The 227,882-nt window shown below is 70.3% G+C and carries 207 protein-coding genes and 6 pseudogenes (2 of these 213 cut by a window edge); 105 read left to right on the top strand and 108 right to left on the bottom strand.

Going from position 1 to position 227,882, the window contains the following annotated elements:
• Positions 1-771, bottom strand: partial view of an ABC transporter ATP-binding protein gene (locus OG985_RS43505; RefSeq protein ID WP_371674677.1) — the 5' portion only. The gene continues 228 nt to the left of window position 1, outside the view; the window shows 771 of its 999 coding nt (coding positions 1-771); the start codon lies at positions 769-771; its stop codon lies beyond the left edge, outside the window.
• A 610-nt stretch (positions 772-1,381) separates the two neighbouring features.
• Between OG985_RS43505 and OG985_RS43500 the strand changes: the two genes are divergently transcribed.
• Together OG985_RS43500 and OG985_RS43495 are read left to right on the top strand one after the other, a co-directional pair.
• On the top strand, positions 1,382-1,873 hold the full coding sequence (locus tag OG985_RS43500) for a sortase (RefSeq protein ID WP_371673933.1): 492 nt from the start codon (positions 1,382-1,384) through the stop codon (positions 1,871-1,873).
• A 105-nt stretch (positions 1,874-1,978) separates the two neighbouring features.
• Complete coding sequence (locus OG985_RS43495; protein WP_371673932.1) at positions 1,979-2,656, top strand: class F sortase; 678 nt, start codon at positions 1,979-1,981, stop codon at positions 2,654-2,656.
• Positions 2,657-2,893: 237 nt separating this feature from the next.
• Here OG985_RS43495 and OG985_RS43490 read toward each other — a convergent pair whose 3' ends face one another.
• Complete coding sequence (locus tag OG985_RS43490) at positions 2,894-3,766, bottom strand: helix-turn-helix transcriptional regulator (RefSeq protein WP_371673931.1); 873 nt, start codon at positions 3,764-3,766, stop codon at positions 2,894-2,896.
• Between the two features lie 37 nt (positions 3,767-3,803).
• Here OG985_RS43490 and OG985_RS43485 point away from each other — a divergent pair, with 37 nt between their 5' ends.
• Positions 3,804-4,025 carry a hypothetical protein gene (locus tag OG985_RS43485; RefSeq protein ID WP_371673930.1) on the top strand — a complete coding sequence of 74 codons (222 nt, stop codon included), beginning with the start codon at positions 3,804-3,806 and terminating at the stop codon, positions 4,023-4,025.
• On the opposite strand, the gene OG985_RS43480 is transcribed toward OG985_RS43485, so the two are convergent.
• The 12 genes from OG985_RS43480 to OG985_RS43425 all read right to left on the bottom strand — a co-directional run bounded on the left by OG985_RS43480 (position 4,003) and on the right by OG985_RS43425 (position 15,715).
• Positions 4,003-4,638 carry a hypothetical protein gene (locus OG985_RS43480; protein WP_371673929.1) on the bottom strand — a complete coding sequence of 212 codons (636 nt, stop codon included), beginning with the start codon at positions 4,636-4,638 and terminating at the stop codon, positions 4,003-4,005. The two genes, OG985_RS43485 and OG985_RS43480, sit on opposite strands and share 23 nt — an antisense overlap.
• A 123-nt stretch (positions 4,639-4,761) precedes the next feature.
• A complete protein-coding gene (locus OG985_RS43475; RefSeq protein ID WP_371673928.1) occupies positions 4,762-5,268 on the bottom strand; it encodes a DUF6584 family protein in 507 nt (168 codons plus the stop codon).
• A 71-nt stretch (positions 5,269-5,339) separates the two neighbouring features.
• Positions 5,340-6,470 carry an XdhC family protein gene (locus OG985_RS43470; RefSeq protein ID WP_371673927.1) on the bottom strand — a complete coding sequence of 377 codons (1,131 nt, stop codon included), beginning with the start codon at positions 6,468-6,470 and terminating at the stop codon, positions 5,340-5,342.
• Between the two features lie 201 nt (positions 6,471-6,671).
• A complete protein-coding gene (locus OG985_RS43465) occupies positions 6,672-8,867 on the bottom strand; it encodes a xanthine dehydrogenase family protein molybdopterin-binding subunit (RefSeq protein WP_371673926.1) in 2,196 nt (731 codons plus the stop codon).
• Positions 8,864-9,844 carry a xanthine dehydrogenase family protein subunit M gene (locus tag OG985_RS43460; protein ID WP_371673925.1) on the bottom strand — a complete coding sequence of 327 codons (981 nt, stop codon included), beginning with the start codon at positions 9,842-9,844 and terminating at the stop codon, positions 8,864-8,866. The genes OG985_RS43465 and OG985_RS43460 overlap by 4 nt, the downstream gene beginning before the upstream one ends.
• Positions 9,845-9,856: 12 nt before the next feature.
• Entirely contained in the window at positions 9,857-10,507 is a 651-nt protein-coding gene (locus tag OG985_RS43455; protein WP_371673924.1) for a (2Fe-2S)-binding protein, read from the bottom strand.
• Between the two features lie 348 nt (positions 10,508-10,855).
• The gene (locus OG985_RS43450; RefSeq protein WP_371673923.1) at positions 10,856-11,623 is read right to left on the bottom strand and encodes an SDR family NAD(P)-dependent oxidoreductase; all 768 of its coding nucleotides are present in this window, start codon (positions 11,621-11,623) and stop codon (positions 10,856-10,858) included.
• Positions 11,620-11,808 carry a hypothetical protein gene (locus tag OG985_RS43445; protein WP_371673922.1) on the bottom strand — a complete coding sequence of 63 codons (189 nt, stop codon included), beginning with the start codon at positions 11,806-11,808 and terminating at the stop codon, positions 11,620-11,622. Before OG985_RS43445 ends, OG985_RS43450 begins: the two co-directional genes overlap by 4 nt.
• 105 nt (positions 11,809-11,913) lie before the next feature.
• The gene (locus OG985_RS43440; protein WP_371673921.1) at positions 11,914-13,170 is read right to left on the bottom strand and encodes an MFS transporter; all 1,257 of its coding nucleotides are present in this window, start codon (positions 13,168-13,170) and stop codon (positions 11,914-11,916) included.
• A gap of 193 nt (positions 13,171-13,363) precedes the next feature.
• Positions 13,364-13,885, bottom strand: coding sequence for a cyclophilin-like fold protein (locus OG985_RS43435; RefSeq protein ID WP_371673920.1), 522 nt, complete (start codon positions 13,883-13,885; stop codon positions 13,364-13,366).
• A 17-nt stretch (positions 13,886-13,902) separates the two neighbouring features.
• Positions 13,903-14,568, bottom strand: coding sequence for an SDR family NAD(P)-dependent oxidoreductase (locus OG985_RS43430; protein WP_371673919.1), 666 nt, complete (start codon positions 14,566-14,568; stop codon positions 13,903-13,905).
• A gap of 130 nt (positions 14,569-14,698) precedes the next feature.
• The gene (locus tag OG985_RS43425; protein WP_371673918.1) at positions 14,699-15,715 is read right to left on the bottom strand and encodes a zinc-dependent alcohol dehydrogenase family protein; all 1,017 of its coding nucleotides are present in this window, start codon (positions 15,713-15,715) and stop codon (positions 14,699-14,701) included.
• Between the two features lie 172 nt (positions 15,716-15,887).
• Here OG985_RS43425 and OG985_RS43420 point away from each other — a divergent pair, with 172 nt between their 5' ends.
• Positions 15,888-16,769, top strand: coding sequence for a helix-turn-helix domain-containing protein (locus OG985_RS43420; protein ID WP_371673917.1), 882 nt, complete (start codon positions 15,888-15,890; stop codon positions 16,767-16,769).
• 162 nt (positions 16,770-16,931) lie between these two features.
• Here the strand turns inward: OG985_RS43420 and OG985_RS43415 are convergent, their stop codons facing one another.
• Both OG985_RS43415 and OG985_RS43410 read right to left on the bottom strand, forming a co-directional pair.
• The gene (locus OG985_RS43415; protein WP_371673916.1) at positions 16,932-17,567 is read right to left on the bottom strand and encodes an NADPH-dependent F420 reductase; all 636 of its coding nucleotides are present in this window, start codon (positions 17,565-17,567) and stop codon (positions 16,932-16,934) included.
• Positions 17,568-17,614: 47 nt separating this feature from the next.
• Positions 17,615-18,427: an inositol monophosphatase gene (locus OG985_RS43410; protein WP_371673915.1), complete on the bottom strand. Its 813-nt coding sequence runs from the start codon at positions 18,425-18,427 to the stop codon at positions 17,615-17,617.
• A 124-nt stretch (positions 18,428-18,551) separates the two neighbouring features.
• On the opposite strand from OG985_RS43410, the gene OG985_RS43405 reads away from it, so the two are divergent.
• Both OG985_RS43405 and OG985_RS43400 read left to right on the top strand, forming a co-directional pair.
• The gene (locus OG985_RS43405; RefSeq protein ID WP_371673914.1) at positions 18,552-19,463 is read left to right on the top strand and encodes a LysR family transcriptional regulator; all 912 of its coding nucleotides are present in this window, start codon (positions 18,552-18,554) and stop codon (positions 19,461-19,463) included.
• Positions 19,464-20,063: 600 nt separating this feature from the next.
• The gene (locus tag OG985_RS43400; protein WP_371673913.1) at positions 20,064-20,657 is read left to right on the top strand and encodes a hypothetical protein; all 594 of its coding nucleotides are present in this window, start codon (positions 20,064-20,066) and stop codon (positions 20,655-20,657) included.
• A 611-nt stretch (positions 20,658-21,268) separates the two neighbouring features.
• On the opposite strand, the gene OG985_RS43395 is transcribed toward OG985_RS43400, so the two are convergent.
• On the bottom strand, positions 21,269-21,766 hold the full coding sequence (locus OG985_RS43395; RefSeq protein ID WP_371674676.1) for a peptidylprolyl isomerase: 498 nt from the start codon (positions 21,764-21,766) through the stop codon (positions 21,269-21,271).
• A 436-nt stretch (positions 21,767-22,202) separates the two neighbouring features.
• Between OG985_RS43395 and OG985_RS43390 the strand changes: the two genes are divergently transcribed.
• The 3 genes from OG985_RS43390 to OG985_RS43380 are packed head-to-tail and all read left to right on the top strand — an operon-like array spanning position 22,203 to position 27,464.
• Entirely contained in the window at positions 22,203-22,550 is a 348-nt protein-coding gene (locus tag OG985_RS43390; protein ID WP_371673912.1) for a hypothetical protein, read from the top strand.
• A gap of 4 nt (positions 22,551-22,554) precedes the next feature.
• Positions 22,555-23,454, top strand: a complete 900-nt coding sequence (locus tag OG985_RS43385; RefSeq protein ID WP_371673911.1) for a hypothetical protein — start codon at positions 22,555-22,557, stop codon at positions 23,452-23,454.
• Positions 23,454-27,464 (top strand): CHAT domain-containing protein, encoded by a 4,011-nt coding sequence (locus OG985_RS43380; protein WP_371673910.1) that lies wholly within the window; start codon positions 23,454-23,456, stop codon positions 27,462-27,464. Before OG985_RS43385 ends, OG985_RS43380 begins: the two co-directional genes overlap by 1 nt.
• 266 nt (positions 27,465-27,730) lie before the next feature.
• Here the strand turns inward: OG985_RS43380 and OG985_RS43375 are convergent, their stop codons facing one another.
• Positions 27,731-28,156 carry a DUF4267 domain-containing protein gene (locus OG985_RS43375; protein WP_371673909.1) on the bottom strand — a complete coding sequence of 142 codons (426 nt, stop codon included), beginning with the start codon at positions 28,154-28,156 and terminating at the stop codon, positions 27,731-27,733.
• 227 nt (positions 28,157-28,383) lie between these two features.
• Complete coding sequence (locus tag OG985_RS43370) at positions 28,384-28,830, bottom strand: anthrone oxygenase family protein (protein WP_371673908.1); 447 nt, start codon at positions 28,828-28,830, stop codon at positions 28,384-28,386.
• A gap of 90 nt (positions 28,831-28,920) precedes the next feature.
• On the opposite strand from OG985_RS43370, the gene OG985_RS43365 reads away from it, so the two are divergent.
• From OG985_RS43365 to OG985_RS43340, 6 genes are all read left to right on the top strand, one after another.
• Complete coding sequence (locus tag OG985_RS43365) at positions 28,921-29,499, top strand: TetR/AcrR family transcriptional regulator (protein WP_371673907.1); 579 nt, start codon at positions 28,921-28,923, stop codon at positions 29,497-29,499.
• Positions 29,500-29,948: 449 nt separating this feature from the next.
• Positions 29,949-30,896 carry an RNA polymerase sigma factor SigJ gene (gene sigJ, locus OG985_RS43360; protein WP_371673906.1) on the top strand — a complete coding sequence of 316 codons (948 nt, stop codon included), beginning with the start codon at positions 29,949-29,951 and terminating at the stop codon, positions 30,894-30,896.
• A 109-nt stretch (positions 30,897-31,005) separates the two neighbouring features.
• Positions 31,006-31,686 carry an NAD(P)-dependent oxidoreductase gene (locus OG985_RS43355; RefSeq protein ID WP_371673905.1) on the top strand — a complete coding sequence of 227 codons (681 nt, stop codon included), beginning with the start codon at positions 31,006-31,008 and terminating at the stop codon, positions 31,684-31,686.
• A gap of 13 nt (positions 31,687-31,699) precedes the next feature.
• Positions 31,700-32,194: an anthrone oxygenase family protein gene (locus OG985_RS43350; protein WP_371673904.1), complete on the top strand. Its 495-nt coding sequence runs from the start codon at positions 31,700-31,702 to the stop codon at positions 32,192-32,194.
• A gap of 4 nt (positions 32,195-32,198) precedes the next feature.
• On the top strand, positions 32,199-33,842 hold the full coding sequence (locus OG985_RS43345; RefSeq protein ID WP_371673903.1) for a DUF397 domain-containing protein: 1,644 nt from the start codon (positions 32,199-32,201) through the stop codon (positions 33,840-33,842).
• Positions 33,843-34,362: 520 nt separating this feature from the next.
• Complete coding sequence (locus OG985_RS43340) at positions 34,363-35,889, top strand: FAD-dependent monooxygenase (protein WP_371673902.1); 1,527 nt, start codon at positions 34,363-34,365, stop codon at positions 35,887-35,889.
• Positions 35,890-36,153: 264 nt separating this feature from the next.
• Here the strand turns inward: OG985_RS43340 and OG985_RS43335 are convergent, their stop codons facing one another.
• The 3 genes from OG985_RS43335 to OG985_RS43325 form a co-directional block, all read right to left on the bottom strand.
• Positions 36,154-37,419, bottom strand: coding sequence for an IS701 family transposase (locus tag OG985_RS43335; RefSeq protein WP_371673901.1), 1,266 nt, complete (start codon positions 37,417-37,419; stop codon positions 36,154-36,156).
• Positions 37,420-37,660: 241 nt separating this feature from the next.
• Positions 37,661-39,304 carry an IS1182 family transposase gene (locus OG985_RS43330; RefSeq protein WP_371666440.1) on the bottom strand — a complete coding sequence of 548 codons (1,644 nt, stop codon included), beginning with the start codon at positions 39,302-39,304 and terminating at the stop codon, positions 37,661-37,663.
• Between the two features lie 175 nt (positions 39,305-39,479).
• Complete coding sequence (locus OG985_RS43325; protein ID WP_371673900.1) at positions 39,480-39,875, bottom strand: cupin domain-containing protein; 396 nt, start codon at positions 39,873-39,875, stop codon at positions 39,480-39,482.
• Between the two features lie 52 nt (positions 39,876-39,927).
• On the opposite strand from OG985_RS43325, the gene OG985_RS43320 reads away from it, so the two are divergent.
• Positions 39,928-40,920: a GlxA family transcriptional regulator gene (locus OG985_RS43320; RefSeq protein ID WP_371673899.1), complete on the top strand. Its 993-nt coding sequence runs from the start codon at positions 39,928-39,930 to the stop codon at positions 40,918-40,920.
• A gap of 120 nt (positions 40,921-41,040) precedes the next feature.
• On the opposite strand, the gene OG985_RS43315 is transcribed toward OG985_RS43320, so the two are convergent.
• Entirely contained in the window at positions 41,041-41,682 is a 642-nt protein-coding gene (locus OG985_RS43315; protein ID WP_371673898.1) for a TetR/AcrR family transcriptional regulator, read from the bottom strand.
• Positions 41,683-41,825: 143 nt separating this feature from the next.
• Between OG985_RS43315 and OG985_RS43310 the strand changes: the two genes are divergently transcribed.
• The 3 genes from OG985_RS43310 (at position 41,826) to OG985_RS43300 (ending at position 43,824) form a co-directional block, all read left to right on the top strand.
• A complete protein-coding gene (locus OG985_RS43310) occupies positions 41,826-42,197 on the top strand; it encodes a DoxX family protein (protein ID WP_371673897.1) in 372 nt (123 codons plus the stop codon).
• A 78-nt stretch (positions 42,198-42,275) separates the two neighbouring features.
• On the top strand, positions 42,276-43,319 hold the full coding sequence (locus OG985_RS43305; RefSeq protein WP_371673896.1) for an LLM class flavin-dependent oxidoreductase: 1,044 nt from the start codon (positions 42,276-42,278) through the stop codon (positions 43,317-43,319).
• A 76-nt stretch (positions 43,320-43,395) separates the two neighbouring features.
• The gene (locus OG985_RS43300; RefSeq protein ID WP_371674675.1) at positions 43,396-43,824 is read left to right on the top strand and encodes an NADPH-dependent F420 reductase; all 429 of its coding nucleotides are present in this window, start codon (positions 43,396-43,398) and stop codon (positions 43,822-43,824) included.
• Here OG985_RS43300 and OG985_RS43295 read toward each other — a convergent pair.
• Together OG985_RS43295 and OG985_RS43290 are read right to left on the bottom strand one after the other, a co-directional pair.
• The gene (locus tag OG985_RS43295; RefSeq protein ID WP_371667058.1) at positions 43,784-45,439 is read right to left on the bottom strand and encodes an IS1182 family transposase; all 1,656 of its coding nucleotides are present in this window, start codon (positions 45,437-45,439) and stop codon (positions 43,784-43,786) included. The two genes, OG985_RS43300 and OG985_RS43295, sit on opposite strands and share 41 nt — an antisense overlap.
• Positions 45,440-45,561: 122 nt before the next feature.
• Positions 45,562-46,777, bottom strand: a pseudogene (locus OG985_RS43290) (RNA-guided endonuclease InsQ/TnpB family protein).
• Between the two features lie 50 nt (positions 46,778-46,827).
• Here OG985_RS43290 and tnpA (OG985_RS43285) point away from each other — a divergent pair.
• The 6 genes from tnpA (OG985_RS43285) (at position 46,828) to OG985_RS43260 (ending at position 52,317) form a co-directional block, all read left to right on the top strand.
• Positions 46,828-47,256 carry an IS200/IS605 family transposase gene (gene tnpA / locus OG985_RS43285; protein WP_371673895.1) on the top strand — a complete coding sequence of 143 codons (429 nt, stop codon included), beginning with the start codon at positions 46,828-46,830 and terminating at the stop codon, positions 47,254-47,256.
• Positions 47,257-47,360: 104 nt separating this feature from the next.
• Complete coding sequence (locus OG985_RS43280; RefSeq protein ID WP_371673894.1) at positions 47,361-47,900, top strand: GNAT family N-acetyltransferase; 540 nt, start codon at positions 47,361-47,363, stop codon at positions 47,898-47,900.
• Between the two features lie 255 nt (positions 47,901-48,155).
• Positions 48,156-49,325, top strand: coding sequence for a sensor histidine kinase (locus OG985_RS43275; protein ID WP_371673893.1), 1,170 nt, complete (start codon positions 48,156-48,158; stop codon positions 49,323-49,325).
• On the top strand, positions 49,322-49,981 hold the full coding sequence (locus OG985_RS43270) for a response regulator (RefSeq protein ID WP_371673892.1): 660 nt from the start codon (positions 49,322-49,324) through the stop codon (positions 49,979-49,981). Before OG985_RS43275 ends, OG985_RS43270 begins: the two co-directional genes overlap by 4 nt.
• Before the next feature lie 113 nt (positions 49,982-50,094).
• Positions 50,095-50,733: a GPP34 family phosphoprotein gene (locus tag OG985_RS43265; protein ID WP_371673891.1), complete on the top strand. Its 639-nt coding sequence runs from the start codon at positions 50,095-50,097 to the stop codon at positions 50,731-50,733.
• Positions 50,734-50,745: 12 nt separating this feature from the next.
• Complete coding sequence (locus OG985_RS43260) at positions 50,746-52,317, top strand: carboxylesterase/lipase family protein (RefSeq protein ID WP_371673890.1); 1,572 nt, start codon at positions 50,746-50,748, stop codon at positions 52,315-52,317.
• A gap of 341 nt (positions 52,318-52,658) precedes the next feature.
• Here the strand turns inward: OG985_RS43260 and OG985_RS43255 are convergent, their stop codons facing one another.
• From OG985_RS43255 to OG985_RS43245, 3 genes are all read right to left on the bottom strand, one after another.
• Positions 52,659-53,012 (bottom strand): antibiotic biosynthesis monooxygenase, encoded by a 354-nt coding sequence (locus tag OG985_RS43255; RefSeq protein WP_371673889.1) that lies wholly within the window; start codon positions 53,010-53,012, stop codon positions 52,659-52,661.
• 169 nt (positions 53,013-53,181) lie between these two features.
• A complete protein-coding gene (locus tag OG985_RS43250; RefSeq protein ID WP_371673888.1) occupies positions 53,182-53,862 on the bottom strand; it encodes a response regulator in 681 nt (226 codons plus the stop codon).
• Positions 53,859-55,094 carry a sensor histidine kinase gene (locus OG985_RS43245; protein ID WP_371673887.1) on the bottom strand — a complete coding sequence of 412 codons (1,236 nt, stop codon included), beginning with the start codon at positions 55,092-55,094 and terminating at the stop codon, positions 53,859-53,861. Before OG985_RS43245 ends, OG985_RS43250 begins: the two co-directional genes overlap by 4 nt.
• A gap of 178 nt (positions 55,095-55,272) precedes the next feature.
• Here OG985_RS43245 and OG985_RS43240 point away from each other — a divergent pair, with 178 nt between their 5' ends.
• Entirely contained in the window at positions 55,273-55,653 is a 381-nt protein-coding gene (locus OG985_RS43240; protein ID WP_371673886.1) for a peptidoglycan-binding protein, read from the top strand.
• A 175-nt stretch (positions 55,654-55,828) separates the two neighbouring features.
• On the opposite strand, the gene OG985_RS43235 is transcribed toward OG985_RS43240, so the two are convergent.
• The 3 genes from OG985_RS43235 to OG985_RS43225 form a co-directional block, all read right to left on the bottom strand.
• Positions 55,829-56,710, bottom strand: coding sequence for a GNAT family N-acetyltransferase (locus OG985_RS43235; RefSeq protein ID WP_371673885.1), 882 nt, complete (start codon positions 56,708-56,710; stop codon positions 55,829-55,831).
• Positions 56,711-56,775: 65 nt separating this feature from the next.
• On the bottom strand, positions 56,776-57,924 hold the full coding sequence (locus tag OG985_RS43230) for an FAD-dependent oxidoreductase (RefSeq protein ID WP_371674674.1): 1,149 nt from the start codon (positions 57,922-57,924) through the stop codon (positions 56,776-56,778).
• A gap of 187 nt (positions 57,925-58,111) precedes the next feature.
• Positions 58,112-59,083, bottom strand: coding sequence for a Clp protease N-terminal domain-containing protein (locus tag OG985_RS43225; protein WP_371673884.1), 972 nt, complete (start codon positions 59,081-59,083; stop codon positions 58,112-58,114).
• 68 nt (positions 59,084-59,151) lie between these two features.
• On the opposite strand from OG985_RS43225, the gene OG985_RS43220 reads away from it, so the two are divergent.
• On the top strand, positions 59,152-59,511 hold the full coding sequence (locus OG985_RS43220; RefSeq protein ID WP_371673883.1) for an excisionase: 360 nt from the start codon (positions 59,152-59,154) through the stop codon (positions 59,509-59,511).
• A 172-nt stretch (positions 59,512-59,683) separates the two neighbouring features.
• On the opposite strand, the gene OG985_RS43215 is transcribed toward OG985_RS43220, so the two are convergent.
• Entirely contained in the window at positions 59,684-60,310 is a 627-nt protein-coding gene (locus OG985_RS43215; protein ID WP_371673882.1) for a class I SAM-dependent methyltransferase, read from the bottom strand.
• A gap of 327 nt (positions 60,311-60,637) precedes the next feature.
• Here OG985_RS43215 and OG985_RS43210 point away from each other — a divergent pair, with 327 nt between their 5' ends.
• On the top strand, positions 60,638-61,150 hold the full coding sequence (locus OG985_RS43210; protein ID WP_371673881.1) for a GNAT family N-acetyltransferase: 513 nt from the start codon (positions 60,638-60,640) through the stop codon (positions 61,148-61,150).
• 6 nt (positions 61,151-61,156) lie between these two features.
• On the opposite strand, the gene OG985_RS43205 is transcribed toward OG985_RS43210, so the two are convergent.
• The gene (locus OG985_RS43205; protein WP_371666485.1) at positions 61,157-61,912 is read right to left on the bottom strand and encodes a transposase family protein; all 756 of its coding nucleotides are present in this window, start codon (positions 61,910-61,912) and stop codon (positions 61,157-61,159) included.
• Positions 61,913-62,519: 607 nt separating this feature from the next.
• Here OG985_RS43205 and OG985_RS43200 point away from each other — a divergent pair.
• The 3 genes from OG985_RS43200 to OG985_RS43190 all read left to right on the top strand — a co-directional run bounded on the left by OG985_RS43200 (position 62,520) and on the right by OG985_RS43190 (position 65,895).
• Entirely contained in the window at positions 62,520-63,536 is a 1,017-nt protein-coding gene (locus tag OG985_RS43200; RefSeq protein ID WP_371673880.1) for a DNA-directed RNA polymerase subunit alpha, read from the top strand.
• A 427-nt stretch (positions 63,537-63,963) separates the two neighbouring features.
• The gene (locus OG985_RS43195) at positions 63,964-64,581 is read left to right on the top strand and encodes a glyoxalase (protein WP_371673879.1); all 618 of its coding nucleotides are present in this window, start codon (positions 63,964-63,966) and stop codon (positions 64,579-64,581) included.
• A 345-nt stretch (positions 64,582-64,926) separates the two neighbouring features.
• Positions 64,927-65,895, top strand: a complete 969-nt coding sequence (locus tag OG985_RS43190; RefSeq protein WP_371673878.1) for an NAD(P)-dependent alcohol dehydrogenase — start codon at positions 64,927-64,929, stop codon at positions 65,893-65,895.
• A 138-nt stretch (positions 65,896-66,033) separates the two neighbouring features.
• Here OG985_RS43190 and OG985_RS43185 read toward each other — a convergent pair whose 3' ends face one another.
• From OG985_RS43185 to OG985_RS43170, 4 genes are all read right to left on the bottom strand, one after another.
• Positions 66,034-67,023, bottom strand: a complete 990-nt coding sequence (locus OG985_RS43185; RefSeq protein ID WP_371673877.1) for an aldo/keto reductase — start codon at positions 67,021-67,023, stop codon at positions 66,034-66,036.
• Between the two features lie 539 nt (positions 67,024-67,562).
• Entirely contained in the window at positions 67,563-67,871 is a 309-nt protein-coding gene (locus OG985_RS43180) for a hypothetical protein (RefSeq protein WP_371673876.1), read from the bottom strand.
• Positions 67,872-68,051: 180 nt separating this feature from the next.
• Entirely contained in the window at positions 68,052-68,432 is a 381-nt protein-coding gene (locus tag OG985_RS43175) for a fic family toxin-antitoxin system, toxin component (RefSeq protein WP_371673875.1), read from the bottom strand.
• Positions 68,429-68,677 (bottom strand): hypothetical protein, encoded by a 249-nt coding sequence (locus OG985_RS43170; RefSeq protein WP_371673874.1) that lies wholly within the window; start codon positions 68,675-68,677, stop codon positions 68,429-68,431. Before OG985_RS43170 ends, OG985_RS43175 begins: the two co-directional genes overlap by 4 nt.
• A 201-nt stretch (positions 68,678-68,878) precedes the next feature.
• On the opposite strand from OG985_RS43170, the gene OG985_RS43165 reads away from it, so the two are divergent.
• Both OG985_RS43165 and OG985_RS43160 read left to right on the top strand, forming a co-directional pair.
• On the top strand, positions 68,879-69,301 hold the full coding sequence (locus tag OG985_RS43165; protein ID WP_371673873.1) for a hypothetical protein: 423 nt from the start codon (positions 68,879-68,881) through the stop codon (positions 69,299-69,301).
• A 201-nt stretch (positions 69,302-69,502) separates the two neighbouring features.
• Positions 69,503-70,345 (top strand): hypothetical protein, encoded by an 843-nt coding sequence (locus OG985_RS43160; protein ID WP_371673872.1) that lies wholly within the window; start codon positions 69,503-69,505, stop codon positions 70,343-70,345.
• A 146-nt stretch (positions 70,346-70,491) separates the two neighbouring features.
• Here OG985_RS43160 and OG985_RS43155 read toward each other — a convergent pair whose 3' ends face one another.
• Complete coding sequence (locus tag OG985_RS43155) at positions 70,492-71,643, bottom strand: FAD-dependent oxidoreductase (protein WP_371673871.1); 1,152 nt, start codon at positions 71,641-71,643, stop codon at positions 70,492-70,494.
• A 114-nt stretch (positions 71,644-71,757) separates the two neighbouring features.
• Here OG985_RS43155 and OG985_RS43150 point away from each other — a divergent pair, with 114 nt between their 5' ends.
• The 4 genes from OG985_RS43150 to OG985_RS43135 are packed head-to-tail and all read left to right on the top strand — an operon-like array spanning position 71,758 to position 73,688.
• On the top strand, positions 71,758-72,459 hold the full coding sequence (locus OG985_RS43150) for a TetR/AcrR family transcriptional regulator C-terminal domain-containing protein (RefSeq protein ID WP_371673870.1): 702 nt from the start codon (positions 71,758-71,760) through the stop codon (positions 72,457-72,459).
• The gene (locus OG985_RS43145) at positions 72,456-72,821 is read left to right on the top strand and encodes a hypothetical protein (protein WP_371673869.1); all 366 of its coding nucleotides are present in this window, start codon (positions 72,456-72,458) and stop codon (positions 72,819-72,821) included. Before OG985_RS43150 ends, OG985_RS43145 begins: the two co-directional genes overlap by 4 nt.
• On the top strand, positions 72,818-73,249 hold the full coding sequence (locus OG985_RS43140; protein WP_371673868.1) for a (2Fe-2S) ferredoxin domain-containing protein: 432 nt from the start codon (positions 72,818-72,820) through the stop codon (positions 73,247-73,249). The genes OG985_RS43145 and OG985_RS43140 overlap by 4 nt, the downstream gene beginning before the upstream one ends.
• 49 nt (positions 73,250-73,298) lie before the next feature.
• Positions 73,299-73,688, top strand: coding sequence for a hypothetical protein (locus OG985_RS43135; protein WP_371673867.1), 390 nt, complete (start codon positions 73,299-73,301; stop codon positions 73,686-73,688).
• Positions 73,689-73,865: 177 nt separating this feature from the next.
• On the opposite strand, the gene OG985_RS43130 is transcribed toward OG985_RS43135, so the two are convergent.
• The 4 genes from OG985_RS43130 to OG985_RS43115 all read right to left on the bottom strand — a co-directional run bounded on the left by OG985_RS43130 (position 73,866) and on the right by OG985_RS43115 (position 77,956).
• Positions 73,866-74,807: a hypothetical protein gene (locus tag OG985_RS43130; protein WP_371673866.1), complete on the bottom strand. Its 942-nt coding sequence runs from the start codon at positions 74,805-74,807 to the stop codon at positions 73,866-73,868.
• 463 nt (positions 74,808-75,270) lie between these two features.
• Positions 75,271-75,870, bottom strand: a complete 600-nt coding sequence (locus tag OG985_RS43125; protein ID WP_371673865.1) for a hypothetical protein — start codon at positions 75,868-75,870, stop codon at positions 75,271-75,273.
• 267 nt (positions 75,871-76,137) lie between these two features.
• The gene (locus OG985_RS43120) at positions 76,138-77,058 is read right to left on the bottom strand and encodes an NADP-dependent oxidoreductase (protein WP_371673864.1); all 921 of its coding nucleotides are present in this window, start codon (positions 77,056-77,058) and stop codon (positions 76,138-76,140) included.
• Between the two features lie 259 nt (positions 77,059-77,317).
• Positions 77,318-77,956: an HD domain-containing protein gene (locus tag OG985_RS43115; protein WP_371673863.1), complete on the bottom strand. Its 639-nt coding sequence runs from the start codon at positions 77,954-77,956 to the stop codon at positions 77,318-77,320.
• Between the two features lie 137 nt (positions 77,957-78,093).
• Here OG985_RS43115 and OG985_RS43110 point away from each other — a divergent pair, with 137 nt between their 5' ends.
• The gene (locus OG985_RS43110; RefSeq protein ID WP_371673862.1) at positions 78,094-79,176 is read left to right on the top strand and encodes a GlxA family transcriptional regulator; all 1,083 of its coding nucleotides are present in this window, start codon (positions 78,094-78,096) and stop codon (positions 79,174-79,176) included.
• 153 nt (positions 79,177-79,329) lie between these two features.
• Here OG985_RS43110 and OG985_RS43105 read toward each other — a convergent pair whose 3' ends face one another.
• The 5 genes from OG985_RS43105 to OG985_RS43085 form a co-directional block, all read right to left on the bottom strand.
• Positions 79,330-80,466 (bottom strand): cellulose binding domain-containing protein, encoded by a 1,137-nt coding sequence (locus OG985_RS43105; RefSeq protein ID WP_371673861.1) that lies wholly within the window; start codon positions 80,464-80,466, stop codon positions 79,330-79,332.
• A gap of 237 nt (positions 80,467-80,703) precedes the next feature.
• A complete protein-coding gene (locus tag OG985_RS43100) occupies positions 80,704-81,726 on the bottom strand; it encodes a LacI family DNA-binding transcriptional regulator (protein WP_371673860.1) in 1,023 nt (340 codons plus the stop codon).
• Positions 81,727-81,759: 33 nt separating this feature from the next.
• Positions 81,760-82,422 carry a hypothetical protein gene (locus OG985_RS43095; protein WP_371673859.1) on the bottom strand — a complete coding sequence of 221 codons (663 nt, stop codon included), beginning with the start codon at positions 82,420-82,422 and terminating at the stop codon, positions 81,760-81,762.
• Positions 82,423-82,524: 102 nt separating this feature from the next.
• A complete protein-coding gene (locus tag OG985_RS43090) occupies positions 82,525-83,520 on the bottom strand; it encodes a DMT family transporter (protein ID WP_371673858.1) in 996 nt (331 codons plus the stop codon).
• A gap of 331 nt (positions 83,521-83,851) precedes the next feature.
• Positions 83,852-84,700, bottom strand: coding sequence for a LysR family transcriptional regulator (locus OG985_RS43085; protein ID WP_371673857.1), 849 nt, complete (start codon positions 84,698-84,700; stop codon positions 83,852-83,854).
• A gap of 104 nt (positions 84,701-84,804) precedes the next feature.
• Here OG985_RS43085 and OG985_RS43080 point away from each other — a divergent pair, with 104 nt between their 5' ends.
• Positions 84,805-85,530: an SDR family oxidoreductase gene (locus OG985_RS43080; RefSeq protein WP_371673856.1), complete on the top strand. Its 726-nt coding sequence runs from the start codon at positions 84,805-84,807 to the stop codon at positions 85,528-85,530.
• Positions 85,531-85,575: 45 nt separating this feature from the next.
• Here OG985_RS43080 and OG985_RS43075 read toward each other — a convergent pair whose 3' ends face one another.
• Complete coding sequence (locus OG985_RS43075; RefSeq protein ID WP_371673855.1) at positions 85,576-85,719, bottom strand: hypothetical protein; 144 nt, start codon at positions 85,717-85,719, stop codon at positions 85,576-85,578.
• Between the two features lie 42 nt (positions 85,720-85,761).
• Positions 85,762-86,337, bottom strand: coding sequence for a hypothetical protein (locus OG985_RS43070; RefSeq protein WP_371674673.1), 576 nt, complete (start codon positions 86,335-86,337; stop codon positions 85,762-85,764).
• A 70-nt stretch (positions 86,338-86,407) separates the two neighbouring features.
• Between OG985_RS43070 and OG985_RS43065 the strand changes: the two genes are divergently transcribed.
• A complete protein-coding gene (locus OG985_RS43065) occupies positions 86,408-86,578 on the top strand; it encodes a hypothetical protein (protein WP_371674725.1) in 171 nt (56 codons plus the stop codon).
• A 142-nt stretch (positions 86,579-86,720) separates the two neighbouring features.
• Here OG985_RS43065 and OG985_RS43060 read toward each other — a convergent pair whose 3' ends face one another.
• Entirely contained in the window at positions 86,721-88,160 is a 1,440-nt protein-coding gene (locus OG985_RS43060) for a glutamate decarboxylase (RefSeq protein WP_371673854.1), read from the bottom strand.
• A gap of 263 nt (positions 88,161-88,423) precedes the next feature.
• Between OG985_RS43060 and OG985_RS43055 the strand changes: the two genes are divergently transcribed.
• Positions 88,424-89,068, top strand: a complete 645-nt coding sequence (locus OG985_RS43055; RefSeq protein WP_371673853.1) for a dihydrofolate reductase family protein — start codon at positions 88,424-88,426, stop codon at positions 89,066-89,068.
• Between the two features lie 344 nt (positions 89,069-89,412).
• Here OG985_RS43055 and OG985_RS43050 read toward each other — a convergent pair whose 3' ends face one another.
• Together OG985_RS43050 and OG985_RS43045 are read right to left on the bottom strand one after the other, a co-directional pair.
• Positions 89,413-89,775, bottom strand: a complete 363-nt coding sequence (locus OG985_RS43050; RefSeq protein WP_371673852.1) for a hypothetical protein — start codon at positions 89,773-89,775, stop codon at positions 89,413-89,415.
• 82 nt (positions 89,776-89,857) lie between these two features.
• Entirely contained in the window at positions 89,858-91,072 is a 1,215-nt protein-coding gene (locus OG985_RS43045) for an erythromycin esterase family protein (RefSeq protein WP_371673851.1), read from the bottom strand.
• Positions 91,073-91,130: 58 nt separating this feature from the next.
• On the opposite strand from OG985_RS43045, the gene OG985_RS43040 reads away from it, so the two are divergent.
• The 5 genes from OG985_RS43040 (at position 91,131) to OG985_RS43020 (ending at position 95,439) form a co-directional block, all read left to right on the top strand.
• On the top strand, positions 91,131-91,880 hold the full coding sequence (locus tag OG985_RS43040; RefSeq protein WP_371674672.1) for a TioE family transcriptional regulator: 750 nt from the start codon (positions 91,131-91,133) through the stop codon (positions 91,878-91,880).
• 661 nt (positions 91,881-92,541) lie between these two features.
• Positions 92,542-93,138: an NUDIX domain-containing protein gene (locus OG985_RS43035; protein ID WP_371673850.1), complete on the top strand. Its 597-nt coding sequence runs from the start codon at positions 92,542-92,544 to the stop codon at positions 93,136-93,138.
• Positions 93,056-93,355 (top strand): transposase, encoded by a 300-nt coding sequence (locus OG985_RS43030; RefSeq protein WP_158012931.1) that lies wholly within the window; start codon positions 93,056-93,058, stop codon positions 93,353-93,355. The genes OG985_RS43035 and OG985_RS43030 overlap by 83 nt, the downstream gene beginning before the upstream one ends.
• Positions 93,352-94,224 (top strand): IS3 family transposase, encoded by an 873-nt coding sequence (locus tag OG985_RS43025; RefSeq protein WP_371666752.1) that lies wholly within the window; start codon positions 93,352-93,354, stop codon positions 94,222-94,224. The genes OG985_RS43030 and OG985_RS43025 overlap by 4 nt, the downstream gene beginning before the upstream one ends.
• Before the next feature lie 456 nt (positions 94,225-94,680).
• Positions 94,681-95,439, top strand: coding sequence for a hypothetical protein (locus OG985_RS43020; RefSeq protein ID WP_371673849.1), 759 nt, complete (start codon positions 94,681-94,683; stop codon positions 95,437-95,439).
• Positions 95,440-95,476: 37 nt separating this feature from the next.
• Here OG985_RS43020 and OG985_RS43015 read toward each other — a convergent pair whose 3' ends face one another.
• From OG985_RS43015 to OG985_RS43005, 3 genes and pseudogenes are all read right to left on the bottom strand, one after another.
• A complete protein-coding gene (locus OG985_RS43015) occupies positions 95,477-95,755 on the bottom strand; it encodes an IS3 family transposase (RefSeq protein WP_371672302.1) in 279 nt (92 codons plus the stop codon).
• Positions 95,640-96,341: pseudogene (locus OG985_RS43010) on the bottom strand (IS3 family transposase); the annotation flags it as partial. The gene OG985_RS43015 and the pseudogene OG985_RS43010, both read right to left, overlap by 116 nt.
• Before the next feature lie 2 nt (positions 96,342-96,343).
• Positions 96,344-96,652 carry an IS3 family transposase gene (locus OG985_RS43005; RefSeq protein WP_053743648.1) on the bottom strand — a complete coding sequence of 103 codons (309 nt, stop codon included), beginning with the start codon at positions 96,650-96,652 and terminating at the stop codon, positions 96,344-96,346.
• A 114-nt stretch (positions 96,653-96,766) separates the two neighbouring features.
• On the opposite strand from OG985_RS43005, the gene OG985_RS43000 reads away from it, so the two are divergent.
• Both OG985_RS43000 and OG985_RS42995 read left to right on the top strand, forming a co-directional pair.
• Positions 96,767-96,916 carry a hypothetical protein gene (locus OG985_RS43000; RefSeq protein ID WP_371673848.1) on the top strand — a complete coding sequence of 50 codons (150 nt, stop codon included), beginning with the start codon at positions 96,767-96,769 and terminating at the stop codon, positions 96,914-96,916.
• A gap of 415 nt (positions 96,917-97,331) precedes the next feature.
• Positions 97,332-98,105, top strand: a complete 774-nt coding sequence (locus OG985_RS42995; RefSeq protein WP_371673846.1) for a polysaccharide deacetylase family protein — start codon at positions 97,332-97,334, stop codon at positions 98,103-98,105.
• Between the two features lie 135 nt (positions 98,106-98,240).
• Here the strand turns inward: OG985_RS42995 and OG985_RS42990 are convergent, their stop codons facing one another.
• Together OG985_RS42990 and OG985_RS42985 are read right to left on the bottom strand one after the other, a co-directional pair.
• Positions 98,241-99,509 carry an MFS transporter gene (locus OG985_RS42990; RefSeq protein WP_371673845.1) on the bottom strand — a complete coding sequence of 423 codons (1,269 nt, stop codon included), beginning with the start codon at positions 99,507-99,509 and terminating at the stop codon, positions 98,241-98,243.
• A gap of 336 nt (positions 99,510-99,845) precedes the next feature.
• Positions 99,846-101,366 carry an FG-GAP repeat domain-containing protein gene (locus tag OG985_RS42985; protein ID WP_371673844.1) on the bottom strand — a complete coding sequence of 507 codons (1,521 nt, stop codon included), beginning with the start codon at positions 101,364-101,366 and terminating at the stop codon, positions 99,846-99,848.
• Between the two features lie 217 nt (positions 101,367-101,583).
• On the opposite strand from OG985_RS42985, the pseudogene OG985_RS42980 reads away from it, so the two are divergent.
• Positions 101,584-102,777 (top strand): annotated as a pseudogene (locus tag OG985_RS42980) (ISAzo13 family transposase); the annotation flags it as partial.
• 45 nt (positions 102,778-102,822) lie between these two features.
• Here OG985_RS42980 and OG985_RS42975 read toward each other — a convergent pair.
• Complete coding sequence (locus OG985_RS42975) at positions 102,823-103,833, bottom strand: NADP-dependent oxidoreductase (protein WP_371674671.1); 1,011 nt, start codon at positions 103,831-103,833, stop codon at positions 102,823-102,825.
• Between the two features lie 111 nt (positions 103,834-103,944).
• Here OG985_RS42975 and OG985_RS42970 point away from each other — a divergent pair, with 111 nt between their 5' ends.
• Together OG985_RS42970 and OG985_RS42965 are read left to right on the top strand one after the other, a co-directional pair.
• Entirely contained in the window at positions 103,945-104,535 is a 591-nt protein-coding gene (locus tag OG985_RS42970) for a TetR/AcrR family transcriptional regulator (RefSeq protein WP_371673843.1), read from the top strand.
• Positions 104,536-104,695: 160 nt separating this feature from the next.
• Positions 104,696-105,193 (top strand): hypothetical protein, encoded by a 498-nt coding sequence (locus OG985_RS42965; protein ID WP_371673841.1) that lies wholly within the window; start codon positions 104,696-104,698, stop codon positions 105,191-105,193.
• Between the two features lie 37 nt (positions 105,194-105,230).
• Here OG985_RS42965 and OG985_RS42960 read toward each other — a convergent pair whose 3' ends face one another.
• From OG985_RS42960 to OG985_RS42945, 4 genes and pseudogenes are all read right to left on the bottom strand, one after another.
• Entirely contained in the window at positions 105,231-105,428 is a 198-nt protein-coding gene (locus tag OG985_RS42960; protein ID WP_371666820.1) for an IS3 family transposase, read from the bottom strand.
• Between the two features lie 5 nt (positions 105,429-105,433).
• A pseudogene (locus OG985_RS42955) lies at positions 105,434-106,096 on the bottom strand (IS3 family transposase); the annotation flags it as partial.
• Positions 106,097-106,098: 2 nt separating this feature from the next.
• A complete protein-coding gene (locus OG985_RS42950; protein WP_053743648.1) occupies positions 106,099-106,407 on the bottom strand; it encodes an IS3 family transposase in 309 nt (102 codons plus the stop codon).
• Between the two features lie 805 nt (positions 106,408-107,212).
• The gene (locus tag OG985_RS42945; RefSeq protein ID WP_371673840.1) at positions 107,213-108,427 is read right to left on the bottom strand and encodes an RNA-guided endonuclease InsQ/TnpB family protein; all 1,215 of its coding nucleotides are present in this window, start codon (positions 108,425-108,427) and stop codon (positions 107,213-107,215) included.
• Between the two features lie 50 nt (positions 108,428-108,477).
• Between OG985_RS42945 and tnpA (OG985_RS42940) the strand changes: the two genes are divergently transcribed.
• Complete coding sequence (gene tnpA, locus OG985_RS42940) at positions 108,478-108,906, top strand: IS200/IS605 family transposase (RefSeq protein ID WP_371673839.1); 429 nt, start codon at positions 108,478-108,480, stop codon at positions 108,904-108,906.
• A 390-nt stretch (positions 108,907-109,296) separates the two neighbouring features.
• Positions 109,297-109,869 carry a dihydrofolate reductase family protein gene (locus OG985_RS42935; protein ID WP_371673837.1) on the top strand — a complete coding sequence of 191 codons (573 nt, stop codon included), beginning with the start codon at positions 109,297-109,299 and terminating at the stop codon, positions 109,867-109,869.
• 212 nt (positions 109,870-110,081) lie between these two features.
• Here the strand turns inward: OG985_RS42935 and OG985_RS42930 are convergent, their stop codons facing one another.
• The 3 genes from OG985_RS42930 to OG985_RS42920 form a co-directional block, all read right to left on the bottom strand.
• Positions 110,082-110,861 (bottom strand): class I SAM-dependent methyltransferase, encoded by a 780-nt coding sequence (locus OG985_RS42930; protein WP_371673835.1) that lies wholly within the window; start codon positions 110,859-110,861, stop codon positions 110,082-110,084.
• A 355-nt stretch (positions 110,862-111,216) separates the two neighbouring features.
• Positions 111,217-111,408 carry a hypothetical protein gene (locus OG985_RS42925; RefSeq protein WP_371673834.1) on the bottom strand — a complete coding sequence of 64 codons (192 nt, stop codon included), beginning with the start codon at positions 111,406-111,408 and terminating at the stop codon, positions 111,217-111,219.
• Between the two features lie 278 nt (positions 111,409-111,686).
• A complete protein-coding gene (locus OG985_RS42920) occupies positions 111,687-112,310 on the bottom strand; it encodes a hypothetical protein (protein WP_371673833.1) in 624 nt (207 codons plus the stop codon).
• A gap of 307 nt (positions 112,311-112,617) precedes the next feature.
• Between OG985_RS42920 and OG985_RS42915 the strand changes: the two genes are divergently transcribed.
• Positions 112,618-124,902 (top strand): amino acid adenylation domain-containing protein, encoded by a 12,285-nt coding sequence (locus tag OG985_RS42915; protein WP_371673832.1) that lies wholly within the window; start codon positions 112,618-112,620, stop codon positions 124,900-124,902.
• Positions 124,903-125,083: 181 nt separating this feature from the next.
• Here OG985_RS42915 and OG985_RS42910 read toward each other — a convergent pair whose 3' ends face one another.
• Together OG985_RS42910 and OG985_RS42905 are read right to left on the bottom strand one after the other, a co-directional pair.
• Complete coding sequence (locus tag OG985_RS42910; RefSeq protein ID WP_371673831.1) at positions 125,084-128,104, bottom strand: glycosyl hydrolase; 3,021 nt, start codon at positions 128,102-128,104, stop codon at positions 125,084-125,086.
• 226 nt (positions 128,105-128,330) lie between these two features.
• Entirely contained in the window at positions 128,331-132,365 is a 4,035-nt protein-coding gene (locus OG985_RS42905; RefSeq protein ID WP_371674670.1) for a helix-turn-helix domain-containing protein, read from the bottom strand.
• A 310-nt stretch (positions 132,366-132,675) separates the two neighbouring features.
• Between OG985_RS42905 and OG985_RS42900 the strand changes: the two genes are divergently transcribed.
• The 3 genes from OG985_RS42900 (at position 132,676) to OG985_RS42890 (ending at position 135,435) form a co-directional block, all read left to right on the top strand.
• Positions 132,676-133,152, top strand: a complete 477-nt coding sequence (locus tag OG985_RS42900; protein ID WP_371673830.1) for a hypothetical protein — start codon at positions 132,676-132,678, stop codon at positions 133,150-133,152.
• Between the two features lie 161 nt (positions 133,153-133,313).
• The gene (locus OG985_RS42895) at positions 133,314-134,339 is read left to right on the top strand and encodes a hypothetical protein (protein WP_371673829.1); all 1,026 of its coding nucleotides are present in this window, start codon (positions 133,314-133,316) and stop codon (positions 134,337-134,339) included.
• A 217-nt stretch (positions 134,340-134,556) separates the two neighbouring features.
• Positions 134,557-135,435 (top strand): NAD-dependent epimerase/dehydratase family protein, encoded by an 879-nt coding sequence (locus tag OG985_RS42890; protein ID WP_371673827.1) that lies wholly within the window; start codon positions 134,557-134,559, stop codon positions 135,433-135,435.
• A 144-nt stretch (positions 135,436-135,579) separates the two neighbouring features.
• On the opposite strand, the gene OG985_RS42885 is transcribed toward OG985_RS42890, so the two are convergent.
• Entirely contained in the window at positions 135,580-136,911 is a 1,332-nt protein-coding gene (locus tag OG985_RS42885; RefSeq protein WP_371673826.1) for an AAA family ATPase, read from the bottom strand.
• 263 nt (positions 136,912-137,174) lie between these two features.
• On the bottom strand, positions 137,175-137,939 hold the full coding sequence (locus tag OG985_RS42880; RefSeq protein WP_371673825.1) for a GntR family transcriptional regulator: 765 nt from the start codon (positions 137,937-137,939) through the stop codon (positions 137,175-137,177).
• Positions 137,940-138,390: 451 nt separating this feature from the next.
• On the opposite strand from OG985_RS42880, the gene OG985_RS42875 reads away from it, so the two are divergent.
• The 6 genes from OG985_RS42875 to OG985_RS42850 all read left to right on the top strand — a co-directional run bounded on the left by OG985_RS42875 (position 138,391) and on the right by OG985_RS42850 (position 145,403).
• Positions 138,391-139,881: a glycoside hydrolase family 3 protein gene (locus OG985_RS42875; RefSeq protein WP_371673824.1), complete on the top strand. Its 1,491-nt coding sequence runs from the start codon at positions 138,391-138,393 to the stop codon at positions 139,879-139,881.
• A gap of 233 nt (positions 139,882-140,114) precedes the next feature.
• Positions 140,115-141,146 carry a phytanoyl-CoA dioxygenase family protein gene (locus OG985_RS42870; protein WP_371673822.1) on the top strand — a complete coding sequence of 344 codons (1,032 nt, stop codon included), beginning with the start codon at positions 140,115-140,117 and terminating at the stop codon, positions 141,144-141,146.
• Positions 141,143-142,474 carry a DUF6271 family protein gene (locus OG985_RS42865; RefSeq protein WP_371673821.1) on the top strand — a complete coding sequence of 444 codons (1,332 nt, stop codon included), beginning with the start codon at positions 141,143-141,145 and terminating at the stop codon, positions 142,472-142,474. Before OG985_RS42870 ends, OG985_RS42865 begins: the two co-directional genes overlap by 4 nt.
• Positions 142,471-143,682 (top strand): type III PLP-dependent enzyme, encoded by a 1,212-nt coding sequence (locus OG985_RS42860; RefSeq protein ID WP_371673820.1) that lies wholly within the window; start codon positions 142,471-142,473, stop codon positions 143,680-143,682. Before OG985_RS42865 ends, OG985_RS42860 begins: the two co-directional genes overlap by 4 nt.
• Complete coding sequence (locus OG985_RS42855; RefSeq protein WP_371673819.1) at positions 143,683-144,231, top strand: GNAT family N-acetyltransferase; 549 nt, start codon at positions 143,683-143,685, stop codon at positions 144,229-144,231. It begins immediately after the preceding gene.
• Complete coding sequence (locus OG985_RS42850) at positions 144,216-145,403, top strand: MFS transporter (RefSeq protein ID WP_371673818.1); 1,188 nt, start codon at positions 144,216-144,218, stop codon at positions 145,401-145,403. Before OG985_RS42855 ends, OG985_RS42850 begins: the two co-directional genes overlap by 16 nt.
• Before the next feature lie 100 nt (positions 145,404-145,503).
• Here the strand turns inward: OG985_RS42850 and OG985_RS42845 are convergent, their stop codons facing one another.
• The gene (locus OG985_RS42845; RefSeq protein ID WP_371673817.1) at positions 145,504-146,106 is read right to left on the bottom strand and encodes a TetR/AcrR family transcriptional regulator; all 603 of its coding nucleotides are present in this window, start codon (positions 146,104-146,106) and stop codon (positions 145,504-145,506) included.
• Between the two features lie 85 nt (positions 146,107-146,191).
• Between OG985_RS42845 and OG985_RS42840 the strand changes: the two genes are divergently transcribed.
• A complete protein-coding gene (locus tag OG985_RS42840; protein WP_371673816.1) occupies positions 146,192-147,010 on the top strand; it encodes an NAD(P)H-binding protein in 819 nt (272 codons plus the stop codon).
• Between the two features lie 57 nt (positions 147,011-147,067).
• Positions 147,068-147,934 (top strand): haloalkane dehalogenase, encoded by an 867-nt coding sequence (locus tag OG985_RS42835; RefSeq protein ID WP_371673815.1) that lies wholly within the window; start codon positions 147,068-147,070, stop codon positions 147,932-147,934.
• 70 nt (positions 147,935-148,004) lie between these two features.
• Here OG985_RS42835 and OG985_RS42830 read toward each other — a convergent pair whose 3' ends face one another.
• Entirely contained in the window at positions 148,005-148,688 is a 684-nt protein-coding gene (locus OG985_RS42830; RefSeq protein ID WP_371673814.1) for a zinc-binding dehydrogenase, read from the bottom strand.
• On the opposite strand from OG985_RS42830, the gene OG985_RS42825 reads away from it, so the two are divergent.
• The gene (locus OG985_RS42825) at positions 148,680-149,150 is read left to right on the top strand and encodes a hypothetical protein (RefSeq protein ID WP_371673813.1); all 471 of its coding nucleotides are present in this window, start codon (positions 148,680-148,682) and stop codon (positions 149,148-149,150) included. The genes OG985_RS42830 and OG985_RS42825 overlap by 9 nt on opposite strands.
• 400 nt (positions 149,151-149,550) lie before the next feature.
• Positions 149,551-149,907: a DoxX family protein gene (locus OG985_RS42820; protein ID WP_371673812.1), complete on the top strand. Its 357-nt coding sequence runs from the start codon at positions 149,551-149,553 to the stop codon at positions 149,905-149,907.
• Positions 149,908-150,062: 155 nt separating this feature from the next.
• Here OG985_RS42820 and OG985_RS42815 read toward each other — a convergent pair whose 3' ends face one another.
• From OG985_RS42815 to arsM, 4 genes are all read right to left on the bottom strand, one after another.
• On the bottom strand, positions 150,063-152,108 hold the full coding sequence (locus OG985_RS42815; protein ID WP_371674669.1) for a SpoIIE family protein phosphatase: 2,046 nt from the start codon (positions 152,106-152,108) through the stop codon (positions 150,063-150,065).
• Positions 152,109-152,476: 368 nt separating this feature from the next.
• Positions 152,477-153,496 carry a hypothetical protein gene (locus OG985_RS42810; protein ID WP_371673811.1) on the bottom strand — a complete coding sequence of 340 codons (1,020 nt, stop codon included), beginning with the start codon at positions 153,494-153,496 and terminating at the stop codon, positions 152,477-152,479.
• A gap of 90 nt (positions 153,497-153,586) precedes the next feature.
• Positions 153,587-155,131: a rifampin monooxygenase gene (rox, locus tag OG985_RS42805; protein ID WP_371673810.1), complete on the bottom strand. Its 1,545-nt coding sequence runs from the start codon at positions 155,129-155,131 to the stop codon at positions 153,587-153,589.
• A 350-nt stretch (positions 155,132-155,481) separates the two neighbouring features.
• Positions 155,482-156,375 (bottom strand): arsenite methyltransferase, encoded by an 894-nt coding sequence (gene arsM / locus OG985_RS42800; protein ID WP_371673808.1) that lies wholly within the window; start codon positions 156,373-156,375, stop codon positions 155,482-155,484.
• Between the two features lie 105 nt (positions 156,376-156,480).
• Here arsM and OG985_RS42795 point away from each other — a divergent pair, with 105 nt between their 5' ends.
• From OG985_RS42795 to OG985_RS42785, 3 genes are read left to right on the top strand one after another with little or no spacing between them, the layout of a single operon-like run.
• Positions 156,481-156,855 carry an ArsR/SmtB family transcription factor gene (locus tag OG985_RS42795; RefSeq protein ID WP_371673807.1) on the top strand — a complete coding sequence of 125 codons (375 nt, stop codon included), beginning with the start codon at positions 156,481-156,483 and terminating at the stop codon, positions 156,853-156,855.
• A complete protein-coding gene (locus OG985_RS42790; protein WP_371673806.1) occupies positions 156,852-157,583 on the top strand; it encodes an aquaporin in 732 nt (243 codons plus the stop codon). Before OG985_RS42795 ends, OG985_RS42790 begins: the two co-directional genes overlap by 4 nt.
• 34 nt (positions 157,584-157,617) lie before the next feature.
• The gene (locus OG985_RS42785; RefSeq protein ID WP_371673805.1) at positions 157,618-158,028 is read left to right on the top strand and encodes an arsenate reductase ArsC; all 411 of its coding nucleotides are present in this window, start codon (positions 157,618-157,620) and stop codon (positions 158,026-158,028) included.
• Positions 158,029-158,073: 45 nt separating this feature from the next.
• Here OG985_RS42785 and OG985_RS42780 read toward each other — a convergent pair whose 3' ends face one another.
• The 4 genes from OG985_RS42780 to OG985_RS42765 all read right to left on the bottom strand — a co-directional run bounded on the left by OG985_RS42780 (position 158,074) and on the right by OG985_RS42765 (position 160,989).
• On the bottom strand, positions 158,074-159,225 hold the full coding sequence (locus OG985_RS42780) for an ATP-binding protein (RefSeq protein ID WP_371673804.1): 1,152 nt from the start codon (positions 159,223-159,225) through the stop codon (positions 158,074-158,076).
• Positions 159,226-159,512: 287 nt separating this feature from the next.
• Positions 159,513-159,947: a DUF2267 domain-containing protein gene (locus OG985_RS42775; RefSeq protein ID WP_371673803.1), complete on the bottom strand. Its 435-nt coding sequence runs from the start codon at positions 159,945-159,947 to the stop codon at positions 159,513-159,515.
• Positions 159,948-160,068: 121 nt separating this feature from the next.
• Positions 160,069-160,464, bottom strand: a complete 396-nt coding sequence (locus OG985_RS42770; protein ID WP_371673802.1) for a DUF2267 domain-containing protein — start codon at positions 160,462-160,464, stop codon at positions 160,069-160,071.
• Between the two features lie 90 nt (positions 160,465-160,554).
• Entirely contained in the window at positions 160,555-160,989 is a 435-nt protein-coding gene (locus OG985_RS42765) for an Hsp20/alpha crystallin family protein (RefSeq protein ID WP_371673801.1), read from the bottom strand.
• A 128-nt stretch (positions 160,990-161,117) separates the two neighbouring features.
• Here OG985_RS42765 and OG985_RS42760 point away from each other — a divergent pair, with 128 nt between their 5' ends.
• On the top strand, positions 161,118-161,798 hold the full coding sequence (locus OG985_RS42760; RefSeq protein ID WP_371673800.1) for a type III effector protein: 681 nt from the start codon (positions 161,118-161,120) through the stop codon (positions 161,796-161,798).
• Between the two features lie 251 nt (positions 161,799-162,049).
• On the opposite strand, the gene OG985_RS42755 is transcribed toward OG985_RS42760, so the two are convergent.
• Positions 162,050-162,799: an SDR family NAD(P)-dependent oxidoreductase gene (locus OG985_RS42755; RefSeq protein ID WP_371673799.1), complete on the bottom strand. Its 750-nt coding sequence runs from the start codon at positions 162,797-162,799 to the stop codon at positions 162,050-162,052.
• Positions 162,800-163,249: 450 nt separating this feature from the next.
• Here OG985_RS42755 and OG985_RS42750 point away from each other — a divergent pair, with 450 nt between their 5' ends.
• On the top strand, positions 163,250-163,624 hold the full coding sequence (locus OG985_RS42750; RefSeq protein ID WP_371673798.1) for a PASTA domain-containing protein: 375 nt from the start codon (positions 163,250-163,252) through the stop codon (positions 163,622-163,624).
• 196 nt (positions 163,625-163,820) lie between these two features.
• Here OG985_RS42750 and OG985_RS42745 read toward each other — a convergent pair whose 3' ends face one another.
• A complete protein-coding gene (locus OG985_RS42745) occupies positions 163,821-164,228 on the bottom strand; it encodes an ATP-binding protein (RefSeq protein ID WP_371673797.1) in 408 nt (135 codons plus the stop codon).
• 427 nt (positions 164,229-164,655) lie between these two features.
• Between OG985_RS42745 and OG985_RS42740 the strand changes: the two genes are divergently transcribed.
• The 7 genes from OG985_RS42740 to OG985_RS42710 all read left to right on the top strand — a co-directional run bounded on the left by OG985_RS42740 (position 164,656) and on the right by OG985_RS42710 (position 172,370).
• On the top strand, positions 164,656-165,672 hold the full coding sequence (locus tag OG985_RS42740) for a GlxA family transcriptional regulator (RefSeq protein ID WP_371673796.1): 1,017 nt from the start codon (positions 164,656-164,658) through the stop codon (positions 165,670-165,672).
• Positions 165,669-167,540: a thiamine pyrophosphate-binding protein gene (locus OG985_RS42735; protein WP_371673795.1), complete on the top strand. Its 1,872-nt coding sequence runs from the start codon at positions 165,669-165,671 to the stop codon at positions 167,538-167,540. Before OG985_RS42740 ends, OG985_RS42735 begins: the two co-directional genes overlap by 4 nt.
• A complete protein-coding gene (locus OG985_RS42730; RefSeq protein ID WP_371673794.1) occupies positions 167,512-168,165 on the top strand; it encodes an SRPBCC family protein in 654 nt (217 codons plus the stop codon). The genes OG985_RS42735 and OG985_RS42730 overlap by 29 nt, the downstream gene beginning before the upstream one ends.
• Positions 168,162-169,181 carry a 3-oxoacyl-ACP synthase III family protein gene (locus OG985_RS42725; protein WP_371673793.1) on the top strand — a complete coding sequence of 340 codons (1,020 nt, stop codon included), beginning with the start codon at positions 168,162-168,164 and terminating at the stop codon, positions 169,179-169,181. The genes OG985_RS42730 and OG985_RS42725 overlap by 4 nt, the downstream gene beginning before the upstream one ends.
• A gap of 15 nt (positions 169,182-169,196) precedes the next feature.
• Complete coding sequence (locus tag OG985_RS42720; protein WP_371673792.1) at positions 169,197-170,252, top strand: histidinol-phosphate transaminase; 1,056 nt, start codon at positions 169,197-169,199, stop codon at positions 170,250-170,252.
• 469 nt (positions 170,253-170,721) lie between these two features.
• Positions 170,722-171,369, top strand: a complete 648-nt coding sequence (locus OG985_RS42715) for a class I SAM-dependent methyltransferase (RefSeq protein ID WP_371673791.1) — start codon at positions 170,722-170,724, stop codon at positions 171,367-171,369.
• A 38-nt stretch (positions 171,370-171,407) separates the two neighbouring features.
• Positions 171,408-172,370 (top strand): threonine/serine dehydratase, encoded by a 963-nt coding sequence (locus OG985_RS42710; protein WP_371673790.1) that lies wholly within the window; start codon positions 171,408-171,410, stop codon positions 172,368-172,370.
• 250 nt (positions 172,371-172,620) lie between these two features.
• Here the strand turns inward: OG985_RS42710 and OG985_RS42705 are convergent, their stop codons facing one another.
• The 5 genes from OG985_RS42705 to OG985_RS42685 form a co-directional block, all read right to left on the bottom strand.
• The gene (locus OG985_RS42705; RefSeq protein ID WP_371674668.1) at positions 172,621-173,373 is read right to left on the bottom strand and encodes a BTAD domain-containing putative transcriptional regulator; all 753 of its coding nucleotides are present in this window, start codon (positions 173,371-173,373) and stop codon (positions 172,621-172,623) included.
• 406 nt (positions 173,374-173,779) lie between these two features.
• Positions 173,780-174,997: an alpha/beta hydrolase family protein gene (locus tag OG985_RS42700; protein WP_371673789.1), complete on the bottom strand. Its 1,218-nt coding sequence runs from the start codon at positions 174,995-174,997 to the stop codon at positions 173,780-173,782.
• Positions 174,994-175,680, bottom strand: coding sequence for a TetR/AcrR family transcriptional regulator (locus OG985_RS42695; RefSeq protein WP_371673788.1), 687 nt, complete (start codon positions 175,678-175,680; stop codon positions 174,994-174,996). Before OG985_RS42695 ends, OG985_RS42700 begins: the two co-directional genes overlap by 4 nt.
• A gap of 5 nt (positions 175,681-175,685) precedes the next feature.
• Entirely contained in the window at positions 175,686-177,293 is a 1,608-nt protein-coding gene (locus OG985_RS42690; RefSeq protein WP_371673787.1) for a DHA2 family efflux MFS transporter permease subunit, read from the bottom strand.
• An 89-nt stretch (positions 177,294-177,382) separates the two neighbouring features.
• Entirely contained in the window at positions 177,383-178,414 is a 1,032-nt protein-coding gene (locus OG985_RS42685) for a 4'-phosphopantetheinyl transferase superfamily protein (RefSeq protein WP_371673786.1), read from the bottom strand.
• Positions 178,415-178,658: 244 nt separating this feature from the next.
• Here OG985_RS42685 and OG985_RS42680 point away from each other — a divergent pair, with 244 nt between their 5' ends.
• The 9 genes from OG985_RS42680 to OG985_RS42640 all read left to right on the top strand — a co-directional run bounded on the left by OG985_RS42680 (position 178,659) and on the right by OG985_RS42640 (position 188,436).
• A complete protein-coding gene (locus tag OG985_RS42680; protein ID WP_371673785.1) occupies positions 178,659-180,494 on the top strand; it encodes a fatty acyl-AMP ligase in 1,836 nt (611 codons plus the stop codon).
• 98 nt (positions 180,495-180,592) lie between these two features.
• Complete coding sequence (locus tag OG985_RS42675; RefSeq protein ID WP_371673784.1) at positions 180,593-180,928, top strand: acyl carrier protein; 336 nt, start codon at positions 180,593-180,595, stop codon at positions 180,926-180,928.
• Positions 180,925-183,978 carry a type I polyketide synthase gene (locus OG985_RS42670; protein WP_371673783.1) on the top strand — a complete coding sequence of 1,018 codons (3,054 nt, stop codon included), beginning with the start codon at positions 180,925-180,927 and terminating at the stop codon, positions 183,976-183,978. The genes OG985_RS42675 and OG985_RS42670 overlap by 4 nt, the downstream gene beginning before the upstream one ends.
• The gene (locus OG985_RS42665; protein WP_371673782.1) at positions 183,978-185,000 is read left to right on the top strand and encodes a 3-oxoacyl-ACP synthase III family protein; all 1,023 of its coding nucleotides are present in this window, start codon (positions 183,978-183,980) and stop codon (positions 184,998-185,000) included. The genes OG985_RS42670 and OG985_RS42665 overlap by 1 nt, the downstream gene beginning before the upstream one ends.
• A complete protein-coding gene (locus OG985_RS42660; RefSeq protein WP_371673781.1) occupies positions 184,997-186,931 on the top strand; it encodes an HAD-IIIC family phosphatase in 1,935 nt (644 codons plus the stop codon). Before OG985_RS42665 ends, OG985_RS42660 begins: the two co-directional genes overlap by 4 nt.
• Complete coding sequence (locus tag OG985_RS42655) at positions 186,928-187,164, top strand: phosphopantetheine-binding protein (protein ID WP_371673780.1); 237 nt, start codon at positions 186,928-186,930, stop codon at positions 187,162-187,164. The genes OG985_RS42660 and OG985_RS42655 overlap by 4 nt, the downstream gene beginning before the upstream one ends.
• Complete coding sequence (locus OG985_RS42650) at positions 187,161-187,394, top strand: hypothetical protein (RefSeq protein ID WP_371673779.1); 234 nt, start codon at positions 187,161-187,163, stop codon at positions 187,392-187,394. Before OG985_RS42655 ends, OG985_RS42650 begins: the two co-directional genes overlap by 4 nt.
• Positions 187,391-187,633, top strand: coding sequence for a hypothetical protein (locus OG985_RS42645; RefSeq protein ID WP_371673778.1), 243 nt, complete (start codon positions 187,391-187,393; stop codon positions 187,631-187,633). Before OG985_RS42650 ends, OG985_RS42645 begins: the two co-directional genes overlap by 4 nt.
• Entirely contained in the window at positions 187,630-188,436 is an 807-nt protein-coding gene (locus OG985_RS42640) for a thioesterase II family protein (protein ID WP_371673777.1), read from the top strand. The genes OG985_RS42645 and OG985_RS42640 overlap by 4 nt, the downstream gene beginning before the upstream one ends.
• On the opposite strand, the gene OG985_RS42635 is transcribed toward OG985_RS42640, so the two are convergent.
• The 5 genes from OG985_RS42635 to OG985_RS42615 are packed head-to-tail and all read right to left on the bottom strand — an operon-like array spanning position 188,375 to position 194,327.
• Positions 188,375-189,253 carry an MBL fold metallo-hydrolase gene (locus OG985_RS42635; protein WP_371673776.1) on the bottom strand — a complete coding sequence of 293 codons (879 nt, stop codon included), beginning with the start codon at positions 189,251-189,253 and terminating at the stop codon, positions 188,375-188,377. The two genes, OG985_RS42640 and OG985_RS42635, sit on opposite strands and share 62 nt — an antisense overlap.
• 35 nt (positions 189,254-189,288) lie before the next feature.
• Positions 189,289-191,496 (bottom strand): AMP-binding protein, encoded by a 2,208-nt coding sequence (locus tag OG985_RS42630; protein ID WP_371673775.1) that lies wholly within the window; start codon positions 191,494-191,496, stop codon positions 189,289-189,291.
• Entirely contained in the window at positions 191,493-192,668 is a 1,176-nt protein-coding gene (locus tag OG985_RS42625; RefSeq protein ID WP_371673774.1) for an acetyl-CoA C-acyltransferase, read from the bottom strand. Before OG985_RS42625 ends, OG985_RS42630 begins: the two co-directional genes overlap by 4 nt.
• A 4-nt stretch (positions 192,669-192,672) precedes the next feature.
• Complete coding sequence (locus OG985_RS42620; protein WP_371673773.1) at positions 192,673-194,151, bottom strand: MFS transporter; 1,479 nt, start codon at positions 194,149-194,151, stop codon at positions 192,673-192,675.
• Entirely contained in the window at positions 194,148-194,327 is a 180-nt protein-coding gene (locus OG985_RS42615; RefSeq protein ID WP_371673772.1) for a hypothetical protein, read from the bottom strand. Before OG985_RS42615 ends, OG985_RS42620 begins: the two co-directional genes overlap by 4 nt.
• A 106-nt stretch (positions 194,328-194,433) precedes the next feature.
• Here OG985_RS42615 and OG985_RS42610 point away from each other — a divergent pair, with 106 nt between their 5' ends.
• The 3 genes from OG985_RS42610 (at position 194,434) to OG985_RS42600 (ending at position 197,035) form a co-directional block, all read left to right on the top strand.
• Positions 194,434-195,051 (top strand): TetR/AcrR family transcriptional regulator, encoded by a 618-nt coding sequence (locus OG985_RS42610; RefSeq protein WP_371673771.1) that lies wholly within the window; start codon positions 194,434-194,436, stop codon positions 195,049-195,051.
• Between the two features lie 260 nt (positions 195,052-195,311).
• On the top strand, positions 195,312-196,295 hold the full coding sequence (locus tag OG985_RS42605; protein ID WP_371673770.1) for a DUF3068 domain-containing protein: 984 nt from the start codon (positions 195,312-195,314) through the stop codon (positions 196,293-196,295).
• Positions 196,296-196,438: 143 nt separating this feature from the next.
• Complete coding sequence (locus OG985_RS42600; RefSeq protein ID WP_371673769.1) at positions 196,439-197,035, top strand: hypothetical protein; 597 nt, start codon at positions 196,439-196,441, stop codon at positions 197,033-197,035.
• Between the two features lie 30 nt (positions 197,036-197,065).
• Here the strand turns inward: OG985_RS42600 and OG985_RS42595 are convergent, their stop codons facing one another.
• The 3 genes from OG985_RS42595 to OG985_RS42585 all read right to left on the bottom strand — a co-directional run bounded on the left by OG985_RS42595 (position 197,066) and on the right by OG985_RS42585 (position 198,446).
• Positions 197,066-197,422, bottom strand: a complete 357-nt coding sequence (locus OG985_RS42595) for a PadR family transcriptional regulator (protein WP_371673768.1) — start codon at positions 197,420-197,422, stop codon at positions 197,066-197,068.
• A gap of 85 nt (positions 197,423-197,507) precedes the next feature.
• Positions 197,508-197,714 carry a hypothetical protein gene (locus tag OG985_RS42590; RefSeq protein ID WP_371673767.1) on the bottom strand — a complete coding sequence of 69 codons (207 nt, stop codon included), beginning with the start codon at positions 197,712-197,714 and terminating at the stop codon, positions 197,508-197,510.
• A gap of 51 nt (positions 197,715-197,765) precedes the next feature.
• Positions 197,766-198,446, bottom strand: coding sequence for an NADPH-dependent F420 reductase (locus OG985_RS42585; RefSeq protein ID WP_371673766.1), 681 nt, complete (start codon positions 198,444-198,446; stop codon positions 197,766-197,768).
• An 86-nt stretch (positions 198,447-198,532) separates the two neighbouring features.
• On the opposite strand from OG985_RS42585, the gene OG985_RS42580 reads away from it, so the two are divergent.
• On the top strand, positions 198,533-198,904 hold the full coding sequence (locus tag OG985_RS42580; RefSeq protein WP_371673765.1) for a winged helix-turn-helix transcriptional regulator: 372 nt from the start codon (positions 198,533-198,535) through the stop codon (positions 198,902-198,904).
• Between the two features lie 112 nt (positions 198,905-199,016).
• On the opposite strand, the pseudogene OG985_RS42575 reads toward OG985_RS42580, so the two are convergent.
• A pseudogene (locus OG985_RS42575) lies at positions 199,017-199,460 on the bottom strand (transposase); the annotation flags it as partial.
• Positions 199,461-199,605: 145 nt separating this feature from the next.
• Here OG985_RS42575 and OG985_RS42570 point away from each other — a divergent pair.
• Positions 199,606-200,874, top strand: coding sequence for an IS256 family transposase (locus OG985_RS42570; RefSeq protein WP_331718661.1), 1,269 nt, complete (start codon positions 199,606-199,608; stop codon positions 200,872-200,874).
• 78 nt (positions 200,875-200,952) lie between these two features.
• Here OG985_RS42570 and OG985_RS42565 read toward each other — a convergent pair.
• Positions 200,953-203,151 (bottom strand): annotated as a pseudogene (locus OG985_RS42565) (M4 family metallopeptidase); the annotation flags it as partial.
• A 449-nt stretch (positions 203,152-203,600) separates the two neighbouring features.
• Between OG985_RS42565 and OG985_RS42560 the strand changes: the two are divergent.
• The gene (locus tag OG985_RS42560; RefSeq protein ID WP_371674667.1) at positions 203,601-204,155 is read left to right on the top strand and encodes a GNAT family N-acetyltransferase; all 555 of its coding nucleotides are present in this window, start codon (positions 203,601-203,603) and stop codon (positions 204,153-204,155) included.
• A 208-nt stretch (positions 204,156-204,363) separates the two neighbouring features.
• On the opposite strand, the gene chvE is transcribed toward OG985_RS42560, so the two are convergent.
• The 3 genes from chvE to OG985_RS42545 all read right to left on the bottom strand — a co-directional run bounded on the left by chvE (position 204,364) and on the right by OG985_RS42545 (position 207,752).
• Positions 204,364-205,455: a multiple monosaccharide ABC transporter substrate-binding protein gene (gene chvE, locus OG985_RS42555; RefSeq protein WP_371673764.1), complete on the bottom strand. Its 1,092-nt coding sequence runs from the start codon at positions 205,453-205,455 to the stop codon at positions 204,364-204,366.
• A gap of 821 nt (positions 205,456-206,276) precedes the next feature.
• Positions 206,277-207,335, bottom strand: coding sequence for a DUF6745 domain-containing protein (locus OG985_RS42550; RefSeq protein ID WP_371674666.1), 1,059 nt, complete (start codon positions 207,333-207,335; stop codon positions 206,277-206,279).
• A gap of 90 nt (positions 207,336-207,425) precedes the next feature.
• Positions 207,426-207,752: a hypothetical protein gene (locus tag OG985_RS42545; protein WP_371673763.1), complete on the bottom strand. Its 327-nt coding sequence runs from the start codon at positions 207,750-207,752 to the stop codon at positions 207,426-207,428.
• A 171-nt stretch (positions 207,753-207,923) separates the two neighbouring features.
• Between OG985_RS42545 and OG985_RS42540 the strand changes: the two genes are divergently transcribed.
• The 5 genes from OG985_RS42540 to OG985_RS42520 are packed head-to-tail and all read left to right on the top strand — an operon-like array spanning position 207,924 to position 213,146.
• Positions 207,924-208,883 (top strand): STM4015 family protein, encoded by a 960-nt coding sequence (locus OG985_RS42540; RefSeq protein ID WP_371673762.1) that lies wholly within the window; start codon positions 207,924-207,926, stop codon positions 208,881-208,883.
• On the top strand, positions 208,880-210,043 hold the full coding sequence (locus OG985_RS42535) for an STM4014 family protein (RefSeq protein ID WP_371673761.1): 1,164 nt from the start codon (positions 208,880-208,882) through the stop codon (positions 210,041-210,043). The genes OG985_RS42540 and OG985_RS42535 overlap by 4 nt, the downstream gene beginning before the upstream one ends.
• A gap of 7 nt (positions 210,044-210,050) precedes the next feature.
• Complete coding sequence (locus OG985_RS42530) at positions 210,051-210,866, top strand: STM4013/SEN3800 family hydrolase (protein ID WP_371674665.1); 816 nt, start codon at positions 210,051-210,053, stop codon at positions 210,864-210,866.
• Positions 210,863-212,200, top strand: coding sequence for an STM4012 family radical SAM protein (locus tag OG985_RS42525; protein ID WP_371673759.1), 1,338 nt, complete (start codon positions 210,863-210,865; stop codon positions 212,198-212,200). Before OG985_RS42530 ends, OG985_RS42525 begins: the two co-directional genes overlap by 4 nt.
• 10 nt (positions 212,201-212,210) lie before the next feature.
• Entirely contained in the window at positions 212,211-213,146 is a 936-nt protein-coding gene (locus OG985_RS42520) for an STM4011 family radical SAM protein (protein WP_371673758.1), read from the top strand.
• Here OG985_RS42520 and OG985_RS42515 read toward each other — a convergent pair.
• Positions 213,143-214,579 carry a 3-hydroxybutyrate oligomer hydrolase family protein gene (locus tag OG985_RS42515; protein ID WP_371673757.1) on the bottom strand — a complete coding sequence of 479 codons (1,437 nt, stop codon included), beginning with the start codon at positions 214,577-214,579 and terminating at the stop codon, positions 213,143-213,145. The genes OG985_RS42520 and OG985_RS42515 overlap by 4 nt on opposite strands.
• Positions 214,580-214,738: 159 nt before the next feature.
• The gene (locus tag OG985_RS42510) at positions 214,739-216,217 is read right to left on the bottom strand and encodes a PHB depolymerase family esterase (protein ID WP_371673756.1); all 1,479 of its coding nucleotides are present in this window, start codon (positions 216,215-216,217) and stop codon (positions 214,739-214,741) included.
• A gap of 429 nt (positions 216,218-216,646) precedes the next feature.
• On the opposite strand from OG985_RS42510, the gene OG985_RS42505 reads away from it, so the two are divergent.
• Together OG985_RS42505 and OG985_RS42500 are read left to right on the top strand one after the other, a co-directional pair.
• Positions 216,647-217,291 (top strand): RNA polymerase sigma factor, encoded by a 645-nt coding sequence (locus OG985_RS42505; RefSeq protein ID WP_371673754.1) that lies wholly within the window; start codon positions 216,647-216,649, stop codon positions 217,289-217,291.
• Positions 217,284-218,216, top strand: a complete 933-nt coding sequence (locus OG985_RS42500) for a CU044_5270 family protein (RefSeq protein ID WP_371673753.1) — start codon at positions 217,284-217,286, stop codon at positions 218,214-218,216. The genes OG985_RS42505 and OG985_RS42500 overlap by 8 nt, the downstream gene beginning before the upstream one ends.
• Positions 218,217-218,408: 192 nt before the next feature.
• On the opposite strand, the gene OG985_RS42495 is transcribed toward OG985_RS42500, so the two are convergent.
• Positions 218,409-218,762 (bottom strand): hypothetical protein, encoded by a 354-nt coding sequence (locus OG985_RS42495; RefSeq protein ID WP_371673752.1) that lies wholly within the window; start codon positions 218,760-218,762, stop codon positions 218,409-218,411.
• Positions 218,763-218,892: 130 nt separating this feature from the next.
• Positions 218,893-219,630, bottom strand: coding sequence for a YoaK family protein (locus OG985_RS42490; RefSeq protein ID WP_371673751.1), 738 nt, complete (start codon positions 219,628-219,630; stop codon positions 218,893-218,895).
• A gap of 444 nt (positions 219,631-220,074) precedes the next feature.
• Here OG985_RS42490 and OG985_RS42485 point away from each other — a divergent pair, with 444 nt between their 5' ends.
• On the top strand, positions 220,075-221,094 hold the full coding sequence (locus OG985_RS42485; RefSeq protein WP_371674664.1) for a LacI family DNA-binding transcriptional regulator: 1,020 nt from the start codon (positions 220,075-220,077) through the stop codon (positions 221,092-221,094).
• 115 nt (positions 221,095-221,209) lie between these two features.
• A complete protein-coding gene (locus tag OG985_RS42480; protein ID WP_371673750.1) occupies positions 221,210-221,878 on the top strand; it encodes a TetR/AcrR family transcriptional regulator in 669 nt (222 codons plus the stop codon).
• 40 nt (positions 221,879-221,918) lie between these two features.
• Here the strand turns inward: OG985_RS42480 and OG985_RS42475 are convergent, their stop codons facing one another.
• From OG985_RS42475 to OG985_RS42460, 4 genes are all read right to left on the bottom strand, one after another.
• Entirely contained in the window at positions 221,919-222,596 is a 678-nt protein-coding gene (locus OG985_RS42475) for a TetR/AcrR family transcriptional regulator (RefSeq protein WP_371673748.1), read from the bottom strand.
• Between the two features lie 256 nt (positions 222,597-222,852).
• Entirely contained in the window at positions 222,853-223,206 is a 354-nt protein-coding gene (locus tag OG985_RS42470; RefSeq protein WP_371673747.1) for a VOC family protein, read from the bottom strand.
• A 25-nt stretch (positions 223,207-223,231) separates the two neighbouring features.
• Positions 223,232-223,591, bottom strand: coding sequence for an STAS domain-containing protein (locus tag OG985_RS42465; protein WP_371673746.1), 360 nt, complete (start codon positions 223,589-223,591; stop codon positions 223,232-223,234).
• Complete coding sequence (locus tag OG985_RS42460; RefSeq protein ID WP_371674663.1) at positions 223,588-224,700, bottom strand: B12-binding domain-containing protein; 1,113 nt, start codon at positions 224,698-224,700, stop codon at positions 223,588-223,590. The genes OG985_RS42465 and OG985_RS42460 overlap by 4 nt, the downstream gene beginning before the upstream one ends.
• Before the next feature lie 198 nt (positions 224,701-224,898).
• Here OG985_RS42460 and OG985_RS42455 point away from each other — a divergent pair, with 198 nt between their 5' ends.
• A complete protein-coding gene (locus tag OG985_RS42455; protein ID WP_371674662.1) occupies positions 224,899-226,149 on the top strand; it encodes an IS701 family transposase in 1,251 nt (416 codons plus the stop codon).
• A 111-nt stretch (positions 226,150-226,260) separates the two neighbouring features.
• Here the strand turns inward: OG985_RS42455 and OG985_RS42450 are convergent, their stop codons facing one another.
• Positions 226,261-227,211 (bottom strand): oxygenase MpaB family protein, encoded by a 951-nt coding sequence (locus OG985_RS42450; RefSeq protein ID WP_371673745.1) that lies wholly within the window; start codon positions 227,209-227,211, stop codon positions 226,261-226,263.
• Positions 227,212-227,556: 345 nt separating this feature from the next.
• Between OG985_RS42450 and OG985_RS42445 the strand changes: the two genes are divergently transcribed.
• Positions 227,557-227,882, top strand: partial view of an alpha-L-rhamnosidase gene (locus OG985_RS42445; protein ID WP_371673744.1) — the beginning only. The gene runs 2,872 nt beyond the window's last position; 326 of the gene's 3,198 nt are visible here — the first part of the coding sequence; the start codon lies at positions 227,557-227,559; the stop codon falls past the right edge of the window.

The raw sequence follows: 227,882 nt of genomic DNA, 5'->3' as shown, positions 1-227,882 counted from the left end.
CCGGCGCAGCACCTCGGTCGAGGTGCGGCCGTTGCGAATCCGTACGGTCCGCTGGACCTGCTCGGACACGAGTGCGTCGTGGGTGACCACGACCACGGTGACGCCCAACTCCTCGTTGGCCCGGCGCAGCGCGGCGAACACCTCGTCGCTGGTGGCGGTGTCGAGTTCGCCGGTGGGTTCGTCGGCGAACAGCACCCGGGGCGCGTTGGCGTTCGCGACGGCGACCGCGACCCGCTGCTGCTCGCCGCCGGAGAGCGTGTCCGGGGTGCGGTCCCGGCAGTGGCCGACGGACAGCAGGTCGAGCAGTTCCTCTGCCCGGGCCCGGCGCTGCGAGCGCTTGATCCCGGTGTACGTCATCGGGAGCATCACGTTCTCCGCCGCCGAAAGGTAGGGCAGCAGGTTGCGAGAGGTCTGCTGCCAGACGAACCCCACGATCTCGCGCCGGTACCTGAGCCGGTCGCGGCGCTTCATCGCCAGCAGGTCGTGTCCGGCGACCTCGGCGGCGCCCGCGGTGGGCACGTCCTGGCCGGACAGTATGCCCAGCAGGGTGGACTTGCCGGAGCCGGAGACCCCGATCACCGCGATCATCTCGCCCTGGGCCACGGCCAGGTCCAGGCCCTGGAGGGCCTGGACTTCGACACCCTCGGTCTGGTAGATCCGCACCAGGTTCTCGCAGACCACCAGCCCCTCCTCGCGTTGCGGGGCGGCGGCTGCGGCTGCCCTCCGTCGCAGCTCGTCCAAGTCCGGTGCCCCGACCGGCTGTTCGTGCACTGCCACGCGGTCCCCCGAGGAGATCAGGTCTACGGATAACACTGTCGGACAGCCGCCAGGGTAGTGCGGCGCGGCGAAGTCCCGGCAGGTTCGGGCGGTGGTGGCCTTGCCGTCCCGAACGCTCAGGTGGCGCCCGAACGCTCAGGTGGCGCCGCCTGCGACGGGTGACAGGCGTGACGAGCAGTACCCCGCCCACCCCGTCACATCGGATGAGGCCGAAGGACTGGATGACGAAGCCGATGCGGTCGCTGCGCGGCGCCGGCAGGTCGTCGTCGCCGAGACCGGCCAGGTCGGTGGCCGTCGAGGATGATCCGGCCGCCGTCCGGGGCGTCGAAGCCACCGTCCAGGTCGAGCACGCAACCGGCTGGGGGGCACCACCCTGGCCTGCCGCTGCTTCGTCTGGCCCTCACTCCGGTCCGCACCCTCCATCGGGCCACCCCCGACCGAAGCCACCGAAATGCTCGTGGTGACGCGATCGGTAAGCCTGCCGGGTGACGCATGTGTCCATTTGCCGCCTAGCGGAGGTCACGGAGCATGGATCGATTTATCAGTGGAATAGACAAAAGCGCGCCATACAGGCAAACCGGACGCAGCTGCACTGGAGGACCCCTTGGGCAACAAACACGTTGGCGTCGGTATCGGACTGGTGATCGGTGCCCTGGCGCTGCAGATTCCGGCCTCTGCCGCCGCCGGTGACTCAGGTCTCGACATCCGCTCGCAGGCGGGCTCTCCCGGCTCCACAGTCACCGTCAGCACCGAGGCCTGCGGCGAGGATGTGGACTACGGGAAGGGCGAGTCCGAGGTGGCAGGGGCGTTCCACCTCTTCGAAGGCGAGAGGAAGGGCGTACTCACCGGCCAGTTCACGGTGCCGGAAGGAACCGAGGCCACCAGCGACACCGTCACCGTCAAATGCCCACCGCGGATCAAGCTCACAGATTCCTACTCGCTGACGGAGCGCCGGCCCAATGGTGCCGTCGAGGCCGGTTTCGGAGACACCGACAGCACAGCGGCGCAGCTCGCTCTGGGCGGAGCGCTGATCGCCGCAGGTGCCGCCGGTTGGCTGGTGCGGGCGCGTAGCCGCTCGCACGCGAACCGCACCTGACCGCCCCGCGTTGTGCCGCACCGGCTCCCGGTATCTCTCTCGCCGGGAGCTGGATGGTATGGCTCTCCGTCTTTCCCCCAGCTGTAATCAAGAGGCTCAAACACGATGGTCCCAGGGCACCAAACCCGCGCTTCCTCGCCCTCGTACATCCCTTCGGTCAAGCTTCTGTCCTGGACGTTGGTGGCAGGTACGCTGCTGGTGACCGGTGCGCTGCACGACGGGCAGCCACCGCAGCCTTCGGTGGGCCAGGCCTTCTCACCCCCGGCGGCTCCCACCGTCGGCCGTACTGTCGCCCCGGCAGCGGGCTCCGTCGTTCAGCCGCTGCAACCGTCAGCGCCACTCCGGCTCCGGATCCCCACCATCGGCGTGGACGCACCTGTGAGCAAGCTGGACCTCGACGCATCGGGGGCACTACAGCCCCCACCGGCCGACCATCCCGGCCTCGCCGGCTGGTACGGCGGGGGCCCGCCCCCCGGATCCGTCGGGACAGCCGTCACCACGGGACACGTGGACCTGCCCAACGGCCAACGCGGGGTCTTCTACGGCCTCGGCTCCGTCGCCAAAGGCAACACGATCGAGGTCGACCGGGCAGACCGGCGCACAGCCCTTTTCACCGTCGACGCCGTAGAGGTCTACGACAAGGAACGATTTCCCGATGACAAGGTCTACGGCAGTTCCGGCCGGGCCGAACTACGCGTGATCACCTGCGGCGGCGGTTACACCAAGCACAGCGGATACCAGGGCAACGTCGTCGTCTACGCCACACTCACCGGGGTGAGATAGGCGCCGGCCTGGGATTTGACCCGGGGTCAGTGACCTGGACGCCGCCCTCTCCTGCTCGGTCCCGGGCGCCGGCGGCTGGACTCCCCTGGGTGACCGCGAGTTGGGGTCCACCGGCTCGTCAATGCGCTGGAGCCTCGTGCGTCGACAGCCTGCCGTCGAGATCCCCACTTGTGGAAGGTGGGCTCCCAGATCGAGCCGTACTCGGCAGCTGAGCGATGCCACACCCCAGCAGTGACCTCAACGCTCCTGGATGTAGTCACCAAGTGACACGGTCGGCAAGGCGGGCAGGTCGGCGGCCACCGTGCCGAGGAGTGCGAGGGCCTGCTGGGAAGCGCTGCCGGGCTCGGCCTGGTACACGACGAGTTGCTGGTCCGTCGCGCTGTCGACGGTGAACGAGTCGTAGGCCAGGGTCAGTTCGCCGACCTGGTGGTGGTTGAAGGACTTGGCCTCATGAGCCTTGCCGCGTACGTCATGGCGGGCCCACAGATCGCGGAACTCCGAACTTTTCAGGGACAGTTCGCCGACGAGTTCGGTCAGCCGGGGATCGTTCACCAGCTCGCCGCTGCCCGCGCGCAGGGCCGCGAGCCCGGACCTGGCGACCCGCTCCCAGTCGGGGTAGAAGTCCCGGGCGTCGGGATTCAGGAAGGTGAACCGGACCAGATTTGTCTCGCCCTGGTCCAGCATCCTGGCGAAGAGGGCGCGTCCGAGGCAGTTGCCGGCCAGTACATCCAGTCGACGGTCGAGGATCAGTGCGGGTGTGTGATGCCAGCCGTCCATCAAGCGCAGCAAACTCGGCCCGACGGGCGCACCGCCACCTCGCCGGACGGAGCCACGAGCCGTTCGTGCCAGTTGGTGCAGGTGCGCCGTTTCCTCGGGATTCAGTCCGAGGGCGCGGGCCAGGGCGTGCACCACCTGTGCGGAAGGGTGCTTCTCGCGTCCCTGTTCCAGCCGGGCGTAGTAGTCGGCGCTGACTCCGGACGACTGGGCGACCTCCTCCCGGCGCAGGCCCGGCGTCCTGCGCCGGCCCGACCAGGGCTGCCCGGACCGGGACGGGCTGGTCATCTCTCGGCGGGCGCGGAGGAACTCTCCCAGGGGGTTGCCACTGTCCATGCCGCAACGATAGACGCGCACGCGATGGGTTACCTGGGTGTGGCGCACCCTGGACGGGAGCGCTGCGGTCACCCAGCTGACCCGCAACCCGCGCGCCTCGCTCGGGCCTCGCGGCGTACGGGTGCGGTCCGTCGCCCCGGCCTTCGCCGTCACCGGCCTCGGCGCCGACATGGCACACGAGGCCACTCGGGTCGGGCTGGACGAGATGCGGCCAGGCAAGGCGGCCAAGGGGTGGATCAGCAGGACTCCCCGAACTTGACTGCGGCCAGCGTGACGGGCCGGCCGTCGAGCTTGGCGCCGGCGGGCGGCTCCTGTGAACACACCTGCCAGTTCGACTCCAAGAGCACCATGCGGTCCTGCCCGGAAGAGTCCCTGACGGTGATGCTCGTGGAGCTGTCGAGCGCCCGGCGGGCGACTTTGACGGCTTTGCCCTTGAAGTCGGGCATCGTGCTTCCGGCGGCCTCCTGAGCTGTCCCCTCGTCCTTGGCCGGGCAGTCCTCTTCGAGCTTGACCGTGGCGAAGTCGACCCTCGTGTCGGTTGGGTGCTGGCCGGCCGTCGGGGTCTGGGAGCAGACCTGCCAGTTGCGGTCGAAGGCCTGCATGCGGTCGCGGCCGAGCGCGTCGTGGGAAGTGAGGCTGTAGAACCCTGCTTCTTGGGCCTCATCCTGCGCGGATTGGAGGCCCTTGCCTGTCATGTCCGGCAGCTTGGCGGTGTCGGTCTTCGCCGCGTCGTTGCCGGTGCTCGCCTTGTCGTTGGCGTCCTGGCTGCTGCGACCCTTGCTGGAGCCGCTGCTCGTGTCGGCGCCTTCGCAGGCGGTGAGTGTGAGCAGTGCTGCGATGGCCACTGCGGCTGCGGCGGTGCGGGTGTGCATGGTGTCCCCCAGTGATCCGAGCTGAGTGAGCATCATGCGTGGTTCGCGGGAGGCTCGGAGGCAGAGTGGCGTTCCCGCAACACGAAAGGGTGTTCCGTACGACGAAGCCCCCGGTGACCTGATTCAGCTGAAGAGGGCAACGAGTCCGTTCACCCAGATCGCGAGGAACACCAGGGCCGCCACCAGACATCCTGCCCCTGCCAGGAAGTCGGCGAAGGCGTTTCGCCTGCTGTCTTCCTTCTCGTCGGATGACACCGTGTCCCAGTCGACGGGGCGCCCCATGGCGTCGGAGCAGGCTGCTCGTGCTGCTGCCAATTGCTCTCTGGCAAAGGCCGTTCGGGCAAGCGACTCACGGCCTTGCCAGGCAAGTGCCCGCATACGCTGCTGAGCTGTGTGGTATCGCGCCTCGAAGGCGGAGGTCTCAGCTGCGTCCCTGTCCTGTTCGAGATACATCCAGCGGCCCGCTTCCGCAGGCTCTCCGTACAGGCGGTACGCCTCGGCCAGGCGCCGGCGAAGCGTCAGGTCGTTCGGGAAGGACGACACGAGCCCGCGCAGTCGCTGGCGCGCGACGGGGACCCGGCCGGCGGCCAGGTCTGCGTCGACTCGGGCAAGGGTGTCTTTCAGGGGCATGAACGCATGATCGCGTACGGCACTGAACCACGTCGACCTGGTTTTGTCGCTCGGTACTCGCTGAGGCCCGCCTACCGGTAGGTCATCAGCCCCGGCGGCCGGTGGATCGGGCCGGTGATCTGGGTCAGGGGCCGGCCCGTGCCCTGGTTGGCCTGGGCGATGATCTCCGCGGTGATGGAGACGGCCGTCTCCTCGGGTGTGCGGGCTCCGAGGTCGAGGCCGATGGGGGAACGCAGCCGCGCCAACTCCTCTTGCGTGACGCCCTCCTGGCGCAGGAGCCGCAGGCGCTCGTCGTGGGTGCGCCGGGAGCCCATGGCCCCCACGTAGGCGACGGGCAGGTCGAGGGCCAGGCGCAGCAGGGGGATGTCGAACTTGGCGTCGTGCGTGAGGACGCATACGGCGGTGCGCTCGTCCACGTCGGTGCGCTGCAGGTAGCGGTGGGGCCAGTCGACCACCACCTCGTCCGCGTGGGGGAAGCGTGCGGTCGTGGCGAAGACGGGGCGGGCGTCGCAGACGGTGACGTGGTAGCCCAGGAGGCGTCCGGCCTGGCTGAGGGCGGCGGCGAAGTCGACCGCGCCGAAGACCAGCAGGCGTGGCCGGGACGCGTGCGCGTGGACGAGGACGGACAGCCGTTCGGGGCATCCGTCCCCGGTTCCGCCGATGTCGACGCGGGCGGTGCGGCCGGCCCGCAGCAGGGCCCTGGCCCGGTCGGCCACCGCCCGGTCCGCCGGGCCGCCGTCCACGCGCCCGTGGGCGGGGCGGCCACCGCCGGGCACGCTCAGCGTGGAGCCGAGGAGGCGCTCCGGGCCGTCCACGACTTGTGCCACGGCGACCGGCAGCCCCTGGGTGATCTCGGAGAGGGCCGTGGACAGGTGCGGCTGGGCCGCGGGATCGATGCGTTGGACGAAGACGTCGAGTTCACCGCCGCAGGTCAGGCCGACGGCGAAGGCGTCGTCGTCGGAGTAGCCGAACCAGGCCCGCTGGGGAGCGCTGCGGTCGTGCAGCACCTGTCGGCACAGTTCGTAGACGGCTCCCTCGACGCAGCCGCCGGAGACGCTGCCGACGGCGTTGCCGTCCTCGTCCACCGCGACCGACGTACCGGCCGGCAAGGGTGCGCTGCCGTGCACGTCGACGACGGTGGCCAGGGCGAAGGTGCGGGCTTCGCGGCACCATCGGTGCAGTGTGTCCGCGATGTTCAGCATGGCAGTTCTCCACGGCGGGACCAGGTTCGGAGGGTGAGCGGGCCGCCGCCACGACGCCGGGGAAAGCGTCACGTGGCGGCGGCCCTGGGAAGTCCGGCGGCCGGACGGGGCAGGCTGCCGGACGAGCGGTGTGCACTCCGCCGGCCCGATGTCCGTGGGTCGGACGAGCGGTGTGCACTCCGCCGGACCGAAGTGCGTGGGTCAGATCAACGCCTCGGCGGTGATGGGCAGTTCGCGGATGCGGCGGCCGGTGGCGTTGAAGACGGCGTTGGCGATGGCGGGCGCCACGCCGATCATCACGAGTTCTCCGAGGCCCTTGACGCCGAGCGGGTCGGCCTCGCGGTCCTCGCCTTCGAGATAGATCGCCTTGAGGTCGGGGATGTCAGCGCTGACGGGCACGAGATAGTCGGCCAGGTTGGCGTTGACGATGCGGCCGTCGCGGTGGTCGGTGACCGTGTGCTCAAGGAGGGCCGTGCCGATGCCGCCGACCATGCCGCCGAGTGCCTGGCTGTCGGCCAGCTTGGGGCTGATGATGCGGCCCGCGTCGTAGACGCCGAGCACCCGCCGCACCCGCACCAGTCCGAGGGTCGCGTCGACGGCCACTTCGGCGAAGGTGGCGTTGTAGCCGTAGAAGGAGTGCCGCTCGGGCCCCGAGGGCGGCGCGAAGGAGCCGTCCGCCTCGAGGTGGGTGCGGTCGTTGCGGGCCAGCAGCCGCTCGTACGTCTCCCCGCGCGTGGGATCGTCCTTCACGTGCAGTCGGCCGCCCCGCACCACCACGTCGTCGGTCGGCACTCCGTACAGCGGTGACTGGCCATCCTGGACGGCCAGTTCGATCGCCTGACGGCGGACCTTGTTGCAGGCGTCGAGGGTGGCGGAGCCGACGCTGGCCATGGTCATCGAGCCGCCGTGTGGTGGGGTCGGCGGGAACAGGGAGTCGCCGAGCCGGAAGGTGACCGTGCGCATGGTCAGTCCGAGGGCGTCGGCGGCTACCTGGGTCTGGGAGGTGTAGGTGCCCGGGCCCATGTCGGTGGCGGCGGCATCCACCACGGCGGTGCCGTCGGCGTCGAGGCGGGCCCGGGCCTGGGCCGGCATGCGCGCGGTGTCGTAGACGCCGGCGGCCATGCCCCTGCCGATCAGCCAGTCCCCCTCACGCGTCGAGCGGGGCTCGGGGTTGCGGCGGTGCCAGCCGAACTCGCGGGCGCCGACGGTGTAGCACTCGCGCAGCCGGCGGGTGGAGAACGGCAACCCGTTCGACTCGTCCTCGTTCGGTTCGTTGCGTCGGCGCAGCTCGATCGGGTCGACGCCGAGGCGGTGCGCGAGTTCGTCCATGGCCGACTCGATGACGAAGGAGGCCGTCTGGAAGCCGGGGCCGCGCATGTACAGGGGCGTGGGCAGATCCAGGGGCACCGTCCGGTAGCTCTGGCTCACGTCCGGCATGCTGTAGAGCATCTGCCCGGCCGCCAGGATGGACTCGGTGAACTTCTCGTACGACGAGGTCTCGGCGTCCACCTCGTGAACCGCGGCGGTGAGTCGGCCGCGCCGGTCGCTGCCCAGGCGCAGACGGTACTCGTACGAGGGCCGGTAACCGGTTCCGAGGTACATCTGCCTGCGGCTCAGAACGAGCTTGACCGGACGCTTCGTCTCACGGGCGGCCAGCGCGGCCACGACCACGTGCGGCCAGCAGCGCAGCGCGGTGCCGAAGCCGCCCCCGACGAACGGCGAGATGACCCGCACCGCGTCCAACTCCAGGCCGAACACCGCCGCGAGTTCGGTCTGGGTGCCCACCACCCACTGGGTCTTGTCCCACACCGTGAGCGTGTCGCCGTCCCAGCGGGCGATGGTGGCGTGCGGCTCCATCGGGTTGTGGTGGTTGCGCGCCGTGCGGTAGGTCAGGTCCAGCCGTACGGCCGCCGTGTGCAGGGCGGCCTCGGCGTCGCCGCGCTCGTAACGGGTCGGCTCGTCCGGCTCCGCCTTGGTGAGGTCGGTCGAGGGCTGTTCGGCGTCGTAACGGACCTTGACCAGACTCGCACCGTGCTGCGCGGCCTCCAGCGTGGTGGCCACCACCACGGCGACCGGCTGGCCGTGGAAGCGGATCCGGTCGTCCTGGAAGACGCGAAGTCGCCGGCCCTCGGGGTTGTTCGACCCACTGTTGTCGCGGTACGGCAGCTTCGGCGCGTTGCCGTGGTGGATCACTTTCAGCACGCCCTGCTGGGCTTCGGCGGTGCGGGTGTCGATGCCGGTGATACGGCCTCGCCCGATGCCGGCGTCGACGATCACGGCGTGTACGGCCCCGTCGACGTCGTGCTCGGCGGCGTACAGGGCCTGGCCGGTGACCTTGAGCCGGCCGTCCACCCGGGACAGCGGCGCGCCGACGGCTGCCTGCGGCTGGGGGCTCACCTGGTACCTCCTACGATGCGCAGCTGGCGTGCGACGGTCCGCTTCAGCAGTTCGACCTTGAACCGGTTGTGCCGGAGATGGCGGGCGCCGTCCGCGGCACGTTCGGCGGCCTCGACCCACAGGGCCTCGGACGGGCGTTCGCCGAGAAGGTGCCGTTCGACAGCGGGCAGCTTCCACGGCACGGTGCCCACTCCCCCGGCGGCGACCTTGGCCTCGCGGATCACCCCGCCGCGTATGTGCAGCGCGACGGCTGCCGAGGTCAGGGCGAACTCGTACGACTGGCGGTCACGCACTTTCAGGTAGCCGGACTTCAGCGGACGCGGAAGGGCGGGGATCTCCACTGCCGTGATCAACTCGCCCCGCTGTAGCGCCTGTTCACGATCCGGGGTGTTGCCCGGTCGCAGCAGGAAGTCGGCGAAGCGGACCTGGCGCTCCCCGTCGGGTCCGAGCAGACGCACCCGCGCCTCCAGGGCGGCGAAGGCCACGGCGAGGTCGGAGGGGTGGGTGGCCACGCAGGAGTCGGAAGCGCCGAGGATCGCGTGGGAGCGGTTGAAGCCGTGCAGCGCGGCACAACCGGAGCCGGGCTCACGCTTGTTGCAGTCAGCTGTCACGTCCCGGAAGTACGTGCACCGGGTGCGCTGCATGACGTTGCCGCCGATGGTCGCCATGTTCCGCAGCTGGGCCGAGGCACTCAGCTCCAGCGCCTCGGAGACGACGGGATACAAGGTGCGCACCTTGGCGTGGGCGGCGGCCTCGGACATGGTCACCAGGGCGCCGACGCGCAGCCCGCCGCGCTCGGTGACGGTGATCTCGCGCAGCGGCAGACCCGTGATGTCGACCAGCGACTCGGGACACTCGACCGTCTCGCGCATCAGGTCGACCAGCGTGGTGCCTCCGGCGATGTAGCGGCCGCCGCGGCTGCCCGCGGTGACGGCCTCACGGGTGTCGGAGACGCGGGTGTAGGAGAAGGGATGCATGGCGGCCGATCCTCACTTCCGGCCCGCGGTCTGCTCGACCGCGCGCACGATCTTGACGTAACAGCCGCAGCGGCAGATGTTGCCGCTCATCCACTCGCGGATCTCCTCGGGCGAGCCGGTGTGGCCCTCTTGCACACAGCCGACGCCCGAGACGATCTGGCCGGGGGTGCAGTAGCCGCACTGGAAGGCGTCCTGGTCGATGAACGCCTGCTGCAGCGGGTGGAGTTCGTCACCGTCGGCCAGGCCCTCGATCGTGGTGACCTCGGCCCCCTCCAGCCGGACGGCGAGTGTCAGGCAGGCGTTGTGCCGCTGCCCGTCGACCAGGACCGTGCACGCACCGCAGGCCCCGGCGTTGCAGCCCTTCTTCGAGCCCGTGAGTCCGAAGTGCTCGCGCAGCAGGTCAAGCAGCGACGTGCGGTTGTCGACCGTGACGGTGTGGCGAGTGCCGTTGACCGTCGGGGAGACACGGCCGGACGGCGGCGTCTCAGCGGCCGCCGCCTCCTCCGGGCCGACGAGGGATGTCCCTCCGATCACACCGCCCGCGACCACCGCGCCACCGACCGCGGTGCTGGTGGCGATGAAGGTGCGCCGACTGGGCGCCGGGGAGGGCTCGCCGGCTCCGGTGGGGGGTGGAGCGGCAGACTCAGGGAGTTCAGTGGACATACGTACGCCTTCGTATCGCGGACGGATCGGCCGTACACAACAGCGGGACGGGAGACGGGATCGTCGTCACCGCGGACAACCGGGCAACCGCGCGCCTTGGCGGCGGCGACTGGTCACATCCGGGAGTCTCGCACCACCGGCAACGCTCGTGGCAGGGAGACTTTCCTCCCCCTCTCACGCTTCGTCAGGATTGACTTGGCGGCACGATCGGGGGCACTTTCGCGCGTGAAGAGGCACGCCGCCTCCTCGGTTGTGCGGGTGTCACGTCACTCGCCACTTCGTTGTGCCTTGCCGACTGACCGTCCGCTTCGACCAGTTGGCTGATACGGCCCTCCTGCGTGGGCTGTCCTAGCGGGCCACGTAGCCGCCATCCACCGGGAGGGCGACGCCGACGACGAAGCCGGATCCGGGGCTGCACAGCCACAGGACGGCCTGGGCGATCTCCTCAGCGGTGCCGAGCCGGTTGATGGGTTGATTGGCTTCGGCCTCGGCGCGGTCGAGCTCCCCCTTGTCGATCATGTCGCTGACCATGGGGGTGTCGATGGTGCCGGGGCAGACGGCGTTGACGCGGATGCCGCGGGGGGCGTATTCGAGGGCCGCGCTGGTGGTCAGGCCGATGACGCCGTGCTTGGAGGCGTGGTAGGAGGCCCGTCCCGGGAGGCCGACGAGGCCGCCGAGGGAGGAACAGTTGACGACGGCTCCGCTGCCCTGGGCCCGCATGTGCCGCAGTTCGTGCTTCATGCAGGCCCACACGCCGCGCAGGTTGATGGCGTTGACGCGGTCGAACCGTTCGGCGGGTTCGTCGGCGGCATCGCTGGGCGGGATCTGGATGCCGGCGTTGTTGTAGGCCATGTCCAGGCGGCCGAGAGTCTCCACGGTGCGGTCGACGGCGGCGGCGACCTGGTCCTCGTCACTGACGTCACAGGTGAGGGCGAGGACTTGGTGGCCGGCGGCGGTGAGTTCCTTGGCGGCTGCGTTCAGGGCCGCTTCGTCGATGTCGGTGAGGGCGACGGCCGCTCCGGACTCGGCGAACGCGCGGGCGGTTGCCAGGCCCATGCCGGCTCCCGCCCCGGTGACGAGAGCGACCTGGCCGGTGAAGTCGTAACGGGGGTTCATGTCGGTTGTCCCTTCGAGCGCTGAGATGCGGGCGGGGCGAGTGCTACTGGGGCTGCTTGGACGAGCGACTCCCCGATGCGCCGTGCGGTCTGCCGCGGACCGTTCGAGGACCGGTCGGCGAGGGCGTTGCCGGCGCCTGTGCGGGCGACGGCGAAGCGGCCGGTGCCGGAGTCGGCTTCGGTCACGAAGGCCACCTTCCCGGTGACGGCTGCGCTGCTCGGTCAGTGCGGAGTTCTCTCGCTTGCTGGTACGCCGTCGGATTCGCGTCGGTGCGCGGATCCGGGCGTGAGTCAGTACTGCGACGGCACCTGCGCGGGTTCATCGCGTGGCGCGTGGGTGAGAGCCCTGCCCTGGGCCACGATCCGACCCTTGTGAGACGAGCCGTGGACGGCGAGGGCGATCAGGGGCAGCAGGGTGAGGGCCGCTGTGACGGTGCCGACCAGAGGCGGGCCCGTCAGGCCGAGGGAGGAGTCCAGGGCCGAACCGGCGACCGCCGAACCGGCGGCGACACCGACGTTGAAGGCGGAGGTGGTCAGCGCCGAGGTGAGGGTGGGGGCGTCACCGGCGAAGCGCATGGCGAGGGCGGTGACGACCGGGTTGACCGTGAAGCCGGTCAGTCCCATGAGGAAGACGAGAAGGGTGGCCGTCACCGGGTTGCCTGACAGCGGGATCATCAGGAGCAGGACCAGGGCGGTGGCCGCGGCGGCCGTGATGGTGGTGGCCATCGGACGTCGGTCGCCCAGCCGCCCCCCGGTGGTGGTGCCGCCCAGGGCGCCGACGCCGAAGGCGATGAGGACGAGCGGTACGGCGCCTGCCGGGATGCCCGCGCGGTCGGTCAGCAGCGGCGTGACATAGGTGTACGTCGCCAGGACACCACCCATGATCAGCGTCGCGGCGCCGAGCGCCAGCCACAGCCGGCCCTGACGCAGAGCCCGGACCTCGGACCCGATGGACACCTCCGCGCGCTGCCCGTTGGCGGGGATGAAGCGGCCGATGAACACGGCGGCAAGCCCGGAGAGAGCGGCCAGGGCCCAGAAGGGGCCGCGCCAGCCGGTGAACTGGCCGGCGAAGGAGCCGATCGGCACGCCGACGACGTTGGCCAGGGTCAGGCCGCCGATCATGACGCCCGTGGCGCGGGTGGCGTTGTGCGGCCCGGCGGCGGTGGTGGCGACGACGAAGCCGACGGACCAGAACGCACCGGTGGCCAGGGCGGTGACGACGCGGGCGACGAGGGCGATCGTGAAGGAGGTGCTGAGGGCGGCGACGAGGTGGCCGAGGCAGAACACGGACAGGGCCAGGATCAGCGTGTGGCGCTGGGGAAGGCGCAGGGTCGCCATGGCCATGGTCGGCGCACCGATGATCATGCCGACGGCGAAGGCGGTGATCAGCAGGCCTGCGTGGGAGACGCTGACTCCGAGGTCACCGGCCAGCTCCGGCAGCAGGCCTGCGACGACGAACTCGGTGGTCCCCATCAGGAACGTGCCGGCGGCGAGCACCCAGACGACGAAGGGGAGCTTGCCGGGGGCGGTCCCGGATGCGGAAGGCATACGTGTGGTCTCTCCTTGAGTGGAAAACGGCGGATCATGGTGGCGGCTGGAGCCGACGCGGCGGACGGCGCGGCGGACTGCGGACGGCGCGGCCACGTCTTTGACGGTTCCGTCGAGCGAAGTGGCCGAAAAGGGGACGCTCTCCTCCGCCCTGTGGACATCCACGTCGGGGCGAGCGGTGCGGTCGGGCGGGTCAGGGCGCGGCTTCGACGGTGATGCGGTCGGCCCCGGCAAGCTGGTCGGCGTCGGCGTCGATGTGGCCGAGGATGAGCAGGTCGGCTGAGGGGGAGTCGCCGTCGCGGTAGAAGAGGGCCAGGTTGCCCCAGGGCGCGTAGTAGGTCAGGTCACCGGCCTTGGGCGCGGCCGGCTCGGGAGCGCCGGAGGTGGTCAGCCTGCGCGGCAGGTCGGCGATCCGCTCGGTCTGGTGGAAGTCCTCCAGGTCCAGGGTGAGCGGGAGCAGCTCGGCGAAGTCACGGGCGGCAGGGCTGTCGTTCAGGGTGGCGTCGACGGGGCGGCCGTCGACGGTGACCTGGATGTCCATGGCGGTGTTCCTGTCGGACGGTGCGGTGTGCGCCTCGGTCGTCGGTGTCTGCTGCTGGGCGGAGGACGTCGCACGCGGGGAGGCCGGCGAGGTGTCGGTGCAGGCCGCCACGGTCAGCAGGACAGCGGTGGCCGTGGTGGCGCGTGCGAGGGCACGGAGCGCGGCCGGCTTCATGGTTGTCGTCCCGGGCGTCAGTCGGGCAGGGGCTCGGAGTAGTGCCGAAACCCGTCCCGCTGCTGGTGTATGTCGTACAGGCGCTGGGCCAGGACGTCGGGGCTGCTGTGCTCGGCGTCGGGCCGGATGGCTCCGGGAATGATCAGCTGGGCGGCATGGATGTTCTCCGGGGCGAGGGCGTCGTGCAGCGCGTGGGCGTAGGCACTCTCGGCGGCGAAGGCGATCGAGGTGCCGGCGACGTTCGGGTTGGGTCGTACGGCGCTGGAGCCGTTGACGAACAGCAGGGTGCCGCGGCCGAGGGCGCGCATGCCGGGCAGGACGGCGTTCACGCAGGTGACGGGGCCCTTGACGGAGAAGGCGAGCGGGGCGTCGAGGTCGTCGGCGCTGGTGTCGAGGACCGGCTTCATGAAGTCGGCGCGGGGCACGGGGCTGTACTGGAGGATCTCGATGGTCCCCAGGGCGTTCGCGGCCGCGTTCAGGGCCGCGGTGAGGGACTCGGGGTCGAGGGCGTCGGCGGTGAAGCCGCGGGCCTGGATGTTGTCCCGGGCGAGGTCGGCGGTCAGGCCGTCCAGCTTCTCGGCGCTGCGGGAGATCAGGGCGACGGTGTGGCCGGCGGCGCCGAAGCGCCGGGCAGTGGCGAGCCCGAGGCCGGGGCCCGCGCCGACGAGGGCAAAGGTCGTCATGGTCGATCCTTGTGTGAGCGGAGGTTTTCCGGCCTGGGCCCGCACCGCGTGGGTGCGGCCCCAGGTGCGGATGCGAATGCGGATACGGCCCCGGATGCGGATACCGCCCCGGGTGCGGACGCGGATGCGGTCAGGGCTTGAGGAGGGCCTTGATGGCGCGGCGTTCGTCCATGGCCTGGTAGCCCTCGGCGACCTGGTCCAGGGGCAGGGTGAGGTCGAAGACCTTGCCCGGGTTGATCCGGCCCGACAGGACCCGGTCGATCAGATCGGGCAGGTAGCGGCGGACCGGGGCTGGGCCGCCGCGCAGGCCGGCGTGGGAGAAGAACAGCTCCTGGCCGTCGACCGCCACATCGTGCGGGACGCCGACGAAGCCGACGTTGCCGCCGGGCCGGGCGGAGTGCAGTGCCTGTCGCATGGACTCGGCGGTGCCGACGCACTCCAGGACGGAGTCGGCGCCGATGCCGCCGGTGAGGTCCTTGACGCGGGCGATGCCCTCGTCGCCGCGTTCGCTGACGATGTCGGTGGCGCCGAATTCGAGGGCGAGCTTCTGCCGGGATTCGTGGCGGCTCATGGCGATGATCCGCTCGGCGCCCAGCTCCTTGGCGGCGATGACACCGCACAGGCCGACCGCACCGTCACCGACGACCACGGCCGTCGAGCCGGGCCGCACTTCGGCGGCGAGGGCGGCGTACCAGCCGGTGCCCATCACGTCGGAGACGGCGAGCAGGCTCGGTACGAGTTCGCCGTCCGGGTGCTCGTCGGTGGCGACGAGGGTGCCGTGGGCGTTGGGGATGCGGACGTAGTCGGCCTGGCAGGCGCTCATGAACTCGCGGTGCAGGCAGGAGGACTGCCAGCCGTTCAGGCAGTTCGCGCAGGTGTTGTCCGAGGTGGCGAACGAGCCGACCACGAACTGGCCCGGCCTGACGCTGGTGACCTCGCTGCCCACCTCCTCGACGATGCCAACGTACTCGTGCCCCATCGGGTGCGCGTCGCCGATGGGTTCCGCGCCGCGGTAGGGCCACAGGTCCGAGCCGCACACACAGGTGGCGACCGTGCGGATCACCGCGTCGGTCGGCCGGCTGATCTTCGGGTCGCCGAGGGTCTCGAAGCGCACGTCGCCGGGGGCGTGAATGACTGCTCCGCGCATGGTGGGGCTTCCTTCGGTGCGGGGGTCGGTGAGCAGCAGCCGACGGTCCTGATCGGCTGCTCGACATCGAGCCTCACACGCGAGAGCAGGCGCGAAAAGCGGAAGAATCCATCCCGGGAGGCGAACATCCTGGGAGGAAATTCTCCCCCCTTTCCCAGGTACGACCGGTGTCATGCTGGGCAGCATGACCGCAAACGCCCCCCTCAACGAGCTGGGACAGTTCCTCAAGAAGCGCCGCTCGGAGCTGAGCCCGCGCACGGTCGGACTGCCCGAGACCGACAGGCCCCGCCGGGTCGAGGGACTGCGCCGCGAGGAGGTCGCCCAACTCGCCAGCATCAGCACCGACTACTACACCCGCCTCGAACAGGGCCGCATGCAGGCATCGGCACCCGTGCTGGACGTCCTCGCCCGGGTGCTCCATCTGGACGACGACGAGCGGGGCTACCTCTTCCAGCTCGCGGGCAAGACCACCACCCGCACCCGGCGGCGCGGCCGGCAGAAGGTCCAGCCGCAGCTGCAGCGGGTCCTGGACGACCTCACCGCCACCCCCGCCATCGTGCAGGGCCGACGCGGGGACATCCTCGCCTGGAACGCACTGGCCGCCGCCCTGGTCACCGACTTCTCCCTCATCCCGGAAAAGCACCGCAACTATCCCCGGATCATCTTCACCGATCCCGCCATGCGCACCCTGTACGCCGACTGGAAGACCTCCGCGCAGATCTCCGTCGCCCAACTGCGCATGGAGGCCGCGAAATACCCCGAGGAACCCCGCCTGATCGAGCTGGTCGGTGAACTCTCCATGCGCGACCAGCAGTTCGCTCGCTGGTGGGGCGAACACCACGTCGCCGCCCGCACCGTGGGCACGAAGACCCTCGACCATCCGGTCGTCGGCGAACTCGTCCTGGACTGGGACACCCTCACCGCCAACACCGATCCCGACCAGCACCTCACGGTCTGGACGGCCGCCCCCGGCTCCCCCACCCACGAGCGGCTGCGCATCCTCGCCTCCTGGGCCGCCGACCAAGAGCTGGCGGCTTCCTCCCCCCTCAGCTGACCGCCACCGGCCGCCCCCGTAGGAGCGGCCGGTGGATAGCGCCTGCGGCCTGGGGAAGGAGCCAGGCCCGAACGCCGAGTCATCCTCCGTGGCGGCCTCGTCTTCGAGGCCAACGTGTTGACGAAGGTGAGCGCGCGGTTCGTTCAGTCAGGAAAGTGGGGGTCAGCGGGCGAGGGAGACGGCGAAGGGCTCGATGCCCTGTCGGCGCAGGACGTGGGGCACGACCAGGATCATGGCCTCGGTGGCGCGGGCTGTGCTGATGTCGCCGAGGTCCTCGATCCATGCGGGCTGCCAGCCCAGGTCGCCGAGCAGGCCGGTGACGGTCTTCTTCGCGTTCTCGTCGTCCCCCGAGACATAGACGGTCGGTGGGGTGGCCAGGGTTTCCGGAGCGGTCATGACCATGAACAGCATGGTGTTGAGAGTCTTGACCACATGGGTGTCGGGGAGCGCGGCCTGGAGCTTCTCGGCGAGACTGCTGCCGGGATAGCACAGGTCGCCGGGCAGCCCGTCATCGGCGTCGCGGGTGGCGTTGGAGACATCGATGAGGATCTTTCCGGAGAGCTCGGTGCGCAGGTCGGTGAGCCGGTCCAGGGAGCTGTCGCCGGGCGTCGCGTTGATCACGATGTCCGCGGTGCGGGCGGCGGTGCGCTGGTCGGCGAAGGCGAGCCGCGGGGCGGCGCGGGCGGCGGTGTCTTCCGGGCTCCGGCCACCGAGCGTGACATGGTGTCCGGCCGCGGAGAGCTTGCCGGCGAGGTTGGCCCCGACGCGGCCGGCGCCCAGAATACCGATGTTGGTCATGAGGTGATGGCTCCTTGCGGTAGCAGGTGAAGAGCGGGGGCGAGCGGTCAGGCGATCGGCGAGAGGACCTTGAGAGCGGCGGCGTGGATGCCGGGGGCGGCGGCCAGGAAGTCGCGGCTGGCCGTGGTCCAGGCCTCACCCTCCAGGTCGGTGACGGTGCCTCCGGCTTCGGAGACCAGCAGGGCGCCGGCAACCAGGCCGGAGCGGACGTCGGAGAACTGCCAGAACGCGTCCATGCGTCCGGCGGCGACATGGATGAGCTGCATCGTGGCGGGCACGGACACGCGCACGACCAGGCCGTTAATGAGCATGGCGGTGACGGAGTCACCGATCCGCCGGAAGGTCCGCTCGTCCTCGCCGGGCTTGGCCTGACCGGTGCCGATGAGCGCGGCACCCAGGTCGGTCTTGGCGGACACCTTCAGGGGTCGGTCGTTGAGGCGGGCACCGCCGCCGGCGACGGCGGTGTAGGTGTCGCCGGTCAGCGGCAGGTGGACGACCGTGAGCACCGGCTGGTTGTCGCGGACCAGGGTGGCGGTGACGGCCCAGTCGTCCATGGCGTGGACGTGGTTGATGTTGCCCTCCGCGGGGTCGACGACCCACCACTCCCCCTGCGGGAGCGCGCCGCCGGCCAACTCGTCCTCGGCCCACTGCGATCCCGGCCGGGCCCGCAGCAGCGGTTCGCGCAGCACGTCCAGTACCGCGTCGTCGTTGGCGTGGATCTCATCGACGATCTCGTTCAGGTTCACGCCTCGGGCGTGCGCGGTGTAGCGGTCGCGCAGCGTGAGGCCGGCGGTCTTCACCGCGGCTGTCACATCGGACATGAGCGTCGTGCCGGCGGCGAAAGGCATGGCTGTAGTCATGAGGGGCTCCCTTGGGGTTCTTCTCGGTCGGTTGCGGGGCTGCTTGTCCCGCCCTCGCACTTCGAAGGTAGGCCGCCTCACGATTAACAACAAGTGCATGCTTGTCACTTGTAGAGTTACTCCCATGCAACTGGATCTGAACCTGCTCACGGCCCTGGACGCGCTGCTGGAAGAGGGCAGTGTCGCCGGCGCCGCAGCCCGCCTCCACGTCACCTCACCGGCGATGAGCCGCTCCCTGGGCCGCATTCGCAAGGCCACCGGTGACCAGATCCTGGTCCGCACCGGCCGCAGCATGGTCCCCACCACCCGCGCGCTGGCCATGCGCTCCGAGGTCCACGCCCTTGTGCAGCAGGCCCACCGCCTTCTGTCCACGCAGCAAAAACTCGATCTCGCAGCTCTGGAACGGGTGTTCACCGTGCGCTGGCATGACGCCCTGACCGCAGCCTGCGGCACCGCCCTGACCACGGCAGTCCGCCACCAGGCCCCCGGCGTCCGGCTGCGCCTGTCCGCCGAACCCGGCACGGACGACCCCAAGCTGCGCCGGGGTGAGGTCGACCTCGAATCCAGCTCCAGCCCGCCGACACTCCCCGACATCCGCCACCGCCTCGTCGGCAGGGACCGGCTGATCATCGCCGTCCGACCAGGCCACCCGCTCGTCGAGGGCGCGCTGAGCCCTGAGCGTTACGCAGCCGCCGAACACCTCACCGTCTCGCGGCGCGGAAGCCTGCGCGACCCGATCGACGACGCCCTGACCACGCGCGGCCTCGAACGACGCGTCTCCGCCGCCGGGCCCACAGCCGCCTTCGCCCTGCAACTCGCCCTCGACACCGACCTGGTGGTCACCCTTCCCGACGCGGTCACCCGCGCGGCCCGGGACCAACTCGGCCTGATCACACTGCCGCTGCCACTCCAGTTGCCCGATGTCTCCTTGTACCTGCTGTGGCACCAGCGCTACGACAACGACCACGCCCACATCTGGCTGCGCGACCTGGCCACCGAAACCGTCCAGGCGCTGTTCGCACCACCAAACGCCTGATCAGCGCAGCGACCAAACCAGCCGTCGGGGCGCTACGAGGCCGGGCGACTGCGGCACACCGGCCGCACCACCACGCTGCCGCACGCGGCCGGCCCTACTCTCACCGATCTACTGACCCCGACCCGTGAACGGGCCGGACGTTCTCCGCAGGACGGGGCAGCAGAAGGACGCCGAACGTCACGCTGGCGGAACCTGAGCCGGTGATGGAAGTCGGCCTACGTCGCCCGCGACGCCTCCGGCCGACGGCGCCATCCCGCACGCCGGCACCGCCCCTCGCCGACGACCCCAGCTGGCGCCGCCCCCCGAACTGATACTTACTCAGGCCCAGTTGAGTACGTGAGCTCATGCCCGGCACACCGCCGCGCGGCGAGTATCAGTGCAACGGGCAGGCGGGGCAAGCCTGTTCGGCCGACTGAGCCTGATCGGAAGCCACCCTCGACACCAAGGCAGCCGACTTCACCGTCCGGTAAGCCGTCCCCTCTGCCGAGCCTGCTTCGGGGCCGCGAGGCAGAACCAGTCGGTGGGACCGGTCGCGGGCGCGGCGCGGTGGCGACCGTATGTCGCCGAAGGCGAGCTGCGCCCCTCAACTAGAGTGATCGAATGGATTCTCGGGGGAGCACACTCAAGCTCACAGCGGTACTGGCCCTGGTCGTACTCACGATGACCGGCTTCTCGTCGGGGCGGCACGGTCACGGCAGAAGCAGCAGCGGTGGTGGGGGTTGCAGCAGCTCCAGCCAGAACCACGGCGGCTCGTCGACGAGTTCGGGATCGACTTCGGGGAGCAGTTCGTCAGACTCGTACCGCTCTGGTGACGACGACTCCGCGTACGGCAGCAGCGACAGCGGCGGCGGGAGCGGTTACACCCGGCGCCCAAGTCATCGCTCCACGCCTACCTCTTCCAGCACCGGTTCCAGCACGACGCTGAAGGCCGGCACGGCGAAGCTGATCAGCTGTGCGACCGCGTCCACCCCGTACGCGACGGTCGAGATCACGAATCCGAACAAGCGCAAGGCCGACTTCCAGGCCTGGGTCACCTTCTACGACGCCGAGGGCACCTTGCTCCTCAGGACCCAGTCCGTCATGGTCACCGTGCCGGCGAAGGCCAAGGCGAACACCCATGTGAAGCTCGGGAAGCGCTTCCTTGCATCGGTCGACCTCTGCCAGGTCGACCAACAGGTCGAACCGGCGAACTGAGCGGTCAGCCCCTGGGTCCCGTGGCCGCCGCCGGGCCGCACGATCTGCTTCTGGCACAGGTCCGGCGTCAACACGGACGACGGTGGGCGGGCTGGAGCAGTGCACAAGCAGTGCACAACATCCCAGCCCGCAGCTTCCCGAAGGGGCGGTGCGGTATCCGGCGCGGCAGCGGGAGTGACCGCGTCTGCCGCCATCGGACCGCGACGCCGACGGGCCACAGGGCTTCGACCCGCGGATCATTCCCGTACCCACAGACCCGTCGGCCGGCCCGGCCTTCTCCCGCGCCGGGGAGGAGGCCCAGCCCGTTCCGGGAGAGTGGAGCGCGAGCACCACCGCGACCGGCGCGGCAGAGTCCGGCGCCGAGGCGGTGAACCGCAGTCGGGTGACATTCTTGCTCGCCACCAAGGACATGGACTTCACGAGCCCGCCGTGACGTTCAACCGGCGGGCCCGGACTGTCATGGTGACCGCCGGCCCGATCTCACCCTGCCCGACGACTACAAGGAAGTCTTCCGCCGGGCCAGTGAGACGGCTGCCTGCACTGCCCTCGCCCGCCACCTCGAGGACACGTCCTCCAGGAGGCCGACGGGCCCGGATGCGTGGGCGAAGGGGTCAGCCCTCGACAACGCCCGACTTGGCAATGGTGACCTTCGCCGAAGGGGTGCCGGAGCGCGAGCCCAGGCCCTCGATCTTCTTCACGATGTCCATGCCCTCGACGACCTCACCGAAGACGACGTGCTTGTTGTCGAGCCAGTCGGTGACGATGGTCGTGATGAAGAACTGCGAGCCGTTGGTGTTCGGCCCCGCGTTGGCCATGGAGAGCTGGCCCGGCTTCGTGTGCTTGAGCTGGAAGTTCTCGTCGGCGAACTTCTCACCGTAGATGCTGCGGCCGCCGGTGCCGTTGCCGGCGGTGAAGTCGCCGCCCTGGAGCATGAAGTCGGGGATGACGCGGTGGAAGGAAGAGCCCTCGTAGCCGAATCCCTGCTCGCCCGTGGCGAGCTCACGGAAGTTCCTGGCTGTCTTGGGAACCACGTCGTCGAAGAGTTCGAAGACGATCCGACCCGCGGGCTTGTCATTGATGGTGATATCGAAGAATACGTTGTTGGCCATTCCTTCATCCTGACACCCGGAGCCACTCCGGTGCACATCGGCCCCTCCCGTCGGCGGTTCGAACTCATCCCGATGGTCGTGCGTGCCACCCCCAGAATCGGTACGGACCAGTGTCCAACGTCCCGCCGTAGCCGCTTCGGCGGCTGTGTCAGGGCGATCCGGGCTGCCTGGCGCTTGCCGCGATCCGGCGCTCGATTCCGGCTGATCGCCGAACGCGGCTGCTGAGACCTCGGTGGGCAGGCGACTCGGGTCGCCGACCTCCGGGACGTCGAGGGCCTTGTCGTCGAGCAGGCTCTCCCGCTCGGCGGCGTCGTCGGTGTGTTCCGCCGCCATGTCGGACGCGTCCGCCGTCTCGCGGCATTCCGGGCCTTCCTTGAGGGCAGCCCTCGGTCAGGACGGTTCCCTATGCTTGCGTCCAAGTCGTGGAGGGGGCTGGGTGGATCAGGACGAGCGCGACGTGCTGTCGAGAGTGTGCGAGGAACTGCCCGCCCTGCGGGACGAGATCTCAGGTCACTCCGAGGACAAAGCACGGCTGCTGGCGCGCATCGAGGCGGAGGCCGCCGCGCGGCGGCCGATCCTGCCGCTGCTTGCCGAGTTGTTGGGCACGAGCCGTGACGAGACCAGGCAGGCGCTCGGCGCCGGGCTGCCGGGGGCCGGGGCAGGGCGTGCCGACGAGGAGTGGTTCGCCTGTCCCGACGGCGCGTGCGACCGCGTCGCCACGACAGTGCCCGCCGGGCCCGTGCCGGTCTGCTCGGTGACCCGCCGGACGATGAGGCGGCAGTAGTCCCATGGGTAGGTTCTTCGAGGAGCTCGCCAGGAAGGTGGCTGAGCGGTGGGTCATGCTGCTCGTGCTGCCCGGCGCCCTGTTCGTGCTGCTCGCCGTGGTCGGCGTGCGTCTCGGGCATGCCGACCCGTTCGATGTCGCCGAGGTGGAGCGGACGATCTCCGGCGTCGCGGACACGGTCTCCGGTCGGTTCGGGGCGCAGGTGCTGCTGCTCGTGGCCGTGCTGCTGGCCGCGACCGGCACCGGACTGGCCGTGCAGGCGCTCGCCGGCGTCACCCGCCTCGTGTGGTTGGGCCGGTGGCCGCGTCCGCTGTCGCGGTGGGTGGTGCGCCGACGCCGAGCGCGGTGGCACGCGCTGCTCGACCGCAGGCGTGCGCTGGCGCGAGACCATCCGGCCCGTACGCGCACCGCCGAACGCCAGGAGGAGATCGACAGCCTGGCGGCGCGGATGACCCGAATAGCACCCGCAGAACCGGGCCGGCCGACCTGGATGGGTGACCGCATGCACGCCGTCGAACAGGTGGCGCTGCACCGGCACGGGCTCGACCTCGCCTTCGGCTGGTCCCGGCTGTGGCTGGTGTTGCCGGACACGGTGCGCGCGGAGGTCGTCGCCGCCGAAGCCGCGTTCGCCGGCGCGGTCGCGTCCGGCACCTGGGCGTGGCCCTACCTCGTGCTCGGCGTGCTGTGGTGGCCCGCCCTGCTGATCGGTTTCGGCATCGGTGTGACGGGCTGGGCGCGCGCCCGTGCGGCGGTCGGGGACCTGGCCGCGTTGTCCGAGGCCTCGATCGACCTGCACGGCCGGACGCTGGCCGCCGCGCTGGGCGTCGGCGACGACAGCACCACCGGTCCGCTGACCGTCGCCGAGGGCCGGGAGATCACGGCCATCGTCCGAAAAGGACGCTGATGTCCTTCGAGTACTGGCTCGACCGCGTCCGTCGTGGGATCGACGCGGCCCGGGAGCGTTCCGACATCCTCCTCGGCTCGGCGCTCGCCGAAGACGCGGCGAATCTCTGGCATGCCGCGCAGCCGGCCGACCCTGGCCGCCCGGCATCGTGGGAGGCGCGCCGACTCGAGATCGCGGCCTGGTGGTTGGGGCTGCTGCACAGCCTGCGCCACGCGGCCATGCCGGAGGAAACGGGCCGGACCGAGCTGGCCAGGGCGATCCTGCTCCTCGCGCCGTGGGCCGGTGTGCCGGGCTTCGTGCCCGAGTCGCTGCGCCACCTGCTCGGGCCGTCGGCGAACCCCGAGTCGCAGGCGCAGCAGGCCGGACAGCTGGTCGTCCAGGCGATGCGGACGGGCGAGCGCGACGTGCTCGACGCGAGTATCGCCCTGCACGAGGCGGTCCTTTCCGCAGGGCCCCCGACCAGCGGGACGACGGTCACCAACGCCGCAGCCGCGTACTCGACGCGGTTCGCGCATACGGGGAACACTGCCGACCTCGACCGGGCGATCGAGCTCGGGAACCTCGCGGCCGCCTACTCCGACGACCCCAACCATCCGACGATCCTGTCCAATCTCGGCACCGCGTACTGGACTCGGTACGAACGGGCAGGTCGGGCCGCCGACCTGGACCGGGCGATCGAGATCCTCTCGCGGGCACGGTCCACGGCCCCTCTCGCCGACCCGAACCGCCCGACCATCCTGTCCAACCTCGCCGCTGCCCACCACACGCGGCACGAACGGACCGGTGCCCTGGACGACCTCGACCGGGCCATCGAGATCGGGCACGCCGTCGCCGCGTCCGCCGAGCCGCACGCGGCGCATCTGTCCAACCTCGGCATCGCCCTGTTCGCCCGGTACGAACGCGCCGGAAACCGGGCCGACCTGGACCGGGCGATCGAGATCGGCAACCGGGCGCGGGCCACCGGGCCGGACTCCGTTCACCTGCCGACGGTCCTGTCCAACCTCGGGATCTCCTACCACGCACGATTCGAGCGCGGCGGGGACGGCAACGACCTCGCTCGCGCCATCGAGTGCCAGGAACAGGCGGTGGCCGTCACCCCCGACCCCCATCCCGATCGCGGGCTTCGTCTCAACAACCTCGCCGCCGTCCATCACGCACGGTTCGCCCGCACCGCGGACCCGGCAGACCTCGAGCGAGCGATCAGCGCAGGAGAGGCCGCCGTCGCAGCCATGCCGGCCGATCACCCCGTACGGGGCGCGTGCCAGTCCAACGTGGGATCGGCACTTCACGAGCGGTTCCGACGGACCGGGAGTGTCTCCGACCTGCACCGCGCCATCGACTACGGCGAACAAGCGGTGGCGCGCCCCACCGACAGCCCACCCGAACGCGGGCGCCGTCTGTCGAACCTGGCGCTGGCGTATCAGTCGCGGTTCGAGCGCACCGGCGACCTGGACGATCTGCACCGCGCGGTCGAACGCGGTGAACACGCGGTGGCGGCCACGCCCGACGACCACCCGGACCGCGCGCTGTACCTCGGCAACCTCGCGATGGCCTACAGCACCCGGCACTCGCGTACCGGAAACGTCGACGACCTGGACCGTGCGGTCGAACACCGCGAACAGGCGATCGAGAGGACACCGCCCGACCACCAGATCCTGGCGAAACACCTGACGAGCCTGGCGGCCGACCGCGGCACGCGTTTCCATCGCACCGGGGACGTCGCAGACGTGGATCGGGCCATCGAGGCCGCGACGCGCGCGGTGGCCCGCACCCCGGCCGACCACCCCGATCTGGTGCTGCGGCTGAACAACCTCGGCACTGCTCTCCAGGCCCGGTACTCCCACTTCGGCGACACGGCCGACCTCAACGGGTCGATCGAACACAAGGCGCGGGCGCTGGCCGCCACCCCCGCCGACCACCCGCTCCACCCCAGGTATGCGACCAACCTCGGTCTCGCCCACCGGGCCCGGTTCGCACGGGCCCGGGACCTGGCAGACCTGGACCGCGCCGTCGAACTGTGCCGGCTGGCAGTCGCCTCCACCCCCGAGGACCACCCCGACCTCGCGCCTCGGCTCAGCGTTCTGGCGAGCGCCCACCTGGCGCGACACCGGCGCACCGAGAGCACCGTCGACCTGGCCGAGACCATCGCACTGGGCGAGCGAGCACTGTCCCTCGCCCCCCACGACCACCCCGCACGCCCGCTCTACCTGTCCAACCTCGGCGTCGCCCTCCAGGCGCGGTTCAAGGTCAACGCCGAGCCGGCGGACCGGGAGCGCATGGTCGACCTGAACCGGGAGGCGCTCGCGGCCACCCCGGGCGACCACACTCTTCACGCCAAACGCGTGTTCAACCTCGCCATCGGCCTGGAGACCCAGGCCGGGGACGACACCGTCCACCGCGTCGACATCCAGAAGCTGGCCATGCTCGCGGTCGCCCCCTGTCCCTCTCCGCCCGCCGACCAGGTGCGCGCCGGCTGGGTGACCGGCAGGATCGCGCACGCCGCGGGAGAGCACGAGACCGCGCGGCGCCTGCTGGACGCGGCGGTGGCACTGCTGCCGTCGGTACCCGCGCGGGAAACCTCGTACGCGGACCAGGAGCACCGCCTCGACGGGTACCTCGGACTGGTGGGTGAAGCGGTCGCCGTGCACTGCGCCCTCGACGACCCGGTCGGCGCGATTCAGGCGGGCGAGCAGGGCCGGGGCATCCTGCTGGCGTCCCAACTGGACGCGCGCACGGACCTGTCCGGCCTCCAGGGCGAACATCCGGAGCTCGCACGACACTTCCAGCAGGTGCGCGACGGTCTCAGCACGCCCGTCGGCGACGGCCTCCAAGCGCCCGACCCGGACGGTCCCAGCGCGCACCTCGGTGACGAGCGACGCCGTTTGTGGCGCTCCTACGACGCGCTGCTCGCGGAGATTCGCCAACTGCCGGGCTGGGACCGGTTCCTGCTGCCGCCGACGTGGGACGACCTGCGACGAGCCGCAGCGGGAAGGACCGTGGTGCTCGTCAACACCGGCAGCCGACGCAGCGACGCGATCATCGTCACCGCCGACGCCGCTCCGACGCTGGTGCCGCTGCCCGATCTGACCCTGCCCGACGTCGACGCACGCACCACCGAACTCTCCCGGGCAACGACCGACACCGGTTCCCTGGTCGGTGAACTACGGCGCCAGCGGATTCTGTCCGACCTGCTCGGCTGGCTCTGGGACACCGCGGTGGGGCCCGTACTGGACGCCCTTGACCGGTTGTCGCCCCGCGATGGCACGCCGGCGAGAGTCTGGTGGATGCCGACCGGGTTGCTGGGTCTGCTCCCGCTGCACGCGGCGGGCAGGCCGGGTGAGGCCGGCGCGTTGGACCGTGTCGTCTCCTCGTACACCCCGACCTTCCGTGCGCTGCTCGGGGCCCGAGGGCAGACCGCCGAGGCGCCCCGGCGACAGCTCACCGTCGCGCTCGAGCGCACGCCCGGTCTGCCGGACCTGCCCGCGACCGCGGCCGAAGCGACCACTCTGCACGCGCGGCTTCCCAGTGCGATGCTCGTCATGAACGAGCAAGCCACGGTCGACCGACTTCTCACCGCGCTTCCCGAGGCCCGCTGGGCGCACTTCGCCTGCCACGCCGACACGGACCTCCACGCACCGTCGCAGGGCGGTCTCCACCTTCACGACGGCCTCCTGCCGATCGCGGAGATCAGTCGCCTGCGCCTGCACCGCGCCGAGCTCGCCTACCTGTCCGCCTGTTCCACCGGGCACGTCGGCCGTCGCCACGCGAACGAGTCGACCCACCTCGCGTCGGCGTTCCAACTCGCCGGCTTCCGCCATGTGATCGCCAGCCTGTGGCCGCTCAACGACGCGGTCGCCGCGATGGCCGCCGACCGGTTCTACCGCCTGCTGCCGACGACCCAGGACGCCGACCAGGCCGCCGTCGCCCTGCACCAGGTGACCCGCGAACTCCGCGCGGAGCACCCCGAACGCCCGCACCTGTGGGCGTCCCTCATCCACAGCGGCCCGTAGTCCCCACGAGGATGCGGCAAAAGGCGACCGGCAATGGACTACTTGGGCTCGCGAGTGCGTGGCTCGGCCTTCGCTCTCTCTACGGCGGGATTCTGGGAAGTCCCGTGACCTCGTTGAGGGATCCGATCTTCTTCCTGCGGCACTCGAACGGACCGTTCCTGAGACCAGGGGCAGCTCACCCACAGCGGCATGCCCGACGTGACCGCAGCCCCTGCTCCCCCGCGTCGGCGGCGAGGTGGGCCCGGACCGCCGGGTTGCCGATGGGATCAGGCGGGCTGCGGGGCGGGCGTCGCCGGAGCGGCCGCGCCCTTGCGGGTCTCGCGTATCAGCAGCAGGCCGTTGACCACCATCAGCGTCGCGGTCAGGCCGTGGACGCCGAGCGCGGTGGCCACGGAGCCGTCGTGGGCCAGCACTGTGGTCATGTCGCCGTAGGCGGCCAGGGCCTCCACCAGCAGCACCCAGCCCAGCGCCCGGCGGTGGCCCGTCACCAGCAGGATGCCCAGGACCAGGGCCAAGACGACGTCGCGGATTCCCTTGATGATCAGGAAGCCGCCGCCGTCGCCGGACGGCCAGCTCGGCAGGCCGAAGCCAGGCGCCGTCGTCTCCGGGCTCAGGATGAACTCCGTCCCGAACCAGAGGATGAAGAGGATGAAGGCGGCGGCCAGGACGGTGTTGATCTTCCTTAACGACATCGTTCTTCTCCTTGCGAGTCTTCGTGAGCTTGGTGGAGCCTGGTGGGTCGTGTGGGGCCTGGTGTTCGGGACGACGAAGGTGTTTCCCAGGACGCGTCTTGCAGATACCAGCTGAGTTCTAGGGAGTTGGTGTCCGGGTCCTGGATGTGGATGGAGGTGGCGGTGCCGCACTCCTGGCGCTCGGCCGACCGGTTGCGGCTGACGACCGGGCGGGTGAGCCCGTGGGCTCAGGTGAGGGCGGTCACCAGCAGGGCGAAGGCGGCGATGATGACGGCGACGCGGACGTAGTGGAAGCGGAGCCAGCGGTTCATCTGCTCCTTCCAGTCCTCGGGCCGGTTGTCAGGGGTCCACGTCTTGTTGCGGTTGTTGATCGGGACGAGCAGCAGGAGCGACATGATCACGCTGAGGATCAACAGCGCGCCGGCGGTGACGACGAGGCCGGTGCCGTGGTGGTGCCACCCGGCGACAGCCCAGATGCCGACGAGGACGAGCGAGCCGATGTACCAGACCGGCATCACGGCGCCGAGCATCCGACCCCCGTGGGCGTGGCCGAGTTGGCCGCTGTCCTCCGGAAGGGCGTTGAGGATCGGGTTCATGACGAAGGCGACGGAGAACTCCACCCCCACCATCACGCCGACGACCACGGTGGTGACGACCTCGAGTGCGTTGAGCATGTTGCCCCTCCTGGAATCTAGTGTTGCTAGATGATGAGGCAACGCTAGTACTGCTGCCGCTCCATTGTCTAGCGGTGCTAGGATCGAATCATGTCGGTACAGGAACGCAAGGAGCGCGAACGGGCGAGCCGCGAGCGCCTCATCGTGGCGACAGCCCGCGAACTCGCCGAGCAGCAGGGCTGGGACGCGGTCACCACCCGCCGGCTCGCCGAGCGCATCGAGTACAGCCAGCCCGTCCTCTACAGCCACTTCCGCGGCAAACGCGAGATCATCGGCGCCGTCGCCCTCCAGGGCGCCACCGAGTTGGCCGCGGCGGTGCGGGCCGCGACCGCCGCCGCGGACGGCCCGCGGGCCCGGGTGTACGCCCTCGCCCGCGCCTACCTCGACTTCGCCGAACGCAACCCGGCGGTCTACGACGCCATCTTCCAGCTCGACGGCGGCCTCGCGTACGCACAGGAGGAAACCCCGGAACCACTCAAGGACGCTTTCGCCGCGCTGCTGGAGAGCCTCGGCGAGGTCGCCGGGGACGGCGTCGCCCCGGGGCTGTTCACCGAGGTGTTCTGGGCGTCCCTGCACGGGGTGGCAACCCTGACCCGGTCGGGACGACTCCCACCGGAGGACACCGAGCGCAGGGTGGAGTTGCTGGTGGACCGGCTCGCCATGATCTGACACACCATCCCGGCAGGCACGCAGCCGCAGCCGGGGTCCCAGGACCCCGCCGCTGCCGGCCTCCGGCACTCCTTCCGGTCACTCGCGCCCACACGGCGCAGCCGCGGACCGCCGGGCCCGTACCCCCAGACGGGCACCCGCCCCGCAAGCCGCGATGCTCATTGATCACGACCCGATACGCGCCCTGACGCCGCGTCATTCACCAGTGCCTCGTCGCCCTCGTCGAGGTGGACGGTCGCCGCGTCACGCGGTGGGACGCAGGCCCTCCCGTGACGGGCGGACGGACGGACGGGCGGGCGGGCGGACGGGCGGCGAAGCTGTAGCGGCCAGGCTCCCGCCTCCTGCACGGACCTGACGAAATGGGGCGTGGGTCACATTGTTCGGTGTGGATGTCACACTCCGGGCACTGCCGCTGCTCTTAAGAGTCAGACACGGCAGGAGGTCCAACGATGTCCGACACCTCGTCGGCCGGCAGCGCCCGGGAAAGCTCGGTGAACATGGCCACCAGGGTGTTCGTAGAGCACCGAGAGCTGTTGTTCACCATCATCTACAACATGCTCGGCAGCGTTGCCGACACTGAGGACGTGCTTCAGGAGACCTGGCTGTCGTGGGCGTCCAGGGACGAGGCGCCGGGCGCGGAGCGGATCGACAACCCCCGCGCCTACATGGTGCGGATCGCTGTGCACAAAGCCCTCGCCCGCCAGGCTGCCATCAGCCGCCGCCGCGAGACCTATGTCGGTCCCTGGCTGCCCGAACCGCTCGTCACTCACCCCGCCGACAGCCTCGCTCACGGTGCCGTGGAGGCCGCCGAAACGGTCGAGCGCACCGAGTCGGTGTCGATGGCGCTGCTGGTCGTCCTGGAAACACTCTCGCCTCTGGAGCGTGCGGTGTTCGTCCTGCACGAGGTGTTCGGCTACGCCCACACCGAAACCGCCGACATTCTGGGTCGCAGTCCCGCGGCGGTACGCCAGCTCGCCCACCGCGCACGCGAGCACGTTCACGCCCGCCGTCCGCGGCATCGGGCCGATCCGCACCTGCGTCAGCAGGTGACCGAGCAGTTCGTGGCCGCCGTGTCCGGCGGCGACCTGCGGATGCTGATGCGGCTCATGGCGCCCGATGTGACCTTGTGGGCCGATGGCGGGGGCAAGGCCACGGCCGCGGGTCCTCGACCGGTGCACGGCCGGGACAAGGTCGCCCGGTTGCTGGCCAACGGGGCGACCCGCGCTCCCGGCGGCCTGGACATCCGCTATCGACGAGTCAACGGCGACCCTTCGGCGCTGCTGTTCAGCGGCGACTCGCTCTTCGCCGTCCTGGTCCTCGACCTGATCCCGGACGGACAACAGGTCTGTGGCATCTACTTCCTGACCAACCCCGAAAAACTCGAAGGCCTCACCTGAGGCGACACTCCCCGGAGACCAGCGGGCCCAACTTGCGTAGCTGTTCGGGGAGTTCACGACCGCCCGCTGATCGGACCAAAGCCGACCGACGAGAAGGAAGAGACACCAGATGATGAAACTCACGATCTTCGCAGCGAGCGGTGGCATCGGCCGCCACCTCCTCGAACAGGCCGTTGCCGCGGGCCACGATGTCACCGCCGTCGTACGCAGCCCACAGAGTCTGACCGGATGGGAAGGACGCGCCCGCGTTGTCACGGCTGACCTGGCGGCGCCCGCCTCGGACGTGCTCGCGTCCGCCGTAGTGGGCAGGGACGCCGTCCTCTCCGGCCTCGGACCCCGCAAGCCGAGGTCCGAGGCCGGAGTCACCTCTCAGGGCACGAAGGCCATCGTGGCCGCGATGCAGGCGACCGGCGTCAAGCGCCTTGTCGTGGTCAGCGCCGCACCGATCGGCACCGTGCCATCGCCCGGTCGGCCGAACCCGCCGAAACACGACGCGGGCGACGGATTCTTCATGCGTCATCTGGGCAGCCGGTTCGCGCGCGCCATGTTCAGCGCGCACTACGCCGACCTCGCTCTGATGGAAGACACCCTTCGTGCCAGCGATCTGGACTGGACCGTCTCGCGACCGCCGCAACTGACCGACAAGCCTCTCACCGGCGTCTACCGTACGGCGCATGGGCAGAACCTCGTCGGCGGCTCGAAGGTCTCGCGCGCCGACGTCGCCCATCACATGCTGAGGGTGGTCGATCAACCGGAGACGATCAAACAAACCATCGGCATCGCCAACTGACGAACAGCCAGCCATGAAGAACACCGCGATCGTCACCATCGTGCGCTTGGTGAATCTGCTCTTCGGAGGTGTCTTCGCCGGGCTCCTCGTCACGGCCCTCGTCATCGAGTCGACGCTGAGGAGCTCCGAGGCCACGGTCTACACCCAGGTCCGGCTGGTCGAACTCGTCCACCTGGACGACCTCGCCACCGCCACCCTCGTCCCGACGCTGATCAGCACGGTGGCCCTCGTCGTCTTCGCGGCCAAGCGGAGGGGCCGAGTCTTTTGGCTGACGCTGACCGCGCTCCTCTTGCTGGTGGTCGTCTTCGGCACGTCCCTCATCGTCAACGTCCCCATCAACTCCGACCAGCTCACGTGGAACGTGCACGCGCCTCCCGCGGACTGGGCGGACGTGCGTGATCGCTGGCAGATCGCCCATGCCGTGCGGACCATGGCAGCACTGCTCGCGTTCGGAGGACTGAGTGTGGCTGCGACAGCCGTATCATCCGCCGGCGCCCGGCAGCGGTAGGAGAATGGCGGCCGGCCACACATTCTCTGCGTGTCTGGAGCATCCTCTGTCCAGCAAGGGGACTCCACCAGGCTCGGGGCACATCAGTACGTTGATCTCCCGGGGAACTCATCGCGAAGAGGGCGGCGTAACTGTGAACACCACCGGACTTGCCTGGTTCAGGTTGGGCCGCAGCACCAAAGAAGGTGGCGAGTGCCTCGACGTGGCCACGACCCCCACCATCGTTCGCGGCCGCGACTCCAAGAACCCTGACAACGCCACCACCCGCAACGTCACCCCAACCCCCTGGACCGCCCTCCTCCGCGACCGTCCGTTGAGGCGTTCGACCGGAGTCGCTCTCGGTCTGGTGCTTCTGCCCCCACTCGCCGGGTGTGCCTCCGTCAATGACCAGAAATCCTCGATCACCGCCCCCGAGGTCTTCTATCTGCGTCCGCACGGCGACAAGACCGGGCCCAAGGCCAAGATGCCCTTCCATGTGCAGGCCGATGACGCCGGGGCACGCCGTACCTCCGTGGCACAGGATCACCGACTGACCGTCGACGTACGCGGGTCCGAGAGCGTGATACGGCTCAGGACCGTGGGCTCGCTCAAGAACGGCCCCCGGTGCGACGGCGGCACTGTGCGGGTCACCTGCAGGGTCAAAGGCGGCTACGACAGCTGGGTGGACCAGGACCGCGTCTACCCGGTCGCCGCGAAGGGCGGCAAACCCGGCGACACGGGAGTCGTCCGCTTCACCTTCACGACCAAGGACGGGAAGAAGATGACGACCCGCACCCGGGTCGTGGTCGGCGAGCCGCTGGTCAAGGTGCGGGCTCTCAAGACCATCGACAACGTCCGCCCCGGTGCCGACGTCACCGTCCCGCTCGTCGTCCGCAACGACGGCGAGGTCCCGGTGAAAGGTCTCGCCCTGAAACTCGGCGCGGGATCCGTGGACTTCCGTGAACGGTACGCCAACTGCCGCTACCCACCCCAGAGTCACGGCCACACGGCCGTCTGCCGCTTCCCCGGGCTGCGCATCCCGCCGGGCGGGGCCGTCGTCCTGCACCCCGCGCTGCGACTGCGCGCTTCGAAGACACGGACGTACACGTCATTCAACCAGGAGGCCTGGCCGCTGGACTCGGGGCCCGGACAGTACACCGTAGTGCCGCCGGGCGGTGAACCCGGCGACGGCCCGGCCCTGAAGGCCGATATCAAGGCCGCACGCACCACAGACGGCACCTTCGCCGAGGGGAATGTCTTCACCGACATACGCCTGGACATCCAGGCCGACTACGAGGTGTTCGGCGTCGAACTGCACGCCGCCCCCGGTACGGAGCGTTCGCTGCGGCTGAAGGTCCGCAACAACGGGCCCGGCAACCCCGGCTCCGGTACGAAACTGGTGTTCACCCCGCCGCCCGGTACCGTGCTGAAGGAGCCCATGGCGGAGATCGACGAGGATGCCTACGAGCCGTACTGCGACTCCGGCGACGGGACGTACAGTTGCCTGGTGGGCGAACTCGGCCCGGGCCAGAGCCGCGACTTCGAGTTCACGCTGCGCCTCGAAGGACGGGGGGAGGGCAGCGTGACCCTCCAGGACGCCAAGCCGTCGACCGGCCGCCGCGACGCGACCCCCGGGAACGACACGGCCGCCGTCACCGTCCTACCTTGACAGGCTGGCTGGCTGGGTGCTCCGAAGACGTCGGGCCACCAGGGCGGGCAGCCACCTGGCCGACGAGAGCCGCGACGTCGCCCCAGCCGGCCTCCTACTCCGTCCGCGCCGCACCGACGACATCGTCCACCTACGCATTCGACGCACGACTTCCTGCGAGACCAAGCAGCCGGTGGAGTCCAGCCCCGGGCAAGGTTGTGGGCCGAAGGCCACGGTGACGCCTGGCGAAACGACACCATGCCCTCGATGACGGCTGGTTCACCGTCGTGGTCGATCCACGCCTCCTGCCAACACCCGGCACGCTCTGGAGGGTCAGCCCGCACAACGACACGGTTGTCAACGAACTGACAGGCGCCTTGCTCCGGGGTGCTCGGGCGGGGTGGTCGTGGTGTCGGTCGCGTGTCGGAGGCTGCCGTCCGGTGTCGGCGGCTTGTCGGCCGCCTGTCGGTGGGGCTTGGCACCGTTCCAGAGATCCGGCCGGGTGCCCATCCGGCTGATGGTTTCGGAAAGAGGATCTCTCGTGCATGACGTAGCGATCGTAGGCGCCGGCCCAGTCGGTCTGTTTCTCGCCTGCGAGCTTGGCCTCGCGGGCTGTTCCGTCCTGGTACTTGAGCGGGAGCCGGAAAACGGCTCCCCATGGAAGTCGAACCCCCTCGGGATGCGGGGCCTGTCCGCCGCGTCGGTCGAGGCGTTCTACAGGCGCGGGATGCTGCACCCGCTGCTGACGGCATCGGGCGGCAACGACGATCCCGGCGCGAACCCCGACTCGGACGAACCGACGCCCCCTCGCACCGCGGGCCACTTCGCCGGCATGATGCTCGATCCGGCGAACGTCGACGTCGCCGCCCTGCCGTTCCGGCTTCCCAGCCCGGCAATGGAGGGCGTGTTCACAAGCCTCGATGCGGTCGAGACAGTGCTGTCCGAGCGAGCATCCAAGCTCGGGGTGGAGGTCAGGCGCGGCGTCGCGGTCTCAGGCGTCACGCAGAACGACGGGAGCGTGGTCGCACAGGCCGGCGAGGACGAGTACGTGGCGCGCTGGCTCGTCGGCTGCGACGGCGGACGCAGCACGGTGCGTGGGCTCACGGGCTTCGAATTCGTCGGCACCGAGCCCCAGTTCACCGGCTACACCATGCACGCCACCATCGCCGACCCCGAGAAGCTGCGGCCCGGGTTCGGGTTCAACCTGACGCCGATGGGCGCGTACCTCCAGACGCCGGTGAAGGGGCACATCGGCATGATGGACTTCGACGGCGGCGCGTTCGATCGCTCGCGGCAGCCGACTCGGGACCACCTCCAGGCGGTTCTGCGCCGCGTGTCCGGCACCGACGTGACACTGAGCGACGTCCGTCTCGCCTCGAGCTTCACCGACCGGGCGATGCAGACGACGACCTACCGGCAGGGACGCGTTCTGCTCGCGGGCGACGCCGCGCACATCCACTCCCCCCTCGGAGGGCAGGGACTCAACACCGGCATCGGCGACGCCGTGAACCTGGGATGGAAACTCGCGGCGACCGTGCGCGGGAACGCGCCGGACGGCCTTCTCGACACCTACACCCGCGAGCGTCATCCGATCGGCGCGAAGGTGCTCGACTGGTCGCGCGCCCAAGTGGCGGTCATGAGGCCGGACCCGCATTCCCATGCGATGCAAGGAGTGATCCGCGACCTGATCGGGACCCGTGACGGAACGACCCACGTGTTCGAGAGGCTGTCGGGATCGTCCAACCGCTACGACCTCGGCAGCGAGCACCCGCTGGTCGGCCGCAGCGCCCCGGACTTTCGTCTTGAGGACGGCACTCGCCTCGGCGACCTGATGCAGGACGGACGTGGAGTCGCGCTCGATTTCAGCAGCGACCGGCGCCTGCACGGTCCGGCGACGGGCTGTGAGAGCCGGATCCGGTATGTGGCCGGGCCGGCGAGAAACGACCTCGGATGCGGAGCCGTGCTTGTCCGACCCGACGGCATAGTCGCCTGGGCCGGTGATCGCGCCCCTGACCGTGAAGCGTTTACGCGGGCCGCAGGCGATTGGTTCGGTAGTCCGGCAACCTAGGGCAATCAGGCGAGAGCGGCCATCCTCACGGACGAGGCCGACCGCTGCGCATCCACCTGGACCGCAGATGTACAGGTCGAACGATGCTCGTCGCCGCCACGTCGCAGCATCACACCCGTACCTTCCGCACACGCATTACGTACGGGCCCCTAGTAGGACATGGTCAGGTTCGTATGGGGGTGGGTATGTCGCGGTGGCAGGTGGGGCAGGCACCGTTCCAGGTGGCGAGGAGTGTCTGGAGTTCGCGGACGACCTGGTAGAGGCTCAGACCTGCACCGCGGCTTTTGGGTGGTGGGCCAATCGTTGCAGGGTGCAGAAGGCGTGGGCGGCGGAGACGAGGGTGACGTGGTGGTGCCAGCCGTTCCAGGTGCGGCCTTCGAAGTGGGCAAGTCCCAGGGCCTGTTTCATCTCGCGGTAGTCGTGCTCGATGCGCCAGCGCAGCTTGGCCAGCCGCACCAAAGTGGCCAGCGGCATCCCGGAGGGCAGGTCCGACAGCCAGAACTGCACCGGTTCGGGTTCGGTGGCGGGCCACTCGGCCAGCAGCCAGCGTTCGGGCAGTTCAGCACCGTCGCTGGTCTTGCGGACGCCTCGTCCGGCGGGTCGCACGCGCAGGGCCACGAACCGCGAGTACATGCGTTTGAAGGTGCTGATCCCCTTGCCGGGCCGGGAGCCTTCCCTCCAGGACACCGGCCTGGCAGCTGCCCGCCCGGCTGCGATGACCAGCTCTTTCATGGTCTGCGCAGGCTCGGGGTACTGCATTGCCGGTGGCCGGCCGGTGCCCGCGTAGGCGGGCTGGACGGGCCGGGCGTCGGCCGGATGAGCGGTGTGGCGGGAGGAAATGCCCACCGCATAGGGCAGGTTGCGTTCTTCCAGGCCGTGGCGGAAGGCGGCGGCATCCCCGTAACCGGCGTCCGCGACGACCAGGGGAATGTCGATGCCCCACGACCGGGTCTCGTCGATCATGTCCAGGGCCAGCTGCCACTTCTCCACATGCCCCACTCCTGCGGGAATACCGCAGCGGGTGCGGCGGGCGACCTTGTCCGGGTCCGCCTCCGGAGAGGCCGGATCCCAGGACGCGGGCAGGAACAGCCGCCAGTTCACCGCAGCCGAGGCATGATCCCGGGCCAGGTGCAGCGACACTCCGACCTGGCATTTGGTGACCTTGCCCGCAGTGCCGGTGTACTGCCGGGACACACACGCCGAGGCGTCCCCGTCCTTCAAGAAGCCGGTGTCGTCGACGATCAACGCCTCCGGGCCGATCGCCTCCTGCATTCGCCAGGCCGTACGGGCCCGCACATGCGCCGGATCCCACGGGCTCGTCGTCACAAAGTGGGCCAGTGCCTGCCGGTTGCCGTCCTCACCCAGACGGGCCGCCATCGGCTCCACCGACTTGCGCCGCCCGTCCAGCAGCAACCCCCGCACATACGCCTGCCCCCACCGCCGCTGATCCGCACGGAAGAACCCGTCGAACAACTCCGCAGCGAATGCCTCCAGGTCCTCCCGGACCTCGGCCATCTCCTCAGGTGTCACACCACCCCAACGACACCCAAGCATCAACAGACACGCCACTCACGGATGAAGATGACCAAGCCCTACTAGCCGTGGTCTGCGGTCCTCCCCGCTCGCCTCAGCCCTGTTTGACAGAAAGGCGCGGTGCCCCTTCCGGTTTGCCCGCACTCGCCGCCGTTTCCGCTACCACCACACGATCCGAAAGCTCAGTTGTGGACGGAGCCGATGATCCACAAGGGCGACCCTGATGGTTAATTCGGGGTCAAGCCGCGAGGGCGAGTTCGAGGCGGGCGAGGTGGCTGGTCCTGGTCCGGTCCATGGGGTGGCCGTTCCACCAGGCGTGGAGTCGGATGAGGTTGAGAGCGACGGCCGAGTAGACGTGCTCGAGGTGCGTCCGGGCCAGGCCGCGGTAGCGGGCACGGCGGGTGCCGGTGACCGCGACGGCCTGGCGGATGGTGCCCTCGACGCCTGCTCGTCGTCGGTATTCGTGCTGCCAGTCACGGGTGGCCTGGGCGAGGCGGGCGGTGTGCTGGAGCTCGTGGAGTTGGCGGGGCAGGACGGTGAGCTGCCGGTATCCGGCCTTCGAGGTGGTGCACCGGCCCCGGGCCGGGCACGGCTGGCAGGTGGTCTTGGCGAACTTGATGACCACGGCGTCGGTGCCGCGCTGGGTGCAGGGGCTCCAGGACGAGCTGGTGCGGCCCTGCGGGCAGACGGCGTTCTGCTGTTCGAAGTCGATGGCGAACGCGGCCCGGTCGTAGCCGGCACCGGCTCTGGCCTGGGGCGAGCAGTCGCCCAACAGCGGGCTGATCAGCACGGTGCCGAAGTCCTTGAGCGAGGAGGCGACAAGCGCCGCGGAGGGATAGCCGGAGTCGACGTAGTGCTCGCCCGGAGCCAGTTTCCGGCCGGCCAGGGTCTGGTGGATCGGCTCGGTCATCGACGCGTCCGGCACGGTGGCATCGGTCGTGGCCACGTTCGTGACCAGGTTCGGGGCGCGGTTGTCGCCATCATCGTCGTCACAGGTCTCGGACAGGTGGATCTTGTATCCCAGCCAGAACAAGTCCTCGCCCTTGGCCGCCCAGCGGGCGTCGGTGTCGTACGGAGAGCCGAGACGGACTCTGGCCGGCGGGAGACCGTCCTCGTCCGCCGCCCGCCGCCGCACCTCCCGTCCTCTGGGGGTGTCGGTGACCTGGTAGTTCTGCACCAGTACGGTCCGCAAGACCTGCACCGCGGGCAGCTCGCGCAGCCATCCCGGCACGTCGGCGCGGTAGACCGCTTCCAGCAGTGTGACCGCATCCGTTCCGAACGCGACGGCCAGGTCGGCGCGCTTGGACGCGGTGACGGGCAGCCGCCAGGAATCGACCCGGGCCGCATAACGCCTGGACCATGGTTCGACGTCCACGACCGTGGCGAGCCAGCCCGGTGCCGCGGCCGCAAGCGCCTCCAGCACGGCCCGCACACTCTCACCGGCCAACTCCAGGCGGTTCATGTCCCGCACCGCGCTGATCACGTGAGTGGAGTCTGTCCGCTGCTTCCCGCCCGGCTTGACCAGGCCCTTCTCCTTCAACGCGGCCAGCAGCAGGTCCAAGGCCCGCTCCTCCAGGCCGTGCTCGACCACCCGGGTGCGGAACTCCGACAACACCGACGCGTCGAACCCCTCGTCCGCCAGGCCGAGCCCGAGCGCGTATTTCCAGGTGAGGTCCTTGCGGGCGGCATCGGCGGCCTGCCGGTCGGTGAGGTTCTCCGCCATCTGCAGCACCGTGACCAGCGCCAGCAGGCCCGGCGAGAGTGCCGGTCGGCCCCGTGCACCGAACGCACCGGAGAACTCCGTGTCCGGGAACACCTCGGGCAACTGGTCCCGGATCGCCACCGCGAGCGGCGGCTCCTTACGCGCGTATATCTTCCGCACCGCCGCAGCGATCTCCGGCGACGGTTCCGGCCACGACCGCGGCGACATCGACAAAACGAGCCCCTCCCCGGCCGGACCCTCCCGGCACAGGAGGAACCTGCCCACCCACTCCCACCAGCACCCTCAGCCGCACGAATTAACCATCAGGGTCAAGGGCGCCCCCAAACGTGTCGGCTCAGGTGGTGAGTGCGTGCCCGGTCGTGGAGTCCACGTGGGCCGGGACCTCGTCGTGGCGATCGCCCACGGTCGGTGTCCCGGCGGGCTCGAACATGAGGATCGCGGCGCCGGACGGAGAGTACGGCTTGTGCTCCGTGCCGCGCGGGACGGTGAAGACCGCCCCCCGCGGGAGAAGGACCGTGCGCTCCCCATCGGGTTCCCGCAAGGAGATGTGCAGCTCTCCGTCGAGTACCAGGAAGAACTCGTCGGTGTCGTCGTGGGCGTGCCAAATGTGTTCGCCCTCGACCTTGGCGATGCGGACGTCATAGTCGTTGACGCGCGTGACGATGCGAGGGCTCCAGAGGGCGTCGAAGGAGGCCAGAGCCTTACTGAGAGGGATGGGATCGATACTCATGGGCCCATCCTGAGCCGTTTCACACGGCCCACGTGAGTGCTAGGAATTGCACATGGCGAAAGAATCCTCGCACGAGGTTCAGGCGGCGGGCGTCCACCGGGTCGTCGTGATCGTGGACGAGAACTCGAACCCCTTCGAACTCGGCTGCGCGACCGAGGTCTTCGGTCTGCGCAGACCGGAGATCGGCCGTGATCTCTACGACTTCAGGCTCTGCTCCCCCGAACCCCGCACCGTGATGCGAGACGGATTCTTCACACTCGCGGGAGTCGCCGATTTGGCAGCGGCCGACACGGCGGACACGTTGATCGTCCCCAACCGCCCCGACATCGAGGTGCCCCGCCGTCCCGCCGTGCTCGACGCCGTCCGACGGGCGCACGCACGCGGTGCGCGCCTGGTGGGCTTCTGCAGCGGCGCCTTCACACTGGCCGAGGCCGGAGTCCTCGACGGGCGCCGGGCCACCGCGCACTGGCAGTGGGCGGATTCCTTCCGGGCCCGCTTCCCCTCCGTCCGGCTCGAGTCAGACGTGTTGTTCGTGGACGACGGTGACATCCTCACCGCCGCGGGGAGCGCGGCTGCGCTCGATCTCGGGTTGCATGTGGTCCGCCGCGATCACGGCGCGGAGGTCGCCAACTCCGTGAGCCGGCGACTGGTCTTCGCGGCGCACCGGGGCGGTGGGCAGCGGCAGTTCGTGGAGCGCCCCATGCCCGACCTGCCGGACGAGTCCCTGGCGCCTGTCCTTGCCTGGGCGCAGGAGCGGTTGAGTTCACCGCTTGCCGTGTCTGACCTCGCGGCACGTGCGGCGGTCAGTCCGGCGACGCTGCATCGTCGCTTCCAGGCACAACTGGGCACGACGCCGTTGACGTGGCTCACGGGGGAACGGCTTGCCCTGGCATGCCGGTTGATCGAGCGAGGTGAATCCCGCTTCGAGATGGTCGCACGGCGCAGCGGGCTTGGCACCGCCGCCAATTTGCGCACACTGATGCGCCGCGAGATCGGCATCACTCCGTCGGCTTACAGGCGCCGGTTCGGGCCGGAGGCGAGTTGACGGCGGGCTTTGTCGTCATCGAGCTGATGGAACGAGTCGTCCGCTTGCCTGAGTGAGTGCCACTCTCCGGCAGCCGGCGCCGTCGCCCAGTCGGAGCCGGGCCGGGGCGGGCCCGATGCGTCATGCCGTGCGGCAGACCCGTTCGACGAGGGTCTGCCAGCTGTCACCCAGCGGACGGGTACGGCGCTGGAAGGCCGCGTCGGCCTCGGCGTCCCGATCTGGGCCCGCCCCCGGCAGTGCGAGGAAGATCATGAAGGGGCCTTCCAGGGCACTGGTGAGCTGGACGGTGAGGCTGTCCAGGTCGGCGACGCCGGTTCCCGCCCGGCCGAGCAGCATGCGGATGTGGGCCTGGGTGAACGTGCTGCCACCTTCAGCGGGGGCGGGCCGGTGCCGGTCCAGCGAGGCGCGGACGATCGTGACGTGGTCGGCGAGGTAGGCGATGCGGGCGCGGCCGTAGGCGACCAGCCGTTCGAGAGGTTCCGGGCCGGGGCCGAGTGGGGGCGGGCCGGCCAGGATCTGGCGCTGGAAGTCGCGCTCGTCGTCGTCGAGCAGGGCATGGAAGATCCCGGCGCGGGTGCCGAAGCGGCGGTAGACCGTTCCCTTGCCGAGACCGGCCCGTTCGGCGAGACCGTCCATGGTGACCTTGTCCGCCCCCAGTTCGGCGACCATCTCGCGCGCCACCGCCAGCAACTGCTCTCGGTTGCGGGCGGCGTCGGCGCGTTCGGCGCGGGGCCGTCCGACGGGCAGCGGCGATCGTTCCATGCGGCAAATCTATCCCCGCCCCGCGGCCTGTCCGGCCACCCGGAATATAAGCGGGGTGAAGTCCGCTTATGCTGTCCGAGGCCCGGCCACCCGCTCGGCAGACCCGGCCCCCGCTCCGACCCACCGAACGAACTGGACCCGCCATGAACGTCTTCCTCTGGACCCTGCAGGCCCTGCTCGCCGCCGGAATGCTCGCCGCCGGCGCCGGCAAGCTCGCCCAGCCCTACGAGAAGACCGCCGAGTCCATGGCCTGGGCGAAGAGCTTCAGCGCCGTCCAGGTGAAGGCCATCGGCGCGCTGGAGGTGCTGGCCGCGCTCGGCCTGATCCTCCCGGCCGCCACCGGCATCGCCACCCTGCTGACGCCGCTCGCGGCCGTCGGCGTCGCCCTGATCATGATGGGCGCGGTCGTCGTCCACGCTCGCCGGGGCGAGTGGCCGAACGTCGGCATCAACGTCGTCCTGCTCGCCATCGCGCTCGTGATCGCCTGGGGCCGCTTCGGCCCGTACACCTCGTAAGCCCCCCGCGACCCCCGCCCCTCCCCACTCCCCTCGCACACCTGCACGCCCCGTGCCTCCACTGAACCGGAGCCCACCATGTCCCCCGCCACGTCCAACGTCCTCTTCGGCCTCGACACCTTCGGTGACGTCCCCCAGGACGACCAAGGCCGCCCCGTCTCCTACGCCCGCGCCATCCGGCAGGTCGTGGACGAAGCCGTGCTCGCCGACTCCATCGGCATCGACGCACTCGCGCTCGGCGAGCATCACCGCCCCGAGTACGCCGTCTCCACACCCGAGACGGTGCTCGCGGGCATCGCCACCCGCACCGAGCGGATCCGGCTCGCCTCCGGCGTCACCGTGCTCAGCTCCGACGACCCGGTCCGCGTCTTCCAGCGGTTCGCCACCCTCGACGCGCTCTCGAACGGCCGCGCCGAAATCATCCTGGGCCGAGGCTCGTTCACCGAGTCCTTCCCGCTGTTCGGCTACGACCTGGCCGACTACGACCTGCTCTTCGAGGAGAAACTGAATCTGTTCGTCCAGCTTCTCGACGAGAAGCCCGTCACCTGGGAGGGCACCAAGCGGGCGCCCCTGACGGACGCCGACGTCTTCCCCAAGACCGAATCCGGACGCCTGCCCACCTGGGTAGGGGTCGGCGGCTCCCCGCAGTCGGTGATCCGCACCGCTCACTACGGACTGCCGCTCATGCTCGCGATCATCGGCGGCGACCCGGCGCGCTTCAGCCGCTACATCGACCTGTACCAGCGCGCCTCCGAGCAGTTCGGGACCACCGCGCACCCCGTCGGCATGCACTCCCCGGGCTTCATCGCCGACACCGACGAGGAGGCCCGCGCCCTGCACTGGCCGCACTTCAAAGTCATCCGCGACACGATCGGGGCGCTGCGCGGCTGGCCGCCGGTCACCAAGACAGAGTACGAGTCCGAGATCGCACACGGTTCGACGTACGTCGGCTCACCCGAGACGGTCGCCCGCAAGATGGCCGCCGCCATCAAGAAGCTCGGCGTCGGCCGCTTCGACCTCGTCTACACCAGCGGCGCGCAGCCGGTCAGCGCCAGGCTGCGGGCCGTGGAACTCTACGGCACGAAGGTCGTCCCCATGGTCCGCGACCTGCTCGCCGACTGAGGGCAGCAAGGAGGTACACCATGGACACACAACGCCCCCGCACGCTCGGCATCCTGGGCGCGGGCACGGCACCGTACTGGCCCGCCTGGCCGACGCGGCCGGGTACCGCGTCCTGATCGCGGGCTCGGGCGCCCCGGAACGCATCGCCCTGACCGTGGACGTCCTGGCCCCCGGCGCCGAGCCCGTCACCACAGGGCAGGCCGCCGCCGAGGCGGATCTGGTCATCCTCACCCTGCCTCTGCGCAAGTACCGCAGCCTTCCGGTGGAGCCGCTGCGCGGCAAACTCGTCGTCGACGCGATGAACTACTGGTGGGAGGTGGACGGGATCCGCGACGACCTCACCGACCCGCGCACCTCCTCCAGCGAGCTCGTCCAAGCCCACCTGTCAGGCTCCCGCGTTGTGAAGGCCTTGAATCACGTGACTCCTCCCCTGGCTGAAGGACTTTGTTGGCGGATTCGCTTGCTCAGGCGATCAGTTCGAGGCCGAGGCGGGCGAATCGACTGATGTGGGTGGTGCGGATGGGGGTGCCGGTCCACCAGGCGTCGAGGCGGTGGAGGTTGAGTCCGGCGGCGATCAGGGCGTGACCGAGGTGGGTCTTGCGCAGCCCGCGGTAGGGGGTGGTGCGTGTCCGTGTCACCCGGACGGCCTGGGAGATGGTGCCCTCGACTCCGGCGCGGGTGCCGTAGGCGGCCTGCCACTCGTCGGTCTTCTGCTCGCGTCGGCGTTGGTCGAGAGCTTGCTGCTGGGGCTGGGTGAGCAAGGTCAGGCTGCGGCCCCACTTGCTCTTGGCACTGGTGCACGCCGCGCGCACCGGGCAGGCGTCGCAGTCGGTCTTGGCGAAGTGGACCCGGATGATCTCGGTGCCGGTGGGCTTGCGCTGAGCGGACCAGCTGATACTGCGCTGCCCGCGGGGACAGGTGACGGTGCGGGCCGGCCAGTCGACGGTGAAGGCGTCCTGCCCCAGGCCGCCCCCGGCCCGGCCCTGGGCCGCGGTATCGCCGCGGACCGGCCCCATCAGCTCGATGTTCTGCCCAGCGGCGGCCACCAGCAGCGCGGCGGAGGTATAGCCGGAGTCGACCAGATGGACAGCGGGCAGCAGGCGGCGTGCGGCCAGCGCGTCGTGGACGGGCGCCGTGATCTCCACGTCGGGAACGGTGGCGTCGGTGGTGACCACGTTCGTGATCAGATGCGGGGCGTCCGGCTCGCACGTCTCGGTGAAGTGAACCTTGTAGCCGTCCCAGCCCGCGCCGCGCTTGACGCTGTAGCGGGTGTCGATGTCGTAGGGGCTGGACAGCCTCAGCCTGCCCGGCGGGAGGTCCTTGCCCTCCCGCCAGCGCACCCCCTTCTCGTCGCGGTGATACTGCTGCACCCACGCGGTCCGCAGGACCTGCACCGCCTCGACGTGCCGCAGCCAGGCTGGTGTGTCAGGCGCGTAGAGGGCCTGAAGCAGCGTAAATCCGTCCTCTCCCACGGTCAGCGCCCACCGCTGGCGGGCGTCGGCTCCCTTGGGGAAGCGGAAGGAGTCGATGCGCTTGCCGTAGCGTTCGAACCACTCCGGCGCGACGGTCTGTCGCAGCCAGGCAGGCGCTGCGACGGCCAGCGTCTCCAAGGCGGCGCGCAGGGTCTCGCCCACGAACTCCATCCGGTTCAGCGTCCGCACCTGGGCCAGCACATGCGTGGAGTCGGTGCGTTGGCGGCCTCCCGCCCGCAGCAGACCTAACTCATCGACCCGTTCCAGCACCCGGTTAAGGACCAGCTTCTCCAGGCCGTGCGCGATCAGCCGGTCCCGGAACTCGCTGAGCACCGAGAAGTCGAACCCGGGGTCATCCAGCTCCAGCCCCAGCGCGTACTTGACGTCGATCCGCCCGCGCACCGCGTCCGCGGCCTGCCGGTCCGTCAGCCCCTCTGCGAACTGCAGCACGCTGACCATCGCCAGCTGCCCCGGCGACCACGCCGGCCCACCCCTGCGCGGAAACGCCCGGGCGAACTGCTCGTCCTCGAACAACGGACCGAGCTCATCCCGGATCCGCATGGCCAGACAGCCCTTGCGGAACGCTGCCCGCGCCACCCGCGCGGTGGCCTCCGGGACGGACGGAGCAGGCACAGGGCGCAGCGACATCGCAGCCCCTCCTTGCCTCCCCGCGCGATGGAACCGAACCCCACCAGACTGCCCGACCAAACAAGATCACCAAGCGCAGTCACCGGATCCGCCAACAAAGTCCTGAAGTCGGGGGCTTCTCGTTATGCCGGGTTGGCGTTGCGGCGGACCAGCCCGGCCCGTAGAACGTTGGTGGCTGCGACTGTGTCGGCGTGCGCGCGGTGGCCGCAGGCAAGGCAGTGGAACTTTTCCTGTGTGGGCCGGTTCTCCTTCGCGGTGTGTCCGCATTCGGGGCAGGTGCGGGAGGTGTTGCGGGGGTTGACGGCGATCACTTCCCGTCCGGCGCTTTCAGCCTTGGCAAGCAGGATCGTCAAAAACACCCCCCAACCGGCATCGTGGATCGACGTGTTGAGCCCGGCCTTGGCGGCGGCCCCGTTGGGCAGGAAGGTGCCCGGCCGGTCGGGGTCGGGTTTCGGCGCGGGGGCCCTTGCTCATGTTGCGGATTTTGAGGTCTTCGTGCGCGATGACGTCGTGTGCGCGGACCAGGCTAAGGGCGGTCTTGTGTGCGTGGTCGAGCCGCTGGCGCCGTACCTTGCCGTGGAGTTGGGCCACCTTGTCCACGGCGCGCTGGTGGCCTGCGGTGCGGTCTGTGGCCTTGCGGCGCGGGAAGCGGGACAGGGCCTGTTGCGCGGCTTGAAGCTTGGCGGCCGCGCGGCGGCCGTGGCGCGGGTTGGGTACGAAGGCGCCGTTGGAGTCGGCGAGGAAGTTGGCGATGCCCAGGTCGATGCCGACCATGCTGCCGGTCGCGGGCAGCGGCTTGGGCTGCTCCTGCTCGGCGGTGAGCACGACGAACCACCGACGTCCCTCACGCTTGACGGAGACGGTTTTGACCCGGCCGGCCACCGGCCGGTGCTGGTTGACCTTCACATGCCCGACGCCCTGGAAGCGGACACGGGTGACGGGATCGTGCGGAGTGGCATTCCACCGGCAGCCGTCGCCGTCCTTCGGGAAGTCCACCGTGTCGAACCAGTTCACGCCGCGAAAGCGCGGATAGCCGGGCGTCTGCCCGGACCTGACCCGGCGGAAGAACGCGGCGAACGCCTTGTCCAGGCGGCGCAGGGTGGCCTGCTGCGAGGAGAACGACCAGCGGCCCTGACACTCCGGGTCGAACGCCCGGATCTCTTTGAGCTGCGCCGACTGCATCCCGTACGCGACGGTGGTCTTGGAGACGTGCCGCCAGGCGTCGCGGCGTTCCTGCAAGGCCCCATTGTAGAGGGAGCAGTGGTCGCGCAGCATCTCGCCCAGCGCCTGGGCCTGGCGAACGGTGGGCCGCAGGAGGAACTTGTACGCACGGATCATCCAGCCCACCCCCTCCGGTCGAGTTCACGTGATCCTACTACACTTGGCGTATGTCACCACGCTGGGAACCAGATCCCGATGTCCGACGAGGAAATCATGTCGTTTTCCACCTCCACGCACACTTGGTGTTTCTCACGAAGTACCGGCGTGAGATCTTCAACGACGAGATGCTGACGCGCTGCGAGACGATCATGCGGGACGTGTGCGAGAGCTTCGGCGCCCAGCTGCGGGAGTTCAACGGCGAAGGCGATCACGTCCACCTCCTCGTGCACTACCCGCCGAAAATCGCCCTCTCCAAGCTCGTCAACTCCCTCAAGGGCGTCACTTCCCGCTACCTGCGCGCGGAGTACACCGGCCGGATCAACCAGACCGGGACGGGCTCGGTGTTCTGGTCCCCGTCCTACTTCGCAGCATCCTGCGGCGGCCCACCACTGAGCATCGTCAAGGACTACATCGACAACCAGAAACACCCCGCCTGACCGCCACCACGCAAACGCAGTGACCTCCGGCGCTTCGCCCCTCCGGACCGAGGACCACACTCCCGCCCGGCCTGAAGACCGGGACTCCCTGCGAAGATCAAAGGATGGAAGATCTGGGACCCGTGGCTTGGCCGCCTGAGCCGATCAGGACCGAGAGGCTCGTGCTCCGTGAGGCCGAGACCCGGGACCGTGCGGCGTTCATCGAGCTGCTCGCCTCGCCGGAGGTGCACACCTACCTCGGCGGCCCCCGGCCGCGTGACGAGCTCGAGCGCGAGATGTCCGGGACGCCCGAGCGGTGGCCCGGGAGCTTCGTCGTCGATCTCGACGGGTCGATGATCGGCCAGATCCTGCTCAGGAGAGCGACGGGGCACCGTCGCCCCGCTGCCGCGGGGAAGGTCGATCTCGGCTACCTGTTCCTGCCGCGGGCGTGGGGATTCGGGTACGCCGCCGAGGCGTGCGCGGCGGCACTCGGCTGGCTCGCGGGCGTGCTTCCCGGCGAGCCGGTGGTGCTCACCACCCAGACCGCCAATGTCGGCTCGATGCGTCTCGCGTCGAAGCTGGGGTTCACCGAGGTGGAGCGGTTCGAGGCCTGGGGCGCCGAGCAGTGGCTCGGCATGTGGTCTCCGGTCTCGCCGTCCAGTTGAGTTTGCGGCGGAAGCGCCGGCGAGTACCCGTCCGTCCAGGCGAGAGCGGCCTGCAACCGCGACTCGGCCCGCGCGCAGGCCGAGCAACGCCCCCGGCGACACCGCAGGGCGCCCACACGGAGGCCCTCCCACGATCACAGCAACCGTGGATGTTGTGGACGGCGAACGGTGGCTGTGAAGACCGGCCTCCAGGGCCGTCGGGTAGGGGGTGGCTTGCTCAGCGGCCCGGCCCGCGCCGCTGGATAGGGTCAAGGCGTGGACCGTAGCAGCAGACAGCCGGACGACGTGTTCGCCGGGGATGCGGGGGGTGAGTTGTCGCCCCGGTCGGCCCGGGCGCTGTGGTGGGGGTCGGCCGGTCTGGTGCTCGCCGTCCTCGGCACCTCGGTGCTCGTCGCCGGCGCGGAGCAGGGCTGGCGTCTGCCCGTGGCCGTGGCCCTGGTCCTCGGGCAGGTTTGCGTCCTGAGGTGGCAGGCGCGCGCCCCGGTCGCCGTACTGGCCGCGACCGCCGCCTCGGGGCTCGCGGTGTGGGCGCTGTTGCCCGCGGTGACCTTGACGGGAGCGCTTCTCGCGGCTCAGGTCGCGTTGTGCGTGCTGTCGGCCATCAGGCCGCGGCCGGTGTCGGTGCGGGCGCTGGCGGCGATGTGCCTGCCGGCGCCGCCGGCGTTCGAGGCGGGCGGCGGCGCGGGGCTGGCGGTGTATCTGCTGACGGTGGTCCTGGCGTGGACCGCGGGGCAGTGGCGCAGGGCGCAGCAGGCACGGACGAGGGCGGAGATGCGGCGGGCCGTGGTGGAGGAGCGTGCGCGGATCGCGCGTGAGGTGCACGACGTCGTGGCGCACACTCTGTCGGTGATGGTCATTCAGGCGGGTGCCGCCGACGACGTGTTCACCGAGCGGCCCGATCAGGCCCGTCAGGCGCTGCGGGCCATCGAGACGGGTGCCCGCTCGGCGCTCGGCGAACTGCGTCTGCTGCTGCGTGCGTTCCGTCCCGACGCGGGCGAGGACGGGACCGTGGAACAGCGGGAGCTGGGGCCCTCGCTCACGCGCCTGGACGAGCTGGCCGACACCGTGCGCGCCACCGGGATGACTGTGCGGGTGCAGTGTGAGGGCGCCATCGACGGTCTGCCTGCCGCGGTGGACCTGGCGGCGTACCGGATCGTCCAGGAGGCTCTCACCAACACGCTGCGCCATGCGTCCGGCGCCGACGAGGTGAGCGTGCGCGTGACGGTCGATGGGGAGTGTGTGGAGGTCATGGTGGTCGACAACGGGCGTATGGCACAAGGTCGTTCGGCTGTGGCGGGAGCGGGACGCGGTCTGGTGGGGATGAAGGAGCGCGCACGGCTCGTGGGCGGCGGTCTGCGCGCCGGTCCGCTGGCAGGAGGCGGGTTCGAGGTGGCGGCGTGGCTGCCGGTGGAGGGCGCGTCATGACGCTGCGTGTGGTGGTGGCCGACGACCAGGTCCTGGTCCGTACCGGATTCCGGATGATCATCGACGCCCGGGACGATCTCGAGGTGGTCGGTGAGGCGTCCGACGGCCACGAGGCCGTGCGGCTGACGCGGGACCTGGCGCCCGACGTGGTGCTGATGGACGTACGTATGCCCGTCCTGGACGGCATCGAGGCAACCCGGCAGATCGCGGAGTGCGGCAGCCGGGCCCGGGTGCTCGTGCTGACCACCTGGGACGTGGACGCGCACGTGGTCGCCGCCCTGCGGGCCGGGGCGAGCGGCTTCCTGCTGAAGGACATCCGCCCCGCCGAACTCGCCGACGCGATCCGCCTCACCGCGCGAGGCGACGCGCTGCTGGCGCCGGCCGTGATGAGCCGCGTCCTCGACCGGTTCCTGCGCAGCACAGCCGACCCGGCGCCGCCGCCCTCCCTACGGGACCTGTCCGGGCGCGAGCGGGAGGTACTCACCCTGATCGGGCAGGCACTGTCGAACGCGGAGATCGCCGAGCGGCTGCGCCTGTCGCAGGCCACCGTCAAGAACCACGTCACCGCGGTGCTGCGCAAACTGGGCCTGCGCGACCGCGTCCAGGCTGTCGTCGCCGCCTACGACCACGGCCTCGTACGGCCGCGCCGACCCTGACGGCACGCCTCCTCCTCAAGGAGGAGACCGGGCCGGGGTCCTCCCGTGTTCCCAGTGCCGGTCCGTTCCCGTGGCCGATCCGACGCCGGGGTGACCGGCCCTAGCGTCGAAGTGTGAACGACGACCTGGCCTGCCTCCTGTATCTGCTCGCCCACGACGACGCGGCCGAAGGCCCCTACGACCGCTCACGGACCCAGCTGCTGGTCCGTGCCGCAGCCCTGATCGACCTCGCGTTGCGTGGCCGGCTAGGGGAGAACGGCGGCACGGTCACCGTGTCCGGCACGGAACCGACCGGCGACCCCGTCCTGGACCGCGTCTTGCGCGACGCGGCCGCCGGGCTCGGCTGGAAACACCTCATGCGCCGCCACCGCAAGCAGACCCTCACCCAGGTGGAGGACCGGCTGGCCGCGGCGGGACTCCTGACCGTGAAGGCGCCCCGCACCCGCTTCGGCAGACGGCGGCTGTCCTTGACGGACCGCGCCGTGCCGGCAGCACTCCACGCCCGCGTGTCCGCGGCGCTGCATGGGGACGGCCCGGTGCGGGAGATCCCCGCCGCCGACGCCGCACTGCTGGCGCTGGCCGCGGTGGGCGGCATCCGCTCTGTCGTCTCCCGGCAGGACCACAAGACCTTCCGGGCCCGTATCGACGCCTGCACAGGGCGCCTCGCCCCCCTCGCACCCGGCCTGGAGAACGCTGTACGCGCGCTGCCCACAACCATGATCGCCGCGCAGGGCGGTATGGGCGGCAGCTGACCGGAGGAGACGATGACCATGCACCGCGTCCTGACCACCCTGTTCTGCGTCCTGACCGCCATACTCGCGACGGCCTGGTCCGCAGCACCACCGACGCCTCCCGCTTCGCCCGCAACCGCCCCCGCCACGACGGTTCGTATCCACGACGGCTTGGTGCGGGGCGTCGCCCACGACGGCTATCGCACGTTCGAGGGCATCCCCTATGCGGCGGCCCCACTCGGCAGACTGCGGTGGGCGCCGCCCCGCCGCACGGCGCCCTGGTCCGGGGTACGGGACGCGACCCGGCCCGCGAGCGCCTGCCCGCAGCCGACCGGTGAAGTGCCCGGCGGCAGCAGCGACGAGGACTGTCTCCACCTGAACGTCACGACACCCGACGGCGCACGACCCGTACGTCCCCGGCCCGTGATCGTGTGGCTGCACGGTGGCGGCTTCACCACGGGAGCGGGCAGCTCCTACGACGCCCACCGCATGGCCACCCGCGGCGGCGTCGTGGTCGTCACCGTCAACTACCGCCTCGGAGCCCTCGGTTTCCTCGCGCACAGCGGGCTGCCCGGATCCGGCACCTTCGGTCTGGCCGATCAGCAGGCGGCACTGCGCTGGGTCCGCGCCGAGATCGGCGCCTTCGGCGGCGACGCGCGCAACGTGACGCTGGCCGGCGAGTCGGCGGGTGGCTACAGCGTCTGCGCCCAACTCGCCTCACCCGCCGCCGCGGGGCTCTTCGACCGGGCGGTCATCGAGAGCGGCCCGTGCACCGGCCGCCCCGACCGGCCCTTCGCCCCGTCCGCCGTCCCCCTGTCCACGGCACGCGACGCAGGCGCGGATCTCGCGGCGAAAGTCGGCTGCGGCTTCGCCCGCGACGCCCTGGCCTGCCTTCGCCGCGTGGACGTCTCCCGTCTGCTCGCCGCCCAGGGCGCCGATCAACAGCCCTCTCACACCACTCCGTTGCTGCCCAGCAACCCCGCAGCGGCGATCGCCGCCGGCCACTTCCACCGCGTCCCCGTCCTCATCGGCAACAACCACGACGAGGGCAACGGCTGGGCAGCCGGGATCATCCAGGCCGGCAACCCCGTCACCCCCGACACCTGGCCCGACGTCGTGGCCGCCTTCTTCTCCTCCGCCGGACAGGCGAAGGCGATCATCCGCGAGTACCCGGTACACCGCACCGACGGGGGTCCGGTCTTCGGCGCGGTCATCGGCGACGCCAACTTCGCCTGCCCGACAGCGCGCACCGGCGGACTGCTCGCCGCCCATGTGCCCGTCTGGCGCTACGAGTTCGCCGACGAGCACGCCCCACCGCTCACCCCGGGCACGCCGCCGTTCCCGCTCGGCGCACCGCACGCGAGCGAACTGCCCTACCTGTTCGACCTGGGAGGCCGCCCCCGCAACCTGACCCCGGCGCAGCACCGACTGGCCGACACCATGATCGACTACTGGACCCGCTTCGCCCGCACCGCCGACCCGAACGGCCCGTCGTCATCGTCCTGGCCCCGGCAGTCGGTGCTGTCCCTGGCCCCGGACCACATCGTCCCCACCCGCATGACACAGGCCCGCCACCACTGCGCGTTCTGGAAGACCCTCGGGTGATGCACGGGGACGACCACCGTGAGGGTTACCCGGGCTCAGCCGACGGACCCTCACGGCACGGACCACCAAGGTCAACCCACTCGTGGTGTCCCCGACTTGATACACATCCGCATCTTCCCGCCCTCTCACTCCATCTCAGGGACACGCACTCCTTCTGCCACCCGCGCAGCCTGACGACCACACGCCGCACGGGACACGACCCGAGCGGCGCGTCACATCACGACGGGCCGAACGTTGCCGCATACGGCGCGGGGCACACCGACCCGTTCGATGCGAGCCTGTGGCGGGGCGGTCGCCGAGGCGACTTCGGTCGGTCCGCCTGCCCTCGGGCTCCGCGGAACCTACGCGCGCTTGAACCCGTGGCTGCGCTCCACTTTCGCCACATGCAGTGTGTAGTTCTGGTACCACTCGGCTTGCCCGCGTTTTTGCGCCGCGCGGTGCTCGGGGTTGTACCGCCACTCCGTGAGGGCCTCGGCGTCGCGGAAGTACCCGACGGTGATGGACAGCCCGCCAGGAGTCTGCGCGTGGTCCATCCCCAGGAACCCCGGGACGTCCTTCACCAGGTCTTCCATGCGTGTGTTGGTCTCGCTGTAGCCGCTCTGTTCCTGGGTGCGCACCGTGGTGAAGACAGCCACGTAGTAGGGGGGTTCATAGGCCTCGACGGGCGCGACAGGCGCTTCGGAGTGATTGCTCATGGCGCCAGCGTAGGGCGGGAAGCGCCCATCTCCGGCAGCTCCCGGAAACGGCCACGCCTACCGGTTCACTGGGGCGGAGTGTCCGCGGAGGAATCCGATGAACCTCAACCAACACCCAGTCACGCCGGGACAGCCCGGAACTGACGAACGATCACCGGCACGCGGCACATCAGCCGGGAAGACCCGTGCGCCCCGGTTTCACCAACCCGGACTCGTACGCCAGCACCACCGCCTGCGCGCGGCTGCTGAGGTCGAGCTTGGACATGGTGCGGTTCAGATGCGTCTTGACGGTCGCCTCGCTGATGAACAGATGGTCGGCGATGTCCATGTTCGACAACCCCTGCGCGATCAGCCCGAGCACCTCCACCTCGCGCGCTGTGAGGACCGCCAGATCGGCCGACGGCTCCGCCACCCGGTTGTGGGGGGCGAGAGCCTCGATCAGCCGCCTGGTCACGCTCGGCGCGAAGAGTGTGTCGCCGCCCGCGACCGCTGCCACGGCGGCGAGCAGCCGCTCGGGGCCGGCGTCCTTGAGCAGGAAGCCGGACGCTCCCGCGCGCAGCGCGGCGTAGACGTACTCGTCGAGGTCGAAGGTGGTCAGCACCAGAATCCTGGGCGACGGCCCCTCGCCGTCCGCCCCGGCCAGAATCCGTTCGGTGGCGGTGATGCCGCTCATGCCCGGCATGCGGATGTCCATCAGGACCACGTCCGGGCTCGTCGCCGCAGCCTGCTCGACGGCGTCCGCCCCGTCGGCCGCCTCACCGACGACCTCGATGCCGGGCGCGGCGCGCAACAGCCCCACGAGTCCGGCCCGGATCAGAAACTGGTCGTCGACGACAAGCACCCTCGTCATGTGCGGGTCTCGTCCCCCTGAGGCGTGGCCGACGCCGAGGTGGGCAGCGTCAGTCGGACGCCGAAGCCCCCTTCGGGCCGGGGGCCGATGTTCACCGTCCCACCGTAGAGCCTGGCGCGCTCGCGCATGCCGATCAAGCCGTGTCCGGCACCCGGAATGATTCTGTCCGGATCCGTGCGTTGTTTTGCGCCGCCGTCGTCCGTAACGGTCACCGACAGCTGCCGTGCCCCGTACGCGACCACGACGACCGCCCGCGCCGTATGCGCATGCTTGAGTACGTTTGTCAGCGCCTCCTGCACCACCCGGTACGCGCACAGCTCCACGCCCGGTGCCAGGGGCCGTGGCCGCCCGGTGACGGTCAGTTCCACCGCCACCCCCGCGGCGCGGATACGTCCGGCCATCTCGTCGAGCCGGCCGAGGCCGGGCACGGAGTCGTACGAAGCCGGGCCCTGGGCGTCGCCGTTGTCATCAGTGCGCAGGACGGCCAGCATTCGGCGCAGCTCCTCCAGCCCCTCCCGGCTGGTGTCGCTGATCGTGTGCAACGCGTCCTGTGCTGCACCGGGGTCGGAGCCGAAGACGTATCCGGCCATCCCGGCCTGCACGGAGATCACCGACATGTGGTGGGCGACCACGTCATGCAGCTCTCGCGCGATGCGGCCCTGCTCCTCGACGACCGCTCTCCGGGCACGCTCCGCCTGCTCGCTGCGCAGTTGCCCGGCCAGTAGCGCCAGTTGGTCACCCCGCTCGGCGGACACCCGGGCCGCGTAACCGAACCGGCACATGACGAGGGGGAACACCACCGCCTGCACGGTCACCGTCGCCATGGAACTGGCCTCGGCGCTCAGCCCCGCATACAGCCACACCCCTCCCGTCAGCGCCGCGCAGCCCAGCGCCGCGCGCAGCTGGCGTGCGGCGGCGACGGTGTAGAGCGCCAGCATCGGCGCGAGGCAGTTCACCACCGGCCAGTAGCCGGCGGATATGTAGCCGGTCCACCCGGCGCATACGATCACGCAGACGGTGACGGGGGCCCGGCGGCGGGCGGCGACGGGCAGGTTGACCAGTGCGGTCAGCGCATAGCCGTAGGAGTCGAGCGGCTCCCAGCCGGGCGGCAGGATGCGCTCGCGCCCGAGCAGCATGCTCGCCGCTGTGAAGGCCAGCGCCAAGCCCAGGTCCACGAGCCCTCTGTTCCGCAGCACGCGCGCAGCGTAGACGCGCCCGGCCGGCCCGGACATCAACCACACGGTGTAGCGCGGAAGTTGTACGCCACCGGGCCACTACCGCCGTGGTTGCGCGAAGGCTCAACCCCCCACTGGACGCGATGCGGCCCCGGCCGTACCTACCGTCTGACCGTCACCCAGCGAGCTGGTCCACGGGGACGGCTCGAAGGAGAAACGAGGGGAAGCAATGAACATGACCTCACGCAGGCGGATCGCGCTCGCCTTCGCGACAGCAGTCGTCGGTGCCGGTCTGGCCGTCGCGCCCACGGCGAGTGCCGCACCGGCGCAGTCCGTTCAGAATGTCCACGCGGCGGCCTTCTACTGCGGCTGGTACGACGGCAACGCGCTGACCAAGGCCGGCCAGACCGGTGCCGCCGCGGTGGCACGGATCAAGGAGGTGCAGTGCCTGATCAACGTCAACACCTCATACCCGACGTATCTCGACCCTGACGGGAAATTCGGCACACTGACATACAACGCCGTGACGTCGGTGCAGAGGCACGCCGGGATCTCCGACGACGGTCAGGTCGGCTCCGTCACCTGGAGCAAGCTGCGCGCCGGCGTCTGGTGGTAACCCGCCCCGGATCCGCCAGGCCGATGGCGGTGCCCCACTCCTCCGAAGGGGAGGGAGGAGCGGGGCACCGCCATACGATCGTGGACCGTTCGGGGCCGGTCCAGTCCAGCAGTGAGCCTGAACGTGCGAGGCCTGCAGCTGCCCGTCGACGATCCCAGGTGCCAGTGGACTGCGGTCAGCCGGCTTCCGGGGCGGGACACGAGAAGTCGTATACCGCCCAGTCGGTGAGTGTGCGGTAACCGAGGCGCTGGTAGAGGGCGTTGCTGGCGGGGTTGGACAGGTCCGCGAACAGGATGACGTCCCTCGCGCCCGCGGCCAGCGCGGCCCGGCTCACCTCCGCCGTCACGGCGCCCGCGTAGCCTCGACCGCGCAGGTGGGCCGGGGTGTAGACGATGTCCACCTGGATCTGGCCGCCGATCATCGGATTCATGCCCGCGATGGAGACGGGGGTGCCGTCCGGGGTCTCCCAGAGCGTGTAGCGCTTGTCGGCGAAGCGAGTGTCGGCCCACGTGTCGGGGTCGATGGCGACGTCCTCCCCGACGGCCTTGGCGAACTCGCCGCACCAGAACATGACGTGTTCAAGGTCCTGCTCACCCAGGACGCGGCCTCGGCCGGCCGGCAGCGGCTCTGGTGGGGTGAGTGTGCCGAGGCGGTACAGACGAAGCCGCGTGTCGCGGAGTTTCGGCCGCTTGCCGGTGTGCCGCTGCCAGGCCACGGCGAAAGCGGTGGCCGTGCTGTGGTCCGCGCTGACGGAGGGTAGGGAGTGCCCGAGGGCGGCCAGGCGGGCGGCGAGGGAGTCGGCCTGCTCGGGCGAGAGCGGGGAGAGCCCGAAACCACGGGGTGGGAGGCGGTAGAAGGTGGCGTGGACCTCGCCTGCTTGCTCCAGCACCCCGAAGACGGGGGCTTGGGTGCCGAACGCCTCCGCCCCACGTACCCGCACTCTCTCGGCCCACGTCAGCTGCATGACGTGCGGGCCGGGCCGAGAGCGCAGGAAGTCTCCGGCTCGGGCGAGAAAGTCGTCGACGTCTTCGGTGAAGTGCCAGTCATCTGGTCGCATGCTTCATGATCCCCGTACTGCGGGTGTGCCCCATGGTTTCCGCCAGGGCGAGGCGCTGGACTTCCTCACCGCTGTTCCGACTTCTCCGCCAGGAGCGTGGCACCAGGTTGAAAGAACGCGAGCATCTTCTGGCCGGCGTCGGGTGACGTCAGGATTTCCTGGATGTGCGCGGACTGCCGGCCGGCAGCGCTGGTGCGTGTGAACATCTCGCGTTCGTATTCATCGACGGCGGCGGGAAGGTCGTCCGGGTGCGCGGCCAGCGCCTGACCGAGTAGGGCGCCGTCGAGCAGCGCCATGTTGGCGCCCTGCCCCACCGGTGGCATCAGATGCGCGGCGTCGCCGAGCAGCGTGACGCCTGGCCTCGACGGCCAGGTCAGACCGACCGGGAGAGTGGTGATCGACCGCGGCAGCACCGTGTCGTCGCAGGCGGCGATCAGTGCGGTGAACCGTGGGTTCCAGCCGGTGAGGAGGTCGATCAGCCGCGCTCGGGCGGCGGCTGGGTCGCCGAACGGGATCCCACTGATCGCGAACCCGTCCTCAGCGGTGTTGTAGAAGCTGAGGTAGATGCGTACGCGGCCGTCGCCGTTGCGCTGCGCCGACAGGGATTTCCCGTCGCCGAGCACCCAGTAGTTGCCACGCCCGACCATCGCCGCGAGGTCGGGGTGGGTGCGGTCGATGTCGGGAATACCGAGCTCGACGACGTGCTGGCCCGTGTGCGCCGGGCGGGCGCCGGTCAGGAGTGCGCGGACCCGGGAGTCCGCGCCGTCGGCGCCGACCAGCAGGTCGTACGTCGCACTGCTGCCGTCGGAGAAGTGCAGCAGGCCATTGTCGGCAGATTCGAACCGGTGCCCCCAGCGCACCGCGTGTCCGGGGAGGGAGTCCAGCAGCAGGTTGCGCAGATCGGCACGGTCGACCTCGGGGCGCTCAAGTGGGGCGTCGTCGGGCGTGTCCTCCTGAAGCAGCAGGGTGCCGTCCGGCTCGAGGAGTCGCAGGTCCTGGCCTTCACGACGGGCGATCGCGTGGAACTGGTCGATCAGGCCGGCCTCGCGTAACGCCCGCTGCCCGGTCCCGGAGTGCAGATCGAGCATGCCGCCCTGACCGCGCGCGCCGCGCGACGGTTCCCGTTCGTACACGACGGCGTCGATGCCGTTCACGTGCAGCACACGGGCAAGGGCCAGGCCACCCAGACCGGCTCCGACAATGGTGATGTTCACGGTTGCCTCCGATTTCGCCGTGTTGCCTGCTCGCGGGACGTCGACCAGGTGCGCGCGGGCCACCGCCGACGGGGCACCGAACGCGATCCCGGACTCGCCGATCGCCTCGTCACAGCGCCGGCGCATCGTCGCTCGCCCCCGTCCTCGCCCATCCCACCGACCGGTTCCGGGCCGCTGATCAGCCGGTTCACCGGCGGAGCCGGGGTGCGAGCAGCGCACGCACAGCCTTGGCCGCCTTGCTCGCGGCGGATCCGTCCTCTTCCTCGGGTTCCGGTTCCAGCACGCGCTGGAACTGCAGCAGCAACTGGTTGGTCGACCGCCAGAGCGGGACGAACAGGCCGGCGACCGGCCCCACGCCCTTGATGGGGCCGCCGGACAGCTCGGTGACCTTCTTGGCGATCGTGACCGTGGTCGGATCCCGCAGGATCAGGTGCACCTCGTCGTCGACCAGCCGGATTTCCATCTTGCGCGCGGCGGCTTCCTCCGGGTTCGCGTCCGTGGTCGTCTCCGGATCCAGTTCGTCGATCTTGGCGGCGACCGCGCCCGGGTCGACCCCGAGGTCGCGCAGCACCCTGGCCGCCATGCTGTTCTCCGCCCGCAGCATCGCCTCAAGCAGGTGATGGCTGCCGACGGGTGCGCCACCGGCCAGTGCGCTGGCGGTGGACACGGTGTCTTCGGTGGCAGGTGTACCGGCGGGCCATGGGCCGGCCGCGACGTCCTGCGATCCCTCCACTGACGCCAGCACCGCGGCACGGATCTTGCTGATCGGGTCGATCCGCTCGGCAAGCACCTTCGCGGCAACGCCCTCGCCTTCCTTGACCAGGGCGAGCAGGATGTGTTCCGTACCGATGTGGTTGTGGTGCAGCTGCTGCGCCTCGCGCAGGGCGAGCTCCAACGTCTTCTTCGCACGCGGCGCGAACGGGATGTGGCCGCTCAGTTCCTCCGTTCCGGGCTTGACCACTCCGGCGATGTCGACCTGCGCCGTCTCCTTGTCGTACCCGAGCTGACGCAGAACCTTCGCCGCCATACCGTCCGGCACGTCGAGCAGCCCCAGCAGGATGTGCTCCGTGCCGATGTGGCTGTGCCTGAGCAGCCTCGCCTCCTCCTGAGCCGTGACGACCACCTTGCGGGCTTCCACCGTGAACCGTTCGAAAGTCATGCTTCTATGGTCGCAACCCTGTCAATACACTGGTATTGACAGGGTCACCGTGGCGAAGGGAGGGTGCGATGGAGACGCCGTCGGACTGGGAGGACCGGCTCGCGCGCTGGCAGAACGAGCTGGAGTTGTTCGAGCAGCTGGACGAGACCCCCTGGGTGACGCTGGCCAAGGCGGAAGCCGAGACCGGCGTTTCCCGCTCGGCCCTGCGGTCCTGGTACCGCAACGGCGAGATCCGGTCCCGGCTGGTCGACGGCCCGAACGGGCCGCAGCGCCTGGTCCAGCTGGACGCGGTGGTCGAGCGCGCCGCCGCGTCACCGCGCATTCAGCGCAGGGCGGAACGAGAAGTCAGCCTGGAAGCCCAGGTCACCCTGCTACGGCACCGGGTTGACCAGCTCGAGCTGCGGCTGGCCGCGCTGGAGCGGAGGTGACCGGCGCGAGCAGCACCGTGCCGTCGGCCCGGCACGGTGTCACCGTCGCCGGGTCCGCCCGCTCATCCACGACCAAGGCGTCGTGCCGGTCCAGCGGCGCGCCATCGGGGTACGGGCCGGCACCGACCTTGGCATCCCCGGCCCGCCGGTCTCAACCGGAGGGTGGTCGGGTTCAGGCGGTGGGGAGGTGATGCACGCTGACGGCGTAGCCGCCGCCTGAACAGTAGGGGTCGCCGGCCCAGGTAGCGAAACGCCGGCGCAGCGTCAGTCCGGCCTGCGTGCACCAGTGGTCGAACTCGTCCAGCGTCACGGTCGGTTCCGGCAGTGGCAGGTGTTCCGCGTCCAGTCCCATGCCGGTGATCAGTAGTCCGCCAGGGCGCAGTACGGCGGCGAGTTGCCGCACGACAGCTGCTTCAGTACCTGGGGCCAGCAAGGGGATGACGTTGCCCGCGGCAAGCGCCAGATCGAAGCCGGGTTCCAGACCGAGACGGTCCAGGTGCGCCAGGTCACCGTGCAGCCATTCTTGCGTGGGGGCCTCACGGCCGGCGACGGCCAGCATGGAGGCGTCGACGTCCACCCCCGTACAGCAATGCCCCAGCTCGGTGAGTCGGATCGCGATCCGGCCGGTGCCGCATCCGGCATCGAGGATCCGGGCGGCAGGTTTCAGCAGCGCGTCGCAGAAGGCGGCCTCGCCGTGGACGTCGTGGCCTGATTCAGCGAGCCGCGCAAACCGTCGGGCGTATTCCTCTCCGGCTTGGCCGCCTGTCAGTTGCGCCCAGCGGTCGCGTCGGCTGCTCATGGTCTGCGTGCCTTCCGGTAGATACGACGGGGACGATGCCATCACGCATTCTTCTTCCTCACCGCCTCCAGCGCGACGAGCAGCACGACCCTGGCCCGGCAGCCGCCGAAGTCACGCGCCCGCTCACGCCTGCCCCAGGCCGTGTAGCCGGGGTCCGAGGGTCAGGTGCCCACCTCCCCCAGGCCGTGGAGCCGGGGTCCGAGGTTCAGGTGCCCAGGCCGGACAGGCACGGCAAAGGCTCACAAACCGGCCGCAGAACACACGCCTCGTCGACACTCTGCCGTGCCGGTCGGTGTGCGAGAACACGACGTCGATAGGTTCCCCGCCATGACTGAGCGAGGATCCGTCGCCTGGCCGCCGGCCCCGATCCGGACCGAGCGGCTCGTGCTCCGCGAGCCCGAGGCCCGGGACCGTGCGCAGTTCATCGAGCTGTTCAGCTCGCCGGAAGTGGGCGCCTTCATAGGCGGCCCTCGACCGCGTGACGGGTGCGAGCGCGCGTTGCCTGAGACGCCCGAAAGGCGCCCCGGTCGTTTCGTGATCGAGCTCGACGGAGCGATGATCGGCACCATCGAGCTCAGCCGGCGCGACGCGGAGCGTCGGAGTCACGTCCGTCCGGATGCCGGGGAGGCCGAGCTCGGCTACCTGTTCCTGCCTGAGTTTTGGGGATGCGGTTACGCCGCCGAGGCGTGCGCGGCGGCGCTCCGCTGGTTCGCCGACGCGCTTCCCGGCGAGCCGGTGGTGCTCTGCACCCAGACCGCCAACGAACGCTCGATGCGCCTCGCGGCGAAGCTGGGGTTCACCGAGGTGCAACGGTTCCAGGAGTGGGGCGCCGAACAGTGAGGATTTTCAGCAGTAGCTCTCAAGGGTGAGGACGGCTTTGGCTGCGGTGGTGAGCCAGGTGGGGCTGCAGCGGGCTTTGCGGAAGATCCGCCAGGTCTTCAATCGGGCCATGCCGCGCTCGACCGGGTAGCGCAGGCGGGCATGAGCCCTGTTCAGCGATAGCTGCCGGCGGTTGAGTTCTTTGCCGGGAGAACGTCGGATCGGGGTGGTGATGGTGCCGCCGGCACCGAGGTAGCCGAGGTCGGCCAGGACCGGGATACCGAGTCTGCGGCAGGTGTCGATGATCCGGTGGGTGCGGGCGGCGGTGAGGTCGTGGGTGCGACCGGGCAGCGCCTTCGAGATCCATACGATGGTGCCGTCCGGATCGGTGACGACCTGCAGGTTCACACCGTGACGCCGGTGCTTTCCCGAGTAGTCCCCGCGGCCGTCACCGACCCGGTCGCACTCCGCGAGGGTGCCGTCCACCAGCACGTATTCCGCCCGGGCCTTCACTTCACGCAGGGCCCGCGTCAGCCCCGGAGCCCGGCGCGCCAGCAGGCCCACCACGGAGCGGACATAGGCGTGCGCGGTCCCGACGCTGATGCGGAAACCAGCGGCGATCTGGGCCAGCGTGGTGTGCTGGCGCAAGTACACGAGCGCGACAACCGCACGCGCGGACGGACGGAGCTTGCACCGGCGGTCACCCTCACGAAGGACGATCAGCATCGTGACCGTCTCCACGAGGGCATGCGGGAGGTCGAGTGCGGCAGGATACGTAATCAACGGGGCTCCCCGGCAACCGAGATCGCATGTCAGATACCTCTCTCAACTGCCTGGGAGCCTCGTCCGTTGCCCTGCCAGCCATCCCCTTGCATCACTCGATCAGTGGCCACCCTGAAAACGCTCAGTGGATGGGTATGTGGTCTCCGGTCACGCCGTCCGGTTGAACCCGTGCTCCACAGCGCGGATCTACGAGGCGGCCACCGCTCAGGACTGCTCCCGGCAGCCGCCGTGACCCGAACCTGTCCCGGCAGCGCCTGTCCCGGTGGTTGCCCGAGGAGGGGCATCGCCTACGCGGCTAGGCCGCTCACACCCGCGGGCGAGTCGCCGTCTGCCGCCTTCCGACAGGCCTTGCCGATCCATTCCGGCCTGGGCCGACCCTCCTCAACCCGCTGCTGCGCCGCATGAAACCGAGCGGTTTCATGCGGCGGATCTTCCAGGCGGACGGCGTCGGTCCTTGCGGGTCGGCGGGCGGAAGGGAGGCCCGAAGCCTCTTCGCCGGTTTTGGGGAGGCGGGCGGTTCGGTCTCTGCGGGGGCCGTATCGCCCGTACCCTTCATGGTGTCTACGGCGTCACATAGCGGGCGCCAAACCACTGGAGGCAACACCCCGTGCTGATTGCTCAGCGTCCATCCCTGACCGAAGAGGTCGTCGACGAGTTCCGCTCCCGGTTCGTGATCGAGCCGCTGGAGCCGGGCTTCGGTTACACCCTCGGCAACTCTCTTCGCCGTACTCTGCTGTCTTCCATCCCCGGCGCCGCTGTCACCAGCATCCGCGTCGACGGCGTCCTGCACGAGTTCACCACCGTGCCGGGTGTCAAGGAGGACGTCACCGACCTGATCCTCAACATCAAGCAGCTGGTCGTCTCCTCGGAGCACGACGAGCCGGTCGTGATGTACCTGCGCAAGCAGGGCCCGGGTCTGGTCACCGCCGCCGACATCGCGCCCCCGGCCGGTGTCGAGGTGCACAACCCCGACCTCGTCCTCGCCACGCTGAACGGCAAGGGCAAGCTGGAGATGGAGCTGACCGTCGAGCGCGGTCGCGGCTACGTCTCCGCGGTCCAGAACAAGCTGGTGGGTCAGGAGATCGGCCGTATCCCGGTCGACTCGATCTACTCGCCGGTGCTGAAGGTCACGTACAAGGTCGAGGCGACCCGTGTCGAGCAGCGCACCGACTTCGACAAGCTGATCGTCGACGTCGAGACCAAGCAGGCCATGCGTCCCCGTGACGCCATGGCGTCGGCCGGTAAGACGCTGGTCGAGCTGTTCGGTCTGGCGCGTGAGCTCAACATCGACGCCGAGGGCATCGACATGGGCCCCTCGCCCACGGACGCCGCCCTGGCCGCCGACCTGGTGCTGCCGATCGAGGAACTCGAGCTCACCGTTCGGTCGTACAACTGCCTCAAGCGTGAGGGCGTCCACTCCGTGGGTGAGCTCGTCGCCCGCTCGGAGGCCGATCTGCTGGACATCCGCAACTTCGGTGCGAAGTCCATCGACGAGGTCAAGGCGAAGCTGGCCGGCATGGGCCTGGGCCTCAAGGACAGCCCGCCCGGATTCGACCCGACCGCCGCCGCACTGGGTGCGGACGACGACGCGGACGCGGGTTTCGTGGAGACCGAGCAGTACTGAACGCTGCGCCGGGCATAGGACATCTTGCGCAGGGGGCAGGATCATTCACGCTGTTCCCTGCCCACTGCGCGACTGTTCCCTGCCCGCCGCGCGACCTCGGCCGGGTCCGCGCCCGCGCACGCCTGGCGAAGGCAGCCGGCGACAGCGCGGCGCAGATCCGGCACTTCACGTACGGCCGACAGCAGTGGCCGGCTTCCGGGCCGGTCTGCTGTGCCCGTCACCCGGCAGGTCCACGCAAGGCGACCTCGGCAGGCATCGACCACACGCGGGCGGCGTACGTCAGGCGCCTGGCCGCACCAGCGGGGCATGCGGGCACCACAGTCGAGCGCCATTCCGTCGCCCGCTCGGGCCCGCGGCCTTGGGCCGCGCCCATACTGGGCAGTTTTCGAGAAGCGTCGGCGACCCGGCCGCCCCTACCGTCGAAGACATGAACTCCATCGACTTCGTCACCCTTGAGGTTGCCGACACCGCTGCCGCCGCCCACCTCTACTCCACCGCGTTCGGGCTGGACCCCTCGCAGCTGCGCCTGCGCACCTCCGAAGCGCCCACGTCCGGCTTCCGTGGTTTCACCCTGTCGCTCGTGGTGTCCCAACCGGGCAACGTCGACGCCCTCGTCGGTGCCGCCCTCGAGGTCGGCGCCACCACCGTCAAGCCCGCCTCGAAGTCGCTGTGGGGTTACGGCGGCGTTGTTCAGGCCCCGGACGGGACGATCTGGAAGATCGCGACGTCGGCGAAGAAGGACACGGGCCCGGTCACCCGGGACTTCGACGAGCTGGTACTCCTGCTGGGCGTCGAGGACGTGAAGGCCAGCAAACAGTTCTACGTCGACCAGGGCCTCACCGTGGGCAAGAGCTTCGGCGGCAAGTACGTCGAGTTCGCCACCGGGCCGAGTCCCGTCAAGCTGGCTCTGTACAAGCGCCGTGCTCTCGCCAAGGATGCGGGTGTCCCCGCCGACGGCACCGGATCGCATCGGCTCGTGCTCTCCGGCAACGCCGGCCCGTTCAGCGACCCGGACGGGTTCGTATGGGAAGCCGCCACCGCCTGAGCGCCACCGCTGAGCCGAGTCACCTCCGTGCAGCCGCTCCAGCGGCATCAAAAATCGACTTGTCGAGCTGCACGAGTCATACCACCAGGCCCAGCCGACGTCGTGTTCAGCCGAGCGTTTTCGGGGACCTGGGCGTTCAAGCCGGGACCGCGGACGGGGGGGTGTGGGCGCGGAGAGTCGAGGATCCGGTCACCGGCTCCCACAAGGTGGGCCGTCAGTCGTACGGAAACTCATCGCCCGCCACCCCAAGATCATCCTCCGGGTGCTCGTCGGCTGTTCGAGTCATCGAAATGCTCAGTGCAACCGGGACACTTCGTGTCGGTGACCGCGAAAGGGAGCCCCGCCATGAAGGCAATCGTCCAGGATGCCTACGGACCCACCGACCTCCTGGAACTGCGCGACATCGACCGCCCCGTACCCCGCGACGACGAGGTGCTCGTCGAGGTGCGTGCCGCCGGTGTCGACCCGAGTGTCTGGCACCTCATGACGGGCCGGCCCTATGTGGCCCGCGCCGTCCTGGGACTCCGTAGCCCCAAAAACCCTGTCCGTGGCTGGGACGGCGCCGGACGCGTGGCGGCTGTCGGCGCGAAGGTGACCGACTTCCAGCCGGGTGACGAAGTCTTCGGCAACTGCGAAGGCTCGTTCGCCGAGTACGCGCGCGCCAAGGCCACAAGGCTCGCGCTCAAGCCCCCGAACCTCTCCTTCGAGCAGGCCGCCGCCCTTCCCGTCTCGGGCATGACCGCCCTCCAGGCGCTGAGCGGCAAGGCCCGTCCCCGGCCGGGCCAGAAGGTCCTCGTCGTCGGCGCCTCGGGGGGTGTCGGTTCACTCACCGTCCAGCTCGCCACGATGTACGGTGCCGAGGTCACCGGCGTCTGCGGACCCACGGGCGGGGACTTCGTCCGCTCCCAGGGCGCCGCCCACGTCATCGACTACACCCGCGAGGACATCACAGCCGGCCCCCACCGCTACGACGTCATCGTCGACAACGCCGGCCTCCGCCCCCTGCCCCTCCTCCGCCGGGCACTCACGCCGCGCGGCGCGCTCGTCCTCGTCGGCGGCGAGGGCGGGAGCGCCTTCTTCGGCGGTATGAGCCGCGGCCTCCGGGCCGGTCTGCTCTCCCCCTTCGTCGGGCAGAACCTCCGCAGCCTCATGTCCCTCCCCCGCAGCGAGGACCTCCAGACGCTCAAGGACCTCGCCGCGGACGGCAAAATCACAGCACCCGTCGATCGCAGCTACCCCCTCGCCGAGGCACCCGCCGCGATCCGCCACCTGGAGAAGGGTCACCCCCGAGGCAAGATCGTCCTCACGATCTGACAGCGGCTGTGACGGATGCCGGCCGAAGCCGCCGCCGATTTCGGTGATACCTCGTAACGGTGGCCCTGACCGACCGGTCGTTCGCGTCGCGAAGGAAACGAGCTGGGCGCCCCGCCGCTCTCGCCGTCGGCGTCCCGACTAGCGATTGACCGCTCGCATCCCCGCCTCGTCATACCGCTCGCCCGCCGCCTCGGGCAGCTCCGCATCGATGCGGGCCAGCTCGTCCTTGGTCAGCGCGATGTCGAGCGCGGCGGCGTTCTGTTCCAGGTAGGTGCGGCGCTTGGTGCCTGGGATGGGCACCAGGTCCTCGCCCTGGGCCAACACCCAGGCGATGGCCAGCTGGGCCGGGGACACGTCCTTCTCGGCGGCGATTTCCTTCACCTTGGCCGCCAGCCGCTGATTCGCCTCCAGGTTGGCGTCCTGGAAGCGCGGGTTCTCGCGGCGCCAGTCGTTGGAGTCCAGGTCGTCCGGCGACGTGAACCGCCCCGCGAGGAAGCCGCGGCCGAGCGGCGAGTACGGCACGAAGCCGATACCCAGCTCCCGGCAGGCGGGCAGCACCTCGGCCTCCACGTCCCGTGACCAGAGCGAGTACTCGCTCTGCACCGCGGTGATCGGGTGCACGGCGTGGGCGCGCCGGATCGTCTCCGCGCCGGCCTCGCTCAGGCCGATGGCCCGCACCTTGCCCTCGGCGACCAGTTCGCCCAGCGCGCCGACCGTCTCCTCGATGGGTACGTTCGGGTCGACCCGGTGCTGGTAGTACAGGTCGATGTGGTCGGTCCCCAGACGCTTCAGGGAGCCGTGGACCGAGCTCCGCACGTGTTCGGCCGAGCCGTCCTGCGGGCCGACCGTGCTTATGTCGCCGGGTACGGCGTTGTCCATCCGGTAGTTGAACTTCGTCGCGATGACGTATTCCTCGCGATGCCCCCGGATCGCCTCGCCGACGAGCGACTCGTTGGTGAGCGGCCCGTACATCTGCGCGGTGTCGAGGAAGTTCACCCCGAGGTCGAGGGCACGCCGGATGGTCGCGATCCCTTCCTCCTCGTCGGCGGATCCATAGAACGCGGACATCCCCATGCACCCCAGGCCGATGGCTGATACCTGCAAGTCCCGCAGACTGCGCTTCCGCATGTCGTGTCCCAGCCTTTCCCTGCATACTCGTTCGTCGTTCGTCGTTCGGACGGCGCACGGCGCCAAGCCCCTCATCCATCCAGCGACGGATTCCACCGCCCGGTATCCCGTGAGAGCACCGGGCGGCAGGAGGTTCGTTCGCCGCGATATCTACGACGCTACGACCTGGAGCGCACTCCAGCGCAAGTCCACCGTCGAGACAGAGCGCCGGCCCCGAACGGTCGTTCTGCATGACCACCGTCTGTGATCAGCTCCGACGCGGGCACTGCCGGCTCCACCCAAGGAGGGCCCTTGATCCGGCGTCCGACCGGGCAGGTAGCGGCGGCGCCCTGACCGCCAGGCAGAGCCGCAGCGCCGGTCAGGCGCAGCTCCGTGAGCGGAGCGGTCGTCTGCGGGTAGGCCCCCTCCAGGAAAAGCGGCGTGGGAAGCAAGGTCGTGCGAGTCCCGGCACGAACGGTGCGACCCCGAAGGAGACAAGCGCCCAGCCATCGCTGTGTGACTGCGCTGATCCGGTACGGATGCCCGGGCGCTCGTGGGTGTCACCCCTTGGCGGCGGTCTCCCGGATCAGCGGCTCGAACTCCCGCCGCACGTAGGCGTCGAAGGGCTGCGTCAGCGCACCGTCGATCACCCGCCGCACCCTGTGCTCTGCCGCGAACTCCTTGATCCACGCGCGGGAATCCGGCCCCACTCCCCCGCCGATGATCAGCACCCCGAATTCCTCGGTCTCCAACAGCTTCCGGGCCTCCTCGTCGGTGCTCACTCCCTCCACGTCAAAGCCGTCCGCGCGCAGTGTGGCCAGCACCGCCGTCACCCTGGCGGGTGTCCTTCCCAGCACCAGCGTCCTCATCGCGTTCCCTCCGGTCTGTCGACTTCGGCACCCCCGAACCTAGAAGCTCAACTGGACTTGAGGTCAACCTCGCCACTCCTTCACCGTGGCAGCCGCATGAGCTGGGCTCCGCGGAAGGTGGGGGACGTCGGTCGTGCGGCACCGTCGATACGGCACCGGCACCCTCACGCGTTGCACGACTCAGGCCCTCGGACGAGTCCAGCCCTTGATCTCCTCCGCGACCTCCCGCACATCCAGCCCGTCACGCGCGATCCGCTCGGCGAGGTCGCCGGCCTGCTTGAAGTCCGCGGTCACGACGATGCCGGACACCGTCAGGTACGAGGCAGCCACCACCGCGCCGAACAACTCGTTGGCGTACTCCAGCGCGGGCACCCGGATGAGCTGGTGCATGAGCGCGGCGGCCCGGTGGTGAGCCTCGGGATAGACGGGCCGATCCATCACCCTGTCGGCGTGCCTGGCCACCGCGGCCTGCAGCGTGCCGAAGTCGGTGACGTCCGGGTCGCCGGGCAGGCTGCGGTGAGCGAGGTCCAGCAGCCAAGCGCGGTCGATGTGCAGGATCACGCGGCCTTACCGCGCGTCTCGTGCCTGGTCGGCGCGGGGTGACCGAAGCGCTCGGCGAAGTGCTCGCCCCACTCCTCGGTGAAGTGGTCGCCCGCGTCGAGGAACCGGTGCCGCAGGTCGTTGCCCTCGTCGGCGAGCACCTGGCGGGCGTAGTCGGGCACGTCCATACCGGCCGCCGCGGCGCGTTCCTCGATCGCGGCGTACACGTCCTCGTCCACCCGCACGTTGATCTGCCTCTTCGCCATGCGGTCGAGCGTAGCGGCTCGTACACACCGCTACAGGCGAATGGGGAAGCCGGCTGCCGCCGTCCGAACCTCGACGGACAACATGCGCGATGTCGACGTGCATCTGAACCTCTGTAGAACCCGGCAGCGGCCTTTCCTGTTGGCCGAAACGGATCCGTGGCTGATTAGATGAAAAACTCAAGCAGTGAGGGGTGGGGGCGCATGGACCGGAGTGAGGACGACATCCTGGCTGACGAGCTCGGTGCTCTGGCTGCCGTCAGTGGAGGCAGCGGGCGCTTGACCCGGCTTGTGGCGAAGCGGATGAGGAAGAACGTCCATGAGATTGACCTGGTCATCCCCTTGCCGTTCGACGAAGCCGTCAAGCATGTCGTCACCATGCTCGAACGAGCCGGACGAGCGGTGGGGCCCGTGCCTACCGAGCCGGGCAGGGACCAAGAGACGATCCGTGTCGTCGCCGGCTGTGGCGTCGGCGGCCTGAATCCTGTAGTGGTCACTGCGCTGGTCACCAAAGGCGGGGAGCACGCCTCGCAGGTCAGGCTCCGTGCAGCTGCCAAGGAAGGCCTGATCAAGCAGCGAGCGGGCGAGAAGACCGCTGTCCGTGTCGCGGCGTTGCTGAGCACGTAGAACAGATCCTGCTCGACAACGCATAGAGGCAGCAGGTTCGACGCGGACGAGCACCCCCGGGCCTGAGCCGAACCGGCCCAGGCCCGGGAGCCGGCCGTCGACACGAACGCGTCGGCGGCCAGCCGGCGGGTGCCAGGCGTACGGCTCGGAGGACGGCGTTTCCTCCGCCTCTCGATCCTGTCCCAGGTCTAGGCTCGGCCCGTGGGTCAGACCGAGCAGCGCGCCGAGGGCGCAGGACCGTTCACCACCCGACTCACCTGGCACCCTCCCGGTGGCGGCACCGCCGTGTGGGAGTCTCGGCTCGCGCGGCGGCGCGGGGTGCTCGCCGTCCGTCCCGTCGGTGCGGCGGCCACTCGGCACACCCGTGCGGACGTCGTTTCCCTCGCCCGGCTGGGCAGGCTCAACGTCATCGCCGCGATCGCCTTCATTGTCGGCGGGGCCCTCTTCGCGGCAGGCGCGGCCGTCGCACAGTTCGGCTCCGGCGACGCCACCGAGTGCGCCTCGATCTACTTCGCGGGCGGCCTGTTCTTCAACACCGGCGGGTACGTCTCGCTGCTGCAGGTGGTCAACGCACCGCGCCACGTTGCCGGAGGCGAAGGACGCCTCGTCACCCGCCGCTGGCGATGGTGGAGCTATGAGCCGACGCGAGTGGACTGGTTGAGCTCCTTCGTCCTCTTCGCGGGCACACTCGTCTTCGCCGTCAACCTGCTGGACTCGTTCTTGCAGGGCCTGACCCTCCACCAGGTCAACCGCCTGATCTGGACGCCGGACGTGATCGGCTGTGTCCTCTTCCTGGTCTCCGGCCACCTGGCCTTCGTCGAGATCTGCCACGGCCGGCCCTGCGTCCACCCCCGCGACCTCGGCTGGTGGATTGTCGCCGTCAACCAGTTCGGCTCGCTTCTGTTCATGGTCTCGGCGCTCGCCGCCTATACCCGCCCCGCCACCGGCAGCCTCGTCAACTCCGACATCGCCAACTGGGGTACCCTCACCGGCGCTTTGTGCTTCTCCCTCGCCGGTCTTCTTCAACTCGGTGAACATCCATAGGCTTTGATCGGGAGCTTATTCCCTGGTTTGCCCGGCAGGATTCGCCCCGCGTGACACCCGCTGGGGGAGTTGCGTCGAGCGTCATCTCTGTCACTTCATCTTGTACGGGTGAGGATCACCGTCGGCGGTGTGGCTCAGGACTGCTCCTACGCCGCGTCCCGGCCCTGGGGATCACCGGTGAAGAGGGCGATGAGTCCGAACGGTGCGCGGTCGCCGAGGCAGAGGTCCAGCATTTCGTGGGCGTCGGTGTAGAAGGGCTCACTGCGGGAGAACAGTGCCTCTTCATAGGCGGTGAGCGCCGCTTCGATGTCGTCGCGGTGTGCGGCGATCGCCTTGGCGAGTTCGGCGCCGTCGAACATCGCCAGGTTCGCGCCGTCGCCGGACGGCGGCATCAGGTGCGCGGCATCGCCCAGAAGCGTCACCCCCGGCACACGCTCCCATCGGTGTCCGTCCGGGAGCGAGTGGATCATGCGGGCGTACGGAGCGGTCTCACCGTCGGTGATCAGCGCGGTGAGTTCCGGTGCCCACCCGTCGAACTCGGCCGCGATCCGAGCAGTCGAGGCGACGGCGTCGGTGAAGTCGATTTCGGCGATCCAGTCGGCGGGCCGGTTCAGTTCGACGTAGGTGTGCAGGATGTTTCCCGCCTCTCGGTGCGCGATGATCCCCTTGCCCGGGGTCAGCGCGTACATCGCGCCGGCACCGACCGCCTCGGCCGTCGCGGTGTGCCTCTCGTCGACGTCGTACAGGTAGGTCTCCATGACCATCGTGCCGCTGTACGCCGGCTTGGCGTCGGAGAGCAGGGGGCGGATCTTCGACCAGGCGCCGTCGGCACCGACGAGCAGGCTGCTGGTCGCCGTCGCGCCGTCGGCGAAGGTCAGCTCGTGCCGGCCGTCGCCGAGGGGTCGTACGCCGGTGACCTTGCGTCCCCACTGGACCGTCTGGTCGGGGAGGGAGTCGAGCAGGATCCGACGCAGGTCGCCGCGGAGCACTTCGGGACGCCGCGCCGTGCCGTCGTCGGGCTCGTCGTGCAGCAGCTTGCCGTGCTGGTCAAGTACGCGCAGCGCCTCGGCGCCTTCGTGGATGATCGCGCGGAACTCGTCGGTGAGGCCTGCGTCGGCGAGCGCGCGCTGTCCGTCGTCCTCGTGGATGTCGAGCTGGCCGCCCTGCGTGCGGGACGTGGCCGAAGCGTCGGCTTCGTAGACCGTTGCCGGGATGCCGTGGACGTGCAGGACCCTGGCGAGGGTCAGGCCGCCAAGGCCGGCACCGACGATGGCTATCGGGGGGTGGCTGGTGTTCATGGGCTACCTCGTTCGCGTGGGGGCGGAGCGCCGGGCATCCACCCGGCCAGCTATATGGAACCACGTTCCAAATGGAGTATGGAACGTGGTTCCAGGGTGTGTCAAAATGAGGTCATGCCACGGACACGAGGAAGAGCACCCGATGGAAAGGGGCGTGCCGACGCCCTTTCGCGAGAGACCATCGTCGGCGCGGCCGTTGCGCTGCTGGACGAGCTCGGCGAGCGGGGACTCACCTTCCGGCTGCTGGCCAAACAACTGAACACCGGCCCCGGGGCGCTGTACTGGCACGTGACGAACAAGGACGAACTCGTCGCCCTGGCCGCCGATCAGGTGCTCGGCCACGCCCTCGCCGCGGACCCGCGTCCCGAGGAAGACGCCGGCGCCGGGCTGCGCGCGCTCGCCATCGCCGTCTTCGACGCCCTTGATCGGCATCCGTGGGCAGCGTCACACGTCACCGCGCCGCCCACCCTGGCGAACGCACTGCGCCTGCTCGACCGCATCGGCACCCTCGTCGCCCGAACCGGGCTGCCAGCCGAACGGCATTTCGCGGTCTCCACCGCGATCTCCTACTACGTCACCGGCGTCAGCACCCAGATCATCACCCCGCACACCACCGCCGACCCGGCCACCACCCGTGATGCGTTCCTGGCTCAGACCGCCGAACGCTGGGAGAATCTCGATCCCGCCGACTATCCCTTCCTGACGCGCACCACCGCGGACCTGCGCGACCACAACGACCGCGACCAGTTCACCACCGGCCTCGACCTGCTCCTAGCCGGGCTGAACACGACCGCAGACCCGCGACCGTCCGCGTGACGCCGCGATCCAGGCAGTGGTGGAGAGTCGATCGCAGGCCGTCCGCGCCGCGGTACACCAAGGCGAAAGCCGGATCCGATCTCACCCCGGAAACGGCCGGCGCCGTCGTGGTGCGCGGCGAACTCGCCACTCGTCACGCCGTCATGGCCCGCTCCCCCAAGGCCCGCCACCTCGCCGCGCAGAGCCTGTTCGTCGGCGGAGCCTTCGCCACCGCGCTGGTGGCCCGGGACCTCATCGGCACGCCCCCGCTGCCCCTAGGCTTGGCCGGCCACCGAGGCCCTGCCCTCGTCGTCGGCCTCAACGGCCCCCACCTACTGGGCGAACACGCCTGGACCAACGCTCTCGGGAAGGACATCGCGTGAGCAAGCGCGCCCGCCGCAGCCGCACGCCCGCTGCGACAGGAACGGCAGGTTCCGCCGTCGCCCGCTGTACCGTCACCGTCTGCCGAGGGTGCTGCTGCGGCACAGCCGCCAAAGTTCCCCGGCTCGACCACGAAGGCCAGCTCACCGACCTTCGCACCGCCCTGGCCGGAGTCGCGATGGTCCGGCGCACCGACTGCCTCGACGCGTGCGAGCGCGCCAACGTCATCGTCATCCAACCCTCCGCCGAAGGACGTAAGGCCGGCGGACGCCCCGTGTGGCTCGGCCAGGTCAACGATCCCGACGCCGCGGCCGACATAACCGCCTGGGTCGGCGACGGCGGCCCCGGCCTGGCCGACCCGCCTGACGTCCTCGACCTCTACACGTTCCAGCCCTCACGCCGCGTCCGCGCTGAACTGCACGACGAGTAACTCCCGCCAACCGCAGGCACCCCTTGGACCACACCACCAGGAGGAACCAGTGTCATACCCGCAACTGCTCACCCCCGAGGAGAAGCTCGCCGACGCGAAGAAGCTGCTGAGCCTCCCGCGTATCGTCGTGATCTGTGGCTCGACCCGCTTCATGACCGAGATGACCGAGGCTGATCTGCGGGAGACCAAAGCCGGAAAGATTGTCGTCAAACCGGGCTGTGACATGAAGTCGCCGCACGAACTTTGGTCCGATCCTGTCGAGGCCGAGGCGCTGAAGGTTCGACTCGACGATCTGCACCGGGCGAAGATCCGGCTCGCTGATGAGGTGCTCGTAGTCGGCGACTACATCGGAGACAGCACCCGAGTTGAAATCGCCTACGCCCGGTCGCTGGGCAAGCCCGTGCGGTTCACGCACCCCGAAGTCGACCCTGACGCCTGACCGCCCGCTGCCACCTCGACAACCAGGGCCGGCAGCCCGCCGCCTGACCGTCTCGCGGTGGCTTTGGCCGCCGCCCACCCCACACCCTCCGCAGGCATCCCTTGGAATTCATCCAGGGGATACCGCCGGGGCGCGACGGATCGCGGGCGCCCCTTCCGCCGTGCGGGCCGGCCCGTCTCAGTTGGGCAGGTCTACGTTCCACGTGCGGTTGCCCGCCGCGGTGGCAGTGATCGGCGCGGGCGCCTCAGGGTTCTGCGGGTCGAACGCCGACTCCACCCGGTGGACCATTTCGTCGCTGGTCCAGAACGGTTCCGCCTTGGTGAACCGGCCGCCCTGCTTGCGGCGGACCTTCCAGCGGAACCTGACCTCATAGGAGGAAAGCCAATAGCCGTTGGTCATCCTCATGTTGCCCGAGAATCCCGGGCTGTCGTCGAAGGAGATGTGATCGGCCGCACTGACGATGTTTCCGTCGTCCGTGTTGTAGGGCGGACGGAAGGGACCGTCCACGGCCCACGGGCGCTTGGACTTCTTGGGACGGTAGTTCACCGCGTCCGGCGCGATCTGACGGTTCTCGTCGGTGACTTCCTGCCAGAAGTCGTACGCGTCCCCCGCCGGAGTCGTCATCCCGTTGGCCCGCCGCAGCGTCGCCACCTGCGCGAAGCCGATCTCCTGGTTTCCGGCGAGCGACTGCTTGTCGGGACCGTCGTAGTGGGAGGTGAACTGGAGGGTCGGATTGCCGATCTCCTCCGGCGCTTCCGCCTTCTCCTTGCCCTTGACCGACGCCCCGGCCCTTCCGCTACGCGTGGTCCTGGTCGCCTCCTGATCCTTCTCGGTGCGCTGCTGTTGGTGCGGCGGGCTGTCGCCCCGTTCGACGCCGGACTCGTCCTGGGTCCGCTTCGAGCGCGTCCCCGGCGCCGCCCAGGGGATCTTCGGCTCGGCCCCTCTGCTCTCCCCGACCATCCGGCTGACCGCCGCGTTGCCCGCCGTACGCTGGACGGCAATCGCCTGGGCCGGCGTCATCGGGCCCTGGCCAGGAGCCAACCGGTGCTCGCGCGCGCTGTCTTCGGGCGGCCGGATCAGGTGTCGGGCGGCTTCCGCCTTCTCTTGTCCCTCGCGCACACGCACAGCAGACGGTCCCCTCTGTATCGGCGGCGTACCCCTCGCCGGATGCACCACAGCGCAACCGTAGACGGCCGACAAACGGCGCTTCAAGCGCACCCGGGGTACACAGCGGGGCAGCGCGAGTAGCCGCCGAGGGCAACCGCCCTCCGCTCTTTCCTGTACCGAAGTCGGGAACAAAGCCGGAGCGCGGACGCCACGGCCTCAGCCCTCGCGCGCTGAACAGCACCTCCGCCGCCGACCCTCACTCCCCCTTCGACCCCGGGACGCGCCAGCTCCGCTCGCCAGACCCTGGCCGTGAACGACGCACCCGCCCCGCATCGTGCAGCGAGAGGGTCGGCTGGCTCCGCCTGGTCTCACCCACCGATACCGTGCTGCGTACTGCCTGACCATGGCTATGGCCCGCCATGGACGTTTCCCGGCGAACGCGACGTTCCCTGCGCGTCATCGGGGTGACGGATACTCAGTTCGCGGAATTGAGCGGGAATTCCTGCCGAATGTAGGCAGCGAGATCCCGTGCGGCGTTCTCGATTTCCCTCTGAGACGCATCAAGCTGGTTCAGGTACCGGTTAATCGATTCGATCCCCGTACAGTGGGAACGCAATCGACGCAGCGTCCTGAACGTCGCCGTAAGATCATCCAGCTCCTCCTGCCGTCGGTCAGCAGCCACGAAAAACTGGACCGTGAGCTGTGGAGCATAGATGTCCAAAAACTGGAGGAATTTCCGCAGTTCGGGATGGGGAGGCCGGAGCCGACCCATTGGAAGACGCGCTGGTTGCGGTTGCAGGCGGGCCCATACATGTTCGGCACCACTGGCTTGAGATACCGAGCAGGAGACAACATAGTCCGCCGTCTCCCCCTGGACGGGCATTCCGGCCCCAACCCATGAACGTACAGCTCGATTTGTAGCACAAGCGTGCCGATTCCACTCAAGCAATTGATCATGCAGCTGGCTCAATGCCTCCCGAAAGTCGAACGGTGGCGGTGGCGTTTTGCGCATCTGCGCTCGCTGCACCATGACCGATACAGCACTCACGGCCACAGCTGCGATCTCTGCGATCATCGAACCCCCTGCATGCGTATTGCCACGTTTTAGCAGTACGCCGACGCGGAGAGCGGCAATTCACAGAAACTGGGCGGAACCTCGTTTGCCACCGCTCAAGAAGGGTCAGGTATCGATCGCCTTCATGCAGGATTAGTAGGCGTGACGTAGTGCCCGGATTCGTACCCCACCCGCCCGGCAACAGCCCTGGAAGACGGCCGAACCGAGTGAGCGAGCGGCCGCGAGCCGGCGGCGCACCGTCGCCTGCCTTCGCGACAGCTTCTCCCTTCACTCCTCGGCGACCCGGATGATCGTCCTGCCGGCAATGCGTCGTTCGGGGGCAAAGGCGATCGCTGCCTCGGACAGCGGTCGCACGGCACCGATGCGCACGTCGAGCCGTCCGTCTCTGAGCCGCTCGGCGAGGTCCGCGAGGCGGGCGCGGTCGGGTTCGACGACGAAGAAGAGGGCTCGGCCCTGCTCGGGGTGGACGGTGGGCGGGGCGGCGATGGTGACGAGGGTGCCGCCGGCGCGGACGAGCGCGGCCGACTGATCGAGGATGTCACCGCCGATCACGTCGAAGACGACATCGACCTGCTCCGCCTGCTGCCATGGGTCGGTTGCGAGGTCGAGGAAGGCGTGTGCGCCCAGGGCCAGCACCGTGTTCCGGTCGATCGCACGGCCGGTGCCGGTCACATGGGCTCCCGCTTCCCGTGCGAGTTGCACCGCGATCGAGCCGACGCTGCCGGCGGCGCCGTGGATCAGGATGCTCTGGCCGGTGGTGATCCGTGCGTGGTCGAACAGGCCCTGCCAGGCGGTGAGTCCGGAGATGGGCAGCGCGGCCGCCGACGTGTGGTCGATGTCCGCGGGCAGCGGGGCGAGGTTGCGGGCCTCCACGGCGACGTATTCGGCCAGTGAGCCGTTGCGGGCCCAGTCGGTCGGTCCGAAGACCCGCTGGCCGACGGTGAGGCCGGTGGTGCCGTAGCCGAGTTGTGCGACGACGCCTGAGACTTCGTGCCCGGGCACACTCGGGGTGCGGTCGCGGCCGGCGCGGTCCGTCCATGTCGCGGGCCAGTCGAGTTCCCCGCGGGTGAATCCGGCGGCGTGCACCCGCACGATGACGTCGTTCTCGGCGGCGTGGGGGTAGGGCAGGTCGGTGAGCGTCAGCCCGGCGGCGCCGGCGTCGCCGTCCTGGGCGGTGATGGCTTGCATCGATGGTGCCTCTCTCCTGGTTTTTGACGGGCGTCGGGTCGGTGATCACGTCAGTGGGTCTTTGCCGTCGTGTGGCCGCCTTCTGTCGGTGTCACCCAGCAGCATCGGCCGCCACATCGTCAGTGGCTCCGGCGCGCGTGTCGGTGCCTGGCCGGGCCGCATGGCGAGAAGCCCGTCAGAGCTGCGGCCAGAGCACTCATGGCCGTCCTCTGCGACGCCCGGAAGCACCGGGCGGCATTCCCCGGCGTCCGCGAGATGATCAGCTCGGCCAGGGCGCACCGGTGATGCGCTCGACCATACTCGTGCGCCGGAAAGAAGGAACGAAGTGTTCCAGCACATCCGAATTGACGGTCCCGTAGGTGGTGTCCGGGCGATTCTTCAGTCCCTCGACAAAGGCCTCCAGGAATTCCTTCTTGAATTCCCCGCGCGGATGAGTGACGGTGATCTCTTCCACCGCGTCACCGTCCATCCCGTCGAGACCCCAGCCGACGGCGTCGGTGAGAACGCCGTAGTGCGTGGCAGCCGTCTCCGGGCCCATCCGGCCCGGGATCCCGGGTGTCGTGTGCAGCGCAACCGCTGCCCAGACCAGGTCGGCGGCGCTCTGGGAAAACCCGCGGCCGAGCAGGAATCCGCGCGCATGATCGGCGCCGTCGATCTCGAAGCGTTGCTCCGTTCCGGAGAACGGGGTCACGAGGCCCGTGTCGTGAAACATGGCCGCGATGTAGAGCAGCTCCGGATCGGGCTCGAGACCGAGGTGCCGGGCATGCAGGGAACCGAAGAGAAATACCCGCCGCGAATGATGAAAGAGAAGCGGACCGGTCATTTCGCGGAGGACGTCGGTGGCCTCCGTCACTGCTGCGGTCCGGGGAATTTCCACCCCGGCGATGATGTCGGACATGATGTGTGCGCCCTCGATTGTGCTGTGCACGGAGCAGACCGTGCGTCCGTCAACCACGATGCCCGTCCAACGGTTGCTCGCGCCGCCCTGGTCCGGCCACGAACCCCTGAAATCGAGACACCTGAGGAACCCACAGAGTGAGACCCCAAGCACACCGCGTTGCCATACTCGTCTACGACGGGGTCAAACTCCTCGACGTCGCGGGTCCGGCCGACGCGTTCGCCGAAGCCAACCGTCTCGGGGCTGACTACCAGATCACTCTGTTGTCCTCTACGGGCGCGGACGTCACTTCCTCGACCGGCATTCGCCTCGCCGTGGACGGACCACCCGCCACCCAGCCCGACCCCGACACCTTCCTCATGCCCGGCGGCGACATCTACCCCAGAACCGCCGTCACCCCCGATGTGCTCGAAGCAGTCCGAGACCTCGCACCGCGCTCCCGGCGCGTCGCGTCGATCTGTTCCGGAGCCTTCGTCCTTGGCGCCATCGGCCTGCTGGACGGCAAGCGCGCCACCACCCACTGGAAGATCACTCACGAACTCGCCGCCCGGCACCCCACCACCCGTGTCGAACCCGACGCCATCTATGTGCGCGACGGCAGCCTCTACACCTCGGCGGGCGTGACCGCCGGCATCGACCTGGCCCTCGCCCTCATCGAGGACGACCACGGCCCCGACCTGAGCCGCGACGTCGCCCGCGCCCTCGTCGTCTACCTGCAACGCGCCGGCGGACAGTCACAGTTCTCCGCCCCTCTCCAGGGCCCGCCCCCACGCTCCCCCGCCCTGCGCCGAGTCGTCGACCGAGTCACGGCCGATCCCGCGGGAAACCACTCGCTGGGCGAACTCGCCGGCCATCTGCACCTGAGCCCCCGTCACCTGACCCGGCTGTTTCGTGACGAGTTGTCCACCACGCCCGCCCGCTACGTCGAATCCATCCGCTTCGACATCGCCAAAGCCCTCCTCGACCAAGGCCACACCGCAACCCGTACAGCCCACCTCGCCGGCTTTCCCAGCTACGAGAGCATGCGCAGAGTCTTCACCCGGGAGCTGTCCATCAGCCCCGCCGCCTACCAACGACGCTTCAACACCGCCCACCGCCACACAGCACCACCCACCACGAACGCCGACATCCACGAGCCCGACGCCAAGAAGGCGGCACCGATCACGGACGGCCGGACGGAAGGCGCCCGAGGGGACGGCGACGGCTTGCACCGGAGTTGAACGCGCCTGGCGCCCAGAGCCCGCAGCATCGCCCTCTGTGCACGCCGTTCACGACGCTCGCCCCCCGGCCCGACCCGCCGGCTCAGCACCTGGACCGGGGCCCGCCTTTGGCCGCCGGAAGGGCGGGCGGGCCCCGGAGGGGGGTGGAGGGTGTCAGGCGGTGGTGCAGGCGGTGCCGTTCAGGCTGAAGCCTGAAGGCTTGGCGAACGTGCCGGCGTAGGCGCCCTGGAAGCCGAAGGACGTCTGGCCGCCGGGCGCGACCTGTGCGTTGTGGGCGACGTTGCGCGCCGTGAGCGTTCCCGACGACGCGGAGAGACCCGCGTTCCAGCTGCCGGTGATCTGCTGGCCGACGGGCAGGGTGAACGCCAGGCTCCAGCCGTTGAGCGGGGTGGAGCCGGTGTTGGTGACGGTGACGTCGGCGGTGAAGCCGCCCTGCCAGACGTTCGTCGCGTAGGTCACCTTGCAAGCCGTGGAGCCACCGGGGGTCCCGGGATCGCCGGGGTTGCCGCCGCCGGTGTCGACGGTGGAGGAGAAGGAGGTCACCGCGAGACCGGCGCCGGCCTGCCAGGGCTCGAAACCGGCCTGGACGCTGGTGAGGTACCAGGTGTTCTGGGCCAGTCCGCGGGAGACGGCCTGGCGGGCGAAGTCCATGACGTCGAACGTCCAGCTGGTCATCGCCGAAGGGGCGACGAAGGACAGCACGTCGTTGGATCCGTTGTTGCCGGACCACACCTGCCACTGGCGGCCGGCCACGGTGGCCGTTCCGACCTGGGAGCCCACGGGCTGGACGGATCCGACCTTGTTGAACCAGATCATGATCTCGGTGCGGTTGACGCCGTCCGTGCGGGGTGTGGGGTCGAGCCAGATGTCGTATGCGGCGTCGTACACCGCGTTGTTCACGTAGCTGTAGGAGATGCTGGTGGGCGCGCCGGCGATAGTACTGAGCCGGGCGGGAAGGTTCGTGCCGGGGGAACAGTTGGTGTAGTGGCAGCCGTTGTAGAGCGACGGGTAGGACTTCGGGGCTCCGTTCGTGGGCACCGAGCCGTCGGCCTGGGTGATGCGGAATCCGGAGTCGGTGGCGGTGACGCACTGGGGATCGTTGGTTCCCCAGCGGTTGTTCTGGACGACGTAGCGGCCCTGGATCGTCGTCGATCCGAACTGTTCGCAGATGATGGTGTCGGCCTGCGCCGCCGGGGCGGTGGTCAGCAGCGCGGCCAGCGAGACGAGCGTGGTGAGCAGGGCGGCGAACAGGCTACGGGCCCTGCGGGCATGGTGCCGTGACGGTCGCATGCGGGTCCTTTCCGAAGGGGTGGGGGAGTTGTCGCGGGAGCACTCCCCTCGGACAGTTTTGGGAGCGCTCCCATTCCCTCGGTTTCGGCGGGGACTCTAGAGAAGCCGCATGCCCCTGACAAGACCGTGGACATGAACCCGTCGAACCTTTTTTGATGCCCAGTCCGGCGCCGTGCGCGCTGCATCTGTCGCACCTTTTTGGGAGCGCTCCCGGGACACCGTGCCGACCGCCGAGGCTCAGGCGGACTCCCGCACCACCAGATCCGTGCGGAGGATGACGTGCCGCCAGGCCATGGCGGGCTCCTGCATCTCTTCAAGGAGCAGCCGGACCATGGCTCGCCCGATCTCCTCCAGCGGCTGACGAACCGTGGTCAGTCGCGGCTCGGTCTGCTCGGCCAGCGGAAAGTCGTCGAATCCGATCACGGCGACATCGTCGGGCACCCTCCGCCCCGCCGCGCGCAGCGCCTCCAGAGCCCCCACCGCGGTGGTGTCGGACGCGGCGAGGACGCCGTCGATCTCCGGGTGCCGTCGGATGAGTTCGGCCATGGCGCGTCGGCCGCTCTCCTGCGTGAAGTCGCTCTCGGCGACCCAGGACGGATCGGCCTCCAGGCCGGCCGCGGCCAGGGCCTCCTGGTAGCCGCGCAGCCGTGAGCGGGCAACGTGCATGTCGAGTGGCCCGGTGATGGTGGCGATCGCTGTGCTGCCCCGTTTCAGCAGGTGGGAGACGGCGTTGCGGGCGCCGCCGACGTTGTCCGCGTCGACGTAGCTGATGTGTTCGTCGCCCGAACGGCGTCCGAGCAGCACGGTCGGCAGCCGGGCCTCGGCGAGCATGTCCGGCAGCGGGTCGCCGGCGTGCACGGACACCAGAAGTGCTCCGTCGACCCGTCCGCCGCGCGCGTACTCGAGGAAGCGCTGCCGCTCGGCGTCCGAACGGACCAGGGTCAGCAGCAGTTGCATCCCGGTGTCAGCCAGCGCGTCCCCGAGCGAGCGGACGATCTCGGAGAAGAACGGCTCCGCGAACTGTCTCCAGTCCGGCTCCGCCAGAACGAGTGCGACGGCATCGGCCCGCCGGCCGGCCAGGGACCGCGCGGCGAGATTGGGCACATACCCCAGTTCCTCGATGGCTCGCTGCACGGCTCGGCGCGTCGACTCCTTCACGCCGGCCGCGTTGTTGACGACCCGGGAGACCGTGCCCCGTCCCACCCCGGCGTGGGCGGCCACCTCCTCCAGCGTCGGCGCGCCAGGGCGTTGCCTGCCCATCACCACCTCCCCTGAGATCACCGATCCTACGGCTCAAAGGAGGCGCGTACGCGGTTTCTCCGGCGACGGGAGCGCACGACTGCCGGGGGTATCCACGAGAGGACTCCGACGAGGACGCGTCGTCAGCCATACACTCGCGCCCGGCTTGAGGCGGACTTCATACGGCCGACGAAACCCGAGAGGCCGTAGTTGGTCCGTGTGGCGGGCGGAGATCGTGATCGCGACGGCGGGGGCGGCCTGCTCGTCGACGGCGCGCAGCCCCGGGGCGAGCAGGTCGGCGGCCACGATGTGGTCCCAGGCGCTGGTGTCGTCCAGTGTGCCGGCGATGACCACCTTCCAGTGCAGTCCGTCGGGCCCCGCCCCCTTCGGCTTCGGCGGCAGGACCGGGTGGTCCTGCGGGCCGGTGGCGAGCTCGCGGGCGAGAAGGCTGCTGAAGCGTGTGTCGGGGGGCTCGGTCTCGGAGTCCGGCGGCAGCCAGATACCCGCCGCGAGAAGGCGGCCGTCCGCACGCTCGGCCACCCACACGTGCCCCTCTTCAAGCGCGTAGTGGGCCAACAGCAGCCGCATCGCGCGCTGAGCCCGCTCCCAGTCCCCCGGGTAGCCGTCCAGGAGTGATCCGGTGCACTGAGCTGAGGGCGAGGGCGGGGCGAACAGGCGCACCACGGCGGGCACGTCCACCAGTCCCGCCGCGCGCACGGTCGTAGAAGGGGAGTTTCGGCGGGAAGTCCGAAGTGGGGTCTGCGGTACGGTCCGAGGTGCGCTCTGCATCATGGTCACGGTCGCGTTCTCCGTCTCGTCTCACAGTGCCCGGCTCATGCCGGTGATGTCGGCGGGGACCGCGCCCAGCCGTCCGGCGGACGGCAGCGCGGAACGCACCAGGCGGGCCGGCCGCAGGATCGGCGCGGTGGTCCCTCCTGTCCGGTGGCCCGCGCGCGGCCGGTCGACTCCGCCCTCGGGGTGGGCCGGAAGTCGTTCCTGGCCGGGCTGAGGGCGACTCAACAGGATCACACCGCGGCCGGCCGCTGCGGCACCGGCGAGGGCGAGCAGGATGCCGGTCCCGCCGTACTGGAATCCCTCACCGAGCAGGAGGATGCCGACGGCGGAAGCGGCGACGGGGTTGACGAGGGTGAGCAGCGCGAGCGGGCCGCCCAGGCCACTGCGGTAGGCCTGCTGGGAGAGCAGCACCCCGGCCACGGCGAACCCGGCGGTCAGGACCACCACCAGCGCCATGCTCCAGGACAGCGTCGCCCCGACCGCGACCTTCTGGGCCAGCGTGGAACCGGCCCCCGAGGCGATGCCGGAGGCGGCCGCGAACGCGAGGCCTGCCCGGGCGGTCCGGCCCGAGGCGTGGGAGACGAGCACCGCGATGACGCCGACGGCGGCGACCGCGACCACGAGAACCTCGCTGGTCCGCAGGGAGTCGTCCGGCGTGCCACCCGAGGCGGTGACGGTGAGCAGGGTGACCAGCCCGGCGAGGGTGAGGGCCATGCCGCGCCACTGTGTGCCCGAGGTGCGACGGCGGGCGGCCAGCGACCCCAGGGGTACTGCCACCACGAGACTCAGCGCACCGAGCGGCTGCACCAGGGTCAGCGGCCCGTACCGCAGGGCGACCACGTGCAACAGCGCACCGGTGCCGTTGAGGACGACGGACCACCACCAGGAGCCGCGGGCGAGCGCGCCGCGCAGATCCGCCGTACCTGCGGCAGTGCGCTCCTGGACCACGGCGGCCGCGGCGTAGCAGATCGCTGAGACAAGCGAGAGGGCGACGGCCAGGAGCACCGAGGAGTCCGTCATCGCGAGGCCTGCGTGCTGCTGCCGCTTGGCGTGATCCGAGCTCCATTCGATACGAAACGGTTTCGTACACGCACGCTACGGCGATCCCGATCGAAACGCAAGCGTTTTCCTTATCGGGCAGGGTCGGGACCGTACGGCAGGGCGGCCCTCTCGCGGCCGGGAGCCAGAAGCAATTGCTGCGCGGAGACTGGGAGGTGAGCAGTGCGGGGATCGCCACGGCCCCGGCGCCGTGGCGGCCTGAACAGCTAGAGCCTGGGCAAGCTCCGCCGAGTTTTCGAGGAGACGCTCTCACTGCGCGTCATGAAGACCCGCCCATGATCAGTCAGGAGCTTCAGAGACGTGTGGCGGCCCGGACGAGCCCCGCGACGGCTCGCGACCGGCTGTGGGGCGGCCACGCGATGACCGTCGTGACGGTCGGCGCGTTCAACACCGGCACGGCGACGAGATCGTCGCGCAGTTGGGCTCGGCAGGACTCCGGCGCGATCCAGCAAGCCCGGCCGAGCGCGATCAGCTGGAGCAACTGCGTATGGTCCCGAGCCTGCGGACCGGGGCCGTCCGGATACGCACCGTCCCGGCCGGGCCAGCGCGGCATCGGCAGGCCGGACAGCTCGGTGACATCGGACATCCGCACATGGGTCCGGTCGCTCAGGGGATGCCCGGCCGGCAGCACCACGACCTGTCCCTCGGTGTGGAGTTCCTCGATGTCGAAGCCGGCCGTGGCGTCGAACGGCAGGTGCAGCAGAGCCACGTCGGCCCGGCCCTCGCGCAGCACTCGTTCCTGCTCGCCTATCCCGCACAGGAGCAGATCGACGGCGACCGCATCGGGTTCGGCGGCGTAGGCGTCGAGCAGTTTCGCCAGCAGTTCGCTGGACGCGCCGGCCTTCGTGGCAAGGACCACGCCGGCGTGGCCGGTCTCGGCGAGGGCGGCGCGGCGGGTGCGACGCTCGGCGGCCTCGACGGCATCCAGCGCCGCCCTCGCCTCCCGCAGAAGCACCGACCCGGCCTCGGTCAGGGTGACCGTGCGGCTGGTGCGTTCCAACAGCGTTGCCCCAAGGCGCCGTTCGAGCTGGTGAATCGCGCGCGACAGCGGGGGCTGCGCCATCCCGAGCCGCTGCGCGGCCTTCCCGAAGTGCAGCTCCTCGGCGACGGCGACGAAGTACCGCAACTCCCGTGTCTCCACGGTGCAATGCTACCGGCCCCCACTGGGATCAATACCCGTGCGGTATCGCCGCCCACCCAATCGGTGTTGGCCCGCTCCCGTTGGGCGCGGACAGGATTGGCCGTATGAGCGAACAGACGATCGCGCTGGTGACCGGCGCGAACAAAGGTATCGGGTATGAGATCGCGGCCGGTCTGGGCGACCTCGGCTGGAGGGTCGGTGTCGGCGCCCGGGATGACGAGCGCCGCGAGGTCGCCGTGGCGAAGCTGCGGGCGGCCGGCGTCGACGCGTTCGGCGTACCGCTCGACGTGACCGACGGCGCGAGCGTGACCGCCGCCGCCGGGCTGATCGAGGACCGCGCCGGACGCCTCGACGTGCTCGTCAACAACGCCGGGATAACCGGCAGCGCGCCTCAGATGCCTACCACGGTCAACATCGCGACGGTGCGGGCGGCCCTGGAGACCAATGTGATCGGTGTCATCCGCGTCACCAACGCGATGCTGCCGTTGCTGCGCCGCTCGTCGTCGCCGCGAATCGTGAACATGTCCAGCAGCGTCGGCTCACTCACCCTGCAGACCACCCCCGGCGCCGAAACAGGTCCGATCGCCGTCGCGTACTCCCCGTCGAAGACGTATCTCAACGCCGTCACCGTCCAGTACGCCAAGGAGCTGCGTGACACGAACATCCTGATCAACGCCGCCTGCCCCGGCTTCTGCGCCACCGATCTCAACGGTTTTCGCGGCGTCCGCACCCCGCAACAGGGCGCGGCGATCGCGATCCGACTCGCGACCCTGCCCGACGACGGACCGACCGGCGGCTTCTTCGACGACGCAGGGGAGGTGCCTTGGTGACCGCATGTCGGTGTTCGGGACATGGGTCCCAGTAAGGCTGAGCCGTTACAGGGGCCGGTCGCGGGCGACGCGGCGGCGGGCCGAGGTCCGTGCGGAAGCGCTGCTCCTGTCCCGGGCCACCCGTGCGGCGGCCGGGACGGGAACGAGCAGCGGTGACCTGCCGCGTACGCCTGGCGTGCTGCTGGTCAAGCTCACCTCTCAGACGCAGCGGCGCCGGTCAGCGACGGTGGCTCACCAGGTGTGGGCCACGTCCACCACGAGGTGCCCGTCCTGCTGGAGCACCCGGAAGGGCAGCCGGGCGCGCACACCGAGTCCGAACTGCGACTGGCCCTCGAAGGTGCCGCCGAACTTGGCGTCCCGGAAGGTGCGGTACCCGGTGAGGTTCACGCCCGGCAGACGCTCCCCCACCCGGCCGGGGTACGTGGCAGTGCCCGAGTCGATGTCGTAGGCGGGCGCCCGCACGATCACCTCCAGGATGGCGCCGCCGCTGACCGGGATGGGATGGCCGGTCGGGTCCTGGATCAGCTGGGCGACGTAGCGCACGCTGTACCCGAGCTGGACGGCGGACGCACCCGGAACGTCGACGACGAACCGGTCGTAGCAGTCGTGGCGGCCGGTCCTTGCGTTTGTGACGTAGTCCCCTGGCGTGCTGGCCGAGTTCGTCTTGCCGAGGCTGCCCCAACCTGTCGGGCACGCGGCCGCCGCCCGCGGAGCGGCGGCCGGGGCGGCCACGGTCGGCACCGCGGTCGCGCCCAGCGTGGCGGTCACGAGCGCCGCGGTCACCCAGACTGTCCTGCTTCTTATCATCCTGTCCCCCAAGTGCGTGAATGTCCGGCATTAGGGGAGACACACAGGTTGGCCGGAAGGTTGCACACCTTTGCCGGAAGTCTGGAGAATCGGCTGGCGCGCGCCGCTGGTGTTGCTCGGCTTCCTCGCCCAGCACTGGATCCGCCTGCTGACCGCCGACCCCGATGCGTCGACCTGCACGACCGTGCGGCTGCGCACGAAGGTCACCAAGCGTGACTCATCACGGCTGTCGACCAACTGAATGTGCGACAGCCGGTCCTGGTCGGCCAGTCACCGGGCGGGCACACGGCCATACTCACCGCCGCCGCACACCCGGAACCCACGACGCGCTCCGCCGGCGACCCGCCACCGTGGCCGTCACAACGCGGCTGCGTACCAGCGCGTCAGTAGCCGGTGCCGCGCTTGACCTGGGCTCGCTCGACCCCGTGCGCCGCACCCTTGTCGTCCAACGTGCGACACGCGTCGGCGATGTCCTGGCTCAGGCGATCGATCTGCTCGCGGCTCAGGGTCTCCTTGACCAGAGCGCGCAGGATCTTCACCCGCTCCGCGTTGGGCGGGAGCGTATAGGCCGGCACCATCCAGCCCCGCTCGGCGGACAGCTGCCAGGCAATGTCGGACTCGTCGTAGGTGTGTTTGCCGGCGAGACGGAAAGCGACCAGCGGCAGCTGCTCGAGGTCGCTCCCGATCACTTCGAAGCGGCCGCTGCTCGTCAGGTTGTCCGCCAACGCGCGGGCGTTCTCCTGCATGATCTTCATGACGTAGGTGTAGCCCTGCCGACCGAGCCGTACGAAGTTGTAGTACTGCGCGAGCACCATCGACGCGCCGGTGGAGAAGTTCAGCGTGAACGTCGCGTCGGTCTTGCCCAGGTAGTTCTCGTAGAACACGAGGTCCTTGGCCAGGTCGGACTCCTCGCGGAAGACCAGCCATCCGATGCCGGGGTAGACCAGGCCGTACTTGTGTCCCGAGACGTTGATCGAGCGGACCTGCTCGAGCCGGAAGTCCCATTTCGAGTTCGGGTAGAGGAAGGGCCACACGAATGCGCCGCTGGCGCCGTCGACGTGGATCGGGATGTCGAGGTCCCGCTCTTTGCGGACGTCCCTCAGGAGTTTGTCGATCCCCACGACATCGTCCATGTGACCGGTGAACGTGGTGCCGAGGACGGCGACGACGCCGATCGTGTTCTCGTCGAGGTGGGGCTGCACGTCCTCCGGGCCGATCGTGTACTTGCCCTCGGCAAGCGGCACGATCCGCGGCTCGACGTCGAAATAGCGGCAGAACTTCTCCCACACGACGTGGACGTCCCCGCCGAAAACCAAGTTGGGCCGGTCGATCGACAGGCCGGCCGCCTGGCGGCGCTCGCGCCACTTCCACTTCAGCGACAGCGCGCCGAGCATGATCGCCTCGGAGGAGCCCTGAGTCCGGCATCCGGTCGTCCTGCCCGGCGCGTGGAAGAGGTCGGCGAGCATGCGCACGCAACGCTGCTCGATCTCCGCGGAAATCGGGTACTCCGCATGGTCGATGAAATTGCGGTGGAGGTTCTCTGCGATCAGCCGCTGCGCCTCCGGCTCCATCCACGTGGTGACAAACGTGGCGAGGTTGCGCTGTGGATCGCCCTCCATGGCGAGATCCACATCGACGAGCCTCATTGCGTCCGTCGCGGCCATCCCTTTTTCGGGAAAGCTCTCCGAGGGAGCGGGCACGGTCAGGAACCGGTTACCGAAAAGAGCCGCGTCGTCACCTTTGGTCATACGACGATTCAAACAGCGTCGGCGCCTGCCATGGCGAGAGACACACCGAGACGGACGGAACTGCGTACCGGCCACGAACGAGGCCCGAGCCCACTCAGAAATCGGCCGGCATCCGCTGTTCCAAGGATTGGACAGGCGGCCTGGGTCAAAGCGCACGACACACCCGCCGAGCTTGCCGTCAGGCGTCGCAAGGACGCTGACCGCGGGACAGGACGGTGACCGATGCACCGATCGAGGCGGCCGACGAATGCGAACCTCGGTGCCGTCGCACCGATGAGTCTCCCGGTGCCCACAGGTCTACCTCCCGACCGAGACAACCAACTCACCGGGAGTACGGCATGGGCCTCATCCACGTCGAGCTGTTCGCAACCCTCGACCTTGTCGCGCAGGCGCCCGGCGGCCCCGAGGAGGACCCGGAGGGGTTCCCGTTCGGCGGCTGGCAGGCGCCCCTGCTGGACGAGGCCGCCGGCACGCAGATCCTCGCCGCGTACGAGGACACGGACGCGCTCCTGCTCGGCCGACGGACGTACGACATCTTCGCCGGCTACTGGCCGCATCAGGAGGGCGGCGATGACAACGAGATCGCCACGCTCTTCAACAGCGTTCCGAAGTACGTGGCCTCCCGCGGCAAACCCGACCTCCCGTGGGCCGGATCCACGCAGCTCGGCCCGGATCTGGCCGCCGCGGTGCGGGAGATCCGTGACCGGCACGAGCACGTGAAGGTCGTCGGGAGCCTGGACCTGGTGCAGACCCTCCTGCGCGAGAAGCTCTTCGACCGTCTCGACCTCTGGGTGCACCCGATCGTGCTCGGCGTCGGGAAGAAGGTGTTCGACGGTGGCGCGGTGCCCACGAACGTCGCACTTCTCGAACCGCCGGTAGCCGGTCCGAAGGGCACCGTGTACCTGCGCTACGGACTCGCCGACGGCACGCCCGAAACGGGGGACATGAGCGCACCCGATCGCGGTGTCGAGCGCGACGACTGAGCCGCCCCGCGCCTGGTGGGTCAGTGTCGTCGGCGGTGAATCGTCAAGCTCGGCATCTCGTCACGGGGTCGGCAGTTCGAGGTGCCGCGGGGCCTGATCCGTGGTGGGTCCAGGTGGATGCTCAGCGGCCGGCCTCGCCCCGACTCTCTGTCACGAAGTGCCTGGCCGAGGGTCGCCGCCCCTCCGGCCCGCCACGGCTCAGCGACGTTGTCCGGCTCCTGGGCGACGACGACGTCGGTACGGGCGGGCGAAACGGGTCCCGTCCCAACTGGCCGATCTTTATGGTCTGTTGATGGGCAGCAGTCCCTGTCAACCGGCTCCGAACGTGATCGCTCGGTCAAGGACTACGGTGTGCGGCCGCGCTTCCAGCTACCACCGGCGAGCTGGCCCACCATCATGATGACGATGCCGGTCAGGAGAATCACGCTGCCGATCAACGTTCCCGGCGCCTGAGCGCCGGGGTCGTTGATCACCAACCCGAAGATCAGCTGCCAGCACAGCGCGAAGGCCATCACCAGTTGACCCCAGCCGTAGATCCACGGGGCCCGAACATGGCGCCGACTCATGGGAAGCACCCAGCCGCGGGTGATCGCCGCAACGCCAGAGGCCGCGACGAGCAACGCCAGCAGGCCAAGAGGTACGGCTAGGTACAGCTTCACGGTTTCTCCCCCTCTGTGCCGGGCCCACGCCCCCAGCAGCGCGATCATGACACCCGCTGCCTCGCAGGTCTACAGCCGCGCGGACCCCGCGATTGTGCCGTACAGACCTTTGACCGTGCCTTGTCCGGGGTTAGCGCTGCGGGACGTCCTTGACGAACACGATGCCGTCGCTGTCGGCCAGGTGGGCCGGGTCGAGCGGAGCGTAGCCGAACCAGGGCGACACCCGAGGACCGGGCCGCCTGTCGCCGAGGGCGGTGGCCAGCCGGGAGGCGTCGATGAGGCGCCGGTCGTCCGGGAGCGCGTACAGGAGACCTTCGACGGTGTCCGGCGGCGGCGTGTCCACTCCCTGGTGCCGGATCGTGCCGAGCGCCGTGGCCACGAAGGCGTACCCTTCGCCGAGTTGGGCGCTCACCAGCGCGCCGGCGCTCCACCACTCCACCGGCCCCTGCCACATCTGCATCCTGCTCTTCTCCCGCTGGAGATGGGAGTTGTGGGCGTGCACGAGTGCCGGACCGCGAGCGGCGAGGGCGAGGAGGTTGTGGGCCATCATCACATCCCGCAGCGCGCACAGCCGCGTCATGCGGGCCGAAGAGGTGTCGGCCATCCAGTAGTGGTAGCGCAGCAGACCGGTGACGGTGCGCCCGTACAGGCGCGCCCGGTCCCAGTCGTCTCGCGAGGTCGCGAGCAGGTGCGGCGCCTGCGCGTCGAGCAGCGCCACCAGATCGTCGGCGAGCACCCGCAGTTGACTGGCCTCGGCCGACTGCCCCACGGACTGGGACGGGTCCATCATCGCGGCGGCATTGGTCCACCGTTCGTCGGTGCCGAGCAGTCCGTCGAGCGTCTTCGCGGTGCAGGGCATCAGGTCCGCGTCCACCCGGGCCGCGAGGTAGTCGTGGAGGGCGGTGAGGGCCTGCCGGGGGCTCGCGGCGTGGGTGATCTCCAACGGCCCGTCGAAACCCGCGAAGCGCAGCCGCTCGGACGGGGGGCAGCCGTCGTCGTCGGCGCGGGCGTTGTAGGCACGCATCCAGCGCACGAGCTCGCGGTTGGCCGGAAAGGTGCCCCAGCCGTGGCTGATCCCCTGCTCCATGACCTCGTCGAGGGTGCCTGTGCCCCTGGTGACGTAGTCGTCGACAACCAGGCCCGTCACGCAGTCGCTCTCGATGGCGATCGTCCGGTAGCCCTCCTGCTCGACAAGCTGCCGGAAGAGCTCGTTGCGCAGGCCGAGCAGAGCGTCCTCACCGTGGGTGGGCTCCCCCAGAGCGAGCAGCCGGGGCCGGGCCGGGAGCAGCCGCATGACGGCGGCAGCCTCGACGGCATGGGCGGTGTCCTTGATGTCCAAAGCCATGCCTTCAACGCTATCGTTGAACCTTCGCTTGAGACTTTCCCGCGATTTCGGCAGGATTATGGGACGGAACCTTCAAAACGGTGAGCGGCTCAGGCCGGTCGATCTGGCGCGCGGGCACGGTCTGTCCACGCAGGCGATCAGGAACTACGAGGAGGCCGGCATCCTTCCGGCCGCCGGTCGCACACCCCACGGATACCGCACCTACACCTCGCTGCACGTGGGAGCCCTGCGCGCGTTCCTCGCCCTGGTGCCCGGCCACAGCCACCAGACGGCCACCTCGATCATGCGGGCCGCGAACGAGGACGCGGTTGATGCGGCCTTCCGCCTCATCGACGAAAGCCACGCCCAACTACTCGATGACCGCCGGATTCTCGAAGCCGTGGAAATTGCCCTACGCGACCTGCAGTCCGCGGAAGCGTCCGATCCCGGGCCGACCGCGATCTCCGGAACCAACGGCACATTCATCGGGCCGCTCGCAGGGAAGCTCGGAATCCGACCCGCGACGCTGCGCAAATGGGAGCGTGCCGGGATCGTGCGCCCACGCCGCGACCCGCAGACCGGCTACCGCGTCTACGACGAGGCCGACGTGCGGGATGCCCGACTGGCCCACCAACTCAGGCGGGGCGGCTACCTGCTGGAACAGATCGCCCCTCTCATTGCCCAGGTGCGGAAGGCCGGCGGGCTGGAGCCGCTCGAGGCAGCCCTCCACGACTGGCACGGTCGGCTGTCAGCCCGCGGGCGCACAATGCTCACCGGAGCCGCCGAGCTGGAGGCGTACCTCCGCGAGCGCGAATCGACCGGGGTCTGATCTGCGGCTTCGAGCTCGAAAGCGCCAACGAGGGCTTGTTCTTCAACCTCCGTCTACGTCGTACGGCGGTGATGGTCTGTTCCAAACGGCGTCAAAACGGCCGATGATTCGACGGAGTTCGCGAGAGCTTCGCGGTGAAACAGCCTGCATCACGGTGTCGAGGAGAGCGCGGGCTTCGAGTGGGTTGCCGCAGCAGTCCCAGTGCACGTTGCCCCACTCGTAGTCGCGCCACAGCTCGCGCTCAGGACGGTGAACGTAGTCCTTCCACATGCGCACGGCTGCGTGGACGTCACCCGGCTGCAGATAATTACGGGTGTGCTCGAGACGGAAGATCTCGGACAGTGCCCGCGAAGACACGCCGCCGATGGCTGAGGTCGCATCTGGTGTGCGGTGGCGGGAGACACCGGATCGGATGTGCTGTGGCCGTCTACGCGGCATGGACCTTTCGGTTCGTCGTCATGCCGCCCATGGTGCCATGACGCCGAACCGGGTCTCGACCGGTTAGTTCGACTGACGAGGCGCCGGACGTGCGGCCGGCCTTCGTCTCTTCATGTCCTCCGACCAGGTGCAAATGAGTATGACAAAGGCCGTGAAGCTCCAGGTGCCGGGGTGGCAGTAGCTGCCAAGCACGGTTGTCAGTGCTGCCTGTCAGGATGCGCAGATGATCACAACTGACCGGGGACTCACAGCACCTGACGATCGGCCGCGTGCCCACCTTCTGGGGCTGGTCGGGGCCATCGAAGCGTCGGACGACCTGGAGCGCACCCATCTGGAGACCGCAACGCAGTGGATCGCCGGCGGAGCCCCGGTCTACCGGGTACACAAGCCGGATGTTCCGGCGATGCACTTGGTGAGCTACTTCGTCGTACTCGACAACACGCGCGAGCAGTTGCTGCTCGTCGCGCACCGCAAAGCGGGGCTGTGGCTGCCGACCGGAGGACACGTCGAGCCGGATGAGTGCCCCTGGGCGGCGGTGGTCCGGGAATGCCGTGAGGAACTGGGCATCGAGGCCGTGGCCTCGCCGATCACCGGCGAGCGTCCCTTCTTCCTCACGATCACCCGTACCAGGGGGCAGCGCGCGCACACCGACGTCTCGCTCTGGTTGGGCTTGATCCGCTTTGACGGACATCCGAGATCAGGGGTTCAGCCCCGGGAGGATGTCCATCATGGAGAGCATGGGGAAGAAGAAGCCTCGCCCTCGTCGCTCGTTCACGCCGGAGTTCAAGGCGGAGATCGTCGAGCTGTGTCGACGCGGTGACCGCTCGGTCGGTCAGATCGCCAAGGACTTCGATCTGACCGAGACCGCGGTGCGTGACTGGGTGAAGCAGGCCGAGGTCGATGCGGGCGAGCGGGACGGCCTGACCAGCAGCGAACGTGAGGAACTGGCCGCACTGCGGCGGGAGAACCGCCGTCTGCGTGAGGACGTCGACATCCTCAAGCGGGCCACGGCTTTCTTCGCGAAGGAGACCCGGTGACGGTGCACCCGTTCATCGAGGCGGAGAAGCGTGCAGGTCACAGCGTCAAACGAGCGTGTGAGCTGCTGAAGGTCTCCAGGACCGCCTTCTATGCCCGCCGCGCTGCCAAGCCTGGTCCCCGCGCGGTCCGTGACGCCGAGCTGGCGGAACAGATCGCCGACGTCCACACGAGATCGCGGGGAACCTACGGCGCCCCGCGCGTCCATGCCGTGCTCAAGCGGGCAGGCGCCGGATGTGGCCGCCGACGTGTCGCGCGGCTGATGCGGGCTGCCGGCCTGCAGGGCCGACACCGCAGACGACGGCACCTGACGACGATCCCCGATCCACGAGTTGCCCTGCGGCCCGATCTCGTCGTCCGGGACTTCCAGCCCGACCCCGCCGGCCTGGATGCCCGCTGGTGCGGCGACATCACCTACATCGCCACGGAGGAGGGCTGGCTCTATCTGGCCACCGTCATCGACATCGCCTCCCGTCGCGTGGTCGGCTGGGCGACAGCCGACCACCTGCGGACCGATCTGGTCGCCGATGCCCTCACGGCCGCCTGCCGCAAGCGCCGTCCCACCCGGCCGGTGATCTTTCACTCGGATCGTGGCTGTCAGTACACGAGCCAGCAATTCGCCGCGCTGGCAGACCAGTTGGGGGTGCGTCTGTCGGTCGGCCGCACCGGACAATGCTGGGACAACGCACTCGCCGAGTCGTTCTTCGCCACCGTCAAAAGGGAGCTGCTCGACGCCGTCTCCTGGCCCAGCCGGGCCGCCGCCCGCACCGCGATCTTCGATTTCATCGAGGGCTGGTACAACTTGCACCGTCTGCACAGCAGCCTCGGCTATCGCAGTCCCGCCGAATACGAGACCGCACTCGCAGCCTGACCACCACACCGATGGTGTCCGTCAAAGCGGAACAAGCTCAGGTATCTCCTCACCGCCGATGCCCACACCATCACCTCCTACGACCGCAGCGAATTCGACGCTATCCGGTGGCTGACCGAAGAGCAGGTTCTCGAAGAGTCGGACGAGCTACTCGACCCCCACATGCACCGCTTCACCCGCAAGCTGCGGCACGCCCGAAGCAGGGGCCATCGCGAGTAGCCGTCCTCAGGCTGTCCGCGGACCGCGTCCCGGGCCCGGCCGTTTCACGCGTCGACGACTTCTTGATCATTTGCGCCAAGGCAGAGCGTTTGTCAGGGACTTGAGCCCTGACTGTGCACCGCGACCGCGTGACCAACCCCGCAGGACAAGATGCCCGCACCACACCCGCCGGCGAACGCCGGGGCCTACTGCGTGAGGGGCACCGTCCTCCGTCCAACCAGCAAGGAGCTCCAGGCTGTGAAGGTCGAGATCCAGCCGGACGTACGCACCATCGCCACGCAGTTGGGTGCGGACGCTCCCTACGCGCTGAAGGCGCTGGCCGGCCAGCTGGCCGACGACCCTGACATGGGCCAGCCCTCGAATGTGCCCGGCATCTTGAACGTGACGGTCGACGGCGACATGTTCGAGGACTGCCCCGACCTGTCCGTCGGCTACATCCGTGAGCCGGACCGGATCGAGATCCGGTTCCTGAAGGCGGTCCCGACCACCGAGGCCTCCACGGACGTTGCTCACCAGGAGCAGGAGCAGAGCCGAGACAAGGACGAGCCTGGCGACCCCGTGGCCGACGCGATCACCGTACGAGAGGTCGCTGATGCCTGGCGGCGCATCATCGGCTGGCTCAAGCACAACGCACCCGACTCCTACGCCGCGCTCCGCGCCGGCGCCAGCCCCGCCGCCATCGCCGCTCTGGAAGAGGATCTCGGCATCCCGATACCCGTCGAACTGCGCGCGCTGTGGATGTTGACGGCGGGTGACGACGGCGCCAACGGCTGGGGATGCCTTCCGCGCAACATGGCTCTGATGCGCTTTGACGAGGTGAGCGCCTGCTATCGGCTCAAGATGGACGCCCAGGCCCACCAGGACCCGCTCAACGTCGGCCGCCCCGAAGAGGAGCAGTTCACCGTGTGGAAGGCAACACGGATTCCGATTGTCGCCCGGGGCCCGACCGACAGCACCTCGGGCCTGTATCTGGATGCCGATAGTGGCTACCTGTGAGCTTGTTCCGCTTTGACGGACACCATCGGTGTGGTGGTCAGGCTGCGAGTGCGGTCTCGTATTCGGCGGGACTGCGATAGCCGAGGCTGCTGTGCAGACGGTGCAAGTTGTACCAGCCCTCGATGAAATCGAAGATCGCGGTGCGGGCGGCGGCCCGGCTGGGCCAGGAGACGGCGTCGAGCAGCTCCCTTGACGGTGGCGAAGAACGACTCGGCGAGTGCGTTGTCCCAGCATTGTCCGGTGCGGCCGACCGACAGACGCACCCCCAACTGGTCTGCCAGCGCGGCGAATTGCTGGCTCGTGTACTGACAGCCACGATCCGAGTGAAAGATCACCGGCCGGGTGGGACGGCGCTTGCGGCAGGCGGCCGTGAGGGCATCGGCGACCAGATCGGTCCGCAGGTGGTCGGCTGTCGCCCAGCCGACCACGCGACGGGAGGCGATGTCGATGACGGTGGCCAGATAGAGCCAGCCCTCCTCCGTGGCGATGTAGGTGATGTCGCCGCACCAGCGGGCATCCAGGCCGGCGGGGTCGGGCTGGAAGTCCCGGACGACGAGATCGGGCCGCAGGGCAACTCGTGGATCGGGGATCGTCGTCAGGTGCCGTCGTCTGCGGTGTCGGCCCTGCAGGCCGGCAGCCCGCATCAGCCGCGCGACACGTCGGCGGCCACATCCGGCGCCTGCCCGCTTGAGCACGGCATGGACGCGCGGGGCGCCGTAGGTTCCCCGCGATCTCGTGTGGACGTCGGCGATCTGTTCCGCCAGCTCGGCGTCACGGACCGCGCGGGGACCAGGCTTGGCAGCGCGGCGGGCATAGAAGGCGGTCCTGGAGACCTTCAGCAGCTCACACGCTCGTTTGACGCTGTGACCTGCACGCTTCTCCGCCTCGATGAACGGGTGCACCGTCACCGGGTCTCCTTCGCGAAGAAAGCCGTGGCCCGCTTGAGGATGTCGACGTCCTCACGCAGACGGCGGTTCTCCCGCCGCAGTGCGGCCAGTTCCTCACGTTCGCTGCTGGTCAGGCCGTCCCGCTCGCCCGCATCGACCTCGGCCTGCTTCACCCAGTCACGCACCGCGGTCTCGGTCAGATCGAAGTCCTTGGCGATCTGACCGACCGAGCGGTCACCGCGTCGACACAGCTCGACGATCTCCGCCTTGAACTCCGGCGTGAACGAGCGACGAGGGCGAGGCTTCTTCTTCCCCATGCTCTCCATGATGGACATCCTCCCGGGGCTGAACCCCTGATCTCGGATGTCCGTCAAAGCGGATCAAGCCCACTGGGCTCCTGGTCCCGCTACAACGACGCCTCCGAGGAGGTACTGGACACGTTGGTCACCTATCTGGAAGAGGCTGCCGACACACTCGAAGCCCCGGCATTGGCCACGAGGGACAAGCCCGGCCTGATCGGCGGGACTCTGGTGTGGCGCAGCAGCATCGACCCGGCGCAGGAAGCTCGGTGGCAGTCCCTGACCAGCTGACCGCCAACGGAGGGGGACGGCCCTTCGGGCTGACCTCCTTCGGCTCTTACGTTCTGACGGGCGGGTGACGTCAGCCGGCTTCCTTCACGTGCGGTGTCGCCGTTGACGTGCAGTTGTCGAACCGTGGAAGGGTTACGAAGACCTCGTCACGATGACCGCGATCGTCCCTGTCGACCTGAACCGCCGCTGGAAATCCCGTTCGTGGATCGCCACCGCAGCCGGGCGCGTCACTCTGACGGACCACCGTGGGGAGGCGGGATCGGGACCACCCGTCCGGCCGGCCGCTGCTCGCCGAGTTGTCCGCGAACGCCCCCGGAATTGTCCGTGATCAGTAACGGACGCATCCCGTGACCGCCGATTCTCGTCCTGCCAGTTGGCCGGGATCGGCGAGGAACTGCGGGAAAGTGGGGCGGACATGGCACGGCACGGTGGCGGGCGAGGCTGGTACGGCAAGCTGGTCGGGGCGGCGCTCGGGGTGACGGTGCTGGCCGCCGGTGCGTCGGCGTGGACCGCGCAGGCCGGTGCCGTCGGCGGCTCGTCGCCTCGGGCTGCCACCCCGGCCAGGCCGGGCGGTGACGCCAAGCCGGTGGCGATGACCATTGTGCACGCCTCGGACAAGGGAGCGCGCGGCGTCAACATCACGATCGACGACGGCCCCGACCCCGTGTGGACCCCGCAAATGCTGGACCTGCTGCGGGAGTACGGGGTGAAGGCCACGTTCTGCATGGTGGGGACGCAGGCGCAGGCCCACCCGGATCTCGTGAAGAAGGTTGTCGCCGCCGGGCACCGGCTGTGCGACCACTCGGTGTCGCACGACACCACGATGGACGCCAAGTCCCAGGCCTACCAGTCGCAGCAGATACTCGACGCCGAACGCATGATCACCGAGGCGTCCGGGGGCGTACGGCCGATGTACTACCGGGCACCCGGCGGGGCTTTCACTCCCTACAGCCGCAAACTGGCCGCCTCCCGCGGCATGCGCCCGCTGGGCTGGAACGTGGACTCCAAGGACTTCGAGCGGCCGGGCACGGACGCCATCGTCGCCACCGTCGAGCGGGAGCTGCCCAACGGGCCGACGCTCCTCTTCCACGACGCGGGCGGCGACCGCTCCCAGACCGTCGAGGCCCTCCGCCAGATCCTCCCCCGGCTCAAGGAGCAGGGCTACTCCTTCGGCTTCCCGGTGCGCTGAGTCCGGCCCTGGTAGGCCACGCTGCTCGAGGTTCCCGTCCCGGCGCACCAGTTACACCAGCGGGGCTTGGCCGGCCTCGCTGGAGCATCCAGGTTCAGTCCCTCCCTGAAGGCTGGGCACCGGGCGGCCCGTTCGTTACGCCACTCGGCCCGGTGCGGCCCCCGGGGACTCCGCATGCCGAAAGCCTGGCAGGATCAGGCACAGCACGGCCGCGGCGGCGGTCGTGGTGGCGAAGGCACCCACCGCCCAGGCTCCGGATATGTGCTGGATGATCAGACCGGCGATCAGTGGCGCCAGCGTCGCCAGCGCGGTGGCCGCCATCACCACGGTGCTGATCACTCGGCCGCGCATGTCCTCGGGCGCGCTGCGAAGCACTACGGCAACCAGCGCGCCGTTGGCGGCCGGCGCGAGCAGCAGCGCCAGGGCGACCGGCGCCGCCACCAGCGGTGACGGGACGAGGAGAGCCGCCGCGCCGAACAGCAGGGCCCCGGCCAGGGTGATCGTGGTGGCCAGGGTTGCCAGGCGCATGCGCCCTTGCAGCCGGGGTGCGACCACGGAGCCGAGCAGGCCGCCGGCCGCGATGGCTGCCTGCACCAGGCCGATCACCGCGGTGGGGGTTCCGTGTTGTTGCATCGTGAGAGTGATGCTGAAGATCACGCCGCTGAAGGCGAAGTTCACCAGGGGCGTCTGGATCACCGCCGCGCGCAGAATCGGCACCTGCCAGACAAGCTGCAGGCCATCGGCCACCTCGCGCCACAACGACTTGCGCCCGGCCGCGTTCTCCGGCCGGAACCGCCCGCGGATCCGGCTCACCGTGCCGAACGAGACCGCGAAGGAGACGGCGTCGACCAGGAACGGGACAGCCCGGCCCACCCCGAACAGCACCCCGCCGAGCGCCGGGCCGGCCAGACCGGCACCATACGCCCGGGCTTCGGTGGCGGCCCACGCCTGCTCGAGCTGCCCGTCCGGCACGATTCCCGGCAACGCGGCGGCGGCGGACGGGACGAAAATGGCACCTGCACCCCCCTCGATCAGACTCACGGCCAGGACCACCGGCCAGGACGCGAGATCCCACACGATCAGGATGCCGAGCGCAGCCATGAGGACGGCGCGCACGACGTCGCAGATGATCATCGTCAGCCGCCGGTCGAACCGGTCCGACAGCGCCCCGGCGGGCAGTTGCAGGCACAGCAGGACAATCGCCCGCACCGTACCCACCACACCGGCGAGCACTGCCGAGTCAGTCAGGGCCAGGATGAGCAGCGGATACGCGAGTCCGCCGACCTGCGAGCCGGTATCGGACAGCAGCTGGCCGATCCACAGCATCCGGAAGCCCTTGTTACGCCGGAGCGGAACCTGCCGTCGCCCATCGGTGGCTGTCTCGCTTCCGCCGGCGCCGCTCACCCCCGAGACCATACGCCCGAGGTCGTCACCCCCTCAGCTCGTGGGTCTGTACGGTCTTCGCCCCCACGTGAAGGGGCGCAGGGGCAGATCGGCTCCGCGGGCCTGGGCGATTACGCACTCAAGCTCGCCGACTCTTCCTTGGCAGATAGCGGGAATTGGGCAAAGAGCCTGATGGCCTCGACCGTGCACAACCACTTTTCCGCTCGCGGAGGCGGCATCCGGCGGCATCCAGTGCACAAGTCCCTGAGAGCGGCTCTGAGTTGATGGCGCTGCCCGCCGCGGCTGGTCAGGGCGGCTACGGCATCTCCGGCCGGGCAGGCCACGATGGCGGCGGTGTCAGTAGGCGAAGCCCGAACCCAGGCGCGCCTTGGTCCTGTTGGTGCCGAGGAGGCTGTTGCCGAAGATGATCGTGTTTCCGGCCGACACCACGTACGCCTCCGAGCGGAAGCCCCACACAGAGCCGGAGCTGGAATTCTCCCCCGGCGCGCCGACGCTCATGTCCTCCCGGCCGTCGCCGTTGCTGTCACCGAGGTGCAAGGCGCTACCGAAGGCGTCGCCCGGTTCCGAGGCGCCCGGGATGGCACCCCAGGAGTCCTGGGAGACCACCCGGGCCCCGACGGCGGTCAGCCCGTCCGCGGTGCCGCGCAGATACGCGACCATGCCGATGTTGGACTGGTCCAGGTCCTCCCGGTGCCTGTCCTCCCCCGGCAGGCCCGTGACCACGTCCTCGTAACCGTCGCCGTCGACGTCTCCCACCTGGACGTCGGTGCCGAAACGGTCGCCCTTCTCGGCGCCTCCCGGGACACCGGGGGTGGCCTGGCTGAAGAAGGTCGCCCTGACCCCGTCGGGACCAGCCGCGGTGCCGGGGATCCAGGTGATCCGGCCGCCCTTGGCGCGGTAGGTGTCGAGGTCGCTGTCGTAGCCGTCGACGGCCCGGCCCACCACGATGTCGTCGTAGCCGTCGGCGTTCACGTCGCCGACGTCAAGGTTCTCGCCGCCCATCAGCCCGGCGCCGTCGACGTCGTAGACCAGCGTGTACGGGGTGAGCCCCTGGTGGGTGCCGTACCAGTACACGATCCGGCGGGAGTCGAACTCGTCGGCGTCGTTCTCGGCGGCCACGACGTCGGTGACGCCGTCGCCGTTGATGTCACCGACCGCCAGATCCATGACATGGCTGTCGTAGGCGTCCTTCACCACCTGCCGGCGGCCGGCGGCCGAGCCGCCACGAGTGAAGGGGCCGCCGGTCAGCGACAGATCGTGCTGGTTCACGACGGTGAGCAGGTCGATCGCGCCGTCGCCGTCCGCGTCCCCGGCCGCGAGACGCCCCTGCGCGCCGAGGTGGTCGCCCTCGCTGCCGGACCGCGCCACGGTCCCGGACGACAGTCCCCGGACGCCGCCCCAAAGAACCTCCACCACACCGGAGTTCAGTCCGCCGCCGGTGTCCTCGCCACCGACCCCGACGACCAGGTCCGCGAAGCCGTCCCGGTCCAGGTCGGCGCTGGTCAGCGCACTGCCGAACTCGTCACCGGCCTCGGCCGTGCCCGGTATCCCGGCACTGTTCTGCGTGAACACCCGCTTCGTGGAGGTCTTCAGCCCGCTCGCCGAGCCGTACAGCACGGCCACGTAACCGGCTCTGTACTTCCCGGCGACGGTGGCGGAGGGCGTGCCCACCGCGAGGTCGCCGTATCCGTCGCCGTTGAAGTCGTCGTGGAACCTCGGCGCCACGGGAGGGACGGGCACACGATCGTCGGCGACCGCGCGGGCCGCGGGCAGGGCGACCGCCCCGGTGACCGCAAGGACGACGGCCAGCCCCGAACGGGACGCGCGTCGCTGTCTGTTCATGCGCTGTCTCTGCATGCGCTGCCTCCTGGCAGGAATCCCGTCAGTACGGCCAGTACGACTCGCCGGATCGGCAGTGGGTTGCCCTGCCAGGTGAGGAACTCTGCCCGGAGTTGAACAGGAAGCGGCGGGCGCGCTCCTGAACCGGCCCCGGCGCTCCCTGAAGCGGCTTGCCGCTAAGGGCTCGTAGCGAAACAAGTTATGAATCAGTCGCGCGGCGCGTACGTTTCCTGCTATGCCGATCGATATGGAGTCCCTGGCCCGGCGCTACGAGGCGATCCGGGATCACCTGACCGAGCGGCAGCGACGGTTGTGGCTCGGCAACGAGGCTCGTGAGCTGGGTGGCGGCGGTGCACGGATCGTCTGTGAGGCGACCGGGGTGTCCCAGGACACGATCCGACGGGGCCGCGGGGAACTGGACGATCCGCAGCCGCTGGCGGTCGGGCGGTCCCGGGGGCCGGGAGGCGGCCGCAGACGGGCCGAGGTCCTGGACCCGCAACTGGCCGTGGACCTGGATGCCCTGGTCGAGCCGGAGACTCGTGGTGATCCGATGAACCCGCTGCGCTGGACCACGAAATCGCTGTCGCACCTGGTTGCCGAGCTGGTCAATCGGGGACACCGGTGCACCGAGAACGTCGTGGCCCGACTGCTGCACGAGGCCGGCTACTCCTTGCAGGGCAACGCCAAAACCGTCGAGGGCAAGCAGCACCCCGACCGCGACGCCCAGTTCCGCTACCTCAACGATCAGGTCAGGGCGGCCCTCGCTGCCGGACAGCCCGTCGTGTCCGTGGACTGCAAGAAAAAGGAACTGATCGGGAACTTCAAGAACGTCGGCAAGGAATGGCGACCGCCTGGGGACCCGGTGAAGGTCAACGTCCACGACTTCCCCGGACCGGCCGGCAAAGCCATCCCCTACGGCGTCTACGACATCGGCGCCAACGCCGGCTGGGTCAGCGTCGGCATGGATCACGACACCGCCGCGTTCGCCGTGAACACCCTGCGGACCTGGTGGAACAACGTCGGCCGGGCCGCATATCCGCAGGCCACGACACTGACGATCACCGCGGACAGCGGCGGATCCAACGGCAGCCGACTACGGGCCTGGAAGACCGGGCTGGCTGCCCTCGCCGCCGAGACCGGCCTGTCGATCACCGTGCTGCACCTGCCGCCGGGTACTTCGAAGTGGAATCGCATAGAGCACCGGCTGTTCTCCGCAATCACCATGAACTGGCGCGGGACACCACTGACCAGCCACGAGGCCGCCGTTTCCCTGATCGGTGCGACGACGACCGAGACCGGCCTGACCGTGTCCGCGGCCCTGGACACCGGTGTCTACCCCACAGGCATCAAGATCAGCGACAAGGCCATGAAGGCCCTCCCGCTGACCCGTCACGAAACCCACGGCCAGTGGAACTACACCATCAGCCCACCCGCCGACACTCCCGAACCCGCAGACGTTAAATCACACTGAGCCCTAAGCGACCGTGAGCACGATCTTGCCTTGGACATGTCCTCGGGCCGCGCGTTCGTGGGCTGCTCGGGCATCCGCGAGCGGGAACGTACTGTCGATCGCGACGCGAACCGTGCCCGCGTCGAGCAGGCGTGCCAGTTCGGCGAGCTGCGCGCCGTTCGAGCGGACCTGTGCGCTCGAGACCGTGACGCCCAGCTTCGCGGTCTCTTCTTCGTCGAAGTCCCCGGGGAGCACGGGGAACTGGGAGCCGCCACGCTTGAGCGTGCGCAGGAAGCGCCTGCTGTTGGGGCCACCGACGGTGTCGAGAACAAGGTCGATGTCGTGCACGAGTTCCTCAGGGCGGTTCTTGGTGTAGTCGACGAACTCATCGGCGCCGAGCTCGTTCAGGAACGATTCATGCGCGCCCGATGCCACGGCGATAACGCGTGCGCCCTTCCACTTCGCCAGCTGTAGCGCGAAGTGCCCCACGCCGCCCGCGGCACCGTTGATGAGCACGGTCGTGTCGGCGCCGAGTGCCGTCGGGCGATGCCGCGCCTTCTGGAAGGGCGAGGGGTGATCGTGTCCGACCTCGATCAGGAACTGCCACGCCGTCAGTCCGGCCATCGGCGCCCCGGCGGCCTGTACATGGTCGATGCGGGCCGGCTTGCGTGCGAGGTCCGACGCAGGCGCGGCCACGTACTCGGCGTATGCGCTGCCGTCGAAGCTGGGAAAACGCAGTAGACCGAAGACTTCATCACCTACGGCGAGACCGTCCACGTCCGCGGCGACGGCCTCGACGACGCCCGACACGTCCGTCCCTGGAATCACCGGCAGGCTGACCGTCGATTCCGTCTCCCCGGGCATCCTGGTCATCCCGTCGCGCAGGTACCAGTCCGGAGGATTGACGCCGACCGCGTGGACGCGAACAAGCACCTCACCCGGCCCCGGCTCGGGGATCGGCACATCGTCGTAACGCAGAACTTCGGGGCCGCCGTGCTCATGGAGCCGGACCGCCCTCATTGTGTGTGTCGGCATCGTTTTCTCCTGCCCGCGCTGCGGGATAGGGTTATTCGGATCAGCGCTCCACATAAGTGGATCGCTGATCCGAATATATGGACCACTGATCCGGATAGTCAAGAGGGGCAGATGCGGGCCGACGCCAAGAAGAACCGCGACCACGTGCTCGCCGTAGCGGGCACCGCCATCACCGAGCAAGGCGTCGACGTATCACTGCGTGACATCGCGCGCAGGGCCGACGTAGGGCTCGCGACGCTGCTGCGTCACTTTCCGACGCGCGAGGCGCTGCTCGAGGCCTTGCTCCACACGAGCTTCGGCGAGCTGACGGCGAAGGCAGGCGAGCTCGAGACGTCGAACTCGCCGGCAGATGCTCTCGTTTCGTGGCTACGCGACTGCGTCGCGTGGACGACGGAGTATCGGGGCGTGACGGTGCTGATGGCAGCCGCGATCGAGGACACCGACTCCGCACTCCACGCTTCATGCGTCACCCTTCGTGCGGCTGGTGCGCGGCTCCTCGCCCGTGCCCAGGCCGCGGGCACAGCGCGGACCGACATCGACGGCACCGATCTGTTCGCGCTGATAGCGGCGCTGGCGTGGATCGGCGATCAACCCTCGCTCGCCCCGCGCGCCGATCACCTCTTCGATGTGGTCGCGAGCTCGATCCTGACGAATCCAGCGAGCACCGCTACCGGGGAAACCCCGGCTCCGAGCCGTAGCTGAAACGTCGTGCGGACCAGCGAACTCAGCCACGCGAGACTCCGACGAGGGTGAGTCTCGGGCGCGAGCAGACAGCGTGATTCAAGCGGGTGCTGGAACTGCCGACAGGATCCGTACGTCGAACAGTCAGGCGACCGAGGCCACGTGAGGCGACACTGAAGCAGTGCTGATCGTGGATGCCGTACTGGAAACCGTGGACACCGCTGCCTTCTCTCTTTGGCCGGTGGCCGACCTACCTTCTTACCGACTCCTGGCTCTGTCCCACAGCATGTCCCCGCCCGAAGTCGGTACAGCGATGGCGACCCTGGCCGTCTACAACTCCCCCACGTCCGCGGACGATCGTCCAGTGACAGATGCCGCCGAACAGATTCATCGCCTGCTGGCAGCGGACAGAGTCATCGCACCAGGCGGTCTGCGCCTCCACCACACCGACCTCGATGTCACAGTGAGCCCGGGATGTTGCTTCGGCTTGGAGGACTGGCGCGAGTGGCTCGACGTCCTGAAGGGAAGTACACCGTGGCTCGGCCACGACCCCTCACCGAGGATCGAGCATGTCGGTCCGGTGATCCGGCTGTGGCCCGACGGTGCAGACCTGGCAGAGGCACCTGCCACGCGCCCCATCGAGATCCCCGTAAGTGACCTGGCGGAGACCCTGCACTGAGCTTGTTCCGCTTTGACGGACACCATCGGTGTGGTGGTCAGGCTGCGAGTGCGGTCTCGTATTCGGCGGGACTGCGATAGCCGAGGCTGCTGTGCAGACGGTGCAAGTTGTACCAGCCCTCGATGAAATCGAAGATCGCGGTGCGGGCGGCGGCCCGGCTGGGCCAGGAGACGGCGTCGAGCAGCTCCCTTTGACGGTGGCGAAGAACGACTCGGCGAGTGCGTTGTCCCAGCATTGTCCGGTGCGGCCGACCGACAGACGCACCCCCAACTGGTCTGCCAGCGCGGCGAATTGCTGGCTCGTGTACTGACAGCCACGATCCGAGTGAAAGATCACCGGCCGGGTGGGACGGCGCTTGCGGCAGGCGGCCGTGAGGGCATCGGCGACCAGATCGGTCCGCAGGTGGTCGGCTGTCGCCCAGCCGACCACGCGACGGGAGGCGATGTCGATGACGGTGGCCAGATAGAGCCAGCCCTCCTCCGTGGCGATGTAGGTGATGTCGCCGCACCAGCGGGCATCCAGGCCGGCGGGGTCGGGCTGGAAGTCCCGGACGACGAGATCGGGCCGCAGGGCAACTCGTGGATCGGGGATCGTCGTCAGGTGCCGTCGTCTGCGGTGTCGGCCCTGCAGGCCGGCAGCCCGCATCAGCCGCGCGACACGTCGGCGGCCACATCCGGCGCCTGCCCGCTTGAGCACGGCATGGACGCGCGGGGCGCCGTAGGTTCCCCGCGATCTCGTATGGACGTCGGCGATCTGTTCCGCCAGCTCGGCGTCACGGACCGCGCGGGGACCAGGCTTGGCAGCGCGGCGGGCATAGAAGGCGGTCCTGGAGACCTTCAGCAGCTCACACGCTCGTTTGACGCTGTGACCTGCACGCTTCTCCGCCTCGATGAACGGGTGCACCGTCACCGGGTCTCCTTCGCGAAGAAAGCCGTGGCCCGCTTGAGGATGTCGACGTCCTCACGCAGACGGCGGTTCTCCCGCCGCAGTGCGGCCAGTTCCTCACGTTCGCTGCTGGTCAGGCCGTCCCGCTCGCCCGCATCGACCTCGGCCTGCTTCACCCAGTCACGCACCGCGGTCTCGGTCAGATCGAAGTCCTTGGCGATCTGACCGACCGAGCGGTCACCGCGTCGACACAGCTCGACGATCTCCGCCTTGAACTCCGGCGTGAACGAGCGACGAGGGCGAGGCTTCTTCTTCCCCATGCTCTCCATGATGGACATCCTCCCGGGGCTGAACCCCTGATCTCGGATGTCCGTCAAAGCGGATCAAGCCCAGCACACCGTGCGGGACGAATTGCGCGGCTTCCTCTCCCTCGCCAAGCAATGGGCCGCCTCCCGGGTTCCCTCGCTTGCCATGGAACTGACTGCCAAGCTCGACAAAGACCTGGCCATCAGCGCGCCACTGCCAAGTGACGTTGGCCGACACGCACGGTGAGCGACCACGGAGGTGGCCCAGAACCGTGGTGAGGCCTGGAGGGGTTCGGTGGCCTGACACACCAGCACACGGTCGGCATCGGTCGAGGGAATTCAGTGCGGCCGCCTGTGCCAGTCCGGCCTCCAAGGCGGCTTCGTCAGATGCCCCCGAGAGGGTGTGCGGTAGCTGGGCCCAGGTGATGATTCCGAGTTTGGGGAAGATCCGGTAGAGGTGGGCGCCGAGGGTTCTGTGGTCCGCCAGCCGGGACTGACGTAATGCCCGGTGTCTCGTGTGTCCCGGCGCCGTGAGGCGCTTCCACGGCCCGAGACTCTGCCCCACCCCGCGCCCTGACCGACGCCGATCAACGCTTGCTACGCCGCCGCATGGCCACCACCGCCCACACACCGAAGGCCACGACGACGATCAGCACCTGCAGCCATTTGGGCACGAAGTCGGGTGCTCGTCCTCCCGCAGCGGTCACCGTCACCCCTCCGCCAGACACGCCATCTCCCGTCCGTGAGCGCAACGTGATGTCTCAGGGGCCGGATGCCCCGAAGACGAGTCACCGTGACTCCTCCCCCGGCTGAAGCCGGGGGCTTCTCGCTATGCCGGGTTGGCGTTGCGACGGACCAGCCCGGCCCGTAGAACGTTGGTGGCTGCGACTGTGTCGGCGTGCGCGGTGTGGCCGCAGGCAAGGCAGTGGAATTTTTCCTGTGTGGGCCGGTTCTCCTTCGCGGTGTGTCCGCATTCGGGGCAGGTGCGGGAGGTGTTGCGGGGGTTGACGGCGATCACTTCCCGTCCGGCGCTTTCAGCCTTGGCGTGCAGGATCGTCAAAAACACCCCCCAACCGGCATCGTTGATCGACGTGTTGAGCCCGGCCTTGGCGGCGGCCCCGTTGGGCAGGAAGGTGCCCGGCCGGTCGGGGTCGGGCTTCGGTGCGGGGGCCCTGCTCATGTTGCGGATCTGGAGGTCTTCGTGCGCGATGACGTCGTGCGCGCGGACCAGGCTAAGGGCGGTCTTGTGCGCGTGGTCGAGCCGCTGGCGCCGCACCTTGCCGTGGAGCCGGGCAACCTTGTCCACCGCCCGCTGGTGGTTGGCAGTGCGGTCTGTGGCCTTGCGGCGCGGGAACCGGGACAGCGCCTGCTGCGCGGCTTGAAGCTTGGCGGCCGCGCGGCGGCCGTGGCGCGGGTTGGGTACGAACTCGCCGTTGGAGTCGGCGAGGAAGTTGGCGATGCCCAGGTCGATGCCGACCATGCTGCCGGTCGCGGGCAGCGGCTCGGGCTGCTCCTGCTCGGCGGTCAGTACGACGAACCACCGACGTCCCTCGCGCTTGACGGAGACGGTCTTGACCCGGCCGGCCACCGGCCGGTGCTGGTTGACCTTCACATGCCCGACGCCCTGGAAGCGGACACGGGTGACGGGATCGTGCGGAGTGGCATTCCACCGGCAGCCGTCGCCGTCCTTCGGGAAGTCCACCGTGTCGAACCAGTTCACGCCGCGAAAGCGCGGATAGCCGGGCGTCTGCCCGGACCTGACCCGGCGGAAGAACGCGGCGAACGCCTTGTCCAGGCGGCGCAGGGTGGCCTGCTGCGAGGAGAACGACCAGCGGCCCTGACGCTCCGGGTCGAACGCCCGGATCTCTTTGAGCTGAGCGGACTGCATGCCGTACGCGACGGTGGTCTTCGACGGGTGCCGCCAGGCGTCGCGGCGTTCCTGCAAGGCCCCGTTGTAGAGGGAGCAGTGGTCGCGCAGCATCTCGCCCAGCGCCTGCTGCTGGCGGACGGTGGGCCGCAGGAGGAACTTGTACGCACGGATCATCCAGCCCACCCCCTCCGGTCGAGTTCACGTGATCCTACTACACTTGGCATATGTCACCACGCTGGGAACCAGATCCCGATATCCGACGAGGAAATCATGTCGTCTTCCACCTCCACGCACACTTGGTGTTCGTCACGAAGTACCGGCGTGAGATCTTCAACGACGAGATGCTGACGCGCTGCGAGACGATCATGCGGGACGTGTGCGAGAGCTTCGGCGCCCAGCTGCGGGAGTTCAACGGCGAAGGCGATCACGTCCACCTGCTCGTGCACTACCCGCCGAAAATCGCCCTGTCCAAGCTCGTCAACTCCCTCAAGGGCGTCAGTTCCCGCTACCTGCGCGCGGAGTACACCGGCCGGATCAACCAGATCGGGACGGGCTCGGTGTTCTGGTCCCCGTCCTACTTCGCAGCATCCTGCGGCGGCGCACCGCTGAGCATCGTCAAGGACTACATCGACAACCAGAAACGCCCCGCCTGACCGTCACCACGCAAACGCAGTGACCTCCGGCGCTTCGCGCCTCCGAACCGAGGATCACATTCCCGCCCGGCCTGAACGCCGGGATTCCCTGCGAAGATCAAAGGATGGGCTGCAAGCCGACGGAAGGGGACAGGTACTGCCCCGACGCCAGGCCCAAGAGGCCGGGTAGACGCCGGTCCTTGGTGCCGAGCGGCTGGTAGGGAGGCGTGGTCAGGCAGGTGTGGGACCGCCCCGATGCGATGCCCGAAGCAGGGTTGGTCGAGGACCGATGACTTTTCCCGCGATCCTCAGTCGAAGATCGTGGTTGGTGCACTACGGGCCGCGAGTGTGGTCCGATGGCGCACAGACCGAAGCTGCCGACAACCGGACACGAGACACCGAGGACCTTCGATGCGTACGTTGATCAGCACCGCCTTCATCTCCCTCGACGGCGTCGTGGAAGCTCCGGGTGGCGAGCCCGGCTACCGCAACTCGGGATGGACGTTCAAGGACATCGCGTTCCTCCCCGAAGCGTTCGAGATCAAGGGCCGTGAGCAGCAGGAAGCCACCGCGATGTTGTTGGGCCGGACCAGCTACCAGGCATTCAGTCCGGTGTGGCCCGACATGGCGGACTTCGCCGACTACAAGGTGATGCCGAAGTACGTCGTCTCCACCACCCTCACCGAGACCGACCTGGTCTCGAACTGGGGCGACACCACGATTCTGCGCTCGCTCGACGAGGTCGCCGCGTTGAAGGAGACTCAGGGCGGCCCGATCATCGTGCACGGCAGTGCCGCCCTGAACCAGGCCCTTTCGGACGCCGGCCTGATCGACCGATACCACCTGCTCGTCTTCCCGCTGCTGCTCGGCGCGGGAAAGCGTCTGTTCAGCGCCACGGACAAGGACACCCAGAAGCTGAAGCTCGTCGAGCACGAGGCGTACGCCAACGGCCTGCAGAAGAACGTCTTCGACGTCATCCACTGACATGCCCCACACGTACTGAATCGTCCAACTCCGGCCGATTCGTCAGCTGTTCCGACCGACCGTCCGTGCGTGGGGCGGCGTCGCCGCGGGTCGCACGGACGGAGGGACGGAGGGACGGTCAGCCTGCGCACACGGACACGGACAGACTCGGCCACCGCACATCGAGCAGTTGGACCGGCTACCTCCGGCGGCGGCCCAGTGGTCGATGGCTCTCACAGCGGACGCACGCGCAGTACGGCGGTCAGCATCGGGAGGGTGAACTCGCCGTCGGCGGTCTCCGTTCTGCTCGCGAGGAATGCGCGGATCCGGTCGAGCGTGGCCTCACGTTCCTGTTCCGGCATGACCAGCATTCCCGCACGCGTCGCGATGGTCGCGACGAGGGAGTCGGCGGTGCGGCGCTGGCCGTGCGGGAACTCAGCTCGCGTCGGCGAGCCGAACCGGGCAGCCGCACCGGTCTTCGGAAGGTGTGCGCCTGCCGTCTCAGCGCGCCAGCTGGTAGGCGTGTCACGCGGGCCGATGGCCGCGTTCCCGCTGATCCGCGCGAGCCCGGCAACCCAGTCGACCTGGTCGTCCATGACGTTCCACAGGCCGGCCAGGATGCCACCGGGTGCGAGGACCCTGGCGATCTCGGGCCCCGCGACAGCCATGTCGAACCAGTGCATGGCGTTGCCGGCCAGCACGGCATCGACGGACGCGTCCGGCAGCGGTATCGCCTCCGCGCTACCGGGCAGGGCACGGACCGTCGGCAGTGCACGGCGCAGCTCGGTCAGCATCGCCGGGTCGGGCTCGACCGCGACGACGTCAGCTCCCAGCGCGACCAGCGTGGTGGTGAGCTTGCCCGTTCCGGCCCCGAGGTCGAGCACCCGCGGGCCCGACGCGGGCTCAAGCGCCCAGCGCACCGCGGCCTGCGCGTAGTCCGGGCGGTGCTCGGCGTATGCGGTCGCCGCCGCGCCGAACGACGAGCTGTGACGTACCCGTTCGTCCTTCTCCACGCGGCCACCTTAACGATGACCATGACGCGCTACTACTTTTCGAGCAGCAGTGCGTCCCGGTGCGTGATCACCAGGGTGACGCCCTGCTCCTTCAGGCCAGAAGACCCCGCTGGTCGCGAGCGCGTGCCGGGCCGACTGGGTCTGCGCATTGCCGGCGTCCGTCGCGACGGGTTGTGCACCATGCCCGCGCGCTTGGGCGGCGAGCACTCCAGCACACTCCGGGAAGGCCCGAAACCGGGTGGGGTTGTCCCCCGACGGAGCGCAACACGAGCCCTGGAGGGCCTGACTTCGTCCGGTCCGGTCGCTGTGATCAGGCGTCACGGGGTAGTCCGCGGGCTCGTGAGCAGGACGGGGCTCACCTGCCGCCCGACTTGATCCATGGCCACTTGACGGCACAGACCACTACCGGTGCGAGGAGCATGGTCAGCATCCACAGTCCCACGCTCGCTGGTGAGTAGATGTAGTACTGCCAGGGCTCGGGCAGGGCTGCCGGCGCGAGCAGGAGCACGATCAGTGCGGCCCACGTGACCAGCACTGATACCACCATGCGTGCTGCCACCATTCCGGTCGGCCCCCCCTCGACGGCTGCTCGTCTCTTCAGGTCGCATGATACGGCGGCTGGGATTTTCCCCCTGCGCCGCGACTATTACGTGACGGCCATCAGTCCGCTACGTGACAGCCATCAGTCCAGACGGTCAAAGAGATAGACCCGGGTGTGAACCCTCGGACCGTCGGACTTCATAGGCCCCGCGTCCATCGTCCATGGCCGAGATGGTCTCAAACGGCCCTGCAGAACCCGACGGACCGGGAACCTCTCGGAACAGATCATCCAGCGCGCCGATCGGTTGAACCAAGTCGCCCCAGCCGCGAAGCGTCCGCGGCGGGACGGGACGCCAGCGTCAACAGCGCGAAGGCCATGGCGAAGGCAAGCATGGTGAGGACGCCTCGCGGCCAGAAGATGTGGCTGTCGACGAAGGACCAGCACGCCGCCAACAGGATGACCGCACCGGGTAGTACCCGGGCCCCGTGACGCCGGCAGAGCACCGCAGAAGCCGCTACGGCGGCGACGATCAGCGCGTACGCGCCGGAGTGGCCCAACTTGTCACCGGTCGTGAACAGCGGCCGCGCTGCCCCGTGTACGCCGTGCTCGACGACCGTGCCGGCGGAGATGCCGGCGACGGCGTCGAGCCCCGTGTAGTAGGCGGCGTAGCCGACACAGCTGACCCAGACGATGACCGTCAGGACGCCCTCGACGTCGCGGCCCGGCCGGCCCCACAGCGGTATCAGCAGGCCGAGGACGAGGAAGGGGAAGACGGGCAGCAGGACGATGTGCAGGCCGGCCCAATGACCGGCCGTCGCCGCCGTCAGATGCTCCGGGTGCATCAGGCCGGCGGCGGCCAGCAGCAGCGGTGGCGCGGTGACCACGGCGATCGTACGAAGGGTTCGCATCGGATCACCGTAGGAGGACGCGCGGCGCTGCGGAGTCTCGGGCGAGGACCGTAAGACACCCGTAAGACACTACGGTCGGCAGGTCCGACGAGGCGCCTCACCAAGGGGCCGCCGCCGCCCGGCACACCGCAGCCGGCTCTCGTTGGTTCCTGCTCCCGAACTCGAACTCGAACCCGAACCCGGCCCCGAACCGGGCAATGGCCCAAGCAACCACGCCTTCCTCATACTTGATACTTGAGTCTCCGTAGCGCGTCGCCTCCAGTTCGCCACGCACGAACGATTCGCCCACGCACGAACGATGGGACTCATGACTCCTCGAACCCTCCTGGACGTACTGCTGGACGCGGCCCGCCAGGCACCTGGACAAGTCGTCGTCCACGTCCGTGGTGACGGCAGCGAGGTGGCCGTCACCTTTCAGCAGCTCCTCCAAGAGTCTCTGCGGGTCGCGGGCGGACTCCGCGGTGCGGGAGTCGCCCCGGGTACCTGTGTGCCGCTGCTCGCGGAGCGGAGCGAGGATTTTCAGCCGATGTTCTGGGGGGCGTTGGCGGCCGGGCTGGTGCCGGTGCCGCTCGCGCCCGACGCGCGGCGGGTCGGCCCGGTGTGGGAACACCTCGGACGCCCGCCCGTCGTGGTGGACGCGGCCTGCGCCGACGTGGCCGACGAACTGCCGGGACCTGTCGAGGTTTTGCGGGTCGAGACCCTGCGGAAGTGCCCCACGCCGGCCTCACCTGCCACGCCGGCCCCCGACGACCTGGCGTTCCTCCAGTTCTCGTCCGGCAGCACCGGCGCACCCAAGGGTGTGGAGCTGACCCATGCCGCCGTGGTGGCGAACCTGCGGCAGATAGTCGCCGTCTCGGCCCTCTCCGAGCAGGACGTCCTGGTCAGCTGGATGCCCTACTTCCACGACATGGGTCTCATCGGCACGCATCTGGCCCCGCTGGCCGCACGGACGAAGCAGGTGAAGATCGGCCCCTTGTCCTTCGCGAAGACGCCGCGTCTGTGGTTGGACGTGGCCGTCCGGCACCGGGGCACGGTCCTGTCGGCCGCCAACTTCGCGCTCGCGCTGGCTGTTCGCCGTATACCCGACGAGGTGCTGTGCGAACTCGACCTGAGTGCGGTGCGGTTGATCCTGGTGGGTGCCGAGCCGATCTCCGCGACGGTGTGGCGGGACTTCGCCACCAAGATGCGTCCCGCCCGGCTGGACCCGCGGGCGGCGACACCCGTGTACGGACTGGCCGAGGCGACCTTGGCCGTCACCTTCCCGCCCCTGGGGGAGGTGGCGGTTCCCGTCGCCCTGGAGCGGGCGGCGCTCAGCCGGGGCAGGGTCGTGGAACGCGAGCCGGGCGGTGACGCCGTGGAAGTGATGGACGTCGGTTTGCCGGTGCCGGGGTGCTCGGTCCGGATCACCGACGACACCGGCCGGCTCCTGGGCGACCGGCGGGTGGGACACATCGAGGTGCGGGGCCCGCAGGTGGCACGCGGTTACCACCGGCTGCCGGAGACGACGGCACTGTCCTTCGCCGGTGACTGGTTGCGGACCGGTGATCTGGGGTTCCTGCGGGACGGCCGGCTGTGTGTCAGCGGTCGGCACAAGGATGTCCTGTTCCTCAACGGCCGTACGTTCCATGCCCCGGACATGGAGGAGGTCGCGAGCGCGTCCCCTGGGCTGCCGCAGGGGAGCCCGGTGGTGATCGGCTCGACGGACCCGGTGACCGGCGGCGAGCGGGTGGTGGTCTTCGTGCCCTGGGCCCGGCCTCCTCGCGGCGCGGGCGAGGTCCTCGACGAGGTCGCGCGGCGGGTCCGCGCCGCACTGGGTCACGATGACGTGCGCGTCCTCGCGCTGCCGCCGTCGGCCTTCCCGCGGACCACGAGCGGCAAGGTGCAGCGTCGGCGGATGCGGACGCGTTTCGAGGAGGGTGCCTATCGTCCCGCCGCGTCGTCCGGAGTCCCGGTCGTCCCCGCACCTCGGTCTTCCTCGGCCGGGCCGTGGGATCAGCCGTCCGCGGCACCCCGCTCGCGCGGCGACGTGCGGCAGGTGGTGCGCCACGTCTGGGCCCGGGTTCTGGGCCTGCCCGAGGCGTCCTTCGGCGACCTGGACCGGTTCTCCGACCTGGGCGGCACCTCGCTGAAGGCCATGGAGACGCTGGCCGGGCTGGAACAGGCCCTGGGGGCCACGCTGGGTCCCGCGGTGATGCGCAACGACACCGTGGCCGCACTCACCGATCACCTGCTGGCCACGGCGGGGCAGAGCACGGCGTCCCGGGAGCCCGCCCGGAACGGACACGCGCTGTCTCCTATGGCGGACGGCCTCCCGTCAGCGACGGCGGTCGTCGACGGCGTGTCGTCCCCCACCGAGGTCGTCGACGGCATGCTGTCCTCGACCGCGGTCGTCGCCATGGCCTGCCGCTTCCCCGGCGCGAGTACGCCCGAGGAGTTCTGGGACCTGTTGACGGCCGGCCGTGACGTCGTCACCAAGGTGCCGCACGGCCGTTGGGGCACCCCGCTGCCCGGGGAGGCGGCAGGCGGACCACTGTCCGTCGCCGCAGGCGGCCGCTGGGGCGCGTTCCTCGACGACGTGGCCGCCTTCGACGCCGCCCATTTCGGCATCGGTGACGAGGAGGCCCGCACGCTGGACCCGCAGGCCCGGATCTTCCTCGAACTCGCCCACGAGGCGCTGGAACGCGCCGGTTACGCCGGACCCCGCCGACAGGGCCTGCGGATCGGTGTCTTCGTCTCCATCGCCGAGAGCGGCTACCGGCAGATCCTCGCCGACGCCTCCCCCGCCCTGCCGCCGTCCGCGACGACGCTGACGGGCAACCTCCCCAACCTCGTCGCCGCCCGGGTTTCACACTGCCTGGACCTGGACGGTCCGGCGCTGGGCGTGGACACCGCGTGCTCCTCGGGTCTGGTCGCGCTGCACCTGGCCCGCCGCAGTCTCGCGGACGGGGAGTGCGACATCGCCGTCGTCGGCGGGGTCAACCTCCTTCTCACTCCGGACGGACACCAGGCTCTGGAGGCCGCACAGGCCCTGTCGCCCACCGGACGCAGCCGCGCCTTCAGCACGGCCGCCGACGGGTTCGTACCCGGCGAGGGCGGGGCCGCCCTCGTCCTGCGGCGCCTGCGGGACGCCCGGCGGGACGGCGACGACGTGCTCGCCGTCGTGCGGGGCACCGCCGTCAACAACGACGGAACGTCGCTGAGCCTCATGGCACCCAACCCCCTGCGGCAGCGCGAGGTGATCTCACGCGCGTACGAAGCGTGCGGCGTCGACCCGGAGTCCGTGACGTATGTCGAGGCCCATGGGACGGGCACGGCCGTCGGTGACCCCATCGAGCTGCGGTCCCTGGCACACGCCTTCCCGAGGCGGGCGGACGGTCTGCCGCGTCTGCTCGGCTCGGTGAAGACGAACGTCGGGCACCTGCTGAACGCGGCCGCGCTGCCTTCGCTGGTGAAGGTGGTGCTGGCGCTCGGGCACGGCCGGCTGCCGGCCTCCCTGCATCACACGCCGCCCTCGCCCGCGCTGGAGCGGTCCGGATTCGCGCTGGTCACCGAGGCAGGTGCCTGGCCGTCGGCCGGGCCCCGCCGGGCGGGTGTCAACGCCTTCGGTTTCGGCGGCACGAACGCGCACGCGGTGCTGGAGCAGGCGCCGCCACCCGCGGCGCGTGATCCGCGCCGGGACGACGGCCCGCACCTGCTGACGCTCTCGGCGCACAGCGCGGCCGGTCTGGACGCGTGGACGTCCCGCCTCCTCGACCATCTGGGCGCACACCCGGAGTCGGACGAAGGCGACGTGTGCTTCGCGGCGGCGACAGCCCGGGACGAGGGGGCTCATCGCCTCGCTGTCGTGGCCGACGGCGATCTGCGGGAACGCCTGGCCGAGGCCACGGGTCCCGGCGGTGACCGACTGCCGGGAGTGATCACCGGGACGGTGCGGAACCGGCCGCGAACCGTCTTCGTGTTCCCGGGACAGGGCGCGCTCCGGAGGGGGCTGGGCCGTGCGCTGTACGCGACGGCGCCGGTGTACCGCGACACGCTCGACGAGGCCTCGGCCCACGTCCGCGCGCTGCACGGGCGGGAGTTGACGGCCTGGTGCGTCGATGCCGATGTGGACGCGCGAGCCCAGTCCGCGACGGAGGTGGCGCAGCCGCTGCTGGTGGCTCACGGGGTGGCGCTCACCCGGCAGTTGTCGGCCTGGGGCGTACGGCCGGACGCGCTCGTCGGCCACAGCGTCGGCGAACTCGCCGCCGCCTGTGTCAGCGGGATGCTGTCGTTCGCCGACACCCTGGCGTTCGCGGCGGAACGTGGGCGGCTCATGGGCGCGTCGACCCTGCCGGGCGTGATGGTGGCGGTGCGGGGAGCCGGCGCGGAGGACGTGGCGGCCCTGGTAGCCGCGGCTCCCGGAAAGCTCGCGGTCGCCGCGTACAACGGTCCCGGGAGGCTGGTGCTTTCCGGCAGTCCCGGGGCGGTCGCGTGGGCGACGCAGGAGCTGTCCGCGCGTGGGGCGTCCGTACGCGCGCTGGAGGTGTCGCGCGCGTTCCACTCGCCGCTGATGGAGCCGATCGCCCAGGACTTGGCCGACGCGGCGCGCCGGCTGGAGGTCTCGGCTCCCGGAGTGCCGGTGATGAGTACGCTGACGGCGCGGTGGCAGCCGCGTATGGACCCTGCCCACCTGCGTGAACACGCGTTGCGGCCGGTGCTGTTCGGGCGAGCCGTGGCACGGCTGCTCGACGAGGGCTACGACACGTTCGTGGAACTGGGCCCGCAGGAGAGCCTCGCCGGTCTCGTACGGGCGGCGGCCCTTCACCGGGACGTCGGCGCGGGTGAACCGGCGCGGAAGACATCGGCGGAGGACGTCGGCAGGGATGTCCTGGTGGTCTCCGCCCCCCTTGGACCGGATCCCTCCGGAACGCGCCAGGACGCTGTCGCGGGCAAAGCGGGTGAAGCGGGCGGCGCGCGCGAGTTGCTGCAAACAGTCGCACACCTGTGGGCACGCGGTGTGGGACTGGACCGTACGGGACCCGACGCCGACCGTCCGCGGATGTCGCTCCCGACCTATCCGTACCAGCGCAGCCGCTACTGGCCCGAGGCCACGAAGCCCGGGCTGCTGCACCGCGTCACCTGGCAGGCGGCGCCCCTGCCGCCGAACGGTGGTGGACCGGTATTGGTGACCGGCCCGGACCCGGGGGCCGTACACGCACTCACGCGACGCCTCGAAGAGCAGGGCGTGGAGACGACCATGGCTCCCGGCACTCAGCCGCAGACGGTGCTACTGCTTGCCGGACCCGCCGTCCGTTGCACAGCCGTGGCCATCGACCGGATCCAGCGCGAGCTGGTCACCGCCTTCCACGAAGCCCTCACTCTGTTCGACGAGACCGGGGCCGGCCGTCTGCTGGTCGTGACGGAGGACGCGCACGCCACCGGGCAGGGTCGCGAGCGACCGGCCCCGGCGCAGGCGGTGCTGGGCGGTCTGACACTCGCCGTGCCGTCGGAGTCTCCCGGAGCGGTGGCCAACTGGGTCGACGTCTGTTCCCTCGACGACCCCGCGCAGCGGCTTCGGGCCGTCGTCACCGAGGCGACGGCACCGCAGGCGGCCGGAGCCGTCGCATGGCGGGGCGGACAGCGGCTGCTGCGGACCGTCGTGCCGGGAGCGGTGGACGTGCCCACGGCTCCTGACCGACTGCCCACGGCTCCGGTACGGCTGCCCACGGCTCCTGACCGACTGCCCACTGCTGCGGGCCGGTTGCCCACGCCTCCGGACCGGCTGCCCGCGGACGGCACCTTCCTGATCACCGGTGGCGGCGGAGGCATCGGTTCCGCCCTGGCCCGAGAACTCGCCGGCCGTGGCCGGCCGGTCATCTGCCTCACGGGTCGTTCCGTGCGGCCGCCCGCGGGCCTGCTGGAGGAACTCGCCGATCTCGGCGCCGACGCCCGCTACCACCGGGCCGACCTGACCTCGCGGGACGACGTCGAGGCGTTGGTCGCCGAACTTCCTCCGCCGGACGCCGTCTTCCATGCGGCCGGAGTGGTGCGCCCCGGAAGTCTGCGCGGGACGAAGGTGGAGGAGACGATGGAGGCGCTGGGGGCGAAGACGCTCGGCACCATGCTGCTGTCCGAGGCGCTCCATCGGCGGGGCCGGAGTCCCGGGGTGTGCGTGGCGTTCTCCTCCGTCTCCTCGGTACTGCCCGGACTGGCCGGGGCACTGGGCGCCTACGCGTCCGCGAACGCCTTCCTGGACTCGTTCGCCGGCGCGGAGCGGCAGGCGGGGCGGCCATGGCTGTCGGTGAACTTCGGGCCGTTCGCCGAGACGGGTCTCGCCGCCGCGTTCGCCGATGCCTTCACCCGTGAGGGAGACCAGCCACTGGCCACCGCGCCGGCACTGGCGGCGCTGCGGTCGGCGTGCGGCACCGACCTGGCCCAACTGGTCCTCGCAGACCGGGCGGCAGTCCAGCCGGATCGCACACGGACGGCGGTCCAGCCGAGTCGTGCACGGACGGCAGTCCAGTCGAGTCGTGCACGGGCGGCGGTCCAGCCCGATCGCGAACGGACGCGACCGCCGACGCCCCTCGTACCGCAGCTCGCGCCGAGGCCCTCGCCCACACCCACCTCGGCCGCGGCGGACGTGGTGACGTCAACGTCCGAGACCGCCGTGGTGTTGCGGGAGCTGCTGGCGCAGTCACTGGGCGTTCCGGTATCCGCCGTCGACGACGACGCGCCCTTCCTCTCGCTGGGCCTGGACTCGCTGGGCGCGGTCGACCTCGTCAAACGACTCGAGCGCAAAATGGCGCGGTCCCTGCCCGCCACGCTCTTCTTCGAGTACCGCAGCGTGCGCGAGCTGGCCGCCCACCTGGACACGGACACCACCTCCCCACCGGTGCCGGAGGAGGTGAGGACGTACACCCCCGCGACCGGGGCGGACCATGCGTCCTTCGCCCTGACACCCGTACAACTGGCCCTCCACACCAGCAGCCGTCTCCATCCCGACGTTCCGGCCCGGGGGCATCTGCGGATGACGGTCCGCGGTCCCCTGGACACCCATGTACTCGGTCAGGCGCTGGCCGGCCTTGCCGAACGGCACGGCATGCTGCGCATGCGGATCGACGACGCGGGCACGGGGCCGGTGCAGCGGCTGGCCGCGCCTGCTCCGCTGCCGACCTGGTACGAGGTCCGCGAATGCGGTGCCGAGCAGGTGGCCGACCTCGAGACCGCCGTCTGCAACCAGCCCTTCGACCTGTCCACGGAGCCACCCGTACGGGCGGTGTTGCTCCGTCAGGAGCCGGCGCTGGCACACCTGTTGCTGGTGGTGCACCATGCGGCGGCGGACGGGTACAGCCTGAACGTCCTGGCCGAGGAACTGTGGTCCTCGTACACAGCCCTGTGGCGGGGCGAGCCTCCGCTCCCGGCGCCGGTCGCGCCGAGCTTCGCGGTGTACGCCGCCGACAGGGCCCACTCCTCCGGCACTGCCGTGTCGGACGCCGACCGTCGCTACTGGGCCACGCGCCTGGTCACGAGAGGCGAAGCGCTGCGGCTGCCCTACGACGGCGATCCCGACGCACCCCCGTCGGGCCCGCTCCTGCAGCACTACGGCTCGCTGGACGCGACACTCACCGCCGGCCTGGAGCGGCTGGCCGCCGCGCACGACGTGTCCCTGTTCCACCTGCTGCTCGCCGCGTACGTGCGCTGCCTCGCACGGTGGACGGGGCGGCGGGACATCGCGGTCAACGTGGCCCGTGCCCGGCGCGAGGAACGCTTCGCCGGTGTGGACCGGCTCGTCGGTCCGCTCGCCGACACCCTTCCGCTGCTGTGCGACACGACACCCGACGAACCGGTCGTGGCCTTGGCGCAACGCCTGCGCGGCATCTGGCTGGAGAGCGAACAGCACTCGGGGCTGAGCAGTCTGGATCTGGCCGGTCTTCTGCCCGGTGGGGGTCCCCGTACAGCGAGCCCCGCGGGCTTCAGCTTCGCCCGCTTCCCGGCCCGTCCGGCGACCGACTGCCCGGTCGAGGTGCGGGCCGACGCGGCCGGCACCGGATCTGCGGCGACGCGGCTGAGTCTGCTGTGCTGGGCGGACGGATCGACGTTGCGCTTGTCGTGGAACTTCCCGCTGCCGTTGTTCGAACCGCGGACGGTGGCACGTCTGGACACGGAGTACCGCGAGGAACTGGCCGCTCTGTGCCTGCTCCCGCAACAGCGCGTGTCCGCCCTGGACACCCTCTCGCCTCCCGCGCCGCCGCACGAGGCGGACGCACCGCTCGGTCTGGTGGACCGACTGCTGCAGCAGTTCCGTGCCACACCCGACGCCATCGCGGTGACGGCCGGCGGAACGACCCTCACCTACCAGGCACTCGACAGCGCCTCGGGTCTGCTGGCGTCGCGGTTGCGCGCGGAGGGTGTACGAGCGGGCGGGCTGGTCGGACTGCTCACCGAACCAGGTCCGGACACCGTGATCGGCGTGGTCGGCATCCTGCGTGCCGGGGCGGGCTGGGTTCCGTTGGACCCGACGTACCCACCCGCCCGGCTGGCCGATCACCTGCGGCGAACCGATGTCTCCACGGTGGTGTGCCACCCGCCCACCCTCGACACAGCGGGACTGCTCGACGGAGTGCGGGCGGTCCGCACCGACAGCCCGCCGTGCTCACCGACGGGCGACCGGGCGCCCAGGCCCGAGGCCGACGCCATCGCGTACGTCATCTTCACCTCGGGTTCCACAGGCCGCCCCAAGGCGGTACCGATCACCTTCCGCGCGATGGAGAACTACCTCGACTGGGCTGTCGGGACATTCGGCTACCGCGCCGGTGACCGGCTGGCGCAGACCGCGTCGCCGTGCTTCGACGCCTCGGTGCGTCAACTGCTCGCGCCGCTGCTGGTCGGCGGCACCGTGGTGAGCGTTCCGCGGGAGCTGCTGCGGGATCCCGAACTGCTGCTGGCGTACGTGGAACGCACCCGGATCACCGTGTGGAGTTCCGTCCCGACGCTGTGGGAGCAGGTGCTGTCGGCCGCCGAGGAGCGGGTACGAAGAGGAGCGGCAAGGCCGGATCTCTCGTCGCTGCGATGGGTGCACGTGGGTGGCGAGGCCCTGCCCGCCGCCCACGTACGTCGTTGGTTCGACCTGTTCGGCGACGGACAGCGCATCGCCAATCTCTACGGCCCCACCGAGACGACCATCAACGCCACCTGCCACGTCATCGCGGCGCGCCCGGCCGACGACGTGCAGACCGTGCCGATCGGACGGCCGGTGACCGGTATCGACCTGACGGTGGTCGACGCCGACGGCGCCCCTTGCCGCCCGGAGGAGCCGGGTGAACTGCTGATCGCGGGAGTCGGTCTGACGCCCGGCTATCTGGGTGAACCCGCCCTGACCGCCGAGGCGTTCACCGTGCGGGACGGACGCCGCTGGTATCGCAGCGGCGACCGGGTCAGAACGCGTGCGGACGGTGCACTGGAGTTCCTCGGACGGATCGACGACCAGGTGAAGATCCGCGGCAACCGGGTGGAGACCGGAGAGGTGGAGGCAGCTCTCCAGACGCATCCCGCCGTCGCGCAGGCCTCGGTGGTCGCGCGCGAGGGACGACTGCTGGCGTTCGTCACCGCCCGGCCCGGTACCGGGCAACCCGAACCGCCGGCGGTGCGCCGTCACTTGGCGGCTGTCCTGCCGCCGTACATGATCCCGGCGCGGATCACGGTGATGGATCAGCTGCCTCTCAGCGGCACCGGCAAGGTCGACCGCCGCGCGCTGGACGCTCCTGCCGCAGCACGCACGGCACTGGCCGACTCCCTGTCCTCCTCGCGCGAGGACACCTCGCCGCGGCAGGCCCCGGGCGGTCGACCGGGGTCCAGGCCCGCGCACGCTGCCGGTACCGCAGCGGCCGCCGGCGGCAACACGCTTCCGGCAACGCCCACCGAACGTCAACTGGCCGTCATCTGGCGCGAGTTGCTGGAGATCGACTCAGTCTGCCGGGAGGACGACTTCTTCGACCTGGGCGGCGACTCGCTGCTCGTCCTCCAGGTGTTCGCCCGGCTCGGCGAGGTCACGGCGCCGCTGCCCCGGCCGACCGTGATCTACGACAGCCGTACCCTCGCCGAGCTGGCCGCCGCGGTGGACACGGCAGCCACACAGCGGCACGGCGCAGCCGCGGCAACCGCCGTCACGGACCACGCGGCGCCGTTCCCTGTCACACCGGCCCAGCGCGGTTTCCTGCTCGCGGAGGCGCTCTCACCAGGCGGAGGCGGTTCCTGGCCGGCACGTCTGCGGCTGTCAGGCCCGCTGGACCCGGAGGTGTTCCAGGCATCGGTGGACCTGCTGGTGGAACGCCACGGCATGCTGCGTACCGTCTTCCCCGCCGGCGCCCGGCCGCCCGTCCAGCAGGAACTCCCGCCCTCGCTGCGGCTGCCGGTCACGTTCGAGACGCTCACCGACCCCGCCGAGGTGGACGCGCGTGCGGCCGCCGAGGCGGAGCGGCGCTTCGAACCATGGACCTGGCCGCTGCTGCGACTGCGGGTCCTCACCCTCGACAAGCACGACCACGTCCTCCTCGTGCATGCCCACCACCTCATCGGCGACGGATACAGCGCCGCGCTGCTCGTACAGGAACTGACGCAGGTCTACGACCGTCTGGCCGCGGGCAGCGCCACCGACCTGCCCGCGCCGCGCGCCACCTTCCGTGACCACGCGCTGCTGCCGGCCGAGGCGGCGCCCGGCACCACGCCGGGCGCGGCGGAGCGCCGGGCCCACGTCGACGCCCCGTACCGGCCTCCCGTGCTGCGCGCAGCGGACGGGGACGCGGTGCCGGGCGCCGAGCCGTTCCACTCGGCGGGGTTCGTGCTCGACGCCGGCCGGACGGCGGCGCTGCGGGCGCTCGCGGCGAAGGCCGGGGCCACGCTGTACGCACCGCTACTGACCGCGTATCACCAGCAGTTGGCGCAGCTCACGGGTCAGGCGGACCTGATCGTCGGCCTGGCGGTGAGCGGCCGGGACCGCAGCCTGCCCGACATACACAGGATCTTCGGCCCGTTCGCCACCGCCGTACCCGTGCGGCCCGCGGTCGAGCGGGACGACAAGGGCGCGGACACCGACTTCGGCGACGCCCTGCGGCGGATCGTGGCCGAGGCCGAACAGGCGCGCGGACACGAGGACATCGTTCCCCGCAACGGCGACGGGCTTCCGCTGACGGCGCAGTTCTTCTTCACCTACCTCGACTTCTCCGTCCTCGCGTCTTCGCACGGGCAGTCTCTGACCGCGTCATGGGACGACGGGGACAGCGCGTTCGCGCCGCCGTCCTCGGCGACGGACCTGTTCCTGGCAGTGCGCCCTGAAGGCGCCGGGCTGCGGGTGACGGTACGAGGATCCGCCGCGGCCCTCTCCCCCACCGCGCTGGAGGACTTCGCGCGCGCGATCCGGGAACGGCTCATACGGGCCGTGGGCCCCCGCCCCGCACGCCGGGCGTCGGCCTCCCCGGACACGATGGACGCCGCACTGGTCGGCTACCTGCCCGCCCCCGGCCACCTGGCGCGGCTGGCAGGGCTGCCCGAGGATGCCCTGGAGCGGGACGACCTCCGCGCGATGCTGTTCCCCGATGGCGCGCCTCGCCCGCTGGAGACGGTCGGGACGCCCCTGGGCAGGTCGGGTTTCGTCTGCGTGCCCCTCTTCGCCGACGAACTCGGCCGGGATCCCGGGCTCGTCGCCCACACCGCCCGCGCGGTGTCGCTCGCCTCCTCGCTCGGAGCCCGGTGCGTTTCGCTGGCCGGGATGATCCCGTCGCTGACCGGTTACGGCTTCGACGTCCTGCGGGCCGCGAAGGGACGGGTGGCGGTGACGACCGGGCACGCGGCGACCGTGGTCTCAGTGGTCCGGACGGTGCACGCGGCGCTCGACGCCACCGGGCGGGATCTGGCCGACCTCGAGGTCGCGTTCGTCGGTCTTGGATCGATCGGCGCCTCCTCCCTGGAACTGCTTCTCGCACGGGCCCCCCGGCCACCACGACGGCTGCTGCTGTGCGACGTGCCCGGCAGCGGACCGCGGCTGCGTCAACTCGCGCGAGAACTGCGGGAGCGGGGCCGGGCCGGCGAGGTGGAGGTGGCGGAGTCCCGGCCCGCGCTGCCCGACGCCGTGTACGGAGTCGACCTGGTGGTGACGGCGGTGAGCAGCTCCGGCGCCCTGCTGGACGTGGACCGGCTGACGCCCGGCACCGTGGTGGTCGACGACTCCTTCCCGCACTGCTTCGACACCGCTCGGGCACTGGCCCGGATGAGGGAACGCCGGGATGTCCTCGTACTGGGCGGCGGGCTTCTGCACCTCGGTGATCTCAGCCGCGAGATCGCCGAGGGACTGCCGCCGGCGGCCGCGGCCGGATACCTGGCCCAGCCGTGGCTCGGGGGAACCCTCGCTTCCTGCCGCGTGGAGTCCCTGCTGCACGCGGCGGATCCCGAACTGCCCCTGATTCACGGCCTGGTGGACGGGGCAGCGGCCCTCGCCTACTGGAAGGCCGTGGAAGACGCTGGGGTGACCGCGGGCCCGCTGCACCTGCTCGGCCACACCGTCGGACCGGACCCTCTGTCCGGAGTGCCTACGGCTCCGACGGCTCCGACGGCTCCCTGAGGTGACGGGGCGGGGGCGGGACCCTGCGCCCCCGCCCCATTCCCGCGCGGAACGCCCTCTGGAGCCTCCCGGCGAGGTGGCAGCGACTAGACCGCGTCTGACCGTGACAGCCGTCGGAACACACCGAACGGCCGATGAGCTCCCCGACGGTGCCCCTCGGCCGTTCTCGCCGCTCTCGGGTTCAGCCGACGCGAGCCTCTCCGTACGGCACCAGACGGACCGGTCCCATGAGCCCGTACGCGGCACGGGTCAGGCCGCCGTAGACCGCCGGGTCGCTGATCCGCAGCCGGTTGGCGAGCGGGGTGGCGACCTCCACCTCGATGACGTTGCGTCCCTGCTTCAACAGGCCACCGAGGTCCACGACGGGGCGGATCTGGTCCACCGGCTCCAGACGGTGGCCGTTGACGGTGACCCGGCAGGTGTCGGTGACCGCGCCGAGTTCGAGGTGTGCGCCGTAGCCGCCACTCCAGCTCTCGCCGAGGGTGACGGTCGTGCGGTAGCGGCCGATGCCGGAGACGTCGGCGAGTTCGCTGATCTGCGACCAGGGCAGCAGGGCGTCCAGGTCGAGGTCGTGCTCCACGACGGTGGTGCGGGTGGCCGTGGAGCCGGGCCGCCAGTCCTCCACGTGCAGCTGCCAGGAGGTCAGCTGCGTCGCGGCGGGGACATCCCGCAACGTCGTACGGACCGTGCGCCCTTGGGACAGGACCGTTTGGTAGGTACCGGACGCGGAGGCGCGGACGGTGAGACCCGTGCCGGTGAAGCGCACCTCGTCCGCCTCGCTCTCGACCGCGTGCGGGCGGCTTCCGTCACGGTCGCCGAAGAGGCCGGGGCGACCGAGCGCCACGATGAGCATCTGCGCGGGCTGGAGAGTGACGCGCACCGTGACGGTGTCGCCGTCCTCGGTGTACCGGCCGATGCGCTCGATCCGGCCGGACCACGGGTCGAGGAGATACGGCACTGACCTGGCGGTGGTGCGGGTCAGGGTCACCTCGTGGTCGATGGCGGCCACGGCGGGCTTGACGGTCTCGGCATGCTTGCCGTTGCAGAGGTAGTAGTAGTCGACGCCGTCGTCCACCCGGTGGAAGTTGAGCAGGGTGGAGGAGGTCGCGTACGTCACGTCGGGCCTCACGCCCAGTTCGGCGAGAGCCGCGGGCACCGCGGTCTTGTCGCTCACCTGCCGGACCAGTGGCTCCGCGAGCAGCCGGCCGACGACGGACCGCAGTTCCCCGGTCTCCCCGCTGTCGGGCAGACCGGACGGCACGACGGTGTCCCAGGCTCCGAGCAGCACGACGGGCAGGCCCGCCCTGGCCAGCCGCAGCAGGGCGCGGGCGTCGGAGAGGGCGAGGGTGACGCTGGAGCCGTAGAAGAAGTCGCCCTCGACGAACAGTGCCTTGTAGGCGGGCCCGTCGGGAGCGAGCCGTCCGCGGCGCACGGTGGCCGAGGGCAGGTCGAGCAGCGGTCCGCTGAGGAACTGGTGGGTCCAGCCGGAGGTGATGCCACTGGCCGTGAACCAGGACGCGCCGATGCCGGTGGCGGAGTAGCCGGTCTGCCGGAAGACCGCCACGTCCGCCCGGGGCCGGCCGGTCTGCAGGACCTCGTGCACGCGGCTGAGGCAGCCGGCGATGTCCGGGACGTGCTTCCAGGTGGCGTGTCTCGGGCCCCAGGACTCGCCGTAGCCGGCGGTCCCCTTGTACGGGGTGAAGGCCGCGTAACCGGGCCAGTTGACGCCCGGCAGTTGGGTGTAGGAGAAACCGTGGATGACGGTCTGGTTGACTCCCGCGGCATAGGCGCCGCCCATGGTGCGCAGGAACTTCTGCCAGGTGGTGCTGTACGCCCCTCCCGCGTACGCGCCCGCCTCGCAGGAGAGCACGGTGTTCCCCGCCATGTCGCGGCCGCCGGCCAGACAGCGGTAGTCGTCAAGGTTCTTGAAGCCCAGGGACTCCCCCTCGGGGATGTCCAGGATCGCGGCCGAGGCGATGGCGTCGGTCTGCAGACCGTACGGCTGCGAGCGCAGTCGCAGGCCGAGCGTGTGGGCCCAGGTGCGCAGTGCCGTGACGTGGTGCTTGGTGAAGAGGGTGGAGACGGTCTCCCAGAAATCGTGCCGGATCTGCCGGGTGGCGGCGGCCTCGAAGGCGAAGACCTGGTTGCTGTTGCCGAGGATCACGGCGGGCAGCAGGGGCAGCAGGGAACGCCCGGTGTGCTTCTCGAACGCCTCCGGCAGACCCGGCGTCCACTGGAGTCCGTCGGTCTCCAGCTCGATGGAGTCCTCGAACAGCGCTCCGCCGGAGATCTTCAGCAGCCGGCGGACGGCGGGCGTGAGGATGTGCGCTTCCCAGAAGTCGGTCACCGCGCGCGTGCCGGCCGCGCTGAAGTGGTCGACGACGTAGGCGGGCGGGTCGGTGTGCGGGCCCGCCTCGGGGGTCTGGCCCGAGCCCCGGACCCAGTACGAGATGAGGACGTAGGTGCCGTCGTCCGGCGCCGTCCAGTTGAGGGTGCCGTCCTTGACGGTGGCGGTCAGGTCCCGCACGGAGTCCTGGTCGAGGCCGGTCTCCTTGCGGGTGGAGTTGGCGGTGTCGACCCGCGCCGCCTGCACCAGCAGCAGGTGCTGCCGGGTCACTCCGGTCTCCGCCTCGTACACGGGGGCCGGTACCGCGCCGGAGTAGGAACTGCCACCGGTCAACGTGACGGTGCCGTAGGCGAGTTCCTTGACCGCCGCGTCACTGTCGGGGGTGATGCCGGGCACCGCGGCAGGCCAGCTGGGGCCGATCGTCAGGTCCACGGTGATCCCACGCCGTGCCGCCTGGCTCAGGGCGGCCTCCACACCGGCGACCCAAGCGGCGCCGCCCCAGCCGTGCCGCTCGGTGTCGAGGACGGAGGTGTCGCTGACGCTGTGGTGTACGGCGGCGATCTCCGCGCCGCCGAAACCGGCATCGGCGATCTGGTCGATCTCGCGCCGGATCTCGTCGGGCTGCACCAGTCCGTCCGGCCACCACCAGCGGAACTTGGGAGCGACGGCTCGCCCGGGATTGACGAACGAAGCCCTATTGAAACGTTCAATCCCAGACTCGGTGGCGGTGTTCGCGGCCGCGACGGCGGGTGCACCCCAGTCCAGCGCGCCTGCTGCCGCCGTGCCGATCGCGGCTCCCAGCAGGGAGCGACGACGAAATCCCGGTCTGGGGTGGGCTGCGGACTGGTCGTTCATGGTGTGGGTTCACTTTCCCGGTGGGCAGCAGGAAGGAGGCCCGCAAGGGGCCTGGGTGTTGAATCGTTAAAATCGTTCTGAAGCTAGATCTGACTCCGGGAGACCGTCAAGGTCCGTGCAGGCGGAAATCACCGCGACCGTCAGGTCGGTGCGGGATGCGAGAGGTGAAGCGTCCGCCGACGGCGGCTTCCCGCCCTCCTTTCGTCGGCGAGCGGCCCCTCTCTGTTCAGCTTCCCTGCCGGCAGGAGTTCACCGGCAGGTCCGTCATGCGCTGTTCCCATCGGGAGCCGCTCAGTGCGCGAGTCAGTCGGCACACGTCGGCGGTGCGGGCGCGCACGTCGGGATTCCACAGTCGTACGCTGCCGTCGATGCTGCTGCTGGCCAGCGTCCGCCCGTCGGGCGCGAAGGTCACGCCCCACACCGCGCTGGTGTGACCGGTGAGGGTGGCAAGCAGTCGGCGCTCGCGCACATCCCACAGCCGCACGGTGCGGTCGTTGCCGCTGCTGGCCAGCGTCCGCCCGTCCGGGGCGAACGCGAGTCCGCGGGCCGAACCGGTGTGCCCGGTGAGGGTGGCGACCGTCCGGTGCCGGGCGTAGTCCCACAGTCGTACGCTGCCGTCGTTGCCGCTGCTGGCCAGCGTCCGCCCGGCCGGGGCGAACGCGACGGCGCGCACGGCACCGGTGTGCCCGGTGAGCGTGGCGGTCGGCCGGCGACGGGCCACGTCCCACAACCGCACGGTCAGGTCGTCGCTCGCGCTCGCCAGAGTGCGGCCGTCACGACTGAACGCCACCGCGTTCACGAAGTCCGTGTGCCCGGTGAGGATCGTCAGCAGCCTGCCACCGGCCACGTCCCACAACCGGACCGTGCCGTCCAGCCCCGCTGACGCCACTGTCCGCCCGTCCGGGGCGAACGCGACCGAGAACACCGCACCCGTATGTCCACGCAGCACGGCGAGCGGCCGGCGACGGGCCACGTCCCACAACCGCACCGTGCCGCCGGTACCCGCCGAGGCCAGTGTCCGCCCGTCCGGGGCGAACGCCACCGAGAACACCGCACCCCGGTGACCACGCAGCACGGCGAGCGGCCGGCGACGGGCCACGTCCCACAGTCGTACCGAGTGATCCGCATCGGCGGTGGCCAGTGTCCGCCCGTCCGGGCTGAACGCGGCGTGCCAGACCTCGGTGAACGGACGTGCCGTCAGCACCGAGCGGCTCAGGTCCCACAGCACGACGGAGTCGTCGAACCCCGCGGTGGCCAGCAGCGTGCCGCCCCGGTCCACCGCCACCCCGAGAACGTAGTCGGTGTGCCCCGACAGCGTTGTCGTGATCCGGTGGCTGCGAACGTCCCACAGGCGCACCGCGCCGTCGCCGCCGGCACCGATCACCGTGGTGGCGTCGGGGGTGAAGGAGACGGCGTTCACGTCGTCACTGCTGCCCGTGAGGCTGGCGGTGACCCGGAGCCGTATCACGTCCCAGAGCCGCACGACGCGGTCTGCGCCGCCCGAGGCGATCGAGCGCCCGTCGGGCGCGAAGGCCACGCCCAGGACCTCGGCGGTGTGGCCCGCGAGGACGGCCTCGGCCCGGCGCCGGACCGTGTCCCACAAGCGGACGGTGTGGTCGGAGCCGCCCGAGGCCAGCGTGCGTCCGTCGGGGCTGAAAGCCAGCGCGTTGATGCCGTCCCGGTGACCGGCGAAGGTGACGATCTGCCGGTGCCTGCCGGTGGTCCGCCACAGGGTGATCGTTCCGTCGGAGCCCGCCGAGGCCAGTGTCCGCCCGTCCGGGGCGTAGGCGACGGCCCGCACCGGTGCGTCGCGGGTGAGGGTGGCGACGACGCGATGGCTGGTCACGTTCCACAGCCGTACGGTGCCGCCCGCGGCGCCGGCCGCACCGGCGGCGCTCGAAGCCCCGGAAGCACCCGCGGCACTTGAGGCACTTGAGGCACCCGCGGCGAGCGTCAGGCCGTCGGGGCTGAAGGCGACCGACCGTACCTTGCCGCCGACGGCGAAGACCGCGATCTGACGGCGCTCGGCGGCCCGCCAGAGCCTCACCGTGCCGTCGTTGCTCGCTGTCGCCACCAAGTGGCCCTGGGGATCGAAGGCAACAGAGTTGACCGCCCCCGAGTGCCCGGTCAGCCGACCGGAGAAGTACTGCGCCTGGGTGCTGAGCAGGGCGCCGCGGGCCTCCGTGGTCGGCTCGGTGCGAAACGCCTCGGCGGCGAGCAGCATGGCGGCCTCGGGCTGCGCGCTCGCCATGGCCGTCGACCGTACGGCCAGTGACTGGGACAGCGTGACACGGCTCTGCCGTAGCGCTTCGGACCGCTGCTGGTAGGCAAGCCCGCCCGCGGTGACGGCCAGACCCAACAGCACCGCGAGCATGACCAGAAGGCGGCGCTGCTTACGCACCTGACGCCGGTCCGCTTCCCGCCGACGGTGCTCCTCGGCTCGGCTCGCCGCGAAGAACTCCGCCTCCAGCGGACCGAGTTCGGCTCCGTCCGCCACGTCCTGTGCCCACTCGGCGACCGCGGACAGCCGGGATCCCCGGTAGAGGACGGACGGGTCGTGCCCCTCCCGCTCCCACTCCACGGCCGCGTCGGCCAGCTGCTGACGGATCAGCAGTCCCGCCCGGTCCGCGTGGATCCAGCCGCGCAGCCTGGGCCAGGCGTGCAGCAACGCCTCGTGGGTGATCTCGACGGTGTCCCGGTCGACGGTGATCAGCCGCGCCTGCACGAAGGCGTCGAGCGCCGCGGCGGCTGCCGTGGGGTCGGACAGCTGCTCCAGCAACGCCGCGCGGTTCAACCGGCGCCGGGTCTCCTCGCTCCCGTCGCCGAGCTGGACCAGTCGCACCAGGGCCTGGCGGATCATGGTCTGTTCGGCCGGATACAGGCCTGCGAAGCTGGTCTCGGCCGTCCTCGCGACGGCCCCCTGGATACCACCGCTGCGCTCGTAGCCCGCGATGGTCAGCGTATGGCCGTCCCGGCTCTGCCAGGTCGCCATCAGGGCATGGGAGAGCAGGGGCAGGGCACCGGCCGGAGCGGGCGCGGACTCGTCCGGTCCGGTCCGTCCCTCCGAGCCGTGAGGGCCGTCAGGGCCGTCAGGGCCGTCAGGGCCGTCAGGGCCGATCGATCCGCCCAATCCGTCCGAGCGGTCCAACCGGTCCGGTGCGGCCTTGGGTTCCGAGCGCAGTCCCGCGTCCCCTAGCAGCAGTCGGACCAGGCCAGGAGCCAGGAGGAGGCCTGCCTGCCGAGCCGGGCGGGTGATCGACTCGCGCAGTTCCCGTACGGTCATCGGCCGCAGGACGAACAGCCCCGCGGCGAACGCGGCGGCCAGCTCGGGATGATCCAGGCAGCGGCCGGTGAAATCGGCCCGCATCCCGAGGACCACCACCGCCGACGGCCGGCCGGTTCCGGCGCCGTTCGCCGGGTCCTGGGTCGCCATCACACACAGAACGCGGATGAAGGCGCGCCGTTCGGCCTCGTCCGAGCAGAGGGTGAAGACCTCCTCGAACTGGTCCACCAACAGCACCAGGCGGCTCGGGGGCGGCTCGCGGCCCGCACGCTCCTCCGGCGGTCTATGGTCACCCACTCCGGCACGGCCCTTCGTCCGCCCGACTGCGGCCGCCCATCTCGCCGGGTCCTCTCTCAGCTCCTCGACCGTGATGCCCAGGTCCTCGCCCAGCACCTTGGACGTCTGGGACAGAAGTTCCTCGAGCGGACGGGCCGTGGGGGTGACAACCACGACCGGCCACCCGCGCGACCCCGCCATCGGCAGCGCACCGTCACGCAACGCTGGTACGAGACCGGCGTTGAGCAGTGACGACTTGCCCGCCCCCGACGGCGCCACGAGCAACAGCGGTCCGTGTCCCACCCGGTCGAAGAGCCGGTCCACCAGCGTGGCGGTCGCTCGCTCGCGCCCGAAGAACCAGCGTGCGTCCTGCGGAGTGAAGGCGGACAGGCCCCGGTAGGGGCACTCTTGCGCCTGTCCCTGCGCCCGGTCGACCCCGTCCGCGTCCCCTCGCCGGGCGCCGTCCGCGTCCGGCAGTCCCGTTCCGTCGCCCGCGGGGGCGTCCCGTAACAGCCGTAGGAGAGCGCCACCCGCGCTCAGGGCCTCGTCGCAGCGGCGCGCCACATCCGGCGTGACGGGCTTGGCCCCGTTCTCGATCTTGCTGAGATAGCCCTTGCTGTAGTGCACCCGCTGAGCAAGTGCGGTCAGTGACAGTCCTCTTCGGTTTCTCAGGCGTCTCAGCTCGGAGGGGAAGTCCGGCATCGCGCCGCCGGATCCTCCCGTGTCGGCTCCCCGGTCCCGCGCTCCCCCGGTCGTGTGCGGCTCCTCGTCCACGCCACCCCCCACGGCGGTCCGCGTCCCCCCGTTGGCACGCCTCGCACCGCCGTCCCGTTTCCACGCTACAGCCGGGTCTGAGGGGACCCCGGCGGCGATCAGGGGCGGGTGTTTCCCTGTTTCCCGTTCCCGGGGTCGACGGGAAACATCTCGACAGGCCGGTGACTTGGGACGAAGGCTCGGAACCCGGGTCGGCCACCAAGTCGGCCCGTGGAGAGGCACCTTCAGGGAGGGAACCATGAAGACCCGTACACTTTCGGCCGTTGTCGCCGGGTCGGCCGCCGCCGCACTCGTACTGACCGGTGTCGGCACGGCAGTCGCCGCGCCGGCCGAGTCGGACAGCCACAGCAAGTCGTCGACGCACGCCACCGCGGCCACGGCAGCCGCCGCGGCCGCAGGCCCGGCCAGGGCGGCCTGGGACGGCAACATCTACCTCTACTACAGCACGGCCTCCAACAGCGCCTGGCGCGGCTTCTACCCGGCCGTCCCGGACTTCGCCGGATACACCTTCACCTCCGGCGTCGACGGCCTCGGCCAGCGCGTGAAGAACAACGTCAACCGGGCGTGGAACAACGACCAGAACAACGCCGCGAACATTTGGTACAACGAGAACTACCAGGGCGCGGTGGACACCTTCTACCCGGGCGAGGCGCGCCAGCTCAAGACCTCGGTCCGCAACGACAACGCCTCGCTGAGCTGGACCTACCTGGGCTGAATCCCATGTGCGTGGCGGCGGGCCGTGGAGACGACCTCTCGGCTCGCCGCGACGGGGCCACACCGTCCGTCATCCGGCACCCAGCACCCAGCACCCAGCACCCAGCACCCAGCACCCAGCACCCACAACCGTCATCTGCCCGCCCACAGGGGGAGACGCACATGCGCATGCCGGCAACGACCTCTGGTGGGGCGGGTTTTCGTACCACCGCAGTCCTCGGCGTAGCGGCCGGTCTGGTCGCGATCACCGGCTGTTCGGACGGAGCGGCCACCGCCGACCCGCGAGAGTCCGCGCCCACCACGGCACGGCATGGCGGCGCGGCGGACCGGGCACTGCCCCCGGTTGCCGAGACGCCGGTGATGCTCGGCGTGAAGTCACTGGTCCTGCCGATCGAGCCATATCTGTTCACCGACCGCCAGATGGCCGACATCCTGCATGCCCGGGAGGCGCTGGTGGCCCCGTGCATGCGACGGTTCGGCTTCGACTGGCCCGCCTCCGGCCCGCGGCCGAGCGAAAGCACCGGCACCGGCACCGGCATGAAGAACGCGGCCAACATCTCACGCCGCTACGGCATCACCGACCCGGCCGCCGCGGCACGCTACGGGTACCACTTCGCATCCGACGCCCGGCAGAAGACCCCCAAGGACACTTCGGCCCGACAGCCGGACTCGGACGCCCTGACCGTACTGACGGGACGCACCGACGACGGCGACCCGGCCCCGACCCACCACCACGGCCGGACCGTTCCGGAGGCGGGCTGCCAGGGGCAGGCGACCGCCCGGCTCTCCGGCGATCCACAGCGGCTGGGCAACGGCCAACTGGTGGGCGAGATCAACATCGTCAGCTACCAGCGGTCGCAGACCGACCCCCGCGTGAAGTCGGTCTTCCGCGCCTGGTCGGCCTGTATGAAGGGACACGGATACTCCTACGCCGCTCCCACCGACGCCCCCGGCAAGGACCCGCGTTTCACGGGCCCCGCGCCCACCCGGCGGGAGATCGCACTGGCGCGCACCGATGTGACCTGCAAGCGGCAGACCAACGTGATCGGCGTCTGGTCCACAGTGGACGCCGCCTACCAGCGGCAGATGATGGCGACGAAGCCGCGGGAGCTCGCACGGGCGAAGAACGACATCCGCGTCCAGACGGCGAACGCGAACCGCGTACTGAACGATGAAGCCGACGACTGACGGCCGACGACTGACGGCCCACGGCCGCCGACTGACGGCCGAGTGCTCACGGCCGACGGCTCACGGCTCACGGCTCACGGCTCACGGCGAGCGACACGAGGCGAGCGACACGAGGCGAATTGCCCCGGCAGTACGTCGTTGAATTGACTCAGCCCAGTGCGTCGCTTCCGATCTAGGCTGGGCTCGCACCTCCGCACCACCTGAAACTGGAGCTCTCATGCGGGTCTTCGTCGCCGGCGCCACCGGCGCCGTCGGCAATCTGCTCGTGCCCATGCTGCTTGCGGCGGGGCACGAGGTCACCGGGACCTCGCGGTCCCTGGCCGGGGTCGAGCGGATCAGGAGCTTCGGAGCGACGGGAGTTCAGGCCGACGCTCTGCACGCGGAGAAGCTACGGCACGTGGTCTGCGCGGCAGCTCCGGAGGCAGTGATCCATCAGCTCACCGACCTCTCCGGTGCGGACGGAGCCGCCAATGGCCGAGTACGCCGAGATGGCACCCGGAATCTGGTCGACGCCGCGAAGGCGGCTGGGGTCGACCAGATCGTCGTACAGTCGATTTCCTGGACGTATGCGCCGGGCGAGGGACCGGCCGAGGAGGCCGTGCCGCTCGACAGCACGGCCGCTCAGCCCCGGGCCGCGATGGTGGCCGCGGTCAGGGCCCTGGAGGAGACGGCGGCCGAGGTGGAGACAGCCGTCGTGCTGCGTTACGGACTGCTGTACGGCCCCGGCACCTGGTATGCACCGGACGGCGCTTTCGCGGCGGCCCTGGCCGGCGACCGGACGGCGCGGTTCCTGGGGAGCACCGTGGCGAACGACGCGGTCAGTTCCTTCGTCCATGTCGCCGACGCGGCAGGAGCGGCGCTGGCCGCACTCGGCTGGCCGGGCGGACCGGTCAACATCGTGGACGATGAGCCCGCCCCCGCCCGCGAGTGGCTGCCAGAGCTGGCCAAAGCCCTTGGCGTGCCCGCACCCGGTCCGGTTCCGGGACGCCAGGAGTGGGAGCGCGGCGCTTCCAATGCGCTTGCCCGTAGCCGTGGTTGGCAGCCCGAGTGGCCGACCTGGCGGACCGGTTTCGCCGCCCAGCGTGACATCCCGTGAGTTCTCCGTAGGTCTGCTCAGGGGTCGTTCTCCCTGTACTTTCACCCGGGAGCCATGTGTCACTCGGGGTGTCGCGGCACGGGGTGGTGGCTTCGCCGACCCGAGTGTGTGCCACGGAATGGAGCGCAGGGAGGTGTCGCCCTCTCAGCCTCCGCTCCGGGGTGAGGTGGCCTGGCGCGGGAGCCACACCCGGCCGCCCGCGCCGCACCCGGCAAGGGACTCCGGCAGGCAGTGCGCCACGTACAGGCGCATCGCGTCGTACAACCGGTAACGGACCCGCCCGTCATCGTCGACTCGGCTGATGTGCATCACCTGTCGGTACAGCAGTTCGTCGAGGAGTTCCATCGCCAGCTCCCGTGACGGCGCCACCTGGGCCATCACGTCGTCGGCGCTGAAGTCGCCCCGCATGCAGACGAGTTGTGGAAGCGCGGCCTGGATCGGGAGCGGCAGTGACCGGTGGTGGGCCGCCACGCTCGCCTGCAGTGACAGGTCTCCGACGCGCAGGGCCCGGAGGCGGTCCTGCGCGAACAGCAGGCGGCCTGCCAGGTCGCGCAGGGAGCGGTGCGGGCGAGCCGAGAGCCACAGTCCGGCGATGTGCACAGCCAGCGGCAGCCTCCCGCAGGACTCGAGGATGCTCAGCGCGGCCGACCGTTCGGCGTGGACGCGGTCAGCGCCTACCAGGTCCTCCAGGACCATCTGGGCGGCGACCGGGCTCAGAGCGCCGACCCGGTGGCTGAACTGCGCGGGCAGGGCGGGGAGTTCGCGTCGCGCGGCCACCAGGACGGCACTGCGGACGTCTTCCACCAGCAGCGGCCGGACATGGGCCTCGCTGTCGGCGTTGTCGAGGACCACGAGGACGTGTCTCCTGCTGAGCAGGTCCCGGAGCTGTGCGCCTGCCTCCTCGGGGTTGTCGGCGGCGGGCCCGCCATCGAGCGAACGGAGGATGCGGCGCACGAGGGTGTCCGGTGTGAGGGGCGGAGAGGAGACTGGATGCAGGTCGACGTAGACCTGCCCGTCGGGGAACTGGTCCCGTACTCCGTGAGCGGTCTGCAGGACCAGCGAGGTCTTGCCCGAGCCGGCGGGCCCGACCACGATCGCCGGCCGTGCGTGGTCGCGTTGTTCCCTCGTCGTGACGAGGGCCCGCAGGGAGGCGATGAGCCGCTCCCTGCCGACGAGTCGGTGGCGCGGTGCGGCGGGAAGTTCCGCGGGCTGGAGGCGGTGGGCTGATCCGTGGCGGGTTCCGGCGTGGGGTTTGCCCCGCAGTTGGTCTGCCGCACCGGGCGGCAGACCGAGTGCCGCGGCGAGCAGGCGCAGTGACTGTTTGCGCGGGCGGGCGGTGTGGCCGGTCTCGAGGTTGCGGATGGCCCGGACGCTGAGTCCGGAGCGCTCCGCGAGGTCCTCCTGCGTGAGGCAGGCCGCCTCGCGCGCGGTGACCAGTGCCGTCGCCAGCGTGTCCGACGTGAAGAGTTCCGTCACGACAAGTCCATCTCGTTGTTCTGGCAGCTGTGTGTGGGAGGGCGGCGACGACGGCGAACGGGCGGACCGACGGAGGTCGGAGAGGGGGGACGTGCGTTCGGTGCGGTCGGGAAGCCGCCGGACGGCGGTGATGCGGCCGCCGTGGACGGTGCTCCGGCATGGTGGGGGCGAGAGTGGGGTCCTGCGGGTGAGGGCCGGTGCGCGGGAGCGGCGAGCCGGGTTCTCGACATGCCGATCTGCGGGGTGGAGATCCGCTCGGGCACTCAGTCCGCGGGAGGCTTCAGGTTGACCACGAACTTGTAGCGGGAGCCGCGGTAGACGGAGCGCACCCATTCGACCGGTGTGCCCTGCGCGTCCTGCGAGTGACGGCACAGCAGCAACACCGGATGGCCGACCTCCGTGGCGAGGAGCGCGGCGTCGCGGGGGGTCGCCAAGGACGTCTCGATGGCTTCCTCGGCTTCGGTGAGGTGCACGCCGTAGACCTCGGCGAGCGCGGTGTACAGCGAGGTGAAGGTGGCCAGCGACGCCGGCAGGGCGGGAAACCGCCCGGCGGAAAGGTGTGTGGTCTCGATCGCCATGGGTTCGCCGTTGGCCAGCCGCAGTCGTTCGATGCGCAGCACGCTGTCGCCGACATCGATGTCAAGAAGTTGGGAGAGTTTGCCGTCGGCCTCGACGTGACGGACGTCCAGGATCCGGGAGGCAGGTGCGAGGCCCTGCGCGTACATGTCCTCGGTGTGGGAGGTGAGTTGAAGGGTGCGGGAGAGTTTGGGCCGGGCGACGAACGTCCCCTTCCCCTGCATGCGGTCCAGTCGGCCTTCGCCCACGAGTTCCTGCAGGGCGCGCCGGACCGTGGTGCGTGAGGTGGCCAGCTCGAGGGCGAGTAATCGCTCGGCCGGCATGCGCGCACCAGGCATCCGCGACTGCGTCATCTCCAGGACCCGCTGTTTGATGCGGTAGTACTTCGGCACTCGCGCGCCGCCACCGGGCGCCCGCGTGTCGTACTGAGCGCTGCTGACGTCCGTGGTCATGGCCTGCCCTCCCGGCTTTGTCACCGGGTTCCCGTTATAGACCCGCCCCCGCCCTTTGGTCTAGTCCAAACAGAGCGTGTCGCTCGCGAACATGCGCGAGCCGCGGCCTGCCCACCGGCGCTCAACTGCGGTTTGCCGAAGCCACCTTGACGCTGCCAAAAGTCTAGGCCAAGCTCCCCGAGGCAGGTCTACACCAGTAGGCGGTCGGTCACACCCTGTGCTGCGGCGAGGCGCGGCGGTCTTCGTCGTGGGCGTACGCCGAGGACATCCCCGAGGAAGGAGGCCGTGCCTCGCGGCGTGAGTGACGGAGTCACCTGCCGTTCGCGCGGCGGCGACCCACTGCCACCCCGCGCGACCGACACGTGAACGGCCGGATCGACCACCCCGTGAACGGCCTGACCGACGACCCATGAACGGCCTGCCTGACGGCGCCGAAAGGAATGACGCCCAGATGACAACGTTCGCCACCGGCAACGACACCCTCACCCGTGACGCCCTCGCGGTACTGCAGCCGGGGTTCGCCGGCACCACGGCACCCGACTGGGTGCGGCGCCGCGTCAGCGAGGGGCTGGCCTCCGTCGCCCTGTTCGGCCGCAATGTCGCCACGCACGAGCAGGTCGCCGACCTCACCACCCGGTTGCGAGCCGAGCGGGACGATCTGCTGATCGCCATCGACGAGGAGAGCGGCGACGTCACCCGCCTGGACGTCCGTACGGGCTCCTCGTTCCCCGGCAACCACGCCCTGGGCGCTGTCGACGACCCCGGCCTCACCCGCGACGTCGCCCGAGAACTGGGCCGCCGCCTGGGCGCATGCGGCGTCGACTTCGACTGGGCGCCCTCCGCGGACGTCAACGCCAACCCCGACAACCCCGTCATCGGCGTACGCTCCTTCGGCGCTGACACCGACCTCGTGGCCCGGCACACCGCCGCCTACGTCCAGGGCCTGCAGTCCACCGGCGTCGCCGCCTGCACCAAGCACTTTCCCGGCCACGGCGACACCAACGTCGACTCCCACCACGCGGTGCCGCGCATCGACGTCGACGCCGACACCCTCTACGGGCGCGAACTCGTCCCGTTCCGCGCGGCCATCGAAGCAGGGACGCGCGCCGTCATGAGCGCACACATCCTCGTCCCCGCCCTGGACCCGGACCGTCCGGGGACCCTTTCCCGCCGGATCCTCACCGACCTGCTGCGCGGTGAACTGGGCTACGACGGCCTGATCGTCACGGACGGCATGGAAATGCGCGCGATCTCGCAGGCGTACGGCCTGGAGCACGGAGTCGTGCTGGCGATCGCGGCGGGCGCCGACGCGATCTGCGTGGGCGGTGGACTGTGCGACGAGGGCACCGTGCTGAAGCTCCGGGACGCGCTGGTCGCCGCCGTCCGCTCCGGCGAACTCCCGGAGGAGCGGCTGGCCGACGCCGCAGCCAGAGTGCGGGACCTGACGCGGTGGACGGCCGACGCGCGGCGGGGCGGGGCCGCGCGCGTGGCGGCCGACCCGGAGATCGGGCTGGTAGCGGCGCGCCGTGCGCTGGCCGTGCGGCGGGCGGGGGCCGCGTCTCCGCTCGACGAGCCCGTGTACGTCGCGACGTTCCATCCGGCCGCGAACATCGCCGTCGGCAAAGAGACGCCGTGGGGCGTCGGTCTCGAACTGGAGCGGTTGCTGCCAGGCACCACGACCGGGTCCTTCACCGGCTCCGACGCGGGTGTGGCGGCACTGGCGGCAGCGGGCGGCCGTCGCATCGTCGCGGTGGTCCGTGACGAGCACCGGCACGACTGGATGCGGGCGGCCCTGGACGTACTCCTCGCCGCCCGCCCGAACACCATCGTGGTCGAGATGGGCGTGCCGCAGGCTCCGCCGCGGGGCGCCGTGCACCTCGCCACGTACGGAGCCGCCCGCGTCTGCGGCGTGGCGGCGGCCGAGCGGATCGTCGCGGGGTGACCTACCGGATACGGATCGTGGCGAAATGACCTACGGCAAGGGGGTCGTCACGGGCTGACAACGGACGGTGCGGCAACTACCGGCAACTGGCAGGCACTTGGCGGCAGTTCCGCAGGAACCCGTTGACCACGCCCAGTGGTCTAGTCCAGCTTGAGGGGCCTCAGTTCGATTTCCGCAGCGACTGAGAGCCAGCCACTCAGCCCCTGGGCTGCCGTCGCCCCTGGAGTGATCGCATGCCGACACCCGCCCCCTATCTGCATCGAGCCGCATCCGAGCGCCCCTATTTCAGCGCGGACGCCGAGACGTACCTCGCTCCGACGCCACTGAGGGATGTCTCCAAGGCGCGGCCGCTACGCGTGCTGTCGCCGGAGGACCTGGCGTTCTGGCAGACGTACGGCTACGTCGTCGTCCGTGACGCCATCTCGCCCGGCGCGGCCAAGAGCCTCCTCGAATTCGCCTGGGAGTTCCAGGGCCTCGACCCGGACCGCCCCGAAACCTGGTACGAGGAGCGCGAGTTCCGCTCGGACCTGGACCGTGACCTGCACGTGTACGGCTTCGTCGAGGCCTACCACCACCAGCTCATCTGGGACAGCCGGCAGACGGAGCGCGTCTACGACGCCTTCGTCGACGTGTGGGACTGCGAGGAGCTGTGGGTCACCCTCGACAGGCTCAACCTCAACCCGCCCAACCGGGGCAGTCGTTCGCGCTCCCTCATCGAGTCCACCGACGAGGGCTTCGACATCGAGCTGCACTGGGACGTCGACACCACTCTCGGTGTGCTGCCGCAGCGGGTGCAGGGCATCATCGCCCTCAACGACACCCAGCCCGAACTCGGCGGCTTCCAGTGCGCGCCCGAACTCTTCCGGTCCTTCGAGGAGTGGAAGCTCACCCAGCCGGCCGACCGCGACCCCATCCGGCCCGCGATCGACCGCTCGCGGTTTCCGCTGGTGCGCCCGGATCTGCAGGCCGGCGATCTGCTGATCTTCAACGGGCTGCTGGCGCACGGCGTGGCGCCCAACCTCTCCGACAACGGTGTCCGCGCGGTCCAGTACCTATCGATGATGCCCGCGCTCAGTGAACACGAGGAACTGCGCGCTTCCCGCGTCGAGTCCTGGCGGACGCTCAGCACCCCAGGCTGGAACGGGACCCTGCTCGGCGACGCGACCCGGCACGAGTCGCTGAGGTACGGGCCCGCGACCCTCAACGACCTGGGCAGGAGACTTCTGGGACTTGATCCCTGGAGCGGACGAGGAAACGCCCGGTGAACCGAGCAACCGGCACCGACCGCATCTGTCTGGCCCTGCCCACGAACAGGCTCTGCTCCGCTGCCATATCGGCGATCGCCGAGGAGGCGGCGTACGCGACTCGCCACTTCGGTGTCGAGGTTCATCTGCTGATCCTCGACTCCTCCGACGAGGCCACCCGCCGGGACCACGCACACGTCGTGGCCGGGCTCCCCGCCACACACAACGTCGTCGTGCACCACCTCGACGAGGAGCGCCAGCGGGACTTCCTGCGGCGCGTGATCCGGAAGGCGGGCCCGGCCGAGCCCGACCTGATCCTCGACCTCCTGCTGCCGGACGCCGTCTCCTACGGATCCTGCACGAACCGCGCCTTTCTGATCGCCGGTGCCCTCGGCTGCCGGTCCGTGCACCGCAGGGACTCGGACAGCGCCTACCAGATCCTGGACGGTGAGCCGGTCTTCCCGATCCACCACGAACTCGCATCCCTGGGCAGACCCGCCGCCGAAGCGTCGACCGAGGTCTCCGAGACGGACCTCGACCCCGCCCACGCCCATCGGCCCGTGTCCATGGTCGGCTCCTCCTTCATCGGCGAACTGTCCGTGGACATCGACGAGATCCGGCGGCTGGACGAAGGCATCTACCACGACGTCGTGAGCCTGTGGGCGCCCGGCCACTGGTCGGACGAGCGGAAACGGCACCTCGTCGAGGAGTCCTTCAAGGGCTCCGGGACCGAACGCTTCACCCGGGACCACTCGGTGCTGACGCTGGTCGACCCCATGCGGGTGGACATGTGCAACATCAGCTTCGATCACGAGGTGTACGAGCGGATGCCGCTTCCTCCGGCGACCAGCACCATCGGCAGTGACTACTTCCTCATCCACCTGGTCCACGACGCCGCGCTCCCGGGTGTGCTGCACAACCGCGACATCGAGAACTTCTACACCCCCGAACGGCGCACCGACCCCGGGTTCACGGCCTACCAGACACGGTTCGTGAAGTTCCTGCTGTCGATGCTGTACTTCAACTTCGTCTACGAAGGCATGGCCGCGGCGGGCCCCGCTCTGCTCGACGAACACCAGCGCATACGGCCCGACACGGTCGTCGGCCTCCTCCGCGCGAGCACGGGCCTGGACCACACCGAGAACCTGTGGCGGCTGGAACGCGTCGGCATCTCGTACCGGAAACTCGGCGGCAGATACGAGGCGTTCGCCGACCGGTTGACCGCTCGCCGCGACCGACTGCTGGACGAGGCCGAGCGCGACATCGAGCACTTCGCCCTGCTGATCGAGGCCTGGGCCGCGTTGATGCGCGCGGCCGAGGACCACGGGGTCGGGAGCGCGGCCGGGTGAGCACGCACGTGGACGGGCGACTGGCGGCCGCGCTGACAGCCGCCTCGTCGGACCGCATCGTCTTCGATCTCACCGGGATCGAGGACCAGTACGAGCGGCTGCTGCGCGAACTGCCGGACGTGCGCGTCCGCTTCGCCATGAAGGCCTGTCCCGTCGACGAGGTCCTCACCTGCCTCGCGGACCGGGGCGCCGGCTTCGACGCGGCGAGCCCCACAGAGATCGGACAGGCCCTGCGCACCGGGGTGCCCGTGGAACGGATCCACTACGGCAACACCGTCAAGTCCGACGCGGACATCGCCGAGGCCCACCGGCTCGGCGTGCGGACCTTCGCCACCGACAGCGTGCAGGACGTGGCGGCGATCGCCGCGCACGCCCCCGGGTCCCGTGTGTTCTGCCGACTCGCCACCAGCGGGGACGGAGCCCTGTGGGGTCTCAGCCGGAAGTTCGGCTGCTCGCGGGACGACGCGGTGCGCGTGCTGGATCAGGCGCGCGCGGCCGGTCTCACCCCGGCAGGGCTGTCGGTCCACGTCGGTTCGCAGCAGATGACTTGCGAGGCCTGGCGGCAGGCCTTCGACCACCTCGCCGACACCCTCGTGACCCTCCGCGAGCAGGGGATCGTCGTGGATCACATCAACCTCGGCGGCGGCCTGCCCGCACTGGGCTACCTCGACCGGCACGGCACAAGGCTCGAACCCCCGTTGGACAAGATGTTCGCCGTCATCCGCGACGGAATGGAGCAGTTGCGGGCCGTCAACCGCGCACCGCTGGACTTCGTCATGGAGCCGGGCCGCCATCTGGTGGCCGACCACGGCGCCATCCGCGCGCACGTCTACCGGCTCACCTCGCGCCGGCAGCCCGACGGCGAACGCGTCCACTGGCTGTATCTGAGCAGCGGCAAGTTCAACGGCCTCTACGAGATGGACCAGTTGAGCTACCGGCTGGTCTTCCCCGGCCACTTCGACGGGAAGCGTGTGAGCGCGGTCGTCGCGGGGCCCACGTGCGACAGCGACGACGCATACGGGTCCGGACATCACCCCGTGCCCGTGCCCGAGGCCGTCACCTCCGGCGACCCGGTCTGGATCCTGTCCGCGGGCGCCTACGCCACCAGCTACATGACCCAGGGCTTCAACGGCTTCCGCCCGCTCCCGTACACGTGCGTGCGACACGCCGCGTACCCGGCCGGGACAGCCATGGCAAGGGGGAACTAGGTGGACCACGCGATGCGCATGCGCCCCATCCGCGACGGCGACTGGCCGTACATCGCCGCCCTTGAGGCCGAGGCCTACGAGGGCGGTGGACTCGCCGAGGGACGCGCGGTGCTGGAATCCCGGTGGCGGGCCTCACCGGCCACCTGCTTCGTGCTGGACCTCGACGAACGCGTCGCGGGCTACCTGCTCGCCCTGCCCTACCCGATGTTCCGGTACCCGGACCTGGCCCGTACGGAGCAGCCCGCCGTCCGCTCGCGGAACCTGCACCTGCACGACATGGTCGTCGCGCCGGACCTGCGCGGCAGAGGACGGGGCAGCACACTACTGCGCCATCTCGCGGAGACGGCCACATCGACGTACGAACACGTCTCTCTGATCGCCGTCGAAGGCAAGGCGACGTTCTGGGCGTCCCGCGGATTCCGCGCCCACCAGGGGGTCGCCGTCCCGCCCGAGTACGGCGACGACGCCGTCTACATGTCCCGGTCCCTGTCCGCAGGCGGCAACGCCGGCTCGAAGAAGGTGGACGGTCTCCCATGCCCCGTGTCCTAGACGATTTCCGGCGCGCGCAGTTGGCCATCGCGGCCCTGTTCTGCTTCCTCGGGTTCCAGTACGCCACCTGGGCCTCCCGACTTCCCGCCCTCAAAACGCGGCTGGGCCTGAGCGAGACGGAGGTGGGCCTGCTCCTGATGGCCTGCGGCGCGGGGGCGGCGGCTTCCTTCCCCCTCGTCGCGTACCTGATGAAGCGCCTGGGCTCCAGATCCCTGTCTCTGCTGTCCGCGCTGTGCCTGGTGGCCATCCTGCTCGGGCTCTCGGCAGCGCCGAACTACCCCGTGGCCCTGCTGGTCATCTGTGCCGACGGCGTGGCCGTCGGCTGCCTGAACGTTGCCATAAACGCGCAGGGCGCCGCCCTGGAGGCCGCCTACCGGCGCACCGCCATGACCCAGCTGCACGCGACGTTCAGCGGCGGATCGTTCGCCGCGGCGCTCGTGGCATCAAGCATCAACACGGTGACGTCGGCCATGACGCCGCACTTCGCGACCGCGGCCGTCCTGCTTCTCCTGCTCCTCGCCTACGCCAGAACCAGGTTGCTGGCGGACCAGCAGAATCGGCAGGAGAAGCCCGCCGCCGAGCAGAAGGACGAGAAGAGCCGCCGCAGACTGACGATGCCTTCGCAGGTGACGCTGTGGCTGGGCTGCGCCATGGTGTTCGGCACGGTCACGGAAGGCGCCATGAACGACTGGTCGGCGCTCTACATGAAGGACGTCGCCGACGCACCGGACCGGCTCGCCCCACTGGGCATCGCCGTCGTCTCGGTCATGATGGTCCTGGCGCGCCTCCTCGGCGACGGCTGGCGCAGCCGCTGGGGCGACGCCCGTGTCGTCCGCGTCGGCAGCGCGGTGGCCGGCGCGGGACTGGCCCTGGCGCTGCTTGTGGGCGGCGTGGTGCCCGCGCTCATCGGATTCGCCTGCGTGGGCCTGGGTATCGCGGCCGTGACGCCATGTCTGTACGTCGCCGCGGCAGCTCAGGGCTCGGACGCGCTCGCCCTGGTCGCCACCATGGGAACCATCGGCCTCCTGGCAGGCCCGGCCGTCATCGGCTTCGTGTCCGGCGCCGCCGACCTGAGCTGGGGCATGGCCGTCGTCGCCGCGTCGGCGATCGCCGTGTCGATCTGCACGACACGCATTCGCTGGAACACGGCGAAGCAGGCCGTGAGTTCATGACCAGCCGCGAGGTCGGCGCGGACCAGTACCGGGTGCGGTGTGAGAGCGACGGCGGCGGCCACCAGGGCACGTAGGCCCGGCCGACCGGTCACCGGCCTGGTCAGAGGATCCGGTCGGTTGCTTTCAGGGAGTCGAGCCAGCGGAGGAGGCGGGCTCCCTCACGGGCCATGATGTCCGGGCTGCGCAGAGCGTTGGCCAGGAGCGACATGCCCTGGTAGGCGGAGACGAGGGTGACGGCGAGGTCGTCCGGCTCGGGCAGACCCATGGCGCGGAACTGGCCTTCGACCCAGTCCAGGAGTTGCCGGACCACAACGCCGGCCTCCACGTCGAGGGTGCCGTCGGCGCGCTTGTCGAGCTCGGCGGCCAGGGTGCCGGTGGGGCAGCCGAAGCGGGCAGCGACGTCGCGCCGGCTGACCCAGGCTTCGATCAGGGTCTTGAGGCGGTCTCGCGGGTCGGGCAACTCGTCCAGTGAACGGGTGAGTTCGTCCAGGTTCGCGCTGTGCTCGGCCAGTGCGGCGCGGACCAGGTCATCCTTGGTCTTGAAGTAGTAGTACACGTTCCCGACGGGCACCTCGGCCACGCGCGCTATGTCGGCAAGTGTCGTGCGTTCGACGCCCTGTTCGTGCAGGACCCGGGCCGCCGCCGCGGTGAGCCGTCGGCGTTTGTCGGCCGCCCGCGCCTTGGGCTTCAGTGAGTCAGTCACCTCACCAACTATAGAGATCCACCAGAGGGCGTGCTACGGTCTGCCCGAAGTTAGTCAGTCAACTCACTAACACCTGGAGTACCCCGTGATCGCAGTGCCTGGAGCCACCGGCAACGTCGGCCGCGAACTGGTCCGCATCCTCGTCGGAGCGGGCGAGGCGGTGACCGCGATCTCGCGCGGCGAGGCGCACGGCCTCCCCGCCGACGCGCGCCACGTGCGGGCCGACCTCGCCGACCCCGACAGCCTGCGCCCCGCAGTCGACGGCGCCGACGCACTGTTCCTGCTGGTGGCCGGTGACGATCCGCAGGGGATCCTCGACGCCGCTAAGGCCGGAGGCGTCCGCCGCGTCGTCCTGGTCTCCACTCTCGGCGTCGGCACCCGACCCGACTCCTATCGCCACCCCGCCGCCTTCGAGGCCGCCCTGCGCGGCTGCGGCCTGGAGTGGACCGTGCTGCGCTGCGGCGGACTCGACTCCAACGCTTTCGCCTGGACCGAGTCCATCCGCACCCACCGCGTGGCCGCCGCCCCGTTCGGCGACATCGGCCTGCCGATGGTCGACCCGGCCGACGTCGCGGAGGTGGCGGCCACCGCACTGCTCAAGCCCGGCCACGCAGGCGCCGTGTACGAGCTCACCGGCCCTGCCCTGACCACCCCGCGCGAGCGGGCCGCGGCCATCGGCGTCGCGCTCGGCGAGCCGGTCCGCTTCGTCGAGCAGCCCCGCCAGGAGGCCTTGGAGCAGATGCTTGCGTTCATGCCGGAGGCGGTGGCAGAAGGCACTCTCGCGATCCTCGGCGAGCCGCTGCCCGCCGAGCGCCGGGTGAGTCCCGACGTCGAGCGGGTCCTGGGCCGTGCTCCGCGCCCGTTCGGTGACTGGGCCGCCCGCAGCGCCGCCGCCTTCCGCTGACCCGGCGGAGCGCGCCGTACTCCCCCACCACTCACCGCAGACCCCAGGAGAAGCCGCATGCCGACCACCCCCGTACTCGACTCCACGATCGTCCACCGCGAGCACGGCTCCGGCGCGCCGATCGTCTTTCTGCACGGCAATCCCACCTCCTCGTACCTGTGGCGGCACGTGTTACCGGCCGTCGGCCGGGGACGGCGGCTCGCTCCCGACCTCATCGGCATGGGCGACTCCGGCAAACCCGCCATCGACTACACCTTCGACGACCACGCCCGCTACCTCGACGCCTGGTTCGACGCGCTCGGCCTCGACAGCGTCGTGCTGGTGGGCCACGACTGGGGCGGCGCGCTCGCCTTCGACTTCGCCGCCCGCCACCCCGGCCGCGTCCGGGGTATCGCCTTCACCGAAACCATCGTCAAGCCGATGGCCTGGGAGGAGTTCCCCGAGGGCGGCCGCGAGCTGTTCCGGGCGATCAAGACGGAGGGCGTGGGGGAGGCGATGATCCTCGATGACAACCTCATGATCGAGGAGGGCCTGCCCGGTACCGTCGTCTCCCCCCTCGCCCCCGCCGACCTGGAGGCATACCTCCAGCCCTACCCCACCCGGGAGAGTCGCCGGCCGCTGCTGCAGTGGCCGCGCGCGATGCCGCTGGGGGGCGAGCCTGCCGATGTCGTCGCCCGCGTCCAGGCGTACGACACGTGGCTCGCGAACAGCACGGACGTCCCCAAGCTATTGATCGACTTCGCACGCGGCCCCGGCTCCATGACGAGCCCGGACCTCGTCGCCTGGTGCGCGAAGGAGATGGCCGCCCTCGAGATCGAGCATCACGACGTCCCGGCCGGGCACCACACCCCGGAGGACCATCCCGCCGTGATCGCCACGGCAATCTCCTCCTGGACGGATCGGCACGGGCTGCTGCGTCGATGAGTGGGGCGAACTCTGCCGTGAGGGGGATCCGACCTCACGGGTGCGCACGGTGGTCACGAGAACGACGGAGCTACGCGGACACCGCGACCACGTGCTTGCCCACGACACCGCCCCGTTCGAAGGCCTGGTGCGCCGCGGTGATGTCCTCCATCGGGTACACGCTGTGGATCACCGGGCGCAGCGCCCCCGAAGTGACGTGCTCGGCCAGATCACGCAGCACGGCGCTGTCGGGGTTGGCGCTGAAGGTGCGGATGCGGCGGGCGCCGTACACGCTCGACGCGGCGATCGCCGCCAGGGCGGAGGCGGACAGTCCGACCGTGACCATACGTCCGCCCCTGCCCAACCGACTCCGGTAGCAGTTCAGTTCCGTGCCCACGGTGTCGACGATGACGTCGAAGGGGCCGATCCGGTCCGAGGTGGTGGCGCCGTAGTCGAGGACTTCGTCGGCACCGAGGTCGGTGAGCATCGGGGCGTGGCGGTCGCGGGCCAGCGCGGTCACATGGCCGCCCATGGCGTGTGCCAGTTGCACGGCGGCTGTGCCGACTCCGCCCGCCGCGCCCCGGACCAGGACCCTTTCCCCGGCCGCGAGGTGCACGCTGTCGCGCAGCGCGATGAGCGCCGTGGCGCCCCCGACGACCAGGGACGCCGCATCGACCGGCGAGAGGTCCGCCGGGACATGCGCGATACGGCCCGCGGGCACCACGACGTACTCGGCTGCCCCAGCGGTGATGTGCCGCTGCCGGGGATGCACCATGCCCCACACCCGGTCCCCGACCCGGTGGCCCGCGACATCGGCGCCCTGCTGGGCGAGTTCACCCGACAGCCCCCGGCAGCACGCAACCTGCTGGCGCTGCTCCTGCACCCCGAGGCCGACCAGACCTGTCCCGAACGGGCAGCCACGGTCGCCGAGCTGGTCGGGATGTTGCGGATACAGGTCGCCGCCGACCCGGGGCACCCGCGCGCCATCGAGCTGGTGGGTGAACTCGCGGTCCGCAGCGACGAGTTCGCTGCCCTATGGGCCCGCCACGACGTGGAGGAACCGACCCGCGGCGGAATGCGCGTCAACCACCCTCTGGTCGGGGAACTGAACCTGGACTGGGACGCCTACCCGATACCAGGTGCTCCCGGCCCCGTACTCATCGCCTGCACCGCCGCCGAGGGCAGCCCCGACGCCGAGCGACTCCAACTGCTCGCGGGCCTGCTGGGCACTCGCTGACTCCCACAGCATCGAACACCGCGGGCCAGATCGAGCTGGTCGCCTCGTAGCGGACGGCGAGTTTGTCGCTTCTCAGTCCGTCACGGTTCGCCCCCTCAGGACGGCGCCGCTGGTGATCGCGCGACGGATGTCGCCCGCGGGTCAGACCTGGTTCTCGCCGCCGTCGACGTACAGGTTGGCTCCGGGCCCCGGGCGCGGACGGTGTCGTAGAACTGCCTCCCGGTCGCAGCGACGTGGGCGTTCCAGCGACGCTCAGCGTCTCCTCGCCCTCCACATCGAGTTGCGGGCTGCCTCGATGGCTCCGATGTCACAAAACCCAGTCGACGGATCGTCATCCAGGAGAACGGCATCCCCAACAGGGCGCCCAACAGCACTTTCCCTTACATAAACGGAGAAACTCTTGTTCGCCGCCTACGTGACAGTCACCATCCTCGGTGCGCTCTTCAACGGTGCCGCCGCCGTCACCTACCTGATCGGCCACGAATACCCCAAGACCCAGGCGGACATGAAGGGCCTGCCCCGCAAGTGGGTACCGGTGCTGGGCATGCTGCTGGCAGCGGGCACCGTGGGGCTGCTGGCCGGGCTCGCCGTGCCACTCCTGGGAACCCTCGCCGCCTCCGGGCTCGTGCTGTACTTCATCGGCGCGATCATCGCCCACCTGCGGGTGGGCTCCCGCAACGTCGTGGGGGGAATCGTGTTCCTCGCCACCGCGGTAGCCGCCCTGATTCTGGGCCTGGCCCATCACGGCGCCTGGTAGCCCGCCAGGCGCGGAGTGGACGGTTGTCACCAGGACGCCGTCGCTGCCTTCCTCGTCGAGTACCGACTGGCCGGCACCGATCTCGCGTGGGTGACGGAGGCAGTGGACGAAGCCCGGCGTGCGCTCATCCCGGTCAGGAGGCCGAGCCCATCCGCTCATTCGGCCGTCTGGGTTGAGCGGATGAGGAGGAGGGCGACGTCGTCGTGGGGCTCGGGTGAGTGGCGGATCAGGGTGTCCGCCATGGCGTCCAGGTCGCCGGGGTCGGTGTGCGCTACCAGCGTGGCGAGTGCGGTGGTGGCGTCGTCGGGGTCCACGCCCGGCTGCTCGATCAGTCCGTCGGTGTAGAGGACCAGGACGCATCCGGGCGGCATGGGGAACTCGATGGCGAGGTAGTGGGTCTGGTTCTCGATGCCGAGGAGGAGGCCGGGTGGGGGACGCAGCACTTCGGTGCGTCCGTCCGGGTGCCGCAGCACGGCCGGTGGATGGCCGGCGCTGGCCAGGAAGGCTGTTTGGTCGGCGAGGTCCAGATGTACGTAGAGGCAGCTGGCGAAGCGATCCGCATCCAGGTCGATGAGCAGACGATTGGTTCTTGCCAGCACATCATCCAAAGACGCTTCGACGGTCGCGTAGCCGTGCATGGCGGTGCGCACCTGCCCCATCAGTGCCGCCGCGTCGATGTCGTGCCCCTGGACGTCGCCGATCACAGCGGCCACGGTGGTGTCGTCCAGGCGGATGAGGTCGTAGAAGTCACCGCCGACCTCGACCCCGCGGTCGGCCGGCCGATAGCGGGCGGCGACCTGTAGGCCTGGAACGGTGGGCAGGTGCCGGGGCAGGAGCGCGGCCTGAAGCTGACGCGCGACGGCGTGCTGGGTGTCGTAGAGACGGGCCCTCTCGATGGCCTGGCCGACCAGTCCGGCCAGCGCCGTCAGCACGGCACGCTCGGCCGGCGGGAAGTGACGGGGCCGGTCGAAGGCCAGGACGAGCGAGCCTATGGCACGGCCTGAGGCAAGCAACGGCAGGAACGCCCAGGACGCCTTGTCGTCCATGTGGACCGCGTCGGAGTAGGTCAGCCGAAGATCTTCGAAGCTGTTGAAGAACTGCGCGGCGCAGTTGGCCGTCACCCGGGCGGCGGGGGTGTCCGTGGTGAGGGGCAGGTTGTCGAACCGGTCCATGAGCGTGGTGCTGTAGCCGCGGTGACCGAGCATTCTCAGTCGGCCCTCCTCCACCGCCATGAGGGCCATGGCGCTCGCACCGAGCGCCGGCATGAGCTGGTCGGCGGCCTGCGCGACGACGTCCTGGACGCCGACGGCTTCGGTGAGCGTGGCAGCAAGGTGCATCAGATGGTAGAGGGTGCTGGCGCGGCCAGGCCCTGCGGCCGCGGGTTTGGCCACCTCAGGGCCTGTGGAAGGGAACATTGGTCCGCCTGGCGAGAGCCAGTCGGACGGGGCGGTGGGGGCGATCCGGACGCTGATGCCGGACGGATCCGGGTAGAGCTCGAAGCTCAGCCAGCTGTCGGGTGGGCGCAGGGCCGTGAAGGCGACGGGCTGCTCGCTGACCACGGCCGACCGGTAGCGGTCCTCGACTTCCGGCACGTCCATCCACGGCAGGGCCTCCCACGCCAGAGCACCCAGCAGACCGGCGGGATCCACCCCCAGCAGGTCCGCGGCCTCAGGCGTGACGAGGGTGAAGCGGCCGTTGACGTCCAGGGCGCATGCCCCTCCTGGCAGCCGTGCGATGAACGCGGCGAGCTCCTTCGCCTCGGCCGGGAGGTGACGGGCGCCGGGGGAAGGGGGCTGCAGCATGCGCGGCTCCTCGGGAGGGCGCAGGTCACCCTCGTCCGCGTGCCGCAGTAGGCGGCCCAGTCGACGGCAGCCGACGTCGATCGCCTGGCGCTCGCTGTCACTGAGCTGTGGCGAATGGGAACCTGGCCACAGCAGCACCAGTCCGCCCAGGATCACGCCGTTGTCGCGGATGGGAGCGGCCGCCAACGTGAACGCGTAGGGCAGCACGAGTGACGTGCGCGGGTAGCGGTGGGCCATGTCTTCCATGCCAGCAACCCACACCAGGCGGTCTTCACGCACCGCGTCCGCCACCGGCGTCGGCTCCGACAGCCCCACCCTCGTCCAGGGGACAACCATCTCGCGCGGCGCCCCCGTCATCGCCAGCAACCACAGTGCGTCAGGCAGCAGCACGTAGAGCATGCCTCTGGAGGCACCGCTGTCGCGCACCACGTCCAGCAGCGCCGCATCCACCGCCCCGGACGCGGTGCCAAGCTCGCTTGTCCGGCTCACACTGCCTCCCCGGAAGACGGACGACGTACCGCAGGGGCCGGCCGTCCCGCCGCTTGGCGGCGCCGCAACGCCGCTCCGGCGGGACGGCGCGAAACCCACCTCTCAACTATCTCCCTGATCGGGACAAGAAGCCCCTTTCGTCGAGCCGTCGACGATCACGGAGCGGTACCGGCGGGAACGGCAGGATCGGCGGGATCGGCGGGAACGGCAGGATCGGCGGGATCGGCGGAACACCTCTCGACCGAAGGGAGAAGCTCCCTCGCCAACAGTGGGCGCCATCATGAGACGCGTCGGTATACGGCGGCGGGACCGATGACGCCGGGGCCGAATTTGGCCCGGACACGGTCTATGGCCGTCTCCGCGATCAGGCGGGCCTCACGGGCGCTGTCCAGGCTGATCTGCTCGGCGACCCGGTCGGCGTCGACCAGGTCCTCGCCCTTGAGGGCCAGTGCGATCAGGCGTCCCCGCTGGAGACCGGCGGCGTCCATCAGCTGGTAGGCCAGTCGGCGCAGGTCGTCGTCGTGCGCGGACGGCTCCGGCAGACGGCGTGTCCTCTCCCACGAGGTCCCACCGGCGAACTTCAGGGTCAGTGTCAGGGCGCGGGCCACCTGGTCACGTTGCCGCAGCCGTATGCCGAGCCGCACCACCATGTCCAGCAGCGCGGCGCGCACGGTGGCGCCGTCCAGGATGTGCCGGTCGAAGACACGCCGCACGACCGCTGAGGCGGGCAGGAGGCGGGGGACGACCGGGCGGGGGTCGATGCCGCGGGCCCGGTCGGCGGCCAGGCGACCGGCCTTGCCTCCCAGCAGGCGTTGCACGGTGGCGGTCGGGACGGCAGCGAGCAGGCCCACGCTGTGGATGCCGTAGTCCTCGAGGGCCGCGGCCTGCCGGGGGCCGATCCCGTGCAGGTTCCGTACGGGCAGAGGCGCGAGCCAGTCGGCGACCTGCTCGGCGCTGATCGTCAGGACACCGCCCGGCAGGCAGACCTCGCCGGAGGCAGTGGCCGCAACCGCGATGGTCGGACCGATACCCACCCGGACGTCGACGCCCAGACGGGAGATCGTCCGCACCCGGAGCACCTCCCCCAGTCGGTGGGCGCCGACACCGTGGAAGCGCAGCGCGCCCCGCAGGTCCACCAGGGCCGCGGTGGGCGGGAGCGCCTGCACCACCGGCGACAGGCCGGACAGCTCTTCCAGGATCTGCCGGTAGGTCTCGTCCGGCAGCCGGTCCGGGCAGCGCACGTGCATCACCACACCCGTCGCGCCACCCGGATCACGACCTGCCACCTGCGTACTCATCGCACCCACCTCCCCCACCACGATATCGAACACATAATCGAACACGCGAGCGCGCCACACGGCGAGGACGAGGTGGAACCAGAAGCGAAGTCAGCTGACGGGCTTGCCGAACCAGCGGGAGAGGTGGTGGTCCAGGTCCTGCTGATCGTCGCCGATCCAGGCGACGTGGCCGTCGGGGCGCAGCAGGACGCACGGAACATCCAGTACCGCGGTGGGATCCGCGAGGTGGTCGACCCGGTCTGACCAACCGCCGACGGTCAGGCGTTCGGTGCGGTCCAGCAGCAGTCCGCGGCCGCGATGCAGCAGACCGTAGAGGTGGCCCTGTTTCACGTCGATGTCGCGCAGGCGGCGGCCGAGCAGGTCGGGGCCCTCACCGAAGTCGTAGCGGATGCCGATCGCGGTGATCTTCTCGATCAGACAGCGGTTCACCTCGTCGAAGTCCATCAGTCGGGTGAGCAGCCGACGCACGGCCTGCGGGCCCGGTTCGGTGGACAGCAGTTCCATCTGGGCGCGGGTGTTGTCCAGCACGTCCTCGGCGACCGGACGACGTTCGGCCTGGTAGGTGTCCAGCAGTGTTTCCGGCGCCCAGCCACGGATCTGTGCGGCCAGTTTCCAGCCGAGGTTGAATGCGTCCTGAACGCCCAGATTGAGGCCCTGTCCGCCGGTGGGTGGATGGATGTGTGCCGCATCGCCGGCCAGCAGCACCCGCCCGACCCGATAACGTTCGGCCAGCCGGGTGGCATCCCCGAAGCGGGACAACCAGCGCGGGGAGTGCACGCCGAAATCGGTTCCCGCGATGGCGCGCAGCTGTTGTGTGAAATCCTCGAGAGTGGGCGGTTCCGCGCGATCACCGACTCCCGCGGCGGGGACTACGACGCTGTAGGCCCCTTCGCCGATGGGCCTGAGCCAGAATCGCTTGTTGATCTCGCCGATCTCGGTCACCTTGGCGGCGATCTCCTCCTGCGGCACACCCACTTGCATCTCGCCCATCAGCGTCTCGGTCCGCGAGGGCTCGCCGGGGAAGCCGACGCCGAGCAGTTTGCGCACCGTACTGCGCCCGCCGTCACAGCCGACGAGATAGCGCGAACGCAGCCGTTCGCCGTCGGCCAGCTCGACGGTGACACCCTCGTCGTCCTGGTCGACATGGGCCACCGCACAACCGCGGCGGACCTTCGCGCCGAGGTGGATCGCATGTTCTTCTACCAGGTGGACGATGACCGGGTGCGGGATGCCCAGCAGATAGGCGTGCGCGGAGTCCAGGTCCTTGGGCGCGGGTTTGCTGATGCCGGCGAAGAATCCGCCGGCGGGACGCTGCCTTCCGCGTTCGAGAACGCGGTCCAGCAGTCCGCGCATTGCCATCAGCTCGATACTGCGAATGTGCAGACCGACGATGCGGACGAACGACACGGGCTCGGTTTCCTTCTCCAGGACGAGTACCCGCACATCGTGCAGCCGCAGTTCGGCGGCCAGCATCGCGCCGGTCGGCCCGCACCCGGCAATGATCACGTCGAACACGAGGGGCTCGCGATCGGCGCCGGAGGCCGACGACCGGAGGCCGGGGACGTCGCCCTCGGTGAAGTCGCGCTCGGCCGTGTCGTTCGACGCCGGCTCGGCGGTGAACTGCGGAGAGTCCATAGGTGTTGCCTTTCGGGAGTGCCCTGGTGGGGAGGCGCTCCCGGCGACACCTACGTCAGTCGCCGGCCGGGACGGGAAGGGGGAGCACCCACGTCGATACAGCGTTCATGGGTCTCACCTCCTCGGGTGGTGTCGCGGTCAATGCAAGCTACAAGCCCGACCAGCACCCGTCCAACCCTTTTCTCAGCCACGTGATCACGACTCCGTACGGGCCCGTGCGGTTGCAGGGCGGTCGAGCACGGCGTGGCGGCCTGACTGGTCACGGTCTGCTCCTGGCTACTTCGAGGCGGACCGGATCTCGGGTCCGGCCGACAGGTGGGGCCCGGGGACAGAACTTCGCGCCTGAGACGTCAGTACTGGCAGCCGCAGCCTGCCGCGGCCTTGGCCCCCGTGACGGTCAGGGCGGAGTCGACGGACGTCTCGGTCGGTGTGCAGCAGGCGTGGACGCCACAGCAGGTGCCGGCCGACTCCGCCTCCTTCGGGGAGTCGCCGGTGGGCCGCGGCTTGGTGGCGCGGGCGATGGCCGAGTGCATGCCGTCGGCGACGGAGTGGGTGGGCGTGATCTCGACGTCGGTAAATCCGGCGGCGTTCAGACCCGCACGGTATTCGGCGAAGGAGAGTGCGCCCGCGATGCAGCCGACGTAGTCACCGCGCTCGGCCCGCTGGTTCGGGGTGAGGGTGTCGTCGGCGACGACGTCGGAGACGCCGATCCGGCCACCGGGCTTGAGCACACGGAAGGTCTCGGCGAACACGGCGGCCTTGTCGACGGACAGGTTGATCACGCAGTTGGAGATGACCACGTCGATGGTGTTCGCGGGCAGTGGGATGGTCTCGATGCTGCCCTTGAGGAACTCGACGTTCGTCGCGCCCGCCTTCTCGACGTTGGCCAGGGCGAGTTGGAGCATCTCCTCGGTCATGTCCAAGCCGTAGGCCTTGCCGGTGGGGCCGACCCTGCGGGCGGAGAGCAGCACATCGATGCCGCCCCCCGAGCCGAGGTCGAGCACGCGCTCGCCGACGCGCAGTTCGGCGACGGCGGTGGGGTTTCCGCAGCCGAGCGATGCGGCCACCGCCTCGGCGGGCAGAGCGTCGCGGTCGGCGGCGGCGTAGAGGGTCGAACCGAAGTTCTCGTCGACCTCGACCGGCTGCGGACCGCAACAGGCGGTACCTCCTCCGGTGACCTTCTTGGCCGCCTCGGCATACCGCCGGCGGACGGTTTCGCGCAGTTCGGTGGACTGTTCGTTCATGACTCACTCCTGAGTGACGGGGTATGGCGGCGCCCCGGAACGGCCTGTATTGATGTTCATTGATGCAACCTTGCGCCTTGGATCGAAAAACGTCAACATAGAGGCATGCCACAACACGAGCTCGAGGTGACCGGCCGGGACCCCGCCTGCTGCGAGGGGCTGACTGCCGCGCCGCTGGACGAGGAACGCGCCGGGGAGCTGGCGAAGGTGTTCAAGGCGCTGGGCGACCCGGTACGGCTGCGGCTGATGTCGATGATCGCCTCACGCGGGGAGGGCGGCGAAGTATGTGTCTGCGAGCTGACCCCGGCCTTCGAGCTGTCCCAGCCGACGATCTCCCACCACCTGAAGCTGCTGCGTCAGGCAGGCCTCATCGACTGCGAGCGCCGCGGGACGTGGGTGTACTACTGGGTGCTGCCCGGCACCCTGGACCGGCTCGGCGCGTTCCTGACCTCGCCGCAGACCGCTGCGGCCGCCGCGTGACGGCCACCCTCGGCCGCCGTGTCGCCGCCGAGGCCGTGGGCACCGGCCTCCTGGTGGCGGTCGTCGTCGGCTCCGGTATCCAGGCCACCGAGCTGTCGCACGACGTCGGCGTGCAGCTGCTCGCCAACTCGCTCGCCACCGTGCTCGGCCTTGCGGTGCTGATCACACTGCTCGGGCCGGTCTCCGGCGCGCACTTCAACCCCGCCGTCACCCTCGCCGCGTGGTTGACCGGCCGCCGCGACGGCACCGGCCCCACCCTGCGCGAGGTCGCCGCGTACGTGCCCGCGCAGGTCGTCGGGGCGATCGGCGGCGCGGTCCTGGCCGACGGCATGTTCGCCCGACCACTCGTGCGGTTCTCCACCCACGACCGGTTCGCCGGGCACCTGTGGACGGGTGAAGTCGTCGCCACTGCCGGGCTGATCCTGGTGATCTTCGGCCTGGAGCGCATCGGCCGTGCCGCTCTGGCCCCGGCCGCCGTGGCCTCATACATCGGGGCCGCCTACTGGTTCACCTCCTCCACCTCCTTCGCCAACCCCGCCGTGACCGTCGGCCGCGCCTTCACCGACACCTTCGCGGGCATCGCCCCCGCCTCCGTCGCCCCCTTCATCGCGGCCCAACTGCTCGGCGCCGCACTCGGGCTGGGCGCCGTGGCGGTGGTGTACGAACGTCCAGCTCGCACGGCGGACGTCGTCGTCCCGCACGGCGAGCCCGAACTCGCCTCCTCCTGACCACCCCACCCGCCCGCAAGGACAGACACCTGCCATGAGCAACGCCGCCCAGCCTCCCTCCGTGCTGTTCGTCTGCGTCCACAACGCCGGCCGCTCCCAGATGGCCGCCGCCTTCCTCACCCACCTCGCCGGTGACCGGGTCCAGGTCCGCTCCGCCGGATCCGCTCCCGCCGGCACGGTGAACCCGGCTGTCGTGGAGGCCCTGAAGGAGAGGGGCATCGACATCTCCGCCGAAACCCCGAAGATCCTCACCACCGAAGCGGTCCAGGCATCCGACGTGGTCATCACCATGGGATGCGGGGACACCTGCCCGGTCTTTTCCGGCAAGCGGTACCTCGACTGGCAGCTCGACGACCCCGCCGGCCAAGGCGTCGACGCCGTCCGCCCGATCCGGGACGCGATCGAACAGCGCGTACGCGGCCTGCTCGCCGAGCTCGGCATCTGAGCTCACGGCCTTTCGCGCAGCACTGTCGGAGCCGTCCGCTGCAGTTCAGTCCTGGTGCGTGCCGCGGACGATTCGGTCGACGATCTCCGCGGCCCGCTCCGGCCGCGTCTCGAACCAGGTGCTGAGGTGGTCTTGGACGGCCTCCGCGACGCAGACCCGCACGTCCTTGTTGCCCAGCAGCTCAGAGGTGGCCCCGAGGAATTCGGGGCGGTCGAGTTTCACCGACACGACTGCGGTGCAGCCCCCAGCGATCCCGTGAGCTTCGGGATCGGGGTCCGCTCCGGTCAGCAGCCCCCGTTCCCGCGCGTATGCCGTGACCGCGGCCGCCACTCCGTCGCGGAAGCCGTCCACGTGCGTGCCACCCTCGACAGTGGCCTGGCTGTTGGCGAAGCCGCGTGTCCTCTCCCCCCGAAGGCCGCTCCACAGGAGGGCCACCTCCATCGTTCCCGCCATCCGCGGGTCCTCCCGCTCGAAGCTGATGATGTCCGGATGGAGGGCCGCCCCGCCGACCTCCGCGTCGAGGGCGGCCACGAAGTCCCGCACCCCCTCGGGGAACCGGAACAGCACCGCCCGGGCCGCGCCCGCAGGGCGTTCGTCGGTCAGCGAGATCCTCAGGCCCCGGTTGAGAAAGGCCACCTGCCGGAATCGCTCCGCCAGCACGGCGAACGAGCACCGCGTCGTCTCGAAGATCTCGGCGTCGGGCCAGAAGGTGATGGTCGTCCCGCTTCCGGTCCCCGGCCCCACGGTGGCGGGCGGGGCGACCGCGACACCGCGGGCGTATTCCTGGACGCGGCGGACCCCCTCCCACCGCACCTCGGCCGTCAGCCGGCTCGACAGGGCGTTGGCGATGAAGAGCCCCACACCGAAGTGGCCCACGGCGACGATGGTCCGGTCGCCCGGTCCGGACCCGGCGTGGAAGCTGGTCAGCAGCGCTTCGAGGCCCGGGCCGCCGGTGTCTCCGGCGGCCTCGAAGGGACCCCCCGACCCGTCGTCGGCGACCCGCACGCCACCATCTGGCGTGAGCGTGACGTCGACCGAGCCGCCACGGCCGGCCAGGACCTGGTTCACCGCCCGGCCGACGACATCGAACACCATGTGATGCAGACCGCGTTCGCCGGTCGAGCCGACCCACATTCCCGGCCGCTTCCGAACGGCTTCCCGCCCCTCCAGCACCTCGATCCGGGCAGCGTCGTACACCGTGCCTTCTCCACTCACAAGGACCCCTCCCATGTGCTCCGGCAGACGTCCCAAGCCTAGGCGGAATCCAGGAAAACACCAGGTCACGGCCGTTTTGCCGAGGCCGCGGACAGGCGGGTGAGGGCGTGTCGGAAAGCGGTCGGTCCAGGTGCCGGGCATCAAGCCCGGAGCGTGTCCGTGGGGCCGCCGAAGCCGCGTACGACCCCGTTCCGGGTGTCTCCGAGGTCCTCAATTGCGGTGCGTGGAAGGTATTTCTGTGCGGCAGCCGAGCACCACCTCACCGCACGTCAGGCGGCCTGGGTGAGTTGGGCGCGGCCGAAGAGCAGCGCGTAGCCGGACGGGAGTTGGGCGAGGATACGGCAGAGCAGTTCCTCGCCGGCCAGCTGGGCCACGACGCGCAGGACGGTGCCGGTGTCCCAGCGGGTGACGGCCATCGTGCCCCCCGTGCGGGAGGCCAGGTCCTTCACGAAGGCCCAGCCGGTCAGGGGTTCGGTGGCGGGAATCGCGGAGACGAAGGTGCCGGCAACCTCGTGTGGCAGCCTCGCCGCGAGTTCCACACGCTCTTCGCCCGTGAGCTGGCGCCCGAGGGCCGCCAGCACGGCACTCAGGGACTTCTCGGCCTGTGCGCGAGTGCGGTATGCGCCTTCGTACCGCACCGTTTCCACCATCTCCTCGAAGGTCATGCCCGCGGTGGAGGGGCAGGGCTCTTGCTGGACAATCATTGGTGACACGGTTGCCTTTCTCGTCGAAGGTGGTCGCGAGGGGTGGCCGGGGCTCGTCCGCCGGCCACCGGTCGCTCAGGGGATGGTTGTCGCTGCGTTGGCGACAGGGCCTGGATGTGGCCTAGATGCGTTCGGGACGGCCGAACAGCAGGTCGTAGCCGGTCGGCAGCTGGAGCAGGACCCGGTTGGTGAGCTCGTCGCCCGCGGCGTCCGCGGCCACGCTGAGCACAGCGCTCACGTCCCAGGCCGCGGTCTGCTCCGTGGCTCCCTCGATCCACGCCGCGGTGGCCCGTACGAACCGCTCGGGGGACAGCGGCTCGTGGGCCTGGAGTGGATTGAGCAGGACGAGTGCCAGTTCCTCGGGCAGGCGGGCGGCCAGCTCGCCCCGTACCTGGCCCACCACGTGCGCGCCCAGCAGCGCCAGCACCGTGCGGGCCGCCCGCTGGGCCTCCTCCGTGGTCCCGTAATCACCGCGTTCCTTGACCTGGTCCAGGAACGCCTCCCATCGCATGGCCATCGCTGCTCCCTTGTGTGTGTGGAGGCGGGCTGAGGACGGGAGACGGCCCCAGGGAGATTCGTCCCCCGTCCTCGGCGCGGCCGGAAGGGTTCAGCCGCTGATCTCCTTGTGCGCCAGGCCGCCACTGATGGCGACCTTGCGGGGCTTGGCGCGCTCGGCGATCGGGATACGCAGGGTCAGCACACCCGCGTCGTAGTCGGCCTTGATGTGCTCGGTGTCCAGGGTGTCCGCCAGTACGAGCTGGCGGGAGAAGACGCCCAGAGGCCGCTCGGAGAGCTCCATCTGCACGTCGTCGGCCTTGTTGACGGGCCGCCGCTCGGCCTTGACGGTCAGCATGTTCCGCTCGACGTCGATGTCGATCGCGTCAGTGGAGACGCCGGGCAGGTCGAAGGCGATCACATACTCCTCGCCCTGCCGGTACGCGTCCATCGGCATCGCCGTCGGCCGCGACCAGGTGCCGTTCGCGTTCAGGAGCTGCTGGGTGAGCCGGTCGAGTTCACGGAACGGGTCGGTGCGCATCAACATCGTGAAACACCTCCAGTGGTCAGGTCAGGCACGTTGCCGCCAATGCGTTCACCTGCCACCGTTGTAACATGTCATCCAAACGATGACAAGCAGAACGTCATCCATACGACGACACTGGTGGAGGTCCCATGACCCTCGACGATCAACCCACTCCCGGCACCCGGGGTCTCACCCCGGCGTCCTTCCTCGCCGCCGCCGCGCTGAGCACGATCCATGAGGCCCTGCGCACCGCCCGGGCCTCGCAGGAGGGAGGAGAGAACCCAGAGGCGGGCCAGGCCGGCTCGCAAGAGGCACTCTCCGCACTGCTGCTGCTGCGCGAAGCGCGCGACCAACTCGCCGAGTGGGAACCGGGCCTGATCGAAGCGGCCCGGGAGGCGGGGGCCAGCTGGGCCGACCTCGCCCACCCCCTCGGGGTATCCAGCCGCCAGGCCGCCGAACGCCGCTACCTGCGCATTCGCCCCGGAAACCCGGGGTCAACGGGCGAGCAACGGGTGCAGGCCACCCGCGACCGCCGCGCCGCCGACCGCACCGTCACCGACTGGGCTCGCGCCAACGCCGCGGACCTGCGCCGGCTCGCCGGCCAGATCACCGCGCTCACCGACCTCCCCGCAGCCGCCCGCACCCCCCTCCTCGAGCTCTCCACCGCCCTCGGCGACAACGACGCGGCCGCCCTCATCGGCCCCCTGACGGTGACCCATCCGTATCTGGCATCCGACCACCCCGATCTCGCGGCGCGCGTCGATGACATCTCCCGCCAGACCAACCGGCTCCGCCGACACAGCGGCGACCAGCGCCGGAACCGAGCGTGATGTTCTTGGTCTCCCGACGTTCCGGGAGGGTGAGGGCCCCGGTCCGCCGCCTTGGCGCTGCGGGCAGAGCCAGTCGAAGCCGTCGGCGTCGAAGTGGCAGCACGGGGACAACAGGCGGCAACGACCTCGTATGCGCTTCACCGCCCATCGCTGCATACCGGCGCGTCGCGGTGTGCCTCTGAGCCGTACAGACACATGAACGTCGAGCCGGCCGCGGTGGGCAGATGAAGTCCGGCCGGGCAGACGTCCACTCAACGGCCCAGCGCGGCGCCTCCGTTGAGGTGGAGCAGCTGGCCGGTCATGTATGCCGCCGACGACGAGGCGAGGTAGTGAATGGCGGCCGCCACGTCGGAGGGACGGCCCGGCTGTCCGGTCAGTGTCTGGCCCACGCGGGAGGCGACGAACTCCGGGGTTGCCCGGTCGCCGAAGAACTCCGTGTCGCCGACGAATCCGGGAGCGACCGCGTTCACGGTGATCCCCTCGGGCCCGAGGCGCTGGGCGAGGTCATACGTGTACGTGTTGATCCAGCCCTTGGATCCACCGTACGAGCCGGGTCCACGCAGCGAGGCGATCGAGGAGAGCTGCACGATGCGGCCGCCCGGGCGTCGGACGTGGGGCAGCAAGGCCTCCGTCAGCAGTACCGCGGTCAGGACGTTGGCGTCGAAGTTGGCGCGGTAGCTGTCGGCGACGGATTCCAGGGTTCCGTCGTGCGCGGGAGCGACGTTTCCACCGGCGTTGGCGACGACGACGTCCAGCGGCGTTTCGTCGGCGACGATGAACTCCGTCGCCTTCCGCACGTCTTCGGGCACTGACAGGTCCGCCGCGTACCAGGTGGCCGTGCCCGCGCCGTGGCGGTCGTTGAGCTCTTCCCCGGCCTTGCGCAGCACGTCCTCGCGGCGGCCGAGCAGCACGACCCGCTCCCCCTCCGCGGCGAAAAGCCGTGCCGTCGCCAGCCCGATCCCGGTCCCGCCGCCGGAAACCACCACGCGTCGCTGGGTCACGACTCACCTCTCGTCCTAGGATGTGAACTCCGGTCATATGTAGGTACGTTGCGCGACGCTACGGAGACGGCCCCCGTACGTCAAGGGCTGATGCGGACCGCAGCCCCGGTGAGTCGATCACCCACCACCGTCACGCTCTCGGGTCCCCTCTGCCCGCCCGCCACCCAGCTACGGGTCCCGTCGTGACACTCGGTCAGCCGCACCCCGACCGCCTGCGCCGCCGCCTTCCGGCGAGCGGCGCCACGTCGGCCGCGACGCCGATGGGCCACGCCGACGTGACGCGACGCGACGACGGTGCCGTAGCGCAGGACGGTGCGCACGCGCATGGACCCGACCGGGCTGACCGAGGATTACGCCGCCCAACGTATGGCGCCAGGCGATCGCCGCTCGTCACCCTGGGTCCAGCACACCCTGCCGCGTCCATGGGGCGCATCCACCGGGAGCCCTCATATGCGCCACGACCGCTGTCACGCCGCCCGCCGCGCGGCCCTGTCCGCCGCCGCACTGCTGCTCGCGCTCGCCCCACTGACCGCCTGCCAAAGCATCGACGACGGCACGCCCTCACCCGCACCGACCACGGCCACCGCCTCCCCCACATCGGACGAGGAAGCAGACCCCTCCCCCACGCAGGGCACCGTCCCCGATCTCACCGGAATCACCGTCGCCGACGCGCGCGACCAACTCGCCGATCTGGACTACGGCATGGCCTTCACCGACGACTCCGAGATCGGCGACGACTCTCTCAAGGTGACCGCCCAATCCCCAGCGCCCGGTACGCCACTGACGTCCGGCGCCACCGTGACCCTCACCGTCCCCGGCCGATAGACCAGCCCGGCCGACACGGCGAAACCGCGCACCGCGCACCGCGCGAAGACGGACGGCGCGGCGGCCGAGGGGACGACGCCAGGACGGCGAGCGAACGCGACGGCCTCCCGGCGACTGCCGTACAGGGTCCGCACGCACGAAGATCCCGCCCGGGTGGCTCAGGAGGCGGGATCAGCGTCAGGGAGCGCAAGTACGCCTAATGTGCGGTAGGGCTGAGTTCGGCCCAGACCGTCTTGCCGGCGTGGTGGGGCGTGACGCCCCAGCGCTGGGTGAGTTGCTCCACGATCCGGACGCCGAAGCCGCCGGGCTCGGCAGAGTCGGCCGTGCGTGGTCGGGGCCGGCGGGCGCTGAGGTCACTGACGGCGATGCGCAGCGTCCTGCCGTTCCACGTCAGCCTGAGTACGGGCGAGCCGGTGCCGTGCCTGATCGCGTTGGTGACCAGTTCGGAGACCAGCAGTTCCGCCGTCTCCATGAAGCGGTGCTGGCGCAGTGGGCCGTCGAAGTCGTACACACAGGCTCGGGCCCAGTCCCGGGCCGCGGCGATGCTCGCGGAGACTGCCGGGAAGCGGGAAACACACTGGGCGACGGGCGATTTCGTGTTCATGGGGTTCCTCCCCGCTGCCCGTTGCTGCCGTTGGCCTGCCGAGCGCGGCCGGGCTGTCCGCGACCAGCGTCCCGAAACTGTCGGTTACCCCTTTAACCAGGTTGCACCACCTTTTGGTCGAAGCTGTTCGGGAGATCTCGTGAAGGCAGGGTCGCCGAGGGGCACCGTCTATTTCGCGCCGCCGATAGCAAACCCCCGGCCGCGCCAAATAGCGTCACCATTCAACTGTTGAAACTGAATACTGCATCCGGACAGTTTCCGGAAATCAAGCCCGAGGGCTTGTGAGCCGCCTCACCCACCCCTTTTCGGGCAGGTACTCGAAATGCCTGGTCAGTTCGCCTTTCGCGGACCCGCCGACTGAGCATTGGCCGGATACGTCAATAATCCGGCATTGCAGCCAGTGCCACGCCCGATACAGGGTGTGATCGTGTTCGAGCGACGTGTTGTTGTGGTGATGTACACGGGCGCACTGGCCCTGGACATCACCGGACCGATTGAAGTGTTCGATACCGCCAACCGACTCCTCGCCCCGCCGGGCGGGCCTTACCGGATCGACCTCGTCTCCGCCGACGGACCACGGGTGCGCACGGGTTCCGGGGTGATCGTGGAAGCCTCGCCCCTGGAAGCGGGCGACGGACCGATCGACACGCTCCTCGTGCCGGGAGGATGGAGTCTCAACAGCGCCCTTCAGGATCGGGCGCTGGTTTCCTGGATCCGCCGGGCGGCCGCCCGCTCCCGCCGAGTCGCCTCCGTCTGCGGTGGATCCTTTCTGCTGGCCGAGGCCGGCCTCCTCGACGGCAGACACGCCACCACCCACTGGGCCTACACCGAGGCGATGGCCTGCCGCTATCCGGACGTGCGGGTGGACGCGGAGCCGATCTTCGTCTGGGACGGCCCCTATGTGACCTCCGCGGGCGTGTCGACCGGGATCGACATGGCGCTGGCCCTGGTGGAGGCCGACCACGGAGCGCCGCTCGCACTGGAGGCGGCACGCTTTCTGGTACTGCCCCTCAAGCGGCACGGACGGCAACCCCAGTTCAGCGCGGTCCTCGACGCCCAGTTGGCCGACGATCCGCCGATCCGGGCCGCACAGGAGTGGATCCTGCACAACCTGCACAATCCGCTGCCCGTGGCCGAGATCGCCCGACGCGCCAACATGAGCCTGCGCAACTTCGCCCGGGTCTTCCGCCGCGAGGTGGGCGCCACCCCGGGGCAGTACGTCGAGCGGAAGCGCATCGCCCGCGCCCGCGAACTGCTGGAAACCACCGACCTGACGATCGCCCAGATAGCGCGACGCTGCGGATTCGCGGCCCCCGAGACGTTCTTCCGCTCCTTCGGGCGAACTCTGGGGCTCACCCCGAAGCAGTACCGGCACCGCTTTCAGCTCATCTCACCGTCCGGCCTCACCGACCGACACCACGAGACGGACAGGAGCCCCGCGTGACCGACACGCCCTCGGACACACCCGAGGCAGAAGCGATACGCCTGGTCGACTACCTGGCGGGAGAGCTCGCCAGGACGGGCGTCACCCACATGTTCGGCGTCGGCGGCGCGAACATCGAGGACCTGTATGACGCCGTTCACCGCGGCGGCGTCGTCCGCGGCGTCGTCGCCAAACACGAGTTCGCCGCCGCCACGATGGCCGACGGATACGCCCGCACCACCAGGCGTCTGGGCGTGGTCGCCGCCACGTCGGGTGGCGGCGCGATGAACCTCCTTCCGGGCCTGGCCGAGGCGTACGCCTCCCGGGTGCCCGTGCTGGCCCTGGTGGGGCAGCCGCCGACCGGTCAGGAGGGCCACGGGGCGTTCCAGGACACCAGCGGCAAGGCGGGGTCCTTCGACGCCCGAGACGTCTTCGCACCGCTCTCGAAGTTCTGCGCCCGGGTGGAGGACGCCGACTCGCTGCCGGAGCTGCTGGCCCGGGCCCTGGCGGCGGCCCAGGCCGATCCGCGAGGGCCGGCGGTGCTGCTGCTGCCCAAGGACGTGCAGCAGGCGCCGCTCCACCTGCCCCGCCGCGTCCCGGCACCGACACGGCAGGCGCCGACTCCGGCGCCTACGGCACCGGCGGCGCGGCCGGACCCCGAGGCCCTCACCTCCGTGTCGAAGACCCTTCGCGGGTCCGACCGGGTGCTCGTCATCGCCGGTGAGGACATCGCCTCCGCCGACGCGCGTGCGGAGCTGGCCGAACTGGCCAGGCGCCTGGGGGCGTGGGTGGCGGTCACCCCCGACGCGAAGGACGTCTTCGACAACCGTGATCCGCGATTCGCGGGCGTGGCGGGGGTGATGGGCCATGCCAACGTCGAGGACTGTCTGCGGCGGGCCGACGTGTGCGTGCTGGCCGGTACCCGGCTGCCGCTGCTGGCGCGCGGCGGCCTCGACCGGTCCCTGGCGGACACCGAGGTCGTGTGCCTGGGGCCCGAGCCGCCCTTCGTGGACTGCACCGCGCTGGGCGGCGATCTGCGGGAGGCGCTGCGGGCGGTCACCGACCGGCTCCCACCGCTCGCCCGGTCCTGCCCCCAGCACGCCGGCCCCCTCCCCACACCCACACCCGGCCCGGTCTCCCGCGTCCCGGGGCGAACCGTCCCCTACACCCAGGCGGTCGCCGCCGTGGCGGCGGCACTCCCCCAGGACGCACATGTCTTCGTCGACGCCGGCAACGCGGGCGCCAGCGCGATCCATCTCCTCCCCGCGCCGCGAGACGGCCGCTTCGTGGTGGCGCTCGGCATGGGCGGCATGGGCTACACCTTCGGCGCCGGCATCGGCGCCGCGCTCGCCACCGGCCGCCGTACCTACGTACTCGCCGGCGACGGAGCCTTCTTCATGCACGGGATGGAGGTGCACACCGCCGTGGAGCACGCCGCACCCGTCACCTTCGTGATCTTCAACAACAACGCGCATGCCATGTGCGCGGTGCGGGAGGAGTTCCTCCAGGGCGGTGTCCGCAGCGACGACCTGTTCGCCCGGACCGACATCGCCGCCGCCGTTGCGGCCGCCTTCCCGTCCCTGATGGTCTCCGGTGCCGCCGACGCCGCGCAGCTGCGCGAGGCACTCCTGCGGGGCAACACGGGCCCGGGCCCGGCGTTCGTCGCGCTGGACTGCGACCCCCATGAGATCCCCCCGTTCCTTCCCTTCCAGTCCTTCACCGCCGAGGTCGCCGAGGCCGCCCAGGCCGCCGAGGCCATCGAAGTGACCGAAACGGCCGCAACACCCCGCAGCACCGAAGCCACCGCAACCATCGAAGCCACCGCCACCCCTGAAGCACCCGAGAGCAAGGAGAGCCACCATGCGCGAGGCGTCGTCCACACTGGCTGACATCCCCGGTCTGATGCGGATCGAGAACTTCGGCAAGGAGGAGCTGACCGCGCACTGCATGGAGCTCACCCACGCCGTCTATCCGCACCACCAGGTCTACGGGCAGTACTGCACGATCCACGCCCACGTGGACTGCCCTCCGGAGCAGGCCTTCGACTACCTGCGCCAGGGGCACCACCTGGAGGAATGGACCTGCAGCCTGCGGGACTTCGCGCCCAGCGGCACACCCGGCCTGTGGGTGGGCCAGGACCGGCTCGAGGACGACACGACGATCTACTGCAAGGTCGTCGCCAACGCCGAGGCCCTGACCGTGGACTACCACTGCTCCTGGGACCAGGGCGAGACCCTGTGGATGATCTACCTGATGCGTGTCGTGCCGGCGGCCCTGGTGCTCGACAAGCCGGGGTCGGTGATCACCTGGACCAACTGCCGCCACCCCTACTACGACGACAACCCCCACCCCGACAAGGCTCCGCGCCCGGACCGGGCCTGGGTGGGCGACTTCTGGGAGCTCTTCTACGCGGGACACACCGTGGAGATGAACAACCTCAAGGCGATCCTGGAACACCGCCACCGCAACGGTCTGCCCGTCAGCGTGGCACCGGCGAAGGCGGTGGGCCGGTGACCACGGTCAGCCTCACCGACGTCGCGAGCTATCTGCCCGGCGAGCCGATCCCCGCCGAGTTCTACACCGACTATCCCGGAGCCGAGGACAAGCTCCGTGACCACCCCATGTTCAAGGTGCCGCCGTCACGGCACCACGTGGCCGCCGACGAGACCAACGCGGACATGGTGGAGCGTGCCGTACAGCCGCTGATCGAACGGCACGGCGGCAACGCGATCCGCGGTGTCGACGTGCTGTTGGTGCACAGCCAGCTGCCGGACCTGCCGTTCGTGGGCGCCGGAACCGAGGTGGCACGCCGGCTGGGACTGAATCCGGAGTGGCTCGTCGACGTGGCCAACGCCGGCTGCGCGTCCTTCGTGTACATGGTGAAGCTGGCCCGCCAGATCCTCACCACCACCGACGCGAGGACCGCGCTCATCTGCAACGCGCAGAGCGCTGCGGGCCAGTGCTTCACCCAGTCCGAGGTGCGCGGGCTCGCGCAGGCCGCGATCCCGGGTGACGGTTGCGGCGTGGGGTATGTGACGACGTCGGCCGAGGCCCCGGTCCTCGACGTGGAGACGCGGCATATCGGCGCGTACGCCGGGGACATGACGGTGGCGCTCGACGACGGCCGCAAGTACTGGGAGCCGGGGCAGTCCCAACTGCGGATCGGCTTCACCGACGCCAGTGTCGCCAAGGTGCTGGCCCGCGGAAACCGCCTGGTACCGGAGGTGGTCACGGAGCTGTGCCGGCGCCTGGGCGTGGCGACCGCCGACATCGACGCCCTCATCACCAACCAGCCCAACCGAACCTTCCTGCGGAACTGGCGAGAGGCGCTGCAGCTGCCCGCGAAACGGCACCTCAACACCTTCGACCAGTACGGGAACCTGTTCGGCGCGGCGATCCCGATCACCTTGGACCGTGCGATCCGCACACGGCAGGTCGAGGACGGTGACCTGGTAGTACTCGGGGGCTTCGCCCACGCGGGCGATTTCGCCGGCGCCCTCGCCGTCCGCTGGCACGGCGGGCGGGGCTGACCGGTGGACGTCCCCGTGCTGCACCGCCTGGCCCTCAACGAGAGCCCGTACCCTCCGCTGCCCTCGGTGCGCGAGGCGATGCGACGAGCCGTCGAACAGGCCCACCGATACCCGCAGTTCCACCCGGACGACCTCACGGAGCGGATCGCGGCCTGGGTCGGGGTGCCTCCCGCGCGCGTCGCGGTCGGCAGCGGATCGGTGGGCGTGGCCCTGCAGTTGCTGCAGGCGGTGGTCGAACGCGGCGACAAAATGGTCCACGCCTGGCGCACCTTCGACGCGTATCCCCTGCTGGCGGGCATGGTCGGCGCCCGACCCGTTCCCGTGCCCCTGTCCCCGGACGGACGACAGGACCTGGACGCCATCCTCGCGGCACTCGACCACCACACCCGCGTCGTGGTCCTGTGCAATCCGCACAACCCGACCGGAAGCCTGATCACCGCGGACGAACTGGTCGCGTTCCTGCGCCGTGTCCCCCCACAGGTCACCGTCCTCCTCGACGAGGCGTACGTGGAGTTCGCCCGCGACCCCGGCCTGCCGGACACGCTCACGCTCCTGGACGCCCATCCCCGCCTGCTGGTCCTGCGCACCTTCTCCAAGGCCTACGGCCTCGCGGCCCTGCGGGTCGGATACGGAATCGGTGCGCCCGACCTGGTGGCGCGCGTCCGCCGGCAGCAACTGCCGTTCGGCATCAACGCGGTGGCGAGTGCGGCCGTGGAGGCCTCGCTGCGGGCCGGCAGCGAGCTGGGCCGGCGCGTGCGGACGGTGGTCGCCGAACGGACACGGCTGCGGCGGCAACTCGTCGACCTCGGTTGGCACATAGGCCAGAGCCACACCAACTCGCTCTGGCTGGCCGCGCCCGACCCCGTCGATGACGCGGCCGGCGCACTCGCCGCCGCCGGTGTCCAGGCACGCCACTACCCCGGCGAGGGCCTCCGGCTCACCGTCGGCAGCCGACAGGCCAACGACGCCGTGCGCGCCGCACTGGCGGGAGCCGGCCGGCCATGCGAGGCGTTCGGCAGCGAACCCAGCCGTCTCGGCTTCTACGGCAGTGAACCACGTCGTGCGGAGTGAGCACGCGCCACACGTCACCCGTGTCCCCCATCACGAGCTCGCCCAGCACAGCGTCCGTGCCCACGGACGGCAACTCACGCCTCACCGCGCGACGCAGTGTCTCCACCAGCAGGTCCATGACGTCCGGTTCGAACTCCGTGGTCGGTCCGCCCATGGCCGTGGCGTCGGCGTGTGTTCCGGTCGTCCCTTGCTGATCCATCGAACATCCCCCTTGCGGTGCGGTGACGTGGCCGGAACCACGCTAGGCGTGCCCGCCGCGACACCGCGTCGGCCGACCGGCCACACTCCCGGGCCGATCGGCGAACCCGCCGCGGAACTCCAGCGGTCCACCACCCTGTCGTACGACAACAGGAATGTGACCTTCGTCGAGTACGGCCCGCGTTCTCCGCCGTCCGCCGCACCGGGCGGTCGTTGTGGAATCCGACCGGCGGGTGCGACGATGCAGCCTTGCGAGCGAAGGGACACCGACGTGAGTCACGAGGACCAACGGCCGCCCGCCGCCGTGCTGTTCGACGCGCTGGGCCCCGACTACGAGAAGGCGTTCGCTCATGCCCCCGCGCACCTGTCCGCGCTGGAGTGGCTGATCGAGCGGCTGCCGCCCGCCGCGCGGACGCTCGACGTGGGCAGCGGCACCGGGCGGCCCACCGCGGCCGCGCTCAACGACGCGGGGCACTCGGTACTGGGCGTCGACATCTCCCCCGTCATGGTCGAACTCGCCGCCCGCCAGGTACCCGAGGCCGAGTTCCGCTGCGCCGACATCCGGGATCTCCCGCTCGAGGCGGACTCGTTCGACGGCGTGTGCGTGTTCTTCTCGCTCCTGCAGATGACCCGCGCCGAGCAGTCGGCAGTGATGCGGCAACTGACCCTGGCCCTGCGGCCCGGCGGGCATCTGGTGCTGGCCACCGTGCCCGCGGACGTGGAGGACGTCGAGGTGGCCTTCATGGGCCAACCGGTCCGCGCGACCAGCTTCGCCGAGGAGGACATCACCGGCATGCTGGAGACGGCGGGACTGGTGGTGCTGTCCCGGCACAGCTCCACCTTCGCCCCGAACCACCCCGACGCCGAACCCGAACCCCACCTCTTCGTGCACTGCCGCCGCGACGAGACCGGGAGCTGACCCTCAGGCGCTGCCCACCCTGCGGTACGTTGCCGGTCATGCTCACGACGCGCCTCGATCTTGCCCGGATCCGCGCGGCACGCCGGGACATCGACCCGGTCTTTCTCGACACTCCGCTGTACCAGTGCGACGCGTTGGGACGCGAGCTCGGGTGCACGGTGAGTATCAAGCTGGAAACGGCGAACCCGGTGCGCAGCTTCAAGGCCCGCGGCACCGAACGTGTCGCCGGCCTGCTGACCCAGCAGGGCCGCACGGCCGCGGTGTGCGCCAGTGCCGGGAACCTCGGCCAGGCACTCGGTTGGTCCGGTCGTCGCCGTGGCCTCGATGTGACGGTGGTGGCATCGCGTAGGGCGCCCGCTGTCAAGCTCGATCGGATCCGCGCGCTGGGCGCCGAGTTGCAGTTGGTGGACGGCGACTTCGAGATGGCCCGCGAACGGGCCGTGAGTATCGCGCAGCGGCGCGGTGTCCGGCTGGTCGAGGACAGTCTCGACATCGAGACCTGCGAGGGCGCGGCGACCATCGGCCTGGAACTGGCGAGCGGTGCCTCCTCCTTCGACGCCGTCCTGATCGCTCTGGGCGGCGGCGCGCTGGCCACCGGCGTGGGCTACGTCCTGAAGACCCTTTCGCCGGATGTCGAGGTGATCTGCGTGCAGCCCCTCGGCGCACCCGCGATGACCCGATCCTGGCACCGGCGCCGGGTCGTCACCACCGACTCGACCGACACGATCGCCGACGGCGTCGCCGGCCGGTACCCCATCCCCGAGGTCCTGGACGACCTTCTCAGGGTGGCCGACGACGCCGTCCTGGTCCACGAGGCGTCCATCGTCGCGGGCATGCGCATGCTCCTGGAGCGCGCGGGTCTGGTCGTCGAACCCTCAGCGGCCCTCGGCATCGCGGCCGTCCTGGAAGACCGTGACCGCTTCGCCGGCCGCCATGTGGCCACCATCATCTGCGGCAGCAACGTCGACCTGGGCGCCTACCACCGCTGGATCCGCACCTGAGCCGGTGCCACGGTGGTGAACCACGCAGGCGTGACGCCGCCGGATCAGGTGGGACCCGGCGCGGGTCCGACGGTCTTCCGAGGGCTGCGCCGGGCCACGGTCACGGCACCGTGGCCCGTACACGTCCGTACACGGCTGAGAACGGCATCGAGCTCCCCCGCGGGACGCGGGGTCATCTGCACGCTATCCGTGGGCGGTTAAGCAGCCGCAGTCGCCGGGTAAAGCGCGTGCGGGTGGACGGCTGCCGCGATCAGTGGATGGCGGGGACGACGCCGGCGGCCTCCAGCCGGACCGGGTCGGCCCGGAGTATGGCCTCCTGGGCCAGGCGCAGGGTCGGCCCCGGCTCGACACCCAGTTCCTCCCTGATGACCCGGCGGGCGTTGCGGTACGTCCCCAGCGCGTCCCCCTGACGACCCGCCCGGTACAGGGCGACCATCAACTGGCGGTAGAAGGGCTCCCGGAGAGGATGCTGGACGAGGAGTCCCTTCAGGTCCTCGATCACCTCGTGATGGCGACCGAGTGCCAGCGCGGAGTCGATGCTCAGCTCGGTGCAATTCAGCCGTTTTTCCTCCTGCACGGCCAGGAATGATTCGATGTTCAGCGGCCTTTGAATTCCCTCCAGAACCGGGCCCCGCCACAGTGACAGGGCTCGGCGGAGAAGTTCTGAGGCCTGCAGGAAATCGGCGGCGCCGTAGCGTTCTCGGCCACGAATGTACAACGACTCGAAATCCTTGACGTCTGTTGTGGCACTGCTCACGTCGAGGATGTAACCCGGTGATGTCGTAGCGATCGGAGACGCTCCCCTGGGACCGTTGAGCACTTTCCGCAATTGGGAAACGTATACGCGCAGACTGGCGAAGGCGCAGCGCGGCGGGCCCTGTTCCCAGAGTTCGGCCACGAGTTTCTCCCCCGGCACGGTCTCGCCCGCCCTGATCAGGAGCAGGGCGAGTAGTTTGGCGAGCTTTGGCTGCTCCGGCGTGAGGTCGACTCCGCCGCGGGTCACCCGCAGCCGGCCCAGCAGCTCGTAGCGGAGCGCATGATCAGGCGGTAAACAGGACAGGGACACGACAACCCCCCGAATGCACGAAACGCATTCAACTAAATTCTGGTTCCCCCGTCCGACCCCAGGTTTGAGGCCCCATATGGACAGCAGTTTACTGCTATGACGTGCAGCCTATGCGAGGTCGATGCATGATGCCAGTCCGTTCCGTTACACCGCCATTAAGGAGAATGAAAATCCGACGGCCCGGATACGGGTGGGCAGTAAATCTGCCGCCGTGAACCGGGCCGCCGAATGGTATTCGGCCAGGAGCCCGGCCCGCCGGTGAGCGGGCCGGGGTGTCCGGGCCGGGATCGTGCGCGTGGCCGCCGCCGCTCGGGCTGCCGCCGCTGTCGCTGCCGCCCGTCGTTCAGGCCGCCGCCGGCCGGTCGGCCGCCGCGAGTGTCTCCTGCAACCACGAGAAGAGCCGGTCGTGGTAGAGCCTCATCGCCCCCGAATGGCAGTGCGCCCCGCCGCCCTCGTCGGCCGTGAAGACATGCAGCGTCTTGGCCGAGTTGAGCCCCGTGTAGACCTTCTTCGCGTGTTCCAGGCCGGCGAAGAACAAGTCCTCCTCCGCGTCGAGCACGAGCACGGGACACCGCACCTGGCCGATCACGTCCGACAGGCCGAACGCCGGTAGCCGGCGCAGCAGTTGGGAGGGCGTGTCGACGCCGAAGGTCCACATCGTCTGCCGCAGCAGCCAGCGGGTGAAGGTCTGCTGGGCGGCGATGCCCCACATCACCGGATCGGCGAAGTCGTCGCAGCCCTGCTCGACCCACTCGAGCACGAACGGCGGCAGTCCCACGACGTCACCCAGCTGCCAGACCGCGTCATGGGCGACACAGCCGGCCAGCCGGTGTTCGAACGCCGCCGCCCGCACCGCGAACAGGCCGCCGAGGCTCGTGCCGACCAGCATCAGACGGTCGGGGTCCACGCCGGGCAGGGACAGCGCGTGGTCCACGACCGGTGTGACCACCTTCTCCCAGTCGGGGCGGAAGACCAGTTGCTGCTCACGCAGGACCGAGCCCTGTCCGGGCCCCTCGAAGCACAGGCAGTTGTAGCCGCGGGCGAGGGCCGCCTCCGCCACGAAGAAGTAGCCCTCCTCCACTGTGGAGTCGAGGCCGCCGTGGTGGATGATCGTCGGCCTGGGCTCGTTCGAGTCGTCCACCCGGTAGAAGTAGGCGGGCAGAGAGGTGTCCTCGTAGGGAATACGGATGAACTCCGGTGGCCGGTCCATGAGTTCGGCCGCGTCGGCGAAGGACTCCGTGGACAGCCGCATCAGCCGCAGGGCCTCGGGATCGCGTTGCTGCTCGCGCTGGAAGAACTCCGCGGTCCGGTAGTAGTTGTGGGCCCGCAGGAAGGCGTAACGCGCGTCGACGGTGCGGCCCTCGTCACGGGCCGTGGTGCCCAGCCGGTGGACGCGCTCGGCGAGGGTGGACCACGCGTGCCGCCAGGCTTCGGTGTCGCCGTCGGCGATGTGCGCGGCGACCGCGACGACCTCGCCGAGCTGCGCACCGCCGTAGTCGGCGTATCCGGCGGTGCGCAGTGCCTGGTAGTCGAAGGCGGGGTCGTCGAAGAGGAATTTCATGACAGCGGCTCCTGGGGAGGTGGAAGGTGCTCCGGTGCCGTGCCGAGGCCTGTCCCGGCACGAGTGATGCGGGTTCCGTTCAGGAAGGTGTCGACGATGGTTTCCGCGAACGCCCGTGACTTCACCGGCCGTTGACGGAGAATCAGCCGGGCGGCCATCGGCCCGGTGAGCAGCTCGACCGCGTCGTCCAGGTCGAGGTCGGCGCGCAGCTCACCGCCGGCGATGCCGTCCCGCAGCGCCCGCACGATGGCGTCGCGCCGGGCCGCGACGACGGTGTCCTCGAACTGCTCCACCAGCTGGGGCCGGCGTACCGCCTCACCGAGCAGGCTGCCGATCAGGCGGTGCAGGTTGGTGTCCTGGCCTCGGTGGCGCAGCTGGTCCACGAGCGCCACCAGCTGGTCCCGCAGGCCCAGTCCGTCGAGCGTCGGGACGGGGAGGTCGAGGGTGCTCAGGGCGGCGAGCACCAGTTCCTCCTTGTTGCGCCAGCGGCGGTAGATGGTGGCGCGGGCGACACCGGCACGCTGCGCGACCAGGTCCATGGACAGGTCCCCGAAGCTGCGTCCCTCGCCGAGCAGACCGAGCGTGCTGTCCAGGATCGCCCGGTCCGCGGCGGGGTCGCGTCGGCGGCCGCCCCGGGGAGTGTGTCCCGGGGCGGCCGCCGGCGGGTCGACGTGTGACGGCATGCGGTTCAGACCTCCGTGGTGTGGACCTGTTTGGCGGCGGTGGCCTCCTCGGCGCCGGGGAGCCCGGCGGCCGTACGGGAGGGCAGGAGCAGGAGGCAGACGAGGGCCCCGGCGAAGGTGACACCTGCGGCGACCAGAGCCGTGAGGTGCATGGCCGACACGAACGCGTCGACGGCGCGGGCCGCGAGCGCGGAGCCGGGCGCTCCCAGTTTCTCGGCGACGGTGAGGGTGGCAGCGACGGACTCCTGCGCGGTGTCGCGGAGCGGGGCGGGCAGCGGCGCGAGGTGGTCGTCGATGCGGGAGCGGTAGGCGACGGAGAGCACCGAGCCGAGGACCGCGACCCCGAGGGCGCCGCCCACCTGCCGGAAGGTGGTGTTGACCGCCGCCCCGGTGCCGGCCCGGTCCTGGGCCACGGCGGACATCGCGGCGGATGTCGCGGGGGGCATCACGCAGGCGATGCCGACGCCCATCACGAACAGCACGGACTCGATGACCCAGACCTCGGTGTGCTGGTCGACGGTGGCCACGACGAGGAACGCCAGCGAGGTCAGCAACATGCCGCCGGTGCACACCGGCCGCGCCCCGATGCGCTTGGCGGCGAGCGTGGCCGGGGGCGAGAACGCCAACTGGGCCACGGCCAGGGGCAGCAGCAGGCAGCCGGCTTCGAGCGGACTCCACCCCCGCACGCTCTGCAGGTAGAAGACCAGGAAGAAGGTCGCGCCGAGCAGGGCGAAGAAGATCAGGCCGATCACGGTCACGGCGGCGGAGAAGCGGCGGTTGCGGAACAGGGCGAGGTCCAGCGCGGGGCGTGCGGAGTGGCGTTCCCACAGGGTGAAGAGCGCCAGTACCGCCAGGCCGGCGAGGATCGGTCCCCAGACCCTGGCGTCGGCCCAGTCGTCCGATTCGCCGCCCTTGATCACGCCGTACACCAGGACGGTCAGCCCCGCGATGGAGAGGGCGACGCCGACCGGGTCGAATCCGGTGCGCCGGGGGTCCCGGGACTCCGGTACGACGAACAGGGCGGCGAGGGCGCCGATCACGACGATGGGCAGGTTGATCAGGAACACCGAGCCCCACCAGAACCGTTCGAGCAGGGCGCCGCCGGTGATGGGCCCCAGGGCGACGGCGAGCCCGGCCGCTCCGGCCCAGACGCCGATGGCCTTGGCGCGTTCGGCGGGCGGGAAGACGGCCACGATGATCGCGAGGGTGGCGGGCAGCACGAGCGCGCCGCCCACCCCCAGTCCGGCCCGGGCGACGATCAGTTCGCCGGCGCTGTGGGCGTGGGCGGACCACAGGGAGCAGCCGCCGAAGACGACCAGTCCGGCCAGCAGTGTGCGTTTGCGGCCGCAGCGGTCGGCGAGGACGCCGGTGGTGAAGAGCAGGGCGGCGAAGACGAGGGTGTAGGAGTCGATCGACCACTGCAGCTCGCTCTGCGTGGCCCCGAGGCCGGCGGGTGCCGGCTCGGCGAGCGTCTTGAGGGCCACGTTCAGGATCGACGTGTCCAGGACGACGAGGAAGAGGCTCACCAGCAGGACCGCGAGGACACGCCACCGGTGCGGGTGGACGGACTGCGGGAGCTGCTCGGCGTGCTTGAGGCGGGGCTGAGTTGTCACGGGTTCCGCTCCTCGGAAGGAAGAGGGGTCGTGAGCCGGTGCCGTTCTTGTGCCGTGTCCTTCGAAGCTAGACCCGCGCAGCAATCGAGTCAACGGTGTATCGATACATGGTTGACTCGATTGCCCTCCTCCGGTGTCCCGTCGTCCCGCCCGTCTCGCGGGCCGAGCGCGCTGGCGATCAGAAAGCCCCCCTCGACCCGGTCGCAGCGCAGGAGCCAGCCAGGTGCCGTCCGGCCCAGCCGCCAGCTGTCGTCCCGAGGCCCGCGTCGCGGGCGCAGACGGCAGAAGTCGTGTGCCAGGCCCACGCCGAGAGCCTTCGTGTACGCCTCCTTCAGGGTCCACAGGCGTACCAGCCGCAGATTCCGCTCGGCGGGCGGCAGTCCGCGCAACTCCGCCAGTTCCCGCGGGTGGCAGAACCTCTCGGCGAGTCCGGCCGCCAGCAGAGGGCGGTCCGACGCCTCGACGTCCACCCCGATCCGGCGGCCGCGGGCGACCGCGACCACCAGCATGTCCGTCGTATGGCTGATGCCCACGTCCAGCCCGGCGGGCCGGTGCAGGAAGGGCCGGCCACGGCCGTCGCGGCCCACGGCCACCCGGTCCGGTTCGATCCCGCTCGCGACGGCTACGGCGTACCGCAGCAGGCGTCGGGAGCCCAGCAGGCGTGCCCGTACGAGGGGTTCACGGGCCGTGCGGTAGCGGGGCCAGTCCGGACCGAGCATCTCGCGTACGTCGGGTTCGGCGCCCGCTTCCCCGCCCCAGTCGTCGAGCCGGCCGTAGCAGACCGCGTAGCCGTGGCGCCGCACGGCCTCCTGGAGCGCGCGCCGACCGGCCGCGGGTGACAGGGCCACCGCGAGCGGGCTTCCCTCGGAGGCCCGATCCCCGAGCGGCGGGGTCCCGTCCGAGGCTGGATGGCCGGGCTGCGGGCTGCCGTCGGCGGCCCGATCCCCGGTCGGCGGGGTCCCGTCGGAGCCGGGATGCCCGGGCTGCGGGCTGCCGTCGGCGGCCCGATCCCCGGTCGGCGGGCTCCCGTCGGGCCCGCGCCTCCCGGGCGGCGGACTCCCGTGGGGCGCGCGCTCCCCGGGTCCCGGCTCCCCCTCCCATGCCCTGTCCGCATCCGTCATCACGGCCTCCTTCGTCGCATCGAAAGGCACCGAGTGCCAGCACTGACTGTCCCGTTCCGTGCACTCACCGTTGTATCCGCTGCGGCGGCGGCCGTCCACGGAACCCCAAACCCGTGACGTGCGCACCAATTTCCGCTTTACGTCGCCTTTTCACCGCACCTAAAGGCTGAGCCCACCGGTTGGCACTCGGTGCCTCCCAGAGGTTCCGTGCCGCACCGGTCCCCGATCGCAGAAAGGACTGTCTGTGCCGCACCAGCCTGATCCCCGAACGTTGACGGACGCCGTACGCACCGGCGCCGACCACCATCCCGACCGCGCCGCCTTCGTGTACCTGCACGAGGACGGCCTGGGCATGCGACCCGAGGAGCTCAGCTATGCGGAACTGGACCGGCGGGCCCGGGTCGTGGCCGCCCGGCTGCGCCACGCCTCCAAGGGCGACCCTTCACGCCCGGTCCTGCTGCTCTATCCGCCGACCCTGGACTTCGTCACGGCCTTCCTGGGCTGCTTCTACGCCGGCCGCACCGCCATCCCGGCCCCGCTGCCCGACGAGCCCGGCGAACGACTGGCCCGGGTCAGCGGCATCCTGCAGGACGCCAAGGTGGGCGCGGTCCTGACCCTGCCCCAGTACCGGCAGGCCATCGGTGCCTGGCTGGTCGCCTCCGGGGAGCAGGACGTGGCGTGCCTGGCGACCGGCCCGGGCGAGGACGACGGCGTCGACCCCGACCTGTGGACCCCGCCGAAGGTGCGCGGCGGCGACATGGCCTTCCTCCAGTACAGCTCGGGCTCCACCAGTGAGCCCAAGGGCGTGATGGTCACCCACGCCAACCTCGCCGCCAACCAGGAGGCCATCCGCTCGGCCATGAAGACACCGAAGGGCGTCGTGGCGGGCAGCTGGCTGCCGCTCTACCACGACATGGGGCTCATCGGCATGACACTGCAGCCGCTGTGGGTGGGCGGGACGAGTGTGCAGATGTCGCCGATCTCGTTCGTCAAGCAGCCCAGCCGTTGGCTGCGCATGATCCACGACTACCGCGTGGAGGGCACCGCCTCCCCCAACTTCGGCTACGAACTGTGCGTACGGCGCGTGAGCGAGGAGCAGTCGGCGGGGCTGGACCTTTCCAGCCTGCGGGTGGCGCTCAACGGTGCCGAGCCGGTGCGCGCCGACACCCTGCGCGCCTTCATCCGGCGCTTCGCGGGCAACGGACTGCGCCCCGAGGCCGTACTGCCCTGCTACGGCCTGGCCGAGAACACGCTGCTGGTGTCCGGCGACGACCCCGACGCGCCATACCTGGAACTCACCGTCGACGCCCAGGCATTGGAGCAGGACGAACTGCGGCCCACCCGCACCGACCGGCCCAGCCGCACCCTGGTCAGCTGCGGCCGCCCGAAGGACACCGAGATCCTGATCGTGGACCCGATGACCCTGCGCGAACTGCCCAGCGGGCAGGTCGGTGAGATCTGGCTGCGTGGCCCGTCGGTGGCCGCCGGCTACTGGAACCGGAGCGCGCTCACCGCCGAGACCTTCCAGGCGGCGACGGCGGACGGCCGGGCCGGACACTTCCGCACCGGCGACCTCGGGGCGCTGCTCGACGGACAGCTGTATGTCACCGGGCGCATCAAGGAGATGCTCATCCAGCACGGCCGCAACCTCTATCCGCAGGACATCGAGCAGGCCGTCCAGGAGTCCGGTGAGGCGTTCCGGCGTGGCGGCGGCGCGGTGTTCGGTGTCACCGACGAGAGCTCCGACCGCGCCCACGTGGTCGTGGTGCAGGAGATCAGGGCCCGGGCCGGCGGTGACGCGGAGTCCCTGGCCGCACTCGCCTCCTCGGTACAGGCGTTGCTCAGCCGCCAGTTCCAACTGGCGGCCGTGAACGTGGTGTTCGTACGGCAGGGAGTGATCCGTAAGACCACCAGCGGCAAGACGCAGCGCACGCTCATGCGGCGGCTGTTCCTGGACGGCGCCCTGCCCGTGCTGCACCAGCGCCTGCAACCCGCGGTCGCCGCCCTGCTGCCCGCACCGGGCCCGGCGCCCGAGCCCACCGCCGCCGAGCCCACCGCCGCCGGGTCGACCCGTCCCTGAGATCCGCCCCGGCGTCCGTCACCGAGACCCACCACCGAGACCCGCCACCGAGATCCGCTTCGAGATCCGCCCTCGAGACCCGAAGAGAGAAGCACGTCATGAGCCTCGCCCCCGGAACACGTACCGCGCCGTCCCCCCGCCCCCTGAACGGCTTCCTGCCGCAGGACGGCGACCACGACCTCGAGGAGTGGCTGACCGAGCGGGTGGCCTTCCACCTGCACCGGGCACCCCACGAGATCGACCCCGACACCCCGCTCGCGGACTACGGCATCGACTCGGTCACAGCGATCAGCCTCTGCGGAGAGATCGAGGAGCGCCACCGGCTCGCCGTCGCCCCCACCGTCGCCTACGACTTCCCGACCGTCCACGCGCTCGCCGACCACCTCGCAGAACTCCTGGCCGACAGGGCCGAGCACCGCCGGGACCCCTCATGACCGTACGCGAACCCATCGCGGTCGTCGGCCTGGACTGCCGCTTCCCCGGTGCCCGCGACGCCCAGGAGTACTGGTCGCTCCTCATGGACGGGCGTGACGGCACCCAGCGGGTGCCCCGGGAGCGCTGGGACGCCGACCGCCATCACGCCGCCGTGCCGGATGCCGCGCACACCGCCCCCGAGGCCCGGCCGGCGGGCCGCAGCAACACCGTGCGCGGCGGTTTCATCACCGACCCCGACGCCTTCGACCCCGGCTTCTTCGGGATCGCACCGCGCGAGGCCGCCGCCATGGACCCCCAGCAGCGGCTGCTGCTGCAGAGCTCGTGGCGGGCCATCGAGGACGCCGCGCTCGCCCCGCAGGACCTGGCCGGCACCGACACCGGCGTGTTCGTCGGCGTGATGGCCAACGAGTGGGCGTTCCTGCAACTCGCCGACTACGACCGGATCACCGCCCGCCACGGCTCCGGCAACGGCTACTTCATGGGCGCGAACCGCGTCTCCTACCACCTCGACCTCAAAGGCCCCAGCCTGGCGGTGGACACGGCCTGCTCCTCCTCGCTGGTCGCCGTCCACCTCGCGGTGAACTCACTGCGCGCGGGAGAGTGCGACCACGCGCTCGCGGCCGGCACCAACCTGATCATGACGCCGGTCATCAACATCTTCTACACACAGGCCGGACTCTCGGCACCGGACGGCCGCTGCAAGCCCTTCAGCGCCGCCGCCGACGGAATCGGCCGGGCCGAGGGCGTGGCGGTGCTCGTGCTGCGCCGGCTCAGCGACGCGCTGGCGGACCGCCAGCCGGTGTACGCCGTGCTGAAGGAGACCGGAATCAACCAGGACGGGCGCAGCAACGGCATCACCGCGCCCAACCGCTTCGCGCAGCAACAGCTGATCGAGTCCGTGTGGCGGCGGGCCGGCGTCACCGCCGACGACATCCGCTTCATCGAGGCGCACGGCACCGGAACCCTGCTCGGCGACTTCATCGAGGCCCAGGCGCTCGGTGAGCTGACCAGTGGCCGCAGTGGCGGCAGCGTCGCGCTCGGCTCGGTCAAGAGCAACTTCGGACACGCGGAGGGCGCGGCCGGGATCGCGGGGCTCATCAAGGTCGTCCTCGCACTGCACCACCGCACGGTGCCACCGAGCCGTTTCGCCGACGACGAGAACCCGAAGCTGGACCTGCCCGGGCGCCGGCTGTCCCTGCTCAAATCGCCGCTGAGGCTGCCGTCTGGCACCGTGCACGCCGCGGTCAGCAGTTTCGGCATGGGCGGCAGCAACGCCCACGCGGTACTGGCCTCCGCACCCCGCTCCGTCCACCACGGCCGGCACCCGGCGCCGGGCGTGTTCACCCTCTCCGCCCGCACCCCCGAGCGGCTGCGCGCCAATCTGCTGGCGCAGGCCGACGCGCTGGCCCGCCGCCCCGAGAGCCAGCTGGCCCAGCTGTGCTGGACCAGCAACCGCGTCAAGTCGCGGATGCCGTACCGAGCAGCCGCGTCCGCGGCCGATCTGCCCGCCCTGATCGCAGAGTTGCGCAGGGCCGCGGAACGCGCGGAGCAGACCGCTCGGGCGGACGGCGGGCGCCGGGGGCCCTCGGTGGCGTTCGCGTTCACGGGGCAGGGATCACAGCACCCTGGGATGACCGCGTCGTGGTACCGCTCGTGCCCCGCCTACGCACACCACCTCGACGAGATCGACAAGCTGCTCGCCCCGCACGTCCACACATCCGTGCGCGATGCGGTACTCGACGGCGACGCCGACGCGGCCCGCGCCCGGCTGGCCCAGCCCGCCCTGTTCGCCGTCGGCTACGCACTGGCCGCCACCCTGACCGAGGCCGGGATCATCCCGTCGGCCGTGATCGGCCACAGCATCGGGGAGTTCGCCGCCGCGTGCGCGGCCGGGGCGCTGGACCCGGCCGACGCGGCACGGCTGGTGGCCCGGCGCGGGGCTCTGATGGACGATTTGCCCGAGGACGGCGGAATGCTCGCGGTGAGCCTGGAAGCCGCGGAAGTGGAACTGCTGCTGGCGGGGCGGGAGCGGCTCTCCGTCGCCGCGGTGAACGGCCCGCGCGGCACGGTGGTCTCCGGCGACCTCGCCGAACTGAGCTCGCTGGAGGCGCTGTTGGGCGAGCGCGGAGTGCCGGTACGCCGGCTGGCCGTCTCCCATGCCTTCCACTCGCCGCTGATGCGGCCCGTGGTCGAGGAGTTCCGCCGGGAGTGCGCGGAGGTGTCCGACCGGCGCCCCGCGCTCCCGGTCTTCTCGACCGTGCACGGCCGAGGACTGACCGGCGAGGAGACCATGGACGCCGACTACTGGGCACGGCAGATCACCGAGCCGGTTCGGTTCGCCGAGGCCGCCGGCGCGCTCCTGGCCTCCGGCGTCACCCATGTGGTGGAGATCGGCCCGCGCGCCGTGCTGACCCCGCTGCTGTCGCGACTGCGGGCCGACGGAGGCCACGCGGTGAGCCTGCACAGCGCGCACCCCGGCGAGCACGCCCCCGGCCACCGCCCCCAGCAGCTGTTCGGGGAACTGTGGTGCGCCGGTCTCACACCGGACTGGAACCTGCTGTACGCCGACACGGACCGGGTTCCCCGTCGGCTGCCGCCGTACCTGTTCGACGAGTCGTTTCGCTCCTGGCGCTCCGGAGCCGCCCCGGCAGGACCCGAATCGTCCGCGCCGGCCGTCCCCCTCGACACGGACACCACCGCGGTACCCAGCGGCGCGGACCACGGGGAGCGGCGCCCGCCGGTGCCGGCGGGCGACGTCCCCGACTCCCTCGACGCCCTGACACGCCGTCTGGTGTGCCGGATCGGCGGCCACGACCCGCGGCAGGTGCACGACGACGACCGGCTGCACGAGGACCTGGGCTTCGACTCCATCCGGGTCATGGAACTCAAGACGCGTATCGAGGACGCGCTGCCGCAGCTGGGCCAACTCCCGATCGAGGACCTGCTCGCCAGCCTGCGCACCGTGGCCGACCTCGTCGCATACCTGCGCGGCCAACTCGCCGACGGCGGCGCCTCTGCCGTACCCGTGACTGCGGAAGGAACACGCTGATGGCCCCTCCCACCGCGTATCTGGCCTCGGTCGGCACCTGCCTGCCCGGGGACCCTGTGGACAACGCGACCCTGGCCAAACTCGTCGGCGTCGACCCGACGTGGGCCGAGATGTTCATCGGCAACACCAGCCGGTACTTCGCCGTCGACCTGGCCACCGGCCAGGTACGGCACAGCCTGGCGGACATCGCGACGACCGCCGCCGACCGGGCGCTGGCCGAGGCCGGCCTGGAGCCGGGTGACATCGACTGCATCGTCATGGGCACAGCCACCCCGGACCATCTGATGCCCGCCACCGTGAACGTGGTCGCCGACCGGCTCGGCATCGACAACGTGCCCACCTACCAGCTCCAGTCCGGCTGTGCGGGTGCCGTACAGGCCCTGGACATAGCCCGCACCCTGCTGCTGGCCGGACGCTGCGCCACCGTGCTCGTGATCGGCGGCGACGTGTGCGCCAAGCATCTGGAGACGGACTTCGACCCGGGCAGTCGCACCTCGGCGGAGCTCGTCAACTACGTGCTCTTCGGCGACGGAGCCGGCGCGGCCGTGCTGAGCGCCGAGGCTCTGGGCCAGGGCATCGAGATCCGTCAGATCCTCAACCGGCTGGTGGGCCTGGGCCGGGAGCCCGGCCAGGTCATCGACTGGTTCGGACTCGGCGACCGGCACAGCGACCGCGCGGCGGTCTTCGAGGACTACAAGGCGATCGAGGAGGCGGTGCCCGTCATGGCGCGGCAGATGTTCTGGGAGCTCGTGGACGACCTCGGCTGGGGCGCCGACGGCGTGGACTTCCTGCTGCCGCCACAGCTCTCCGGCCGGATGAGCGACCGCATCTCCGCGGACATGCCCGCGCCGGACGCCCGCCGCGTCAACGTCGTACGCACCGTCGGCAACAACGGCAACGCGCTGCCCTTCCTTCAGCTCGACGAGTTGCTGCGGCAGTGGAACGGCCCCGGGCGCGCGATCGCGGTCGCCATCGAGTCCAGCAAGTGGATCAAGTCCGGTTTCGCGCTGGAGCGGGCATGACCGAGACCGAGAACCGCGTCGCCGACCCGGCCGGAACCTGGCACGCCCCGCAGGCTCTCGCCACCCTGCGCGCGCTGCACCGGGAGGGCACCCTCACCGCCCGGTACGGGCGGGTGCGGGCCCTGCTGACCCGCATGCCGGCGAGCGACCTGCCGGCCGCCGGGCAGCTGCTGGCCCGGCTCGATCCCCGGGAGGTCTGCCGCCACACCGACGTGCCGGTCGTCGCCGTCAGCGTCACGGGACACTCCACGGTGGCCCCGCTCGTGGCTCCCCTGACCGCCGAACTGGCCCGGCACGGACTGCTGTTGGAGCCCAAGGTCGCCCCGTACGGCTCCTATCTTCAGGATCTGATGCGGCCCGCCACGCCCGGCGAGGACCAACCGCAGGTCACGCTCTGCCTGCTCGACGCCCACACGGTGTTCGACGACGTCACCGTGCCCTGGCGGGTGGAGGACGTCGAGGCCGCCGCACGCGCCCGGCTCTCCCTCGTCGCCGGCGCCGTGCGCGCCCACCAGGAGGCCGGGCGCGGCCTGCTCGTGGTGAACACCGTCCCCCTGCCCCGCCGCTACAGCCACCAACTGGTCGACCTGCGCTCCCGGGCACGGCTCGGCGCGGTGTGGCGGGACTTCAACCGCGGACTGCTGCTCCTTGCCGAGAAGCATCCCGGGGTGGTCACCGTGGACCTCGATCCACTGGTGGCCGAGGGCGTTCCGGCCTGGGACGCACGCACCGCGCAGTACGCCCGGGCCCGACTGTCGGACGCGCTGCTCGCCGCCTATGCCCGGGAGGCCGCCCACATCGTGCGCGCCCGGCTGGGCCGCACCCGCAAATGCCTGGTGCTGGATCTGGACGGCACGCTGTGGGGCGGGGTGCTCGGCGAGGACGGGTCCGCCGGCGTGGAACTCGGCGCCGGCCTCAGAGGTGAGGCCTTCCAGGAGTTCCAGCGGGTGCTCGCGCAACTCGCCTCGCAGGGCGTGCTGCTGGCTGTCAGCAGCAAGAACGACTCCGACACGGTGCGCGAAACACTCCGCACCCATCCGGCCATGGTGCTGCGCGAGGACGCCTTCGTACGGGTCAACGCCAACTGGAAGGCCAAGCACGACAATCTTCGCGACATCGCCGACCGGCTCGGGATCGGCCTGGACAGCTTCGTCTTCGTCGACGACAGTCTCTTCGAATGCGGGCTGGTCGCCGAGCAACTGCCCGACGTCGCCGTCGTCCGGGTCGACGAGGAGCCCGCCCTGCACCCCTCGGCACTGCTGGCCGACGGATGGTTCGACCTGTTCGAACTCACCGAGGCCGACCTGCAACGGGCCGGCCGCTACCGCACCGAAGCCCTGCGGCAGGAGTTCCGAGAGGACTTCGGCTCCTACCAGGACTACCTCGAAGGGATCGGCCTGGAGGTCGTCCTGCGGTCGCCGCGGGAGTCGGAGATCGGCCGGGTCTCCCAACTCACCCTGCGGACCAACCAGTTCCACCTGGCCACCGAGCGCCTGCAGGTGCCTCAGGTCGCGGCGCGGACGCTGCGCCAGGGGCAGCACGTGATCGCGGTGCGGGCGCGCGACCGGTTCGGGGACCACGGACTGGTCGGCGCCCTGTTCCTGCGGCGCGAGGCAGAGGTGCTGCGCATCGACAACTTCGTCCTCTCCTGCCGGGTGTTCTCCCGGGGCATCGAGAGCGCGTGCGTGGCGGCGGTGCTGGAGTTCGCCAGGAACACCGGCGCGAACGCCGTGACGGGCCGCTACGTGCCCTCCCCGCGCAACTCCGCCTTCTCCTCCTTCTACGCCGAGCACGGCTTCACCGTCACCGGCACCGACCCGGACGACCACAACGCCGTCGTCTTCCGGCACGACCTGGGCGACGTCGCCCCCGCCCCCGCCCATCTGCGGCTGCATGCCGCGTTCGGCCCGTCCGACGGAGAAACCGTATGACCACCGCCCTCGCCGACATCGAAGCGTTCCGCACCCTTCTCCAGGAGGAACTCGGCCTGCTCGTCGAGGCGGAGGACCTCGACCGCCCCCTGGACGACTTCGCCGACTGGGACTCCGTACTGCTGCTGCGGCTCGTGACCGTGGTGGAGACCCTCCTCGGAGGCCGCGTCCCGGTGGTCGACCTGCTGGAGACGCGCACGTTCCGGCAGATGTACGAAGTGGTGGTCCGGTGACCACGCCCCGAACCGACCCGGCACACGCGTCGGCCGAACCCGAGGCCTGTGTGCACCTGCACGCCCTGTTCCTCGACACCCAGCTGGACCTGGTCCTCTCCCCCGGCCTCGGCAGGCGGATGCGGGCCGGCCTCGCCCGCCTCGTCACCGGCGGAGACAGGCGAACGGCCACGGCCGACCGTGGCCCGGAAGAGACACGTGCCCCCGACGGGAAGGGAGCGCCGCGATGAACCCCGTGGCCGACGTGGGCGGGCCGGAAAACCCCCTCCCCCACGGAGCGGACAGCCTCCGCGTGCCCAGGTGTCTCCTCGACCTGCCCGGCCGCGCCGCCGACGCGTCGCCCACCTGCGTGCTGTCGCAGGCGCTGGGCATGACCGGCACGGCGAGCGGCGTACGCCGGGCCGCCCGGGCCCGCGTCCTGCGCGCCCGTCGCCGCCTGGCCCGTACCTCGGCCGGAGCACCCGCATGACCGCGACGACCACGGTGTCCTGCCTGGGCCGGGCGCCCCGCAAGGACGCCCGGCTCCGGCTGTTCTGCTTTCACCACGCGGGCGGCGGCGCCTCGTTCTTCAGCTCGTGGGCCGGACGCCTGCCGTCCGACGTGGACGTCCTTCCGGTGCAGTTGCCGGGCCGCGAGGCGCGCTACCGCGAGCCCCGCTTCCGGGACGCGGGCGATGTCGTCGAGGCCCTCGGACGCGAACTCGCCGCCGGGCTCGACGAGGGGCCCTGGGCCGCCTACGGCCACAGCATGGGCGCGATGGTGGCGTTCGCTCTGACGGCGGCCCGGCTGCGGGCGGGCGGCCGCCCGCCCGAGGCCCTCTTCCTCGGGGCGTACGCGGCCCCGCACGTGTCGTCGACGCTGCCGCCGGCCGACCGGTACGACGACCACGAACTGGCCCGTCTGCTGGTCGACTTCGGCGGACTCAGTCCGCAGTTCCTCGGCCGGGACGACTGGCTGCGCGTGCTGCTGCCCGTCCTGCGTGACGATCTGCGGATCTGCGCGACCGGTCACCGGGCGGGGCTGCCGGACCCGGACGACGAACAGGCCCGGCTGCCGCTGAGCGTCGAGGCCTTCGCAGGGGCCGACGACCCGCTCGTGACCCCGGACGCGGTCGGGGCCTGGGGGCAGTACGTGCACCGCTTCCGCATGACGACCGTCCCCGGCGGCCACTTCTTTCCGCGTGAGGCACCCGACCCGTTCTTCGACCGGCTCAACTCCTCGCTGGCCCGCCTGCTCGCGGAACCGGGCGCAGCACCCGCGGCACCCCGCTGATGCGCCCCGCGACGTCGTCGGCGTTCTTCTCGTACAGCGTGCGCTGCTCGTCGACGCCGGGCATGACCCACAGCGGGCGGGCGGAGCCGTCGGCGAAGCTCAGTCCCGCGGTGTCGGGCCGCAGTCCGGTCAGGGTGAGCGCGAAGGACTCCAGGTAGTCGATGTCACCGTCCGTCGTGAGCCTGAACGGCCGGTCGTGGCCCGGGTAGACCACGTCGGACACGGTCAGGACCCGCTCGATGCTCTGCGCGGCCTGGTCGGCGTCCCAGAAGACCAGGGGGTTGCGACCGGTGCGGGCGACGTACGCGAAGTGCAGGGCGTCGCCCGTGATCGTCGCGCGGCCCTGGTCGGTCCGGACGACCACGCCGATGCTGCCGGGCGAGTGCCCGGGCAGGGCGATGACCTCGACGCCCGGGATGATCTCCTCCCCGTCCGTGACCTCGCGGACGGGGAGTTGTTCGAGCAGCAGGCCCGTCCAGGCGGGTGTGGCCCAGTCGTTGGCGTGCGGGGTGTGCGCGTAGCGGCGCTCGTCGGGGTGAAGGACGAGGGTGGCCTGCGGGAACAGGTCGATGTTCTGGACGTGGTCCCAGTGGGCGTGGGTGAGGACGACGGTGTCGATGTCGCCGGCGGTGAGGCCGTGGGCGGCCAGCGCGTTCCACAGGAAGGGCCGGCGGCCGACGTGGGCGGCGTCGACGAGGATGTTCCGGTCCCGTCCGTCGGCGTCCGGGCCGCGGACCAGGAACACCCCGCAGAACGCGGGATAGCCCTGGTCGGTGTCGATGGCGAAGCCGGGCAGGAGGATGTCGATCGTCGGCATGAAGCTCCCTCGGTCATGGAGCGGGTGGCCCGCTCTCACTGGTCCTTCAGGGCGGCACGGATCGCGTCGAGGCCGGCCGGGTTGACGAGTGTGGACACGTCGCCGGGTGCCTCACCGGTGACGAGACTGCGGATGAGCCGCCGCATCACCTTGCCGTTGCGGGTCCTGGGCAGCTCGGGGACGGCCACCACCCGGCTCGGCCGGAAGGCGGGGCCCAGCGCGTCGGCCACCCGGGCACGGATGCGCTCGGCCTCCCGCGCGCCGAGAAGCCGCCCGGCCGCGGGGACCGCGAAGCACCACAGCGCCTCACCCTTGACGGGGTGCGGCACTCCGACCGCGGCCACCTCGGCGACGGCCGGGTCACCGACGACGGCGTCCTCGACCTCGGCGGGCCCGAGGCGTTTGCCGGCCACCTTGATGACGTCGTCGAGGCGGCCGTGGACGAACCACTCCTCCCCGGACCGGGAGACGAGGTCGCCGTGGGACCAGCGGCCGGGCCTGCGGGCGAAGTAGGTCCGGGTGAAGCGTTCCCCCGCCCGCCACAGCCCATGGGTCATGCCGGGCCAGGCCTGCCGTACGACCAGTTCGCCGGCCTGCCCTTCGGGCGGCTGCCTGCCCTGGTCGTCCTCGATGACGGCGTCGACACCCAGGCACGGCCCCGAGAAACCGCACGGCGACTGGGGCAGCGTGGGCGCGGAGGCGAGCAGGGACCCACCGACCTCGGTGCCACCGCAGATGTTGATCACCGGGCAGCGTGTGCCGCCGAGTTCGGCGAAGTACCAGCGCCACGCCTCCTCGGTCCACGGTTCGCCGGTGGAGGCGAGCAGGCGCAGCCGCGTCGGTGCGGCAGGCTGCTCCTGCTCGCGGGCCATGAGCATGCGGGACAGACTGGGCGAGCTGCCGAAGACGGTGACCTCGTGGTCGTCGAGCAGCCGCCACAGGCGGGCGGCGTCCGGCTGGTCGATCGCCCCCTCGTACGCCACGACGCTCGCGCCCGCGAGGCTCGCGCCGACGGCGACGAGCGGGAACATGATCCAGCCGGGATCGGTGACCCAGAAGACCACGTCGTGCGGCCGCAGGTCGAGGTTGTACCGGGTCTCGCTGCCGACCTGGACCGGGAAGCCGCCGTGGGTGTGGATCGCCCCTTTGGGGCGGCCGGTGGTGCCCGAGGTGTGCAGGAGCAGGAAGGGGGCGTCTGCGGGCAGCGAGACGGTGTCGACGGGCTCGGCCTCGGCGAGCCGCTGCCAGCTGATCGTCACCGTCCCCTGCGCGACAACCGGCTCGCACGGCAGCGCGTCGCCGGCCGGGGAGGGCGCCGACGCGCGGTCCGGTGCGCCCGGCCGCCCCGCCTCGGACCCCACGCGAGCCGGTCCGCTCGCCCGCCCCACCTCGGACCCCACGCGGTCCGCTGCGCCCGGCCGCACGGTCCCGGGCCCCACGTGAGCCGCTGCGCCCTGCCGCCCCACCTCGGACCCCACGCGATCCGGTGCACCCGGCCGCCCCACCTCGGGCCGCGCGTCGTGGGCGCCGCCTTCGAACGGGCTGGGCAACGGGCCCGGGTCCTCGCGGGCGACCACGAGATGCGTGACGCACTTGGTCTTCCTCAGCGCCGCACGGGCCACCGACCGCATGTCGTGCCTGCGCCCGTGCCGGGTGGTGGCCTCGGCGGTGACCAGGACGCGGGCGTCGGCGTCGGCGAGCCGTACCGCGACGGCCTCGGCGCCGAACCCGGAGAACAGCGGCACCAGTACGGCGCCGATGCGCGCGCAGGCGAACAGTAGGAGGAAGGCCTCGGGACCGGGGGGCAGATACCCGGCCACCCGGTCACCGACCACCACCCCGAGAGCGCGGAGTCCGCCCGCCACCCGTGCGCTGCGGGCGGCGACCTCCTCGTACGTGAGGACGCCTTTCGTGCCCTCCTCCCGCTCCCAGCGCAGCGCGGGCTCCAGGCCGCGTCCCTGGCGCAGGTGACGGTGCAGACAGGAGTCCACGAGGTTGGTGTGTCCGCCGGGGAACCAACGGGTGGCGGCGATGCCCGCGGTGTCGTCGCACACGCGTGACGGCGGGGTGTGCCAGACGATGCCGATGTCGACCGCGGCCCGCTCCCAGAACCACGCGGGGTCGGCGGCCGACCTGGCCTGTAGGGCGCGGTAGCCGCCGTCGATGCCGTGGGCGCGGCAGAAGGCCGCGACGTTGCCGTGCTCGGTGAACTCCGGTGTCGGATGCCAGACGTACCCGTTCACCGGGTGTGGCCCGGGTTCTCGATCAGTGCGGCGATGCCCTGACCGCCGCCGATGCACAGGGCGATCACGGCCAACCGGCCTCCGGTGCGGCGCAGTTCGTGCGCCGCCTTGAGCAACAGGACGGTTCCGGTGGCACCGACGGGATGGCCCAGGGCGATCGCCCCGCCGTTGGGGTTGACGCGGTCCGGGTCGAGCTTGAGTTCGTCCATGACGGCCAGGACCTGGGCCGCGAACGCCTCGTTGAGTTCGATCACGTCGATCGCGTCGAGGGTGAGGCCGTTGCGCCGCACCAGGCTGCGGATGGCCTCGGCAGGGGCGACGCCCATGATCTCCGGCTCCAGCGCGGTGACGACCACGTCGCGCAGCCGGCACAGCGGTGCCGTGCCGGGGGTGAGATCGACCGCGCGCAGGAGCAGCACCGCGGCGGCTCCGTCGTTGATGCCGGCGGAGTTCCCGGCGGTGATCGTGCCGTTCGCCGAGAAGACCGGGGCCAGTCCGGCGAGTTTCTCCGCCGTGGTGCCGGGGCGGGGATGTTCGTCCTGTGCGACGACGCCGCCCGGGAGCTCGACTGGCACGATCTGCTGGTCGAACCGTCCCTCGTCGACGGCGACGGCGGCCCGGCGCTGGCTCTCGGCGGCCCACCGGTCCTGGCGCAGCCGCGAGATGCGCCACCGGTCCGCCACCACCTCGCCGGTCATGCCCATCGGGTAGCCCCCGAAGGGGTCGGTGACCAGGGAGAGCGTTCCGTCGAGGGTCGGCGGTCCCGGTATCTCGTCGGGGGCCCGTTCGCTGTAGTCGAGCAGCGGCTGACGGGTCATCGACTCGTTGCCGCCCGCGACCGCGACGTCCACGTCGCCGAGGGTGAGGCTCTGGGCGGCCGACCAGACGGCCTGCAGCCCGGACCCGCACAGCCTGTTGACGTTGTACGCGGTCGTCGTCACGGGCAGTTCGGCGGCCAGGGCCGCACGCCGGGCGTTGAACGCGTCGGGGCCCACCTGGCCCACGCACCCGAGGACGACCTCGTTCACGGCATCGAGACCCAGCCCGCCGCGGACGACCGCCTCACGGATCACGAGCGCGCCCAGCCGGTGCGCGGGAGCCGAAGCCAGCGCGCCCTTGTACCGGCCGATCGGGGTACGCGCTCCCTGGACGACGGCGATGTCTACGAGCATCGGATCACTCCTTGGCTGAGGGCTCCGCGTCCGGTCCGGACGCGCTGGCGGCAGGTGGCGCAGGGGACGTGCCGGACGCGGGCGACAGGGAGGACGCGGGTGACGGGCAGGACGCGGCGGACGGCGCCGGGTGCGCGGCGAGCAGACCGAGGGCGTCCCGGTCGGGCCGGATCAGGAGGGCCGAGAGCACGGCACCGGCGACCAGCAGGCAGGCCGCCAGATCGAAGGCCCGGCCATAGCCGACGGCCTCGGTCGGCGCCGCGTCGATGATCCGCCCGGTGACATAGGGGGCGAACAGACTGGAGAGGGCTGCGAGGGCGTACGACAGCCCCAGTGCGGCGCTGCGCCGGCCGGCCGGACAGATGTCGGCGATGGCCGCATTGATGAGCGGGGTCTGGCCGTTGCCCGCGGAGAACGCCAGGACCAGCAGGGGCAGCAGAAGCGCGGTGGGACCCGCCCGGGTCGCGAGCAGCAGACAGACTCCGGCGAGCAGCGGAAGCAGCGCGCCGAGAAGTCCCTGTGCGACCCGGGCGGTCACCCCTCCGCGCAGCAGCCGGTGCGCGACGGCTCCCGTGGAGAGGACCAGGACGGCCATGGACAGGGCAGGGAGCCCGACGATCCCGCTGACCTGCGCGTCGCTGAAGCCGGCCTGCTCCTCCAGGAAGAGTGGCAGCCAGGCGAATCCCAGGGAGAGCGTCCACATGACCGCGAAGGTGGAGAAGGTGGCCCCCAGCCATGTGCCGGTGGTGATGACACGCAAGAAGGGGACGGCAGTGGGACGTTCGTCGTCGGCGCGGGCAGCCGGTACGTCGTCCGCCCGCAGTTCGCCGTCCACCGACGCTTCGTCGTCCGCCGGGCCGGGGCCCAGGTGTGCGGCGTACGGCCCACCGCCACCGACCCGCAGCCAGACCAGGGTCCACACCAGTCCGGCAGCCCCCAGCATGCCGAACGCGGCCCGCCAGCCGAGGGTGTTGCTGACCAGGACCACCAACGGCGCGGCCAGGACGGTGCCTCCGGCGCCACCCGCCACCACGACGGCGGAGGGCAGGGCGCGCCGCTTCTCGGGAAACCAGGTGAAGGCCGTGTAGTTGGCCAGGGGAAAGCCCGGCCCCTCGCCCGCACCGAGCGCGACCCTGGTGGCGACGAGCGCTCCGAATCCCGTGGCGGGGAGGAGGATCGGCAGTTGCGCCGCCGCCCAGACCAGGGCGAGCACGGCGAGCAGGGGCCGGGGGCGGATGCGGTCGCCCAGGAAGCCGACCGATACCGCGGAGAGGCTGAACAGGAGGTAGAAGCTGCTGGCGATGGTGCCGAACTCGGTTGCGGAGAGCCCGAGTTCGGCCTTGATGGGATCCGCTGTCAGGCCGAGTACGGCCTTGTCGGCGGCATTGACCACGATGAACAGGGCCAGCACCACCAGAACGGTGCGAGCCCGCCGACGGGTGCCGTCCGCCGCGTCCGGCCGGGTGTCCGCCCCGACGCTCATGCGCGGACCGGTCGTTCGCCGAGCCGGTCGAGAACGCGCGGGTGGAGCTCGGGGGCCGGGGCCGAGGCCGCGGCCGCGTGCGGATCCACGTCCTCGTAGGCGGCGCACCCGGCCGTACACAGTCCGGGGAAGAAGTACGGCTTGTCGTCGAAGAGGAACGTCACCAGGACCCCCATTCCGAAAACAGAACGGAACAGGTCCGTTCCGTCTCACGTCTCGGCCCGGAACGTACACCCGGCCTCAACGGAACGCAACCGTTCCGTCCGGTGCTAATCTCCCGCCGTGGAATCGACCAGCCGCGACGACGCAGACCGCAGACCCACGGGCTCCGCGGTCCTGCGCGAATCCGTGACCGAGACGATCAGGCGGGCGGTGTTCGAGGAGCTGGCCGAGACGGGGTTCGCCCGCATGTCGATGGAGGCGGTGACCCGCCGGGCCCGCGTCGGCAAGGCGGCCCTCTACCGCCGCTGGCCCGCGAAGGAGGCGATGGTGGTCGACCTGGTCTCCGAGGCCGCCGCCGCGCACCTCCCGGCGACCGCCGACTCCGGATCACTGCACGACGACGTCGAACGCTTCGTCCGGGACACCGTGGCCGACCTCCGTCACCCGCTCGTCGGCCGGATCATCCCCGACCTGGTGGCCGAGTCGGCGCGCAATCCCTCACTGAGCGCCGCGCTCCACGACGCGGTCCTGGCCCCCCGGCGCGCCGCCGTGGCGACACTGCTCCACCAGGCGATCGAGCGGGGCGAGCTGCCCGCCGACATCGACATGGGCCTGGCGGTGGATCTGTTCGGCGCCCCGCTGTACTTCAGGATGCTGGCCGTCGGCGGCCCCACCGACGACGCCTACGTCGCCCGCGTCACCCGCGCGGTCCTCGCGGCCCTCGCCGCCAGCCGCTGAGCGACCGGCACCACCGGCGCTACGACCGGGCTTCACGACCGGGATGTACAGCAGGGCAGGCCTTACGGCCGGGCATTTACCTCCCTCTGTGGCCGGCCCCCCGGCGCCACGGCTCGCGAGACGACGCACTCGCACCCGCGAGCCAAGCCCATTGACGACCCGCCGAGAGCGCGTCTACCGTCCCCCGCCAGTACCTGTGCGCGCTGTCCCCACGTCGCCGCGCCGCCCGCGAGCCGGGCGGCCAAAGTCTGGAGTGTCGGATGCGCCGCACCGCCCTGCCCTCTGCGCCTGCCCTGTTCCTGCTCGGTCTCGGGGTCTTCCTGCTCGTCCTGGCGATGATGCTCGTCTGGTACGTCAGGCCACACGCCGCGGTGAACCCCGTCGACATCGACGTGACCGCCGTCTACACCGGCACCGGCAGCGTCTTCGACAGCGAGGAGGCCAGGACGGTCCACGACCGACGGATCACCGTGACGCAACGTGTGCGCGGTGACGTCGTCGCCAGTGAGCGCAGCGGAGCGGCGGTCTGGGACGTGGTGACCACGGTGGACACGGACGAGTCGCTTCCAGCCGCCGACCCCCGTGACGCGCTGGAGTTCGTCACCGGCCGCTGGGTCACCGACCGCAGGACGAACAAGCCCGTGCACTGCTGCCAGGAGCGGGGCCACCACGAGGGCGAGGCCTATCTGAAGTTCCCCTTCGACGTGCAAAAACGCGCCTACACCTGGTGGGACAACACTCTCGGCGCCACTGTCGTGCTCTCCTACCGGGGCACCGAGGAGATCCAGGGATACCGGGGCTACGTCTTCACGGGCACCGTCCCCCCGACGAGGATCGGCACACGTCTGGTGCCAGGGGGTCTCGTCGGGAAACCGGAGGCCGCCCAGCTGTTCGCCGAGGAGTGGTACGCCAACCACGGCATCCGACTGGTCGTCGACCAGAGCACCGGCCGTTCACTCTACGCACAGGTCGGCCCGCGCCGGACACTCCGTGCACCGGCCGCCACGCGGGACGCCGTCGTACTCCTGGACAGCAGGAAGCTCGCCTTCACCCAGGCCACCCAGAAGTCCCAGGTCAGCCAGGCGAGGAAGGAGAGTGGACAACTGCGACTGGTGGGGCGGACACTGCCGATCGACGCGGGTGCGGCGGGGTGCGTTCTCACGGCCGCGAGCGGCGTCCTGCTGGCGAGGAGCAGACCTCGCCCTCGTACGACCGCGAGCTCTTCCCCCACGCTCGCGACGTGATCCGACGGCAGCTGCCTCGAACAGCGCGGTGGGCGCACACTGGAGGGGCACTCCCCACCGGGGTGCGCCGCTGAGGCTCTTCGCTATGGCGGAGGAAGCCACCCAACGGCGGCCGGGTCCTGCGGCACAGACCGGGAGGCGCCATGACCCCAGGCACGGCCCTCGGACCGCAGCCGACCGCACTGCATCGGCACGCCCTGCGGCTCCTGGCCAGGCTGCACCGCCGGCCTGTACCGGTCCGCCCCTCGCGCGCCTCCCAACTGCGAGCTCTCACAACACTGCTGGACGAAGCGGTCGCGGCACAGTCGCCGGCCGACCGGGCGGTGGCCGCCTGCGGCGAACCGGGCCCCCTCTCCGGACAGGCCGCCCAGGAGGCCGGACGGCAGAGCAGGGTTCTGCACCGGTTGCACGGGCGAATGCGTGATCTGGTGCTGACGGAGACCGACCTCGTCCACGCACAGCAGTACGCGGGACGGCTGCTGGCCTACGACCAGTGGATGGTGCGCCAGGCCATGGACCTGGCCTTCACCTCACGTCCCCAGCCACGCATCGAGGCGGCCCGGCTGTGCCTCAACGGGCTGGGCAGGCCCGCCGACGATCTGCGCAGGCTGCGAGACGCCCTCCGCTCGGAGACCGACGGAGACTCGCCGAGCGAACCGTGCGCCCCCACGGGGACGGGATCGGTGCGGGCATCCGGTCGAGGACCCGGCACGGGCCCCGGTGAACCCGGACCCGGGTAACCGCGGCAACGCACCGGCTCACAGTCGGAGCTACCCCTCGAACCGGTCTGGTCCTTCCGCGGCCGGGCGGACCGCCACCCATCCCGGGAGCGGCTGCCTCCTCGACCGGTAGGTGCGCGCGAGCGCCTCGCGGGCCTGTTCGGCGCCCTCGTGAGTGATCCGGTAGAAGCGTCGGCGTGGCCGGCCGGACTTCTCGTACACAGCCGGGTCCTCCCAGGTGCTCTCCACCCAGCCGGCCTGCTCGAGACGGGCGAGAATCGGATAGATCGTGCCCGAGGGCAGTCCGGCAAGCTCGCACAGCTCAAGGCCGTAGCGCTGCCGACCGGGATCCTCCAGCAAAGCCCGCAAGACCAGTTGAGTCTGCAGGGTCATACGCGGCATACCCATACTCGTACTCTACATAGCTGGCCTATGTCCTGCCAGAAGCAGTGACCGGGCTACCGTCCGTCGACGCAGCCCCACAAGCCGGCGATCACTCGATGAATCCGGTGTCGGGGTCCACCTGGGAGAGGAAGTCCCGTATCGCCTCCTCGAGATCGGCCGTGCCGAGGGGCGCAGGCGGGTGGCTGCGCAACCCGAAACCGTACTGGGGGTTGGGCCCCGTCAGCCAGGCGAAGTGGTAGCTGCCCGGGCCGTCGTCCGGCCGGCTGACCTCGAACACCTCACCGTCGACCGTCATCCGTAACGGCTCGTCCGCCGACATCACGACCTGCTCTCGTCTCCCGAAGGATCAGAGCCTACGTGGAGGGCGGGCCGCCGTGCTCGTTGCGCTGAGCGGCGCCGGGTCGACGTCGGGCACGGCGAACCTCGGATTGTGCCCGGAGGCGACAACCCTGATGACGAACCCCGCGGCCTCCTCCAACTGCCGGGCGCTGTCGAGCCCACCGATCACGGCCGTCTGCCCGCCAAGGTCCCCGATGAGAGCTGCGGCGAGGTCCAGGGCCTTGCGTTCGTCACCGCAGATCGCCACGACCGGCTCCGCCTTCTGCGGCCCCACGTACGGCCAGGAGGTCCCCGCGAACAGGTGAAGTGCTTTGACGACGTCCGCACCGGCGGCCAAGCGAGCCACACGCTGTGCCGCGGAGCCGGATGTCGGCTTCAGCGCACCGGTCGCGTAGTCGACCGGGTTGGTGCAGTCGAGGACGGTCTTGCCGGCCAGGGTCCCCGCCGGGCCGCCGATGAGTTGGAGGGCAGCCTCCAGCCCTTCCCAGGAGACCGCGACCACGACCACGTCGGTCCGCCCCGCGAAGTCGGCCGGAGCGACGGCCTCCGCTGTGGGGCCGATCCGGTCGGCGGCCCCGTCGGCATGCCGCGGGTCACGCCCCGTCACCACGACCGCATGGCCGGAAGCGGCCCAGGCGCGACCGAGTGCCACGGCCAGGTTTCCGGTGCCCAGGATGCCTACGTTCACGGCGTCTTCTCCCTCGTCTGGAAAACGATGTCTCCGAAAACGCTACGAACGCGATTCCTACCGTTCGGTAGGAAGACGAGGGGAGAATGGACTTCGTGAACGAGGAGTCCTGCCAGACGTTCGTCTCCGACTGCCATGTGCGCGCGGCCACCGAACTCGTCCGCCACACCTGGGATCCCGTCGTGCTCTCCGCGCTGCGCCTCGGACCGACCCGACGCAGCGAACTCCTTGCGCGCATCGCGGGAGTCAGTGACAAGGTTCTGACTCAGGCGCTCCAACGCCTGCTGGCACGTGGCCTCGTCAGCAAAGCGAGCAACACCGGTCAGTCGTCGGAGCAACCCGGCGTGGTCTATCAACTCTCACCGCTCGGCGAATCGTTCGCGAACGGGCCCTTGGCGCAGCTCGCACGCTGGGCGGCCGACCACCAGACCGAACTCGCCGACCTGCCGACACCGTGATGGCCCGCAACAACCGGTCGATCCGAACAGCTGCGGGGAGGCCGTCGAGTCGCATCCGTCAGGGGTGCGGCCCCGCCCGTGATCGGACGCTGTTGGTTAATTCGGGGGCTGCCTACCTCGCCCTGTCGATCGTTTGGTCGGCGGGGCGAAGTGCTGCGAAGTGGCTGGTGCGGGTGCGGGCCCGGGGTGTGCCGGTGAGGTGGGCATCGATGCGGGCGAGGTTGATCGCGGCGCCGGTGAGCTGGTGTTGGAGGCTGGTCTTGGCCAGGCCGCGGTAGCGGGATCTGCGCAGGCCGCAACGTTGGGCGGCTTGGGCGATGGTGCCCTCGACCCCCGCCCGGATTTTGTAGCGCTCCTTCCAGGCGTCGCTTTGCTGCTCGGCTCTGGCCGCGTGGAGCGCGTGGTGCTCGTCGTGGTGGCGCAGCCGCAGTTCGCGGGGGCGTTTGCTGGTGGGTGAGTTGATGCATGTGCCGCGCATGGGGCAGGGACGGCAGTCGCTGACCGAGAAGGTCACGCGGAGCACGGGCTGTCCGCGCTGGGAAAGCCGGTTGCTCCAGGTGGGGGAGTGTCATGAATCAGGTGTGGATCTCCCCGAAGGAGTGAGCCTGATGAGTACGACGACTGGTCACCTGATCGAGACCGTGGAGGGCGTGTCGCTTGCCGAGGTCGGCGGTGGCGTCGAGGGTGCCGACGTGAAGTCGATGCCGGTGTCGCAGAATGGTCTGTCCAGTGAGCTGCTGGAGGAGCTGGCCGCGCTCGCGGCCGAGAAGGTCCGCGGAGAGGGACTGCGGCTGATGGGCGAGGGCGGCCTGCTGCCCGAGCTCGCTCAGCACCTGATGCAGTCCGCGCTGGAAGCAGAGATGGACCAGCACCTGGCCGACGGGGTCGGCCGCGTCGGCGGGCGCGGGTCGCGCTCGGGCGGCAACACCCGCAACGGCTACCGGAGCAAGAAGGTGATGACGGAGGTCGGCGCCGTCACGGTGCAGATCCCGCGAGACCGTCTGGGCACCTTCCAGCCCCGGCTGCTGCCCAAGTACGCCCGCCGCACTGGTGCGTTGGACGACCTGGTGATCTCGCTGACCGCAAAGGGCCTGACCTCCGGCGAGATCGTCTCCCATCTCGCCCAGACGTACGGGATGACGACAACGAAGGAGACCATCTCCACGATCACCGACAAGGCCCTGGAATCGATGGCGGAATGGCGCACCCGCCCGCTCGACGCGGTCTACCCGGTCGTCTTCATCGATGCCGTGCACGTCAAGATCCGAGACGGTCATGTCGCCAACCGGCCCATCTACGTGGCCATCGCGGTCACCGCCGACGGCTACCGCGAGATCCTCGGCCTGTGGGCCGGCGACGGCGGCGAGGGCGCCAAGTACTGGCAGACGGTGCTCACCGAGATCAAGAACAGAGGCGTCCGTGATGTGCTGATGCTGGTCTGCGACGGGCTCAGCGCCCTGCCCGACGCGGTGAACGCCGTCTGGCCCCGGACTGTGGTGCAGACTTGCGTGGTTCATCTCCTGCGCGCGAGTCTGCGGTATGCCTCACGCCGCGACTGGGCCGACGTCGCACGCGACCTCAAGCCCGTCTACACCGCTGTCAACGAGGACGAGGCCCGGGCACGGCTGACCGACTTCGACGACAAGTGGGGCAAGCGCTATCCGTCGATCGCCGGGACCTGGGAGCGGGCCTGGAGCGAATTCGTGCCCTTCCTCGGTCTGCCCGACGCGATCCGGCAGGTCGTCTACACCACGAACGCGATCGAGTCCCTCAACGCCCGCTACCGGCGCGCGGCCCAGGCCTGCGGACACTTCCCCAACGAGACCGCCGCCTTGAAACGCCTCTACCTCGCCACCCTCGCACTCGACCCCACCGGCCGCGGCCGCCAGCGCTGGAACAACCGCTGGAAAAGCGCTTTGAACGAGTTCGACGTTCTCTTCGACGGCCGCCTTACCGCCGGACGAGTGTAGGCCGACCAGCCCACCGAAAAACCTGTAGGCCAAACAGACGAACCACACCTGAATCCTGATAGACCCGAACATGAGTTTCCAGGAGTCGATGTACCCGACGTCACCGCTGTAGACATCCTGGACACGAAGCTTCCACGTGCCGTCAGCCGGTTCGGCGGAGGCGTCGACGGTGTACGTCGCGTGGACGTCGTCGGCGCTGTCGGTGGCGCTCTGGTCTTTGAGCCGGTACGTACTGTCGTCGGGGGCGACCAGGTCGATCACCAGGTCGCCGCGGTAGCTGTGGACGATGTCGACGGAGACGTCGAGCGCTGCGGGGGCGTTACCGTCACGACCGGTCACGATCAGCCGTGACTCGGCCGGTGCCCCGGCGTCGGCGATCGCGACGTCACCGGGATTGACGAAGAAGTCGCCGCCGGAGGGCACGACGGTCCAGTCGATGGTCTTTCCGGTCGACTGCCCGTCGGAGGTGGTCGCCTCGACCGTCGGCGTGTAGTCACCCGCTTTCTCCGGGAGGCCGGAGATCACGCCGGTGGTGGGGTCGACGGACAGCCCTTCCGGCAGGCCGGTGGCCGAGTAGGAGATCCTCCCGGGTCGGCTGCTCGTCGCCTCGATCCGCGCCTCGGCCGGCTGGCCGACGGCCGAGGTCTGCGTCTCCGGAACGGTCAGGGCGATGTGGTTGACGAAACGCGTGCCGACGTTGACGGCCGCCCAGGCGTTGCCGACGGCCTCGTAGGCCTCGCTGGACCGGCCGAACAGGTCGGCGGCCGCCTGAAGAGTGGCCTCACGGGCGTCCGCGTAGTCGGTGGTCGACGTCATGTACGTGGTCAACGCCCGGTACCAGACGTTCTGCGCGTTGTGCAGGCCAAGGCCGGCCACCGGCTGCCCGTCGTAGGTGGGACTGTCGTACGCCACTCCGTTGACGGACTTCCTGCCGCTGCCCTCGGACAACAGGTAGAAGAAGTGGTTCGCCACACCGGAGGAGAAGTGCGGGTCGATGCCGGCGGTCTCGGGCGACCAGTAGTCCTGCGAGAGTCCGTCCTTCGAGGGCTCGTCCATGTAACGCAGCGGCGTGCCGTCACCGTTGATGTCGATGAGCTCGCCGACCTCGTAGTCGGGAACGTCGTTCGGGTTGTGCGTGAAAAACTCGACGCCGGCGGCCATGATGTCGCTGGTGCCTTCGTTGAGGCCGCCCGACTCGCCGGCGTAGATGAGGTCCGCGGTGGCGGACGTGACGCCGTGGGTCATCTCGTGACCGGCGACGTCGAGGGCGGTCAGCGGGTTGAGGTTGTCCTCGCCGTCGCCGTAGAGCATGCAGAAGCAGTCGTCGTCCCAGTAGGCGTTGACGACCTCGTCGCCGAAGTGGACGAGGGACTTCGCCTCCCTGCCGTCCCCGGATATGCCGTTGCGGGCGAACTGGTCGTGGTAGAAGTTCCACGTCTGTTGCGCCCCGTAGGCCGCGTCCACTGCCGCGGTCTGGCCGTTCTCCGGCTTTCCGTCGCCCCAGATGTCGTCGTCATCCGTGAACAGGGTTGTCGCGCCCGCCTCGCTGTGATGGGCGTCGAACACCGAGTTGTTGCGCTGGGCGTCACGCAGTGCGTAGACATCGTTGTCGCGAACGGTCTGCAGGTTGACCGTGCCGTTGAACTGGCCGTGCCCGACGCCCGGGAGGACGGTCTCGAACTTCTGGAGCTGCTTGCCCGAGGTCGCGTCGGTGATCACATGAAGTCTGCTGGGGCCACCGTCTTCCTGGAGACCGGTGATGACGGACTCCCAGGCCAGAGTCGGCGTCCCGTCGGCGGCCCAGATCACCAGGCGCGGTGCCCCGTCCGGCTCCGCCTGGTTGCCACCCTCGGATTCGGCGATGCGAAGCGCGCTCTTCTCGGCCACGCCGGCGGAAACCTTGGCGCTGGTGGTGGGGACCGCGATCCGTGCGCCCGTCGCCTTGTTCACGGTCCGAGCGCCGGCCCGCTCATGGACCACCAGGTCGCCGCCGAGGACTGGCAGCCCCGCGAAGGTGCGCTCGTAGCGCGTGTGCACCGTGCCGTCGGAATCCTGGACGACGTCCTTGGGGAGCAGCTTCTCCTTGGCGCCCAGCCCGAGCGAACCGGCTGTGCGGGCACTGGCGTTGGCGGCGGACTTCAGCAACGCGCCACGCCGGGAGGCGGTGAGGTCGACGGGCTTGGTACCGGGCCGCAGAGTGGGCGTGATCTTCGGGGGGTTTCGCGTGGGATCCGGTGCGGCCTGGGCGCCGACGGCGGACAGACCGGCGGCCGTCACCGCGGTCGCGGCGACACATGCGGCTGCCACAAGGCGTCTGATCCGGGAGGGTCGGGAATCGCGGGCACGTAAGGAGCTTGTCACTCCGGCTCTCCTTCTGACCGTTCGTGGTGGTCATGTGGGGCAACGGCTGCCGTGCGGTGTGGAGATCCTGTCAGTGGCCTGTGCGCGTTGTCAGCGATCGAACAGTTGATTGACCTGAATCCGATCTTGCCTGAGCGTCGATCTCTGGAGGCCGACTGTGATCACGTGCGCCTTTACACGGCTGGAACATGTGAGGGACAGCGACAACTTCGGCCACCCGCAGGCCCGTTCACCCCATGCGCGCAAGGCGCTCTCACCGGAGTGTGACCTGGTTCGGACCGTTGAACGGCGCCGAGGACAGAATTGACTTCGTCGTCCGCAGCCCCTACAGGCCGGGTTCCGATGCCGACCTGCGGGCCGCCGGGATGCGTAATACTTGCCTTATGAAAGCAGGCATTACCCCCGGGAGTGGGTCGATCACGATACGGAGGGCCGTCGCGCGGGACGCCAAACGGCTCACTCGGCTCGTGCGTGGCTCACACGCCTACGAAGGGCAGTACGCGGCCATGGTCGCGGACTACCGGGTCGGTCCCTCCTACATCGAAACCCACCGCGTCTTCGTCGCCGTCGGCGCTGACGAGCACGAAAGGCATGTCCTCGGGTTCTACTCCCTCGTCCTCGACCCAGCCGAGCTTGACCTGCTGTTCGTCACCGACACAGCACAGGGGCGTGGAATCGGACGGCTGCTCGTCGCCCATATGAAGGCCGAGGCCCGCGCCGCCGGGCTCGACCGCGTCCGAGTGGTGTCCCATCCTCCCGCCGAGGGCTTCTACCGCAGCGTGGGTGCGCTGCGCACCGGGACCGCGCCCGCGAACCCGCCCGCCGTCGCATGGGACCGCCCCGAGCTGGAGTTCCTCATTCCGCTCGACGCGACGACGGAGAAGGATTCGGCACAGGCCCGACCGCCCGCCACCACGTAGACCACGTCCGCGCAGGCCGCCCACCCGCCCCGACGCCGTCGGATGTGCCGCCGTCTGAGGGTGACCCCGCGCACCGGACGCCGGGTCGCGCCCGTCGCCACGGCGCAGCGCCGCGGTTGCCGCTCAGGACGAACCGGTGAGTGGCTGTCCTGAGCCGGACGATGTGCGGTCCGGATCGGGACGGGGCGATGCCGTCATGCTCGTGCGGCTATTTTTTGAGCTCGGCGTCGGTGTAGAAACCACCTGCGACCAGAATGTCCTCATAGTTGCTCTTGTCGACGCTCGTCGGCTGCAGCAGGTAAGCGGGCACGACCTTGGCGCCGTTGTCGTAGGTCGTGGTGTTGTTGACCGTGGGGCGCCTGTCGTTGAGTATGTCGTCGACCAGTCGCGAGGCGATCTGGGCGAGTTCGCGGAGGTCCTTGTAGATGGTCTGCGTCTGCTGACCCGCGATGATCGACCTCACCGAGGCCAGCTCGGCGTCCTGACCGGTGACAACCGGCAGGGGTTTGCTGTCGGAGCCGTAGCCGGCCGCCTTCAGCGCGGCCAGGATACCGATGGACATCCCGTCGTACGGCGACAGAACCCCGTCGACCTTCCCGCTCCCGTACGACGTGCTGAGGATCTCGTCCATGCGCTTGCGTGCCGTGGCACCGTCCCAGCGCTGGGTGGTGACCTGACTGAGCTTGGTCTGTCCCGACTGAACGACCAGCTGCCTGTTGTCCAGGTACGGCTGGAGGAGCTTCATGGCGCCGCTGAAGAAGTACGTGGTGTTGTTGTCGTCGTTGCTGCCGGCGAACAGCTCGACGTTGAAGGGGCCCGCGCCGTCGTCCAACCCCAGCTTGTCGATGATGTAGCGGGCTTGGAGGCGGCCGACCTGCTCGTTGTCGAAGGAAGCGTAGTAGTCGACGTTCTTGGTGCCGAGAATGAGCCTGTCGTAGGAGATCACCGGGATCTTGGCTTCGGCGGCCTGCTGGAGCACGCCGTTCAGGGACCGGTTGTCGATGGCCGCGATGACCAGCGCGTCGACGCCTTGCTTGATCAGCTCCCGGATCTGTGCGACCTGCCGGTTCGGGTCGTCGTCACCGAACACCAGCTTGGTCTTGTACCGCAGGCCCCGCAGATCCTCGACAACGTTCTTGCCGTCGGCGATCCAGCGCTCGGAGGCCCGGGTCGGCATGGCGATGCCCACAGTGCCGCCCTTGAGGAGCCCGTCGGAGCCGCTGTCGGTGTCCTGGCCGCAGGCGGACAGCGTTAAGACGATGGTGACAGCTCCGGCGGTGACGGCTCTTCGGTTACGCATGGTGATCGTTCCTTGCTCTTCTCGTCGTTGAGAAAGTGGTGACGGCGTAGCGGATTTTTGCGGGGAGGCCGGCGGGGCCAGGTGGCCGGCGATCAGGCCGTGGTGCGTTGTCCGTCCCCTGCACGAGCGCTGCTCCCACCAGTGGGTGCGGTCGCGCGGAGATCTCGGATGCCGAGGTCGGCCTGAACTTCCGGACGGAAGGTGCAGCACCGCCGGCCAGCTCGGCAACCTGGACAATCCCGACGCGGCCGCCGAAGTCGTTGTGATCTTGGCGGGCGTCTCCAGGAGGTGAACTGCCGGCGGGAACCGGCGAAGTGGCCGATCGCCTGGATCGCGACCCCGTGCCGCGTGTCGGCGGTCAGGAGCCTCGGTGCCTCGCGGTGCACCGGTCGGTGCGTCTGTGCGGCCCGGCACCCGGGTTCTTCCGACTGACACGAGCCCCTTGCCGGTGTGCACCTGGACGTGCTCCCGGTTGTGGCATGGCGTTCCGGGCCACACGCGTGCTGATTCCGTTGGTGGGCAGGGCGGTTGCCTCTCAGCTGTTCGATATCTCGTGATGTGTTCGGAACGTTGGCGAGACAGTAAGAGGCGCACCGCAGGGTGTCAACGGGGTCGACGGGCAACGTTTTTGTCGGCGCCGTTCGACTCGGACCGCACCGGACCTCGGTCGTCAACTCTGTGTGATCGGGCACCTGTTGGGCCGCCGGGTGGCCACAGCCCGGTGGGTGCCGAGTCCGTGACACGTCGCGTCACCAGGCCGGGTCCACAGCCGGCGCAGGGCTGGTGTCCCTCGTCCCTGTGCATTCACGCGAGCCTCCGCCTCAGGTCTCCCGGACCGGCTCGTACACCTCGGGCTGCAACCCGAAGGTCCAGGCGACGCCCGCCTTCGCGGTCCGGGTCGAGGGGGGCACCCGCAGCCAGTACGTGCGCCGGGTCCCGTCCGGCTCCGGAGTGGAGTTGAGGACCTCCACCATCACGACCGGCTCGTCGTCGGGCAGGTCGATCCGCCACAGGGTGCCCGTCCGGTCCCGGTTCACGGGCCGGGCGCCGGAGTTCGTCAGGTAGCGGTCGTAGCCGTAGTACTCCAGCATCACCCGGCGCAGCTCGGCGTTCTCCTCGGAGCGGATCCGCTCCGGTGTGAGCGTCGGCAGCTCCGCGAGGAAGTCCGCCGGCACGGGCATGCCGCGCCAGGCGTGCAGGGCGAAACCGTCGGGATAGGCGAGCGCCGGGCCGTCTCCGTGGTCGAGTCTGCCCGCCTCGTCCCGGTGCAGGGCCACGGGTCGCTCGCACACCACCGCCACGCGGTCGTACGGCCACCACCAGCCCGCGCTGCGGCACACCGCCGCCACTCCGTCGAGCGGGCCTCCGTCTGTGGCGAACGCGGCGAGCCAGGGCGCGTCATGCTGCCCCAGCACGGCGTCCAGCAGGAGCAGCCGGACCTCGGCGGCCTCCTTCCCCGTCTGCCGGCCCACCAGTTCTTCGAGGACACCGGTGCGGATGCGGTCCACGAGTGCCTGGGTGGACTCCCACAGCCGTCCCCCGGTGGCCGCCCAGTGCGCCGACCAGCCCACCGCTCCCAACTCCCCTTGCAGTCGCAGCCGTTCGTGCGCCCAGGGTGTGCTGCGGACCGCCTCACGCACGCTGGGACCGCGGTCCGCGAGGTCGCGTAGCAGTGTGACGGCCGCCCGCGGGGAACCGGCCCACACCACACGCTCGGGTTCGGCGAGTCCGGCCTGGCGGTAGGCGCGCCGCACTCCGTCCTCGGCGGCCGTCCGGTCGGCTGGAGCGGTCGCCGAGGCCCACGCACGCCACGCGCTCAGGTCGTCTGAGGACACGACGTCCCCCACGACACCCCTCGCGACATCCCCCACGTCCTCCATGTCCCCCACCGCCACGTCGTCCATGTCTGTCCTGGTCATCTGCCCCTCCGTCATGCGCTGTTCAGCCGGCCCCGCGACGATCCACGCGGATCAGTCCGCCACGATGCGCACAGACCCGGGCACGTACTCCCGCTGTCTGATCACCCGGTACCACCCCTTGGGCAACGCGATCGCGGCGTGCTCCTCGTGCACCACCCGCCCACCCTGGGGAAGCCGGAGCAGCAGCGGACCGAACGGTCCCGGCTCTCGGACCAACTCCCCCGGCCCGACGACCGCGTGGGCGTGCCCGGTGACCTCGCCGAGCGCCAGCACGAGCCGGCCCCGCGCATCGCGCCGCTCCCGCGGGGCGTGGGCCACATGGTCCGGCACCGCCTCGTCCGTCACGGGCACGATCAGCACGTCTCCCTGCCGGTACATGGCTCTCCCCTCACCGCCGGGTGCTCGGCGCACCGGCCTCATGTGGACGACCGTAGGGGCCGCCACTGACAACGTCCCCGAAGCCCGCCCCGCCGACTGGTGTTGTCAGTGCCTGTTGGTAGAACTTCCGACATCACAGTCCGTGCACTCTTTCCGCTCAGGAGCAGCCGTATGACCATCGGTGACCACCTCGCCTCGCTGTACCGGCTGCCCGCCTACGACTTTCCGGGCCCGCGCACGCCGGCGGGCGACCTGCCCGACCCGGACGGCGTCGCCTGGCGGATCACCGCTGACGTGTACGACGCCGACGAGGACTGGGCGGGCGCCTTCGCTCGTTTCTGCGCCGCCGTCGACACCACCCGCGTGCGGGCCCTGATCGTCGGCGCCTGGGAGGAGGCGTACGACTCGGGCCCGTCCGCGGTCATAGAGGCGCTGCTCGCCGCCCGGGACCGCTTCCCCGCGCTGCGCGCGCTGTTCCTCGGCGACATGGTGATGGAGGAGTGCGAGATCTCCTGGATCAACCAGACCGACGTCGCCCCGCTGCTCTCCGGCTTCCCCTCCCTGGAGGAGTTCGGTGTGCGCGGCGGCACGGAGCTGCGGCTGCCCGCGCTGAGCCACGGCGCGCTGCGCAAGCTCGTCGTGGAGACCGGTGGACTGCCCGCGGAGGTGGTGCGTGGCATCGGAGGCAGTGACCTGCCCGCGCTGGAGCACCTCGACCTGTGGCTGGGCACTCCCGACTACGGCGGCGACAGCGAGGCCGCCGATCTGGAGCCCATCCTGTCCGGCGCCCGGCTGCCGCGCCTGCGTCATCTGGCGCTGCGCAACAGCGAGATGCAGGACGCCGTCGCCGCGGCCGTCGCCTCCGCTCCCGTCGTGGCCCGTCTGGAGGTCCTGGACCTGTCCATGGGGGTGCTGACCGACGAGGGTGCCGGCGCGCTCCTGGGCGGTCAGCCCCTCACCCACCTCAAGAAGCTCGACCTGCACCACCACTACCTCAGCAAGCCGTTCGAGGACCGCGTCCGTCAGACGCTCGAGCCGGCGGGCGTGGAGGTGGACCTCGACCGTGACGACGCGGAGGAGGACACGGAGGACGACGGCACGGTGTGGCGATACGTCGCCGTGGGCGAGTGAGTACGTCGTCCGTGGCCCGAGCGGCGGGACTCCCCCGTCCGCGCTTCGCGGTGGTCGGCAATCCGGAGAACCGTCGGGTGTCGCTCTTCGGCGACGCGGTGCGCGCGGCCGGTCTGCCCGGTCCGCGCGTCGTGCCCTGGGTGGACGTGCTGTGCGCGCAGGGGGCGGACTTCGCCGCCGACGAGATCGTCCGGATCGACTCCCCCGGCGAGAACCCCGAGGTCGACCGTCTGCTGCGGGGCGTCCAGGAGCCCACCCGGGTGGAGGGGTCGGCCCGCTGGTACGCCGGGTTCACGGCCGCGTTGCGCGGTCTGCGCGGCGGCATCCGCCTGGACGACCCCGACGACCTCGCCGTGCTGTTCGACAAGCGCCGCTGTCACGCCGTACTCGACGCGGCGGGTGTCCCCGTGCCCGCCTCGCCCACCTCGGGCCCAGGGGCGGCGCCGGTGGGCGGCTGGGACGACGTCCGGACGCTGATGCGCGAGCACCGGATGCGGCGGCTGTTCGTCAAGCCCGCGCACGGCTCGTCCGCGTCAGGAGTACTCGCCGTCGAGGCCGGCGGCGGCCGGATCAGAGCCACGACCTCCGTGGAACTCACCCCGGACGGCCGCCTGCACAACTCGCTCAAGGTACGCCGTTACGAACGCGAACAGGACGTCGCGGCCGTCGTCGACGCCCTCGCCCCCGACGGCCTGCACCTCGAACGCTGGCTGCCCAAAGCCTCCCAGCGCGGCCGCGCCGCCGACCTCAGGGTCGTCGTGGTGGCCGGCCGGGCCACCCACGCCGTGGTCCGCACCAGCAGATGGCCCCTGACCAACCTCCATCTCGGCGGCAGCCGCGGCGACCTCGACGCGGCCCGGGAGGCCGTGGAGGCGGCGGGCGCCCGATTGGCCGACCTGCTCGACGTGTGCGAGCGGGCCGCGGCCTGTTTCCCCCGCACCCTCTGCGTCGGCGTCGACCTGCTTCCGGCCGTCGGCTGGCGCAGGGCCTTCGTCGGCGAGGTCAACGCCTTCGGCGATCTGCTGCCCCGGCTCACCGGCCTGCCCGGCAGCGGCGCCGAGGGCCTGGACACGTACGCGGCGCAGGTGGCGGCCGTCCTGCGCGGTCGCGCCCGGCCCGAGCAGCCACACCGGTACAGAACAGGAACCGTCCATGCCTGAGCCCGACATGAACGAGATCGTCGGCAGCCACGACATCCTCCTCGTCACCCTCGACACCCTGCGCCACGACGTGGCCGTCGAGCTGGCCGCGGCGGGCCGGACACCCAACCTGGCCCGCCACCTCCCCGGCGGCCGCTGGGAGCGGCGCCACGCGCCGGGCAGCTTCACCTACGCCTCCCATCAGGCGATCTTCGCGGGTTTCCTGCCGACCCCGGCCGCCCCGGGACCCCATCCGCGACTGTTCGCGGCAAGCTTCGCGGGCAGCGAGACCACCGCCGACGGCACCTTCGTCTACGACACCCCCGACCTCGTCTCCGGCCTGGCCGAGGCCGGCTACCACACCGTGTGCGTCGGAGGCGTGGGCTTCTTCAACAAGCAGGGCCCGCTCGGCTCGGTGCTGCCCGGCCTGTTCCAGGAATCCCACTGGGAACCGGAGTTCGGTGTCACCTCACCCCACTCCTTCGAGAACCAGATCGCCCGCGCCGAACAGGTCATCGACCGACTTCCCACCGAGCAGCGGCTGTTCCTGTTCGTGAACGTCTCCGCCCTGCACCAGCCCAACTGGTTCCACCTGCCCGGGGCGACCCGCGAGGCGGGCGACACCCGACAGACGCACGCCGCCGCGCTGGAGTACGTCGACCGCCACATCGGCCGGCTCTTCGCCGCCGCCGCCAGCCGGCGCCGCTGCCTCGCCCTCGTCTGCTCCGACCACGGCACCGCCTACGGCGACGACGGCTACACCGGCCACCGCCTGGGCCACGAGTCCGTGTGGACCGTGCCGTACGCCCACTTCTTCCTCGACCCCGCCGAGGCCGCCGTATGACCACCGCCCAGCTGACCAGCCCCTACCAGCACTACGTCTACGCCTACCCGCACAAGACCGCCTACCGCAAGCTGCCCGACCGCCCCGCGCTCGCCTCACTCTGGGCGGCCGAACCCAAGCACGCCCTCTCCCTCTACCTGCACATACCGTTCTGCGAGGTCCGCTGCGGCTTCTGCAACCTCTTCACCCGTATCGGCGCCCCCGACGGCCTGACCGGCGCCTACCTGGACGCCCTGGAACGGCAGGCCGGCGCCGTACGCGACGCGCTGGGTCACGAGGACGAGGTCCGCTTCGCCACCGCGGCCTTCGGCGGCGGGACGCCCACCTTCCTCACCGCGGCCGAACTCGACCGACTGTGCGACATCGCCGAGCACCGCATGGGCGCCGACCTGCGCGCCGTCCCGCTGTCGGTGGAGGCCTCGCCCGCCACGGCCACCGCCGACCGCCTCACCGTGCTGGCAGAACGCGGGACCACCCGGCTGAGCCTGGGCATCCAGAGCTTCGTCGACTCCGAGGCCCGGGCCGCCGTACGCCCGCAACGCCGCGCCGACGTGGAGGCGGCACTCGCCCGCATCCGCGACGCCCGCATCCCGGTCCTCAACATCGACCTCATCTACGGCATCGACGGCCAGACGGAACAGACCTGGCGGCACTCCCTGGACGCGGCCCTGGCCTGGCAGCCCGAGGAGCTCTACCTCTACCCCCTCTACGTCCGCCCCCTGACCGGACTCGACCGCCGCAGCGCCGACGCCGGACCCGACCCGGCCTGGGACGAACAACGACTGCGCCTGTACCGCGCGGGCCGCGACCACCTCCTCGCGCACGGCTACACCCAGCAGTCCATGCGCATGTTCCGCCGCGCCGACGCCCCGGCGCAGGGCGCCGACGACTACGCCTGCCAGACCGACGGCATGATCGGCCTGGGCTGCGGCGCCCGTTCCTATACCGCCGGCCTGCACTACTCGTTCGACTACGCCGTCGGCATGCACGAGATCCGCGGCATCATCGACGACTACGTCACCACGTCCGACTTCACCCACGCCGAGGTCGGCCACCCCATGGACGCCGAGGAGGCACGCCGCCGCCACCTCCTGCAGTCGCTCCTCCAGGCCCGGGGTCTCGACGTCGACGACTACCGCGCCCGCTTCGACAGCGCCCCCGCCGACGACTTCGGCACCGAGCTCGACCGCCTCGCCGACCGCGGCTGGCTCAGCGACACCGATGCCGCGACCCTGCGGCTCACCCCGGAGGGCCTCGCCCACTCCGACGCCATCGGTCCGGAACTGTTCTCACCGGCCGTACGGGCCGCCATGGCCGCCTACGAGAGGAAGTGACCGGCCCACCATGGACCTGACCGTCCTCTACCGGGGCCCGCTCGCCTCCTGCGACTACGACTGCCCCTACTGCCCGTTCGCCAAGCGGCGCGACTCGACCGACCGACTCCGCGCCGACCGCGCCGCCCTGGAACGCTTCGCCCAGTGGGCCACCACCCAGACCGACGACCGGCTCTCCCTCCTCTTCACGCCGTGGGGCGAGGGCCTGGTCCGCTCCTGGTACCGGCGCACCCTCGCGGAACTCTCCCGCCTCCCCCACATCAGCCGGGTGGCCATCCAGACCAACCTCAGCTGCCGCACCGACTGGCTCGCCGAGGCCGACACCGACACCCTCGCCCTGTGGTGCACCTACCACCCGGGCCAGACCCCCTACGACCGCTTCCTCACCAAGTGCCGTGACCTGGCCGACCGCGGTGTCCGCTTCAGCGTCGGTGTCGTCGGCCTGCCCGAACACCTGGAGGCGGCCCGCCGCCTGCGGGCCGATCTGCCCGGCCACGTCTACCTGTGGATCAACGCCGCCGAGGGGCACACGTACCAGGACGCCGAAGCCGTCCAGTGGACCGCGCTCGACCCCCTCTTCGCCTTCAGCCGCCACCCGCACACCAGCGCCGGACTTCCCTGCCGCACCGGCGAATCCGTGATCTCGGTCGACGGTGACGGCACCGTCCGCCGCTGCCACTTCGTCCGCACCGAACTGGGCAACCTCTACGACGGTTCCTACCGGGCCGCCCTGCGCCCCCGCCCGTGCCCCCTGGCCGTATGCGACTGCCACATCGGCTACGTCCACCTCGAAACCCTCCCGCTCTACGACGTCTTCGCCGGCGGGGTCCTGGAACGCGTCCCGGCCACGCTGCCCGAACGCGCGCCGCAGCCGACCCGGATGCAGGCGGAGCGGGACGCCGTCGGCCGGGCAAGGTCCGGCACGGACTGGCTGACGAGTGACTAGTCCAGCCGGCAGTCGGTGAGCAGTGTCGCCCGGTCCGCTCCGGCCGGGCGCCGGACGGTGTGGTCGGCGGGGGGACGGCCGTTCCCGGTCAGCCAGCGTTCCAGCGCCGTGAAGGCTGAGCGGTGACAGGGGACCATGGGGCGGAGCCGGTCGGGAAAGGTGTCGACGAGTGAGTCCGTGTGCGTGCCGTCCTCGATGCGGTAGTAGCGCAACAGCGCGCCCCGCCCGGCCTCGTGCACCATGCGGGCGTAGACGTCGGAGTCCTGGCTGATGGGCAGCAGCACGTCGAGCGTGCCCTGCACGGTGATCAGGGGCTTGCCGATGCGTCCCGTCAAGGCGATGCGGTCGACGGCACGGTGCACGGCGGCCGGCCGGGTGGCGTAGTCGTAGTCGGCGTCACAGCCCGGCGTGCCCGAGGCGCAGAACGCGGTGCCCGCCTCGGTCGCCCCGTCGAAACCGGGATCCACTTCCTCGCGGTAGATGCGCTGGGTCAGGTCCCAGTAGACCTGGTGGTGGTACGGCCACAGGAACTCGGAGCCCGCCGGGTAGCCGGCCCGGTGCATGGCCTTCAGGGCGTCTTCGGCACCGGGGCCGCCGGCCGCGTAGGCGGGGTAGGCGCGCAGCGCGGGCGGCAGGAAGGTGAGCAGGTTGGGGCCGTCGGAGCGCCAGAGGGTGCCTTCCCAGTCGACTCCGCCGTCGTACAGCTCGGGGTGGTTCTCCAGCTGCCAGCGCACCAGGTAGCCGCCGTTGGACATGCCTGTGGCGATGGTGCGGGCAGGGGGCTGGTGATAGCGGGCCGTGACGGCGGCGCGGGCGGCCCGGGTGAGCTGCGTGAGGCGCGTGTTCCACTCGGCGATAGCGTCGCCGGGCCTGTGGCCGTCGCGGTGGAAGGCGAGGCCGGTGTTGCCCTTGTCGGTGGCGGCGAAGGCGTAGCCGCGCGCGAGCACCCAGTCGGAGATCGCCCGGTCGTTGGCGTACTGCTCGCGGTTGCCCGGTGTTCCGGAGACGACCAGTCCGCCGTTCCAGTGGTCGGGCAGCCGGACGACGAACTGCGCGTCGTGGTTCCAGCCATGGTTGGTGTTGGTGGTGGACGAGTCGGGGAAGTAGCCGTCGATCTGGATGCCGGGAACGCCGCTCGGCGTGGGCAGGTCCTTGGGCGTCAGACCCGCGAAGTCGGCCGGATCGGTGTGGCCGGAGGCGACCGTCCCCGCTGTGGTCAGCTCGTCGAGGCAGTCGGCATGCTGGTGGGCCGCGCCCGGTACGTGCACTCGGGTGCGGCCGGCGCAGTGACCGCCCGGTGCGCCCTCCGCGCCGGCGGCCGGTACCGCGGCGGAGACGAGTGAACAGACGGCGGTGAGCGACAGCGCTCCGAGGACGGCACGCCGTCCGGGCCGTCTGCGGGGTGAGGCGGTGGCCGCGTGGTGGGCAAGCATCCGATACCTCCGAGTCGACTGGTGGACAGGCCGGAGGCTAGGAGCTCACGCACCGTACGGACATGTGCGGGCCCGCCATGACTACGGCCCGCAGAGAGGCGCCGGACACCATGGCGGGCCGTTTCACCTCATCGAGCTGAGACGCCTGCACACGTGCGATCAGGGGCAACCGCCGTCGGCGATGCTGTAGTAGCCGGTGGGTGACTCCTTCAGGGTGTGGGTGACGAACGTGTTGTACAGACCCATGTTCTGGTTCGAGCCCTGGGCGTAGGTGTAACCACCGGTGGTGGTGGCCCGTCCCGCCTGCACATGGGTGTAGTTGCTGCCCGTGTGGCAGGCGGCCGCGCTGCCGGTGGTGGTGACCGTGATCGTCCCCGAGCGGGATCCTGTCGTGCCACCGGCGTCGCGGGCGGCGACCGCGTACGTGTGCGAGGTTCCCGCCGACAGGCCGGTGTCGGTGTACGAGGTGCCACTCGGTGTGGCGACAGGGTTGCCGTCACGCTGGACGACATAGTCCGCGGCACCATCCACCGCGTTCCATTTCAGGCTGACGCCGGTGTCCGTGACGCCGGTCGCCGTCAGTCCGGTGGGCGCGGGCAGCGAACCGGTCCCGGGACCGGAGTCGTCCAGGCCGAAGAACCTGGCGATCCAGTGGCTGGAACAGATGGAGTCCAGGAAGTAGGGGGCGCCTGTGCTGCCGCACTGTTCGGTGCCGGTACCTGGATCGACGGGGGTGCCATGGTTGATGCCGGGGACCCGGTTGACCTCGACGCCGACCGTGCCGTCCGAGGCCACGTACTCGTCGTGCCGGGTCCCATCGGGTCCGATGCTCGAGGTGCGGGTGGGTGTCTGGGTCAACCCGTGCAATGCCGTCCACTGGTCGCGCAGTTCGGTGGCGTTGCGCGGCACGACCGTCGTGTCCTGGTCGCCGTACCAGATGGCGGTGCGCGGCCACGGCCCGGTGTACGACGGGTAGGCGTCGCGCGCCCGCTGGGCCCACTCGCCCGGGCTGAGATCCACCCCGGGGCTCATGCACGTGTAGGGACCGTTGTCCTTCGTGCAGTTGTAGGGCAGGCCCGCGACGACCGCGCCGGCGGAGAAGACCTCGGGATAGGTCGCGAGCATGACCGCGGTCATGGCACCGCCGGCGGACAGCCCCGTGACGTAGACCCGTCGAGAGTCCACGCCGTAGGCGGACACGGCATGGCCGGCCATCTGCCGGATCGAGAGCGCCTCACCCTGGCCGCGCTGGTTGTCGGTGCCCTGGAACCAGGTGAAGCACTTGTTCAGGTTGTTCGAGGTGGTGGTCTCCGCGAGCACCAGCAGGAACTTGTCGCGGTCGGCGAGCTGGGGCAGGCCGGAGTTGTCCGCGTAGACCTGGGCGTTCTGCGTGCACCCGTGCAGCGCGATGACCACGGGCGGGTTCGCCGGCAACGATGCCGGCCGGTACACGTACATGTTCAGCGCGCCTGGATTCGAGCCGAAGCCGGTCACGCGGGAGAGCGTGACAGCGGCGTGCGCGGCGGGCGCGGGACCGGCCAGAGCGGATCCGAGCACGAGAGCGACGACGGCCAGGAGGTGAGGCACGAGGCGGCCCCAGCGGCTCCGTGGACGTTCAGGGGGTGAGGGATACGGCATGAGCGGCTCCTTGACTGGATGCGTGCACGGTGTTCCGCGATCCCTGGTACCGGCGACGCTCGCCATGCGCCGGCAACACCAGGCGTGGCGGAACCCTAAGGTCAGGTGTGCGCGGCCCATATGGCGCCGGGCACCACAGCTCGATGCGCGCCAGTCGGCATCACACGGATTGTGTGGCCGCGGCCTGGTCTGCTACCGGCGGTGCGGTCGTGAACAGTCGGCCCGACTCGGCTCGTTGGCCGAGGCCGGGCGGGCCGAAGGACGCCCAGCGGTGCGGGGCCGGCCTGTGCGCAGGTCCTCCAGCCATGGGCTCGTAGACCGAAAAGCACATCCATGGGCCGAGGATGGAACTCGAACACGGGCATCGGCCAACAGCAGTCGTCCATGCCCGCGACCTCGACGGAGTTCCATGAACCTGAAAGGCATTCAGTGACCGCCTTGCCGAGCATCGGAGCAGGCCCGGCCGTCGGCGCGTACGACGCCCCGCTCTCCGACGCGTCGGTCATCGAACGGTCCTGGGAGGAGCCCGACGTGTTCGCGGAGCTCTTCCACCGCTACTCCGACGACATCCACCTGTATGCGGCCCGACGGCTCGGAACCGAGACGGCCGACGACCTGATGGCCGAGACCTTCGTGATCGCCTTCCAGCAGCGTCGCCGCTACGACCTGTCGCGGCCGCACGCCCGCCCCTGGCTGTACGGGATCGTCACCAACCTCATCGGCCAGCACCGGCGCGCGGAGGCCCGCCGCCTCAGGGCCCTGTCCCGCGTCGCTTCGGCCGGCCCGGCCGAAGCCGAGCCACTCGCGGAACGGGTGGCCGCCAAGGTCAGCGCCGAGAGTTCCCGCGGCGAACTGACCGGCGCTCTCGCGGCGTTGCCCGCACGGCACCGGGACGTCCTGCTGCTGATCGCCTGGGGCGACCTCGACTACGCCGAGACCGCCGAGGCCCTCCAGGTACCGGTGGGAACCGTGCGCTCACGGCTGCACCGCGCACGGACCGCCCTGCGCCAAGCTCTGGGCGGGTCGGATCCCACAGCCCTTCACGAGGAGACCGAGGAGACCGATCGTGGATGACCTCACCGCGGTGCGCGAGCTGGCGGACGGGGTGGCCCCGGTCACCGACGAGGCCCGCTCCGCCGCCCACGCCCGCCTGCGGAACGCCATCGCTGCGGAGGGCGGCCACGGCGCGTTCTCCCGGCGTCTGATGCTCAGGGTCGCCGTCGCCAGCGCGGCCGCGGCGGCGGTCGCGGGCGGCGTGGTCGTCGCCGCGCGACGCGACCAGGACTCGGCTGCCCCGCGAATGACCACCCTGAGCGCGGCGCAGCTGCTGCACAGGGCGGCGGACAGGTCCCGCGCCGACGGCACTCGGACGCCGGTCCCGCGCAACGACCAGTACGTGTACACCAAGAACTACGTCACCCGGACGTATGTGAAGGACGGCAGGACCAAGACCTGGACGGACGAGAGCTGGCTCTCGGTGGACGGCTCCAAGCCCTCCCGGCGCCAGGAACACGGAGAAGTCCACCACGATCCGCCGCTGGGCAAGCACGAGGTGATGTGGCCGCCGACCGAGTACACGAAGCTGGCCAAGTGGCCTACGGACCCGGACACGCTCCTCAAGTGGTTCAGGGGCACCCCGGGGGGAGACATGGAAGCGTTCATGAACGCGATCCAGTTGTTCGTGGTTCCGCGGGTCATGCCCCCCGGTCTGGAAGCGGCCACGTTCGAGGCGGTCGCCAAGATTCCCGGCATCAGGCTCGACGACGAGGTGGACGCTCTCGGCCGCCGCGGGATCGGGGTCTCGTACCCGAAGCTCTCCTTCACGTTCATCTTCGACTCGGAGACCTACGCCTACCTGGGCCTACGCCTGAAAGGCAGCACCGTCATCGCGGTCGGCAAGGGGTTTCGAAGTGTCGGCTGGTATCACGAGATGCGAAGCCTGCAGGAGTTGAGGGTCGTGGACCGTATCGGCCAGCGCCGCCCGGGGGAACGCAGCTGAGGCGGCCACGACCACCTGGACGCCTCCCGAACACCGGGTGGTGCCGCAGCAGGCTCGGGGACTGCTGCGGCACCGCCCGTGCTCGTCAGACATCTGCGCGCCTCGCAGAACACAAGCGGGACATTCACCTGTTGGTGCGCCGACCGGCCGCAGCCGGCCCCACCGCGCGCTTCGTCGGCGCGTGTTCCGAGTTCACCGGAACTCGTGAATGACCTGGATCTGGCCGACGATGTGGGCGTTGAACGCCTCCAGTTCCTCGGCCGGCACCCACAGCTCCAGGATCGTCCGACCGCCTGCCTGCTGGACCGGATACCTGCGCAGGAACTCCGACTCGACCTCGAACCGGGTGACGAAGCCGGCGCCGTCGTGCTTGACGTTCCAGTCTCGCGCGATCTTGATGGCGTAGTCCTCGTTGAGGACCGGATAGAAGATCGGCTGCTCCGGCAGCCGTGGCGGCCAGGACCGCCAGTCCAGCTCGCGGACCAACGCCAGTTCCTCGGGGCCGGTGGGACGCCACAAGGTGGTTGTCGATCGCTGGCTGGTCACGGGATCGCTCTCCGAAGTGGCAACCGCTGGTGCGGTCGGCCTGGACTTTGACCGTATCGACAACCTCAGTGCGGCAGCTACAGAGTTTCGAACCTGACGTCGAACGCCCTGCATGCCCACTCAGCCGACCTCAGTCGACGAGCTCCGGTGCGAGCATGCGCCAACGCGGCAGAACGACGTACAGAGTGGCGACGATCAGGGCGACTCCCGCAATCGCGAGGAGCGCGCGCCCGGTGCCCCAGGGGGTCATGAGAGCGCCGAGAACGCCGCCGACGAACATCCCGACAACAGTGATGACGAGCCTGATCCTGGACGTGCGCGGCGTCGCGCTCTTCGGCGTCGCCGAGACGAGGTCGTGGAGGAGACGGACCAGTGACACCTGGATGAGCATCGTCGGCATACCGGGGACCGCCGCTCGCAGAGCGGTGTCCGCGCGCAGCCCCATGGCGAATCCGACGATGGCGATGACGAAGGTGTCCGGATGATCGGCGAGTGAGCCGGAGCCGTGCCGCCACAGAGCTGTGGCACCGGCCAGAGCCAGGAGTGCCGCTTCGATGGCCAGCGCCGCTGCGAACCAGTGCCGGCGTCGGGCGACGATCCTGCCGGTGACCAGCGCCCCCGCTGCGGCCCCCAGCGTGAAGGCGAGCAGGGCGAACGCGGGGCGGGCCACCGGCACCTGCCCCTCGCCGGCCACGGCAAAGGCCAGGAAGAGCAGATTGCCCGTGGCCAGCGCGGTGAAGACCTGTCCCATCGTGAGGAAGCTGACGGCGTCGACCGCTCCTGCCAGGACTGTGAGTGTCGCCATGACGCCGGTCAGCTGACGCTCACGTCGGTCGGCCGACTGCGGCCCTGCGGTTTCTTCGCCCATGGAGGTGCTCTATCACAGTTCGTTACGTTTGCCGGGGTATGCATAGGTGGGCCGGATGACGAGCGTGCGTGCACAAAACTCCGGTGCGTCCGCTCGCACCTCTGCGATCGTCCCGGAACGGCGCACAGTCTCGAATCGCTGGCTTCCGGCACACCCAACGTCTCCTCTCGCCCGCAGCCTCGCTTGCAGGTCCTCCCTAGACCGGCCCGTGACCACGAGGGTCCGCACGTGGCAGCCGGGCGTCATCGTGAACGACCGGCTCGACATCCCCGGCGACTTCGTCACTCCCCAGCACCCTCCGGGGGCAGGGCTGCCTTCACGACGCGAACCATGCAGTAACGTCGAGCCGTGACGGACACCGGACAACGCGGGCCAACTGCGGCCTCGGGAACACCGCGAGGCAGGCGCAAGCGGGATGGGGCTCGGGCGGACCGGCCCAGCACGATCCGCGACGTCGCCACCAAAGCCGGGGTTTCGGTAGCAACGGTTTCCCGTACGTTGGCCGGCAACTACCCGGTGTCCGCGGAAACGCGTGCACGCGTGATGGCGGCGGTCGAGACCCTGCACTACGTGGTGAACGTGCACGCCAAGGCACTCTCCGGCCGGGTAGCCGGGCCCGTCGCGCTGGTCGTCCAGGACATCACCGGGCCCTCCCTGGCGCATGTCGCCGCAGGCGTGGAGCAGGAGGCCGCCACCCGCGGCCGACTCAGTCTGGTCTGCGCCACCCGGGGCGACGTGGCCCGCGAGGCAGATCTGGTGCAGCTCATGCGTGAACAGCACGCGGCGGCGGTGGTCCTGGTCGGCGGCGCCGTGCGGGACGAGGCGTACAACCGGCGCATGGCCGACTACGCCACCGCGCTCGACGCCGCCGGATCACGACTGGTGCTGGTCGGCCGCCCACCGCTGCCCGCCGGTGTTCCGGCCACGGTCGTCGAGTACGACAACCGGGGCGGCGCCTTCCAGGCCGCCTCGCACCTGCTCGTCGCCGGGCACCGGCGGATCCTCTTCCTCGGCGGGCAGCGGGACTTCAGCACGGCCGAGCAGCGCCTGGCGGGGTACCGGGACGCGTTGCGCGCCCATGACGCCGCCTTCGTCGAGGAGTTGGACATGCCCGATGTGTACACCCGTGCATCGGGCTACCGGCGCACGCGCGACGCGCTGCACGCCGGCCTCGACTTCACGGCCGTCTTCGCCGGCACCGACATGGTCGCCATCGGGGCGCTGGCCGCCCTGCGCGAGGCCGGACTGGACGTCCCCGGTGACGTGTCGATCGTCGGCTACGACGACGTCCCCTTCGCCGCCGATCTGGCCCCCGCCCTCACCACGGTCCGGGTGCCCTACGAGGAGCTGGGCCGCGCCGCCGTACGTCTGACCCTGGAGCGCGAGGAACGGCTCGCCGGGGACGACCACGTGGTCCTCGGCACCCAGCTCGTCGTACGGCAGTCGGTGCGATCGCCCCGCTGACGGCGCGGTCGGCGTTCCGACCGGGCTGTTTGCGGGTCTCCTCGCCCACTCCGTCGAGGTCGGACCCGCTTGTTTGATGAACCCGTCAGAACTGGAGCATTGGTAAGCTCGGTGCATGTCGACGTCAGCTCCGCCCAGCAACCGATTCGATCGACGTCGGGCCGCGACCCGGCAGGCACTCATCCGGGCCGCCCGGCAGATCCTGGCCGAGTCCGGGGACACCAGCGTGAGCATCCAGGCGATCGCTGAGCGAGCGGACGTGGGCTTCGGCTCGTTCTACAACCACTTCGAGTCGAAGGCCGACCTGTTCGACGCGGCAGTGACGGAGGCGCTCGACCAGTACGGCGCCGCCGTCGACGCCCGGGTGCACGACATCGACGACCCCGCCGAACTCGTCTCGGCGGGAATCCGGCTCAGCGCGAGAATGGTCGACTCCCACCCCGAGATCATGGAGATTCTCCGGCACCGTGGACTGGGGCAGATCCACTCGGAACGCGGTCTGGCACCGCGCGCCCTGCGCGACCTGGAGCAGGGCACCGCCTCGGGTCGCTTCCAGCTCAACGACCCGGCCGTTGCCCTGTCCACACTGGGGGGAAGTCTTCTCGGGTTGCTGCAACTGCGGTACAGCCGACCCGACATCAACGTCGAGGAGGCAGCCGAGAACCTGGCGGAGATGGTCCTGCGCATGCTGGGCGTTGCCATGGACGAGGCACGGGACATCGCCCGGCGCCCGTTGCCGGAGTCCACTGACCCGGCACCGACGCGCACTCATCCACACCCGTAAAGGTCCCCTCTCCACGGCAGCAGCGCCCTGGCTGGAGCCGTCACTCAGGGCACAGCCCCTGGTGCCCCACGGCGTCGTCGGCTTCCTGCGGCACATTGAGCCAGGCCTGTTCCAGACCGTCCAGGAGCAGGTCCAGGCCGAAGCGGAACTCCTCGTGCGGCGCTACGGAGGTCAGCTCCTCGGACGCCGCCGTCGTGGCCGGATAGACAGCAGGATTCAGGGAGTTGTAGTAATCGCGCAGACCCAGGTGGTCCTCGGGGCCGGGTGTTCCGGGGCCGTGCTGCTGGATGGCGAAGCCGATCACGTAGTGGCCGATGGCCGTGAAGGCACGGGCGGCCAGGGCGACCGGGAAACCGTGGCCCAGGAACAGCGTGATGAGCCGTTCCCTGCTGCGGAGGCCGTTGGGGCCGACGGGAACCTGGAACGCCAGCAGGGACAGCGCGTTGGGATGTCGGCACAGCGTGCCGTAGAAGGCCTCCGACGACACGGTCACGGCTTCCCGCCAGGACAGTCCGTCCAACTCCTCGGGTGGGACGCGGACTTCGCCCAGGATTCTGTCGGCGACAAGCGCGAGGAGTTCGTCCTTGCCGTTGAAGTGCCGGTAGAGCGTCGCCGTGCCCGAGTTCAGGGCCTCGGCGAGCATGCGCAGCGTCAGCGCCTGGATCCCGACCTCGTCGATGAGCTTCAGGGCCGTGTCGACGATCCGCCCGGCGTCCATCGGCGGACGTCCTCGCCGGTACGCGGGGGCGGGAGCCCGTCCGGCCCACCAGGCGGGACTTCCTGGAGCAGGCTGGACCTCCGAAGCCATGAAGCGGTCACCTCTCGCGCGGATCTTCCTGCGGACACATGTCGAAACGGCCGTTTCGGCCTTATCGTATCCGTTTCCGCCCGCGGGACGGCTCCGCCTCACGCCTGTCGCCGTCCAGGGGTGACCGCAGGCCTGGCTCGACGGACAGCGTCTGCGCCAGGCGCGGTCAGGCGGGCTGCCACAGCTCGACCCGGTTGCCCTCGGGATCGGTGACCCAGCCGAATCGACCGACACCCTCCATGTCCTGCGTCTCCGCGGCCACGTCCGCTCCCTTGGCGCGCAGTTGCGCGAGCATCGCATCCAGGTCGCGGACGCGGAAGTTGAGCATGGTCTGCTGGGCGCGGGTCCCGAAGTAGTCGGTCTCGGACTCGAACGTCGCGAACACCGTCGGTCCCGCTCCCTGACGCCACAGGCCGTTCTCGTCCGCGTCCAGACCCAGGCAGTCGCGATACCACGCGCCCAGGGACACCGGGTCGGCCGCCCGCATGAAGTATCCGCCGATTCCAAGCACACGTTCCATGCCGCTATCTTGCCAGCGTGTCCTGCTAGCGGGGCGGAACGGAGCCGGTGAGGTGGTCGAGGGTGCCGGTGATGGTCAGCAGGCGGTCCAGACGAGCGGTGCGGCCGTCCAGGTGCAGGACGACGTCCGCGGCGGTGGTGCGCCGCTGGATCATGAGCAGCACGGACAGGCCCATGGAGTCGATCGCCTCGAGGCCGGCGCAGCCGAGGTGCAGATCCGTGAGGGCCGAGTCGTCGCTGATCTGCTGGGTGGCGGTCTGCAGCAGGTGGTCGGCGCTGTCGTAGTCGAGGTCGCCGTGCAGGTCTATGACCATCGCGTGTCCGGCGCCGTCGGGACGGGTCACCGTCAGGTGCAGAGGAGTGGTGGGGAACTGGGCGGAGGTCATGCCGCTTCTCCCGGCGCTGCGACCGCGGTTCTGGGTGTCGTGTCGCTGCCGAGGTGGCCGGCTGCCCGGCGCAGGAAGTGGGCGGCGCGGGGGAAGTCCTTCAGCTCCTCGCCGAGAATGTCCAGAGCGGGTGTCAGCGAGCGGGCCGGTACGCCGCGAGCGGTGAGGATGGCGGCGGTCCAGGTGAGGAAGCCGGTGAACAGGTCGATGTCGTCGGTGTAGAGGGCGGTGGCGAGGAAGTTCACGATGTGCGCGATGTCGTCGGCCGTGTGGCCGCGCTGGGTGTCGGTGTACTCACGCATGGCGGGGAAGCGTTCTGCGAGCCCGCTCATGACGGTGCGCACCAGTTGGACACGGGTGCGGGCGACCATCGTGTACTCCTGATCGGCCAGGTGCGGCAGATCGTCGATGGGCTGATGTGCCTGTTCGTTGCGGGTGAGCAGGCCCTGTTCGAGAAGGTCGGCGGCGGCCCGTGCGTCGGGCGCCCAGGCGTCCGCGCCGAGGAGGCGGGCGTAACGGCCGTGCGGGCCGAAGGCGGCCCCGCCGACCAGGACCGGGATGCCCACGGCCTGACAGGCGGTGATCGTGGCGTGGGCGGCCGGCAGCCGGGTCGGAACGGAGCTGGAGAGCGCCACCGCTTCCGGTCCGGTCTGGTGGAGGTGGGCGATCAGGTGGTCGGTGGGCACCTGGGCGCCGAGGAAGTCCACCCGCCACCCGCGCAGCTTCAGCACCTCCGCCACGAGGCGCGCGGGCAGGGCGTGCCATTCGCCGTCGATGCACGCGACCGTCACCCGGCCCCGGCCGCCCGCGGGCGCGACGTATGCGGCGGGGTGGCCGGCGAGAGCGGCGATCGCGCGGTCGTTGATGGCGGTGGCCGCGTGTTCCTGGGCGACGGTCATGCGGTTGGCGGCCCACTCTTCGCCGACCTTCCCCTGCACGGGTGCGATCAGGTCCAGGAGCACACTCTCGGGGTCGATGCCGTCGTCCAGGGCCTGGAGGACGACCGCGGACGCGGCGTACTCGTCCCCGTCCCGGGCTGCCTCCCACAGGTCATGGACGCGCGGTTGCAGCGGTGCCGCGGCGAGGTCGCGGCAACTGGCGGATGAAATGTTGCCTGACGGCAACCATCCTCCACAGGGCCCCTCCTTGGCAACCCGCGGCACGCCGGGGCGACGCCTTCCACCTGGTACCCCGCCGATGCCGTCCGATGCAGCGATCCGGCCCTAGTAGAGCTTGGTCAGCTTCACTCGTGGGTGGCGTGTCCGCTGGTCCGTGAGGGTCGTTGAGGTGGTGTGACACCTGAGGAGATGGCCTCGGTCCGGGAGGACCTGGAGGCGTTCGCGGCGGAGTTGTTCGACGGGTTCTTCCGTGCGGATCAGCGGCGGTGGGGGCAGGCGTACGTGCGCGGATTGTCGCTGGACGGGCGGCGTAAGTCGGTGGAGCCGATGGCGGCCCGACTGGGTGAGGACGGTAATCGTCAGGCGCTGGCACATTTCATCACCTCCAGTCCGTGGGATCCGGCGCATGTGCGGGCCCGGCTGGCCTGGCGGATGCACGAGGCGATCGGTCCAGAGGCATTGATCGTCGATGACACCGGCTTTTTGAAGGACGGGGATGCCTCGGCGTGTGTGTCACGGCAGTACACCGGCACCGCGGGCAAGGTCACCAAGTGCCAGGTGGGGGTTTCGCTGCATCTGGCGCGCGAGAGGGCCTCGGCGGCGGTGAACTGGCGGCTGTTCCTGCCCGCGTCCTGGGATCCCGACTCGCCGGAGGCGGACCCGGACAAGGTCGCCCGCCGCAGTCGCTGCGGCATCCCCGACCGGGTGGGGCATGTCGAGAAGTGGCAGCTGGCCCTGGACATGATCGACGAGAGCCGGTCGTGGGGCATCGACATCCCCCTGGTCGTCACGGACGCCGGATACGGGGACGCCGCCGCCTTCCGCCACGGTCTGGAAGAACGCAACCTGCCCTACGCGGTGGGCATTTCCTCCCGCCACACCGCCCATCCGGCCGACGCCCGGCCCGTCCAGCCCGCCTACGCGGGAACCGGCCGGCCACCGCGAATGCAGTATCCCGAGCCTGCGCAGACCGTGAAAGACCTGGTCATCGCGGCCGGGAGGACGGCCACGAGACCGGTGTCCTGGCGGGAAGGCTCCCGCCCGGGCAAAGGAATCAGCGGCTTCAAACGCATCTACTCGCGGTTCGTGGCTCTGCGCATCCGCCCGGCCGGACGCGGCGTCCGCCAGGCCACCAACGGTCCTGAACTGCCCGAACGCTGGCTGCTGGCCGAATGGCCCGCCACCGAACCCGAACCCGTGCAGTTCTGGCTCTCCAGCCTGCCCTCCGGCATGCCACTGGCGACCCTGGTGCGGCTGGCCAAGCTGCGCTGGCGCATCGAACACGACTACCGCGAGATGAAACAGGCCCTGGGACTGGCCCACTTCGAAGGCCGCACCTGGGGCGGCTGGCACCACCACGTCACCCTCGTCTCCGCCGCCCACGCCTTCTGCACCCTGCAACGACTGGCACGAGACCCAAAAGACGCGGCGCAGGTCTGAGCCTCTACCAAGTCGTCCGAGAACTCCAGACACTTCTCGCCGCCTGGACCGGTGCTTGCCCCACCTGCCACCGCGACATACCCACACCGATACGGACCTGACCAAGCCCTACTAGGGGACGTCCGGCGCGTAGTGCTCCGGCTTTCCGCGTGCGGACGGCGGTGGCAGGTTCCGTCGCGGTGTCGCCACCGGCTCGACGTCCGCCGCGAGTTCACCGCGGGCACGGCGCCAGCCCGCCCGGGCTCGCGGGTGGTAGCGACGGTCGTGCGGAACGAGCTTGAACAATGCGTTGATCACCCGGCAGGTCCTGCGATGCCGCCGGGCGTCTCGTCGCGACCAGGTGAAGCCGAGCAGGTCGCGGACCTCCCGGTCGTAGAGTCCGATGGTGAACCAGACGAAGGCCCGCCCGGTGAGCGTGCCGAGGGGGCGCCAGAGTGCGTGCGGCAGCCACGGCAGGAACGGCGGCCTCGCGATCCCGGCGATGTCGAGCACATCCCTGGTGGCCTTGTTGTCCTCCAGCACCTCGGCGCACATGAGCTTCCAGTAGCGCTGGAAGTCCTCCCAGCTCTCCGGCACCGGCCGCATGCTCATGCCGTACATGCGGTACCACTGCACGTGCTCGCCGAAGAGCCGGCGCTTGTCCGCCTCGTCGATGCCGCCCGCGAAGTGTTCCGCGATCAGGATCGTGCTGACGAAGAACGTGGAGTGCGCCCAGTAGTAGGTGTCAGGATCCAGCGCGTGGTACTGACGGCCCCGGGCGTCGACGCCCTTGATCCGGTCGTGGTAGCCGCGCACTTCGAGCGCGGTCCGACGTGCGCGCGGGCCGTCGTAGACGACTCCGCTGATGGGATAGAGCGAGCGGAACAGCCGCTGCCAGCGTTCCTCGAAGAACCGCGAGTGCTGTTCGACGCCCGCGCCGAGACCGGGATGCATGTTCTGCATCGAGCCGGCCCACAGCGCGGTGAGAAGGCCGCGCCAGTCACCGAGGTACTTCCAGGTCAGCGAATCCGGTCCGAGCGGCTCCGGAACCTCGACTGTCAACTCCTGCTCCCTGTCCGGCATTTCACTGATCGTCCGCACCATCAGACCATCTCCGGCCGCGCCGGATTCCGGAAGGTCGCGCGGCGACTCCGGTTCGATCCGAACGGGTGCGGCCCCTGGTGACGTCGGCGTCCGATCCTGCGGCCCACCGGCCCCCGAGCGCACCCGGGCGGTGACGACAGGAGGAAGGCAGGACGATTGAAACCGTTCAATCGCCCGCGCCAGGCGGCCCTCGGACCTCGCCCGGGAAGCACATGCAGCCGGAAGCTTGCCCAAGAAAGTCCTGCACAGTCATTGACCCCCACACCTCACGCCTCTACGTTCACCGCCGTGAATCGATTCATCCTTTCTACGTGAGGGGTCCTGGTGATCAGTAGGAGGAACATCCTGGCGGCCGCGGCGGCGACGGTGGCAGCCACGGCCGCCGACGCCGGATCGGCGGGGGCCGTACCGGCCCGGGCGCGTACGCGACGCGGCACCCTGCGCGTCACCGCGCCGACCGTCGAGTACGTACGCCGCCCCCTGGGCCTCGACGCACAACGCCCGCGCCTGAGCTGGCCGATGGCCTCGGACAAGAAGGATGTGCGACAGAGCGCCTACCAGGTCCGCGTCGCCTCCAGCGCGTCGAAGCTGTCTCGACCGGATGTCTGGGACAGCGGGAAGGTGAGCTCCGGCGAGTCCCTCCACGTTCC

Origin of the sequence: Streptomyces sp. NBC_00289 (assembly GCF_041435115.1) — a bacterium.
Classification (GTDB): domain Bacteria; phylum Actinomycetota; class Actinomycetes; order Streptomycetales; family Streptomycetaceae; genus Streptomyces.
Note: the sequence above shows the minus strand (reverse complement) of the source record. Positions and strands in the feature narration are given on the sequence as shown.

Excerpts from the sequence above, each read along its gene's own strand:
- OG985_RS43495 (WP_371673932.1), top strand. The coding sequence starts at position 1,979 with ATGGTCCCAGGGCACCAAACCCGCGCTTCCTCGCCCTCGTACATCCCT.
- OG985_RS43490 (WP_371673931.1), bottom strand. The coding sequence starts at position 3,766 with ATGGACAGTGGCAACCCCCTGGGAGAGTTCCTCCGCGCCCGCCGAGAG.
- OG985_RS43480 (WP_371673929.1), bottom strand. The coding sequence starts at position 4,638 with ATGCACACCCGCACCGCCGCAGCCGCAGTGGCCATCGCAGCACTGCTC.
- OG985_RS43475 (WP_371673928.1), bottom strand. The coding sequence starts at position 5,268 with ATGCCCCTGAAAGACACCCTTGCCCGAGTCGACGCAGACCTGGCCGCC.
- OG985_RS43470 (WP_371673927.1), bottom strand. The coding sequence starts at position 6,470 with ATGCTGAACATCGCGGACACACTGCACCGATGGTGCCGCGAAGCCCGC.
- OG985_RS43460 (WP_371673925.1), bottom strand. The coding sequence starts at position 9,844 with ATGCATCCCTTCTCCTACACCCGCGTCTCCGACACCCGTGAGGCCGTC.
- OG985_RS43455 (WP_371673924.1), bottom strand. The coding sequence starts at position 10,507 with ATGTCCACTGAACTCCCTGAGTCTGCCGCTCCACCCCCCACCGGAGCC.
- OG985_RS43450 (WP_371673923.1), bottom strand. The coding sequence starts at position 11,623 with ATGAACCCCCGTTACGACTTCACCGGCCAGGTCGCTCTCGTCACCGGG.
- OG985_RS43440 (WP_371673921.1), bottom strand. The coding sequence starts at position 13,170 with ATGCCTTCCGCATCCGGGACCGCCCCCGGCAAGCTCCCCTTCGTCGTC.
- OG985_RS43435 (WP_371673920.1), bottom strand. The coding sequence starts at position 13,885 with ATGAAGCCGGCCGCGCTCCGTGCCCTCGCACGCGCCACCACGGCCACC.
- OG985_RS43430 (WP_371673919.1), bottom strand. The coding sequence starts at position 14,568 with ATGACGACCTTTGCCCTCGTCGGCGCGGGCCCCGGCCTCGGGCTCGCC.
- OG985_RS43425 (WP_371673918.1), bottom strand. The coding sequence starts at position 15,715 with ATGCGCGGAGCAGTCATTCACGCCCCCGGCGACGTGCGCTTCGAGACC.
- OG985_RS43420 (WP_371673917.1), top strand. The coding sequence starts at position 15,888 with ATGCTGGGCAGCATGACCGCAAACGCCCCCCTCAACGAGCTGGGACAG.
- OG985_RS43415 (WP_371673916.1), bottom strand. The coding sequence starts at position 17,567 with ATGACCAACATCGGTATTCTGGGCGCCGGCCGCGTCGGGGCCAACCTC.
- OG985_RS43410 (WP_371673915.1), bottom strand. The coding sequence starts at position 18,427 with ATGACTACAGCCATGCCTTTCGCCGCCGGCACGACGCTCATGTCCGAT.
- OG985_RS43405 (WP_371673914.1), top strand. The coding sequence starts at position 18,552 with ATGCAACTGGATCTGAACCTGCTCACGGCCCTGGACGCGCTGCTGGAA.
- OG985_RS43400 (WP_371673913.1), top strand. The coding sequence starts at position 20,064 with ATGGATTCTCGGGGGAGCACACTCAAGCTCACAGCGGTACTGGCCCTG.
- OG985_RS43395 (WP_371674676.1), bottom strand. The coding sequence starts at position 21,766 with ATGGCCAACAACGTATTCTTCGATATCACCATCAATGACAAGCCCGCG.
- OG985_RS43385 (WP_371673911.1), top strand. The coding sequence starts at position 22,555 with ATGGGTAGGTTCTTCGAGGAGCTCGCCAGGAAGGTGGCTGAGCGGTGG.
- OG985_RS43380 (WP_371673910.1), top strand. The coding sequence starts at position 23,454 with ATGTCCTTCGAGTACTGGCTCGACCGCGTCCGTCGTGGGATCGACGCG.
- OG985_RS43375 (WP_371673909.1), bottom strand. The coding sequence starts at position 28,156 with ATGTCGTTAAGGAAGATCAACACCGTCCTGGCCGCCGCCTTCATCCTC.
- OG985_RS43370 (WP_371673908.1), bottom strand. The coding sequence starts at position 28,830 with ATGCTCAACGCACTCGAGGTCGTCACCACCGTGGTCGTCGGCGTGATG.
- OG985_RS43365 (WP_371673907.1), top strand. The coding sequence starts at position 28,921 with ATGTCGGTACAGGAACGCAAGGAGCGCGAACGGGCGAGCCGCGAGCGC.
- sigJ (WP_371673906.1), top strand. The coding sequence starts at position 29,949 with ATGTCCGACACCTCGTCGGCCGGCAGCGCCCGGGAAAGCTCGGTGAAC.
- OG985_RS43355 (WP_371673905.1), top strand. The coding sequence starts at position 31,006 with ATGATGAAACTCACGATCTTCGCAGCGAGCGGTGGCATCGGCCGCCAC.
- OG985_RS43350 (WP_371673904.1), top strand. The coding sequence starts at position 31,700 with ATGAAGAACACCGCGATCGTCACCATCGTGCGCTTGGTGAATCTGCTC.
- OG985_RS43345 (WP_371673903.1), top strand. The coding sequence starts at position 32,199 with ATGGCGGCCGGCCACACATTCTCTGCGTGTCTGGAGCATCCTCTGTCC.
- OG985_RS43325 (WP_371673900.1), bottom strand. The coding sequence starts at position 39,875 with ATGAGTATCGATCCCATCCCTCTCAGTAAGGCTCTGGCCTCCTTCGAC.
- OG985_RS43320 (WP_371673899.1), top strand. The coding sequence starts at position 39,928 with ATGGCGAAAGAATCCTCGCACGAGGTTCAGGCGGCGGGCGTCCACCGG.
- OG985_RS43315 (WP_371673898.1), bottom strand. The coding sequence starts at position 41,682 with ATGGAACGATCGCCGCTGCCCGTCGGACGGCCCCGCGCCGAACGCGCC.
- OG985_RS43310 (WP_371673897.1), top strand. The coding sequence starts at position 41,826 with ATGAACGTCTTCCTCTGGACCCTGCAGGCCCTGCTCGCCGCCGGAATG.
- OG985_RS43305 (WP_371673896.1), top strand. The coding sequence starts at position 42,276 with ATGTCCCCCGCCACGTCCAACGTCCTCTTCGGCCTCGACACCTTCGGT.
- OG985_RS43295 (WP_371667058.1), bottom strand. The coding sequence starts at position 45,439 with ATGTCGCTGCGCCCTGTGCCTGCTCCGTCCGTCCCGGAGGCCACCGCG.
- tnpA (WP_371673895.1), top strand. The coding sequence starts at position 46,828 with ATGTCACCACGCTGGGAACCAGATCCCGATGTCCGACGAGGAAATCAT.
- OG985_RS43280 (WP_371673894.1), top strand. The coding sequence starts at position 47,361 with ATGGAAGATCTGGGACCCGTGGCTTGGCCGCCTGAGCCGATCAGGACC.
- OG985_RS43270 (WP_371673892.1), top strand. The coding sequence starts at position 49,322 with ATGACGCTGCGTGTGGTGGTGGCCGACGACCAGGTCCTGGTCCGTACC.
- OG985_RS43260 (WP_371673890.1), top strand. The coding sequence starts at position 50,746 with ATGACCATGCACCGCGTCCTGACCACCCTGTTCTGCGTCCTGACCGCC.
- OG985_RS43255 (WP_371673889.1), bottom strand. The coding sequence starts at position 53,012 with ATGAGCAATCACTCCGAAGCGCCTGTCGCGCCCGTCGAGGCCTATGAA.
- OG985_RS43250 (WP_371673888.1), bottom strand. The coding sequence starts at position 53,862 with ATGACGAGGGTGCTTGTCGTCGACGACCAGTTTCTGATCCGGGCCGGA.
- OG985_RS43245 (WP_371673887.1), bottom strand. The coding sequence starts at position 55,094 with ATGTCCGGGCCGGCCGGGCGCGTCTACGCTGCGCGCGTGCTGCGGAAC.
- OG985_RS43240 (WP_371673886.1), top strand. The coding sequence starts at position 55,273 with ATGACCTCACGCAGGCGGATCGCGCTCGCCTTCGCGACAGCAGTCGTC.
- OG985_RS43235 (WP_371673885.1), bottom strand. The coding sequence starts at position 56,710 with ATGCGACCAGATGACTGGCACTTCACCGAAGACGTCGACGACTTTCTC.
- OG985_RS43225 (WP_371673884.1), bottom strand. The coding sequence starts at position 59,083 with ATGACTTTCGAACGGTTCACGGTGGAAGCCCGCAAGGTGGTCGTCACG.
- OG985_RS43220 (WP_371673883.1), top strand. The coding sequence starts at position 59,152 with ATGGAGACGCCGTCGGACTGGGAGGACCGGCTCGCGCGCTGGCAGAAC.
- OG985_RS43215 (WP_371673882.1), bottom strand. The coding sequence starts at position 60,310 with ATGAGCAGCCGACGCGACCGCTGGGCGCAACTGACAGGCGGCCAAGCC.
- OG985_RS43210 (WP_371673881.1), top strand. The coding sequence starts at position 60,638 with ATGACTGAGCGAGGATCCGTCGCCTGGCCGCCGGCCCCGATCCGGACC.
- OG985_RS43195 (WP_371673879.1), top strand. The coding sequence starts at position 63,964 with ATGAACTCCATCGACTTCGTCACCCTTGAGGTTGCCGACACCGCTGCC.
- OG985_RS43190 (WP_371673878.1), top strand. The coding sequence starts at position 64,927 with ATGAAGGCAATCGTCCAGGATGCCTACGGACCCACCGACCTCCTGGAA.
- OG985_RS43185 (WP_371673877.1), bottom strand. The coding sequence starts at position 67,023 with ATGCGGAAGCGCAGTCTGCGGGACTTGCAGGTATCAGCCATCGGCCTG.
- OG985_RS43180 (WP_371673876.1), bottom strand. The coding sequence starts at position 67,871 with ATGAGGACGCTGGTGCTGGGAAGGACACCCGCCAGGGTGACGGCGGTG.
- OG985_RS43170 (WP_371673874.1), bottom strand. The coding sequence starts at position 68,677 with ATGGCGAAGAGGCAGATCAACGTGCGGGTGGACGAGGACGTGTACGCC.
- OG985_RS43165 (WP_371673873.1), top strand. The coding sequence starts at position 68,879 with ATGGACCGGAGTGAGGACGACATCCTGGCTGACGAGCTCGGTGCTCTG.
- OG985_RS43155 (WP_371673871.1), bottom strand. The coding sequence starts at position 71,643 with ATGAACACCAGCCACCCCCCGATAGCCATCGTCGGTGCCGGCCTTGGC.
- OG985_RS43150 (WP_371673870.1), top strand. The coding sequence starts at position 71,758 with ATGCCACGGACACGAGGAAGAGCACCCGATGGAAAGGGGCGTGCCGAC.
- OG985_RS43125 (WP_371673865.1), bottom strand. The coding sequence starts at position 75,870 with ATGATCGCAGAGATCGCAGCTGTGGCCGTGAGTGCTGTATCGGTCATG.
- OG985_RS43120 (WP_371673864.1), bottom strand. The coding sequence starts at position 77,058 with ATGCAAGCCATCACCGCCCAGGACGGCGACGCCGGCGCCGCCGGGCTG.
- OG985_RS43115 (WP_371673863.1), bottom strand. The coding sequence starts at position 77,956 with ATGTCCGACATCATCGCCGGGGTGGAAATTCCCCGGACCGCAGCAGTG.
- OG985_RS43105 (WP_371673861.1), bottom strand. The coding sequence starts at position 80,466 with ATGCGACCGTCACGGCACCATGCCCGCAGGGCCCGTAGCCTGTTCGCC.
- OG985_RS43100 (WP_371673860.1), bottom strand. The coding sequence starts at position 81,726 with ATGGGCAGGCAACGCCCTGGCGCGCCGACGCTGGAGGAGGTGGCCGCC.
- OG985_RS43090 (WP_371673858.1), bottom strand. The coding sequence starts at position 83,520 with ATGACGGACTCCTCGGTGCTCCTGGCCGTCGCCCTCTCGCTTGTCTCA.
- OG985_RS43080 (WP_371673856.1), top strand. The coding sequence starts at position 84,805 with ATGAGCGAACAGACGATCGCGCTGGTGACCGGCGCGAACAAAGGTATC.
- OG985_RS43070 (WP_371674673.1), bottom strand. The coding sequence starts at position 86,337 with ATGATAAGAAGCAGGACAGTCTGGGTGACCGCGGCGCTCGTGACCGCC.
- OG985_RS43055 (WP_371673853.1), top strand. The coding sequence starts at position 88,424 with ATGGGCCTCATCCACGTCGAGCTGTTCGCAACCCTCGACCTTGTCGCG.
- OG985_RS43050 (WP_371673852.1), bottom strand. The coding sequence starts at position 89,775 with ATGATCGCGCTGCTGGGGGCGTGGGCCCGGCACAGAGGGGGAGAAACC.
- OG985_RS43045 (WP_371673851.1), bottom strand. The coding sequence starts at position 91,072 with ATGGCTTTGGACATCAAGGACACCGCCCATGCCGTCGAGGCTGCCGCC.
- OG985_RS43040 (WP_371674672.1), top strand. The coding sequence starts at position 91,131 with ATGGGACGGAACCTTCAAAACGGTGAGCGGCTCAGGCCGGTCGATCTG.
- OG985_RS43035 (WP_371673850.1), top strand. The coding sequence starts at position 92,542 with ATGATCACAACTGACCGGGGACTCACAGCACCTGACGATCGGCCGCGT.
- OG985_RS43030 (WP_158012931.1), top strand. The coding sequence starts at position 93,056 with ATGGGGAAGAAGAAGCCTCGCCCTCGTCGCTCGTTCACGCCGGAGTTC.
- OG985_RS43005 (WP_053743648.1), bottom strand. The coding sequence starts at position 96,652 with ATGGAGAGCATGGGGAAGAAGAAGCCTCGCCCTCGTCGCTCGTTCACG.
- OG985_RS42995 (WP_371673846.1), top strand. The coding sequence starts at position 97,332 with ATGGCACGGCACGGTGGCGGGCGAGGCTGGTACGGCAAGCTGGTCGGG.
- OG985_RS42985 (WP_371673844.1), bottom strand. The coding sequence starts at position 101,366 with ATGCAGAGACAGCGCATGAACAGACAGCGACGCGCGTCCCGTTCGGGG.
- OG985_RS42975 (WP_371674671.1), bottom strand. The coding sequence starts at position 103,833 with ATGCCGACACACACAATGAGGGCGGTCCGGCTCCATGAGCACGGCGGC.
- OG985_RS42970 (WP_371673843.1), top strand. The coding sequence starts at position 103,945 with ATGCGGGCCGACGCCAAGAAGAACCGCGACCACGTGCTCGCCGTAGCG.
- OG985_RS42960 (WP_371666820.1), bottom strand. The coding sequence starts at position 105,428 with ATGCTGGGACAACGCACTCGCCGAGTCGTTCTTCGCCACCGTCAAAGG.
- OG985_RS42950 (WP_053743648.1), bottom strand. The coding sequence starts at position 106,407 with ATGGAGAGCATGGGGAAGAAGAAGCCTCGCCCTCGTCGCTCGTTCACG.
- OG985_RS42945 (WP_371673840.1), bottom strand. The coding sequence starts at position 108,427 with ATGATCCGTGCGTACAAGTTCCTCCTGCGGCCCACCGTCCGCCAGCAG.
- tnpA (WP_371673839.1), top strand. The coding sequence starts at position 108,478 with ATGTCACCACGCTGGGAACCAGATCCCGATATCCGACGAGGAAATCAT.
- OG985_RS42935 (WP_371673837.1), top strand. The coding sequence starts at position 109,297 with ATGCGTACGTTGATCAGCACCGCCTTCATCTCCCTCGACGGCGTCGTG.
- OG985_RS42925 (WP_371673834.1), bottom strand. The coding sequence starts at position 111,408 with ATGGTGGTATCAGTGCTGGTCACGTGGGCCGCACTGATCGTGCTCCTG.
- OG985_RS42920 (WP_371673833.1), bottom strand. The coding sequence starts at position 112,310 with ATGCGAACCCTTCGTACGATCGCCGTGGTCACCGCGCCACCGCTGCTG.
- OG985_RS42915 (WP_371673832.1), top strand. The coding sequence starts at position 112,618 with ATGACTCCTCGAACCCTCCTGGACGTACTGCTGGACGCGGCCCGCCAG.
- OG985_RS42910 (WP_371673831.1), bottom strand. The coding sequence starts at position 128,104 with ATGAACGACCAGTCCGCAGCCCACCCCAGACCGGGATTTCGTCGTCGC.
- OG985_RS42905 (WP_371674670.1), bottom strand. The coding sequence starts at position 132,365 with ATGCCGGACTTCCCCTCCGAGCTGAGACGCCTGAGAAACCGAAGAGGA.
- OG985_RS42900 (WP_371673830.1), top strand. The coding sequence starts at position 132,676 with ATGAAGACCCGTACACTTTCGGCCGTTGTCGCCGGGTCGGCCGCCGCC.
- OG985_RS42895 (WP_371673829.1), top strand. The coding sequence starts at position 133,314 with ATGCGCATGCCGGCAACGACCTCTGGTGGGGCGGGTTTTCGTACCACC.
- OG985_RS42890 (WP_371673827.1), top strand. The coding sequence starts at position 134,557 with ATGCGGGTCTTCGTCGCCGGCGCCACCGGCGCCGTCGGCAATCTGCTC.
- OG985_RS42880 (WP_371673825.1), bottom strand. The coding sequence starts at position 137,939 with ATGACCACGGACGTCAGCAGCGCTCAGTACGACACGCGGGCGCCCGGT.
- OG985_RS42875 (WP_371673824.1), top strand. The coding sequence starts at position 138,391 with ATGACAACGTTCGCCACCGGCAACGACACCCTCACCCGTGACGCCCTC.
- OG985_RS42870 (WP_371673822.1), top strand. The coding sequence starts at position 140,115 with ATGCCGACACCCGCCCCCTATCTGCATCGAGCCGCATCCGAGCGCCCC.
- OG985_RS42850 (WP_371673818.1), top strand. The coding sequence starts at position 144,216 with ATGCCCCGTGTCCTAGACGATTTCCGGCGCGCGCAGTTGGCCATCGCG.
- OG985_RS42835 (WP_371673815.1), top strand. The coding sequence starts at position 147,068 with ATGCCGACCACCCCCGTACTCGACTCCACGATCGTCCACCGCGAGCAC.
- OG985_RS42825 (WP_371673813.1), top strand. The coding sequence starts at position 148,680 with ATGCACCATGCCCCACACCCGGTCCCCGACCCGGTGGCCCGCGACATC.
- OG985_RS42830 (WP_371673814.1), bottom strand. The coding sequence starts at position 148,688 with ATGGTGCATCCCCGGCAGCGGCACATCACCGCTGGGGCAGCCGAGTAC.
- OG985_RS42815 (WP_371674669.1), bottom strand. The coding sequence starts at position 152,108 with ATGCTCTACGTGCTGCTGCCTGACGCACTGTGGTTGCTGGCGATGACG.
- OG985_RS42810 (WP_371673811.1), bottom strand. The coding sequence starts at position 153,496 with ATGAGTACGCAGGTGGCAGGTCGTGATCCGGGTGGCGCGACGGGTGTG.
- rox (WP_371673810.1), bottom strand. The coding sequence starts at position 155,131 with ATGGACTCTCCGCAGTTCACCGCCGAGCCGGCGTCGAACGACACGGCC.
- arsM (WP_371673808.1), bottom strand. The coding sequence starts at position 156,375 with ATGAACGAACAGTCCACCGAACTGCGCGAAACCGTCCGCCGGCGGTAT.
- OG985_RS42795 (WP_371673807.1), top strand. The coding sequence starts at position 156,481 with ATGCCACAACACGAGCTCGAGGTGACCGGCCGGGACCCCGCCTGCTGC.
- OG985_RS42785 (WP_371673805.1), top strand. The coding sequence starts at position 157,618 with ATGAGCAACGCCGCCCAGCCTCCCTCCGTGCTGTTCGTCTGCGTCCAC.
- OG985_RS42775 (WP_371673803.1), bottom strand. The coding sequence starts at position 159,947 with ATGATTGTCCAGCAAGAGCCCTGCCCCTCCACCGCGGGCATGACCTTC.
- OG985_RS42770 (WP_371673802.1), bottom strand. The coding sequence starts at position 160,464 with ATGGCCATGCGATGGGAGGCGTTCCTGGACCAGGTCAAGGAACGCGGT.
- OG985_RS42765 (WP_371673801.1), bottom strand. The coding sequence starts at position 160,989 with ATGTTGATGCGCACCGACCCGTTCCGTGAACTCGACCGGCTCACCCAG.
- OG985_RS42760 (WP_371673800.1), top strand. The coding sequence starts at position 161,118 with ATGACCCTCGACGATCAACCCACTCCCGGCACCCGGGGTCTCACCCCG.
- OG985_RS42750 (WP_371673798.1), top strand. The coding sequence starts at position 163,250 with ATGCGCCACGACCGCTGTCACGCCGCCCGCCGCGCGGCCCTGTCCGCC.
- OG985_RS42745 (WP_371673797.1), bottom strand. The coding sequence starts at position 164,228 with ATGAACACGAAATCGCCCGTCGCCCAGTGTGTTTCCCGCTTCCCGGCA.
- OG985_RS42730 (WP_371673794.1), top strand. The coding sequence starts at position 167,512 with ATGCGCGAGGCGTCGTCCACACTGGCTGACATCCCCGGTCTGATGCGG.
- OG985_RS42710 (WP_371673790.1), top strand. The coding sequence starts at position 171,408 with ATGCTCACGACGCGCCTCGATCTTGCCCGGATCCGCGCGGCACGCCGG.
- OG985_RS42700 (WP_371673789.1), bottom strand. The coding sequence starts at position 174,997 with ATGAAATTCCTCTTCGACGACCCCGCCTTCGACTACCAGGCACTGCGC.
- OG985_RS42695 (WP_371673788.1), bottom strand. The coding sequence starts at position 175,680 with ATGCCGTCACACGTCGACCCGCCGGCGGCCGCCCCGGGACACACTCCC.
- OG985_RS42685 (WP_371673786.1), bottom strand. The coding sequence starts at position 178,414 with ATGACGGATGCGGACAGGGCATGGGAGGGGGAGCCGGGACCCGGGGAG.
- OG985_RS42675 (WP_371673784.1), top strand. The coding sequence starts at position 180,593 with ATGAGCCTCGCCCCCGGAACACGTACCGCGCCGTCCCCCCGCCCCCTG.
- OG985_RS42670 (WP_371673783.1), top strand. The coding sequence starts at position 180,925 with ATGACCGTACGCGAACCCATCGCGGTCGTCGGCCTGGACTGCCGCTTC.
- OG985_RS42665 (WP_371673782.1), top strand. The coding sequence starts at position 183,978 with ATGGCCCCTCCCACCGCGTATCTGGCCTCGGTCGGCACCTGCCTGCCC.
- OG985_RS42660 (WP_371673781.1), top strand. The coding sequence starts at position 184,997 with ATGACCGAGACCGAGAACCGCGTCGCCGACCCGGCCGGAACCTGGCAC.
- OG985_RS42655 (WP_371673780.1), top strand. The coding sequence starts at position 186,928 with ATGACCACCGCCCTCGCCGACATCGAAGCGTTCCGCACCCTTCTCCAG.
- OG985_RS42645 (WP_371673778.1), top strand. The coding sequence starts at position 187,391 with ATGAACCCCGTGGCCGACGTGGGCGGGCCGGAAAACCCCCTCCCCCAC.
- OG985_RS42640 (WP_371673777.1), top strand. The coding sequence starts at position 187,630 with ATGACCGCGACGACCACGGTGTCCTGCCTGGGCCGGGCGCCCCGCAAG.
- OG985_RS42635 (WP_371673776.1), bottom strand. The coding sequence starts at position 189,253 with ATGCCGACGATCGACATCCTCCTGCCCGGCTTCGCCATCGACACCGAC.
- OG985_RS42625 (WP_371673774.1), bottom strand. The coding sequence starts at position 192,668 with ATGCTCGTAGACATCGCCGTCGTCCAGGGAGCGCGTACCCCGATCGGC.
- OG985_RS42620 (WP_371673773.1), bottom strand. The coding sequence starts at position 194,151 with ATGAGCGTCGGGGCGGACACCCGGCCGGACGCGGCGGACGGCACCCGT.
- OG985_RS42615 (WP_371673772.1), bottom strand. The coding sequence starts at position 194,327 with ATGGGGGTCCTGGTGACGTTCCTCTTCGACGACAAGCCGTACTTCTTC.
- OG985_RS42605 (WP_371673770.1), top strand. The coding sequence starts at position 195,312 with ATGCGCCGCACCGCCCTGCCCTCTGCGCCTGCCCTGTTCCTGCTCGGT.
- OG985_RS42600 (WP_371673769.1), top strand. The coding sequence starts at position 196,439 with ATGACCCCAGGCACGGCCCTCGGACCGCAGCCGACCGCACTGCATCGG.
- OG985_RS42595 (WP_371673768.1), bottom strand. The coding sequence starts at position 197,422 with ATGGGTATGCCGCGTATGACCCTGCAGACTCAACTGGTCTTGCGGGCT.
- OG985_RS42590 (WP_371673767.1), bottom strand. The coding sequence starts at position 197,714 with ATGACGGTCGACGGTGAGGTGTTCGAGGTCAGCCGGCCGGACGACGGC.
- OG985_RS42580 (WP_371673765.1), top strand. The coding sequence starts at position 198,533 with ATGGACTTCGTGAACGAGGAGTCCTGCCAGACGTTCGTCTCCGACTGC.
- OG985_RS42570 (WP_331718661.1), top strand. The coding sequence starts at position 199,606 with ATGCCGGTGTCGCAGAATGGTCTGTCCAGTGAGCTGCTGGAGGAGCTG.
- OG985_RS42560 (WP_371674667.1), top strand. The coding sequence starts at position 203,601 with ATGCGTAATACTTGCCTTATGAAAGCAGGCATTACCCCCGGGAGTGGG.
- chvE (WP_371673764.1), bottom strand. The coding sequence starts at position 205,455 with ATGCGTAACCGAAGAGCCGTCACCGCCGGAGCTGTCACCATCGTCTTA.
- OG985_RS42550 (WP_371674666.1), bottom strand. The coding sequence starts at position 207,335 with ATGGAGGACGTGGGGGATGTCGCGAGGGGTGTCGTGGGGGACGTCGTG.
- OG985_RS42545 (WP_371673763.1), bottom strand. The coding sequence starts at position 207,752 with ATGTACCGGCAGGGAGACGTGCTGATCGTGCCCGTGACGGACGAGGCG.
- OG985_RS42540 (WP_371673762.1), top strand. The coding sequence starts at position 207,924 with ATGACCATCGGTGACCACCTCGCCTCGCTGTACCGGCTGCCCGCCTAC.
- OG985_RS42530 (WP_371674665.1), top strand. The coding sequence starts at position 210,051 with ATGAACGAGATCGTCGGCAGCCACGACATCCTCCTCGTCACCCTCGAC.
- OG985_RS42525 (WP_371673759.1), top strand. The coding sequence starts at position 210,863 with ATGACCACCGCCCAGCTGACCAGCCCCTACCAGCACTACGTCTACGCC.
- OG985_RS42520 (WP_371673758.1), top strand. The coding sequence starts at position 212,211 with ATGGACCTGACCGTCCTCTACCGGGGCCCGCTCGCCTCCTGCGACTAC.
- OG985_RS42515 (WP_371673757.1), bottom strand. The coding sequence starts at position 214,579 with ATGCTTGCCCACCACGCGGCCACCGCCTCACCCCGCAGACGGCCCGGA.
- OG985_RS42510 (WP_371673756.1), bottom strand. The coding sequence starts at position 216,217 with ATGCCGTATCCCTCACCCCCTGAACGTCCACGGAGCCGCTGGGGCCGC.
- OG985_RS42490 (WP_371673751.1), bottom strand. The coding sequence starts at position 219,630 with ATGGGCGAAGAAACCGCAGGGCCGCAGTCGGCCGACCGACGTGAGCGT.
- OG985_RS42480 (WP_371673750.1), top strand. The coding sequence starts at position 221,210 with ATGTCGACGTCAGCTCCGCCCAGCAACCGATTCGATCGACGTCGGGCC.
- OG985_RS42475 (WP_371673748.1), bottom strand. The coding sequence starts at position 222,596 with ATGGACGCCGGGCGGATCGTCGACACGGCCCTGAAGCTCATCGACGAG.
- OG985_RS42470 (WP_371673747.1), bottom strand. The coding sequence starts at position 223,206 with ATGGAACGTGTGCTTGGAATCGGCGGATACTTCATGCGGGCGGCCGAC.
- OG985_RS42465 (WP_371673746.1), bottom strand. The coding sequence starts at position 223,591 with ATGACCTCCGCCCAGTTCCCCACCACTCCTCTGCACCTGACGGTGACC.
- OG985_RS42455 (WP_371674662.1), top strand. The coding sequence starts at position 224,899 with ATGGCCTCGGTCCGGGAGGACCTGGAGGCGTTCGCGGCGGAGTTGTTC.
- OG985_RS42450 (WP_371673745.1), bottom strand. The coding sequence starts at position 227,211 with ATGCCGGACAGGGAGCAGGAGTTGACAGTCGAGGTTCCGGAGCCGCTC.